This window comes from Bacillus sp. PAMC28571, from assembly GCF_014250435.1.
Classification (GTDB): Bacteria; Bacillota; Bacilli; order Bacillales; family Bacillaceae; genus Bacillus; species Bacillus safensis.
On the sequence record NZ_CP060191.1, the window covers coordinates 749,728 to 976,110 of the forward strand.

Genomic DNA, 226,383 nt, shown 5'->3' on the forward strand with positions numbered 1-226,383 from the left:
AATCACCTTCCGCCAATGATTGGAAGAAGTTCGTTGGAACGATATGAAGGAACGTATCAGCAACTGATTTGCTGCTTTGCTCTTTTTCCGTTTCAACATACTGGCTAATATCTTGTTTTTCTGCATGTCCAAAGTCAACGCCTGCACCAGGTTGTACAAAGTTTGCAAGGACAAGACCAAGGACAATCGCAAATGTTGTGATAATTTCAAAATAAAGAATGGTTCTAAAACCTAGTTTCCCTACTTTTTTACCATCACCCGCACCTGCAACACCTAAAATTAAGCTGGATACGACAATTGGTATGACAATCATCTTGATGAGTCTTAAGAAGAAGTCTCCAATTGGTTTTAAGTATGTCTCGACACCTGGGTTACCGAAAAAGATTGCCCCAACAACGACACCGAGAATAAGACCGATTAGGATTTGAGTAGCCAATCCAAATTTTAATTTTTTCATAGATTTCCTCCCTAACATATTCATTAAAGGAATATTCCCATCATATTAAGTTTTAATATATGAATTAAAGTATAACTAAAATTAAAGAGGTTCGTCCACGATAAAATTATATTAAGAAAATACAAAATTGTTAGAAAAAATAGACATTTAGAACCCCCTTCATTGCTTCGAGTCAATAAAAAGTGTCTTCAGAACTAAAACTCATCATATGAAAATACTAAAAAACCCTTTTGTGACAGGGGTTTTACCTTTTTACCTATTTTTCAGAAAAAATAAAAAGCACTTTTGACTCCAACTGACGAAGGAGGAAAAAAGTGCTTTTTTATTCAATTTATTTCCTTATTTAAGATAACTTACTTGTGAGCATTCCTCACATTCATTACCATAACACTCGTGCTGTTCCATTAAATCATTTCCACATTTTGTGCATTTTTTTGAGGGCAAATTTCTAAAAAACTCTGTGATTTTTCCTAGCATTTGTCATCCTCCTATACGTTTTGTTGCTATTATTGTATTATAACAGATTAATAATTGTCAATCTGTTTTGTAACAATAGGCAGGAAGAATGCTTTTTTCATGAAAAATGGGTATATTGTAAGAAGGGGATTTTTAGAAAAGGAGGGAAAAATGACGATGAAATTAACCGTAATTGGATGCTATGGAGGGTTTCCGGCAGCTGGTGAAGCGACATCAGGCTACCTTTTTGAATCAAATGGCTTTCGTCTTCTTGTAGACTGCGGAAGCGGTGTTCTTTCAAAGCTTCAGCAATACATTGATATAGAAGAACTAGATGCTGTTCTCCTTTCTCATTATCACCACGATCATATTGCAGATATCGGACCACTCCAATATGCGAAGCTAGTGGGATATCATTTAGGAAAAAGCAGCGGCCCGCTTCCGATCTATGGACATACTGGTGATCAAGAAGCATTTGGACGGCTTTCTGATGATGTACATACAAAGGCAAAGCCTTATCAGCCGGAAGAAGGGATTCAACTCGGACCCTTTCAAATTGATTTTTTGAAAACGGTTCATCCAGCAGAATGCTATGCGATGAGAATTCAGGCAGAAGATGCTGTGGTCGTGTATACAGCAGACTCAAGCTATCAGGAGGCATTTATTCCATTTAGCAAGGGGGCAGATCTGCTCATTGCCGAAAGCAATTTTTACGCTGGACAAGATGGATCAGGTGCTGGACATATGAACAGTACGGAAGTAGGGAAGATTGCAAAGGAAGCAAATGTTGGGGAACTCATCATCACTCATCTGCCCCATTTTGGTCGTCATAAAGACCTAGTCAATGAAGCACAGGCGTTATATACTGGCAGTATACAGCTTGCCCATTCAGGGCTTAGATGGAACAAGGAAGGAAGATAGAGATGCTGTTTATCGATAACGAACAACATTATGATCCAATGATTAATTTGGCAATTGAAGAATATTGCTTAAAATATTTAGATCCAGAAGAAACCTATTTGCTGTTTTACATTAATCAGCCGTCGATCATTATTGGAAAGAACCAAAATACAATAGAAGAAATCAACACAAAGTATGTGGAAGACAACGGAATCAAAGTCGTGCGCCGCTTATCCGGCGGTGGTGCAGTTTACCATGACAAAGGGAACTTAAACTTCAGCTTTATCACAAAAGATGATGGAGACAGCTTCCATAACTTTAAAAAGTTCACAGAGCCAGTCATCAAAGCGCTTGAAAAGCTGGGCGTTAAAGCTGAATTGAGCGGCAGAAATGACATCATGGCAGATGGACGTAAAATTTCTGGAAATGCCCAGTTCGCAACAAGAGGACGTATTTTCAGCCATGGCACACTGCTATTTGATTCAGAAATTGAACATGTCGTTTCGGCTTTAAATGTGAAAAAAGAAAAAATTGAATCAAAAGGCATCAAATCGATTAGAAGCAGGGTTGCCAATATCAGTGAACTGATGGATCAAAAAATGACAACAGAAGAATTTAGAAAAATTCTTTTAAGCTACATTTTTGATACAAATGGGGACGTTCCTCAATATCGCCTGACTGAAAAGGATTGGGAAAAGATTCACGAAATTTCTCGAGATCGTTATCAAAAATGGGAATGGAACTACGGCCGTTCACCGAAATTTAATTTGCAGCATTCTAAGAGATTCCCTGCAGGCTCCATTGATTTGCGATTAGAAGTGAAAAAAGGGATGATCCAGGATTGCAAAATCTTTGGTGATTTCTTTGGCGTAGGGGATATTGCCGATATTGAGAAGCGGCTCATCGGACAGCAATATGATCGTAAAACGATCAGTGATGTCTTAGAAGATATGGATATGCGCCACTATTTCGGCAACGTATCAAAAGAGGATTTTCTTGATTTGATTTATTAATTCGAGAAAGCACGGCTAGAGATAGCAGTGCTTTTTTGATTGAAGGAAATGAAAGCGATTTACATTTGATCTTGTGGATTTTTTCGATTGTCTATTATAATAGAAAGGAGGAATGTTCGGCCATAAAATGAATGGTCATTCATTCATTGATGACATGTAAGGGGTGGGAGAATGGATTTGATCAAAAATCTTCAGCAGACGGCGATGACGAAGGGAGAAAATATCGCACTGATCTTTGAAGGAAAGAAGTGGACCTATCGAGAGCTGATGACAAGTATCGAGCGTTTTGCAGATGGATTAGTCAACGAAGGGTTTCAAGCCGGGGATCATATCGCGCTTATTTTAGGAAATTCACCGCATTTTGTCATTTCTTTTTTTGGCGCATTAAAGGCAGGGCTTGTCGTTGTACCTATTAACCCAACGTATACACCTAGTGAAATTGGATATATGCTCATCACAGGCGATGTGAAAGGTATTGTGGCGCCTGAACAGCTTCTGCCAGTTTACGAGCAGGTGTATGAGCAGCTTCCGTCCATTGAAAGAGTCATTATTTGTGCAGAAAATGAATCGGCGTGCAGATCAAGCTTCAAGGAAGTATCTGATCGACTTGTTTTCTTTGGAAAACTTGTGTCAGGTGCTGCGAATGAAAACGTACATCCTTCCATTCAGCCAGATGATACTGCTGTTATTTTATTTACATCTGGCACGACAGGAAAACCAAAAGGTGCCATGCTGACTCATTTCAACCTTTATTCAAATGCCAGAGATGTCGCTGAGTATTTATCGATTGATAAAGAGGACAAGGTTATTGCCGCTTTGCCAATGTTCCATGTATTTTGTTTAACAGTCTGTATGAATGCGCCGTTGATTCATGGTGCGACGATTTATGTCTTGCCGCATTTCAGCCCGTCAGAGCTTTTGCGCATGATGGAAAAAGAGAAGCCAACGCTATTTGTTGGAGTGCCCACCATGTATAACTATTTGTACCGCCAGGAGGGGCATGAGGAAGCGATGTCATCCGTGAGGATCTGTATATCAGGTGGTGCCTCAATGCCTGTTGCCTTACTCCATGGCTTTGAGAAAAAATTCGGTGTTACGGTCCTTGAGGGCTATGGGCTATCAGAGGCATCTCCAGTGACTGCATTCAATCCTCTTGATGGAAAAAGAAAACCAGGTTCTGTCGGGACTGACATTATGAATGTGAAGAATAAAATTGTGAATGAACTAGGAGAAGAAGTCGGTCCAAATGAAGTCGGAGAACTGATAGCAAAAGGGCCAAACATCATGAAAGGCTATTATCAAATGCCAGAAGATACAGAAGCTGCACTAAGAGACGGCTGGCTGTATACTGGCGATTTGGCGAGAAGAGATGAAGAAGGATATATTTATATTGTCGATCGGAAAAAGGATATGATTCTTGTTGGCGGTTATAATGTTTATCCAAGAGAAGTAGAAGAAGTACTCTATCAACATGAAGCTGTAGCAGAAGCCGTTGTCATCGGTGTGCCAGATCCGAACACGGGAGAGGCAGTCGTCTGTTACATTTCCCCTAAGAAACATGCTCACATCAATCAAAAAGACATCATCACACATTGTTCACGCTATTTAGCAAAATATAAGCAGCCCCAAACGATCCATTTCATAGATGATATTCCTAAAAACACAACAGGTAAAATTTTAAGAAGAGCGCTAAGAGAAAAGTATCAAGCAGAAGAAAGTAAATAAAAAAAAGGAGTCTCTGATGAGGAGACTCCCTTAGCATGTAGACAAATCCTCGCAATTCAAAGTTTTCTTTCAAAGATCATTTTAGCTCTTTTGAATGGCTTCTTTTAACTGTCTCTGAAAAGAATTCGACTGTTTTTGATTCAGTTCATAAAACGTTCCATCAACTAAAAAAACGACCTGTGATCGGTTGGTCCAAAGCTGGAAGGTGGTGCCGTTTGTTCGTCCGAACATCACCTTGGCGATATAATCGGGCTTTTTTAAATTTTTCTTGAGATGATTGCTTGTTTGTTTGCCTTTATTTAATTCTTCAATTAAATCTTCTACTGTGTCCTTATCATCTATTTCATAAGAGATGGATTCATTCGCAGGTGAGAGCAGCAATTTTTCAGCTCGATTCTCATCAAAGATTTCGCTCGTCCGGCTGAACACATAAAAGAAGGTGATTAATAAAAGTCCAAAAATCACAACTCCTGCAAGGATTTTCTTCATTTTGATCCTCCAACTTACTGTTTTACATGTAGCTTCTCCGATTTTTGAGTCGCATAATCATTTTTTTCGCGAAAGCTTTTTCTGATGGGGCATGCTATGATGGAGCCACATGAGACAGGTTCTAAACGAAAAAATGCGTGACTAGAATAGAGAGAGGGATGGAAAGGAGGCTGACCTGTGCGAGTACGTAAATGGATGGCTCTTGCAACAGTAGCATACATATTGTACGGTCTTTTTATTTATTCGTATCTGTTTCTAATGGGAGATTCATCGGTACCTGAAAGTGTAAAAGGGACAAGTGCAGATCCGCATACCTTTATGACAAGTCATGAGCTTGTGATCAGCGAGAATTTCTCGAATATACGGAATCTGCTGTATTTCATCACCATCCCATTAGATTGGTATGTCTTTTTCCTTTTGCTCATTTCAGGGTATTCACGGAAAATAGCAGACTGGAGCTTGGCAGCAGCTCGTTTCAAGTTTTTAAGCAAACTTGTGTATGTGTTTGTGCTGTCACTTCTAACAATGATCATTTCATTGCCAATTAAGTGGATTGGCTATCAGCTTTCTTTGCACTACGGAGTATCTGCACAAAGTACGGCAAGCTGGTTGAAAGATCAAACACTGGATTTTTGGATTCAATATCCGCTTCTTTCCCTTTGTGCTATTGTGTTCTTTTGGCTGATACAAAAGAGAAGAAAACGCTGGTGGCTGTATGCGTGGTGTTTGACAGTCCCAGTTACGCTGTTTCTCTTCTTTATACAACCGGTCGTCATTGATCCGTTATATAACAATTTTTATCCACTAAAGGATCAAGCTCTAGAGAAGAAAATATTAACGCTGGCAGACAAAGCGCATATTCCGGCAGATCATGTATATGAGGTCAATATGTCTGAGAAAACGAATACGATGAACGCTTATGTCACAGGAATTGGTGAAAATAAGCGTATTGTCTTATGGGATACAACACTGCAAAAGCTGAAAGACCAAGAAATTTTATTTATCATGGCGCATGAAATGGGACATTACGTCATGAAACATGTCTATATTGGATTAGCAGGATATTTAGTGCTGTCATTGGCCGGATTATTTGCGATCGACCGTCTTTATTTTTATCTTTATCAAAAAGGAGCAGCCACATTTCGTCTCAAGGTGTCACACGACATTGCTGCTCTTCCGCTTCTTTTAATCATCGTATCGATGCTGTCTTTTGCAGCTTCACCTTTTACAAATGCAGTGTCAAGGCATCAAGAACGGGCAGCCGACGAATATGCGGTGAACATGACAAAAGACGGGGAGGCAGGCGTAACGTCTTTTCAAAAGCTTGCAAAATCAGGGCTGTCCCAGGTAAATCCACCGTTTTTAGTGAAGATCTTCCGCTATGGACACCCAACCATGATGGAGAGAATCATGGATATGGAAAAAGCGGCGGAAAAAGAGAAAACGCCGAAAAAGCAGTAATAAATAAAATCCGGCTGGATCAGCCGGATTTTTTTATCACACTTGGTTAGTTAGAAGCAGCTTGAACGTTGATTAACCCTTTTCCATAATAGAATGAGTCACCAAGCGGTGTCGCTGTATTTTCTAAGCGCTGGCGAACCTGTGAATTTGTTAGGTTCGGGTTTTTAGAAAGAATAAGCGCTGCTGCTCCTGCTACATGAGGAGACGCCATAGATGTTCCAGTATAAGAAGTGTATCCACTGCTTGGCACTGTACTTAAAATAGAAGTACCAGGTGCAGAAACATCTAATTCAGGACCTGCGCTAGAAGATGAGTTTCTGACATTGTTACTGTTTACATTGGCAACAGCAATTGTAGACTCGTATTTGGCTGGATAGCCAACTGTACTTCTAGAGCCACTAGAGCCTGAATTACCTGCGGCGGCAACAACAACGACTCCGCGGTTGTTTGCTGTATCAACGGCATTTTTAAGTGCTGTTGAACCGCTTGCTCCGCCTAAACTCATATTGATGACATCCATGTTATTGGCTACAGCCCATTCAATACCGCTAATAATCCAGCTGTATTGTCCGTCGCCATTGCGGTCTAATACTTTCACAGCATATAGGGAAGCGCTTGGAGCGACCCCAAGAACACCAATTGTGTTATCAAGGGCAGCAATGGTTCCAGCTACGTGAGTTCCATGTGATTGAAAGTCTTGGGTGGCATTTGGCTCTGAAGGGACGAAGCTCGCACCGCCTGCAACATTTAAGTCAGGGTGTGCAGCGTGGATTCCAGTATCAAGGACAGCTACTTTGACATTAGCACCTTTATAACCTTGAGCGTGTACAGCTGGAGCTTTGATTTGAGGGATTCCATAAGGGACGGTTTGTGCATATGCTTCTGCTTTATGGTCTTCTTCTACGTAAGCAATGCTAGGGTCATGTTCAAGTTTTTTGGCGGCTTGTTCGGACATTTTCACTTGTGCAGCATTAATGAGGCGGTATTGTTTTTCTAGTTTTCCACCATTTTGAATGACAGCTTGTTTCTTAGAGCTGTTTGTGGTGGCAGAGGCTTTAAAACCAACAATATAGCTTTTTTCACTATCTGTTTTGGAGACCGTCTCGGCATTTGCCATGGAGCCTCCAAACCCTGCTGAAAACAGAAGAGGGACAGCCAATAAAACACTTGTCATCACATTTTTCTTTTTCACGCACATTCCACATCCCTTTTTCTTATTTCAGAATAATCATCCGTAGTCTATAAGAATGATCCGTTTGATTATTCTGTATATTCAGTTTAAGGGAAGTAGGCAAATAAGAGTAGACCCGAATTTTTGTGAAAGTCCTAGCGAAAATTGGGGAATTAAGTCACTTGGAACTGGTGGTAAAATATGTTTATTCTATCATTTCAGCGATGATCTATTAAAAAGGGAGTGTGCTTTTTTTCTCATGATCCATTTCCGGTTAAATATTCGATACCCGAAAAGCCATAAAATAGGTAGAATCGTCTAGCATCTATTTCGAATTTCGATATAAAAAAATATTATTTTATCATTGTTTTTGCCATAAAAAAGAACCTGCTAAGATAACAGGCTCTTTAAGAAGGGGCGGATTGAGTTAAATGGCTGACCACGTTGTAATCACGGACCTTCCATTTACCATCTGACCATTCCACATAATTTAAGCAAGCATTAACAAGTCTCGTGTTCTGTAGACCCATATGTTCATCAGCCAAAGTGGTGAGTAAAGCATGGATAGCAGCGCCGTGAGCCACGATCAGGACATGTTGATCTGGATAGGCGGCTCTGACTTTCTCAATACCTTCCAGCATTCGGTTTTGAATCGTCTCAATTGGTTCCATATTTGGATATTGTTTATCTGGAAACAGCTTTTGACGCTCCTCAAACGACATGCCTTCAGCGTCACCATAATCTCGTTCTATAAAATCATCCATGATGACAAGTGGGGCATGGACATGATTTAAAATCAAGTGTGCCGTTTCTTTTGCCCTTGTTAGTGGACTGGAAATGACAACATCCCAATGGACATCCTTTAAGTAAAGTCCAGTTTGTTCAGCCTGCCATTTACCTGTGTCGTTTAAAGGGATATCTGTTCGTCCTTGAATTCGTTTCGCTGCATTCCAATCTGTTTCCCCGTGTCTGACTAGGCAAATTGTTGTCAATCAAATCCCGCCTTTTCTATCTTTTCTTCTATTATACTAAAGCAGAAGAAAAAAGACTGTATTAGCGATTTGTCAGGCTTGTTAAGGATTCGACGGAGCTTGCGACTTGAGATACCGTTTGTTTGACTTCCTTCAATTCGTTAAGGAAGGTCTGAAGGTCAATTTCAATTTTTCCGTTTTGGTTTTTGCTTAAGTTCATGCTGCTGACGATATCATCAAAGAGTGAATTGATTTGTGTCATTTTTTCTTTACTGTCTGTCACAAGTAAATTCACGTCCGCAATGTGCTGAGAAACAATGGCGATTTGTGAATTCGTATTGTTGACAAGTTCAGATACAGTTGAAACCGTTTTCTTGGTGTCCTCCGATAATTTGCGTACCTCGTTTGCAACGACAGCAAAGCCTTTTCCATGTTCACCTGCTCGTGCAGATTCGATTGAAGCATTTAAAGATAACAAGTTCGTCTGCTCTGCAATGCCTGTGACAATCCCAAAGATTTGTTCAATTTGTTTGGCGATTTCTTCAAGGCGTTTAATTTCTGTTTCAATCTTTGTCATGCTGCCATCAATTTGGTTCATTTGTGTTTGCTGAATTTCTAATTCTTTTTTACCGCCGATTGATTTTTCTTCGACCTGTGCTGAAATTTGTGTTCCAGCTTGTGACATGTCCGCCATCTCATCCGATTTTGAGACAAGCTTGTCGACTGCACTTGTTGTGTTTGAGAAGAGCGAAGCAAGCGAATTTGAAGTCTCTGTGATTTTTGTATGAAGCTCCTGCTGCTGCTCTTCTGCTTCATCACGAATTTTAGAATATTCATTTTGGAATGTATCTAGGACTAACTGCTGCTCTAAATTTAAAATTTTCGTCGTCGCTTTGACCGCTGTCTGATATTCTTTGAAATCTTGGATATGGTTAGCGAATAAATCCATAATGGATAGCAGAAGGTCTTGGAATGCTGCCATGTACCATTTAGGCTGGAGCCCAATCCGTAAATGAACTTGCGCGATTTTAATGCGTTTTGCCACATAGGCTTCGTCAATCACACCTGCAAACATTTCGCTAATATGAATGCGGAGTGTTTTTTTCAAACGATCGACAGAACTATTGTCTTGAATGATATGCATCAAGGAAGACTCGACTTCTAAATTTTTATAAAACTTATCAACAATATGGGCAATATCATCCTGAACAATTGGATTGAGCTGTTTTAATATCAATAGGTCATGCTGTGTCAGGTCAATCATTTTGATTTGTTTGGCGATGTCCGTATTGTTCGAGAAGTTGATTCGTTTTATCCCATCATCCTGCTGTGTGAAAAAAGCAGTGTTTTTTCTTTTCGGTTCTTTTTTAAATAACAATGTGTTTGTCCCCCCATAATCATCAAAAATATCAGACTTTATGTTTTTTATCGGATAATATTGGATTTTTTAAAGGGGGAACGAGTGAAATTTTACTGTTCTTTATATGACCTTTTTAGTGGTTTTTTAGCAGGGCCTTCTACTACTTCTCCAGTAATGGAAAAACGTGAACCGTGACACGGGCAATCCCAAGTGCGGTCACTATTATTCCAAGCTACTTCACAGCCTAGGTGAGTACACGTTGTATCGACTAGAAAGACATTCCCATCCTCTGATTTATAGGCGCCGCACTTTTTATGTTCATACGAGATAATGCCGCCCTCGCCTGGTTTTAAATCATCGATTGTTTGATCAGTTCGTTTAAATTTACCACTGATCAGCTTGGCAGCGACATTGGCATTTTCTTTAACGAAATCTTTGACGAAAGAGTTAGTAACAGGTCTTGATGGCGTAAAGATTGATTCATATGGATTTGATTTTCCTTCAATTAAATCACCGATAAGAGTGGCTGCGACGTGGCTTGTGGTCATGCCCCATTTTCTAAAGCCGGTTGCTACAAAGATATTCTGGTGGTGTTTGGTCAGGCGGCCAATGTAAGGGATTTGATCCATTGTGACCATATCGTGTGTCGACCAGCGATACAGCACTTCTTCTATTCCAAGGGTGGCATCTCCAAACGTTTCTAGTCCTTCATAGTGAGCGGATTCATCTCCGCCTTGTCCTGTTTTATGGCCTTCTCCTCCGATGAGGACTACTTCTTCACCGTGCCATTCTGCCGTTCTTAAAGAGTGAGCAGGCTGGTCAATTCCTAGGTACATTCCGTCTGGGAGTGGTTTAGTTGTTCTAGCTGCTACGACATAGGATTGCTCTGGATGAATTCGGGTGAAATAAAGTCCTTTTCCATCATAAAAAGGAAAGTGTGAGCATGAAATGACATAGCGCCCTGTCAGATGATGTCCGCTTTTTGTGACGACAGCAGGCCGGTTCCCTTCTTTTACATCAACAGCGGTTGTTTGTTCAAAGATACGTACACCTCGCTCTAGGAGCTTGTCGATTAGCGCATTGAGATAATGAAGGGGATGAAACTGTGCCTGATTCGTCATCGCAAGGGCTGCTTTGATGTCAGCGTCAAAAGAAAGCTTTGTTTTCCATTCCCGGTCAATACCAAGCTGTTTGTAGGCATCTAATTCCTTCTTTAACTTTTTTACACCGCTTTCTTCCTTTGTATAAAGGTAAGCATCTTTTATCTCTAGCTGACAATCAATGTCGTGCTCTTTGATACGAGCTTGAATGAGGTCTTTTGCTTTCTCATTTGCTTCTACATACAAACGTGCTTTTGGCATCCCAATTTGTTGAATCAGCTCATAATAGTACACATCATGCTGTGAGGTGATTTTAGCCGTTGTGTGTCCGGTTGTGCCTTGCAGCAATTGTTCGGCATCGATGATGATCACATCTAGTCCTCGTTCTGTCATTTCAAACGCCGCAGCGATACCGGTAATACCGCCGCCGACAATGATCACATCTGCTGTGAGATCTTCACTGACAGCAGGGAAAGAATATTTCTGACTGTCCGCCAGCCATAACGATTTTGCCTGTTCCATTCCTTTATGTTCTTGTTCCATGTTGTCGCCTCCACTTGACTTGTTGTGTATAATTTTTCCACAATGCTGAAAATCATACATCTGAAAGGAAACAGGGGCGCCATACATAAAAAAGCCGCCAGCACATAAAAATAAACAAGATAAAAGGAAGGAGTGGACTACGTGTCAACAAAGCAGCCGAAGAAAACATTGCCGCCTCAGCACCAAAATGAACGTCCGGGTCTTGAATATAAAATGAACCCTAGACCTGTCTTTGATCGTGAGGTGAAGAACAAAAAGTTAGCAGGAAAAACAGCCATTGTGACAGGTGGAGACAGCGGGATCGGAAGAGCAGTATCTGTCTTATTTGCGAAGGAAGGTGCGAATGTCGCCATTGTTTACTTAAGTGAACATCGCGATGCCGAGGAGACGAAGGACTATATTGAGAAAGCGGGAGGCGGTGTCATCTTAATTGCAGGTGATTTAGGGGATGAGGCTTTTTCAAATGAGGTCGTCAAAAAAACAAAAGATGCCTTCGGTTCCATTGATATTTTGGTGAATAACGCCGGGGAACAGCATCCGCAAAAAAGCATTGAGCAAATTACCTCGCATCAGCTTCTTCGGACGTTTCAAACGAATATTTTTGCCATGTTTTATTTAACAAAGGCTGTTCTTCCTCATTTAAAAAAAGGAAGCAGCATCATTAATACAGCATCTGTCACCGCCTATAAAGGGCATGAAACATTGATCGATTATTCATCCACAAAAGGGGCCGTCGTAACCTTTACGAGATCATTATCCTTATCGCTCATTAAACAAGGGATTAGAGTAAATGGAGTAGCTCCCGGTCCTATTTGGACACCGCTGATTCCCTCAACCTTTACGGAAAAAGAAGTCTCTGAATTTGGCGGAGATGTCCCAATGGAGCGTCCTGGTGAGCCAGTAGAGCTTGCGCCAAGTTATTTATTTTTAGCGAGCGAAGACTCATCTTATATGAATGGACAAATGCTGCATGTGAATGGCGGGACCATTTTAAATGGATAAACAAAAAACTTGCGGTAAAGAGACGAGTTGCTGTCTCTTTGCCGCAAGTAAAATCATCATGATTGATGTAAGCAGTGTTCTGCATATTGAGCTGACAAGTCATTGAATCGCTTTTCATCACGCTGATCCAGTGCCTTATCAATCTCTTCTCTTAGGAAGGTTAAGCGCTGTTTATAAAGCGCCTCATCTAAAACCATTTGAATATAGATGTCTAAAATGGTGACGCCGTTTTCTTCGGTTTTTTGGGTGTTGCGGGACTTCATGAGCTCAGCATACGTTTTTTTCTCTTTCATAAAGAATCCCCCCGATGCCTTTTTTATAGTATATGGATTGGCGGAGAAAAAATCAACAAGAATTTATAATTTTTAGACAATTTATTTTTGAGCAGAATCGACATCTCTTGTCCAATCGACAGGATGTGATATATCTTTAAAAATGGCTTTTCGATAGATCGAATGGACTAAAAAATATGATAAAAAGATGATTTTTAATAAATTTTGAAAAAATCCTGTCGTTTCTTATATGTTGGTGATAGATTAATAGTATCTTAAATAACCAAATATTAACACAGGAGGAAATGAAGTGTCAGGAATTAGTGAAACACCTTTAGATTCATACGTCATTAATCAAACAACAATGGCGGTCCTTCCAGTTGAAGAAGGAAAAAGAGTATATTCAAAAGTCATAGAAAGAGAGACAAGCTTTTACGTTGAATTAAAGCCCCTGCAAATTATTGAACGCAGCTGCAGATTCTTCGGCTCAAGCTATGCAGGCAGAAAGGCGGGAACATACGAAGTAACAGGAATATCTCATAAACCTCCAATTGTGATTGACTCATCCAATCATCTGTATTTCTTCCCAACTTATTCATCCAACCGTCCTCAGTGCGGCTGGATCTCCCACAAATACATTCATACCTTCCAAGAATCATCCCTCGGAGACACGGTGGTCACCTTTACAAATGAGCAAACCGTCAAACTTGATGTCTCATATAAATCATTTGAGAGTCAGGTGCACCGGACAGCATATCTCCGAACGAAATTTCAAGATCGTCTTGATGGTGGTCTTCCGAAGAAACAAGAATTTATGCTGTATCCAAAGGAACAGCAGCTCAATCTCGTATACGATTTTATATTAAGGGAGCTTCGTAACAGATATTAGTCAAAAGCCAGCGGCAGAGCAGCCGCTGGATCTCTTATCAAGCATGAATGCAATGTAAAAAGACGCCGCTACATCATAAAGATGAACTCATTGAAACCAAATACGTATGTCTCGTCGTCTATTGGTTGTATTGGAAAATGACAGGGAAATGTGGATCCTTTGACGTATTTTCATCCATTTACTCATAAATCACAGAAGTGACACGAGCTTGTCTGTTACAATAAAAGAAATCTTATGTGGTAAAGGATGCTTATATTTGACCGATATGAACGAATGGGATGAAGAAATGGAGGCTCTGTATGAAAAAACAATCACATTTGGTGCTGCTATTTATCCTAACTTTGACATTACTAGCAGCCTGTCAGCAAGCAGGTCAGCCGCCTTCAAAGCAAGACACAAAAGAAGCTGCTTATGAACAATGGGTGCAGTCTTATATGGATGAGTTAAATAAAGCATATGAAAATATGACAGATCAGTTTATCTCAGATGGACATGGAAAAATCCAAACAAATAAAAAATTGACAGAAGCGACGAAAGCATTTGATCGTGTGATTCAAAAAGGGCTGGATCATCAAGAAGTTCCAGCCGCTTATCAAAAGGCCGATCAACAATTAAAGACAGGACTTGCTTCCTTTGAAAAAGGCATCAGTAAGGTGGAAAAGCTCTTGAAGCATCCCGATCAAGAGAAGCTGTTTATTTCCGCTACCCATCATTTTCAGGATGGCTTGCAGCAGACAGCCGCATTTATTGAAGAAGTAGGTCAGATTCAGCAATCATCTTAAAAAGCTTGGAAGTAAACCTTCCAGGCTTTTTTAAATGTGAAGTATTTTCTTTAAACGGCGGACGCCCTCTTGAATCATGTTTTCGTCCGTACAGGCGAATCCTAGCAGTAATCCCTTTCGATTGCTTTCAAAACAATAAGGACTTAACGGATAAATGCCAACACCAGCTGCTTTTGCTGCCTCAATGCTTCCTTTTTCATCAAAGTCTTGCGCTCCTTCTAAAAAGACATGAAGGCCCGTATCGGTTCCATAGATACGGAAGTGTTTGTCAAAGTGATGTGTCAAAAGGGCTTCCATCATGGCTGCCTGTCTTTTTTTATACAGCTGTCTCATTCGCCTGACATACCGCGTGAATTCCCCTTCTTTGAAAAAAGAAGCGAGTGTGATTTGTTCCATAATGGGCAGCTGCCTTTGAATGAGTGATTGCAGTGCGGCAATTTCTTTCATGACTGCTCTGGAGCCGACAATGGCAGCTAAGCGGATGCCAGGTGCCAGCACCTTTGAGAAGCTTAAGATGTAAATGACATGCTCGGGAGCTTCTGAAAATAGGGAAGGGAGCGGCCCGCCATGGTAACGATAATCTCCATCAAAATCGTCCTCTAATATATAAGACTGATGGCTGACAGCAAACTTCAGCAGCTGCTGCCTTCTGTTTACACTCATACATACTCCAGTTGGACGCTGATGGGAGGGCGTCACAGCAATCAGTTTTGTTCGCCGGGGCAATGTATTCACCACCATTCCTTCTTCATCAACTGGTGAGGGATGAATGTTCATTTCGCGATGCATAAACGACAGCCTTGCCCCAGGGAAACCTGGATCTTCAACAGCCACTGTATCACCTTTTTTTAGCAATACCTGTGAAATCAAATCAATGGCTTGCTGCGTGCCACCTGTTAGCACCATTTGATCTTCCTCTACATCAATCCCGCGTTCAACAGATAAATATTGTCGTATTTTTGACCGCACCTCCCATAATCCATGCGAAGAGGAATAGCCCCAATCCTTCATATCTAATCGCTGTAATGCTTTCATGAGCGAGCGCTTCCATATGTTTTGAAAGTGTGCATCGATGGCTGGCTCCTGATGACGAAAATCAATATCAAGCTTCTCATGAAATTGATTGGCTGACAGCCAATGATCCATTTGTTTTTCGGCCTCTTCAAAGTGAGGTCTTGTCGGAGGTGAGAAAGGCGGTTCACTTTGATGGGGAGGGGAAGCTGTATATTGATCGCTTGAAATGACCTTTGTACCACCTCTTCTAGATGTGCTCACGTAACCCCTTGCCAGCAGCTCATCATAGGCAAGCTGTACGGTTGATCTTGATACATTCAGCTCCTGTGCTAACACTCTTGTCGGTGTTAACTGATCGTCAGGATGCAGTTTTTGTGTATGAATTTTTTGAATGATCTCAGTCACGATTTGCTGCCAGAGCGGAGTAGCGCTTGAACGGTCTAAATGAATATACATCGTGCACCTTCTCTCGTTTTCACATCATAAGTTGATGATGACACGGAATTATGGACTGGTCAATAGTGTCATTTTTGGATGTAGGAAGTAAGCCAAATGGTGTGTACACTGTTCTCATATGCAATGACATAGAGGAGAGAGTCAAATGATTTCAGCATCCAAAGAAGAAACGGCACACCTATCCATCATCCCGTTTATTTTCGTTTTACTTGGTCTTTTTATGATTACGATTGCTGTGAATCTGCAAGTGCCCCTTTATACGGCGTATGCAGAACAAGCAGGGTACGGAAAGGCGGCAACAGCACTTGTATTTGCCGCGTATGTCTTCGGACTTATTCCAGTTTTGCTTTTTCTTGGCGGCATTTCTGACCGAGCTGGACGCAAACCGATTTTATTGGTTGCGCTTGGCTTTTCGTTATGTGCCACCTTGTTGATGATTGTACACCCTTCCATACAGGTGCTCTTTGCTGCCCGGCTCTTGCAAGGTGTCGGACTTGGTCTTAGTGTTGGAACATGCACCGCATATTTGATTGCTTTATATCCAGAGAAGTCAGGCTGGATTCCAACTTTTATTGCACTATGCAGTTCGGTTGGATTTGGGGGCGGTGCTCTTTTTACAGCACTTCTTTCTTTTCAGCGTGTGTCGCTCACGCCGCTTAGCTATTGGATTGTGCTGGCCTTTTTAATCTTAACCATGATGGGTGTCTTCTTATTTGTGCCGCCTGTCCAAGGAGATACAGGCAAACCGATGATGAACATGCCAAGATTTCCAAAAGGAACAATGCCGGCGAATGCAGCCATTGCTATCGCATGGTCGGTGTGCGGCCTTGTCATTTCGATCTTGCCAGCACAGCTTAAACTAAATGGTTATGAATTGTGGGTAGGGCCAGCGCTCTTTTTAATTAATATGGCAGGTGTCCTGATGCAGCCCTTTGTGCGTAAGATGAATAGCAGCACAGCGCTCCTTTTGGGGTTTATCTGTCTTCCATGCGGATATGGCCTCTTACTATACGGTGCAAACAGCGGATCTATTTTCCTTGTGCTTGCCGGAACGATGCTGGCGGGTACTGCCTGCTATGGATTTACTTATTTAGGTGGCCTTCAGCTCATTGTTGAGCGAGGGAAAAAGGAGGCGGCTAGAGCCGTTGCAGGATATTACTTGTTTGCCTATTTAGGGCTTGGTATTCCGAGTGTCTTTGTTGGCCTCTTCGCTGATATGTATGGTACTCAGATCGTGTTAACCCTCTTTTTCTTGATCGTTTTGGCTGCCTGCCTCATTCTCTTGATCTCAGGTATCAGGCAGAAACAAAAGTAAGATGTCCATCTTTCTCTTTCTCCTCCAATTCGTTTAAAATATAGAGAGGAGAGGGGAAATGAACATGAAAAAAGTGCAGCTTGACGGTGCAGCGTGCAGGTCGCAAGAAGAGCTTCATGACCAGCTAAAAACAGTTTTACACCTTCCTGACTATTACGGAAAAAATCTTGATGCCCTTTGGGACTGTTTGACAGGAGAGGTGGCTCTTCCAGTAGAACTGACATGGGTGAATTTTCAAACGAGCAAAGACGCTCTTGGTGATTATGCTGAGAACTTGCGTCAGTTATTTCAAGAAGCAGAAGAGGAATTGAAGGGACAATTTCAATTGAATATTCAATCATGATGAAAAAAGCAGCCGCTGCCGCAGGCTGTTTTTTTGAGTTTGCGTCTTTTTCATACCGCTATTGAATATTTCACTAGATGTGATAATATATGAACTGTCGCTTAATTGATAATGATAATCATTTGTGGCGGATAGAGCTTGATAGAAAGAGAGAAACCTGTATGAAATTGTATCAATTAAGTTTGTTATTTGTATGTTTGGCATGTATATCTCTGTTTGTCGGTGTACAGGATCTGTCCATTTTACAGCTGTTTCATTTAACAGATGAACAAGTGCACACGTTAGTTTCAAGCCGCCTCCCGCGTCTCGTGAGTATTGTGCTTGCTGGTATGAGCCTTAGTTTATGCGGCTTTATTATGCAAAGCATGACGAGGAATAAATTTGTTTCACCAACCACTGCAGGAACGATGGATTGGGCGAAGCTTGGTATTTTAGTAGCAATGCTTGTTTTTACACATGTGAATCCGCTTATGAAAATGGGGATTGCGTTTCTATTTACTTTAGCTGGGAATCTTCTTTTCTTAAAAATCCTGCGGCATATTAAGGTGAACGATACGATTTATGTACCATTAGTCGGCTTAATGTTTGGGGGGATTGTCAGTTCAATATCTACGTTTATAGCCTATAAATATGATTTGATTCAAAACGTATCCGCATGGCTTCAAGGAGATTTTTCTCTTATTGTCCAAGGGCGTTATGAACTGCTCTATGTGAGCGTTCCACTATTGATCATTGCGTATTTATATGCTGACCGCTTTACAGTGGCAGGCATGGGCGAGAGCTTTGCCGTTAACTTAGGTTTAACGTATAAACGTGTGATGGCGGTTGGGTTGGTGATCGTTTCAATGATTACGTCTGTCACCATTTTAACTGTCGGAATGCTGCCATTCCTTGGATTAATCATTCCGAATATTGTATCGATCTACCGCGGCGATCACTTGAAAAAAAGCCTCCCGCATACAGCTTTACTAGGAGCTATTTTTGTTCTGATTTGTGATGTGCTCGGAAGGGTGATCATTTATCCATATGAAATATCAGTTGGACTCATGGTAGGCATCATCGGAAGTGCGATCTTCCTGTACATGTTATTAAGGAGGAAACGCTATGCATAAGAAACGTATATTATGCCTGATTGCAGCCATTGCAGCCGTGTTGATCGTAATTTTTATTACCTTTCAAATGGGGTACTGGCCGTACACAGTCCCAAGTCGTTTAAAGAAAGTGCTTGCGATGACATTAACGGGAGGCGCGATTGCCTTTTCATCTGTTGTTTTCCAAACTTTGACCAACAATCGAATCTTAACGCCGAGCATATTGGGTTTAGACGCACTGTACTTGTTTTTGCAAACAGCGATTATTTATGTGTTTGGGTCGACTCATTTAATGATCGTCAATAAGAATTTTAATTTTTTCCTTTGCGTTGGGCTGATGATTCTATTTTCTGTGCTGCTGTATACAGTCATGTTCAAACGCAAAAATAAACATATTTTCTTGCTTCTGCTTGTTGGAATTGTGTTTGGGACATTGTTCAAAAGTCTTTCTTCGTTTATGGAAATGCTGATCGATCCGAATGAATATCAAGTCGTACAGGATAAATCCTTTGCAAGCTTTAATCACATGAACACGGACATCTTACTGATTGCTTCTGTTTTATTTGCGGCGCTGTGTGTGTACATTTGGACATTCCGCTCCAAATTAGATGTCATGTCTCTTGGTAAGGAGCATGCGGTGAATCTAGGCATTGACTACGACAGTGTCACAAAAAAGATGCTGATCGTAATAGCTGTCCTTGTGTCTATCGCAACGGCACTTGTCGGACCGATTACGTTCCTCGGCTTACTCGTCGTAAACGTCGCACGAGAGCTTTTTCGGACATACCGGCATACATACTTGCTATTAGGCTCTTTTTTTATTAGTGTGATTGCCCTTGTAGGCGGGGAATTTCTTGTAGAAAAGGTATTTACTTTTCAAACGCCGCTTAGTGTGTTGATTGATTTAGTCGGCGGACTGTATTTTATTTATTTACTGTTAAAGGAGAGTCGTTCATGGTCTTGATGAAGGGCGTCAGTAAGACGTATAACGGAAAAACAGTGCTTCACGACACAACAATCAGTGTGAAAAAGGGACAGCTGACCTCTCTCATTGGTCCGAATGGTGCGGGGAAAAGCACGCTTTTATCCATTATGAGCCGGCTGATTCAGCCAGACTCAGGTGCAGCTTATTTAGAAGACAACCCATATAGCGCATACCCTCCGCAGGAACTTGCGAAGAAGATGAGTATTTTAAAGCAGGCCAATCATATGAATGTGCGGCTGACCGTTCGGGAGCTTGTCAGTTTTGGCCGTTTCCCTTACTCACATGGCCGTCTGACTAAAGAGGATGAGAAGATGATCGATGTGTCCCTCCAATACATGAAGCTTGCTGATATCCAGCATCAATATGTAGATGAACTGAGCGGTGGACAAAGACAAAGAGCCTTTATTGCAATGGTGCTGGCGCAGGATACAGATTATATTTTCTTAGATGAGCCTTTAAACAATTTGGATATGAATCATTCTGTCGAGATGATGAAGCTCTTTCAGCAGCTCGTCAAAGATCTTGGGAAAACAATTGTTGTGGTTCTTCATGATATTAACTTTGCTTCTGTGTATTCCGATCATATCGTCGCCTTAAAAGATGGACAGGTTATTAAAGAAGGTGGAGTGGACGAAGTGATTCAAACAGATGCACTTGAACAAATTTATGACATGCGCATACCGATTGAAGTTATTCGCGGTGAGCGTATTTGCTTATATTTTTCTTAAAAAATAAAGAGGTGATCACGTATGAAAAAATGGATATGGATGATGACTGTATTAACAGCGATCGTGGTACTCGCTGCCTGCGGAAATCAAGGAAAAACAGAAGGAATTAAAGAAGAAACTGTGACGGTAAAAGACATGCTGAATAAAGATGGTGTAAAGATCAAGAAAAACCCGAAAAAAGTGGTTGTGTTTGATATGGGAAGCCTTGATACGCTAGACAAACTAGGTGTGAATGTAACAGCTTTACCGAAACAAGTGGTGCCTAAATATTTATCTAAATATGAAGGAGACAAATATGAAAATGTCGGCGGATTAAAAGAGCCGAACTTTGAAAAAATTGCAGAAATCAAGCCGGATTTAATCATTATCCAGCACCGTCAAGCAGATGCATTCGATGAATTTTCTAAAATTGCCCCTACGATTTATATGGATGTAGACAATGCCAATTATATGGAATCATTTAAAAAGAATGCCACAACTTTAGGCAAGATTTTTGATAAAGAAGACAAAGTCAAAGAAGAACTAGCTGCCATTGATCAAAAAGTGGATGCTTTAAAGAAAGAAGCAAAAGAGTTAAAGAAAAATGGACTGGTAATCATGGCGAACGACAGCAAAATGACAGCCTTTGGTCCTAAGTCAAGATACGGTCTCATCCACGATGTGTTTGGGATCACACCGGCAGATCAAAAGCTTGAGCCATCTGATAAACACGGACAAAGCATTTCGTATGAATACATGGTCAAAACGAACCCAGATTATCTATTTGTCGTTGACCGAGGCGCAGCGATCGGAGAAGAAACGTCTGCGAAACAGCTTGTTGAAAATGATTATGTGAAATCAGTGAAAGCAGTCAAAAACAACCATGTGGTGTATTTGAACTCTGACATGTGGTATTTATCTGGCGGCGGTCTTGAATCATTCACTGCCATGATTGATGAAGTAAAACAAGGAATTAGCCAAAAATAATGGACGAAAGCTGCTCATCTTGAGCGGCTTTTTATTGTGGATTCATAAAAATATGTTGCATGCAGGAAACTTTCATCAAAATATGTTATAGTGGAACCTACATTGATAGACTAAGATAGAGTGAGGGTTCGGAAAGGATGAAGGAAAAAAGAGCAAAAAGAAGACTAAGGCCTTGGGTAAAAGCCGTGCTGTTTATCATGGCATTTGTCATGGTGATGGCAGTGTCCGTGACTGGATACGCATACTATAAAATTTCAAAAGCGTCGAATAAGGCGCAAGTATCATTAGAAAGAGGAGACACCTCGCAAAAGCGTGTGAAAGCTTTTGATCCAGGAAAGGACAGCTTTTCGGTGCTGCTGCTTGGAATTGACAGCCGTCCAGGTGAAACGGTAGACGAAGCAAGAAGTGATGCGGTCTTACTGGCGGCGGTGAATCGAACAGACAAAACCATTAAGCTTCTCAGTATTCCTCGTGATGCTTATGTGGATATACCGGGGAGAGGATATGATAAAATTGCTCACGCCCATGCGTTTGGGAGTGCAGATTTGTCAGTCAAAACGGTCGAAAACTTGTTGAACATTCCTGTAGACTATGTGATTTCAGGGAACTTTAAGGCGTTTCAAGACATTGTGGATGAGCTAAATGGAATTGACGTAACGATTAAAGATGAAGGTATCGCAAAACAAATGGAAAAGGATTCAAAAGGGAAAGTTCATGTGCAAACAGGAACACATACGTTAAATGGTGAAGAAGCTTTAGCCTTTGTGAGAACGAGAAAAGCAGATAGTGACCTCATGCGCGGAAAACGTCAAATGGAGGCACTTCAAGCCATCTTCGAAAAATCTAAATCGATTTCTTCGATCCCGTCATATGACAACATCATTGATACGCTTGGTGATAATGTCTCAACCAATCTTTCCATGAAGCAGTTCATCGGTCTTTTTCCATTACTGAGCTCATTGAAATCAGTGGATACGATTCAGCTAAAGGGCCATGATTATCAGCCTGGGAATGTGTATTACTTTGAGTTAGATGGACCAGGATTAGAAGAAGTTAGAACAGAGCTGAGAAAACAGCTTGAATTATCATAAATAAGAAGGAGCCTGCCGCCGCGGCAGGCTTTTTTCTTTGCATGGGTACCACGCCGCATTTTAGCAAGAAGTTAATTTGCTTGATGCAGAAAATATCCAGTCAGCAGTTCCTCTACCCGGTGACGTATACGCGGATTAAAGTATTTATGCTTTTCTTCATAGCCATTTATGATAAATAGATACGTTGTAAATCCTTCATCGTGTTCAATTTTCTGTACCTTCATATTTTCTTTACGTAAATGCTGCTTCAGTTCGTAAAGTGCTTTCTGTGCTTCCTTTAACACGGAGGTCACAAGCTGAATGTATGGTTCATTTAATTTAAATGTTTGATGTTTTTTTAAGTGTGTCAGATCACGATTGAGGATGGAGATGACCATTGGGAGAAAGATGGCCTGTTCCATCATCTGAAGCTGTATTCTTGATAGTCTCGTCATGTCCAAGCCTGCTTTCTTTAAAAATAGAACAAATGTTCTTATTTATTATATCGAATGAGTCAAACAATCTCAAGGGGGCGAGTGGGATTCATTTGTATATTTTTATGTTTTCCATGTAAAATGAAATGTAGACAAACCTTGAAGGAGTCAAACAAGTTGACATCATTTCTTTCTCTATTTACTCATGAAAATATCACATCATTTTTTGAAAGCTACAAGGCCTTTGGACCAATTGTCGCTATATTGCTTCCTCTGATTGAAGCATTTCTTCCGTTTTTACCACTCGTGGCGTTTGCGGTGGCAAATGCGAATGCATTCGGCCTTTGGGAAGGCTTTTTATTAACCTGGATCGGTGCAAGTGCAGGTTCTATTCTTGTCTTTTTACTGATCAGAAAATTTGGACAGATGAGAATGCTGAACTTTATCAGCAGACACCCTTCCATTAAGAAATTAATGCTTTGGGTGGAGAAGCGGGGATTTGGTCCGTTATTTATTTTACTCTGCTTTCCTTTTACACCTTCTGCGGCTGTCAATGTTGTCGCAGGCTTATCAAGAATTAGCATGTGGCAATTTTCATTAGCTGCTTTAGCTGGTAAGTGTGTCATGCTCTTTATCATTAGTTTTATTGGTTATGATCTTTCTGCTTTAGTAAAGAATCCGTTAAGAAGTGTTTTTGCGGTTCTAGTTATCGTTTTATTATGGTATGTTGGAAAGAGAGTAGAAAATAGGTTGAACATTCGAATGAGCAAGCGTGAGGACAAAGGAGGCTCTTAATGAAAAAGAAGCCATTGCTATGGTTGATGATTATTACATGCATCGTCTTATTGTTCCAGGTAAAGAATTTCATGTTTGTGAAGTATAAAGTAGAAGGGGTTAGTATGGACCCCACATTTACAGATGGAACAGAATTATTAATCAACAAGTTCTCGCCAAAACTCACGAAAATTAGCCGGTTTGATTATGTGTTATTTCACGGCCCTAAAAATCAAATTTTGATCAAAAGGGTCATTGGGCTCCCAGGAGAATCGATCAAGTATGTAGATGATCAGTTATTTGTTAATGGGGAAAAATGGAAAGAACCCTATTTAAAAGAGCAGAAAAAACATAAAATGGGGAATGTCCTGACAGGAGATTTTCAGCTGAAAGCCATCACAGGACAAGATAAAATCAAAAAAAACCATTACTTCGTAATCGGAGATAACCGAATACATAGCTTCGACAGCCGGCATTTTGGAACGATTTCAAAGGATCAAGTAGTTGGTGTCAAAAGAAATCAGGATGAATAAAAGAAGAGGCGCTCTGCACATGCAAAGCGTCTCTTTTTTTATTTTGCGGCTTTATATTCAGGATGTCTTTTTGCCCAGACATGATGTAAGAATCGAAAAAACGGTGGCAGCATCGCAATGACAAGAATGATTCTAACGACTTGTACAGCTACTACAAAGGTTGAGTCCTCATGGAGTGTGACTGCTGTTGTTGCCATTTCTGCAATACCGCCAGGCGAAAAGGCAAGAATGGCTGTAATGACAGAAATGCCTGTGACCTCTGCAATGGCAATTGAACTGAGAACCGTTGCAGCAATCAATCCAGCTGAGCTGACGACGGCTACAATTAACGTGTTTTTTAGCCCGACAAACATCTGTTTATTCATTTTTGAACCGATGGTTGCACCGAGAAATACCTGTGATGCGATATTCGCTTGTGCTGGCCAATAAGGAATCAAATCATGACCTATGAGCGCACCTGCACCTACTTGAAGAGCTGCAACTCCTAACATGCTGCCAATCAGCCAAGGGGCAGGGAAATGAAGCCGAACCGCGAGGCGTGACATAAGCCAGGCACCTAAAATAAGTGCAGCAGTCCACGAGATATTTGACAGGGTGAAAACGCCGGATGAAAAGGCGCTCCCTTGCACGCCTGCAGCTGCATCCGCTGGATTTTTTGTATTTAAATAGAACACCGTAAATGGGATGGTGAGTACCACCATTAATACACGTGTTGTTTGTACGAGACTGACAACGGCTGTATTTGCTCCAACCTCTTGGGCAATCCCTGGCATAGCAGATAAACCGCCTGGGGCTGTTCCGACAAAGCTGGTCAGCATATCTGTTTTACTCAGCTTCCATAAGGCAAAGCCAGAGAGCATCGCCAGTAGAATAGAAAAAACGAGCATGAAACTCACAGGGAGCCAATGTTCAGCGAAAATATGAAGAACTTTCATGTTCATTTTCTGTCCGAGTTCGATTCCGAGAATGAATTGACCAAGGAGTAGCCATCTGCTGTGAATACGCAAGGTGTTGTTTCCTTTACGCTGAAACAGGGTGGGACGTCGCATGGCAATAAATGCAGCTGTGATTAATGTACCGACCATCCAGCCAATAGACATTCCTGTTAAAGACAAAAGAAATCCACCTAAACCGCTTATCGCGATCAAAATGAGATCGGTTCGAAGGCTGTTTCCTTGTTTCATCACATGTAAACCTTCTTCCTATAAATTTGTTCAGTAAGTGAAATGTTGTTATCTTTACTATAATACAAAAGTCTTTATAAATAAAATACGAATTTTTTTACCTTTTTCATAAGATTATCTTATCAAAGGCGAGATAGCCTCTTGATAAAAGTAAAGATATAATTTTTACCAAAAACAAAAACAATATACAACGATTTTCCCCTATTTTAGTTATCAGTTGACTATCATTTTCAATTGCACTACAATGCTTAGTGTGTGAGGTGATTACATGAAAATTCCTTCTTTTAAATATAATGAAAAGGGATTGAATCGTTTTTTCGGTCCTTTAGAGGGAAGAATTATGGAAATCCTTTATCAAGGTGAGGATATGCCGATTAAAGAAGTGCAGCAGAAGCTGTCAGATGAAAAGCCGATTAATTTCAACACAGTGATGACTGTGCTGAACCGCTTAACCGAAAAGGGAATTGTCGAGAAGAAAACAAAAGGGCGTTCATCTATTTATAATCCCATTTTAACAAAAGAAGAATTTCTAAATGAGCAGACAAAATGGATTACGCAAGGGCTGATGGACGATTTTGGTCCACTGGCAGTGAATCATATGGTGGATGCAATTGAAAGTGCTGACCCTGAATTACTCAAAGTGCTTGAAGCAAGGCTGGCATCCAAAAAAGAGGAGCAGCAAAATGAATAAAATGAAATCGAGCCTGCTATTTTTAAGCGGTATATTGATTGGTTTAACGATTTTTTATCAGATGGGGTATTACGTGCTTTCAAGCTTTTTTGGCTGGAATCAAGCATATAATCTCATTCATGTATGCCAGTCTGTTCTCGAATTCTATGGATTCACTCCTTTTAAATATTTTCTAGATGCTTTAGTCCTCTACACACTGGGATTTGCAATTTTTTATATGACGAAGCAAATCAAAACATACATTCAATTCAAGCAAAATCTGATGCTTGCAGTCGATTACCAGTCGACCGAATCTTTATCTGAAAAATATGCAAATGACATCATTGTGTTTCATTGTCATGAACCGCTTGCTTTTGCCATGGGGATGCTTCATCCAAAGGTCTACTTATCAACATCTCTCATGGACATGCTGGATGAAGAGGAAATTGATGCTGTTGTTCATCATGAATTGCACCACAAATACAGCTACGATCCTTTAAAGGCTTTCACATTCTCAATGCTTACAAAAGTGATTTGGTACATTCCAGTGTTAAAGCATATGAGACAAAGCTATTCCGTTTTTCGTGAAGTGATCGCAGATGACTACGCGATTCGGCAGACAGGCACTGAGCTTGGAGTAGGGCAAGCCCTTTTGAAACTGATTAAAAAGAGAACGCAGTTTCAAAAACAAACGAAGTTTGCGGTATCCTTTGGAGATCGGGCATTGAATTTAAGAATACAGAAGATCTTAAACCCAACATACAATATTCCTTTCAATGTACCCATCATTCCCATTGTCACATCAACGATTCTCATGGTGGCCTTAATCATTATGCTTAATCTAAATTACTAATTTTTTTTACTTATTAACATTACATTATGTAGTGTAAAAACAGGAGGAAATCACTATATGAAAACAAATCAAGAAATAGGAACACTTTTCGTACGTGTTATTTTAGGTATCATCTTCTTTCTACACGGACTTCAGGCATATCAAGGAGGTCTGGGAGGAACAGCGGCATTCTTTGGACAAATCGGTATACCGGAATTTATGGCCTATATTGTGAAGACAATTGAACTGGTCGGTGGTATCGCCTTGATTTTAGGTCTAGGAACACGTATTTTCGCAGCCTTATTTGTACCCATTATGGCTGTGGCGATTATGACGGTTGGTTTTTCTAAAGGATTTGTGGGCGGTTATGAATTTGAACTATCGCTGCTTGTCATGGCGCTTTATTTAACACTTAGCGGCAGTAAGATGCTGTCCATTGATGGGATGCTAAAACATCAGCAGCAAAGCAATGAAGCAAAATTTCATTAAACGATCATGAAAAAAACTCCTTCTGCTATTTGTGGCAGAGGAGTTTTTTATTTATCAAATTGTCGTTTTCACGTTTGAAAAAGTGAAAGAGATGAGAGGTTTGCTGAGAATCCTTCCTTTATTTTATAGATTGAATGAATAAAAAGACAATTTCATTTTTTGACGGAACATACGATCTCCTATTAAAATAGGACTATCTAAGACACATGGTGCGTTAAAAGATATAAAAACCATACAGCATGCTGCTGTTCATCTTGAGCGATACGTTTCATCAGCTCTTTTGTTCCTTGATCCCGGACATAATCTGATATCGTTAAGTAAAAATCGACCGTTCTTTGTTCATCTTTAAATGCGAAAAGAAGCCCTTCTCTAAATTGATCTGGACAAGGTTCTGTTATGCTTGGTTTGTGGTTTTTACCTGTTAAAGAATAATATAGCTTTGAAAATAGTTGATAGTGTCTGACTTCATCCTGGCGTATTTCTTGAATGATTTTTTTTGCCTCAGGAGTTTTTGCTCTTTGGGCAAGTTTTTCGTAGCATTGGATCGCAGAATATTCACCATTGATTGCTTTTTCAAGATCTGAAATGATTCTTGTGTTTTGGCGCATGTCATATGGCGAGTAGTCATAATAACTGTAATACATGATATTGCCAGCCTCCTTTGAGTTCATGATGGTTTATGATATGAGAAGAGTAAGGAAAGGTGCCTATATCTTTTTAGGAAGGAGAAGGGGAAAATAGCTATTTACTTTTATTTTCGCTAGAATATGAGTACATAAGAAAGGTGTTGTGGAGCGTGGAGATTCAGTTTTTAGCAGGCAGATCGGGGAGTGGAAAAACGACTGCAATCTTAGAGGAAATCAAAGAACAGCTTCGGCTTGATCCGTTGGGTCCGCCAATCATTTTTTTAGTCCCGGATCAAATGACATTCTTAATGGAATACGAGCTTGCAAAAACGTCTGAAGCTGGCGGGATGATCAGGGCAAAAGTATTTAGTTTCACGCGTCTTGCTTGGTCTATTTTACAGCAGACTGGCGGAGCGAACCGGCAATTTGTGACAAGCACAGGAATTCAAATGCTTTTAAGAAAAGTGATTGAAGAGGAGAAAGAAAAGTTTAAGGTATTCAAAAAAGCGAGTGATAAGCCGGGGTTTGTGGAGCAAATCGAAAAGACGATGGCTGAGTTCAAGAGATACTGCATGCTGCCGGAGGATATTGAAAAAATTTCATTATCGAGCATGCATTCAGAGTATACAGAAGAAAGACGGGCAGCCGAGAAATTGCATGATCTGCATGTTCTTTATCAGCAGATGGAGCAGCATTTACAAGATGAATATGTGCACTCAGAAGACTATTTGACACTTCTCACGCAGCAAATTCCTTTATCTGAAGAAATAAAAGGAGCACACATTTATATAGATGGTTTTTATCAATTTACACCACAGCAGCTCCTCGTCATTGAACAGCTTCTGCTGCATGCTGAGAAAATAACGGCTGCTTTCACAGTGGATCGTTCCTATCATGATAAGCAGCCAAATGAACTTGATTTATTTCGTATGACAGGTAAAACGTATTTCCAGCTCTATCAACTTGCCAAAGAGTGCGGAGCGGCCATTTCTGAGCACATTTTGGAGAGAAATAAACGTCATCTTCATACGCCGGATCTTGCTTATTTAGAACGGCAATATGAGCAGAGACCGGTGCAGCCATATCAGGAAGTCACTCCTCATCTCACAGTATCTAAAAGTGCGAGTAAACGAGCTGAAATTGAGGGAGTAGCGAGAGAAATTCTTCATTTATTGAGAGAAGAAGGACTTAGACTGCGAGATATTTCGATTGTAGCGCGGCATGTAGACGACTATAAAGATACGTTAAAAGAGGTTTTTCGAGATTACGATATTCCTTTTTTTATTGATGGAAATGAATCGATGCAGTATCATCCGCTCATTGAATTGATTCGTTCGAGCTTGGATGTCATAAAAGGAAACTGGCGGTATGAGGCCGTGTTTCGATGCGTGAAGACAGAGTTCTTATTTCCGCTCGAACTTGCCAGAAACAAAGCGAGAGAACAGGCAGATCAGCTTGAAAACTACTGTATTGCTTATGGTGTAAAAGGAGAACGCTGGACAAACGGCTCCCGTTTCCATTACAGGCGGTTCCAATCCTTAGATGAGGATTTTGGACAAACAGATCAAGAAATTGAAATGGAACAGATGCTGAATGATGTAAAGGAATGGATCGCACCTCCGCTTTTCCAATTGCAAAAAAGGCTGAAAAAAGCGCAAAAGGTAAAAGACATGGTAGAGGCAGTCTATGTCTTTTTAGAGGAAATACAAGTGCCGGATAAACTTGAAAAGGCTAGGCTGGAAGCTGAAGAAGCAGGGAGATTAGCTGAAGCCATGCAGCATGGACAAGTATGGGATGCTGTTATTCAATTAATGGATGAATTTGTTGAAATGCTCGGTGAGGAGGAGCTCTCATTTCCTTTATTCCAACAGATGATGGATACAGGATTGGCTTCTTTAAAATTCGCTTTAATTCCGCCTTCACTCGACCAAGTATTTATCGGAAGTATGGATTTATCTAGAATGTATCAAGTGAAGTGTATGTTTATCATTGGGGTAAATGATGGCGTTATTCCCGCACGCCCTTCTGACGAAAGTGTATTGTCTGAGGATGACAGGGAATGGTTAAAGCGAGCAGGAGCAGAGCTGGCAGAGACAGGAAAGGAACGGCTGCTAGATGAGCAATTTTTAATTTACCAGGCGCTGTCGAGTCCATCTCATCATTTGTATCTGTCTTATTCAGTGTCAGATGAAGAGGGGCGCTCTCTATTGCCTTCGACTCTTATCAAGTATTGTCAGGAGCTTATGCCAAATCATGAGCATGCTTTGTATGTGTTAGACCCGGAACAGCTGGATGACAAGGAGCAATTAAAATTTGTAGCGAATGAGCATGTCTCGTTATCGTATACTGTCTCGCAGCTGCAGCAATGGCTCAACCAATATCCCATTAGTGGTGTATGGTGGAGTGTCTATAATTATTTGATGACGTCATCTCATCGGGATGTATCAAAAAACATCTTGTCGAGTTTGTTTTTTACAAATCGAGCGAAACGCTTAAAACCAAACGTCACAAAAGAACTTTACGGTGATCACATTCAAGGCAGTGTTTCAAGAATGGAGAAATTCAATGCGTGTGCATTTTCTCACTTTGCTTCCCACGGGTTAAAACTAAAGGACCGGCAATTTTATAAATTGGAAGCACCCGATATCGGCCAGCTGTTTCACTCGGCCTTAAAGCATATTTCAGATACGCTTGTTGAACAAAAAAAGGATTGGAAAAACCTAACGAAGGATGACTGTGTCAACTATTCAAGACATGCAATCGAACAGCTTGCTCCGCGTCTTCAAAAGGAAATCCTATTAAGCTCTAATCGGCATGCTTATATTAAAGAAAAGCTCCAGAAAATCTTGATTCGAGTCTCTTCTATATTAAGTGAGCATGCAAGAGTGAGTGGATTTTCTCCCGTCGGGCTTGAGTTAGGCTTTGGCGGCCAAGGACCACTTCCACCGTTTACTTTTCAATTGAAAAATGGCTGCACGATGGAGCTTGTCGGAAGAATTGACCGGGTGGATAAAGCAGAAGGTTCAAAAGGGCTGCTGTTGAGAATCGTCGACTACAAATCGAGTGAGAAAGGTCTTGATCTAGCAGAAGTATACTATGGGCTGGCCTTGCAAATGCTCACATACTTAGATCTGACCATTACGTATTCGAAGGAGTGGCTCGGTGTAGAAGCAACACCAGCTGGCATTTTATATTTCCATATTCATGATCCGCTCATTCAAGCACCGATTCCGCTTGCAGAGGATGAAATTGAACAGGAAATATTCAAGAAATTTAAAATGAAAGGTCTATTGCTTGAAGATGTAGAAGCGGTAAAGCTAATGGATCAAACGCTTGAATCAGGAAGATCACAAGTCATTCAAGCCGGCTTGAAAAAAGATGGGTCCTTCCGTTCTGACTCTGCTGTTTTAAGTGAAGATCATTTCCATATACTCACACAGCATGTTCGGCGCACGTTTGAAGAGGCAGGCGAAAGAATTACAAATGGCGAAGTAGCCATTAATCCATATAAATTGAAGGATCAAACACCATGCCGCTTTTGTTCATTTAAGTCTATTTGCCAATTTGATGAATCGATAGAGGATAATGAATTTAGAGTGCTTTCATCTGAAAAGGATGATGTTGTGATAGACCGGATCAAAAAAGAAGGGGATCAGTATGCAAATACCAAAACCGAATAACAGTACTTGGACGGATGACCAGTGGGAAGCCATCGTTTCAGAAGGACAAGATATTCTTGTTGCGGCGGCGGCAGGGTCAGGTAAAACAGCTGTTTTGGTTGAACGGCTGATTCGAAAAATGACCCGTCCTGAAGATCCAGTTGATGTGGATCGTCTGCTCGTTGTGACTTTCACAAATGCATCTGCGGCAGAGATGAAGCATCGGATCACAGAAGCACTTGAAAAGGAATTAGCCAAAAACCCCGGGTCCCTTCATATGAGAAGACAGCTGTCGCTCATGAATCGTGCCAATATTTCCACCCTGCACTCCTTTTGCTTGCAGGTTTTGCGCACCTTTTACTATGAGATTGACCTAGATCCAGGCTTTCGTTTGGCTGATCAAACAGAAGGAGAATTATTAGGAGATGAAGTGTTAGATGAACTGTTTGAGGACGAATATAAGGCTGGAAAGCCAGCGTTCTTTGAACTGGTTGATCGCTACACTTCTGATCGTCATGATTTAGACTTGCAATGGCTTGTAAAGAGAATTTATGAGTTTTCCAGATCTCACCCTTCACCAGAGCAATGGATGAGGGCATTCCTTTCTCTTTATGATGTAGATGCTCAAACAAAAGTAGAACAATTACCGTTTTACCCATATATCAAAGAGGACCTTTCTCTCGTTTTTCGAAGCTGTCTGGAACTGCTCGAACGAGCTCTCGCCCTATCAAAAGAACCGGGCGGCCCAGCACCGAGAGCAGAAAATTTTATAGATGATTTAGAGCAAGTCAATGAATTAATCAGGCACCAAGATGATTTTGAGAAGCTTTACGAGCTTTTGCCAAACATCAATTTTAAAAGGCTCAAAACATGTAAAGGGGACGAATATGACCCTGTGCTGTTAGAAAAAGCCACAGATGCACGCAATCAAGCAAAAAAACAATTAGAAAAGCTTAAAGATGAATACTTTATGCGCAGTCCGGCCCAGCATTTGAAAAGCTTAGCTGAAATGAAGCCGGTGGTCGAGACACTTGTGGAGCTTGTCATCCAATTTGGACAGCGTTTCGAAAGAGCGAAGCAAGAAAAATCAATCGTGGATTTTTCGGATTTAGAGCATTATTGCTTACGCATTTTAGCAGAGCAGGACGCGGAAGGAAATTTGATCGAAACAGAAGCGGCCAAGTACTATCAACAACAGTTTGAAGAAGTACTCGTTGATGAATATCAAGATACAAACCTTGTGCAAGAAACGATTTTAAAGCTTGTATCTAAAGGGGAACATGCTGCAGAGGGCAACCTGTTTATGGTTGGTGATGTAAAGCAGTCCATATATCGTTTTAGACTGGCTGAGCCCATGCTCTTTTTAAACAAATATAAACAATTTACACCAGACGGCAAAGAAACAGGGAAGAGAATTGATTTAAATAAAAACTTCCGCAGCCGTTCAGATGTGTTAGACAGTACGAACTTTTTGTTCAAACAGCTGATGGGGGAAACAGTTGGAGAAATTGAATATGATGAACAAGCTGAATTAAAGCTTGGAGCGAGTTATCCAGAAAGCGAAGATACAACGACAGAAATGCTTCTTGTACATTTAGATCAACAGGAAGCAGAAACTGACGAAGAACGAGAAGAGCTAGAAACCGTACAGCTTGAAGCGAGAGTCATTGCTAAAAAAATAAGACAATTAGTGGAGCAGCCATTTCAAGTGTATGATTCAAAACAGCAAATGACCCGTAACTTGCAGTATCGGGACATTGTGATTTTGCTTCGCTCCATGCCGTGGGCACCGCAAATGATGGAGGAATTGAAGAAGCAGGGAATCCCTGTGTATGCGAATCTTTCCTCTGGTTATTTTGAAGCAACAGAGGTGTCTGTGATTCTTTCTTTGTTAAAAGTCATTGATAATCCATATCAAGATATCCCGCTTGCAGCTGTATTAAGATCACCAATTGTTCATTTAGACGAAAATGAAATGGCACTGATCCGCACGAGTGATAAAAAAGGCACCTATTATGATGCTGTGAAAGCATTTATGAGTGTGACTCATTCAGATCACCCTACATGCAAAAAACTAGAACGATTTTTCAGGTTGCTGCGTAAGTGGCGTGATTTCTCTATGAATCATTCAGTAGCGGAATTGATTTGGGAAGTATACCGCGATACGCAGTATCTAGATTACGTCGGCGGGATGCCTGGAGGCAAACAGAGACAAGCGAATCTCCGTGCTCTTTATGATCGAGCGAAGCAGTATGAAAAAGCTGCTTTTAGAGGGCTGTTCCGTTTTCTTCGCTTTATCGAAAGAATGCAGGAGCGTGGAGATGATCTTGGGGCGGCAAAAACGTTCAGTGAAACAGAGGACGTTGTTCGCATGATGACGATCCACAGCAGTAAAGGATTAGAATTTCCAGTCGTCTTTACCGCAGGACTCGGCAGAAACTTTAATATGATGGACTTAAACCAGTCCTACTTACTTGATAAAGAATTAGGCTTTGGAAGCAAATATATTCATCCAGAGCTGAGAATTAGTTATGCAACATTACCGCTTGTTGCGATGAAAAAAAAGATGAGGAAAGAGCTATTATCTGAAGAGCTGAGAGTTCTATATGTAGCGCTCACAAGGGCTAAGGAAAAATTATTTCTTGTCGGCTCTGTCAAAAATCAGGTGAAGGCATTAAGCAAATGGCAAAATGCTGCAACCGGAGAGGACTGGCTCCTCCCTGATTTTGAACGTTATCAATCGAAAACATACTTAGATTTTATTGGTTCTGCTCTCATCCGTCACCAAGCAATGTCATCTATTTTAGAAGAAACAGGTGATGTTGTTCTTTCGCACCCATCAGCATTCACAATCTCATTTACTCAAGCTTCCGATCTTCTAAAAGAAGATATGTCACTTGAAAAGAAGCAGCAAGATGAGGTGGTACAAGCATTGATGGACGGCTTACCTGTTGAAGGATATGGTGATGCTGATGAGAAAGTAGCAGAGAGACTTTCATGGAGATACCCGTATCTAGCGGCCTCACAAGTCGGGACAAAGCATTCTGTTTCAGAGATAAAGAGAATGAAAGAAATACAGGATGAGTACAGTGTTCCTTCTTCTCTTAGAAGAGCTCATGCAACGTTGTATGACCGGCCGGCTTTCATGAAGAAAAAAGCACTCACTGCCGCAGAGCAAGGCACCGCAATGCATACAGTCATGCAGCATATTCCGCTTTCTTCTGACGAGCCCCTCGATGAAACCCGTATACATCAGCTGCTCGATTCCTTACAGCAGCGAGACTTGCTAACAAATGAGCAAGTTCAGTCAATTGATCAAGAAGGAATTTCCGCTTTTTTCTATACTTCTATTGGTCAAAAGCTGCTGAAAGCGGACTGGGTGAAACGAGAAGTGTCATTTAGTATGGTGTTACCTGTTAAAGAGGTATACAGCCATATTGATGCAGAGGGGGAGCCTGTCCTAATTCAAGGGATGATTGACTGTTTATTTGAAACGGATGGAAAACTATATTTACTAGATTATAAAACAGATAGAGTGCAAGGCAGATATACAGGCGGTCTTGAAGCAGCTGTACCTATTTTGAAAAAGCGCTATGAAACTCAAATAGCGTTGTATGCACAAGCGGTAGAACGTTTAACAAACAGAACATTAGAGGAGAAAATTCTTTATTTCTTTGATGGGAATTTAGAAATTTCATTATAAATGTATCGGAATGAGAGGTGAATCACATGAGGATTTTGCATACGGCAGATTGGCATTTAGGAAAAACCCTTGAAGGCCGGAGCCGGCTTGATGAGCAAGCGCAGTTTTTAGATGAGCTGTATCAAATCGTAAAAGACGAACACATTGATGTCATTGTCATGGCTGGAGACGCCTTTGATACAGTGAATCCGCCTGCTAGAGCAGAACAGCTTTTTTATGAAAGTCTATCCGCCTTATCTGATAAAGGAAAACGTCAGGTCGTGGTCATCTCAGGCAACCATGATAATCCGGATCGACTATCTGCCGCATCGCCTTTAACAAATGATCAGGGGATTCATTTAATTGGATATCCGACAAATGACATCATCCGCGTCGATGTTCCTTCTTCGAGTGAACGTTTATCCATTGCAGCACTCGCTTATCCGTCTGAAGCGAGACTAAATGAGGTACTGGCTGAAACATTTGAAGAGAAGTTGCTTCGTGATCATTACAATTTAAAAATACAGCAAGCGTTCCAACATTTAAGCGCTCAATTTCAAGCCGATACGGTCAATATCGCAACAAGCCATATTTATGTGGCAGGAGGAAGTCAAACAGATTCAGAAAGACCGATTGAAGTAGGCGGTGCATATACCGTTGCGGCTGAAAGTCTGCCAGAAGCAGCCTGCTATGTGGCCCTTGGTCATTTGCACCGCCCGCAAACCATCAAACGTGCCAAAACGACTGCCCGCTATTCCGGGTCACCTCTTGCTTACAGCTTTTCTGAATCAGGATATGCCAAATCAGTCACGATTGTAGAGGCAAAACCTAATGAAAAAGCAAGCTGGAAAGAAGTGTTGTTATCAAGCGGAAAACCACTTGTGAAATGGAAGGCAACTGAAGGATTGAGCCAAGTACACGAGTGGCTGGATGAAAAACGGGATCTTCAGGCATGGATTGATTTAGAGATTCATTTAACAGATCAGCTCTCCATAGAAGAGATTCATCAGCTCCGAAAGCAGCATAGCGGGTTTGTCCATATTAGACCGAAATTTAAAGAACTTCAGCAAATGGAAGAACAAAAGCAAGCCGAAAAGCTCTCAATCGAAGAGCGGTTCGTGAAATTTTATGAGCGCCAGACAGGCGGCGGTCTTCCTGATGAAAAAACAGTCAAGCTGTTTTTGGAGCTCGCCAATGAAATGCAAGAGGAGGAAGCGACTTGAAGCCGATTACGCTAACCATTAAAGGACTTCATAGCTTCAGAGAAGAACAAACAATTGACTTTAGCTCATTATGTGATGCAGGTGTGTTTGGCATTTTTGGACCGACAGGAAGCGGAAAGTCGTCCATATTAGACGCAATGACACTGGCACTCTATGGCAAAGTGGAACGTGCGTTAAATAATACACATGGTATTTTGAACCAAGCGGAAGAGAAGCTGTCAGTTTCCTTTACGTTCGCTTTACAAAAGGAACACCACATTTCTTATAAAGTCGAACGTGCTTTCAAGCGGGCAGATGAAATGAAAGTCAGAACGACACTATGCCGTCTGATTGAAATTGGGGATACGCAGACAGTTCTTGCAGATAAAGCGAGTGAGGTCAATCGTAAAATAGAAGAATTACTCGGGTTAACCATTGATGATTTTACGCGTGCGGTTGTCTTGCCCCAAGGGAAGTTTGCAGAATTCCTTTCTTTAAAAGGAGCCGATAGACGACAAATGCTTCAGCGTTTGTTTAACCTAGAGAAGTATGGGGATCAGCTCGTTAAACGTTTGCGCGCAAAGGCGCAGAATCAGTATGGACAAAAAAATGAACTGCTTGCTGAGCTGAATGGCTTAGGAGAAGCTGGCCCAGAGGCGCTCGCAAAGGCAAGGGAAGCGGCTGAGCAGGCAAAGGCTATTTTTCATGAGAAAAAACAAGCGCGGGATGAAGCGTTCACTGCTTTTACAAAGGCGCAAACAATTTGGCAGTATCAAAAGGAACGAGAAGCTTATGAGACGGAACTAAACCATCTGAATCAACTGGCACCATCAATGGAAGAGAAAAAGGCCAAGCTTCATATTGCTGAGCAGGCAGAGGCATTAAAGCCTTATGCGGATGCATTAACAAAGGCTGAAAATCAGCTTTCTCAAGCATTAAAAGAGAAGCAGGAAGCAGAAAATCAGCTACTGCATCAACGAACGATCTATGATCAAATGACACAGAACTATGAGCAAGCAAGGCAAAAGAAAATAGAAACTGAGCCAGAACTTCTTCAAAAGAAAGAGCAGCTGCTTCAGCTAAAGGAAATTGAACGAAAAAAAGAGGCGGCTCTTCAGGAAAAGACGGCAATCGAACAGCGAAAAAACGATACAGCGCAGCAATTATTACAAAAAAAAGAAGAAGCAGACAATCTCCAATCTTTGTTAGAACGTGCACTGGCAAAACAAACACAGCTGAAGCGTGAGCTGGAGCAATTACAAGTCTCTGTAAAAGAACGGAAAAGTGTACAGGATGCTTTGCGTTTAAGCGAAAATATTCAAAGAATACACCAAAGCATACACAAGGAAGAACAAAAGATGGAGGATCTCAAAAAGCGATCAACACAGACCGCAGCAGCATATGAAAAGCTTCAAAAACAGCAAAAAGACCATCATGAAAAAATAGACCAATCGTTTCAAGCGATTGAACAGCTCTATTTCTATGTATGTGAATTTGAACGGGCTTTTACAGAATGGAGTAAAAGAGAACAAAGTCAGAAGCTCGAAAAATTAAAACAGCGTGATGCTGTTAGGGCGGCAGAATTAAGAAAAGAATTAGCGGCAGAGCTCGTAGATGGTGAGCCATGTCCTGTTTGTGGATCGATTCATCATGACCCAAAGGCACTGGAAAACAATGACCATGAAGAAACAGTGGCACAAATCGATGAAGTGATTCAACGGATGGACATAGAGCTCAAGCAGGCAGAGGAATATACAAGAGACATGTATGCTGCCAAGCAGCTATTGGAAACGCACGCCAATCAATTAGTAAAGCAGTTTGCCTTTTTATCTCAGAAAGCTCCAGGTGCGGAAGTTGCAGCAGCAGTAGAAGCAGTGCAAAAGCCGGAGTCCTTGCAGTATCTCATGCAAGAATGGAAAGGCTTGAAACAAGATATTCAAGAAGTTGAACGTAAACGAGCTCGTTTAATGGATGAAACATATGATCAAGCAGCAGAGATAAGCAAGACGAAAGATCAAATGACATTTGATCAGCAGCGTATCGAAGAATTAGACGGGCTGATCAAGGAGCTTCAATCTGAGCTTGCAGAGCAAACGTCTCAATTTGAACAGGCCTTCCCGCACTTTACATTGCATCAAGTACAAGAGATGCAAAAGCAGATCGACGAAAAGGACCAGCAAGCGGAAGGCTATAAAGAGCGTATTGAGAAAAGTATTTCATTTTTGGAAGAAAAACAGCAGGCAAAAGAACAGCTGCAAACAGCCATATACGATGTAGAGAAGGAACTTGATAAACTAGCGCATCAGCTAGAAAGCCAGCAGCAGCTCATTCATCAATATGAAACAGATTTAGGGAGATATCCATTGAAAGCTGTCTCCATTTCTGATGAATTGATCGAGGTTGAACACACGCTTGCTCGTCTCAATGAACTGGAACAGCAATCGTACAAGCAATTACAGCAAGCACAGGAGCTCTTTAGTGAAGCACAAAGTCATTTTTCAAGCTGTGAGCGTCAGCTTCAAGAGGCTGACCGGAGAAAACAAGAAGCAAGTGAAGCATGGACTAAAGAATCGGAGTCTTCTCCTTTTGATAAGCCTCAAGAGATTGAATCTGTTTTCATGGATCAATCAGTACGTCAATCTGTTAAACAAGAAATTGACGAATTTGAGGATAAAAGAAAGCAATGTGCCGCAAACTTAAAGCGAATTTCTGAACTGCTGAAAGATGAGTCACTAGATGAAAAGCAATGGACTGACATTCAACTGAGGAAAGAAGCGGCAGAAAAGGCATTGGAAGAAGCAACAGTGATGAGCGGCTCTGCATATGAACATCTGCGTGTAATGGAAGAAAATCACCAGCGATTTGCAAGTATTCATGAACGCTTGGCGGAGCTGCAGCAAGAAATTGATCGGCTCGATAAGCTGCAAACCGTGTTTAAAGGAAATACATTTGTTGAGTTTTTAGCAGAAGAACAGCTGGAAAGTGTCAGTCGTGATGCATCTGCCCGTCTTGGTATTTTGACAAGACAAAGGTATGCGATTGAGGTTGATTCAGAAGGCGGTTTTGTCATGCGTGATGATGCGAATGGCGGTGTCAGACGTCCAGTGTCCAGCTTGTCCGGCGGGGAAACCTTCCTGACGTCGCTTGCGCTTGCGCTAGCTCTTTCAGCGCAGATTCAGCTGAGAGGTGAGTTCCCGCTGCAATTCTTTTTCCTTGATGAAGGCTTTGGTACCCTTGATCAAGACTTGCTTGATACAGTGATTACTGCATTAGAGAAATTACAGTCTCAAAACTTAGCTGTTGGTGTCATCAGCCATGTGGAAGAATTGAAAATGCGGCTGCCGAAAAAACTAATTGTCCATCCGGCAGATCCAAGCGGGAAAGGGACAACAGTCTCAATGGAATTAATGTAAATATTGAGGTGATGACACGGGTGGCAAAGCAAACAATTGGATTATGTGAGATGTGCGGAAGACAAGATGTCCTGCTTACAGAACATCACTTAACCCCAAGAGAAGAAGGCGGGGCTTTTTTACCGACTGCCTACCTATGCATCCCTTGTCATAAACAAGTACATGCCCTCTATACAAACCAGGAGCTTGCCGCACGTTTGAACACAATTGATGCGCTGAGGCAGGATGAAAAGCTTGCTTCGTACATCAAATGGATTCGGAAACAGCCGGCAAGCAAGCTGGTCAAAACAAAAAAATCGAGACAGCGCAGAAAGAAATAAGCATAAAAAAGCGCTCCTCTATTTGAAATGGATGTAGAGGAGCTGCTTTATGCATTGCCTACCATATTCTGATCATTTAAGTCAGGATCCACATAGTTGGTGGCGCTAATGCCATTATTTAATATCAAGAAATCTCCGGTATTCCCCGCTCCAGAGCCTAAAGCAGATTTTGACGAACTTTTAGGCGACAGGTAGAATGAGTCACCGACGTTTACGACGCCTCCAGAAATAGAGTTAATGTAAATGGGTCCGACAATTGCTGGCATAATCGACATCCTTTATTCGAAGTCATATCACCATCATATGCGCAGGTAGGTCCATTTGTGAGTTTTGCGGACTTTCATCATTGCTAAACAGCTCTCTAATATGCTTCACTCGCGCAACGCCATTCATTCTACAAGTAGAGCCGATTTGATAGACAGAGGACGATGATACCCCTTCTACATGGATTGAAGACACTTTAATCACAGGCTTTTCATGGTAAAATGCCGTTCTCACTGATCGCTCTGGCAGCATCAAAGGAATGGGCTCATAATACACTTCAAATTCTTTCGCATCTAAATTTTCTGCTTCATAGCCATAAAACAAACTAATGGTTCGTTGAACAGCTAATACCTTGACTTTCGGGCATAGCTCCTGAGTATCACCAATTTGAACCACACTCGAAATCCCGACAGAATTCACCTTTGAGAACTTTACTTGAGATGTGCGCTTGATCATTATCGAGGCGCCAGAGGAACAAACGGGCCAATAATCAGTGATTCTGGCGGAGTATCGAAAATCGAGGATAATTGTACATGGTCTGTGTCCCCGATGATAAACAGGGAAGAAGACGATACCCCGACTACTTTAATGCTTCCAGTCTCGATGTTGCGGTTGACAACTGTGAAATTCATCCGTTTTCCTCTCCTTTCGTTTCACTTGGAATATGGGTTAAAAAGTGCTCAATCGCCCGCTTTACATCATGCTTCACATATTCAGCAATTTGCTCTGAACGCTGCAGCGGTGTCATATCTTCCCGGTGTGGCAGCTGTCCCGCATAGTATTTGATCCTGCTGTCAATTTGCTTGCGAATATCCTCAATGATATGGTGTTTGTTGCTTTCATCGAGGGACCCTTCGTATCGCTGTTCTAGTTCTTCAAGAAGTTCTGGTGCTTCTTCATTTAAAAATGCATCGACAAGCTGCCGTGTTTGATTGAAAAATTGACCAGCCATTTCTTGCTGCATCATTCCAATTCCCGGGGTTGTTGTTTGGCCCACTTCAAAGTTTTGAACACTGTTTGGATCAGATGGATTGAGGCCGATATTCAGCGTTCCTTCCAGCCGTTCGATTTTCAGTTGATCAAATTGATAATCGATCCGTTCAATATTCGTTGTCGGTTTATCTTTGATCATTTGTATTTCCTGCTGAAGCTCGTTAAGCCTTTTTTCAAGCATCATGATTTGTTGCGAGTGTTTTTGAATGATGCCATATACTTGTGAAGCGTTGCTCTGATAATCATACATTTACATACACCTCCGGGGATTGCAGATGGCTTAAGTTGTTGGTGACTGAAGCGGTACAAAAGGTGCTGTGCTTGCGCCTTGAGATTCTTCAATTCCTTGTGTACCTGCTGCGGCAGGCGCTGCTTCTACATAGCTTCCCGTGTTATACAGGTTGGAAAGGGCCTTGATGGATCCAGCACTCCCAATTTGCAGAACAGAGGAGTTACTCACAGACTCTACACGTAAATAATTAATTTGTATCGCTTGATTAATATAGAAGTTCAACGGTTCCTCACTCCTTACAAGTTACCAACAAGCGGTTGATCAATGACATCACTGTCGTACGTATTTGTCACACTTTTGTAGTTGCTAATTTGTAATTGATCACCTGTATTAAAACTGCCTGCGCCAGCAAACGTTTTAACCTGACTATTTGGAGAAATGGTGATGCAGTCTCCAACATGAACGACTCCGCTCGTTCCGACGGCATTTACTTTAAAGGCTCCCACAATAGCCGGCATAGCGGTGCACATCCTTTATAAAATTAGGGCACTTGTTTTGGGCGTTTCACCATAGCTTATGATGGGTCTTTTAATGTGTGATTGTCTTTTTGAAAGCTTTTGATGAGAGGAATTAGATGTATGGCTTACCCTTTTTTTGAGCAATCTTTAGAGGTGGATTTGATGCCTTTATTTAAGAGTGTGTCAAGCTCTTGACTGCACCTGATCGTTTCTTCGGCATTCATCCCGAATTTTTTCGCAGTCTCAATTAAATGTAATCTTTTTTGTTCAATTTCATAATTGATCATAACGGACGCCAACTCTCACATTTTTTATCAAATAGAAGGATATGGTTAGTATACCCTATTTTTCTATAAAAAAAGCTGTTTCGTCAATATGAGTAATAAAGTGACAAAATTCGAAAGTGTTTTTACGTACCAAATATCTCTTTTTTGATCTCAGTCTGTAAATAGCGTCGTCTTTTGTTGATATACTGCCGAATTAAGTCTCTTTCAGACTGCAAGATGTCTTTTCGATCTTTCGTATATGGATCATCTCCAATTCGATCCTCAATCGATTTATGCCATTTCTCGATGATTGGGCAGAGCTGGTCTTCTACAAAATGTGTATCGAGTACATGCTGGAAAAGTGTGTAATAGGCTCTTTTAAACGAAGGGATATCTAGTAATCTAGCAGTTAATGTATTAAAGCCGTTTACTGGGATATAATCAAACGGCATTTCTTCTCCATGAATGTCACGACCCCATGTTGCATCATAATCCCAAGGAAGTACTTGAAACCTCCCTTGTTCATTTACATAAAGAGCGTAGTTATGAACAAAACCATCAAAGTTTTGTGTGCATACCACACCGATGAGCCAGCGGAAATATTGTGTCACATCTAGGTATTGTTCAATTTTTTCTGCAAAAGTGTCATCTTTCGCTGTGTTGAGAAAGTAAATAAATTCACTTAGCTGCTGATCATGTTGAGAAGTCCCCGTTTTTTTCTCGTATCCGAGAAGAAGGTGCTTTTTTGGTTTTTTATCAAAAGAACTCAAAAGGGAGAAGTTCGCGTCATCATCAACCGCATAATAAATGCCGCCTCCTGAAAGCTGCCGTTTTTGAAGAAAAAACTCATCGACGGATTCTATTTTCAAATAAATGCCTTCTTTTCTTCCGTTTATGGTGAGAAACACATGAGAAGCGGCTGGACTTAGCACCCCCATCTGCTCAAAGAAATAAAAGGACAGCCTGTTTCGGATAAACGAAGGGTCATTGTACTCTGCATTTAAATGAAAGATCGATTCGCCTTGTCTTTGTTTCGGCTTTCGATATTCAATTTGATAGGACTTTTTCTTAAGCTTTCTAATGTGTGATCCGCGGTATGAAGCATAAATATGTGATTTGGTTTGGCCTGTTTTTAGAATAGCTTCAACAGGTTCATCGTTCCAAATGTCTCTTTTTAATTCAATCAGGTCCTTTGGATGAATCCACATATCAAGTTGTTTTAAAGGTTCTGTGTTCATACGTTCATCAGCCTCCTATATGCTCTTCTTTACGATATGAAAGTGAAGGAATGTCCTGTACCGGCTGGTAGGTATTCATGGAGTTTTAAAGGAAAGAGGCATTCGTCACGAACACTTGTCTACCGAGTCTCGTAACATAAAGCAGAGAAGATAAACAGCTTTGTCTGTTTGTTTTGTCGAAGCATAGACTGGGAGGGGAATTGTTCGTGAGTACATTTGATCATTCACACATTGAACATGCAGTGGCTTCACTTCGAAGTGAGGGACGTGATCATCACTTAGATCGTGAACCAGAATCGAGACGTTCGCACAAGTCAGCTCGTTCTCGTCATTCAAGTCGCGGTCATTGGTTCTTTGGCGGTGGTGGACACCGTAAATCACGCCGCAGTAAAAAAAGCTACAGAAGCTATCGTTCAAAGAAAAGTTATCGCTCTAAGAAAAGCTATCGTTCGAAGAAAAGCATGAAGAGCAAAAAGTCATGTAAAAGCAAAAAATCTTACAGAAGCAAAAAGAGTGAACCGAAAAAGTCACACCGCAGCAAATGCAGATCTCATCATAAGAAAAGCTGCCGCAAATCACACCGCAGTAAACGCAGATCTCATCATAAGAAAAGCTGCCGCAAGTCACATCGCAGCAAATATAGATCCCACAATAAGAAGAGCCGCAAATCTCGCCGCAGCCATCGATCTAAACGTTCTCATCACCATAAACGCAGCCGCTCTTGCCGAAGATGTGGAAAGAAAACGCATCGTTCCCGAAATAGAGGAAATGTTGAGCGTAAATGGGATCAAGGGAATATGTGGGAATACCGCCGTTTCCGCTAGGCATTCAATCATCATTTTTGAAACCCTTTTTAAAAGAGAGTATGATAAAAAAGGGTTTTTTTTATTTCATAGAGAAATAAAATGAGACATCATAACTTAGCGAAATGAAGATTGTGAGGGGAAGACATGAAGTTTTTTACAGGTGAGATACATAGCAGCATGTTTATCGGGGTAGTCATTGATGATGAATGGGTAATGGACGTCAAAAAGGCAGAAGCCAAATTATTTGAGCTTGAGACACTGCCAAACTCTTTATCTGAGTGTATTAAAATGGGGGACAAGTTTGTTGAACATGTAGGGCAGCTTCTTGATTGGGCTGAGAAAAAAGAAGAAGACCGCGGTTCTTATGTATATCCGCTTTCGGACGTGAAACTCCATGCCCCGATTCCAAAGCCGTCTAAAAACATCATGTGTGTCGGAAAGAATTATCAAGATCATGTGATGGAGATGGGAAGTGCGGCGGATATTCCTAAAGACGTGATGATTTTTACAAAGGCACCTACTTCTGTCATTGGACACGAAGCGGACATTCTCCTTCATGAAGATGTGACAAATGAATTGGATTATGAAGGAGAGCTTGCCATCGTGATGGGCAAATCAGGGAAAAACATTGCTCCTGAAGAGGTCCAAGATTATCTATTCGGTTACACCATTTTAAATGATGTGACGGCAAGAGATTTGCAGAAAAAACATAAACAATTTTTCATTGGCAAAAGCTTAGATACAACCTGCCCGATAGGACCTTATATCGTTCATAAGTCAATGATCGAGGATCATGGTGCGCTCCATGTGGAAACAAAGGTAAACGGAGAGGTTCGTCAGTCTGCCAGTACGGAATTAATGATCTTCACTGTTGAGGACATTGTCTCCACTCTTTCAAAAGGGATGACATTAGAAGCGGGTGACATCATTGCAACAGGTACACCTTCTGGGGTAGGGAAGGGCTTTGAACCGCCTAAGTTTTTAGCTTCTGGAGATCGAATTGACATCACGATTGAACCGATTGGAACGCTGACAAATCACGTCAAATAAAGCGCGTGATGACACAGGATTGTCGCTTTGTGTTCGACTTATTTCGTGGTACGATGAGAAGGTACTTGTTCTGATAAAGGGGGAAATTACAAATGGGAACACATTTACATATCACAGCATGGGTGCTGGGGATTATTTTATTCTTCGTAGCCTTTGCTCTAGCAGGTAAAAATGACAAAGGCGCTAAAATTGTGCACATGATCGTTCGTTTATTCTACTTGATCATCATTGCAACAGGCGTAGAGCTGTATGTTCGCACAGGAATGAAAATTCCAGGTTACGGGGGCGAGTATATTGGAAAAATGATTCTTGGTATCCTCGTGATCGGTTTCATGGAAATGGTCCTAGTGCGCAAGAAAAAAGGAAAATCGGTGACTGGTGTGTTGATTGGTTTTATCGTATTTGCGATTGTGACCATTCTTCTCGGTTTACGTCTGCCGATCGGTTTCCATATCTTTTAATATAAAAAGGACATTGCTTATACGAAGCAGTGTCCTTTTTATGTGGCATCAAATTGTGAAACGATCCGTTGTCCGTCTGAAGTGGTCCATTCAAAACGAATGTGACTGGCGGCTGGCTCATAGTGACATTGAAGTGCAAGTGATTGCGTATCTGCCGAAAACTGAAAGAAAGAGACGCGCTGCAATGAATGAAAGGAAGAGAAAACACAATCATAGACGGAAAAACCAAGATGCTCTATCTGGTCAAGGATGTGATCAAAAACGTTTTCCGGTACGAACATGAGAAGATCAAGCCAGCCTTTGGCAAGAGACGCCGTATATTGAATGTTTTCTCCTCCCTGTACTTCTATTAGCTGCCCGTTTTCATGAAGAATCATAGAACCGAGCAATTCCCCTTTTGTCCATTGGTCATTTTCCTTCAAACAGATCATTGTGCTTTGAAGACTTTCTGGCAGCATGATCTCTCCTTCATCATCTTCAATCAGGCAATGCCCGTTTTCAATGAGCAAATACCCATTACACCATCTTCTGCTGCAGCGTTCAAGCTGCTTCATTCGATTCTCCATTTGCAGAAGCTCCTTTCCTCTTTCTTTTCTTACCAAATCAAGCCTGTCCTATACGCCGAGAAAAAAGGACAAATCAACTATCAAGGAGACGATGCATAAACTAAGAAAGGCTGAATGAGAACACTTGAGGAAAAACGGATGGGAGCTGATGATGATGTGTGGAATTACAGGCTGGGCAGACTTTAAAAAGCAGCTCATCCAACAGGATCATGTAATCAATCAAATGACAGATACATTATCTAAAAGAGGGCCAGATGATACAAATACATGGAAAAGTGAGCACGTTCTTTTTGGGCATAAAAGGTTAGCGGTGGTGGATGTAGAAGGCGGAAAGCAGCCGATGACATATACACATCAAAACCATGCTTATACGATTGTATACAATGGAGAGCTCTATAACACGGAGGATATAAGAAAAGAATTGTTAAAAAGGGGGCACCGCTTTCTAGGGCATTCTGATACAGAAGTTCTTCTTCATGCCTATACAGAATGGAAGGAAGAGTGTGTCTCCCATTTTAATGGCATTTTTGCATTTGTGATCTGGGATAGTGAGCGTGAGTTGTTATTTGCAGGGAGAGACCGGCTTGGCGTTAAGCCATTTTTCTATACAGAACGTCATCATTCCTTCTTATTTGGTTCAGAGATCAAAGCACTTCTTGCTCACCCTGATATCAAAGCAAAAGTCGATCATGAAGGGCTGTCGGAGATATTTGGCTTAGGGCCGTCAAGAACACCAGGTCAAGGAGTGTTTAAAGGGATAAAAGAGCTGAGACCTGCACATGCCTTGACCTTTTCAAAAGGTGGTCTGCGCGTGTGGAGATACTGGAATGTCAAAAGCAAGCAGCATACCGACTCACTTGATGACACCGCACAGCACATTAAGCATCTCTTTACAGATGCCGTGACAAGACAGCTCGTCTCTGATGTGCCTGTATGTACATTTTTATCTGGGGGCGTTGATTCTAGTGCCATTACTGCCATTGCCGCTAAGCATTTTGAGAAAATAGGGAAAGCACCGCTTCATACGTATTCTATTGACTACGAAGGAAACGATCAATTCTTTGAGGCAAATCAATTCCAGCCTAATGCTGACGGTCCTTGGATTGATCGAATGACCAAAGCGTTTCAAACGAATCATCACAGCTGTGTCATTGGACAAAAAGAGCTTGCTTCGTATCTGAAGGAAGCGGTTGAGGTTCGAGACTTACCGGGTATGGCAGATATTGATTCTTCCTTACTTTGGTTTTGCCGAGAAATTAAAAAGGATTTCGTTGTTGGTTTATCAGGTGAGTGTGCTGATGAGATTTTTGGCGGCTATCCTTGGTTTCACATGGCAAATGAAACAAATAGTTTCCCTTGGATGAGATCGACAGAAGCAAGAACGCAGCTCCTGCAAGACTCTTGGCAAAAAAAGCTGTCACTTAAGGAATATGCACAAAGCAAATATGAAGAAACGGTGGCCGAAACGCCTCTTTTAGATGGAGAAACTGGAGTCGATAAAGCCCGGAGAGAACTTTTTTACTTAAATATGATCTGGTTTATGACAACATTGCTTGATCGAAAAGATCGAATGAGTATGGGTGCTAGTCTTGAGGTGCGTGTGCCATTTGCAGATCATCGCCTTGTCGAATATGTGTGGAATATTCCTTGGGAAATGAAAATGCATGGAAATCGTGAAAAAGGGGTTTTACGAAAAGCATTAGAGGGAATTTTACCGAATGAAGTGCTTTATCGAAAGAAGAGTCCTTACCCGAAAACACATCATCCAGCCTATACTCAGGCTGTGAAAGAGATGCTAACAAACTGTCTCGCGCAAAAAGATTCTGTACTTCACGAATTTTTAGATCCGCATCAATTAAAGCAGCTGATTGAAACGGAAGGAGCTTCCTTTCATGTGCCATGGTATGGCCAGCTCATGAAGGGCCCGCAGTTGATTGCCCATCTAGCACAGATTCATCATTGGTTTGAAACGTATCGAATTGATATAGAAGCGTAATACAGGGTCGGCTTTCTTGCACTTGTTGAAAGGAAGCCGGCTTTTTTGATACATAACATAAGACTTTTTGAGCACATCAAAAGTTGATCTAGTCTTTCTAATTTGTATAATTAACTTAAAGTGAATTAATTTGGAGGAAAAAGGATAATGAAAATCATTGTGATCGGAGCGGGACCAGGGGGACTTGCGGCAGCTATGATGCTTCAAAGCAAAGGACATGATGTTCATGTATACGAAAAACAGCCCTTTGTTGGCGGGCGTAACGCTAAGTTTCAACTTGGTGATTTCACGTTTGATACAGGTCCTACCTTTCTCAGCATGATTCATATTGCAGAGGAGCTGTTCACCTTTGCTGGTAAAAATCTTTATGACTATATTGATGTGATTGAATTAAAAGAGATGTATAGATTAATATTTCAAGACAATCAGCTGGATATGATTCGAGATCGTGATGAAATGTACAAACGATTAGAAGCCTTTGCACCGGGTGAGGGCGAAGGGTATTTAAGGTTTATGAAGGATACAAAGCGCAAAATGGATCGTCTGACACCAATTTTACAAAGTAAAATGGATCGCTTTCATCATTACCTTCGTCCGAAGGTGATTAAAGCACTTCCACAGCTTTCTCTAAATAAAAGTTTGTATGATGTACTGTCAGACTATTTCTCGAATGAATCAGTAAAATATGCCTTTACATTTCAATCAAAGTACTTAGGAATGTCGCCGTGGGAATGCCCTGGTGCGTTCTCGATCCTTTCGTTTATGGAACATGACTCAGGTGTTTTCCATCCGAAAGGCGGTGTCAATCAGCTGTCAGAAGCGATGGCAAAGGCGGCGGTTGAAGCTGGAGCAGCGATTCATCTGTCAGCTGGCGTTGAAAAGCTGCTCACGGAGGGAAGGAAAGTAAAAGGCATTCGTTTAGAATCTGGGGAAGAAATACAGGCAGATGAGGTTGTCGTCAATGGAGACTTTGCACATGTGATGACAAGGCTTGTCGAGCCAGGTCTTTTAAAGAAATACAGTGAGAAAAAACTAAAAAAGAAAAAATTCTCATGCTCTACCTTTATGCTCTATTTAGGATTGGATACCATGTACGATGAGCCGCATCATACCATTGTTTTTTCCGATGATTATGCTAGATTCGTCAAAGGCATTACGAAAACATATGAGCTGCCAGATGATCCGTCTATTTATATTCAAAATGCAAGTGTAACCGATGACTCACTTGCTCCAAAAGGAAAATCAGCTCTTTATGTGCTGGCTCCAGTTGCCAATAACCAAAGCGGTATTGACTGGGAAACGCATCAAGATGAATTTAGAGAGCTTGTGTTGGATACATTGGAGCGGAAAACCGGCTTTCAAAATGTGAGGCAGCATATAGAAGTTGAGAGGATGATCACACCGACACAATGGGAGGAAGACCTTTACGTATATGAAGGAGCTACATTTAACCTTGGCCACCAGCTCACGCAGATGATGGTCCTAAGGCCGCACAATGAATTTGATGAATTAAAGCACTGCTGGCTCGTTGGAGGAGGCACACATCCAGGAAGCGGGCTGCCAACCATTTTAGAATCAGCGCGTATCACGACAAATGCCATTCTTTCAAAAGAGAAACATTCACACAAAACAATGCGGCATCAAGAAAAGGGGAGCGCCTCATGAAACAACATATATTGATTGCTGGCGGTGGTATTGGCGGAATGATCTCAGCGCTTTATTTAAAAAAAGCGGGACATGATGTCACCCTTGTCGAAAAAAATGAACGGCTTGGCGGGAGACTTGCATTTGTACGTGAGAAAGGATATAAAGTAGATGAAGGTCCGACCATTGTCCTACTTCCTGACATGTTAAAAGGCATTTTACATGAGGTAGGAATTGACGATTCATCTCTTGATCTGTTGCAGCTTGATCCGCTGTATACCATTCAATATCAAGATGGAACCTCCTATACGAAATACTCTGATGCACGTCGTCAGCTAGATGAAATCAGACGTGTATTTCCAAAGGAAGATCAAGGGTTCCAGAGGTTTATGGAAGAAATGACGGATCGGTTTCAAGAAGGGCAGAAAGCTTTTCTAGAAAAATCATTTCACGAAAAACGTACATTTTTTACAAAAGCCAATATGAAGATTTTAATGAAATTAAAGGCGTATCGAACGGTACAAAGCGCTCTGAAAAAATATTTCTCAGACGAACGCCTGCGAGATGCATACGCACTTCAAACTCTCTATGTTGGGGGAAACCCGTATGAAGCATCGGCCATTTATTCGCTTGTTTCATATAGTGAGCATGCACATGGTATTTACTATTTAAAAGGCGGTTATGCAAGTTTAGTAGATATATTGGAAGGGCAGCTCATCAAAATGGGTGTGCATGTAAGAAAAAATGAAGAAGTCACGCAATTGATGTTTGAGGGAAAACGGGCAGTCAAAGCAAAGGTGAATGATGAACATGTAGCCGCTGATGCATTTGTGATCAATGGAGATTATCCAGCTGCGTTAAAACAGTTTGGTTTATACGAACAAGATCGCCGGAAATACGTGCCGTCCTCTGGCTGTGTGATGGTGTATCTTGGGTTAAACAAGATGTATCATGAAGCACCTGTTCATCAATTTTTTATGGGAGAACACTTTGATCAGCATATGAAAGAGGTTTTTCAAACGAAAACGATTCCTCAAGACCCGTCGTTTTATACATTTAATCCATCGATCATTGATCCATCTCTTGCCCCAGCTGGCTGTAGTGTTTTATACATGCTCGTTCCCGTTCCTTCAGGTGATCATATCAACTGGGAAGAGGAGCCAGAGTTTGTCGAGAACATGGTGGATGTCCTTGAGAAAAGAGGCTTTCCGAGATTGCGAGAGTCGATTGTTTGGAAAAAGGTCAGAACACCAAATGATTCCTTGCGAGAAGGATTGTTTGAAGGCGGCAGCTTTGGACTTGCGCCTAATTTGTTTCAATCAGGTGTCTTCCGCCCGCAAGTGAAGGTCAGTGAGACAGACAATCTTTATGCGGCAGGTGCTTCCATCCATCCGGGCGGAGGAGTGCCGATCGTGATGCAAAGTGCGAAGCTCATGGCTTCTGTACTACTAAAAGATTTGAATGATAGAAAGGAAGTGAAGCTAAGTGGTTGATGTACAAACAGCATTAAAAGTGTGTGAGGAAACCATTCAAACCCATTCCAAAACGTTTTACCGGGCCTTTTCCATGCTGCCTAAAAAGAAAAGACAGGCCGTCTGGGCCGTGTATTCTTTTTGCCGGAGAGCAGATGACATTGTAGATGAGTCGCCTACGCCACAAGAGGACCTTGCATCCTTTCGGGAGACGTTTGATCGATTTTTACAAGGTGAGGTAGACCGGAATGATCCGATATGGGTGGCGCTAGAGCATACATTTCAAGAGTTTCGGATGGATGAAGCCCCGTTTCGTGACCTGCTCCAAGGACAGGAGATGGATTTAGAGCAGCAGCGATACGAAACGTTAGATGAACTGCTCATCTATTCCTATCATGTTGCTAGTACCGTTGGACTCATGCTCCTTCCCATTATTGCACCACGTAAAAAAGAGCAGCTAAAAGAAGCAGCCATTTCGTTAGGGATCGCTATGCAGCTAACCAACATTCTTCGAGATATTGGGGAAGATCAGGCTGAAAGAGACCGCATTTATTTGCCAAAGCAGGTGATGGATCAATTCGGGTACACAGAGCAAGAATTGCAGGAAGGGATTGTCAATCAAGCCTTCCAGCACGTCTGGGAGTACATTGCCTTTGAGGCAGAGGCATACTACGAGGAGTTTTTTGACCATCTTCATGAATTCCCCCTATATTCACGTATGCCGGTGAAAGCAGCAGCCCACTTTTATAAAGCCATTTTAGATAAAACAAGAGAAAACGAATATCGCGTCTTTACAGAGCGAGCATTTATTTCAAAACAGGAAAAAGCACTTATTTTAGAAGATATTAGATAAAAAAAGGACTGCACCCGCAGTCCTTTTTATGTGGAAGAAAAACGATACTCCGTCCATACTCTGGAACGCCAGCGCCTATACATGAAGATGCCTCTGACCCATTCATCCACGATAAAAGAAATCCAAACTCCGATGAGACCCATTTCAAATTGAATGCCTAACAAATAAGCGATCGGAAGCCCAATTCCCCACATTGAAATCATCGCCATATACACTGGAAACTTCGCGTCACCAGCAGCCCGCAATGAATTAATAATGACCATATTAAAAGAGCGTCCCGGCTCTAAAATGATCGTCAATAGGAGAAGTGTGGCGGCGATTTGAATGATTTCATGATTGCTAGTGAAAAACGTAAGCAAATGCGTCGATGATAAAGATAAAGCAGTGGAAGAAAGAAGAGAGATCGCAATAGCCCAGTATAAGCTTTTCATACATCTGCGGTAGGCCGCATCGAATTCTTTCGCCCCAATATGGCGCCCGATTAAAATCTGTGTGCCTTGGCTAATCGCTGCACCAAATAACATAATAAACATCATCAAATTTTGAGTGTAGACCTTTGCTGCTAAAGCCTGCGTCCCCATAAATGTAATAAACAGTGTAATGATCATTTGAGAGCCGTTATAAGAAAGCTGCTCTCCAGCAGAAGGAATGCCAATTTTCAGCAGCCTTTTTAAATGAGTCCGCTGGATGTGAAACATGCTCTTAAGCGAAAAGCGCAATCCAATTCGGCGGCGGACAATGAGAATCATCGCCATCAATCCGATCAATCGAGCAAGCGAGGTTGAAAAGGCAACACCCATGACACCTAATACCGGAAAACCAAACGGACCAAAAATGACCAAATAATTGCCGGCAACGTTTAGCAAATTCATTCCGATGGTGACATACATCGTGTCTCTTGTATATCCGTAGCTTTTTAAAATAGCACTATACGTCATAATAAGTGCTTGAATAAAAGAAAGCAGCCCGACAATTTGTAAAAAGACCGCCGCATCCGGCATGAGTTCACTTGATAAGCCCATCATGTTCAGAATTGGAACAGCTAACATAAACATGAGGAGACTAATGAAAAAGCTGATCAAGAAGTTGGTCCCTAGTGAGACATAGGCGACTTGAGTCGCTTCCTGCTTGCGGTCAGCTCCTAGAAGCTGCGCAATCACAATGGTCGTTCCTGTTGTAATGAAGCTGAACATGACAATTAATAAATTCAGGAGCTGGTTGCTTACACCTACTGCGGCTACACTGTTATCAGAGTATTGGCTGAGCATAAGTGTATCAGCGCTTCCCATGAGCATATATAAAGAGATTTCGATAAAAATAGGCCAAGTTAATGCAAATAATGAAGGGTGCGTTTTCTCATCTTTGGCTTGAACCTTTTCATATGACAGGGTTTGAGATTTCATCACATAGCCCCCTTTCGTATAAATCCGATTTATAGTGTACCTTGCATAGACTATAATAAGAAGAGATGAAACCGAAACTTATTGGAGAAATACGACTTCATAAGGGGATGAATATGAATCGATTTATTACATTTACTGTACCGCCGTTTCCTATTTATATAGCTTCAGGTAAAGGGATATTTCACCAAGGAGAAAGACATATCTCAAGAACCTTCACTGTATTTGATCTTCTCTATGTCACAAAAGGTGAACTATGGATGACAGAGGACGAGGAGGCTTTTCACGTAAAAGAAGGTGAATATATGATTCTCTCACCGGGCTTGTCTCATGGCGGACATCTGCCATGTGAAGAGGATACCCACTATGAGTGGCTTCATTTCTCAATTGATCGGTTTGAGCTGACGAACCGGCCGAGAGAACACTGGATTGATATGAAACAAAACCAAGCCACCTTCGAAAAGCCGGCAACATATGAATTTAGCCTGCCTCGTTTAGGAAAAGTGAAGGGACGAAGTGTGTTAGAAAAACACCTTTCAGTGATGAGCGCACTAAATCATGATGCATCTGAACTTCCGCTGAAAAAACAGCTTGTATTTGAGGAACTGCTCATTCATCTGCAAAAGGAAGCATTCCATATTCCAAGTGCAAAGGAGACTGTCGCATCAGAAGTGGTTCACTTTCTTGAGCATCACTTTATGGAGAAATTTCACATGGAGCAGCTTGCAGAGAAGCTGCACTATCATCCTGACTACATGACAAGGTGTATGCAGACGGTGTATGGATTGACGCCAAACCAGTACAGCCATCGTCTCAAGATCGAAAAAGCTAAAAGCATGCTCGCCTCAACAAATGAAAAAATCGCAGCCATTGCAGAGCATGTAGGTATTGACGACCCTACTTATTTTTCTAAGCTGTTTCGACAAAATGAAGGCATGACGCCGATTGAGTACCGTCATCTAGCAAAAAGAACGACAAAGTAAAGGAACGTGAACAGATGAAAAGAGAAAAGGAAGAGCTTGTGAACATACGTCCATTAACCGAAACGGACTTAGAGGCGGTGTGGCATTTAAAATTTAAAGCACCAGACCAGTCCTATCGAAAATGGAATGCCCCTTATTTTTATGAACACGAAATCCCGCTTTCTGCATTTAAGAAACGTTACTTACAGGATGAATCCATTCCCCAAAAGCTATATGGCATTGAAATAGACGGTGATATCAAAGGTACCGTCTCATATTATTGGGAGAATGAACGCACGAGGTGGCTTGAATGCGGCATTATCATTTATGACTCACGTTTTTGGAGCGGGGGTATTGGGACAAAGGCATTAAATCTGTGGATTGATGTGTTATTTACGCATATTGATATTCCTCGAATTGGTTTAACAACTTGGTCAGGGAATGAACGGATGATGCGGTGCGCAGAGAAATGCGGATTTGTCCTTGAGGGGAGACTGAGAAAGGTCCGTTATTATCAAGGGGTTTATTATGATTCAATGCGCTACGGAATGTTGAGAGAAGAATGGCGAAGCCTTCCGCGCAATATCCTCTGAATCATGATTTTTTCAGGACAAAAGTATCATATAATGGAATAAACTGTAGAAGAAAGGTGGCATATGAATGTGGGCTGGATAACTGGATGGTTTGTTTCTATTTTAGTCGCAATCTATCTATTGATAGATGCACCAAAACATGGGAAAAATAAATGGTTATGGTCTATTTTAGGTCTTTTATTCGGGTTCTTTGCATTTGGGATATACCTCATCAAAACAGGAAGAAAAGGATTGGGCTGGACAGTTCTGATCGTGTCCATCATCATCTATTCTATTGTTATACTAGTCTTTGTCTTTTACTTCCTGTTGCTGATCTTCGGATACTCAAACGCATCATAGAGAGCGCGTATACATAAGGGGGAGTTTAATCTTGAGAATAACGGGTCTATTCGTTTCACTTGCTGTTGCCATCTATTTATGGTTTGATGCGCCAAAGCATAACAAAGACAAATGGCTGTGGGCCATTTTAGGCGTGCTATTTAGTACCATCGTACTCGGTATTTATTTGATCAAGACAGAGAGGAAGGGGCTGGGCTGGACGATCTTGATTTTAACCATCTTGTTTTATCTCATGCTGCTCATCTCTGTTTTGATCGGTGTTATTCTTTTTTATCAGGCGCCTTCATGAAGAAGGGCCTTTTTCTTTTATTTTTTGAGCCGGTACACCAGCAATGACGATCTGCTCTTCATGAAAGGAACGATTCACCACGGCATTTGCTCCGATTGAAATATGATTTGCAATATAAATGTCTCCAAACAGCTTAGCACCGGGGCCAATCCATACGTGATCTCCAATGGTTGGGACATCCTTTTCGGAATGGTTTTGGCCAATATTCACCCCTTGATGAATATCACAAAATGCCCCAATTTTTGCGTGCTTATTCACAATTAAGAGACCACTATGATTGATTCTAAGGCCGGGGCCAAAGACGCCAATCGGAATATCAAAGCCAAGCTGCATGCCTTTCTTTTTATGTAAATAGCGATAAAACCATTTGCGCAGTAGAGCGCCGCTATTAGAATAGTATTCATATTTTCGTAAATACCTTTGATATTTCCATATATCGTCTCCAAACCACTTTGGTCTTCTGCGCGTAACCGCTAATGCTTTCTTATCCTGCGTTAAGTAATGGTGAAGATCGTGCTTTGTAAAAATCATCAAATTCCCCTCCATTCCTTTATGTTTCAGAGAAATTATACCATCCAAACCATTTATATCAAGAAAAAATGATGTTACTTCTTCAATTTTCTACCTTCATTTCATCCAAATTTCTTCATAAAATGAGCGCTTTAAGTTGAATAGAACAAAAGAACCAGGAAGAATGATTTGTAATTTTTTTCAATATCAAACCGTCTCATGCGTTCCATCTCCTTATGGCAGTAAGGTTTGTAAAAATTACTCGAAAATACTCATTAAAAAGAGAATATTGCATTCATATGCTTTTTGAATCATCTTTTTGAATACAATTGACTTTCCTATCTCACATCCTCTAGGCTAATAAATGAAAATGATAATCTTTATCAATTGGAGGAGTGTTTTATTATGTCCATCAAAACCGTTTCTAAAAATCAGCAATTTTTAGAGCAGCAAAGTCAAAGAGAATCTAATGCAAGGTCTTACCCGAGACGGTTCCCATTAGCCATGCAAAAAGCCGAGGGCATGATCGTGACAGATGCGGATGGCAGAGAGTTTTATGACTGTCTAGCAGGCGCAGGAACACTTGCACTTGGTCACAATCATCCGGTTGTGATAGAAGCTATTGAACGTATGCTTCATGAAAAAAGACCATTGCATACGTTGGACATAACCTCAGAAATTAAAGAAGAATTTGTGAATGAGATTTTTTCTCACCTGCCAGAAGAGTTTGCAAAGAGAGCAAAAATTCAATTTTGTGGACCAACTGGCGGTGATGCCATAGAAGCTGCGATTAAATTAGTCAAGACAGCGACAGGTAATCGTTCCATTCTTTCTTTCCACGGTGCTTATCACGGTGCGACACATGGCACGATGTCATTAAGCGGAAATTTGTCTCCAAAGGAAAGAGTGCAAGGGTTAATTCCAGATGTGCATTTCATGCCTTATCCATATGAATATCGCTGCCCATTTGGTATTGGCGGGAAAGATTCACACCGTATTTCCAGTTCTTATATTGAGCGTGTATTAAATGATCCTGAAAGTGGTATTCTTCCGCCAGCAGGTATGATCTTTGAAGCTGTGCAAGGTGAGGGAGGCTCAATTCCAGCATCTATTGAATGGATAAAAGAAATGAGAAGAATCACAAAAGAAAAAGGCATTCCGCTCATTATCGATGAGGTTCAATCAGGCATTGGCCGAACAGGTAAGATGTTTGCCTTTGAACATGCAGGAATTGTGCCAGACGTTATTGTATTATCTAAAGCCATTGGTGGAAGCCTGCCGCTTTCAGTTGTGATTTATGATCAAGATTTGGATCAATGGAATCCAGGTGCACACATTGGCACATTTAGAGGAAATCAAATGGCGATGGCTGCAGGAACTGCTACGCTTAAATTTATAAAAGAAACCAATCTGCTTGATCATGTAGACCTGTTAGGGAATCGCATGCAGGCTTATTTAAAAGACATTCAAAAAAATGTACCTGCTATCGGTGATGTTCGAGGAAGAGGATTAATGATTGGTGCTGAAATTGTCAATCCAAATGAAAAGCAGGATGTGGATGGAAGTTATCCAGCAAATCCTGAGCTAGCAAGTCTCATTCAAAAGAATTGCTTCGACAAAGGCTTAATTGTAGAGACAGGAGGCCGTTTCGGCAGCGTCATTCGATTCTTACCGCCATTGATCATGACAGAAGAACAGCTTGAACAAGTCATCGCCATTTTCAAAGAGGCCGTTTACGATGCAATCAACTAAAGCTTCTGTGGATTCATTATTTATCAATCAAAGCCAGCTTGGAAGAGAGTCCTTCCGAGCGGCTCTTCATACATCTATCGACAGCTTACTGGATCAGTGGCAAAAAGACCAAGGACCATACAGCGGAATATTGCCTGGGAAATTAGCTGCTAGTGTCGAATCCTTATTTCAGTTTCAACCGTCTGGCGAATCAATGGAATCTGTCTTACAAGATATAAAGCAGCATCTTTTGCCGCATCTCGTTGATGTATCGCATCCTAAATGCTTGGCACATTTGCATTGCCCGCCGCTCATACCTGCTCTTGCCGCAGAGGTGATGGTAAGCTCCTTTAACCAATCAATGGATTCCTTCGATCAAAGCGGTATTGCATCTTTGGTTGAGGAGGAAATTTTAAAGTGGCTATGTGCGAAGTTTTCTTATGGAAATCTAGCAGATGGGACATTTACTAGCGGTGGCACCCAATCTAACTATATGGGACTGCTTCTTGCAAGAGATGCATTTTGTGAAAACACATGGCAATGGAATGTTCAGCAGAAAGGCTTGCCGAGTGAGGCTCACCGCATGAGAATTCTTTGCTCTAAGAATGCTCACTTCACTGTGAAGAAATCTGCATCACAGATAGGCTTAGGGGAGCAGGCAGTTGTTCTAGTAGAGACAGATGAGCATCACCGCATGGACCTCAACGATTTGAAGAAGAAACTTGTTGAGTTAAAGGAACAGGATCTCCTGCCTTTTGCGGTAGTGGCGACTTGCGGGACAACTGATTTTGGCAGTATTGACCAGGTTCGAGATGTGTATGACATCGTCAAGCCATACGGTCTATGGATTCACGCAGATGCTGCTTACGGAGGTGCGCTTATATTAAGCGAAACCTACGGGTGTAAATTAGACGGTATTGAGCTTGCTGATTCAATCACGATCGACTTCCACAAACAATTTTATCAACCGATCTCCTGCGGGGCATTTTTGCTGAAGGATAAAAGACATTTTGGTTTGATCAATTATCATGCAGATTATCTTAACCCAAAGGAAGATGAACTGGATGGAATTCTACATCTCGTCAATAAATCTGTCCAAACGACGCGCCGGTTCGACGCACTGAAATTGCTTCTTTCTCTTCGCCTGATTGGGGAGGAAGGGTTTGGTGACATTATTGACCATACCATTGATTTTGCGAAGGATGTGGCTGCGCTTATCGAGAGAAATGATCACCTTGAAGTGATCAATCCTGAACCAGAAATCAATGCAGTTGTGTTTCGATTTAAGGGGGCGGATGACATCAATAAAATCATCCATCGAACGTTATTCAAATCAGGAACTGCTGTCATTGCGAAAACAGTGGTGGATGGTCAAACATGCTTAAAATTCACTTTGTTAAATCCGAGAACGACAATCACACATATTGAGGAAATCCTTTCTGACATCGTTGATATCGGGATCGCTCATATTCAATCCGGGAGGGTACTACGTTGAGTCAATATAAACAAATGGCTGAAAATGCAACTATGCAAAGCTTTTTAAACTGTTTTTTACGTGAAACAGGAATCGATCGATCTGCAAAAAAAGAGACGAAAGCAGATGGTTCGCTTGTATTCGTGGCAAAACTAGCAAAGCAAGACCTTGAGCTTGTGATTCCGATTCGATATTTTTCATCTGTAGGCCGCCATCTCTTTGATTTTCCGATTCGCTTTCGTCCAAGTGGCAGCGAAAAAGAGGGAACGGTCGTCGATTACACGACACTTGTTGCTTTATGTTCAAAGGAGCTTCTCATTGCATATGGCCGCACAGATGCAGAGGATGAATTCATGCTTCGCATCATTTTAAGCTGCCGAAATATTGAACGATTTTTACGGGAGAGAGAAAGTGATCAAGCTGCTTTATCTCAAGCTGATTTTGAGTACATCGAGGCTGAGCAGTCACTTCTCCTTGGCCATTTAACACATCCTACACCAAAAAGCAGACAAGGAATGACAGAAGAGGAGGAAGCCGTCTATTCTCCTGAGCTGAAAGGAGCTTTCCAGCTTCATTACTTTAAAGCGCACCATTCGATTGTGCTTCAGGATTCGTCTATTTCACAATCTGCGGCAAGCCTCATGTTAGAAGAGCTTTCGCGTCAGGTGCCAGAAGAAACAGAGAGGCTGAATAGGTTAACAGAAAACGGAGAATATGTGCTCATTCCGATTCATCCGCTGCAAGTCAAAGTGGTCATGGAGAAGGCATTCGTGAAGCGTTATATAGAGGAGGGGAAACTGACTTATTTAGGACCGCTCGGGTCTGAATACACAGCGACCTCATCCTTTAGAACGGTCTATCAAAAGGATTCTGCTTACATGCTCAAATTCTCTGTTCCTGTGAAAATTACAAACTCGTTACGCATCAATAAACAAAAGGAACTGGATCGAGGAGTAGAGATGTCCCGCATCTTAAAAACAGAATTAGGCGTTTCTTTATATGAAAAATTCTCTGGATTCCGGGTCATTGAAGATCCTGCATATCTCTCTATTCGAGGAGATGAAGCGGAATCTGGCTTTGAAGTGGTCATTCGTCAAAATCCATTTTTGCATCGTGAAAAAGGCGCAAGCTTAATTGCTGGGCTGTGTCAGGATCATGCGTACGGAGGAAAATCGAGATTAGCAGGAATTATTCATAAACTTGCAGGCGCAGAAGGCAGGTCAACAGAAGCGGTCAGCCAAGAATGGTTTAAACAATATTTGACTATTTCGTTAAAGCCGATGCTCTGGCTGTTTGAAACGTATGGTCTTGCACTCGAGGCCCATCAGCAAAATGCTGTTGTGCAAATGAAGGATGGTTATCCAGAGACCTTCTATTACCGTGACAACCAAGGCTACTATTATAGTGAATCGAAAAAGGATAAGCTCGCGAATCTAGTTCAAAACTTGAGCGTGAGAAGTGAAACCATTTGTGCAGATGATGTAGCCGTTGAGAGACTTCGTTATTATTTCTTCTTTAATCATCTATTTGGTCTCATTAATGGCTTTGGCACGGAAGGCCTTGCAAAGGAAGAAGATTTGCTGGCACTTGTGAGAGATACATTACTCGCTCATGAGGAGACGTACGGAGCATCTGATCTGACTAACAGCCTTCTCCGCTCAAAAGAACTTCCTTCAAAAGCGAATTTGCTGACACGATTTGAAGATATGGATGAGCTGACAGGATCTCTGGAAACACAGTCTCGTTACACGGCTGTCTTGAATCCGCTCTTTTTACATAAGGAGGCGCTGATTGGATGAGGCATCGTATTAGGTTTATTCGCGCTGAATATGAAAGAGACGTTCAGCTTGTCCATAAGTGGATGCAAGAAGAGTACGTTCACCCATTTTGGCATTTGAATATTCCGTTTCCTGCTTTTGAAAAGCATTTTTATCAGGCGATACATGATCCGCATCAAACCCTTTATTTAGGCACGATTGATGGGACACCAATGAGTTATTTTGAGGCTTATAACGTGAAAGGGGATATCATTGAATCCTACTATGAGCCTTCTCCGCATGATCAAGGCATCCACCTGTTAATAGGGGAGCCGGATTATGTGGGGAAAGGATTTGCTGCGCCGCTCCTTCAGGCAATGACAGCATTTCAATTTGAGCAGAACAAACGAACAGAAAAAATCGTTGCTGAGCCGGATATTCGCAATGAAAAAATGATTCATGTATTTGAAAAATGCGGCTTCGAACGTGTAAAACCAGTTACTTTACCCGACAAAACAGGTCTTTTGATGTTTTGTGATCGAGAACGATTCGAAAGGAAGTATAACCATGACGCGGTTCAACAAGCAAAATAATATAGTGGATGTAATTGGGATCGGCATTGGCCCGTTTAACCTGGGGCTTGCCGCATTATCTGAAGAGGTAAATGAAATCAACGCTTTGTTTTTTGAAAGAAGTGAAGCCTTTCACTGGCACCCAGGGATGCTCATTGAAGGGACAACACTGCAAGTCCCATTTTTAGCGGACCTTGTCAGCATGGCAGATGTGAAAAGCAAATATAGCTTTCTCAACTATTTGCAGGAACAAAACCGTTTGTATTCATTTTACTTTCTAGAGGACTTCCATATCCCGCGCAAGGAATACAGTCATTATTGCCGCTGGGTCGCTGACCAGTTAGATTCCTGCCGATTTGGCATGAACGTCGAATCTGTCTCACTGATTGAAAAGGCGGGGGAAAAGCGCTATGAAGTGCATGTCCGTCATGTAAAGAACCAAACTGTAGAGGTGTTTGAAAGCAAACATCTCGTCTTAGGAATTGGCACGCAGCCGGCGATACCCGCATCGCTCCAGCCAGCTTTAGGAGAGAAGGTTTTTCACTCAGCTGACTATTTAAAACGAAAGAAAGAAGGCTGTTTCAAAGGGAAATCTGTAACAGTTATCGGCTCTGGTCAAAGTGCGGCAGAAGTGTTTTATGACATTTTATCAGATGATGAGGCAAAGGATATTCACTGGTTTACACGATCAAAAGGATTTTTCCCAATGGAATATTCAAACCTTGGACTTGAGTATTTCTCCCCTGACTATATTGATTTCTTTTATGAGCTTCCGCAAGCCAAAAAGGATGCGTTATTAAAACAGCAAGACTTGCTTTATAAAGGTATCAGTTCGGCGATGATTCGTGATATTTATCATTTGCTTTATGAACGTTCTGCCTGCGGAAACCAGCTGAACACAGTGCTTCAAGCCATGACAGAGGTCAACTTGATTGAGGAAACAGCGGGCGGGTTATCACTTTCATGCACGCAATGGGTCAAGGAAGAATCCTTTACACATGAGACGGATATTGTCGTATTGGCGACTGGCTACCAATCCGTTCTGCCGCCATTTATCAACCCTATTTCTCATCACATTCAATGGGATGATCAAGGGAGATTCCAAGTTGAACGTGAATATCGTTTGAAAACAAATACGATGGGTGAAAATGATATTTTTGTACAAAATGCAGAGCTTCATACACATGGGGTCGGCGCTCCAGATTTGGGGCTGGGGGCTTATCGAAACAGTGTGATCATCAATGAACTTGCTCGTCAAACTGTGTATCCACTTTATCAAAAGCACGTCTTCCAGACATTTGGTACACACAAGAACGCACACACATTTGAAGAAATCAAAGGATAAGGAGGATGAAGCGATGAGTGTACAAGATGAATTGAAAAAAGCGGTGAATCCTGCTGCTTGGAAAAAGGCAAACCAGCGAATGGTGGCAAAAATGCTGTCTGAATACATGTATGAGGACATGCTTCATCCTATAGAACTGGATTGTAAGGATGGCATCGCGCAGTATGAATTAATCATTCACGAACATAAGAAATATCGTTATCTGGCAAAACCTCGGTTGTTTGATAGTTTTGATACAATCGCTGAATCAATTGAGTACTGTCAAGATGGAAAATGGTCAAAGGATGTCAGTGCCATTGTGTTTTTACTAGACATTCAGCCGATCATTCCAATGTCTTCTGACACAACAGGCCATCTTATCAAAGAGCTTCACCATACTTTGTTAGCCGATGTCCATTTGCTGTCGAAAAAAGCACTTCGTGCGGATGAACTGACAGATACGGATTATGCATGGATTGAAGGAGAAATGACAGGCCATCCTTGGATTGTGTATAACAAAGGACGTATAGGATTCAGCTACGATGATTACTTAGCCTATGCACCTGAACGGCAGGAATGTGTGCAGCTGTCTTGGATTGCTGTACATAGAGAGCTTGCGACATTCCATGCAGTCGATCATGAAAACTATGAGCAGGTGATCGCCAAAGAATTAGATGAAGTCACGATTCGTCAATTTCAGCGTGTGTTAAAGGATGAAGGACTGAATGCAGCTGACTATTATATGATGCCTGTTCATCAGTGGCAGTGGACGCATATGATTATTCAGCATTTCCCTGAAGATTTGGCCTTGCGCCGGATTGTGTATTTGGGAGAGGGGCTGGATCAATATATCCCGCAGCAGTCGATCAGAACCTTTACAAATATCTCAAATAAAGACAAGCATCATATTAAACTGCCAATGAGTATTTTAAATACGCTCGTGTACCGTGGACTCCCATCAGAACGTACGGTCATTGCCCCGCGCATTACAGCGCATATTAAAGGAATTGCTGATCAAGACTCATTTTTATCTGATGTGTGCCGCGTCATTTTACCAGGTGAGAATGCAAGTATCAATGTCGATCATCCATACTACAGCAAACTGCCTGGTGCGCCGTATCAATATCTTGAGATGCTCGGTGTCATTTTTAGAGAAAGCATTTATACGTACTTAGAAGAAGGGGAGAGCCCTGTTACACTTGCGGCACTTACTTACGAGGATCATGAAGGTGAGCCGTATATCAAGCAGCTGATTGAAAAATCAGGTCTCTCAGCAAAAGAATGGATGGCGAAGTTCTTCCATGTCGTGATGCCGCCGCTGCTGCACTTTATGTATCAATACGGCACAGTCTTTTCACCGCATGGGCAAAATACAATTCTTGTGTTAAAAAATCATCAGCCGCATCGTTTGGCGATCAAAGATTTCGTTGATGATGTGAATATAAGTGACCAGCCGCTGCCTGAATTAGCTTCACTAGAAGAAGATTTAAAAGAAGTGCTGCGAAGTGAGCCGCCAGAAGGTCTAGTACAATTTATCTTTACAGGATTATTTATTTGCAATCTGCGTTATGTATCCAACGTATTAGACAATCACAATCTGTTAGATGAAACGACTCTTTGGCGTTTGCTTGCGGAAGAAATTCAGCAGTATCAAAAGCAATTTCCGCAGCTAAAAGACCGTTTTGAATTATTTGATCTATTCCAGCCGAAGCTGACAAAGCTTTGCTTAAATCGTAATCGAATGATTGATTATGGCTATGGAGATGGTGATGACCGCCCGCATGCTTCAGAGCATGGGAAGGTCACAAATGCACTCGCTCATGTTCTTTCGTCAGTTGGGGAGAAGTAATAGAAAAGCTGTAGACATTAAGTGTCTACAGCTTGTTTGTTTTTTAAGAAAATGCTTGAGAGGCAAGAAAATAGAAAAGGGCGGGATCATTTAGTTTTTCTTTCCCGCGAATCATCATAAAATGGGCTACGTTTGTTTTCGTAAATCCTGCTTCAACAAGTGTTTCATGCAGGCGCTCAGCAGTTTCTTCCTGCATATCTATACGAATTGCCCCTGAATAAGACGAGATGAGTGATTGGATGAGCGAGAGAGCGGTTTGTTCATCGTTTGCTGTAAGCGGTCCAATCATTAGATTAGCAGGGGTTTCGATGCCAAATGCAAAGCCAGTTGTTTCATGATGCTCATTCTTTGCGCTCAGCCGGAACGATGCTCGTTCCATTCGCTTTCTTATAAAGCTTGATCGATTGGTGCCTGCACCTTTTTCGTCAAGTGCTTCAATAGACGGAAGGTCCGCTTCATCAGCAGGAGAAAGGTGAATCCCGCCTGACACACGAAAAGCCGATGGATTCGTGGTCTGTGCTTTGTATGTATGAATATAGCCGGCCGTTTGAAATCCGATTTTTTCGTAAACGGGCTGTCCTTGTACAGTAGCAGTTAAAACGACAGGAACACTTTGATCGCTCCGGCGAAGCAGGGTGTCAATCATTTTCCGCGCAAGGCCTAAGCCGCGATGCGTCTCAGATACAATAACGGCACCAATTGATGCTGCTTTATCATATTGGAAAAGTCCCGCACATGAGATCACTTGTCCATCTGTTGTTGAAAAACCTGTAAAATATCCGTTTGTTAAAAGAGATGTAAGCTCATCCTCATTGTAATCAGGCCAGTCGACCTCTTTTGACAATGCGATAAGATCGGGTATGTCATCAAGTGTTAAAGTTCGTTGTACAACGTTTTCCAATACAATGCAACTCCTTCTTAGCTGATTTCATCTATATGTATCGTACCATATGAAGGCATAAGAAAAAGGAAAAGGAAGATCCTTTTCCTCTCAGCGTGTATCAAAAAAGAACCCCCAATGACGGAGGTTCTAGTCTTAATGAACATTAAAATATCGAGCTTCAGGGTGGGAAACGACGATCGCAGAAACAGATGCTTCAGGTTCCATCATGAATCCTTCTGTCAGATGGATGCCGATTTTTTCAGGCTGAAGCAGCTTGAACAGCTTTTCCTGGTCCTCAAGATTTGGACACGCTGGATAACCAAAGGAATAGCGCTGCCCTTGATATTTCGCTTGGAATCGTTTTTCCATTGTAAAATCGACTGGGTCAGGGAATCCCCATTTGTCACGAATCACTTGGTGGGTTCTTTCAGCCAATCCTTCTGCAAGCTCAAGTGCCAGAGCTTGGACAGCATGCATTTTTAAATAATCTCCTTCCTGCTTAAATTGCTGCGCGACTTCACGTATACGCGCGCCGGCTGTGACGGCGAATAAGGCAATATAATCTTTCTCGTTTTCATCACTTTTCCGTACATAATCAGAAATAGAGCGGTACGGGAGCTTCTCCTGCCTTGGAAATTGGAACGTTTCAATGATGCGGTCAGGTTCTTCAGGATCATAAATATGCAAATCATTTCCGTCTGAACTGGCAGGGAAGAATTGATACACAAATGCTGGCGCAAACCAGTTTTTCTCTCTGCCTTCGTTTAGAAGATCTGTGACAAGCTGTTTTAATTCCAATGCTTTTGGGTGCTGTTCAGCTAATAAGGTTTTGACCTTTCCCTTTAAACCGAGATGATGACCAATGAGCATTTGTTCATTCACATATGGCATAATATGATGCAAATCGATGTCCCTCACATAATGGCGTGTGGTATTTTCTGGTGTAAATACCGGTGCTTGCGGGAGAGATGCGCGTTTTTCTAGTAATTCAATGACAGCTTTCGGCTGCTTTCCTTCTTTCTCCTTGATAGGTGCCGCTGGCTCTTCTGGCGGCTTTGTTTGAAATTGCAGTGGATTTGCTTTTAACTCATTGGCTAATGACAGTCCGTCCATAGCATCTTTTGCATAAAGAACAGGCCCATCATAATGAGGCGAAATTTTCATCTTTGTAAATTTACGAGAAAGGGCAGCACCGCCGACCAAAATAGGAACAGAAATGTTTGCTTTTTGTAAATCCTGAGCGGTTAGTACCATTTGCTGTGCGGACTTTACAAGTAATCCTGATAATCCAATCATATCTGGTTTTTCCTTTTGCACAGCTTCAATCAATGTTTGAGGAGTCACCTTGATGCCGAGGTCGACCACTTGAAAGCCATTATTGCTCAAAATGATGTCGACAAGGTTTTTCCCGATATCATGGACATCTCCTTTTACAGTCGCAAGAAGAATCTTTCCTTTCCCGCTTGCATGCTGCTTTTCCATATATTGCTCAAGAAACGAAACAGATGCTTTCATGACCTCTGCCGATTGGAGTACCTCGGCTACGATCAGTTCGTTTTGATTAAAAAGACGACCAACTTCAGCCATTCCCTGCATTAACGGGCCATTGATGATATGAAGCGGCGATTCATAATGCTCCAAAGCAAGGGCTAGATCATCGATGAGACCTTCTTTCGTTCCCTCGACGACGTAGAGCGCCAGCCTTTCATCAAGTGATAAGGAGATCTTTGGTTTTTTCTCCGTTTTCTTTTTGCCGCGGTAAAATTTGGTGAATTCAGCCAGTGTTTGATCATTTGTTTCATAAAGCAAGGTTTCAGCTAGTTTGATTTCTTCCTTTGGAATGGAAGCGAAGCGTTCAAGCTTTTCTGTATTGACAATGGCATAGTCAAGCCCTGCTTGCACGCAGTGATACAAATAGACGGCATTTAAGATTTCTCTGCCAACAGGCGGAAGTCCGAAAGATACGTTGCTGATGCCTAAAATAGTGAGGCACTCAGGCAGGGTTTCCTTGATCATTTTAATGCCTTTGATTGTTTCTTCAGCGGCGCCAATATATTGTTCGTCTCCAGTGCCTACGGGAAAGACAAGCGGATCAAAAATGATGTCACTTGCGGGAATTCCATACTTCCTCGTTAGCAAATCGTGAGAACGTACAGCAATTTCAAGCTTTCGTTCTGCTGTCACGGCCATTCCTATTTCATCAATCGTGCCAACAACAAGTGCACCGCCATACAGCTTCACAAGAGGAAGAATCTCTTCAAAGCGTTCCTCGCCATCCTCAAGGTTGATGGAATTGATGATGGCTTTCCCTTGAGAATAGGTGAGTGCCTTTTCAATCACGTGTTTATCCGTTGAATCAATGACAAAAGGGGCTTTCACCTTTTTCATGGCTTCTTGTAAAAAGCCTTCCATGTCTGCTGCCTCATCACGGTCTGGGTCGGCGAGACACACATCAACGACGTGAGCGCCATTTTTCACTTGAGCACGAGCAATTTCTGCTGCTTCTTCAAACTTTTGTTCCGCAATGAGCCGTTTGAATTTGCGAGAACCAATGACATTGGTCCGTTCGCCTACAAAAAGAGGACGCATCGAATCCTCATAAATAAGGGGCTCAATTCCTGATACGGTATGCTGCGGTGATTCGCAATTGATACGACGCGGCTGAAGTGTGCGTACTTCATCTGACAATGCTTGAATATGCGCAGGTGTAGTCCCGCAGCAGCCGCCGACGATATTTAACCAGCCTTCCTTAGCAAAGGCGGCGATTTTCTTAGCAAGAGAGGCAGGGGATTCATGATATTGGCCTTCTTCATCTGGGAGACCAGCATTCGGATAGCAGCTCACCGCTGACTTTGCGATGGAGGAGAGCGTGCGGATATGGTCTGTCATAAATTCTGGACCAGTCGCACAGTTAAGGCCCACACTGATGGGTTTCATATGCTCAAGAGAGATATAAAAGGCTTCAATATCCTGACCAGCAAGGGTGGTGCCCATCGGTTCAATCGTTCCTGATACCATGAGTGGTAATTGAATGCCCGTCTGCTGAAAGGCTTCTTGAATCCCTTTGAATCCAGCTTTTACATTCAGCATATCTTGGCTTGTTTCTAAAAGAAGGGCATCACACTTTCCGTCAATCAGAGCGCGGGCCTGCTCTTCATAGTTTCTGACGAGCTCACTAAAGGTTGTGCCGCCTGTCACAGATAATGTTTTCGTTGTTGGGCCCATTGCGCCTACAACAAAACGAGGCTGCTCCGGTGTGGAGGAACGGTCTGCTTCTGCCTTTGCCAGCCGCGCAGCTCGAACATTGAGTTCATAGGCAAGATGGCCAAGCCCATATTCATCAAGGACGAGCTCTGTCGCGCCGAACGTATTTGTTTCAATGAGGTCAGCATTTGCTTCGAGGTACTCCCTATGGATCTTAGAGATGATGTGAGGGGCTGTCACATTCAAATACTCGTTACAGCCCTCATACTCTTCTCCGCCAAAGTCCTCTGCTGTCAGGTTGGCGTTTTGAATCATTGTGCCCATTGCCCCATCAAGCACGAGGATGCGTTTTTTGAGCTGTTCAGTGATAGTTGACATGGACATTAGACTCCTTTTCTTTCTGATGGATGTAGGTGGTCAGTTCTGCTGTTAAATCTGATCGAAGGAAAGGAGTAATTAAATAAATGCCATTAAACAATTCGCAGGCTGTATCTAATAAAGAGCGGGCAATCGCTAAGCCTTCTGCTCGCTGCTTTTCTTTATCCTCGCCAGCTTTGGCCATAATGTCACGAATAGAATCAGATAATTTGATGCCTGGAATTTCGTGATGAATAAACTCGGCGTTTCGGCTGCTTGTTAATGGCATAATGCCGATGTAAATCGGTTTATCCAAGTGGCGGCTTTCCTCATGAATTTTCACAAGCTGTTCCTCAGAATAAACAGGCTGTGAAATAAAATAATCAGCACCGTATTCGATTTTTTTCTCAAGACGTTTGACTGCTTTATCAATATGGCGCACATTTGGGTTAAACGCGCCAGCCACTGAAAAATTGGTCTTTTTGCCAAGGGGCTTTCCTGAGAAAGAAAGGCCTTCGTTAAACTGTTTGATGAGACGAATCAAATCAAAGGAGGTTAAATCATATACAGATGTTGCACCTGGGAAGTCCCCAATTTTAGATGGATCGCCTGTGATCGCTAAAATATCGGTTAATCCAAGGGTGTCGAGCCCCATTAAATGAGATTGAAGGCCAATCAAATTACGGTCGCGGCATGTGATATGAACAAGAGAACGCATATCGAGCTGCTGCTTTAATAATGCGCCGCAAGCGACATTGCTAATGCGCGGAGTCGCAAGAGAATTATCGGCTAACGTCAATGCGTCAATGCCAGCATCCTTTAATTCATTTGCAGCAACGAGAAATTTTTCGAAGTTCAGCTTCTTCGGCGGATCAAGCTCTACGATAATCGAACGTTTTTTCACAGCCAGCTCATCAAGACCTGGTTCAGTGCGCTGATCTTGGATGGAAATGATTTCTTCTTTTAACACCTTTACTTCTTTTTCAGTGATCGGTGCTAAATCTTTGACCGCTTCAGCCATTGCGCTAATATGCTGAGGTGTTGTTCCGCAGCAGCCTCCGATAATACGTGCGCCCTGATTTCTAAATTCAAGTGCACTTTTTCGGAAATAATCGTTATCTGTATCATAGACGAGTCTGCCTGCTTCAAGAGAGGGGAGACTGCTGTTAGGATAGACAGATAAATGCGAATTTTCCAAAAGTGGAACGCCCTCTAGTGCCTGAATCATGTGATAAGGGCCCAGCCGGCAGTTGATGCCGACAACATCTGCACCAAGAGATGATAACTCAGATAAACCATCCTTCAGCGGGGTACCATCCTGCAAAACGCCTTGTTCATGCATAGAGACGTTCATGACAATCGGAAGAGTCGTTTCTTTGCGGGCAATTTGGAGAACAGCCTTTGCTTCTTCTATGTCATAATACGTTTCAAGCAACAATCCGTCAGGTTCTTCATTTAATAGGATGTACAGCTGCTCTCTAAAGCTTCGTTTGATTTCTTCTATAGAGTAGGCATTTTTGTTAAACGTCCGAATGCCGCCAATTGTTCCGAGTACATAAGCAGAGCCTGCGGCTGCTTTTGCAATTTGTACCGCTTTTGTATTGATGCGTTTCGTTTCTTCCTCTAAGCCGTAGCGGGATAGTTTAATATAATTCGCACCGTATGTGTTCGTTTGGATGATGTCAGCGCCTGCCTGCACATATGCTTCGTGCACGCGTTTCACTTCATCCTCTTTCGATAAATTTAATTCTTCAAAGCAGCGGTCAATGCCGTAAGAGTATAAAAGTGTTCCCATCGCTCCGTCAGCTATCAGTACGCGGTTTTGTAAGTCTTGTAATAGGCCCATTGTATTCCTCCTTATTTCTATGTAACAAAAAAAGCCTTCTGATAAGAAGAAGACTTTTTGGCTGTATCGTAATTCTTCTCCTTATCTTCCAAGCAGTTGCTTGCTGGATTTAGCACCTTGGTCATAGAAAATAAATTTCTACTACACCGGTTGCTGAGGCTTCACAGGGCCAGTCCCTCTGCCTCTCTTGATAAGAAAGCAATATGAACATGTCAATGAATTGAACTTCCATCAACTGTAACGAAAAATGCAGAAATAATCAATGGAAAATTTGAAATTTATCGAAAATTTATAAATTGGACATCAATTGGCAAATCAGCCTTGCGCATAAGAGAAATCACCTCTTGTAAATCATCTTTATTTTTCCCTGTCACACGCACTTGGTCATCTTGAAATTGTGATTTCACTTTGATGCCAGACTGCTTGATAAGCGCGTTAATCTTTTTGGCGTTGTCTTGATCAATCCCGCTGATGAGCTTCGCACGCTGGCGCACTGTACCGCCTAGGGCATGCTCAGTTTTTCCGTAATCGATGTTTTTAGTTGGAACATTTCGTTTGATCAGTTTTGTCACAAGCACATCTTTTAGCTGCTCAAGTTTGAAGTCATCATCAGAGATGAGAACGAGCTCTTCTTTTTCGAGAGAAATATCACTTTTACTTCCTTTAAAATCATAACGGTTTTTAATTTCTTTCAGTGCTGCTTGAACAGCGTTTTGCACTTCAGGCAGTTCAACCTTCGATACAATGTCAAATGAGCTTTCTTTTGCCATCACACATGACCTCCAAGTTTAGATATTGCGTCTATTTTATCATGCAAATAGCAGAAGAAGAAAACTTTATCAAAGAGTACAGCCGCCAGCCGTATAAATCGTGTCCAGTTTGTCCACTTTAGCTAACAGAACTAGAGATGTTCATGCGGGGAGAAGTATAGTAGAATAGAGTGAATCAAAAGATGAACGAACGCTCTTTTATGGGCAGATAGGAAGGAAGAGAACATGAGACCAGGTGAGCAACTGACCTTGCAAATAGAGAATGAAATGGAATACGGCTACTTTTTGACAGACGGTGAAGATTCTGTCCTCTTACACCGCAGTGAAATGACAGAAGATATTGGTGACCGAGATGAAGTAGAGGTCTACTTATATGTAGATCATGAAGAAAGACTCGCTGCCACGATGAAAATACCTACAATTAACGCACATACATACGGCTGGGTAGAAGTCGTGGACGTGGTAGAAGACATGGGCGCATTTGTCGATGTTGGGCTGTCAAAGGATGCACTTGTTGCAACAGAACACCTCCCGCCTTTTGAGGAAGCATGGCCAAAAAAAGGAGACAAACTCTACTGTATGCTGAAAGTCACAAGCTACGGCAGAATGTTCGCAAAACCAGCCACAGAAGACGTGATCAGTGAATTGTTCACTGAGGCACCAGAAACCTTAATGAACAAAGAAATCACTGGAACCATTTATCGTTTAATTGCGACAGGTTCCTTTATGCTGACAGATACAGGCGTGCGAGGGTTTATTCACCGCACGGAACGAAAGGAAGAGCCAAGATTAGGATCGACCGTTACAGGACGCGTCATTGCAGTGAAAGAGGATGGAACCGTAAACGTTTCTCTGCTTCCTAGAAAACAGGATGCATTATCTGTCGATGCAGAAGAAATTTTAACCTATATGAGAACAAGAAATGGCGCCATGCCTTATGGAGACAAAAGTGATCCAGAGGATATCCGCGAAAGATTTCAAATGAGCAAGGCAGCCTTTAAACGAGCACTAGGTCATCTCATGAAAAATGATCTAGTTTACCAAAAAGAAGGCTGGACATACGAGAAAAAGTGAGCATTTGCTCACTTTCAGCGTGTAGACAAACCCTCGCATTCGCCCGCAGGTCTGCGCTCCGGTGCTCACGAATGTCAAATTCGCTCCGCTCCTGTGCTCGTCCTTCCTAGACTGCAAAGGTTTTCTATTACGCTGAAAAGAAGACAAAAGGCTAAAATCAAGATCATTTTAGCCCTTTGTCAACAATCTAAAAGTGAGCATTCGCTCACTTTTTTATTTTTGTCTTAAATAATGGATTTTTTCTATGAAAAAAGTCATGAAAAACCTTCACTATATCATTGAAACAACGCCCCTCAAATCCGATAAAAAAGGAGTAAGGATGATAAAAGGAGTGTGTTTTTGGATGAAAGTGAAAATATCATTACTTCTGATGGCAGCCATGCTTATGGTGCTCGCCGCATGCGGTAATCAACAGGAAGGGGCGCCAAAATCAACTGCGAAGCATATTGGCGTTATGCTCACAGATGATGGTCTTGGTGATCAATCATTTAACGATTCATCATTTAAAGGATTAGAAAAAGCACGTGATGAGCTTGGCATTGAATTTGATTATAGAGAAATTGCAGAAACTGATACATATGAAAAAGGGCTGACAGAGCTAGTGAAAGATGGAAATGATCTCATCATTGGTGTAGGTTTCAGTATGCAAGAAGACCTAGAAAAAGTCGCGAAGAAATATCCGAAGAAGCAGTTCCTGCTTATTGATGCCGTATCTGAGCTGAAAAATGTGACCTCTGTGACGTTTAAAGAAGAGCAAGGCAGCTATTTAGCGGGGGCACTTGCTGCAATGACAACGAAAAGCGATGTCATTGGATTTGTTGGCGGTGTTGACGCAGATGTCATCCATCGTTTTGAAAAAGGATTTCAAAAAGGCGCCAAATCAGTCAATCCAAAAATCAAGATTTTATCCACCTATGCCGGTACGTTTAGTGATGCAGGCAAGGGGAGTAAAATAGCCAAAGACATGATCAAAAAGAAAGCAGACGTTCTATATGCCGCAGCCGGCTACTCAGGTGTCGGTGTATTAAAAGAAGCGCAGTCACAGGGTAAATATGCTATTGGTGTAGACAGCGATCAGTACTATACTGCTGAAAAAGCGGTCATTTCGTCTATGGTGAAAAAAGTCGATGAAGTGGTCTATCAATTCAGCGAACAGCTCGTTAAGAACAATCAAATGAAAAGCGGGCATGTTGTCTATGACTTAAGCAATGATGGAATCGATATGGCAAAAATCCGGATCCTGAAAAATGCTGAGACACTGACCAAAAAAATAAATGGTCTGAAGCAGACGCTGCTAAAAGAAGAGGGGGACGCATCATGAGCTTACGCGTCAAAATTTTACTCAACTCACTTACCTCACTTCTTTTAGCAGTTGGCGTTATCGCCTTTATCATTGTCAGCATGACAAAAATCCAATCATCAAATGAGACAGATGTTCAAACCTTATTAAATGTACAAAAAACGAAGGCAAGCTTTGAAAGTGTCGAGCAAGCCATGACCAATTATTCGATGACACTCTCAGATGAACAGCTAGAGATCGTTCAAAACGATATTTCTACAGCAAAAAAACAGCTGCAAACGTTAAACAAACATGCAGGAAATATGAACAAAGAGGCATTAACAAGGTTAAATTCAAAATATGACACGTGGACCAAGGAAGCCAACAATGCCATTGGTGAAAAAAACGCATCGGATGCAAGACGTGTGGCAGCAAGAATTGATGGCGTTTTAAACGATGTGCATACGATGAATAAAAGGGCAGAAGAAGCGTATAAACAAAATCTAGAGGCTGCAGCAGACAATGTCCAATGGATTATCACAAGTGCACTCGTCTCAGCCCTCACACTGATTGTCATTGCCGTCTTTTTGAATATTGGATTAACGCGATCCATCGTGACACCCATTAAATCACTATCCTACAGAGCAAAGCAGATCGCAGAAGGCAATCTTGCTGTGGAGCGGATGGATATTCAGCGCAAGGATGAAATCGGCGGCTTGAATGAATCCTTTAATCAAATGACAGATCAGCTGATTAGTCTGATTAAAGAAATCAGCAATGTCTCAAGCCGAGTAGAGACATTCTCGATCCACCTGAATGATGAAAACAAAAAGATGATGGAGTCTGCGAATCAAGTATCTGTTTCGACAGACGAAATGGCCAATGGATCACAAGCGATTTCAGAAGATCTCCAGCACGGCGTCAGCTTGATTGAGAAAATGGACCAGCATGGACGTAAAAATTCCGAACGCTCACAAACGGTCATCCGCAGTACAGAGGATGCCATCGAAGCCGTAGAAAGCGGAAAGCACACGTTAACAGAAACAAAAAAAGCGATTGAAAAAAATACACATGCGACGAAACAAATTGAAGAATCAGCAGGAGAATTCACGCAATACGCCAGCGGAATCTCGGCCATGGCCAAAACGGTTTCTGACATTGCGGACCAAACAAACCTGCTTTCCCTAAACGCAGCCATTGAAGCGGCAAGAGCAGGCGAAGCTGGAAAAGGCTTTGCTGTTGTAGCAGATGAAATTCGTAAGCTTGCCGATGAATCGTCTAATGCAACAAGACAAATCTTTGACATGGTCAGTCATATTGAAAGAGGCATTCAATCCATTAGTCAAACTGTCCAAGAAGGGGTCAAGCTTTCACTTCAGCAGCAGGATGCGATGGACAAAACCTCACACTCCTTTGAAGATATAGAAACAAAAGCGCAGCATATTAAACAAGAAATGGCGGTCTTAAATGACCAAATTATGCAATCAACAGAACTTGGCGGACAAGTGCTGCACTCGATTGAAAATATTAGTGCAGTGGTAGAAGAAACAGCAGCTGGCAGCGAAGAAATTTCTGCCTCAGCCAATGAACAGCTACAATCGTTCCATCAAATGAACAAACAGGTCGAAGAATTGATGAGTATGACGGCGAGGTTAAATGAAACCGTCCAGCGATTTAAACTTTCATAAGAAAAGCACCCTTCCCGTGTTGTGTCAGGGAAGGGTGCTTTTTATGTCATTTGCCTGTAAAAAAGATCGCAAGCGTACTAGGTCCTGAATGGGACCCAACAGCGGCGCCGATGATCTGAATATCAATTTCCTTTGGATGAAATTCGGCTTCGATCAGCTGTTTCATGTCTTCCGCCAGTGCAGGATCATCACCATGACTAATACCAACCGTTTGGTTCGACCAATCCGTTCCGCGTTCTTTCATTAGTTCAATAATGCGTTTTAGCAGCTTTTTACGTCCGCGGATTTTTTCAAGCGGGATGAGTTTTCCATCTTCGACATGTAAAATGGGCTTAATGCTTAACAAACCGCCAACAAATGCGGACGCTTTACTGATTCTTCCGCCTCTTGCTAAATACGATAAATCGTCTACAGTAAAAATATGTTGTAAAGATTCACAAAAATGCTTTACAGACGTTTCAATTTCTTGTATTGTATTTCCGTCAATGGCAAGTGATTGAGCGTGTTTGACAGCAAGCCCATAGCCGAGTGAAGCGCATTTAGAATCAATGATTCGTAAATCAAAATCAGGGTATTCTTCCTTCACTTCGTTTGCCATCATCACAGCTGTCTGGTATGTACCTGAAAGCTCTGATGAAAAAGCGACATAGATGGCAGATGTATGGGTTTGAGCGGCAGAAACAAAGGTTTCCTTGATCCGGTTTGGTGAAGCCTGTGACGTTTTTGGACTGGCTCCTTGTCTCATCGCATCAAATACTTGTTTTGGTTCAATGGTGATCAAATCCTCAAATTCCTGCTCGCCAAGTAATACGCGGAGCGGAATGAGCGTTATGTTATGTTCATCATAATAAGAAAGAGGCAGATCAGCAGCACTGTCTGCTATGATATGAACAGTCATATAAATCCCTTCTTTCTAAAAAATAAGCCATATTTTACATCTTTTTAGCCTAACTATATCATAGAAATCATCTTTTCGTGTTCAAATTCTAAATTTTAGGGAAAACCATAGAGAGAATGGTAAGTGGAGGAATGACAACATGTTCATTGGAGAAGCAAAAAAACTCATTGTCGTCGTTATTGGTGCATTACTCAATGCGATTGGACTGAATTTATTCTTAATCCCAGCTGACGTATATGCGAGCGGTTTTACAGGGGTAGCCCAGCTGTTATCCAGCTTAATCGATCAATATGCTCCATTTTATGTATCAACAGGGATTCTATTATTTATTTTAAACATTCCAGTTGGTATTTTAGGCTGGATGAAAGTTGGCCGTTCCTTTACTTTGTACAGCATCATCAGTGTTGCGCTGACGACCATTTTCCTTGGTATTTTACCAGAAACGAGCGTTTCCCACGATATTTTATTAAATGCTGTGTTTGGCGGTGTCATATCCGCAGTAGGGATTGGGATCACGCTCAAATACGGGGCATCAACAGGCGGACTCGACATTGTTGCTATGGTTTTAGCGAAATGGAAGGATAAACCGGTTGGCACGTATTTCTTCATTTTAAATGGAATCATCATTTTTACAGCAGGATTATTACAAGGTTGGGAGAAAGCATTATATACCCTTGTCACATTATATGTGACCACAAGGGTCATTGATGCCATCCATACAAGACATGAGAAGCTGACCGCGATGATTGTCACGAAGAAAGCAGATGAAATCAAAGAGGCCATTTATGGAAAAATGGTCAGAGGCATTACAACTGTACCTGCAAAAGGCGCATTCACCAACGAGCCAAAAGAAATGATGGTGATCGTCATTACAAGGTATGAGCTATATGAACTTGAACAAATTATTAAAGAAGTCGATCCAAAAGCCTTTACAAATATTGTGCAGACAACCAATATTCTTGGATTTTTCAGACGAGACTAAAAGGTGGGTAGCAGATGAAAAAAGGGTTGGTGCTTCTTCTCATTCTATTGGTTTTAGCCGCTTGTGGACAACAAAAAAAGGATGAACCAGACAAGGAGGTATCCGGTCAAATGGGAGAAAAAACGGTTGAGCTCACAGTAGACCCCGTCCAGAAAGGTTCTTCAGTTCAATTTAACATGTCACTGAAAAATGAATCAGATCGAGATTTTGAATTTACCTTTAACACAAGCCAAAAATTCGAGCTTAGTGTGTATGACGAAAACGGGAATGAACAATACCGCTATTCGAAAGACCGTATGTTCACACAGGCCATCCAAACTTTTGTACTGAAAAAAGGTGAGGCCTATGATTTTCAAGATACATGGTCAAACGGTGTAAAGCCCGGAACATACGAAGCAGTCGTAACGTTTAAAGGAAAAGCAGAAGGGCTGAAACAAATCACGGAGAAGAAAACATTCCAAGTCAAATAAGCAAGGGAATCAAAAAAGCTGTCCACCTAATGTGGCCAGCTTTTTTATGTTAGAGATCATCGAGCAAGTCTTGGAAGGTATGCAGCTGGTTTCTTTCTGCATCTGTCGAATTGGCAAATGCAGAGGATACGGCATTTTTCGCTCGCTTGACTGCCTGTTGACGCTCTAACCCAGATGAAAATGAAGAAGTAAGAGCTTCTTCAGTAAACGATTTGGCTTGATCAAAAAGTTCGTTTCTCACAATGAACCTCCAGAAGCATCAGTCTTCATATTCCCTCTGTCTGACGCTTCTTCAAGTGTCGAACGATAAGGAAAACGTGCGTCATGAAGACTGACTGAATCTTTACCTTGTTGTATAAAGCGTTTCGATTTGCTTCTTTTACCCATTCGGAATCCGCCCCTTTACACAAGCTGACAGGACAACCTGTCTAACGGTAGTATGCCCGCTTCCATCTGCTATGTATGAATGGAAAAATTAAAGCGAGAAGTAATTCGTTAGAAACTTTGCAATCCCGTCTTGTTCATTTGTATCAGTGACTTCATTTGAGACACGTTTCACGGCATCAATGCCGTTGCCCATTGCTACACCGCATCCAGCAAATTCAAGCATTTCTAAATCATTGTCTTCATCTCCGAATGCCACAATCCGCTCCTTAGGAACACCGTAATAATCACTGATCTTTTGCAGTCCAACGGCTTTGTTCATGCCTGTTTTAATGATTTCAATCACGTGCCACGGGGCAGCCCAGCGCCTGTGATCAATCACTTCTGCATGAACATCTGATAAATAGCTTCGAATGGCTCCAACGTCCTCTTCTTTTGCATGAATTAACACGCTCGTCACATTCTCTCCAAGGTTGTCCCTAAGGTCTCCAACAGTGACTTTGTTTGCATTCATATTAAAGATATCAATGAGTTTTTCATCATGATAATGGAAATACAAATCGTCTAACACTTCAGCTAACACATTGTGCACTTTATACTCTTCACTAATGTCTACAAGCTGTTTGACCACTTGAAGATCAAGTGACGTATGAAATCTGCCCCATTTTTCATCAAGAGGATGATGGACAAACGCTCCGTTAAAATTCACAATGGGTGAATCAAGCTGTAATTGCTGATAATAAGGAGAGCTGGATCGAAATGGCCGGCCTGTTGATATACAGACGTGATGACCGCTGTCTCTCACTTTTTGAATGACGTCAAGTGTGTGCGCAGAAATGGTTTTATCATCTTTTAATAATGTGCCATCCAGGTCAAGTGCGATTAGATAAGGTTTAGTCTCCATAAAATCTCCTTTGATCTGTAAGTGATAGGAGGCAATTTCATGTTAGCGCCTCTATCTATAGTGTATCTTTATCACATCTTTGTTGTCTACATGTTAAAATAAACAAAGACGGGAATGATAAAGGAGGATTCATAGGCTGTGATCACCATTGATGAGCAAATTACGCGCGATATTCCATTTTTACATATCGTAAAAGCTGAAAATAAAGACAAACCGCTGCCGCTTGTATTTTTTATTCATGGATTTACAAGTGCACGCGAGCATAATTTACACTTCGCCTTCCATTTGGCGGAAAAAGGCATGAGAGTCATTTTGCCTGACTGTGCTTATCATGGTGTAAGATCAGAAAACCTCAGCTTAGAGGAACTGGCATCAAAGTTCTGGGAAATTGTCCTGAACGAAATTCGTGAAATCGATATACTTAAAACATACTTTCAAGAAAAACAATTGATTGAAGCCGATCTGATAGGCGTTGCGGGTACATCCATGGGCGGCATCACCACCTTTGGTGCACTTGCCAAGCATGATTGGATCAAAGCCGCTGTCAGCTTGATGGGAAGTCCAAACTATACGACGTTTCTAAAAGCACAAATCATGGACATGCGTCACAAAGGGTTAATGAAAGACATTACAGACGAAGAGGTTCATCTGCAATTAGACGCCCTGCGCCCATATGATTTAACGCTGCAAACGGATCGATTAAACAAAAGACCGCTCTTATTCTGGCATGCTGAAAATGATCCTGTCGTCCCTTACCGGCATGCAAAATCCCTATATGATGAGTTAGCGGCCACACAATATAAGCAGGATCCGCATCTGATTCGCTTTATTACTGATGGAAAAGCAGGCCATAAAGTCTCAAGACAAGCGATGTTTGAAACGATTGACTGGTTTGTGACACATCTGAAAAGCACAAACGTTTAGTCATAAGAAAAAGTACGTTATACTAATGGAAAAAGGAGTGGATATCATGGATGAAGCATTGAAAGAAAATATTTTAGGCGCCCTAGAACAGGTGATTGACCCTGAGCTGAATGTCGACATTGTCAACCTTGGACTTGTCTATGATGTCGATCTTGATGAGAATGGAAAAGCGGATATCACCATGACCTTAACATCAATGGGTTGTCCTCTTGCACCAATTATCGTGGATGAAGTCAAAAAAGCATTACGTGATCTTCCAGAAGTAAAAGAAACAGAAGTTCACATCGTATGGAATCCGCCTTGGACACGAGACAAAATGTCAAGATACGCAAAAATTGCGCTCGGTATTCAATAAGCAAAAATGCCTGGTATGAGTTGAACTCATGCCAGGTTTTTTTATGAAAAATTAAGGTGGAGGAGGAGAGTAGCTTGATATAATGGATGTAATTTTATAGAACGGAGTACCTATCATGAAACAAAAATGGCTATGGATCGTTCTTTTGATCGTATATGCTGCTGCATTTTTTGCATCAATCACTATACGAGAAGGCCAAGCACACAAAAAACAGGATCTTGAGGCTTTTACTGATGTCAGTCATCTCATGCCTATCAAAATCAAAAAAGTTGTTCAAGGGAAAGAGGTAGACACGTTAAAAGAAGTATTGAAAGAAGCAAAAGCTAAACACCTGCCGATTTCTATTGCCGGCAAACAGCATAGCATGGGAGGCCACACATATTATGAAAACGGCATCGTGCTCGATATGACGGAATTCCGCCAGATTTTAGCGTTTGATCCAAAAAAGAAAACGATTCGGGTTCAAAGCGGTGCTACATGGGATGATATACAAAAATATGTGAATCCATATGGACTTGCTGTGAAGGTGATGCAATCGCAGAATATCTTTACAATTGGTGGATCTTTAAGTGCAAATGCACATGGACGTGATATTCGCTACGGATCACTCATTGACACAGTTCGTTCATTCCGGCTGTTAAAAGCAGACGGAGAGATTATCACGGTGAAATCAGGCGATGATTTATTTACTGCTGTCATTGGGGGATACGGGTTGTTCGGTGTCATTTTAGATGTTGAGCTTTCTTTAACAAAAGATGAATTATATAAAATGGAGACAACCTCTCTCAATTACGATGAGTATACAGATTATTTTCAAAAGCATGTCAAACACAACAAAGAAGTACGCATGCATCTTGCCAGAATCTCCACAGCAAAAACAAACTTTTTGAAAGAAATGTATGTGACGAATTATTCCCTCTCTTCAAATCAAGAAATCGAATCATATCAAGAGCTGAAAGAAGATCAACTCGTCATGCCATTGAAATTTATGCTCGGCCTTTCAAGAAGATTTGATATGGGGAAAGATCTGCTCTGGAATTTGCAAAAGAAGTATTTCCTAAGTCAAAATGATCAGCTGATCACAAGAAACAATGTGATGCGGTCTGATTCAGCCTTTTTAGAATATGAAAATGAGTCAGACACGGATGTGCTGCAGGAATATTTCGTCCCAGTTGACCGTTTTCGTGCGTACATCGATGACATGAGAGCCTTTTTACAACAGGAAGATTTGAATCTAATGAATATCACAATACGCTATGTTCAAAAAAATGAAAAAGCGGATCTCTCATATGCGAAACAAGATATGTTTGCCCTCGTGCTTTTAGTGAATTACGGGTTTGAAAAAGAAGAGAAAGCGGAAGCAGAGCGGATCATTCGAAAAATGACAGATATCACGCTGCGGCACGATGGAAGCTATTACTTACCGTACATGCCTTATCAAACGAAGGCGCAAATGAAGAGGGCTTACCCTAAAACTGATGTATTTTTCCAAAAGAAAAAACAAGCAGATCCAGATGGTACGTTTACCAACTACTTTTATGAGAGGTACAATACACAATGAATGCAAAAGCAATGAAATGGTTTGTCTACTCACAAAGTCTGCTGTTTTTCGCCAGCAGTTTGATATTTCCTTTTTACATTCTTTTTATTAAAAATGTTGGATCAAGCTATTCACAGTTTGGACTCGCCTATGGTCTGTTTGGTTTAAGCGGTGCGTTTATTCATTTACTATTAGGGAAACTACCAGAAACCACCGACAGAAGGATCTTTTTAATCATTCATTCGTTTGGTATGGCGTTTCTTTTACTGCTTTTTCCGCATATAACAGAAGTGGAGCAAGTGTATATAATCCAGCTTGCACTTGGTGCACTTGGCGGCTTTCAAAAACACGGGGAGAAATTGCTTGTTACTGATCTCACAACAGAGAACAAACGAATGAAAGAAGTCGGTCACTATCATTTTTGGACAGCCCTATTTTCATCCATTGCCATTATGCTTGGCGGCCTGTTTGCTGATTTCTTTACCGTTTACTTCATTTTTTATGCAAGCTCCATATTATATTTATGCAGTGCACTCATGGTCCTCTATATCAAAAACGAAAAATAAATCCGCATGTCTCATGAAGATATGCGGTATTTTTGTTGAAAAAAAATGAAAACAAATATTAAATATACAATTGAATTAATTTTTATACATGTTATAATGTTAAATAATTTCACAAAGATCAAGAGGGTGTATTGACGTTGAAAATAGGTATTATAGGTGCTACAGGGTACGGTGGTGCGGAATTGGTTCGTATCTTCAAGCATCACCCGCATGTGGAGGAATGTATATTGTATTCATCAAGTGGTGATGGGCAATCATACAGTCAATCTTATCCGCATCTAACAACGATTACTGACCAAACATTAAAAGCCATTGACCCGGCTGCCATTGTGCGAGAGACAGATGCTGTGTTTTTAGCGACACCAGCAGGCGTATCAAGTGAACTGACGCCAAAGCTTATGAATCAAGGAGTGCCGATCATTGATTTATCAGGTGATTTGCGCATTCAAGATGGAGCAACCTATGAAGCTTGGTATAAACGAAGGGCAGCGGATACAGCATCTGTTCAACAAGCGGTGTACGGTTTATCCGAACTGAATCGTGACAAAATTCAACAGGCTGAAGTGATTGCCAATCCGGGCTGCTTTCCTACCGCAGTTCTTCTCGGTTTAGCACCGCTCATCAAACAGAATGTCATCGATGAATCCATGATTATAATAGATGCAAAAACAGGGGTGTCCGGTGCCGGACGATCTGCCTCACTTGGCACGCATTTTTCAGAACTAAACGATAACTTTAAAATTTATAAGGTGAATGAGCATCAGCATACGCCAGAAATAGAGCAAATATTAAGAGAATGGAATCCGCAGACGGCGAACGTCACATTTTCTACGCACCTTGTCCCGATGACAAGAGGGATTATGGCGACGATGTATACACAATTAAAAACAGATGTCACAAAAGAAGAATTGATGAAACGAATGAAAGACTTTTATGAAGATTCCTATTTTGTCAGAGTGAGAGATCACGGCGTTTATCCACAAACGAAAGAAGTATACGGCAGTAACTTCTGTGATATTGGCTTTCATTTAGATGAGCGAACAGGGAGACTGACAATCGTGTCGGTCATAGACAATCTCATGAAAGGTGCGGCCGGTCAAGCGGTTCAAAACTTCAACATCATCAAAGGTTTACATGAAGAGGCGGGCCTTACAATGACACCTCTTTATCCATAAGAGAACAGGGGAGACAACAAACATGATCGAATTGAATGAAAAAAGCATTGTCAAAATAGACGGTGACGTATCATCACCAACAGGCTTTGAAGCAAAGGGGATTCACATTGGCTTGCGCTATTCAAAAAAAGACCTTGGCCTCATCGTCAGCGAAGTACCAGCAGTAAGTGCAGCGGTCTACACACAAAGTCACTTTCAAGCTGCGCCTCTCAAAGTCACACAACAAAGCTTAAAAAAGACAGGACAATTAAAAGGTGTCATTGTCAATAGTGCCATCGCCAATGCATGTACTGGTGAGCAGGGATTAAAAGACGCATACGACATGCAGGCAGCCTGTGCAGATATGTTAGGTGTAGCACCTGATTATATTGCTGTTTCTTCTACAGGTGTCATTGGGGAATGTCTTGAGATGGATAAAATCAAAAAGGGCATCGCCGAGTTAAAAGAAGCAAAAGCCGAAAAAGGCCATTTTGAAGAAGCGATCTTAACGACAGATACTGTCATTAAAAATACAGCATACACCCTTACGATAGACGGAAAAGAGATCATCATTTCAGGCGCAGCGAAAGGCTCTGGCATGATTCACCCGAACATGGCGACAATGCTTGGCTTTGTCACAACAGATGCAAATGTCGAACAGGAAGCCTTACAGCAAGCGCTTCGTGACATTACGGATGTGACTTTTAATCAAATTACCGTCGATGGAGAAACTTCGACAAACGATATGGTGCTTGTGATGGCAAATGGAATGGCACAAAACGATGCACTCAATGAAGAGCATCCAGAGTGGCCATTGTTTAAAGAAGGATTAAAACTAGCTTGCGAGGATTTAGCCAAAGAGATTGCGAGAGATGGAGAAGGCGCAACCAAATTAATTGAAGCAAAAGTCGCTGGTGCTAAAAATAACTTGGAAGCCGGCATCATTGCAAAAAAAATCGTTGGTTCAAGTCTTGTTAAAACCGCCGTATATGGTACAGATGCCAACTGGGGACGAATTGTTGGAGCCATTGGTCATAGCGCAGCTGCCGTCACACCGGAAGAGGTAGAAGTCTATTTAGGCGGACAATGTTTATTCAAACACAATGAACCGCAGCGATTCTCAGAAGAGGAAGCAAAAGCATATCTAGAGCAGGATGAGATTACAATTTTCATTCAACTGAGTGAGGGGAATGGTGAAGCTGCAGCATGGGGCTGTGATCTTACCTATGATTATGTGAAAATTAACGCGAGCTATCGCACATAAAGAAGGAGATAGACATGAATAAAACGATCGTGTTCAAGTGTGGAGGCAGTGTCATTCGAGAACTTTCAGATACATTTTATGAAAATGTCCGCTCACTTCAAGCTGCTGGATTTAAGCTGGCTATCGTGCATGGCGGAGGACCTGAAATCACCGACATGCTGCAAAAATTAGAAGTGAAAACAGAATTTGTTGACGGTCAGCGTAAAACAACGAAGCCTGTGCTAGAGGTAGCCGAAATGGTTCTCTCAGGAACAGTCAATAAATACTTTGTGTCAGAGCTCGCAAAGCATGATATATCATCTGTCGGCGTATCCGGTAAAGATGGGCAGATGCTTGTCGCCGATTTCCTTGATCAAGACGTTTACGGGTACGTTGGTGAAATCAAAGAAGTTCATCCAGAAATGGCAGAAGCACTCATGGAGAAACAATTCATTCCTGTGATTGCGCCGCTGTCTATGACGGAAGAATGCCAAACCTTAAATGTGAATGCTGATTTAGCTGCATCAGCTGTCGCCGGAGCGATGAAAGCTGATAAGCTCATGTTTGTCACAGATGTTGAAGGCATTTTAAAAAATGGTGAACTATTAGATGTCGTCACAGAACAAGAAGCCCTTTCACTCATTGATGAAGGCATTATTTCCGGGGGAATGATTCCAAAAGTACAATCCGCTTTGAGTGCTTTATCAGGTGATGTAGATGAAGTGATGATCGTAAATGGCAAAGGCAGTATCTTTACAGGAGAAACCTTTAAAGGAACAAGAATCGTGAAACAAAAGGAGGCGGTCCTGTGAGTCATCTTTTTCAAAACTATGGACGGTGGAATGTTGAAATTAAAGAGGCAGCAGGTTCTTGGGCAATCGATACAAATGGAAAAAAATATTTAGACTTTATACAAGGCATTGCTGTTACAAATTTAGGCCACAATCACCCAAAGGTCAATCAAGCCATTAAGGAACAGCTTGACCACGTCTGGCACGTATCGAATCTATTTGAAAATGGATTGCAAGAAAAAGCAGCAGAAAAGCTGGCAGCAAACAGTTCAGGGGATCTCGTGTTTTTCTGCAATAGCGGGGCAGAGGCAAATGAAGGTGCCATTAAATTAGCACGTAAAGCGACAGGGAAAACAAATATCGTCACATTTTTGCACTCTTTCCATGGGCGCACGTATGCTGGTATGGCTGCCACAGGTCAAGATAAAATCAAAACTGGCTTTGGCCCTATGCTAGAAGGCTTTCACTACGTACCGTTTAATGATCCAGACGCTATGTCAGCCTGTGCAGTCGATGATGTGGCAGCGGTGATGCTGGAGGTTGTGCAAGGTGAAGGTGGAGTGAATCCAGCGACACCAGAATTCCTTGAAGCCGTTCAAGCATTTTGCAAAAAGCATGAAGCACTGCTGATTGTAGATGAAATTCAAACGGGCATCGGTCGTACAGGAACAGCATTTGCGTACGAAGAGACGTGTCTTGACCCTGATATTATCTCAGCAGCAAAAGGGTTAGGCAACGGCTTTCCAGTTGGTGCAGTGATAGGGAAAAAAGCTCTAGGAGATGCATTCTCTCCAGGTTCACATGGTACAACATTTGGTGGGAATATGCTCGCCATGGCCGCTGTGAATGCGACACTCGATGTCATTTTCAAAGAAGAGTTTCTTTCAGAAGTGAAAGAAAAGGGTGATTACCTGTTAGAAAAGCTGCAAAAAGTCAAACAGCTGAATATTGTAAAAGAAGTGCGGGGAAAAGGATTGATGGCAGGTATTGAATGTGATCAGCCAGTCGCCGGCTATATCACAGCTCTTAGAGAACAAGGTTTGCTTGTGCTTCCAGCTGGTCCGAATGTCATTCGTTTATTACCTCCGCTGAATGTGAAGAAAGCAGAGCTGGATCAGGCGATCGAAGCAATTGTTCAAGTATTAGCCAATAAAACAGTTTCGGTGTAAATTTTTTTACAAACGAACGTATAAAAATACATTTGTATCATTAATTATTCAATTTTGGGGTGACATAAGCATGAAAGGTTATTTAAATTTAGAAGATGGAGCCTCTTTTGAAGGAGATCTGACAGGAGAAGCTGGCATCACAGGTGAAGTGGTCTTTTTTACAGGTATGACAGGTTATCAAGAGGTGCTCACAGATCCTTCCTATAAAGGTCAGATCATTGTTTTCACATATCCGCTGATCGGAAATTACGGCATTAACCATGAAGACTTTGAGAGCAAAAAGCCTCAAGTAAAAGCGGTGGTTGTGTACGAGGCAGCAGAGCATTTTTCACATCATCTTGCAGCAGTCAGCTTAAAAGATTATTTACAAAAGTGGAATATCCCGCTTCTGACACATACAGATACGCGCGCAGTCGTGCAAAACATCCGGGCAAATGGAACGATGAACGCTGTGCTCAGTGTAGACGAAAACGAAACACCGCCTGCAATGAAACAAGACAATGTCGTCGCACAGGTGACAGATAGTGAGATTTACACACAAGGCAGCGGTGAGGAGCATGTGGCGCTCATTGATTTTGGCTTTAAAAAATCAATTGCAGATTCGCTTGCAGCACGCGGCTGTAAAGTAACCGTCATTCCATATAAACAAATGGAAAAGGTATTTGAGATTAAGCCGGATGCGATCCTGCTCTCAAACGGACCTGGAGACCCGAAAACCATGACACCGTATTTAAAAACAATTCATGACATTATGATGTCATTTCCGACACTTGGGATCTGCCTAGGTCACCAATTAATCGCTCTTGCACTTGGCGGAGATACGTATAAGCTACCATTTGGCCACAGGGGAGCGAATCATCCTGTCCAGGATACAGAATCCAAACGTGTCTTTATGACAAGTCAGAACCACAGCTATGTTGTGAATGAAAAAAGCATGAATGACAAAGAAGTGGATGTGAAATTCCTTCATGTCAATGATGGATCTGTAGAAGGATTCATTCATAAAGAAAAGCTGATTATGTCAGTTCAATTTCATCCAGAAGCACACCCAGGGCCTGCTGAAAGTGAATGGGTATTCGATGATTTTATTGAGAAAGTGAAACAAGCAAGGAGAGAAGTCGCACATGCCTAAAGATCAAAGCATACAAACCATTCTAGTCATCGGGTCTGGTCCAATCATCATTGGTCAGGCAGCAGAATTTGATTACTCAGGAACACAAGGATGTATGGCCTTAAAAGAAGAAGGCTACAAAGTCATCTTAGTGAATAATAACCCAGCAACCATTATGACAGACGAGTCATTTGCTGATGAAATCTATTTTGAACCGCTTTCAGTTGATTCAGTGACAAGAATCATTGAAAAGGAAAAACCAGATGGTCTTTTAGCCAACCTTGGCGGACAGACGGCTTTAAACCTTGCTGTCGAGCTGGAAAAAGCCGGTGTGCTGAAAAAGCATGGGGTGACCCTGCTCGGAACGTCAGTTGAAACCATTGAAAACGGTGAAGATCGAGAGAAATTCCGTGCTCTCATGAAGCATTTGAACGAACCTGTGCCAGATAGTGAAATTGTGGATAATGCGGAAGATGCTCTTCAATTTGCAAAAGAAGTCGGCTTCCCAGTTATCCTAAGACCAGCATACACACTTGGCGGTAAAGGCGGCGGAATCGCTCTAACAGAAGAGGCGTTTAAGCCGCTCATTGAAGGAGCTCTTTTAGCGAGTCCAATTCACCAGTGTTTAGTTGAAAAAAGCATAGCTGGCTTTAAAGAAGTCGAATATGAGGTCATGAGAGACCGTCAAAATACGTGTATCACGGTATGCAACATGGAAAATATCGATCCAGTTGGTGTGCATACAGGAGACTCGATTGTCGTTGCACCTTCCCAAACATTAACAGATCAGGATTACCAAATGCTCCGTTCTGCAAGCCTGAAAATCATTTCAGCGCTGGATGTAGTCGGCGGCTGCAACATCCAATTTGCCCTTGATCCACTCAGTAAAGAATACTTTGTCATTGAGGTGAATCCTCGGGTCAGCCGTTCTTCCGCTCTTGCATCAAAAGCAACAGGCTATCCGATTGCGAAAATGGCAGCTAAGCTTGCGGTGGGTTATACGCTAGACGAATTGAAAAACCCGCTCACAGGCACAACCTATGCTAGTTTTGAGCCGGCACTCGATTATGTTGTCGTGAAATTCCCGCGCTGGCCGTTTGATAAATTTAAACAGGCAGATCGTCAATTAGGCACAAAAATGAAGGCCACTGGCGAAGTCATGGCGATTGATCGGAATTTAGAGTCAGCCATTCAAAAAGCAGTTGCATCACTTGAAATTAAAACGAAGGGCTTCCACCTTCCAGAACTGAAAGAGCAATCGACAGAACAATTATTTGAACTCATCAAAACACCAGACGATCGCCGGTTTTTCGCTGTTATGGAGCTTCTTTCAAGACAAGAAACGGTTGAAACGATTCATCAAACGACGAAAATTGATCGATTCTTCTTACATGTGTTCCAGAATATGATTACGCTCGAACAAGAATTGAAAGATCATAAGGGGACGTTATCAAAAGATACCTTGAAAAAGGTAAAGGAAAAGGGTTTCCTTGATGAAACGATTGCTCTTCTTACGGGTTACACGGAAGAGTCAATCAGGCAGCTTCGTCAAGAATACGGCATTGCTGCTTCATTTAAAATTGTTGACACATGTGCGGCGGAATTTGATGCAAAAACGAATTACTTCTATTCCACCTACTTCGGCAAAAGCGATGGTGAACATCAAGAAAAAACAAAGCAGCGTGCACTCATCATTGGCTCTGGTCCGATCCGAATCGGGCAGGGGGTCGAGTTTGATTACAGTGCCGTTCATGGCGTTCTGACCTTGCAAAAGCTTGGATTTGAAACCATCATGATGAACAACAATCCAGAAACAGTCAGTACTGATTATGAGATTGCCGATCGTTTATATTTTGAGCCGATTACATTAGAGCACATCCTAAACGTTGTGGAAGCAGAACAGATTGATTTTGTCATTGTCCAATTTGGCGGACAGACTGCGATTAACGTCGCAGAAGGATTGGAAAAAGCCGGTGTCACGTTGTTAGGTACGTCCTTTGATACGCTGGATGCACTTGAAGACCGTGATTTATTCTATCAGCTTCTTGATGAACTGAATCTTCCTCACGCAAAAGGAGATACGGCTCATTCAAAAGAAGAAGCACTCGTACATGCGAAAAGCATCGGTTACCCTGTATTAATTCGCCCATCGTATGTCATTGGCGGAATGGGAATGATCGTTGTTCAGTCAGAAGCACATTTGGCGTCACTGCTTGATCAGCCAGATCATTTACCATACCCAATCTTAATTGATGAGTACGTCACAGGAAAAGAAATTGAAGTCGATCTTATTTCTGACGGGAAAAAGGCCTTCATTCCAACCATCGTAGAACATATTGAGAAAGCGGGCGTGCACTCAGGTGACAGCTTTGCCATTTTACCAAGTATCTCAATCAGTGAAGACATCAAACAGCAGGTGTATACCGCGTCTGAACAAATAGCGAAGAAATTAGCGTTCAAGGGCATTATGAATATCCAATTTGTCATCAAAGGGGATCAGGCGCTTGTATTAGAAGTGAATCCGAGGGCAAGCCGGACTGTACCAGTCGTCAGTAAGGTAATGGGCATTGATATGATCCCAATGGCCACTCAATTATTAGCTGGTGCATCGCTTGAAAAACTAAACCCTGCAACGAAAAACAAAGGGGGGACAGCGGTCAAATTCCCAGTGTTCTCATCACATGCCATTCAAGATATCGACCTCAAGCTGACACCTGAAATGAAAGCGACAGGAGAAGGAATGTGTGTAGGCAAGAACGCCGAAAGCGCCTTGAAAAAAGTGTTTGCGCCGATCTGGAAGAAAAAAGGAAGCCTTTTTATACAAGGCAGCGAGCAATTGATAGATGAAGCAAAGCATGCAGGCTTTGACGTCTGGACTGGCAGCTTTGAATCTTGGCTGCAGAATGAAGATAAATCCCTTCATATTCATTTAGGAGAAGATGAAGAGGCAAAAGAGCAGCGTGTAAAAGCACTCACACACGGCGTTCAAGTCCTAACCGAATATGAAACAGTTCAAGCATTCCTGCAAGGGAAAAATGGAGATGTATCACCAGTATCGCTCCATGAATTATATAAAAAGGAAGTGACGGCATGACTCAAGTCGACGTGCAACCGGCATTATACGGAAAAGACTTTTTATCATTAAAAGATTTCTCAATCCATGAGATTGCTTATTTAATTGAAAAAGCGGAAGAAATGAAACAAAACCCATATCAAGATTTATTCAAAGGAAAAACGTTAGCGATGATCTTTGAAAAATCTTCAACTAGAACCCGTGTCTCGTTTGAAGCGGGGATGACGCAGCTAGGAGGACATGCGCTCTTCCTCAGCTCAAATGATTTGCAAATTGGCAGAGGAGAAACCATCAGTGATACAGCGCAGGTGCTGTCTGGTTATGTCGACGGTATTATGATTCGAACCTTTGAACATGAGAAGGTTGAAGAGCTTGCACAATACGCGTCTATTCCAGTCATTAATGGATTAACCGACTACTCACATCCATGTCAGGCGCTTGCTGATTTATTAACCATTAAAGAAACAAAAGGTACTTTAAAAGGAATCAAAGTGGCCTATATCGGTGACGGAAATAACGTGGCGCACTCCTTAATGGTCGGCTGTGCGCAGCTAGGCTGTGACATTGCGGTTGCATCACCAAAAGGCTATGAACCGCTTCAAGAAGTAACAAACACTGCCCGTGAGTTTGCAAAACAATCAGGCGCAGAAGTGACCGTGACAACAGATCCTGTTGCAGCTGTAAAAGATGCAGATGTTATTTATTCAGATGTGTTTACAAGCATGGGGCAGGAAGCAGAAACAGAGAAACGTCTTGCTGAATTTAAAGAATATCAAGTCAATGACGAACTGATGAGTCATGCAGCAAAGGACTATATTTTCCTTCATTGTCTCCCGGCACATCGCGGGGAAGAAGTAACGGCAGATATTATTGACGGGCCGCAATCAAAAGTATTTCAACAGGCAGAAAACCGCCTGCATGTGCAAAAAGCGTTAATGAAAGAACTTATGTACCAACCATCCAAATAAATCCAAGTGTCCCTGACTCGTATGAGCAGGGACTTTTTGCATAAAGGATTGGAGAGGCAAGGGACGGGACATAATAACATCAATCGAGAAAGGAGGATGAAAATGGGTCAGCAGCATCAGTTTAAATCAGGGAATAAAGCACCGAATAATGGTGTGTATATCGAGATCGGCGAAACTGGAAGTATGGTGAAAGATCCTTTAAAGATTAAGCTTAAAGCAGGCGATGTCTTTCCTGATAACTCGAACCATAATCGCGTTTGGACCTACCAAAGAAAGCCGTAAGCAATTGACTAAGAGTCAGCAGGAATAAGACTTTAGAGGCATGTGTCATGCCTCTTTTTTCTTTATAATAAAAAACAATTAAGTTCAAATTTTCAAATAAATAGTATGAAAAAAAGAGAACTTAAGGTAAAATATGTAATATATTGTTGAAAGGATTTGTGTGATGGAAAAGATGAATCTCAGTGAAAGTGTTTGGAATAAACGCTTCACCTCATTATTCATATCAAGACTCATTAAAAACACAGGGGAAAGTTTTGCTTTTACATCCGTCCTTTGGCTATTGATTTTAAGAGGGGATGGAGCGCTCGGTACAGGACTTCTTCTAGCAGTAACTGTTCTCCCTTCATCTTTGTTAGCCCCAATATTAGGACCTCTTATGAAAAAGCACCATTTGTCTAAATGGATGTTCGCTTCAGATGTTGTTCGAGCAACAATTGTACTCATTATTCCACTTCTGCACTTTTCGCATCTATTGCCTCTATGGTTATTGATTTCATTAATGGTTATTCAATCGGCAACAGGTGCAGCTTATAATCCAGCTTCGGTGGCGATCTTACCGCAGATTGTTCCAAAGCATCTCATTCAAAAAGCAAATGCTATCCTGCAATCTTCTTTTGAGATTGTTGCACTTGCAGCAGTCATGGTGGCAGGTCTTTTGGTTAAATTAATTGGACCTGCAGATACTCTGCTGATTACCACTGCTTTATTTGTGATTTCTGGTCTGTTTATTATCGGGGTCAAACTAAAGAAAACCGATGAAGAAAAAGCAGCGGGCATTAAACAAGCGAAGAATACATATTTGTATAACTTAAAAAGAGGTTTTCTCGTTGTCAAAAACCATCACATTTTATTTGCGCTCACGCTGTATTGTATCTTAATGAATGTCGCAGCAGCTCCGTGGCAGGCACTGTCAGCGGTATACGTAGCAGAAGCGCTGCAAAGCGACTCCATGGTGTATTCCATTTTAAGAGGTGTTGCCGCAGTTGGCGCGTTTATGATGGGCTTTGCTCTGGCAAAGGTGAAAATTAAGAGATTTGGTTTGTTCTTTATTGTCGCTGGTATGATTGAAGGGGCTGCATTCTTTATGACAGGGATGAGTACATGGCTGCCGGTTGTTCTGCTTGCTTCCTTTATTTTCGGAGCTGCTGTCAGTGCGATCAATGTGCCGGAAATGGTCATTATTCAAACCTCTGTTGACCAAGAGGATCAGCCGCAAGTATATGCTGTGATCAATGCCTCATCAAATGTCTTCCTCCCGCTTGCAGCTGTCGTATCAGGCGTCCTGGCAGAAAGATTTGGAGCGGGACCTGTCATTGCTGGCGGAGGAATCCTTGAAATTTTATCAGGTATCGCGATCTTCCTGTTTACAGGGCTTGCGAAAAGCCATTTGACAGAGGACAAACAGAAGTCCGAAACCGTCGAGGTCTAAACAATAAACACCCCCTGTATGTTTAAGGCAGGGGGTTTTAGCGTGCCGCAATCACTCTGAAAAAAAGAAAAAAGAGCTAAACATCAATTTAGCTCTTTTTCACAAGTCATATTAAGAATGTTTTGTTGAACTTTCCGTTTCTTTCATTGGACTTACTTCAGCAAAGATGAATAAAATAACCGTAAACACAACTGCAAGAATGGAAGTGAGCGTAAAATCATAAGCAGCTCCATTCATAGAGGCAACGATGTAACCAGCCATATGTGTCAGCAGAAAAGTCCAAATGAGGGTGATAATATAATGCATAATCCCACCGTCCTTTATGTAACAATCTATTGATTATCATACCATAGATGCAAGTGAAGGGAAAAGACTGTTTTCCGCCTTTATGTGACCATTTTGAGACCTTCTGCTATAAAAATAAAAAGAATTCTTCTGTCTTTAGGGGATTTCCTTATTCCTACAAGAGTTGTTGTTCATATCATAGAAAGCAGAATCACTGAAAGGAGGCTGGCCATATGGGTGTAAGCGAACGTTTTTTCCAGCTTGGTTCCCAGTGGAACATCATTCACCTTCCTCAAAAACCAAATGGCTTTGGCATTCTAATCCTCGGTGACCGAAATCACTTTGTGCAGGAAAATACATCATTCTGGCTTCAGCATTATGGAAGAAACCAGCTTTTAACTGCCTTAAAGGATGAAGGATATACATTATTTAATAGTCATCTTCATGGGAATCACTGGGGATGCGAAGATGCTGTTTTTAGCGCCAAGCAGCTCGTGCATCACACACTAAAACAAGAAATATTAAACCGGGAAATTCATGTGCTCGCAGAGGGAATGGGTGCACTTGTTGCCATGAGCCTTGCTGAGGAGATGCCTGAAGTACTAAGGTCCATTGCGATGGTGAATCCATGTCTGAATCTGGATGCACAACGAGAAAGAGAAAAGGAACACAAATTCTTTTATAAGCAGCTGCTCAAAGAGTTAGCAGAGAGCTATGGCTGTTCTGAAAAGGAAGCTGAAACGTATCCACTGCCTTCTTGTCCTGTTCATTCTGCTCATGTGCCGATTCATATATGGCAAAGGCTAAACGGCGCACCTTATGCATATGAACTTCACGCAAAGCCTTTTATTGATCAGCATATGAAAAATCCAGAACATTGTCAGGTCGATCTCACGCTGCATATGTTTGATCATCCGAGAAGAATCTTTCAATCCATTCACAAGTTTTATAAATCGCATGAAAGAGAATTGTGATGAATAGGATGATAACAGCCCTTCATAGAAAGGGCTCTTCTTTTTATTCGATATTAAAAAAGGGGACATGAACATGGAAACAGGACTGATCATAGGGGCAGATGAGTTTTTTGGCCTGACACTTTGTGAATATATGATGAAAGAGGGCATTCAAGTGGATATCACGCGTCCTCATGATCTTAAAGAAGAACAAAAGGCACTGTTAGAAGAGCGGATGATGTGGCTGGGCAGAAATGATCTCGTTCGTGTCATTGACCTTCAGGATAGCAAAGACACGTATGATCTCATTTTTATTCAATCAGAGGAACCGCATAACAGGCAGAAAGACATCAAAGCAGAGCATGGCATGTACCAGATTCTTTATGAAAAGCCTGAAAACGAATCAGCGAAACAGAATGTGCCGGCAGTGATTCTTCCTCGCATGTTCGGACCATGGACACTCAATGAAGATCAAACAAAGCGTGCAGATTCACTTTTTGTAGAAGATGTGGCAAAGGAATTGTTACAATGGGCATCGGACACAGGTCAAAGACAGGACATGACGTATGAATTGAAGGTAGAGAGCCAAACAGATGACAAACAAGCAGAAGACATGATTGCAAAATGGAAAAGACAAAACTCAACATTTTTCGACAAAAAGCAAGAATGATCTTCCATCTTATCTTTTTTCAGTATAAAATAAACCTATATTTAACATACAGGTTCATCACTGCATGTTGTAAAAGGGAGTTGAACATGGCATGAAGTACCAGCGGCTTGTCATGATCTTTTCGTTCCTTCTTCTATTATCTGCCTGCTCGCAGGCGCCTTTAAAAGGAAAAATTGAGAAGGTGGGTTTACTCGTCCCCGATACGATCAATGATCAAGTTTGGGGAACGAAAGGTTATAAAGGCTTATTAAGTATCCAATCAACATTTGGTGTAGATGTTTATTATAAGGAAGGAATGGTCGACAAGGAGAAAATCGTTGATGCCATTGAAGAATTCCATAAAAAAGGAGTCAATTTGATTATTGGCCATGGCAATGAATACAGTGAAATTTTTAACTTGATCAGTGAAGATTATCCAAACATACAATTTATTACGGTCAATGGAAACAAGCCTCAGGCGGGCAATGTCACAAACGTGACGTTTAAAGGTGAAGCGATGGGCTTTTTCGGAGGCATGACAGCTGCACATATGTCAAAAACAAAAAAGATTGGTATTCTTGCTACATATGATTGGCAAAGTGAAGTAGACGGCTTTATCAAAGGAGCAAAATATCAAGATGAACATGTACAAGTATTAGCAGAGTTTGTCGAAAACTGGGATGATGCTGACAAAGCGGTGGAGCTCTATCAAAAATTAAAAAAGCAGGGCGTTGATGTTGTGTATCCAGCAGGTGATGGTTATAATATCCCTGTCATTGAACAAATCAAAGCCGATAATTTATCAGCGATCGGATATGTCACCGATCAATCCAACCTCGGCAGCCATACAGTTTTAACGAGCACTGTACAGCATGTTGATAAAGCGTACAGTATCATTGCAAAGAAGTTTAATGAAGGCAAGCTAAATGAACAAGATGAGTACTCCTTTGATTTTAAAGAAGGAGTGGTCGAGATGGGGAATTTTAGTTCCACCATTGACGACGCTTTTGTGAAAGACATTGAAAGTGATATTGCGTCATACAAAAAAACAGGTAAACTGCCAAATGAAAAGTGAGGAGACGACGACATGCAGCACGAAAAATCGATGGAATTTTTACAAATTGCCATGAAGTATTTTCCGCAGGCGAAGGAAGAGTTAGATAAAGCAGGGATTCAGCTTGAGCCTGAAGCACTTCAGCCGCTTCTAACATTATTTACATCTGTCATGCAAGAAGCATACGAGCTTGGAAAAGCAGATGCAGAATCAGAAAAAGCCACAGATTAGTGGCTTTTTTTTATGATAATTTTTTCTTGAAGGCACTAATCATAGGACCAACATCTTTAAACACAGGCTTCAGCTCATCGATGGAGTTCATAATGTTCCCAATTTGATTCATGACATGCATGTAGTCAATTGAGTCATCACTTGAAGATGTCTCCGCGCGTTCCTCCTTTGCCTCTGTCTTGCTTTTCTCCTTTTCAAGCGGCTGTCCAAACATCATTGCTGAGAAAATATCTTTTTGCGCCATATCACATGTTCCTTTCTACTATTGGTATATATCATTAATCTATGAAAAAAGTGAGAGGAAAGGTTAGACGTTTGTATTGCCAAGAAGAAAAAAATAAGGTAAAATTAGTACCAGATACTAATATAAGATCACAATATCACATGCTCGTATGAGTAAAAGGAGTCTTATTCAATGAATGCTGGAATTATTGGCCTTGGCCGCTATATACCTGAAAAAGTATTAACAAATCATGATTTAGAAAAAATGGTTGAAACTTCTGACGAGTGGATTCGTACTAGAACAGGTATAGAAGAAAGAAGAATTGCATCTGATGATGTCAATACATCTCATATGGCGCTTGCTGCTGCAAAAAAAGCATTAGCTGACGCAGATGTGGCTGCAGAAGATATCGATATGATTCTTGTGGCGACAGTCACGCCAGATCAAGCATTTCCGACAGTTGCTTGTATGATTCAAGAGCAGCTCGGTGCACATAAAGCATGTGCAATGGATATTAGCGCTGCGTGTGCTGGCTTTATGTATGGGCTTGTTACTGGAAAACAATTTATCGAATCAGGAACTTACAAACACGTGCTTGTCGTCGGTGTTGAAAAGCTTTCTCGTATTACCGACTGGGATGACCGCAATACAGCTGTTTTGTTTGGAGATGGAGCTGGAGCTGCTGTGCTGGGAGAAGTCAGCGAAGGTAAAGGAATTCTATCATTTGAACTTGGAGCAGATGGAAGCGGCGGGAAGCACTTGTACTTAGATGAAAAAGATCATACAATCATGAATGGACGAGAAGTATTTAAATTTGCTGTAAGACAAATGGGCGAGTCAAGTGTAAATGTCATTGAAAAAGCTGGACTATCAAAAGAAGACGTTGATTTCTTGATCCCGCATCAAGCAAATATTCGCATTATGGAAGCAGCACGCGAACGCTTAGAGCTTCCAGTTGAAAAAATGTCGAAGACTGTCCATAAATATGGAAACACATCAGCAGCATCCATTCCAATTTCACTATGTGAAGAAATCGAAGCCGGAAAAATTCATGACGGCGATGTGATTGTAATGGTTGGTTTTGGTGGCGGATTAACTTGGGGCGCAATCGCTATGCGATGGGGCCGATAAAAGAGTGGGGTGCACAAATTAATGGATAAAAAACGAGTAGTTGTTACAGGATTAGGTGCTTTGACACCACTTGGCAACGATGTAGAGTCAACATGGAAAAATGCTTTAGCGGGTGTATCAGGGGTTGGACCGATTACACGTGTCGATTCAAGTGAATATACCGCAAAAGTAGCGGCAGAACTAAAAGATTTTAACATTGAAGATTACATGGAGAAAAAAGAAGCGCGAAAAATGGCACGCTTCACGCAATATGCAGTCGTTGCTGCTCAAAAAGCGCTGGAAGATTCACGTCTTGAAATCACAGATGAAATCGCACCGCGTGTTGGTGTATGGGTTGGGTCTGGTATTGGCGGACTTGAAACATTTGAAGAGCAGTTCGAAGTGTATTCAAATAAAGGGGCAAGACGCGTCAGTCCATTCTTCGTCCCAATGATGATTCCTGATATGGCGACAGGCCAAATCTCTATTGCACTTGGCGCAAAAGGGGTTAACTCTTGTACAGTGACAGCATGTGCAACAGGAACAAACTCAATTGGTGATGCATTTAAAGTGATTCAGCGCGGCGATGCAGATGCGATGATCACAGGCGGAACAGAAGCGCCATTAACAAAAATGTCGTTTGCAGGTTTCTGTGCGAACAAAGCCCTTTCGACAAATCCTGATCCAAAGACAGCAAGCCGTCCATTCGACAAAAACCGTGACGGATTTGTCATGGGTGAGGGTGCAGGGATTATTGTTCTTGAAGAACTTGAGCATGCCTTAAAACGTGGTGCGACCATTTATGCAGAAATCGTTGGTTATGGTTCAACTGGAGATGCCTACCATATAACAGCACCAGCTCCAAATGGAGAAGGCGGCGTCCGTGCAATGAAAGAAGCGATTCGAGATGCAGGTTTGTCTGTGGAAGACATTGATTATATCAATGCCCACGGTACAAGCACACCTTACAATGATAAATTTGAAACAATGGCGATTAAAGAAGTGTTCGGAGAGCATGCGAACAAGCTTGCGATCAGTTCGACAAAATCAATGACAGGTCACTTACTTGGCGCAGCAGGCGGAGTAGAAGCCATTTTCTCTGTTCTTGCGATTAAAGACAGCGTCCTTCCTCCAACCATTAATCTTGAAACACCGGATGAAGAATGTGATCTTGATTATGTAGCAAATGAAGCACGTTCAAAAGAAGTACAAGTGGCTTTAAGTAACTCACTTGGTTTTGGCGGGCATAATGCGACAATTATTTTCAAAAAATACGAAGCATAATACTTGCTGAGAAAGCGGCGGTCGATAAACAGATCGCCGCTTTTTTGCATATGATGAAAATGGAGGTGTTCAGCGGTATGGGTCTGATCAATACACAATATCTCATTCATCAATCATCATCATTTCAGGAGCTTGCAGCGCGCTTTGTTCCTTATTTTAAAGGGGCCGAGGAAAAAGAATGGTCGTCTATCCTCGCTCACCTGCAGCATCACGGGATGGTTCGGTCTTGGAGCTCGTGCAAAAACATGATCGACAAGCTCAAGGAAAAAGGGTACTTCAAGCTTGTCATGAAAGAATATCAAACGCTTCAAAAGCAGTGGGAAGGTCCAGACATTCCTGTGTTTATTTTACCTGTCAATGAGAGCAGCAGAGAAATCAGAGAGCAATTTTATTATCAATCCGGCATGGCATTTGATGACAAGGTCTTTCTTTTTTTGTCTCCAAGTACCCCGAAGGAGCGAATCGGTACATTGCTGACTCATGAATATCACCATGTATGCAGGCTGCATTTTCTCTCAAAAGAAGAAAAAGACTTTACATTCCTCGATACAATCATGATGGAGGGGCTCGCTGAATATGCTGTGTATCATAGATATGGAGAAAACTATACAGCGAAATGGACCACCTTCTATAGCGAAGAACAGCTTCAGCGTATGTACAAGAAATGGGTATCCAGTCATCTTGATCAAAGAGTCCAGGACGACGAAAGGCTGATACAGAATCTTCTTTATGGAAAAGGGAACTACCCTAAAATGCTTGGTTACGCTACCGGGTTTTATATCGTGAAAAAATATTTCAATGAGCACCGAATCAGCGAGGAATCTATGATTGCAGAGCCAGCAGAAACCTTTTTAAAGGCAATAGAATCACAAAGTGAATAATTCACATAAAAAGAGACATATTACAAATTTACTAAATACTTCTTGATTTCGTCATAACGATGTAATAATATACAAATAATTCTTTTTATTTTTAAAATACAGAATATTCAGGTTCGATTCTATTGATCTAAGGAGAAAGGGGCGAATGAATGAGCACGCTGCTTGAAGTGCAAAACTTAAAAACCTATTTTTTTCGAAAAAAGGAACCGATACCTGCTGTGGATGGCGTTGATTTCAGCATCAACAGAGGAGAAACTGTCGCATTAGTCGGTGAGTCTGGGTCTGGCAAAAGCATTACGTCCTTATCCATTATGGGTCTGATTCATGGCACGGGCGGGAAAATTATGGACGGTTCCATCAAACTTGATGGAAAGGACCTTGTTACATATAGTGAAAAGGAATTATGCAGCATCCGTGGTAATGATGTATCTATGATCTTTCAGGAACCCATGACCTCACTTAATCCCGTCTTAACCATCGGAGAACAAATAACAGAAATCCTCATCTATCACAAAAAACTTTCAAAAAAAGAAGCGGTCAAAAAAGCGGTTGATCTGCTGAAGCTTGTTGGTTTTTCCCGCCCGGAGCAAATCATGAAAGATTATCCGCATCGTTTATCAGGCGGCATGCGGCAAAGAGTGATGATTGCCATAGCGCTAAGCTGTGATCCGAAGCTTCTCATTGCAGATGAACCGACAACTGCCCTGGATGTGACCATTCAAGCACAGGTACTCACTTTAATGAAAGATTTATGCTCTACCTTTGGTACATCTATTCTTCTTATCACACATGATTTAGGTGTCGTGTCTGAAGTGGCAGATCGAGTGATTGTCATGTACTGCGGACAGGTTGTTGAAAATGGGACTGTCGAAGAGTTGTTTGAACAGCCGCTTCATCCTTACACAGAAGGGCTGCTTGAATCGATTCCTGTCATTGACGGAGACATACAGCCGTTAACAGCCATCAAAGGAAATGTTCCTGCGCCAGATCAGCTTCCAGCCGGCTGCCGCTTTGCTCCTAGATGTCCGCAAGTGAAGGAACGCTGCCTTGGAGAACTGCCTAAGCTGAGAACATTTGAAGATGGCAGAAGCGTCAGATGTTTCTTATATGAGGAGGCAGACCACACATGACACTTGCTCAAAATCAAACACAAATAACAGACTTACCAGAGAAAGAAACGATCCTTGAACTGAAACAGATTCGAAAACATTTTCCGATTAAAGCGGGCGTCTTTCAGAAGAAAGTCGGTGCAGTGAAAGCTGTTGACGGCATAGACTTGAAGATTTATAAAGGTGAAACGTTAGGTATTGTCGGGGAGTCAGGATGCGGGAAATCCACCCTAGGCCGGACAATGATTCGCCTATACGAACCAACTGACGGTCAAATCTTTTTTAAAGGGCAAGACATCACGCGCGTGTCAGAATCAAAGCTAAGACAATCTACACGAAAAAACATCCAAATGGTTTTTCAAGATCCCTTTGCATCACTCAACCCTAGAAAAACACTTCGAAGCATCATCAAAGAACCCTACAAAACACATCACTTATATTCCTTAAAAGAAAGAAATGAAAAAGTAGAACAGCTTTTATCAAAGGTAGGTCTTCATCCAAGCTTTGCGAACCGCTATCCCCATGAATTTTCAGGCGGGCAGAGGCAGCGGATCGGCATCGCTCGTGCGCTTGCCATGAATCCCGACATGATCATCGCAGATGAGCCTGTATCAGCACTTGATGTATCTATTCAGGCGCAGGTTATTAATCTGATGGAGGAGCTTCAGGAGGAATTTGACCTTACCTATCTATTTATCTCTCACGATTTAAGTGTGGTCAGACATATTAGCGATAGAGTCGGCGTCATGTATCTCGGCAAAATGATGGAGCTTGCCGATAAGCACAGTCTGTACGATGAACCGCTCCATCCGTATACACAGGCTCTGCTTTCTTCCGTTCCTGTCACCCGTAAAAAAGGGCAGACGAAAAGAGAACGCATTATGCTGCAAGGCGATCTGCCGAGTCCTGCAAATCCGCCAAAAGGCTGCGTATTTCACACAAGATGCCCGCATGCGAAAGAAATCTGTAAAGAAAAAGTACCAGCATTTCAAGAATTAAAAACGAACCACTTTGTTGCCTGCCACCTCTACAACGCTTGATCAAGCTTGTATGATCTCATCTTTGAGAGGGGGGATGAAACAGGATTCGGTCATTATTTTAAAAAAAGAATAGGGGGAATTGTCTATGAAAGGTAGAAATAGAAAGTCCATTCTGGTCAGTTTACTGCTGATTTTTACATTAATCCTTGCTGCTTGTTCTGGTGGAAATAAAACGTCTGGAGACAGTGAAAAGAAATCTACAGGTAAACCGGTACAAGGCGGCGATCTTGTCATCGGTTCAATTGCAGAGCCAACATTATTTAACTCGCTGTATTCTACAGATGTGGCAAGCTCTGATATTGAGGAAAGAATCTACAGCTTCTTACTTCAAACAGACGGAAAGCTCAACCCTCAGCTATCGCTGGCAGAGGATATTAAAGAATCTGATGACGGCAAGCAGTTTGATGTCACCATTAAAAAAGGTGTGAAGTTTCATGATGGTGAAGAACTGACTGCTGATGATGTTGTGTTTACATACAGCATACCAATCAATAAGGACTACAACGGGGAGCGCGGATCAGGCTTTGAAGTTTTAGAGTCTGTTAAAAAGACAGGGGACTACTCGATCGAATTCAAGCTCAATAAAAAAGATCCTTATTTTTATAATGTCACACTAGGAAGCTACGGTATTTTACCTAAGCATATTTTAGGTGATGTGCCTATAAAAGATCTCGGTGAAAACGAATTTAACCGAAAAAAACCAATCGGTTCAGGTCCATTTAAATTCGCAGAATGGAAAGAAGGAGACTATGTCAAACTAGAAGCCTTTGACGATTATTGGGATGGACGTCCTTACCTTGATACTGTCACCATTAAAACCATTCCTGATCAGAATGCAGCGATTGCCCAGCTGTCAGCAGGAGATATTGATTTCTTTGCTGTACCAGGATCCGAGCTGCAAACAGCTGAAAAAGTGAGCAACATTAAAATCGAATCTGATCTAGGACTCAATTATTCATACATTGGCTGGAACCAGAAAAATGAACTCTTTAAAAGTAAAAAGGTCCGCCAAGCACTGACACATGCCATTGATCGTCAAACGATTGTTGACCAAGTGCTAGATGGAGACGGCAAAGTAGCCAATATTCCAGAAAGTCCGCTGTCCTGGAACTATCCAAAGGATGAAAATGTTCCAGTGTTTGAGTTTGATCAAGAAAAAGCGAAAAAGATGCTGAAAGAAGAGGGCTGGGAGGATACAGATGGAGACGGCTATCTTGATAAAGATGGCAAGAAATTCTCCTTTGTCATAAAGACCAACCAAGGAAATAAAGTTCGTGAAGATATCGCTGTCGTTGTCCAGCAGCAGCTCAAAGAAATCGGTGTGGAAGCGAAGCCGCAAATTGTGGAATTCAGTGCACTCATTGAGCAGACGACACCGCCTAAGTGGGATTATGATGCGCTGCTGCTCGGCTGGAGCCTTGCGACATTCCCTGATCAATTCAGCATATTCCACTCAAGCCAGTCAGAAAAAGGTTTAAATAACATCTGGTATAAAAATAAAGAGGTCGATAAGCTGTTAGTTGATGCTAAAAACTTAAGCGATCGAAAAGATTATTCAAAGGCATATGAAAAAATTTATAAACTGATCGCAGAGGATCAGCCGTACACGTTCCTTTACTATGCTAACTCACATCGTGCTATGCCATCTAATCTCCAAGGCTACTCTTACCACCCGAAAGATGAATATTACAAAATCGAAAAATGGTGGCTTGAACAGTAGGCTGATAGTGAAGAAGGGGGGGATTCTCCCCTTTCACCGTGAGAACAATCTCTTGCATTCGGTGTCAGTTCTCTGCGTGGGTGCTAAAAAGATCACTTCGTTCGCTCCGCATCAGCACGAGAATTCAAGGGTTTTCAGATCACGCTGAAAAGCAGACAAAGGGCTAAAATCCATCATTTTGGCCTTTTTTTACAGATTGGCGATCCGATGAAAAAGGAGTTGTGCATATGGTTACATATATCATTAGAAGGACATTACTCTCCATTCCCATTTTATTAGGGATTACCATCTTGTCCTTTGCCATTATGAAAGCAGCACCAGGCGATCCGATGTCACTCATGATGGACCCTACCATTAGTGCGGCAGACCGGGAAGCCTTTATTGATAAGTACGGCTTGAACGATCCTGAATATGTCCAATATATGAAATGGCTTGGCAATATGCTTCAAGGTGACTTTGGCACATCCATTGTCAAAAAGGGAACACCCGTGGCTGATTTGATTTTTGCCCGGCTGCCAAATACCCTCATCCTCATGATCTTTTCTACATTAGTTGCCCTGCTGATCGCCATTCCATTTGGTGTCCTTTCAGCAAAACGTCCATATACAAAGCTTGACTATGGCATTACGGTTACATCTTTTATCGGACTGGCTATTCCAAACTTTTGGTTTGGTCTCATCCTCATTATGGTTTTATCCGTGAATCTGGGTTGGTTTCCAACTGGCGGAGTTTCTACCTTGAATGCTGATTTTAATGTGTTAGACCGGCTCCATCATATCATTTTACCTGCCTTTGTTTTAGCAACTGCTGATATGGCAGGGCTGACCCGGTACACAAGGTCGAGTATGCTTGATGTGATGAGGCAGGATTACATTCGCACAGCAAGAGCGAAAGGCTTTAGAGAAAACAAAGTCATTTTTAAGCATGGTTTAAGAAACGGTCTTATGCCTGTCATAACGATTTTCGGATTAATGATACCATCTTTTATTGGCGGCGCAGTCGTGGTGGAACAAATCTTCACCTGGCCTGGACTTGGAAAGCTGTTCATTGATTCTGCCTTTTCGAGAGATTATCCGGTCATTATGGCGATGACCGTTATTTCCGCAGTGCTTGTGGTGGTTGGAAATTTAATAGCGGATATTTTATATGCGATCGTTGATCCGCGTATTGAATATTAGAAGGGAGCTGAAGTACTATTGGCACAGCCTAATATGGGGACACCTCCTGTTGATATCAAATTAAAGGAGGGCCTTCCGCCAAAGCCTGAGACGATGCTGCGTTTATTTTGCGAGAAATTTTTCAAAAATAAATTGGCGGTTGCCGGCTCCGTGATCTTATTGGTCATTATCTTTTCAGCCATTTTCGCTCCAGTGATCGCTCCATATACACCAGAACAGCAAGATTTATTAAAGCGGCTCCAGCCGCCAAGTGCTGAGCATTTTATGGGCACTGACAAGTTTGGCCGCGATATTTTCTCAAGGGTGCTTTATGGCGCGCGAGTCTCTTTATTGGTCGGTTTCGTCTCAGTGGTCGGTGCAATCACCATTGGCACTGTCGTTGGCGCGGTCGCGGGGTATTTCAAAGGGTTTATTGACTCCTTGTTAATGAGATTTGTGGATGTCGTGTTGTCGATTCCAGACATTTTTCTATTGATCACGCTCGTCACCATTTTCAAACCGGGAATTGATAAATTGATCCTAATCTTTGCTTTGACAGGCTGGACAACAACCGCAAGGCTCATACGCAGTGAATTCTTATCACTTCGAACAAGAGAATTCGTCCTCGCGGCGAGAACCATTGGAACGAAAAATCAGGTCATCATCTTTTCGCATATTTTACCGAACTGTATCGGTCCTATTATTGTATCAGCTACATTAAAAGTAGGGTCCGTCATTTTAGCTGAATCAACACTCAGCTACCTTGGCTTTGGTATTCAGCCGCCCACGGCAAGCTGGGGCAACATGCTGCAAGATGCACAAAATTTCTCGATTATGGTGCAAGCGTGGTGGTACCCGCTTTTCCCAGGTTTACTCATTTTGCTGACTGTTTTATGCTTTAATTTTTTAGGAGATGGGCTGAGAGATGCGCTTGATCCTAAAAAGCTGAAGTGAATATCAATACTTAAGTATTGAAAATATGTATTTTTATAACAAAAAAGGTTGATAAAGGTATTTTAATATGATACCATAGATTTACAATAAATAAAGAGATTGAGAGGAGAGCTCCTAATTGTCTGCTAAAGTGGAAACACCAATTTCAGATGAAGGCACTGATTTCTTTGGTGCTCAGTATAAAGAGATTTACTCACATCTTTTATCTCGTAATGTCGATGTAGAAATTGATTTCATCCGAAGAAAAATCCTTCAAACTTATGATCATCCGCACATATTAGATTTTTGTTGCGGGCATGGAAGACATCTCCTTAAACTTTGGCAAGAAGGATATCAGGTAGATGGACTAGATCTCAATCAGGATTTTTTGGGGCATATTGAAGAAGTTTCAAATCACAGAGTGACAACTTTTTTAGCAGATGGAAGAGACTTTCAACCTCCTAGAACGTATGATGTTGTGCTTAATATGGAAACGTCCATTGTCTATATGTCAGATGAGGAAAACATGAAAATGCTTAAAACCATGTATGCATGTTTAAAAGAAGGAGGAACTTTTCTTCTCCATCTTGCAAACAGAGAATTTATAGTAAAATATTTCCATCCACTTATTTGGTTTGGTGACGAAGAGACAGGCTATGCTTTAGAAAGAAGACAGTTAGACATTGTAAACAGCACCATTAAGATAGACCAAACAAGAATAGTGAATGACAAAACAACTAAACATGTTATTAAGATGAGGTTATACAGTGTCTCAGAAATCACAAATATGTTAAAAGATATTGGTTTTATCGTCCAACAAATTTATGGAGATTTTGAAGGAAATCCTTATACCGTAGAAGCTCACAACACGATACTTTTATGCACTAAATAAAGCATTAAAGGGGGTGAGTCATATGAAAACAAACGTCATCATCATCGTACCAAGATAACTGTCTATAGAAAACAAATCATTTATATTTATTTTGTAAAGTGCGTGTGAAAGAACACGCACTTTCTTACGTAAATAATTCAATAGAAGAGAATATAGAGAGGTTGATTTTATTGATCGCTATCCTGAAACAGCCGCGATTTTTAACCTTTTGTTTAGCGCAACTGATTTCCCGTTTTGGGGACGGTCTGACCACTATTGTCATCCTTTACATTGTTGGAACCACTTCTGATGACCCTTTATTAATTGGATTCGTCTTGTTTTGTCAATATTCACCTATGTTTTTTTTCGGATTAATAGGTGGTGTTGCGGCAGACCATTTTAAAAAACATCATATCATGATAGCTGCCGATTTATTTCGAGCTCTCATATTAATAGGAATGATCTTTAGTATAAACCAACCAGTTTATGTCATTATGCTTGTTTTTTTATCAGGTATAGGAAGTGCTTTCTTTTATCCAGCGCGTTCCTCTTATATCCCGGTTGTAGTAGGGGAGAAAAATATTACAGAGGCAATGGGCGTTTCACAAAGTATTTATTCTGTTATGCAAATTGCCGGACCTGGTATAGCAGGGCTGTTGCTTCTTTTTTTCTCTCCAACTATACTGCTTATGATCGATATTCTTTCTTATAGTCTATCCGCATGTTTGATTTTGTTAACGGCTGTACTTGTGAAAAAGAAAAATAAAAAAGAAGAAGAGATTTCCTCATCATCTTCTAAAGAAAAACAATGGACGGCGATCAAACTAGGATTAAAGGTTGTATTTCAATCAGCTCCGCTTGCCTTTTTAATCATTTTATTAACACAAGTCATGTTTATCGCTGGTATTTTTAACACAACATCAAACTCCATTTTGCTGCACGAATTTCAAGTCACAGGATTTCATTTCGGAATGATTGAAGCATTTTCAGGGATCGGTGCTGTTATTGGTTCCATTTTAGGTCCATATTTGTTAGGTAAATTAAAACCAGGCTATATCTTAATCACCACGACGATCTTTATGGGGCTTTGGATGACGGCCATCATCCCAATCGAGTTTTTTGAAACATTATTTGGATTATTCCCAGTCTATCTTTGGATGTTCGGTATAGGATTAATGAACGCTTTTTTGAATGTACCGATTAGCAGTTTATTTCTTGGGCTGACCCCAAATGCCTATAGAGGACGTGCGATGTCCATTTTACAAATGTTCTCCAATTTTGGTGTCATTCTCGGGTTAATCATCGCCGGTATTTTTTCTAAATATATTGGTGTTATATGGATTACTGCCATTTCCGGCGGAGTATTGCTTGCTATCAGTTTATTGTCAATGAGGATGAAAGGTTTTGCGGCCTTATTAAATGTAACGAAAAAAAATAAAGACACTTCAACTGCAACACAGCTTGAAGTTTAATAAAGTTGGAATAATTTCTCTATCCCTTGCCCATACTGTGGACAACAGTTTTTATAAAGTGAGGGATTGGTTATGTTATTTCTTCATGACGTATGGGTGAATTGGTTTGAAGGGGAAGAAAATGGCTACAATGTGTGTCATTTTCATGAGTGGCGTAAGGAGGACAGCGTTGAACTGTTAGATCAAGTGCCTTTACTTAAGGTGCAGAGCCCTTTGTTTGATTACATAGAGAATGATCTTTCAGAGCTGCCGAAGACACTGCTAGAGTCTGTATTTGAGAAATCCTATATTCGAAAAAATCATGAACGCCGTAAATTAGAGTATTGCTTTGTGGTCACAGACGGCATTCGAATTATTGCTGTAGATACGATTGGGTATTCCATACCTGTGAGAAAAAGCCGCTTGATCCCAAGGCAGGAGCAATTGGTGTATGAAATGGTGAAAGATGTGAAGGCAGAGGAATATGAATTTTCTAAGGACAGCCTTGAATCGACGAAAGAGTATCATATTCTATCACTGCCGCCGCAGCATATCAGCGGATTAACGAGAAAAGAAAGACAGCTGAAACAGCTGATGTTTATGGCGCTCGATCAATTAAAAGGGCTCAAAAACAGGGCGGAGATTGCGTATTGGTATACGGAATGGAACCCGCGCATGTACAACCAAATCAAACGAATGTCTTTCGAAGAGATTTGGAACATGCTTTACAATGAAACGATTGATGGGTGGTCAGAGAATCATTTAGCCTTCTGTGAAAAAATGATTAAAGGACAGCCTTTTTTCGAAAAGCTTTGGGAAATGGAAAACGAATCAAAAGTAAATTAGAAAAAGCTTGCAGCGAGTCGTGCTGCAAGCTTTTTTTATTTGCGTTTTCTGCCAAGACCCATCGCATTCTCCATTTTTTTCAGCATTTTGTTTGCTGCGCGGTTTGCTTTTTCAGCACCTTCGTCTAGAATGCGGTCAAGCTCGTCTGATTCAATGAGTTCATAGTATCGATCTTGAATTGGTTTTAAAGCATCAACGACAACGTTCGCAAGATCTCCTTTAAACTCACCATATCCTTTGCCTTCGTACTTTTGCTCCAGCTCTGCAATGGATATGTTGCCTAATACAGAATAAATCGTCAGCAAGTTGGCTATACCAGGCTTGTTCTCTTTGTCATACTTGACGATGCCTTCTGAATCCGTCACAGCACTTTTAATTTTCTTTTCAAGCTGCTTTGGTTCATCTAATAAGGTAATGAAAGATTTTTGGTTCGGATCGGATTTGCTCATTTTTTTCGTTGGATCTGTTAAAGACATAATCCGTGCGCCTTCTTTTGGAATTTTCACTTCAGGCACAGTGAAGATGTCATTGTACTTTCGGTTAAAGCGTTCAGCGAGCGTTCTAGTCAATTCAAGATGCTGCTTTTGGTCTTCTCCAACAGGGACTAAATCAGTACCATATAATAAGATATCGCCAGCCATTAATGGGGGATACGTTAATAGGCCTGAAACAACTGCTTCTTTACCAGCGGATTTGTCCTTAAATTGGGTCATTCTTTCTAATTCCCCAATATAAGCAACACATTGAAGCATCCATCCTGCCTGGGCGTGAGCAGGTACCTCTGATTGGATAAACAATGTCGCTTTCTCTGGATCAAGACCAACAGCTAAATAAAGAGCTGCTAAGCTTCTAATATTTTGACGGAGAGCTAATCGGTCCTGACTCACTGTAATCGCATGTTGATCGACGACACAAAAATAGCCATTATAGTCATGCTGCAAATCGACAAATTGCTTCATTGCTCCAATATAGTTCCCTAATGTGACAGAACCGCTCGGCTGAATGCCTGAAAAAATTGTCTTCTTTGTCATACTAAAACCTCTTTTCTTCAATATAAAAAGGCCCACCCATCACTTTTCAACAGAAAAGGGACGAATGAACCGTGGTACCACCCTTGTTATTTCACATAGAAATCACTCAAGACGTTGATAACGGAGACTGCTCCGTCTAAGCCTACTCACTTTTTTAGAAGTGTTCGGTTAGCTGCTCCAAAGCCCATTCCATACATGCCATTATCTGCTCACACCGGCCGCAGACTCTCTGTAAATGGTGAATATATGTACTCTTCTTTTTCATCGCAACAATATAATTTAATCCATTATAAATAAGCAAAAATCAAATGTCAAAGCCTATAATAAATGAAGAGCAGAATAAACATTTCAATTAGTAAGCTAAGACCTAATATTTTCATGGAGGAAAAATTGCTTTGGAATGATGATGATAAATGTTTGTTTACATCATCGTCAATAGTGCCCTTTTGCTTATTTAATGAATCAAATACTTTTCGAAAGCTGTAAGCTGTTTGATCAAAAAATCCACTTTTTAAAGTGATTAACGATAACCATACTAGCAAAGTTGCCGATGCTAAATAAAAAGTGATGTTAATCATGCTTAACAGAGAGATGTGCCCATAAAAAATGAAACTTAAAATGAATACAAGGCAATTAGAACTAATTAAAAGAATAAAAAATTTGATAACAATCACTCCTGCGCATTAAAACTTTACTGTACTAAAATAGCAATAAAAATGTTTAATTCAAGACTTTCACTATATAAGAAAAACGAAACAAGGAATTAAGCAGTTGTTTTAACAAAATTCTTGATATTAGTTTACAATGAATCATGAAGATTGCCAATTGTATAGACAGGATTACTTCTGATTAGGTATTTAAGATCACAAAACGAAAGGAAAATACCCAATTTGTTTCAATTTTTTAATAAATTTATTAAAAAATAATCGAAATATGAAAATTTTCTTAAAAAAATGAATGCACAATTACTTATTTGCTAGTATAATAGTTCCTGTAGTTCATTTATGAAGGGGAGGTCAACAACTAGATGAAAAAGTCTAAATTTTCACTGCTTTTAGTTTTTTTATTGGTGCTGACTATTTTTGTATCTGCATGTTCAGGTAAACAAAGTAGCGACAAGGGCACTGCATCCAAAGATTCAAAACAAGAGGCTACAATTTTAGAATCACAGGAAATGCCTGCAATGGATACAATCCAAGCAAGTGATACAATTAGTTTCACAACGATGAATAACGTTTTTGAAGGTTTGTATCGATTCAACGATAAAGAAGAATTAGTACCTGGTATGGCGGATGGCGAACCAGTTGCTAACAAAGATAAAACAGTTTATAACATTAAACTGAAAGATGCAAAATGGTCTAATGGTGATCCAGTTAAAGCACAAGATTTCGTTTATGCTTGGCAACGTGCTTTAGATCCAGAACAAAAGTCTGAGTATGGCCCATATATGATGGTTGGTAAAATCAAAAATGCTGATAAGGTCTACAACAAAAAAGCAAAGCCTGACGAACTAGGAATTAAAGCTGTAAGTGATAAAGAATTGCAAATTACACTTGAAAAACCAATTCCTTACTTCCAATCTCTGCTTTCATTCCCAACTTTCTATCCAGTGAATGAAAAGTTCGTTAAAGAACAAGGCGATAAATATGCGAAGACTGCAAAAAATCTTGTATACAATGGCCCTTATGAACTTTCTTCTTGGGATGGACCACAAGCAACTACTTGGGAATACAAAAAGAATGAAAAATATTGGGACAAAAAGAACGTCTCTATGACAAAACTTACTTTTAAAGTATCTAAAGATCCACAGGCAGCTGTTAACGCATTCGAAGCTGGAGAAGCTGATATTACACCTAAATTATCAACACCTGCTATCATCTCTCAATACGAAGGTGATAAGCGAATGAAAAGATTACTAGAGCCTACTGTGTTCTGGTTGAAAATGAACCAAGGGAATAAATCTCTAAAGAATGAAAACATTCGTCGTGCAATTGCAACAGCAATTGACAAAGAAGCGTTTGTAAAAGATGTATTGCAGAATGGTTCTGTTGCTGCTTACTATCAAATTCCAAAAGACTTTGTACATGATGAAAACGGAAAAGACTTCCGCGATGGAATGCCTAAATACTTAGAAACAAATAAAGACGAAGCTAAGAAACTTTTTGAAAAAGGTCTAAAAGAATTAGGAACGTCTAAAGTAACGCTTAATTACTTAGGTGATGATTCTGAGACAGCTAAAACAATCGGAGCTTTCATTAAAGATCAGCTTGAGAAAACTTTACCTGGCTTAGATATCAATATTCAAAGTGTTCCTTTCGCTACTCGTATTGATCGAGATAAGAAAGAGGATTACGATCTACAGATGGCTGGATGGGGTCCTGATTATCTTGATCCAATCACATTCTCTGACTTGTTTATCACTGGTGGCGGAAACAACCACATGGGATACTCAGATAAGAAATATGATCAGCTGTTAAAAGATGCATCTGGCAAATTAGCTGCTAAGCCTGAAGAACGCTGGAAAGCTTTACAAGAAGCTGAAAAAGTATTACTACAAGATGACGCAGCACTTTCACCAATTTATCAGAGAGCAACTAACTATTTGATTAATGATAAAGTTAAAGGGTTTGTCATTCACAAGGTTGGACCAGAATTCAGCTACAAATGGATGAAAATTGAAGGATAATTAACAATCTTATAGAAAAGAGAGTGTATTCTCTGAATATACTCTCTTTTTCACTGAAAGAAATATGTCGAAATATACAGAAAAGTCAGTTTTATCAGGAGGTGCAAGTATGCTGAAATACTTAATTAGACGGGTTGGCTTCATGGTCGTTACCCTCTTCATCATTGTTTCAATCACTTTTTTCTTAATGAAACTCATTCCGGGTTCTCCTTTTGTTAATGCACAAAAGTTGTCAGAAGCCCAACAAGCTGTACTTAATGCAAAATATGGGCTAGATCAGCCTATCCCAGTTCAATACTTTCATTACTTGATTAATACATTCACAGGGGATTTAGGTGTTTCATTCCAATTCAACAATACCTCCGTAACAGAACTTCTTTCATACCGAGTAGGACCATCTGCTGTCCTAGGCCTTCAAGCGATTATTATAGGAACGATTGTTGGTATCTTCTTGGGAGTAGTTGGAGCTTTAAGGCAGAACACATGGGTGGATTACTCTGCTACTTTCTTGGCAGTTATCGGTAAATCAATACCGAGTTTTGTATTCGCGGGATTACTTCAATACTATATTGCGGTGAAATTGGGTTTATTACCAACTCAATTCTGGAATGGATTTGAGTATACAATTTTGCCTACAATCGCATTAGCAATGTTTCCTATTTCCATTTGTGCTCGTTTTATGCGAACAGAAATGGTTGAAGTTCTTGAGACTGACTATATTTTGCTGGCAAAGGCAAAAGGGGCAGGCTATTTTGAAATAGCATTTAAGCATGCAATGAGAAATGCTTTGATCCCTGTTGTGACAGTTCTTGGTCCACTTACTGTTAGTTTAATGACGGGATCTCTCGTAATCGAAAAAATCTTCTCGATTCCTGGAATTGGTGAGCAATTTGTTAAAGCAATTACTGTAAATGACTATCCAGTTATTATGGGAACAACAATTTTATTCGCCGTTCTTTTTGTTGTGGTTGTATTTATTGTCGATATTTTATATGGAATTATCGATCCGAGAATTCGTGTAGCAGGGGGTAACAAATGATGAAACAGCAAGAAGAAAATATTGATAAAAGTCTATTTGAGCCCGCTGGTGTTGATACATTTTCTGCTGAAAAAATTGAGAAACCTAGTCTAAATTATTGGCAAGATGCATGGCTTAGAATCAAAAAGAATAAAGCCGCAGTTGTAAGTTTGGTGATTTTATTTTTAATTGTATTGATGGCTATAGTCGGACCTTTAATTAGTGGTAAAGATTTTAGTACTCAGACAACGTCTGAAGCGAACCTGCCACCTCGAATCCAAGGATTAGAGCATGTTAGCTTCCTTCCATTTACTGGGGAAAGAACGCTGAAAAATGGTGACGTGGTTAATCCTTATGAACAAAAAGGAATTGATCATTATTACTGGTTCGGTACAGATAATCTTGGAAGAGATCTATTTACACGTGTGTGGAAAGGAACTCAAATCTCACTGCTTATTGCTGTTGTTGCAGCTGTGATCGATTTAATCATTGGTGTTGCTTATGGTGCTATTTCTGGTTATTTTGGCGGGAAAATTGATAATGCGATGCAACGTGTTTTAGAGGTTCTAATGGGTATTCCCAACTTGATCGTTGTCATATTAATGATTCTCGTCTTAAAGCCAGGGATTATTCCAATTATTATTGCTCTAAGTATTACCGGTTGGATCAGTATGGCCAGGGTTGTACGAGCCCAAGTCATGAAGCTGAAAGAACAGGAATATGTACTAGCCGCTAGAACTCTGGGGTTAAGCAACTTTAAAATTATCTTTAAACACATGTTACCTAACTTAACAGGTGTGATGATTATTAATACAATGTTCACCATCCCTAGTGCAATTTTCTTCGAAGCTTTCTTAAGCTTTATTGGTTTAGGTCTCCAAGAGCCACAAGCTTCACTAGGGACGTTAATTGAAGATGGATTTAAATCAATGATCGCTTTCCCATATCAGATGGTTTATCCAGCAATTATCATTAGTGTTATCATGATCGTCTTTAACCTTGTTGCCGACGGTGTGAGAGATGCACTTGATCCAAAAATGAAAGATTAGTACGGGACGGTGATGATGATGAATAAACAAGAAACCATTCTAACAGTAAATGACTTAAATATCTCATTTCACACGTTCGCTGGTGAAGTCAAGGCGATAAGAGGTGTGAATTTTGATCTGAAAAAAGGTGAGACACTTGCCATTGTAGGAGAATCAGGTTCAGGAAAATCAGTTACTTCAAAATCAATCATGGGGCTGCTTCCTAAATCTAACTCTGAAGTGAAAAAAGGCGAGATTTTGTTTCAAGATAAAGATTTAACAAAACTTACTGATAAGCAAATGCAAAAAATACGTGGAAAAGATATTGCAATGGTCTTTCAAGATCCTATGACATCGTTGAATCCTACAATGACAATCGGCAAACAAATTATAGAACCGATCTTAAAACATCAAAATGCTAGTAAAGAAGAGGCTAAAAAAAGGGCCCTTGAATTGCTGAGTCTTGTAGGCATCCCAAATCCTGAACAAAGATTTAAACAATATCCTCATCAATTTTCTGGAGGGATGAGACAAAGGGTTGTGGTGGCAATTGCACTTGCTTGTAATCCGAAAATATTAATTGCTGATGAGCCAACTACAGCGTTAGACGTAACAATTCAGGCTCAAATTTTAGAACTGATGAAGGACCTTCAAAAGAAAATTGAAACATCAATTATCTTTATTACGCATGATTTAGGTGTCGTTGCGAATGTGGCAGATCGTGTAGCGGTAATGTATGGTGGTCAAATTGTTGAAATTGGGACAGTAGATGAGATTTTCTATAACCCGAAACATCCTTATACGTGGGGGTTATTAAGTTCGATGCCAAGCCTGGACACAAAAGAGGAGAAATTATTCGCAATTCCTGGAACGCCTCCGGATTTGCTAAACCCTCCAAAAGGCGATCCATTTGCCGCTAGAAATCAATATGCAATGAAAATCGATTTCGAACAACAACCGCCTTTATATCAAGTGTCAGAAACGCATTATGCAGCGACATGGCTTTTACATCCCAACGCACCTAAAGTAGAACCTCCTGAATCAATTAAGCAAAGGATGCGACAATTTAAAGCGCAAAAAGGGGGGAATCACATTGAGTGAAAAAGATGTTATTTTACAAGTGAAAAATCTTAAACAATATTTTAATGTGGGTAAACCAAATGAAGTAAAAGCTGTTGATGATGTTAGCTTTGACATATATAGAGGAGAAACATTGGGGCTAGTAGGTGAGTCTGGCTGTGGAAAGTCAACTACGGGCAGAACCATTATTCGATTATATAATGCAACAGGTGGAGAGGTTATTTTTAATGGACAGAATGTTCATGATAAAAAATCGACCACTGATCTTAAGCAATTTAATCGTAAGATGCAAATGATCTTTCAGGATCCATATGCTTCCCTCAACCCAAGAATGAAAGTTGAGGACATCATTGCAGAGGGCATCGACATTCATGGCCTTGCAAAAACAAAACAGGCGCGTAAAGAGCGTGTGTACCAATTACTTGAAACTGTTGGCTTGAACAAAGAGCACGCGAACAGATACCCGCATGAATTCTCAGGCGGTCAAAGACAGCGTATCGGAATTGCACGTGCATTAGCAGTAGAGCCGGATTTCATCATCGCCGATGAACCAATCTCTGCATTAGACGTGTCGATCCAAGCGCAGGTCGTCAATTTATTGAAAGAGCTTCAAGAGGAAAAAGGTTTAACGTACTTATTCATTGCCCATGACTTGTCCATGGTAAAATACATCAGCGATCGTATCGGCGTGATGTATTTCGGAAAATTGGTTGAGCTGGCACCAGCGAATGAATTATACGAAAACCCGCTTCATCCATATACAAAATCATTGCTGTCTGCGATTCCGCTTCCAGATCCTGATTATGAGCGTAACCGCAAACGAATCAAGTATGATCCATCTGTTCACAAAGGAACAAACACCGAGTTCCGTGAAGTGAAGCCAGGTCACTTTGTGAGCTGCACAGAGGAAGAATTCAAAGAGCTACAGGCGAAACAATCATAAGAAGGAAGAAGCACTGCTAAGTCAGTGCTTCTTTTTTTATTTTACAAAAAAACAAGATGATGGTAATTTTTAGTTAAGTACAAGCAGATACCGGAGGAAATCAAATGTTAAATTGGAAAACCTTTCGTTATTCATTGCTTCATGTTCTCATTGTATTCATGCTTTTTTCAACGTCTTTTTTCAGGAAACCAAACGGAGGAAAGTGGATGCTCGCGTTTATGGTGCTCATTGGGATTGTGTCTTTTTCAGTGGAATATATGCTTAACCGAAAGACAAGCAGTCAGAAGCAAGAAGCACGGCGTGTAAAATTTCTTTATTTCATCATGCTTCAAATTGCGATGACACTTATCCTGTTTGTCTGCATTCAACTCGTCATGAATCGTTCGTTATAAAACTTTTTTTGCGTTAATTGAAAAAAAGTGAAACTACTTTAGACTTTGCTGCGTCTTACTAGTACAGGCGTTTAAATAGCAGGAAATCGGGAATATCTAAGGAAGTGGTTCTTAACTATAGCATAAGGAGCAGATCCATGAATTGGTATGAAAAGCTCAGTGAATACTTCCCGATAGAAGAAATGAAGTCAAAAGAGCATATGGAAGCTTTATTAAAGGAAAGAAGTGATATTTATCATAAGGAGGAAGGACCTCATCATGTGATGATGTACGCCGAATTTGATTCTTTCATCTTTATTGATTATTTATTTGTTTCCAAAGATGCAAGAGGTGAAGGCCTCGGGTCAAAGCTTATTCATAAGCTGAAGGAAAAAAAGAAACCGATCTTGCTTGAGGTCGAGCCTGTAGATGAAGATGATGCAGATACTGCAAAACGCCTAAAGTTTTACCAAAGAGAGCACTTCAAGCATGCAGAATCAATCGGTTATAAACGCAGGTCACTTGCAACAAATGAAGTGAACCGCATGGAAATTCTTTATTGGTCGCCTCTTACAAATCATGAGGAAGAGATCATGGAAGCCATGAGGAAGACCTATGAACGAATCCATACGTATAAAGATGAAGAATGGTATGGACAATCGTACGAGGATGTTGATGATGTATTGAAGATCATTGAAAATAGAAAGCAAAAAAATATTTTCGATCATCTCGACTAAATGAGAATGTTCTGATATCCAGCAGCACGACAAGATGAATGAAATTGTCTAGTTTTTGTCACAAAAATTGCAAGAAAATCTGTTCACACTTACTTTTTTATAGTATAATCACTATAAAGATTACTTATTTAGAACAATTTTAATTTAAGAATACAGATCAATATTCATTCTACAAATTGAGGAGTGAAGATTTATGGTAACATTATACACATCACCAAGCTGTACATCATGTAGAAAAGCAAGAGCGTGGTTAGAAGAGCACAATATCTCATATCAAGAGAGAAATATTTTTTCTGAGCCTCTTTCAATCGATGAAATCAAAGAAATTCTTCGAATGACAGAAGACGGTACAGACGAAATTATCTCAACACGTTCAAAAGTATTCCAAAAACTAAATGTCAATGTTGAGACAATGCCGCTTCAACAATTGTATAAACTAATCAATGAGCATCCAGGTCTATTGCGTCGTCCAATTATCTTGGATGAAAAAAGATTACAAGTTGGGTACAATGAAGATGAAATTAGACGTTTCTTACCAAGAACGGTTCGTACATTCCAACTAAGAGAAGCTCAGCGACTTGCTAACTAATAAAAACACGAAAAGCTGCCGATCATTTGGCAGCTTTTTTTATTTGTTTTCAGCCGTTTGTTCGTAAAAGAGGCTGGCTAATATGACCACTATGACGGTTAAAAACGGAAGCATCAATTCAAGCGTGGCATGCTGTGACATAAATTCAGTCAATTTCACATCACGCACAATCATTTCGCCGCCAGTAAAGGCCAAAAGCGCACTTCCTCCGTATAAAAGAAACGGAAATTTAGTTAAAGCCGCATGAATCAGCTTGCTTCCCCAAATAATAATCGGTACAGAAATCATGAGACCAAAAGCGGTCAGAATCATGTTGCCTTTTGCTGCACCTGCAACTGCGATGACATTATCAAGTGACATAAAGAGGTCGGCAATCACAATGGTTTGAACCGCACGCCAAAGGGAGCCGCTGCTCTTAATCCGAATCGATTCCTTCTTTTGTTCAATTAAAAGATTGTATCCTATATAAAGGAGAAAAAGACCACCAATAAACTGCAAATAAGGGATAGTCAATAAATAAACTGCGGCACCCGTCATTGTAATTCTCATCAGAACGGCCAAAAGAGTGCCGATCCAAATGGCTTTATTGCGTTTGTCATGTGATAAACTGCGACTGGCCATCGCAATGATGAGCGCATTATCTCCGCCTAAAATCAAGTCTATGCCAATAATCATCAGTAAGGATACGATCCACTCTGTTTCCATCCATTTCACCTCTTGTCCTAATAGAGCTCGTACAACCAATATATGAAGACAATTCAAATATATGTTTCTGCAAGTTTTCTCTGCAAAAAATGCGTTTTTATTTCTTTTATTCATGTTTTATCATAAAATAGACAGTACGAAGCAATACCTCAATTCTTTAAACGGTTAACATGTAGACGGAACGGGTAAAGTGTAGTAAAGTACTATTAATTGGGAGCTTGTATGTCCCTTCAACATCTTATATAGAAGGGAAGGTTGGCAAAATGGAAATCGAAAGAATAAATGAACATACAGTAAAATTTTATATTTCCTACGGTGATATTGAAGATCGCGGATTTGACCGTGAAGAGATTTGGTATAATCGTGAGCGCAGTGAAGAGCTGTTTTGGGAAGTAATGGACGAAGTGCACGAAGAAGAAGAATTTGCAGTAGAGGGGCCGCTTTGGATTCAAGTACAGGCACTTGATAAAGGTCTTGAAATTGTCGTGACAAAAGCCCAACTTTCTAAAGATGGACAAAAGCTCGAATTGCCGATTCCAGAAGATAAAAAAGATCAAACAGATGAAGAAAGCTTAGATGCACTGCTTGATGATTTTCATAAAGAAGAGCAAGATCAAGAAGACCATAATGAGAAGGACAAAAAACTTCAACTTCAATTCGTGTTGAAAATGGATGACTTTGAAGATTTGATTGCACTTTCTCAATTAAATATGCAGGATTTTACCACAAGTTTATATTCGTTTGAAAACCGTTATTATCTATATGTTGACTTCCACGAGGATTTGTCAGATGAGCAAGTGGAAAATAAGCTCAGCATTTTGCTTGAATATGCTCATGAATCAGTGGTCAGCATCTACAGACTGAAAGAATACGGTCAGCTGATTATCGAAGGGAATGCCCTTGAAACGATTCAACAGCACTTCTCGTAACTAACAAAAAGTCGATTTCTATAGAGGAATCGGCTTTTTTATCTGAATGAATAGGTAAATAAAGAGATCGGCAAGGAGAAAAATGAAATGAGAAATGTAGTCAAAGTTCTATTTTTTCTAATCATTACGATAGGTGCTTATTTAATCATCCAATTGATTGTCGGTGATTTAGCGGTAAGTGTATTAAGTTCTGTCAGTGTTCTATTTACTTTATCGATTATTTTCATCGGATTTGTTATTTTCTTGGAGAACCGGAATCCGTCTCAAACGATTACATGGCTTGTCCTGCTTGGCAGCTTTCCGTTATTCGGCTTTTTGTTCTACATTTTCTTTGGACGCAATATTAAAAAGCGCCGACTGTTTGAAAAGAAGGCGGTATTGGACGAGAAGTTAATCCAGGAAGATGAAAATATCCATAGAGAAGCAATTGAAAAAATGACGCATATGGGTGATCATCAGCAGCTCTTATTTAAGCTGGCCCACAGACTTGGACATACTCCTATTACATATCGCACGTCCTCTAAAGTCTTAACCAATGGTGAAGAAACATTCTCTCATATTTTTGAAGAGATTAAAAAAGCAACACATCACATTCATTTAGAATATTACATTCTCCGCCACGATGACCTTGGCCAAGAATTAAAGGACATTCTCATTGAAAAAGCGAAAAATGGCGTGATTGTCCGCTTTTTATATGACGATGTAGGAAGCTTAAAACTTTCTCGTCAATATATTGCTGACCTAGAAAAGGCTGGCGTTCAGATCGTTCCGTTTTTACCAGTAAGGCTCCCCCTTTTAAATAATAAAATCAACTTCCGAAATCATAGAAAAATTGTCGTAATTGATGGGGAAGTGGGATTTGTCGGCGGGCTTAACATTGGAGACGAATACATGGGCAGAAGCAGACAATATGGATTCTGGCGTGATACTCATTTGATGATTAAGGGCGAAGCTGTTCGTGACCTCCAGCAGATTTTCATGCAGGATTGGTATTATATGACGAATGAAAGATGCTCTGGTGTGGACTATTTCAAAGATTTCAGCCACCTTGAGAGTACAACAGAAGGCGTACAAATGATTGCTGGCGGGCCTGACAAGCAGTGGGAGGTCATTAAAAATCTCTTTTTCTCCATGATCATCTCCGCCAAAAAATCCATCTGGATCGCTTCACCGTATTTTGTGCCGGATGATGATATTTTGTCCGCATTGAAAATTGCCGCATTGAGCGGAGTAGATGTACGGATTATTGCTCCAAAGAATCCAGATAAACGGATTGTTTTCCATGCGTCTCGTTCTTACTTCCCGGAGCTTCTTGACGCAGGGGCAAAGGTGTACGAGTATGATCAAGGCTTTATGCATAGTAAATTTATTATTGTGGATAGCGAGCTGGCTTCGATAGGAACGGCAAACATGGATATGAGAAGCTTTCATTTGAACTTTGAAGTGAATGCCTTCCTCTATAAAACAAAAAGCACCGAGAAGCTCGTCAACGATTTCTTAGGTGATTTAGAGCAGTCACATGAAATTGTTCCTGAAGAGTTTGCAAAGAGACCTTTGGGGGTCAGACTGTTTGAATCAACAGCAAGATTATTATCACCACTTTTATAAAGATTGTATTTTCCCCCTTTTCTATAAGGGGGATTTTTAATTTTCCTGAAGAGATGATCATTAAAATCATCTTTTGACACGGTAAAAATTCATTTTGCCTTTTCGCTTCCTTATAGACGAACAAGCTATAATACGGTCATCAAAGAGCGAGGGGCGAACTGAATGAATACAGCAATGATGGATAACGGTAAGCTTATCCGAATGACACATCATTTATCGAAAAGCCGTCTGGAGCATGTAAGAAAGACGTGCAAATTTTATTGTCCTGAGTGCAGGGAGGAGGTGCAATTAAAGCTAGGGGAGCATCGTGTCTATCATTTTGCGCATAAACAGCTGACAGCATGTCCGTTAGCCTCAGGCGAAACGGCTTATCATCAGGCGGGAAAGGAAGCTATTATGAATTGGCTGAAGGGGCTTGGACATAAACCGGCGCTGGAAAAGTATATGTCAAAGATTCATCAGCGTCCTGATGTGACCGTCTCTATAGGAAATGAAACTTATGCAATCGAATTTCAATGTGCAAATATTTCCCGGCAAGAGCTTCGCAGAAGAACTGCAGGTCTCCGCGAGGGAGGGCTCTTTCCCATATGGATGATAGGGGCAAATCGTTTAAACCGAAAATCTGCCCAGCTTTTTTCTTTCTCCTCCATTCATTGGGGAATTTTAAGGGAATCAGAGGAAAGGCGGTTGATTTTTTTCTGCCCGATCCAGAATAGGTTCATCCATCTCGATCAATTCCTTGTGTTTCAATCAACGAAAATATGTGCGGCAATAACTGTCAGACCACCTTCAGCATACCGCGAAATTCCGGCATTTCTATCTCCGCCTTCAAGCAAGCGTCAAGTAAACCAACAATGGATTAAATGTATACAGCAATTTAGGTTGCGTCCTCCTCGCATTTTATCAAATGAAAGCAAACGTTTGAGAAGTATTTTTTATGAGCATCATCAAACAGCATTCCCTTTTTTGCCAACTGAATTATTTATTCCAGTGCAAGAAGCGTATATTTTTACAAGTCCCGTGTATGTTTGGCAGGGGTGTCTCTATGATTGGATGATGAGGAAAAAAGGAAGCGGAAGAGTGACAATTCAGCAGCTAATGATGGAAATCAATCGATGTGTGCAAATGAAAGAAGTGAAACTCCGATATGGCGATGTTTCAAGAGAAGAAATAAAAGAGGTGGTCACTGCATATGTAAATGCGCTTGTAAGACAAGGGTTTTTACATATGACGAAAGAGGGTAATTATGAAGTATCGTCGAATCAAATGCCTATACGAACACTAGATGAAGTGTTAAAACGAGATGCTTTCATATTTCATTAGCATGTTTCATCACCACTTTGATCATGATAAGAAAAAGGTGGTGCTGCTATTGAATCAAAAGAAACGCTTTTTTCTCATTTTTTTAGTCTGTTTGGTATTTATTTCTGCATATGATTTGACAAATATAGTTCAAAACAAAGAAGATAAATACAACACCAATTTCTTTCACTTTCCGAAAGGTTGGTTCAACACAACTCAAGCAAGGGGGATTCATATGACTTCACAAAACAAAAACAATCATCTACCAGACAGAAGCGAAGTAAAAGAAGAAAACAAATGGCGTCTTGAAGATATTTTTGAAAGCGTCGATGCATGGAACAAGGAATTCGAAGCGGTCAAAAAAGAAATTCCGAAGCTGGCTCAGTTTAAAGGCAAGCTGGCCCATTCTGCTGATGTCCTGTATGAAGCCCTAACCTTTCAGGATCAACTTTCTGAAAAGCTTGGCAAGCTTTATACATATGCGCACATGAAATACGATGAAGATACAACGAACTCATCATTTCAGGCGTTAAATGATAAGGCATCAAATCTATTTACACAGCTGTCAAGTACATCTGCTTACATTGTTCCAGAGATTTTATCGATTCAAGAAGATAAATTGCAGCAATTCATACTAGAAAAAGAAGAATTAAAACTGTACTCACATGCTCTCGAAGAAATTAATAAAGAGCGTCCACATATTTTAAGTGAGGAGCAAGAAGCTTTATTAGCTGAGGCCTCTGAACCACTTTCATCTTCATCTACTACTTTTAGTATGTTTAACAACGCCGACATTTCTTTTCCTTCTGTAAAGGATGAGAATGGGGAGGAAAAGAAGATTACCCACGGCAACTTCATCACATTTTTAAATAGTGATGATCGTGAAGTGAGAAAGAATGCCTTTAAAGCTGTGTATAAAACGTATGATCAGTATAAGAATACACTTGCTTCTACACTGAGCGGTTCAATTAAGAAGGATAATTTTTATGCAAAAGTACGAAATTACAAATCGGCAAGAGAAGCGGCATTATCACGAAACAGCATCCCGGAAGAAGTGTATGACAATCTAATTGATACAGTTCATCAATATTTACCGTTATTACACCGTTATATTGAATTACGTAAAAAGGTATTAAAGCTTGATGAAGTGCACAATTACGACTTGTACACACCACTTGTGAAAGATGCTGGCATGAAGCTCACCTACGATGAAGCAAAGGATTATATGCTGAAAGGGTTAGCCCCATTAGGAGAAGAATATGTGTCCGTGTTAAAAGAAGGACTCGAAAATCGCTGGGTAGACGTTTATGAGAATAAAGGGAAACGAAGCGGTGCTTATTCATCTGGGAGCTATGGTACAAATCCATATATCCTCATGAACTGGCAAAATAATATTGATAATTTGTTTACACTGGCTCATGAATTTGGGCATTCTGTACACAGCTACTATACAAGAAAGCACCAGCCATATCCGTATGGAAACTATAGTATCTTTGTAGCTGAAGTGGCTTCCACTACAAATGAAGCGTTACTAGGCGAATACCTGCTTAATCATTTAGACGATAAAAAGCAGCGTTTGTATGTATTAAACCACTTGTTAGAAGGATTTAGAGGAACGGTATTTAGACAAACGATGTTTGCTGAGTTTGAGCATCTTATTCATGTGAAAGCACAAGAAGGAGAGGCTTTAACGCCAGAATTTATGACGAACCTTTATTATGACCTGAACAAGAAGTACTTTGGTGACGGTATGGTGGTTGATAAGGAAATCGGATTAGAGTGGACGAGAATCCCTCATTTCTATTACAACTATTATGTGTATCAATACGCGACAGGCTATAGCGCGGCGCAGGCATTAAGCAAGCAAATATTACAAGAAGGAAAACCAGCGGTAGAGCGCTACACCGATTTCCTTAAAGCAGGAAGCTCTGATTATCCAATCAATGTGCTGAAAAAAGCAGGGGTTGATATGGCTTCTAAAGAACCAATCGAAGCAGCATGTCAATTGTTCGAAGAAAAACTAAAAGAAATGGAAGAGCTCATCTCCAAAACAGGTGAGTAATGAAAAGACTTCTGTCAGACGTGTGAGTGCTATCTCATCTTTTGACAGGAGTTTTTTTCTCATAAAAAAAGACCTCTTCAGATGTCGAGGCCGTTCCATGTCAATATCAACCTTTAAAACCTCTAAAGGTCTTACGGTGATTCATTCGATAAAGCGTAAAAAGAATCGAAGCAAATAAGAGTGGAGACGTCAAATAAAGAGGAAGCATCTTCATTAAGCCTAATATATTTAAAAAGAAACATAAGCCAATGGCAACAAGTCCAATAGTTGTGCTGCGCATGCAGATCCCCCCATTTTTTTGTTACTTTTACTATATGAAAGTGACAACCCTCTTATGTTTTGTGACAAAAATATGAACATATAGTATATCTGTTGTCATAAGTCGACAAAATTTGATATACTACAGATGTGAAATTAATCACATACAAACATTACCCCTTTGTTTGACCGTGAAAAATTTCTCCCATCCCCTTTGTTGTCGTTAAGACATAGTGAAACCGCGCTTATCCCGGCGCGGTTTCTTCGTATTTATAAACAGAACAAATGTTCTTGGTGAAGGTAAAGAAAAACATGGGTCAGCACCCATGTTCATTTTCACAGCGATAGACATCAAGATCTGTATGGTGGTCATTCTCTTTATAGCGCCAAAACATTTCTTGCTGCACTTGGACACGTTCTACCTTTTGAGCGAAAGCCAGCTTCTTCATTTCTCGTTCAACTTCTTCAAGCGTCAGGTCATAGACAACGGCTATCTCTTTTGCGGAAGCAAATTGAAAGTAAGCAATAAACCATTCAATTGGAGGCCGTTCTGATGGTGTTGGTTTTTCACCAATCATTTCAAAAAGGATTTCTTCGTAAATATCATAAGAGTAGGCACCTGAAATTTTTAATCCTTCGTCTCCATTTACGGTATTAAAAAAGGCGAAGGTCGGAAGCTCAGATACGTCCATTTCAGCTGCAATTTTCATATCACATTGCAGTGCTTTCACAGCACTTTGAGAATGAATGTCGCGCTGGAATTCCTCGATGTCCAGTCCAGCACTTTTTGCATTTTCTATCAGCACCTGCTCACTTGTGACATCTTGCTGATGGCAAAAAAGTGATTCTTGAATGAGACGCAAAAACTTCATTCCGCATTTTCTGCCTTGAAGCTCCGCTGCTTTTAGTGCGAGTGAGGCGAGGTAGGGTGATGTCACAATTTGTTCAGACAGCATTTGTTCTTTTTTGGTCTGCGTTTTAGTGGCAAATTTCCCCCATGCTTCAGTCAGTAAATGTTTCTTTCTTTTCCGATTCAAAGCATTAATACTAGAACTTGTTACCGTTCGTAAAGTGAAAAAACGGCCATATTTCATTTTCAACTTTTTAATGGACGGCTCTAATAACCAGCAGTCAGGGCTTAGAGGATCAATGAATACATAGATTTCAATCGGCTTTTGAGGATGTCCGTGACAGTGTGAGAAATATTGATCGTGCGTATTGCAGCTCAAGATCGTCCATCCTTTTCAGGTGTTTGGTTGACCATATGACGAGCCGTCAGAGAAAGCCGTTCAAATAAAAAGTCACGAATATCGCCGGTTAATCCTACTTGATCCATTGCATCCTCCATGCATTCAAGCCATGCGTCAGCCCGCTCCTCAGTAATCGGAAAAGGGAGATGTCTCGCCCGCAGCATTGGGTGGCCATGCTCTTCTGTATAAAGCGGCGGTCCGCCTAAATATTGCGTTAAAAACTGTTTTTGTTTTCTTGCTGTTTCTTTTAAGTCATCCGGGAAAATAGGATGAAGCAAAGGATGACACTTTACATTTTCATAAAAAGTATCAACAAGTTGCGATAGAAGTTCCTCTCCAACCGCTTCGTAAGGTGCGTTAAACGATTGTACCATGTTGACTACTCCTTTTACTCGTAGTTAATAGGATGACTCACCCTATTGCGTATTTCATTTATTTCAAAAGTGATATTCAGTTTGTTCTATTTTATTGTTTCTATTCTTGTACTTATTTTAACAACCTCATCTCAATTCCACAAACAAACCGCTTTGGTCTGCTCGAAATAAAGAGAGAATCGGATTCTGTGATCAATTGACCATATCATAACACATTCAGTCAAAAAAGGGGGAAAAGCGACATACAAAAAACCGAAGAGGTTATTCTCTTCGGTTTAAGCGAAATATTGAGCTGTGATTTTCTTTACATAATTTTGTGTTTCTTTAAATGGAGGAATGCCTCCGTATTTATCTACATTTCCTGAGCCTGCATTATAGGCAGCTAAGGCGAGTGAGATATTACCGTTATATTTATTAAGCATTTGTTTTAAATACTTCGTTCCGCCTTCAATGTTTTGGGACGCATCAAAAGCATTGTTGACGCCAAGTGATTTAGCAGTAGATGGCATGAGCTGCATGAGTCCAAGCGCACCTGCATGGCTGACAGCATTTGTGCGGTAGCCGGATTCCTGCTTGATGACCGCGTGAATCAGCTTTTCGGGAACGCCATGCTTTTGAGCCATTTGTGACACGATTTGATTAATCTCTTTTGATGATGAGCCGCTGGAGACAGCCTTTTGAAGCGGCGGCGTGTAACTGTTGTTTAAGACATTTCCAATGCCATTCGCTGCATTTAATTGATTGTCATTTGCATACAAAGATTGGGCCTCAAGCTGATCACTGCCGGAAGTGGCAGATAAATATGGGTTTGTACGCGCATATTGCGTGTTCGGAGCCGTTGATGGGTCCGTGCCCATAAAAGCAGAGATGGAAAGCGGGAGACGTGATAATTCTGATCCGCCTAAAAAATCTTGCAGCAGCGACTGAAATGAAGCTTGGGCATTCGATTCTTGACCTGCAGACATTTGCGTTTGTGCTGGATCTGTTTGTAACGTTTTAAGCGCTTGAAGCTGCATAAAGGATTGAAGTTGATTGACGTTCATCATGTTCCTCCTTCAAGGAATTCATCTATTCTGTGTTTTCATTTTTTCTTCATAAAAACGAACGACTTTGTTTTTCGTGTTTCGTACTGGAATATGAAATTTGCGGAGCAATGCGGAGAAAGCGGCTTGTCCGATTTCCAGGTCGCTCACTTCAAATTCAAGTTCATAGTCCTCTACTGTTAAATATCGGCTGTGATCCAAAACAATTAAGCCTTCTTGGATCATTTTTTCTGCTCTTGACGTTTCAAGTGAACCAAAGTACACAATTTGATCCTTTTGAATGTTCAGGTGGTCTAATCTGTCCGCAACTTCACCTTCTGGCAGCTTAAAATCATCAAGTTGAGAAGGGGGAGCGATCGTTTGGTGGGTTTCGAGCAAGCCTATTTCGTGAGGTTCCTTTAATGTGAGCACCCATTGACCGTTTTTTTCTCTCATTCTTAATGCAGCCAATTGAGATTTTATATCAAATTGAGGTGTATCAAAATAATAGTTGGTTTGCGTGTGGAAATCCGCATCCTTCAATTGAAAATGCTGTTTCAGCTGTTCAAATTCTTCTTTCATTAATAATTGCTTTAGTTCGATTTCAATTTCCTGTGCCATTTTGACATCAACCTTTCATTAGAGGAAATATGATTATTGTACATGAAGTGTGTTCACCATGTAAAAGACTGTTTTTTTCTCTCTATTTTCTTTAGGTATGGACCAAAATGAATGAAGAATCTTGGGAAAGGATCATTTAAAAGAGAAAAACAGGATTTTCTCAAAAAGTTCGGTTTATCAATATTGAACTTGATATGATAAAATAAAGCTGTACTTTGTTGTAAAGGAGATCATGATGCAAAACAGAATTGAAATCACAGAAGCAACTTTAAAAGAAGACAGGCTGATTTTGACAATCCAGTCAGAAGAGCAAATCCAAAAAGCAAAAGCATCAGGACAAATGCTTGTTGATTCTGATCACTTTGCGTTCGTTTACATACTTGAAACCGAGGAGTCCTTTTCGTATCTTATTTTAGGGGAACATACATGGGCTCCATTAAAAGAAGCAATGAATCGTGACATCCCTGTCTATTTGGCATCGGATGAATATTCGCTGGAACTCATTCAGCTTCAACAGGAATTACATTATTTAATCGACAATATTAAAGACAATGCCAATTACGGAGATATGGAAGAGAAAGTGAAAAGCACATTCCTCTGAAATAATTAGGTATATGGAATTGGGGGAAGTTTCATGGACAAAAAACAATGGGATCAATTCCTCGCACCGTATAAACAAGCAGTCGAAGAATTAAAAGTGAAACTAAAAGGCATTCGAAAGCTGTATGAATTCGAGGATGACCATTCACCAGTAGAATTTGTCACAGGCCGAGTGAAACCCGTTGCCAGCATATTAGAAAAGGCAAAGCGTAAAAACATCCCGATGCATGAGATTGAAACGATGCAGGATATTGCAGGGCTTCGCATTATGTGCCAGTTTGTAGAAGATATACAAGTCGTGAAAAAAATGCTCCAGTCACGTAAAGATTTTGTGGTTGTAGATAAACGCGACTATATTGCAGAACATAAAGAAAGCGGATACCGATCTTACCACCTTGTTGTGTTATATCCGCTGCAAACCGTAAGTGGAGAGAAACAGCTCCTCGTCGAAATCCAAATTCGTACGCTTGCGATGAACTTTTGGGCGACCATTGAGCATTCTCTGAATTATAAATATAGCGGGAATATCCCGGAGAAGGTCAAGCTGCGCCTTCAAAGAGCATCTGAGGCAGCATCTCGCCTCGATGAAGAAATGTCCGAAATCAGAGGGGAAATTCAAGAAGCACAAGTGGCATTTTCCCGGAAAAAGAAAAACGACAGCTGAGCCAGTTTGATCAAATATGATGCTGCCCTCTCATAGCAGCAAGGTGAAAAAGGAGAAGAATTCATGAAATTTGCAGTTTCTTCAAAAGGGAATTCTGTATCTGACACGCTCAAAAGTAAAATTCAGACCTACTTATTGGATTTTGGTATGGAACTAAATGAAGAGGAACCGGATCTTGTCATTACGGTTGGTGGAGACGGCACCCTTCTTTATGCGTTTCACCGTTATAGCGACCGTCTAAATGAAACAGCTTTTGTCGGTGTTCATACAGGTCATCTTGGCTTCTATGCTGACTGGGTGCCGAGTGAAATTGAAAAACTCGTCTTAGCCATTGCGAAAACGCCTTATCATATTGTGGAATATCCGATCTTAGAAGTCATTGTCAGATACAACGACGGCGGCAGAGAAGAGAAATATTTAGCAATGAATGAATGTACGATTAAAAGCATGGAAGGGACACTTGTAGCAGATGTTGAAATTAGAGGCCAGCTGTTTGAAACATTCAGAGGTGACGGCCTTTGTCTGTCTACACCATCTGGCAGTACGGCCTATAATAAGGCACTGGGTGGCGCCATTATTCATCCTTCTATTAGAGCCATTCAGCTGGCAGAAATGGCTTCAATCAACAACCGAGTGTTTCGGACGGTCGGTTCACCGCTTATTTTGCCTGACCATCATACTTGTGTGATTAAACCGAGGAATGATGTCGATTTTCAGGTGACCATTGATCATTTGACACTGCTTCATAAAGACGTCAAATCCATTCAATGCCGGGTGGCAGACGAGAATGTCCGTTTTGCCAGATTTAGACCGTTTCCGTTTTGGAAAAGGGTGCAAGATTCCTTTATCGGAAAAGGAGAATAAGAAAGAGGTTGTTCCCGCTGGAATACTTTACGTTAAACAAAACCATAACAGCCAAAGAAGAAGGGCTGCTTTTAAAGGAATATTTAATTGATCTTGGCATTTCGAAAAGAATGCTGACGGATATTAAGTTTGATGGCGGTGACCTCCTCATTAATGGAGAGCATGTTACCGTGAAGTGCGAGCTGCATGAAGGGGACAGACTCACCATTTTATTTCCCGAGGAAAAAGTGAGTGAAGGGCTGAAGCCTGCACCGATTCCACTTGATATTATATTTGAGGACGAGCATGTCCTTGTGCTGAATAAAAGGCCGTATATTCCTTCGATCCCTTCTCGGGAGCACCCTGCGCACAGTATTGCGAATGGATTACTGCATCATTATGCCAAGCAGTCTGTTAGGCATACGGTTCATTTGGTGAACCGTCTTGATCGTGATACATCTGGTGTCATGCTTGTGGCGAAGCATCGCTTTGCCCATAGCCTTTTATCAAAGGCGCAAAAAAGTGGAGCGGTTAAACGAACATACAGAGCCTTTACACACGGCATGATCACAGAAAAACATGGAACGATCGCTGCAAAAATTGCCCGAAAAGGGGATAGTATTATCGAGCGGATGGTTGATGATGCTGGGCAGGAGGCAGTAACGCATTATTCCGTGCGAGCGGTAATCGCTGAGTTGAACATGTCGGATGTGTCTCTCTCACTTGAAACCGGGAGAACACATCAAATTCGTGTTCATATGCAATTTCTTGGGCATCCGCTCATCGGAGATACGCTGTATGGCGGAACGACCGAGCGGATAGACCGGCAGGCACTGCATAGTGAAACCCTTGTGTTTCCTCATCCGATGACAGGTGAGCAAATGACTTTTTCAGCCCCGCTTCCTGATGATATGAAATCATTGCTTTTTTAAATAGAGAAACCCGGTCACCTGGAGCGGAGGACCGGGTTTTTTTATGATGTGAAATGCTGAAATCTAGAATCGTCATAAGGCATGGATGAAGGAACGGAGACCGTTTTAAGCTCAGGGTATGTGAGGGCAGACAGCTTGTTGCCAAATACGCAGCCTGTATCAATATTGACCGTTCTGCCAACGAATCGAGGTTCTTTCACTGGTGTATGGCCGTACACAATCCACGGTTTTCCGTGATATTCCTTTGCCCAGTCCTTGCGAACAGGCCGTCCATCTGGCCATGTTTCTCCTGTGACGGCACCAAATAATAAATAGGACCGCATTTGTTTATTCGGCTTTTTTCCAATATCCTTTTCCTTCATCGCTGCGTGTGCAATGATCAGCTCATCAGGAATGAGTACATCATAAAGCGGAGCCTTCTCGAATAACTGCTTAAATTCATGTGACAATTTGTTTTGTTCATGGATTGGCAGTTTTTTTATTTCGTTCACTGTGGTTTCGATGCCATGAAGCAATTTGACGGGATTTCCTTTTAAGTAGCGATAAAGCTTAAAGCAGTGGTTGCCAGGTACATAGCGGATTGCGCCGTGTGAATAGGCATGAATGACAAATCGCATGACGTCTACTGACCGAGGTCCACGATCTGTTAGATCACCAACAAGGGCCAGCGTTCTCTTATCAGGATGGACGGGTAATCCATGTTTGAGTTCGTATCCTAGTTTGTGTATGAGGGTAAGCAGCTCTTCGTAGCAGCCGTGGATATCGCCAATAATATCGAATTTCATAAGGTTTCCTCCTGATTTTTTCATCCATTCATCGGATATAAAGAAGTTTGAATTTTAGAAAATATAACGAATGGCTTTCATTTCATTTGGGCAATTGTTAGAATCAATGCTTTAACGTAAGACTTAAAAAATTAAACATGAATGTTAGGAGGCTTTAGCCAATGGAGCATACATCTGTTTCATCACTCGTTGTCGTTATTATTGTCGCCTTTTTCACCCCTATTTTATTGCACCGATTTAAGCTGACCATTCCGGTCGTTGTAGCTGAAATCATCATGGGGCTCATCATTGGGAAAAGCGGTCTTCAACTGGTTGTCGAACATGATGCGTGGTTAGATACACTATCCATGCTCGGTTTTATTTTTCTGATGTTTTTAAGTGGACTTGAAATAGATTTTTCTTCTTTTGAGTCAAAGAAGAAAGCACGAGAACTTCCAAATGGTTTAAAAGAACCAAATACATTTAAAGCAGCCACCATTATTTTTCTTGGGGTATTTTGTATGTCCTTTATCCTGTCCTATGCGTTTGTACTCGCAGGGTTTATTCAAAATGCCTTTTTAATGACGCTCATTATCTCTACCATCTCATTAGGCGTAGTGGTGCCAACCTTAAAAGAGGAAAAGTTGATGCAGACGAATATCGGTCAAATCATTCTGCTTGTAGCTGTCATTGCCGATTTGGTCACGATGATTTTGCTTGCTGTGTTTTCCTCCATTTATGGAGATGGAACAGGGAACATGTGGCTCCTGCTCTTATTATTTGCTGCAGGCATTCTTCTTTATTTATTTGGCCGCGTATTTAAGACAAAGTCAATTTTTCAGTCGATGTCTAAAGGAACCGTGCAAATTGGGACAAGGGCAATCTTTACTCTCATTATAGTCTTAGTTGCCTTATCTGAATCACTCGGGGCTGAAAATATTCTTGGGGCGTTTTTAGCTGGTGTGCTTGTGTCCCTTCTTTCGCCAAATAAAGAACTCGTTCAGCAGCTGGACTCATTTGGCTACGGATTTTTAATCCCGATCTTTTTTGTGATGGTCGGAGTGGATCTGAATATATGGGCACTGTTTAAGGACCCCACAATTATGATCATGATTCCGCTTCTGTTTATTGCGCTGCTTATAAGTAAGCTCGTCCCGATTCTTTATTTGAAAAAATGGTATGACATGAAAAAGGTCATTGGCTCCGGCTTTTTATTAACTTCAACTTTATCTCTCGTCATTGCAGCTGCGACGATTGGTGAGCGGCTCGGTGTCATTGATCATAAAATGTCAGGAGCGCTGATTTTAGTTGCGGTGCTAACGAGTATTTTAACACCTGTTTGGTTTAAAGCGCTGTTTAAAAAAGAACAAGCGGCAAGCCATAAGAAGCGTGTGACCTTTATTGGTGCAAATCAGCTGACCTTACCTGTCACACTTGATTTACATCAGGATGAATATGACATTCGAATTTTGCATGTGTTTCAAGAAAATAAGGAAGCACTGCTGGCAGACTCTATCTTTGAAGTCGAATCAATTGAACAATACGACGATGAGACGCTGAGAAAGGCAGGCGTCGGCCAAGAGGATGTCCTTGTCGTCGCAACAGGCAGTGAGACGAAAAATAAGGAAATTGCTTTATTTGCAAAAGAAGAAGGTTCAAAACAAGTCATTGCAAGTGTCAACAAAGCAGAGGCAGAGCTGACATTGAAGGAAGCGGGAATTGATACGTTTTCTACTTTCCTGTCATCTAAAACGGTGCTAAGAGCTTTGATTGAAGCACCTGATGCGATTCGATTGCTAACAAATGAGGATTCTTCTTTGTATCAAATTCAAATGAACAATCATCGTTATCATAATGTCATGCTGAGAGAATTTCCTTTCACCGGTGATTTGGTATTTGTCCGCATTTTTAGAGGGGTAGACAGCTTAGTACCGCATGGAGATACGACACTTAGAAGCGGCGACCGTGTGCTTGTATCGGGCTCCAGGGAGTATGTGGCAGGACTAAGAGCCCAATTAGAATGACAATGAACCCTTGACCAATGGACAATTCCTGATTAAGATAGAGGTACAACATCATATATTTGATCCACTAGGGGAGTCCTTTAAAAGGGCTGAGATAAAAGTGTCGACTTTTAGACCCTCATTACCTGAACAGGTTCATACCTGCGTAGGGAAGTGGTGCGGTTTTTGACTATGCTTTTTACAAATTCCAAGCCACTTTCCACGCGGAAAGTGGCTTTTTTATATGGAAAAACAGGAGGAGAGGAACATGACGTTTTCAACAGAATGTAAAGAGGCTGCAGCAACATGGTGGAATGGAAGCTTTACACATCCTTTTGTCAAAGGGATTGGAGATGGCACACTTTCACTCGATCGTTTCACCTATTACGTGATGCAGGATTCTTATTATTTAACTCATTTTGCAAAGGTGCAGGCATATGGAGCGGCGATAAGTGAGGACTTACATACGACGGGCAGAATGGCGTATCATGCCCAGGGCACGTATGAAGCAGAGCTGTCGCTGCATCGGAAATTTACAGAGCTTCTGCAAATTTCTGATGAAGCCATTGAGAACTTTAAGCCTTCTCCCACTGCTTATGCGTATACCTCTCATATGTACCGATCTGTAAAAAGCGGACGGTTTGAAGAGATTTTAGCCGCGCTATTACCGTGTTACTGGCTCTATTATGAGGTAGGTGAAAAGCTGAAACAAACAACACCTGACCATCCAATTTACCAAGAATGGATTTTGACATACGGAGGCGATTGGTTTAAGGAACTCGTCTTCGAACAGGTGAACCGCTTTGATGAACTAGCAGAAAAAGCACCAGACCATGTACGGGCCAATATGAAAGAAAATTTCGTGATTTCAAGCTATTATGAATATCACTTTTGGGAGATGGCGTATCAAAAAGAAATGTGGCAAACAGCATGCTTAGATGGGGTTGGTGCAAATGGAACTCCACGCAGTGACAAATGATTCCCTTCCTGCGGGTGAACTGATCAAACAAATAAAAGCCATAGCGTCTGAAGTGGATTTTATTCATATTCGTGAACGGTCTAAAACAGCAAGTGAGCTTGTTGATCTCGTGAAGAATCTCCTTTTAGAAGGTGTACCGAAAGAAAAGCTCGTGATCAATGACCGCGTAGACGTTGCACTGCTTACCAATATTCACAGGGTGCATCTCCCGGGCCACAGCTTTTCGCCAAAAGAACTGCGAAAAAAATTTCCTCACCTTCATGCGGGAGTATCTGTCCATTCGATAGAAGAAGCGAAAGCAGCAGAGAAAAATGGAGCAGAGTATGTCATGTTTGGGCACATATATGCTACCTCTTGTAAACCAGGACTTCAGGCAAGAGGTGTACATCTTGTGAAAGAACTGACTTCTGCACTAACGATTCCAGTGGTGGCCATCGGCGGGGTGACCCCAGAACGAGTTCCAGAATTGAAACAAGCAAATGTGAAAGGAATTGCTGTCATGTCTGGGATTTTTGCTCATCATCAGCCGCGTATGATGGCACAAGCATTTTCTGAAAAGGTAAAGGAGAATCCTTATGAAAAAGCATTATGACGTTGCAATCATTGGTGGTGGAATCATAGGGGTCTCCATCGCCTATCACCTTGCAAAAGCAGGAAAACAGGTGGTCTTATTTGAAGCGAATGAGATAGGGAAGCAAACGACAAGTGCGGCTGCCGGGATGCTCGGTGCACATGCTGAAGGAGAGGGTCATGAGGATGTTTTCTTTCAGGCAGGCAGAGCAAGCCAGGCATTGTACGAAAAATTAAAAGTCGATCTTCTGCATGAATCAGGCATTGATATTCGAACTTCAGCGGGCGGTATCATGAAGGTCGCCTTTACAGAAGAAGAGAAACAAGCCCTTTGCCGGATGCAGCATTTGTCTACATTTAAATGGCTTGACGCAAGCAGCGTAAAAAAATGCATGCCTCAAGTTACAGATCACATGCTGGGAGCAGGTTTGATTGAAGAGGATGTGCATGTGGAACCTTACGCTGTATGCAGGGCTTTATGGCAGGCGGCTGTCCGGTACGGGGCAGATGTGAAAGAGTGTACACCTGTGATCGAAGTGAAGCGGGACAAAGAAGCGTTAACTGTCAGAACAACGAAGGGCACATTCACATGTGATGACCTGACAGTCGCAAGTGGTGTATGGTCTGGCCGTTTTTTTGAAGAACTCGGATTATCTCATTCTCTTTATCCAGTAAAAGGGGAATGTGTGTCTGTATGGAATAATGGTCCGGCGCTCGCACACACCATTTATCATGATCATTGTTATATCGTTCAGCGAGATAGCGGAAAGCTTGTTATCGGCGCAACAATGAAGGCAAACGAGTGGCAGGCTGTTCCAACGCTTGGCGGCATGGAAGCTGTGATTCAAAAGGCGTCTCAGCTTATGCCTTCTATTAAGGAGATGCCGATTGAAGAGTGCTGGGCAGGCCTTCGTCCGGCGACAAACGACCGGCATCCTTATATCGGAAGACATCCAGAAGACAAGCGTATTCTTTTTGCTGCAGGGCATTACAGGAATGGCATTTTACTTGCGCCGATTACTGGAGAAATCATTCGTGACCTGATATTAGGCGAACCGGTCAAAGAGGAATGGCTTCACGCGTTTCGTATTGGACGAAAGGAGGCACTATTCGTATGAAGATTCAATTGAATGGCAGAATCGTTGATTTCGATCAAGAGAATGGAACGATCTATGATCTGCTATCAGCCTATCAGCTTGAAAACCGTGTGGTGATCGTTGAAAAGAACCATGAAATCATTGATAAAGAAGCGTTTCAACAAGTAGAAATTCAACCAAATGACACGATTGAAATCGTTCATTTCGTAGGAGGAGGATGACCCAATGCTGCACATTGGCGGAAAAACATTCACATCAAGACTATTACTCGGAACAGGAAAGTACCCATCATTTGAGGTTCAAAAAGAAGCGGTGAACGTATCGGAAGCCGAAATTTTAACCTTTGCCGTCAGAAGAATGAACATATTCGAAGCATCTCAGCCTAATTTTTTGGAGCAGCTTGATTTATCAAAATATACGCTGCTTCCGAATACAGCTGGAGCAAGTACAGCAGAAGAGGCAGTGCGTATTGCCCGTTTAGCAAAGGCTTCTGGGCTTTGTGACATGATCAAGGTAGAAGTCATTGGCTGTTCAAGGTCTCTTTTGCCAGATCCAGTTGAAACATTAAAAGCATCTGAAATGCTGCTCGAAGAAGGATTTATCGTGCTGCCATATACATCTGATGATGTGGTGCTGGCAAGAAAATTAGAAGAACTCGGTGTCCATGCTATCATGCCTGGTGCTTCACCGATTGGTTCAGGCCAAGGCTTACTAAATCCTTTGAATCTCTCATTTATTATTGAGCAGGCGAAGGTGCCGGTCATTATTGATGCTGGCGTAGGTTCTCCGAAGGATGCAGCTTATGCGATGGAGCTTGGAGCAGACGCTGTATTACTAAATACCGCTGTCTCTGGTGCAAAGGATCCTGTGAAAATGGCAAAAGCAATGAAACTCGCGATTGAATCAGGAAGACTAGGCTATGAGGCAGGACGTATTCCGCTGAAAAACTATGGGACAGCGAGCAGTCCACAGGAAGGAATGCCGTCATTTTGAGTACTCGTTATTCACGCCAAGAGCTTTTTCAGCCAATCGGAACAGAGGGACAAAAGCGGCTAAATGACTCAAGGGCGGTCATTATTGGAGCGGGTGCACTTGGAACCGCAAGTGCTGAAATGCTCGTTCGTGCCGGCGTTGGATCTGTCACCATTTTGGACCGAGATTATATTGAATGGAGCAACCTTCAGCGTCAGCAGCTTTACACGGAGCAAGACGTGAAGGATCGGCTGCCAAAAGCTGTGGCGGCTGAAAAAAGACTCAAGCAAGTAAACAGTGACGTGCACATCAAAGGAATCGTGATCGATGTGACTGCTCACAATATTGACGAACTTGTCAGTGAGGCTTCAATCATTGTCGATGCAGCGGATAATTTTGAGGTAAGAATGATTGCAAATGATGCCGCTGTCAAACATCAAATACCGTTCCTTTATGGGGCCTGTGTCGCCAGTTATGGCATTCAATTCACAGTGATCCCTGGTGAGACGCCGTGTTTACACTGTCTGCTTGAACATTTGCCTGCACAAGGCATGACATGTGATACAGCAGGTATCATTAGTCCAGTTGTGCAGCAGGTAGCCGCATATCAAGTGGCAGATGCACTTAAATATTTAACAGGACATCAAGTGACGCCAATTTTAAAATCCTTCGATTTATGGAAAAATGAACGCTCTGACATTCGGTCGGCCGCGTCTTTAAAGAAGAAGCAATGTCCAAGCTGTGGACTGAAGACCTATCCATTTCTTTCATATGACAAGAGAGCGAAGGCAGATGTACTATGCGGCCGCAATACGGTACAAATCCGCAGTGCAGCAGAAACACCGCCGCCTTTACATGAAGTAGCTCTTCGGTTAAAGAAAGCAGGAATGGATGTGCTTGAGAATCCATATTTGCTTTCGTGTCAAAAGGATGAGTTTAAGCTTGTCTTATTTAAAGATGGCAGAGCGCTTGTACATGGTACGAATGATATTGCCAAAGCAAGAACCATTTATCATCAATGGATTGGCTAATGAGAGGTGTGAAGAAATGACGATCAAAAAAGCATTCACAATCGCGGGTTCTGATTCTGGCGGCGGAGCAGGTATTCAGGCAGATTTGAAAACTTTTCAGGAGCTCGGTGTGTACGGAATGTCTGCGATCACAGCGATTACTGCGCAAAACACACTAGGTGTTCATGGGATATACCCGCTTTCAATTGAGGCGTTAGAGCGTCAAATAGATGCAGTGGCAGAAGACTTACCGCCAGATGCCGCCAAAACAGGGATGCTGTGGAGTGCAGACATGATCAAGATTGTAGCTGAAAAAACGGTTCAATATGATATGAAGCTGATTGTAGATCCAGTCATGATCGCAAAAGGAGGGGCCTCTTTATTAAATGAAGATGCGGTCGCTGCGATGAAAACACACTTGCTGCCTGTCAGCTATGCTGTAACGCCGAATCTTCCTGAGGCAGAAGTACTGACAGGGATACAAATTCAGACGAAAAAGGACCGCTATGTGGCAGCGGAGCACCTTTATGAGCTAGGTACGAAACATGTCGTGATTAAAGGCGGCCATGGTCCATCTGATGGGATGATTACAGACCTGCTGTATGATGGAAAAGGCTTTATTGAAGTCACAAATGAACATATTGATACACCGCATACACATGGCACAGGCTGCACGTTTGCAGCAGCATTAACAGCTGAAATTGCGAAAGGATATTCGATGCAGGAAGCCTTTGAAACAGCAGAAACCTTTGTTCATGAAGCCATTAAATTCCCTTTACGTATTGGATCTGGACACGGACCTACGAACCATTTTGCTTATCAGCAAAACAGAATCAAATGATAAAGGAATCGAACCGTCTTCACTTATGAAGACGGTTTTTTCGCGAAAATGAAACTTTCTTTCAGCGGAAATTGTCATTCTCTTATGATCTGTGATAATATTATGATCAGGTACTAATACTATGTCTTGAAAAAATAGGAGGCTTTATTACATATGAACTTTTCTTTAGAAGGCCGTAATATCGTGGTTATGGGTGTTGCCAATAAACGAAGCATCGCTTGGGGAATTGCCCGCTCACTTCATGAAGCTGGAGCTCGTTTGATTTTTACTTATGTTGGAGATCGTCTTGCTGAATCGGTAAAAGAGCTGGCAAGCACACTTGAGCGTGATGATTCAATTATTCTTCCATGTGACGTGACAAGTGACGAAGAAATCGAAAAATGTTTCGCTGCAATTAAAGAAAAAGTACAAGTCATTCATGGCGTTGCGCATGCCATTGCATTTGCAAACAAGGAAGAGCTTGTTGGTGAATACTTAAATACAAACCGTGAAGGGTTCCTTTTGGCGCACAACATTAGTGCATACTCATTAACAGCTGTAGCAAAAGCAGCACGTCCATTGATGACAGAGGGTGGAAGCATTGTGACGCTTACATACCTAGGCGGAGAGCGTGTTGTATCTAACTACAACGTAATGGGTGTAGCGAAAGCATCACTTGAAGCAAGTGTGAAATATTTAGCAGCTGATTTAGGCGCAGAAGGCATCCGCGTGAACAGTATTTCTGCTGGTCCAATTCGTACGTTATCTGCAAAGGGCATCAGCGGCTTTAATACCATTCTGAAGGATATTGAAGAGCGTGCACCACTTCGCCGTACAACAACTCCTGAAGAAGTTGGCGATACAGCTCTATTCTTATTCAGTGATCTATCTCGCGGCATGACAGGTGAGAATCTGCATGTTGATTCCGGCTTCCACATCATTGCCCGCTAAACGAATACATGACTTGCAGCATACCGAAGAAGGGTATGCTGTTTTTTTATTTTTCTTCTGATTTGAGCCCTCCGTTCATATATATAAGGAATGAATCATTCGGGAGGGATTAGTATGTCAAATAAAGGTGATGAGAATCAAAAGCCGCTGATGTATATTGTTCAGCCGAGCTATCAAGAATCAAAGCCGGCCATGCAAAATATTGTGAGAAAGCGAAAGAAATCAGAAAAACAGCCAGAAAGTGAGACCAATGTAAAAGATGTGATCAAAGAAAGCACGCAGGAGGAACCTGCCGCTCAAGAAATAGAGCATAAAAAAGAAGCCGAGCCGCCTAAACTTCAACAAGAACGAGATATGACACACGAAGCTGAGTTTACAGAAGAACAAGAGATCACACAAGAAGCAGAGGCTACACAGGAACAAGAGGATACACAAGAAGCCGAACTTACACAGGAACAAGAAATCACACAAGAACCAGAGCTCATACAAAAGCGAGAGCCTCAAGAAGAAGAGGGAAACCAGCCAGAAGGTGTTTTTCATGAAACAAAAGAAGAACCAAGAAGAAAACGAGTGAAAAAGCCTTTAAGTCAGATGAGTATTGATGAAAAAGTCGATTTTCTCACAAGACTGCCTCATAATATGCCAAGAGCTCTTTGTCTGATTGAAGCTGATGGTAAAACATATAGAGGAATCATCATGGATCGAAAAGATGATACTGTGATTATTCGTACAGCAGGCGGGGGAAATCCAGTCGAATTAGCGATTGCTGAGATTACTTCCATCCATCCGCTAGGTTTTTAACTAATAAAAAAAGTCCCTTATAGGGACTTTTTTTGTTAGCAGTTACGATTGATGAGTCGTGGGTTTAGGCACTCGATTGCACAGAAGCAGTCAAGGTCTACTTCAACGCAATACTTCGATTTTTCTAATCGGAACACATCACATAAAGAATCTTTATCTGTAAAATCTAAAATATGACGGTCTTTGTCAAATGCGATAAGCAAGCTGAGTGTTGCGCAGTGATCACAGATGTGTTCGACTCTGAAAAATGCAGTGCTGAAGCAAGGACCTGGATCTACTTCTCCGACGTTTCCGAATGCGACGAATGGTTTTGATTTGGATGTAAAGAGAACAAACGGGACAGTGTCACCTAATGAATGTGATGGAGAAAGGAGATTGCTGTAACAGCTGGTCGGGCACTCTTCTTTGACAGCATTTTGCAAGTCGCTAATGTTTTCAACAGCCTCTGTTACACAGCTCCATGAATGGTTGCGGCTCATATTCAACCCTCCTATACTAGGAAATTTGTTTGAGTGTTTGAGCACTGTCATCATCTACAAGCTATTTTTGCCGGCTCGTGCATCTACTTTTAACCAATGCGGAAGCGGCCGCTTCTTATGCTGACTGCTCCGCATGATTGGCTGTCATTCGTGAGGAAGGGGATGCTTTGACTCATGACAAGTTAGATCAGCGGCCTGTTGATTTAGCCGTGGTGATGATGCTTTTTATCTTTCGATGGCATGACTCTGTCGACAAGCTCTGGGTTTAAGCATTGGATTGCGCAGAAGCAGTTTAAATCAACCTCAATACAAAAGTCCGTTTTTTCTAGACCAAAGAAGTCAGGGTCACAAGGGTGACACACGCTCAGCGTATGTCCGTGTACATCAACTGGTCTTAATACAGATAACGTAGCACAGCAGTCGTGTAATTTTTCAACCCGGAAGAAAATAGATTCGAAGCATTGGCAATCGTCAACGAATCCTCCAATGTTTCCGAAAGTAGAGAACAACCCGCCCTTTTTATCAAAAAGTAAAAACGGAATCGTATCTTTTCCAGAAACTGTTGGGCTTAATAAATTACTGTAGCAGCTCGTAGGACATTTATCTTCTACAGCTTCCTGCTCTGCTAAAATCTTATCAACCGCATCGCATACACAGTTTTCATCATGTCGGCCATGGTGTTTTCCGCAGCTCATGGATTTCAGCTCCTTTAACAAGGTATTTGACTTTAGTCCTTAACAACATATGTATGCGCCCTCTAGTTGGTGTGGGTAAATGACCATTTATATTTGTTGTATTTTTATAAAAGGAAAAGCAGAGCTTTTCGCTCTGCTTTTGGACATTAGAGGATGCCGATTGCAACGATTGTCGCAACAAGAGTTTGTGTAAGTGTTTGGATTGCGATAGAGATGTCCGCATCGATTGTAGAGACTGTAACGTTTCTTGAATTTTCGATGACAAGTTTTTGGCGGTTTGTTTGTTTGTGAGTAGCAGCTTGTAAGAGATCCTGCGTGACGCGGTCTGCCAAATCACCGTCTGCGATTGAGATATTTGTAATGGTGATGATCGCTGTTTGAATCGCTACTTGGATAGATGCTGCAACCTGTGCATCGACAGAAGATACGTTAATGTCACAAGAGTCTCTGACGATAATGACTTCCTCAGATGTCTGCTTTGTGAAGCTTACTTGATCCAAGTCTTGTAAGATATCTTCATCATCATAATAATCGTCACAAAGTGCTTTTCTTTCATAGTTGCAATCGTCGTGGTGTTCGTGGTGTCTGTGGTGTCCGTGGTGTGTACAGTTACGATCTAGAGCGACCCAAGAATATGGTTTAGAATCCATTTCTATTCCTCCTTCCGTTTACTTTATTAAATGCTGGAATGCGTGGTTTTGTCTCGGGCATTTACCCTAGCAGGCAACCCATTTTTATTTAATCGTTATTACGCTGCGCATTACGACGCTGCTGAATACGATTTCGAAGTGAGTTTCGATTTGGACGTACTTTTGGTTCAGGCACTACTTCTTCCGGCTGTTTTGCTGCCTCAGCCTGCCTTTTTTTCTCCTGCTGCTGTTCTACGAAATCATTTGCTTTCTTTTGTAAGTCCTCGACTAATTTCAAAATCATTCTTCTTTGATCGTCTGAAATTTTTGCTTTCTGATCATCAGTGATATTGTTTTTGTTTAACACATCACTGACAAGAAGACTTGTTAATGGATCAATATCCGTATTGATTTGAAACTCCTTTTTTTCGTTCTCTTCAGCCACGATGATTTCACCTCTTTCATACGTCATTAGAAAAAGAAAGGGTCAAAGAATGCCGACTTCAACTAAGAGCACATTCAATGTTTGAGTGAGAATTTGGACGGAGTTCATAATGGATGCATCTGATAATGTTATCGTAATGTTATAGCAGTTGATGATTTGAATCACAGTTTTCTTTTGGACTTCCACTTGTTGTGTGGATAAAAGCTGGTCTGTGATGTCAGCAGCCAATTCATCGTCTGGTACAAGAATTTGGATTAAAAGAGTAATGATTGTCGTTACGGTCGCTTGAAGGGAGAGTGCGGCTGTTACATCTGTTTTATGAATTGTGACATTTTCGGAATCTTTGATCTCAATGAAATCATCATAATTGCTGATTAATTCGTTTAACAGTTGTGTATACAATTTTTCAGCACTTTCTTCAATAGACAATACTTTCACTCCTTTCTTATCTATACATTATTTAATGCAACAAGGACGCAAGGTGGAATCGGAAAGTGTGAAAAAGTACAACCCAATTTTATTTCCGCTCGATTCATCATGTCGGTCTTTTTTCTTGCATATATAAAGAAAGGACGGAAAAAGAAGAAAGAAGGAGGTGGAGGCTTCTGAGCGGTGCTTTGTCATTTGTCGTGTTTGCCCTCGCATCCTTTAGACTGACGAGACTGATTGTGTTTGATACCATTACTGCGCCATTCCGCCGTCTATTTCATGAAGAACAGGAAGAGGTAAACGAACAAGGTGAGGTCGAAACATATATCATCATTAAAGGGGAAGGACTGCGGTCTTGGATTGGAGAACTGTTAAGCTGTTATTGGTGTACTGGCATATGGTGCACTGCTGCCTTACTTCTGATATACATACTTTTTCCTGTCATCAGCATGTGGCTTAATTTACTATTAGCGATTGCCGCAGCAGCAGGCATCATTGAAGCGGTTGTCTCGAAGCTTGTGAAATAAACAGGCATTCTGATCAGACACGCTTTCAATAAATGCATATACTATCATGGAATAGGAAAGGAAGGGTTGCGATGAAACCAACTGAAACGCCGTCACATATGCTTCAAGGTTATCCAGCGCAGTCAAATCAACAATCAGTATATACGAAGAAAATCAAGAAAAATGGCTGCGGCTGTGGAAACAAAAAGAAACCTCAATAATAGAAGAGAAAAACAAAAGCCGGATTTATCCGGTTTTTTTGTTGCCCTTTTTTTGAGTGATGCATATGTAAGAGAGAAGGGGTGACCAGAATGGATGCATTCGAACAATTAATCGGTTCTTTGTTCACTAAACCGCATGATGGGAAAGAACAAGCGCACGAGAAGGCTGAAATGGATCTAACGGATAAAGCGAATGATCTTGAGGAGCACTTAAAAGCATTTGGCGTGAAGATGGAGGCTTTTGCGAAAGAAACAGAAGCATTCATGATGCGTCATACAGAGGCAGATTACGTCTTTAAACAGCAGAAATAAAAATTCCGCACTTTTTTATGTGATCGTCCAAACCATTTCTTGCATTTTTCATACTTTGTAAGGGAGAAGAGGAGGTGCTTAAATATGAGTTACGGTTACGGTGGCGGTTGTTGCGGCGGCTACGGTGGTGGCTACGGCGGCGGATATGGATCAACATTTGTTCTTGTCGTAGTGCTTTTCATCCTTTTAATCATCGTTGGTGCTTCTTTCTTTAACTACTAAAAAGTAAGAAGGTGAGGGAAGCAAGGGGGAAGCCTTTTGCTTTCCTTTCTCTTTGGTCAAACAAGGCTTTAGGATAGGCACATATCTCGCCTATTTTCATATAGTAAGGTGATTACTCCACAAAGAGGAGGCAAATGAATGGATAATAAATTCTTTAAAAGCGTAGAAAACAAAACCGGTGTGAATATGAATGATGTGTTTAAACTTGCAGGTTCTTTGCAAAATGCCAACTTTAAAGATGAGAATACCGTTCGAGGTGTCATTAAAAAAGTAGCACAGCTTGCGAACAAACGTGTACCTAAAGAAATGGAAGACAAAATCGTTCAATCGATTACAAGTGGAAAAGAAAAGCTTGATTTCAATACAATCGCTAAAATGATGAACAACAAAAAATAAGCAACAGGCTCTCCGTTTAAAGGGGGGCCTGTTGTTTTTGCGTAAATAATTCACGGTTTTTCTTTAGAAGAGGATACAAAAAACGAGAACGATGAGCCGTTTTTCCTCGTCTAAATGAAGGAACAGACAGATAAAGAGATTGTTCAGCTCTTGTCATGGCCACGTATAATAAACGGCGCTCTTCTTCGAGCGCTTCTTCATGACCGTTTCTGAGTTCATCCAGTGAGAAATCATGAGGCAGTGCTCCGTCGACCACACAAGTGATGTATACTGTCTGGAATTCAAGTCCCTTTGCGCGGTGGATCGTCATGAGCTGAACACCGGGTTCATCTGTTTTTTCCTTTTCGGCAGACTTCATATGTTCGGCATGTGCGAGAAAGGCTTCAATCGTTTCAAAGCGTTTGGCGGCTGTTTTCACATCACGTACATCATCCGCCCCTTTTTCAAGTACATTCGTATCGTTCACCCGTTTTTTTAAGTAATCACCGAGTCCCATCTTTTGTTCAATAAATGTCACCGCGTCTGATGGCTTTAATGTTCGTAATGTTCGGAACAAAGGAACGATTGATTGCAGCTTTTTCTGTTGAAACGGCTGTATATCTGTCAGTTTTCCGAGCGCTTCTACCATTGAGCAATCTTCTGTGATGGTCAGTGCCTTTAGTGTATTCAGGGTTTGCTGCTTTAAAAAGAAAACCGGCAGCAGCTGTTTTATGGCGGCCACATCGTCTGCATCCTGACTTAAGGAAAGAAAGGCGAGAAGAACCCGAACCATTCGTCTGCTGTAGAAGGCTTTGACGCCAGCATCCGTCTCATATGGAATCGCCGATTGATGCAGCCGTTCATAAATCGCACGGCCGCCTGTATTTGTTCGAAACAGCACGCAGAAGTCATTCGGCTTTGCACCATTTTTAATTTTCTCCTGAATATCTGCGACAATCATGGTCGCTTCCTCTTCTTCATCATATGGATAGAAGAGCGTCGGAGGAATTTTCTCCGCGCGCACGGCTTTTAACGTCTTCTCATAACGATGCTGATTTTTCTTAATAATCGCATCAGCACTTGCGACAATTGTATGATGAGAGCGGTAATTCGCATGTAAATGGACGATCTGAGCCGAAGGATAGTCCTGTTTGAATTCAAGAATGAAAGCTGGATTGCTCCCTCTAAAGGCGTAAATGGCTTGATCATCATCCCCTACACAAAATAACTGCTCTGATTCTCCGGCTAAAAGCTGAATTAATTGATATTGCACTGGATTAATATCCTGAAATTCATCCACTAAAATATACTGGAATCGTTCTTGATACCGTTTTAGCAGTTCTGGCTGTTCTGTGAGCATATGTAAGCAGGCAATCGCCATATCATCAAAGTCAAATTGCTGATGATCTCGTTTTTGCTGTTCATATGATTGATAGATCGTCCACATGTGTTTTTCCTTTTCATCCTTCAAATCAGGAAGTTCACCTGGTAAAAAAGCATTTTTCCAATAGCCGATCGATTGCAGTACTTGATCGGTAGGGTAGTCTTTCTCATCAAGTCCTTCATTCATCATAGCTTTTCGAATGTATTGCTCCTTTTGCCAGTCAAACTTGATCAGATGCTGGCCGTTCCATTTGTTTGCGTCATTGTGAAGCAGCATTTTATAAAAAAGACTGTGGAAGGTGCCTGTCACTACTTGGCTGGCTTGTGAAGGATGAAGCTGGTATTGCTTGCGCAGTCTTTCTTTCATCTCATTGCTCGCTTTTGTGGTGAAAGTTACGAGTAAAATATGGTGAGCAGGAATATGATGATGGGACATGAGATAAGCCGCTCTAGCCGTCAGGACTCTTGTTTTCCCGCTGCCGGCACCAGCCAGCACAAGCATCGGACCATCTAAATGTGTGACAGCTTGAAGCTGCGGTGTGCTAAAGGTGATATGCGGGAAGAGGTCGATCGTATGAACTTCTTCATTCTCTTCTAAATGTAAGGCGTCGCTAAATTGAATCGACCTTGGTTCCTGCCAGTCATATGATTCGCTCGTTTGCGAGATGATCTGTTTGCCGGTTGGAAAACGGAAGCCTCCAAGTTCTTTATAGGAAGCCTTTTCCTCTTGTTCAGCCGTTTGATGATGATCTGCTTGTTCTTCAGCTTTTTCACAAATCTCTTGCTGAGATATGTGCTTATGAATAAAGGCAGGTTCATCATGTATATTTAATCTAAAAAAGACCGGTTGTCCGCAATATGGGCAGAATAATTGTCCTTTTTTTCCCTCGTCATGGAGGAATTGATAGTGTTCTCTCGAATACGTATGTAATGAGATCGTTCGATCATGTCGTCGTGCGCATTTCAAAGCTAGTCCTCCAATAGTCAATCAATCTTAAAATGAAACACATCTAATCATATCAAATGAGGCGTGTTTCAAACAGTCATAATTAGGGAATAGTAGAATAGAAGAGAAGCAAAGGAGGCGTTCTTGATGGGATATATAGCCCCGATTCAGCCGGATCTGTATTTTCAATATATCAATCGTCCAGCTCCTCAGGATAAAGAAGACTATGCGAAAGTAACAAAGGTTTCTCGCACCTTTCATGACAAGATATACAGAGAGCTGGAGAAAAAAGAGGATTTAGTGACAGAAGCGGAAATGAAAGTACAGCAAAAAAAGCGGGAACGCTTTGTACGAGATATGTTTATGGAGGAAGGCAAGGGCATTCATATTAATACGTATATATAAATGATTGCGCTTTCCTCCTGTGACGAACGATAATGAAAAAGAAAAAGCCAGGGCATCTTGAATGCTCTGGCTTTTCTTTTGGTCAAACAGACAGCGTTTTTGTCATTTTGACATGTGTGATTCCCGCTTCTTCGAACGGTTCAGAAACCGCTTTGTAGCCTTTCTTTTCGTAGAAAGGAAGAGCTTGGACTTGGGCATGCATAACCGCTTCTTTTGCTCCATTAGCAATCGCTTCTGTTTCTAGCGCCTCTAATAGCTTGTGGCCAAGGCCGAAGGAGCGCGCCTCTTTTAACACACAAATGCGTTCAAGCTTTGCCTTTGATTCCTCAATGATCCGCAGTCTAGCGGCCGCCTGAGGTTTTTTGTCATCATTGTAAATGACAAAATGGGTGGCTTTGTCCTCTAGTTCATCTATTTCGATCTCTACTGGAACTTCTTGTTCTTTTACGAATACTTCTTTTCGAACGTAGTATGCATCTTCTCGTTGTGTTTGTTCTGTTGCGATGACTGTTTTCAAATGTCTTTAACCCTCTTCTCCTAAAATAAATGTTTCATAGACGGTCCAAGATCCGTTCTCTAATTGATATAAAAGGTGGAAGCGATCCACTGTTTCTTCATGGTCAATCTTTCTCAGCTTTAATGTGCCAAGTACGTCTGAATGCTCATCATCTGATAATTTTTGAGCCACTGTCACATGAGGAACAAAGGCATATTCAGGTGTACCAGCAAGTGGATCTGCGTACAATCTTTCATTGAGCGCCATGATGTCCTCGTTCGGTTCTACTTTCATATAAATGACGTTGTTTACAGGAGCGAATGAACTGAATTTTTTAATACGTAACGTAATAGGAGAAGCATTTTTTGCATAATCTCTTAACGTTGAGACGACCTCAGCCGCTTCTAGATCCGTTAATTCAAAAGGTGTTCTTAATGTTAAATGAGGCGGTATGAGTGCATAGTTCGGATCATAACGCTTCCGGTAAGAGTTCGCAATATCTTGCAATTTTTTTGATGGAAATATAACAACTCCGTATTTCATCATGTTCCCTCCTGAATAAGAAAGTATTTATTATTGTTTATTATAACAAAATTCAGTTGATTAACGAATATGGGAGCATTCTTTTTAACGAAGGCGCAATGAGCGGCTGCCAAAACGTCCATTTATGATCCCCTTCGAATGTCTCAAATAAGTAATCCGCACCAGATTTTTCAAGTAGGGCCTTTAAATCATCATTCGGCTGAACAAAATCAAGCACCTGGCCATCTGTTGTTTTCACAGCGGTTTCCTCCAGCCCAATTTGATGGATAATGGCATAATGAGAAAGGGCTGTCGACTGTTTGACGGCTTCTAGAACCGACTCGTCAACGTAAGGGGACTGCAAAATCAGCCCGCCGAATAAAGAAGGGTAATCAATGGCTGTCATGAGGGAAATCGTCGCACCCAGTGAATCACCAATAAACGTACGCCCTGATCCAATTTGATAGGTTGGATAGTGTTCATCAATATAAGGGACCAGTTCATTTGCTAAAAAGCGCTTATACGCTTCAAACTTTGTACCGTCTGGATGATACGTGTTTCGTCTTTCCGTGACATTTTCATAAGGTACACCAATGATAATCGAGCGTTCCATTTCTTTGTTTTGCATCAATTCTTCTGCCTGTCTGCCTATTTTGCCTAGGCGGAAATAATCATGACCATCCTGGGCAATGATGACATGATATGTATAAAGGGGGGAGTAATTGACTGGCAAATAGATCAAAATGGTCATATCCGCCCCAAGTTCTTTTGACTGTATGGTTTCTTCTTGAATGATTCCTGTTTTCTTCACCATAATCCATTCCTCCAGCTAACCAAATTCATCATAAAGTGAAACGTTTCCATTCATTGTAACATGAAAAACAGCGTTGTTCCTATATGCTAACATGCAATCAAATCGTATAACATCGATTCTTTTATAAAATACAGAAAATTTTAATTAATCATGACATTTCCCCTTGAAAAATGAGATTTAATGGGTTACAGTATTAAGAATTAGAACAGACAGACAACACATTCTTATCGTGAGAGGTGGAGGGACTGGCCCTTTGAAACCTCAGCAACCGGTATGCATCACTTCATGTGATGTACCAAGGTGCTAAATCCAGCAAGCAGCTTTTTTGCTTGGAAGATAAGAGGAAGCGATTAAACCCCTTCTTCTTATGAAGAAGGGGTTTTCTGTTTTGAAATCAGATTTTTACTTAGGATGGTGTCAAATGACAGAACATGTGGAAACGAAATTAGTGCAGATTGGAAACCGTAGCGAAGAGGTGACTGGCACTGTCAGTCCTCCCGTTTATCTTTCGACAGCATATAGACATAGAGGTATAGGGGAATCTACAGGATTTGATTACATTCGAACGAAAAACCCAACAAGACAGCTCGTAGAGGATGCAATTGCTTCACTCGAAGAAGGGACGGCCGGTTTTGCCTTCAGTTCGGGAATGGCGGCAATCCAAACGATCATGGCTCTATTTGAAAGCGGAGATGAACTCATCGTCTCATCAGACCTATATGGCGGTACATACCGTTTGTTTGAAAACGAATGGAAAAAGTACGGATTACGTTTTCTTTATGATGATTTTTCAGATGAAGACTGTTTACGCTCTAAAATCACACCAAACACAAAAGCGGTCTTTATTGAAACACCGACAAATCCACTGATGCAGGAAGCAGATATTCAAAAAATAGCGAAGATTGCAAAAGAGCATGGCGCTTTGGTGATTGTCGATAACACCTTTTACACACCAGTCTTGCAAAAGCCGATTACGCTTGGAGCGGACATTGTCATTCATAGCGCAACCAAATATTTAGGCGGACATAATGACGTTCTTGCCGGGCTTGTGGTGACAAAAGGAGAGCAGCTGTCTGAAGACATGTTCCAGCATCAAAACGCAATTGGAGCGGTTCTATCACCATTTGACTCATGGCTTTTAATGAGAGGAATGAAAACACTGGCACTTAGAATGCGCCAGCACGAGGAAAATGCGAAGGAACTGGCACAGTTTTTAGAGAAGCAGCCGGAAATTCAAGATGTCCTTTATCCAGGAAAGGGAGGCATGTTGTCATTCCGAGTAGCCAAAGAGGACTGGGTCAATCCATTTTTGAAGCAGCTGAAAACGATTTGTTTTGCTGAAAGCCTTGGCGGAGTCGAAAGCTTCATTACGTATCCTGCAACACAAACGCACATGGATATTCCAGAAGAGATTCGCATTGCAAACGGTGTATGTAACAAGCTGCTCCGTTTCTCTGTTGGCATCGAGCATGTAGATGACTTGAAAGCAGACTTGAAACAGGCGCTATCACAAGTAAAAGAGGAGGTACACGCCAAATGACCACACACGATTGGACACTCGAAACAAAACTCGTTCATAATGCGTTTAAAACAGACCGTTCAACAGGTGCAGTCAGTGTACCGATTCAGCATGCATCCACCTTTCATCAAAGCAGCTTCGATGAATTTGGCCAATATGACTACTCCAGATCGGGAACTCCGACACGTCAAGCATTAGAGGATACGATTGCAGCGCTGGAAGGAGGAACGAGAGGGCTTGCCTTTGCATCAGGCATGGCAGCCATTTCAACCGCTTTTCTTCTATTATCAAAGGGAGATCACGTCCTTGTCACAAGAGATGTGTATGGCGGGACTTTCCGAATGATCACCCAAGTTCTTTCAAGATTTGGAATTGAGCATACCTTCGTGGACATGACCGATTTGAATGAAGTCAAAAGAGGCATTCAATCAAATACAAAGGTCATTTACATGGAAACACCGTCAAATCCAACACTAGGGATTACAGATATTGAAGGTGTTGTCCAGCTTGCGAAAGAGCATGACTGTCTGACTTTCTTAGATAATACGTTTTTAACACCTGCGCTTCAGCGTCCGCTCGACCTTGGTGTTGACGTTGTTCTGCACAGCGCAACGAAATTTTTAAGCGGCCACAGTGATGTGCTGTCAGGCTTAGCCGTGGTGAAAGATGAGAAGCTCGGAGACGAACTCTATTCGCTGCAAAACTCCTTCGGTGCGGTCCTTGGCGTGCAGGACTGCTGGCTTGTGTTAAGAGGGTTAAAAACCCTTCAGGTGAGATTAGAAAAAGCAAGCCAAACGGCGTTCGAACTCGCTTCATTTCTCAAAGAACATCCTGCGGTGAAAAAAGTCTACTACCCGGGCTTAGACGATCATCCAGGGGCAGATGTTCAGCGAAAGCAAGCGAGCGGAGCAGGAGCGGTTCTCTCATTTGAACTAGAAAACCAAGCGGCAGTCAAAGAATTGGTGGATGCTGTCACATTACCTGTATTCGCTGTCAGCCTCGGTGCCGTTGAATCCATTCTGTCGTATCCAGCCAAAATGTCACATGCGGCTATGCCAAAAGAAGAAAGAGAAAAAAGAGGGATTACAGATGGGCTGCTTCGTCTAAGTGTCGGAGTTGAAAACGGAGAAGACCTCAAACGCGACTTCAAACAAGCACTTGATCAACTAAAGCCCGTCCTTGTGAACCAATCATAAAGAAGGAGAGAAAAAAGCCGGCACAGCCGCCGGCTTTTTGACCTTTTTTGAACAAAACCATTGACGGCTTAATATGATGGTTATATAATAGAGACTGTCAGTAACAGAAAGCCCAGAACTGATACATAACCCGATTCCGTAGCTCAGCTGGGAGAGCGCTACCTTGACAGGGTAGAGGTCGCTGGTTCGAGCCCAGTCGGAATCATCTACGGCGGTTAGAGGCGTTATATCAACGTTTCTATCCGTTTTTTATTGCGTTGACTTAGCCGGTGACTTAGGCGTTTTGAGACGCAGGGTAGCGGTCGTATAGTCGGCAAGGTAGCGGTTTTCATCTCGATGACTTAATCGATTTGGAGGCGATACTATGTCCGCAAATAGATCGGGCAAGCGCGTTAAAAAAGAACGGACGTTACGTAAAACGTCGAGCAATCTCGATGTATTATTTATTCAATTTCGCGCGATAAAGAAATCGGAGGGGCGGGCTGAGGGTACGATAGAGCAATACGAAAATAACTACGGATTCTTCATCGAATACCTCGATCGTCACAAAATAGCGCGGTCAATCAATGAAATAAACAGGGATGTAATTCGTAGATATATCGTTTACATGAAGGATGAATGGGTGAAATTCGAGGACCACGCATTTAAGAAAGAGCGACATATGACAAAAGGGTTGGCGCCGTCTACTATTAATACCCGACTTAAAACCTTGCGAGTGTTCTTTAAAACGCTCCACGACGAAGGGTTAATTGAGGCGAATCCTATGTACGGTATAAAGAACGTTAATGAGCCGGAAGAAGAGATCATTATATTAGATGAGGAAGAACTCCGGATATTATTTGCGGCTCCAAACCAACGTGATTACGCTGATTTTAGGGACTACGTGCTGATGAACGTATTATTGGACGGAATGATGCGTATTTCTGAAGCGTTAGGTTTGCGTACAGAAAACTTCGATTTTAAAGGGTGTTCGTTGTATATACCGGCTCCTATCGCTAAAAATAGGAAAGCGCGCACAGTTCCCATCGAGTTTGGTACAGCGAAACTTTTAAACGAGTTAATTACCGAGAATAAAGCAGATTTTGATTCTGACTATTTATTTCTCGCAAACTACGGAGAACCATTAACGCGTGATCATTTTAGAAAAAGGTTAGTAGAATACGCAAAGGAAGTCGGTATAAAGAAACGTGTACATCCGCACCTTTTCCGTCACACAGCCGCAACAATGTACTTAGAGGCCGGAGGAGATATAAGACACCTTCAGATGTTACTAGGACATAGCGATTTGCGTATGGTTATGAGATATACACATCTATCGGGGAGATCATTAACGGAACAGCACGATAAATATTCCGCAATCAATGCCGTAAGAAAAAAACTGAATAAACAACGAAAACTTAAAAGAAGATGACTCGGCCATTAGGTCGGGTTATTTTTTTTGTTTCAAATGTCCCGATTTTGATCGATCACATGCGACTGTACTTATGAAAGCGAAAATGATTCGTAAATTAGACGCAACATTATCCAATAACAACGTAAAAATCGGAGGTGATCGAATGTTACCTAAAATGAGAATAACCGGTGCGGCAGCGGAAATGTTTGTGGCTGGCGACCTAATAACGCAAGGGATGATTCCGGCGTTCCCGTCGATTGAAAATACAGCTTACGACCTTCTCGCAGAAAAAGACGGAGTAGCCTATCGCGTTCAGATTAAAAGTTCTTCGGGCGACGGCGAGAAGGTAAAGTTCGAGCTAACTAGACCGAGCGCTTCAAATCGATATTATGATAAGTCCGACTTCGACATACTCGCACTTTACGACTTTAATAGTAAGCAGATCGCATATCTATCGTGGGTTACGTTGCCTCATAAAAGGAGCATTACGCTTAGATACGTAGATACGGTCACGAAGAATGCTTTCGTTGCGGGAAACGGTCGGCTGTTCTTTAACGACTTCCCAACGTTTCCTAACGAAGTAAAGACGGGCGAGGTGGTAGCGTGACAAACGAACACCAACGGCTCGTCTCCGTAGAAACTCAGTCGGAATATAACTTAACGTCCGGAAAGTCTGAAACGCGTATCTTCGTTAAGATGTACGTCGATGCCGTCAAGAAAGGCTTGATCGCGGATATCGGACCGGAACGTTGGCAGACGCTTTGCGTACTATCATCGTTTATGAACGCAAACGGCGAATGCTACCCGACGCAGGATCAAATCGGGGAAGCGCTAAATTTAAGCCGAGTTGCGGCAAATAAGCGGATACAATCGCTATGTGAATACCGATGGCAGGGGCGCCCTCTTGTCGTTAAGAAACAAGGTCGCGAAGGAAAGACTCAGCGGTGGGAGAACGCTCGCTATACGATACTTCCGATTAGTCAGCTCGCAATATTTGACGGAGATACGGAAGAGTTATAAACGCCGTGTATCGTCTACCCATATACGGCTGACCCGTACACGGCTCGGCTTTACACTAACTAGAACCATCTTTTAACTAGAGCCATTAATAACTAGATAAATAATAGCGCTCAATTAAAATCTTTCGCGCAAATAATTACTTTAAAAGATATATCTATCGCGATAAAAGGATATTTGCAAAGAGTGAGCGTAAGCGAACGAATTGCTACGTTTTTAAATAAAACGAAAGTAGGTGCGTTATGTTTACGAAATATGAACTCGCTATGATCTACGAAGCTTTGCTCGAATTAAAACCCGACGCACAGGATCTTATCGGTAAGATATGCCGACTTATACTGATTAACTAACGAAAAGGAGTGATCGTATGAAATACGTAGTATTAAAGCAATCCGAAATAGACCTATACGCAACAGACGAACAAAAGCGTCATTTATACGACCTACAAGTCGAGATTATGCTTAACAGGACGATTCAAGGGAAACGGCCGGTAAATGATTACGTAGTTATTAATCGCGATGAGCCATATTTTCCGGACGTAATGCAAATAGTCGAAGCTAACGAAAAGGAGTCCGATAATCATGTCGATTAATATTCCGATCTCACCCGACTACCTACTTACATCCGACGCCCACAACATCATCGTAAATGAACGCTATTTCACCGATCCGACTAAAGCGCCAGGCTGGGCGAAGAAATTGGCGGAGAACCCTGACGCCGACCCGACACCTGTCGAGCGCTGGCGAGAAGTTTCGTATCACCCTACGATTGATCGCGCCATCTGGGACGTCATGAACCGGCAGATCAAAACATCGGATGCGACGTCTTTGGCGGAGATTGCGCAAATGGTACAGGAATTTCGCACGGAATTAGCGGCGGCACTGACGATCGAGGGCGCTAATACTGCCGACAAATAAAACGGCTGGGAGGCGGTTAAATCGTGACTAAAACGAAGGATCACGAAATCGCAGAATTACGTCAGGCAATGGCGGCACTTATTGCGGAGAATGAACGGATGGTGCGCGCCTTAAGAGTAATCGAAGAAAAGTCGGATTCACCCGTACGAAAAAACGTTGATGACGTTCCGATAACGGTTCTATACGAAATTAAGGGTATCCAAACTTCTCAGGGAAAACGCTGTAAATAATTAACAAGTGAGATTAGTAGTTTCGTCAACTTTCATAGGGAATCTTCGGCAAGAGATTCTGTATGACACTGTATGAATATTCATGGTAGGCAGATGAATGTTTATACGAAAAATAATGTAAATATTCGGAGGTATTAGATGGGAAAGGATTTATTAGGGAGTCTGGAGTTAGGCCGCATTTACCAAATGGACTGTTTAGATGGTATGAAGTTGCTACCTGACAACAGTGTAAATATGATTCTATGTGACTTACCATATGGAACAACTAAAAATGAATGGGACTCTATTATTCCTTTAGACCTACTATGGGAGCAGTACAAAAGGATTATAAAAGGGAATGGAGCTATCATTCTTTTTGGAAGCCAACCTTTCACTACAGATTTAATAAATAGTAATCGAAATAATTTTAGGTATGAAATTGTGTGGGAGAAATCAATCGGATATAATCCTTTACTCTGTAAGAAACAACCTCTTAAAACGCACGAAAACATTCTTGTATTTTATAAAGATTTAAGTGAAGTGAAACATTCCGTTATTAATTATAAAGAATTAAGGGATTATTTCAAAGAACTCCACAACCAAATAGGGCACACCAAGAAGACTATTATTGAGCGAGTAGGACAGTCCGCAGACCACTGTTTTAGATATAACAGCTCTCAATGGAGTTTACCGACCAAAGAAACTTATGAAAAGATACAGTCTGAATTTGGTCTTGCAATGATTTCATACGAAGAATTAAAACGCCAGTACGATTATGAAACAGAAGAATTAAATAAGTTCACATATAATCCTCAAATGTCAAAAGGAAAATTACGAGACAAGAAACCTGGTATGCGTGGTAATAAAGAAGATGATAACTGGGGCGGTGCTTTAAAAGAAATTAATGGCATAGAAAATATTAACGATGAGTATTACCCAAGAAGCGTAGTGTATTTTTCTAACGCTAATCAGCGTGGCAGAGCAATATGGGGTGACTGATACAACGGTTAAGAAAGCATTCTGGCAACATGTAGAAGGGCTTTATAGTGACAGAGTGTTAATCGCACCGAGGGTTTTAGGAATAGACGAGGTTTACTTGCATGCAAAGGAGGCGCTAAAATGAAGCCGGAAATCACGAAAGAGCAGGCGGAAATTTTGCGGGATTATTACGAGCTTATTTGGGAGTCCATAGAAAGATCGGAGACGGATAGTCTAGGGAGAAGTTCTCTTGAGGGAGTCGTTTGGGGAATTCATTCGACCCTTAACCATCTCGGCGTCAAAATCGAAGGGGTGAATGCGTAATGACTAAAGACGAACTTGAAGCGATCCGTCAGCGTGCCGAAGCGGCTACGGAAGGAGAATGGTGCGAGGGGTATAATCACTACGTTCTAGTCGACAATTTCAAGGGGAGTTATCAAACATTCGGCGTTGCAAGATGCGCGCGAAAAGAAGATACGGAGTTCATCGCGCACGCTCGTCAAGATATCCCGGCTTTGCTCGGTCGCATTGCGGCGTTGCTAGAAAAAATTTCCCTCTACGAAGCCTATGCACAAGATTACGATTATTACGCAATTCTTAACGAGATGGAGGGCGAAAATGTCGACGACAAATAAACCCATCGAAAAATGGACGGCACGCGACTTCATCGTCTATCTGCACGAACGCCATCTCGAAGTCTACGGCATCAAATACGTCGCCAATAATCGCGGCATGGAAGCGCGGAACCTAAAGACGATGATCATTGAGCATGGGGCGGCTATCGTACGGAACTTTATCGACGCATGCTTTGCGGCTAAGAAGCCGACGGCTCAGTGGCCCGGCTGCAACTTCGGCTTTATGTTTTCGTATATGCGAGACCGACACCTGCCGCCGTTACTCGTAAAGCAAAAGACGGCTAAGCAGTCGGAAGAAGACGATAAAAGGGCGGCTGCACAGTCGCAAATAAACTACGGGGAGTTGTTTTAGTATGACGTGCAGACTTTGCGAAGAACGCGGAAAGACGTGGATGGGCGATGATCCGGTATGTGCGTTTAAAAACGGGACTTTCTCGGAGGACAATTGGGCGTGCGCGACTATGAGTAAATTACGGGAGATAGCGCATGAGCATAGCGTCGTTACTCGTTGTGATATGTCGGCAGGAACATTCGGATATGTTCGAGTTGATAACGATTATGCTCCGGAAACTTACGAAGGTACAGGCGGCTATATTGCGATGGCTTGGTATAAGCACCGTGGACGCGTCGGAAATGCCGTTTTCATGACCGACGAAGCAACGATGCCCCTTACGATTGAACACGCAGAAATCGCGATTAAAACATACGAAAAGGAGCTGGAACATTATGACGAAATATAAGACGGAGAAACGTAATGCAGAAGTAGGCGAGCGTATTTTGATTACAGAAGACGGATTCTCATTGGGATACTATAAGAACGGCGATGTGTTTACCGTAAGTAGTACAGCTAATAAAGGCGTCACAGGCGAAGATGATTGTTTTATTTTGCATCGCGAATACGAAGTCATCGTCGGAGAACATACGCCAGCCCCGAACCTAGACGAAATGGACTACGACGAATTAGTTGCGCTAGTCGAGGACGCAATGAAGGCGCTGAGAACACGTTCATATAAACTAGGCTACGATCAAGGACGTTTTGATGCGGAAATCGAGGCGCCGAAGTCCGATCAGCAGAAACGGGATGAGATCGTTGAGAAGGCGAGGGAAGACGTAGAACATTTGGTCAGACGATACTTCACAGCTAGAACCGAGTTTATCGTCAATACAGACAAAAGAACCGTTGTTGCTTTACGAAAGTCGTATGGATTCGATCGCGTCCTTTATAAAGGAATCGCCAAATGCGCCCCGAACGACTGCTTCAACGCACACATTGGAAAGGCTATTGCGGTAAGACGTGCGTTAGGACTAGAAGTGCCTGCGGAGTACCTTAACGTGCCGCAGCCGACAGAAGTACGTGCGGGTGACGTTGTAAGAGGGCGAACGGCATATAGTATGCAAACGTACGAAGATGCGGTTAGAAAAATTGCAGGCGGTAAATACGAGTACGCTTCGGGAGGTTACGATTACGTAGATAAAGTTAACCTTGTAGTTATCGACGATTCAAGGACGGAGGTAAACGGATGATTGACGCGGATAAGTGGGCTAACTCTGGGAAGTATGTCCGCGAGACTGTAAAAGTGCGATGTCCTCATTGCGGATTTAGCGAAAGATTTCCGAAAGAGTCCGTACCAAAGCAGATTAATTGCGAAGGTTGTTATCGGGAATTTAACGCAAAGGAGGCGCTTAGTTGACGCTTCATCGATTGCTTAAAACGCATACTTTCAAGAACTATAGCGGATACGATTTCACTCGAGACGGAATGTTCCCTAAGCCTCGCGTTAAAGGCGAAGATAAAAAGATGCGCTCAAAACACGAACGAACTTTACGTAAACGAATTGACCGAAAGGAGGCGGCTATGAATGACGAATGAATCGCGATGCCTACTCGCAAGCAAATGCGCCCAGGCCGGCGGCGTTAATTGTACGAAGCACTGCGAACTATACCTCGGCTTGCACGGCTTAGATGGCGGAGGCGGTCGGTCGGGGGCGGCTGGATTGGCGGAAGACTATCGCCTAGTGACGCTTAAGAACTCGCCGGCGCGCGCCGATCAACCCGGAGCTTATAAGGCGGTCGATGCATATGCGCAGACATTCGATCGGCAATTTGACGCTGAAGCTGAACGATTTAAATCGGTTTATCTCTATAGTATGTCGCCAGGTACCGGGAAAACTACGACGGCATCGGCTCTTCTAAACGAATATCTAACGGTTCATTACATCGGCGCCTTGAAGCGCGGCATACAACCCGACCAGCGTCCGGCTTATTTTCTCGATGTTAATGCGTGGCAAAACGAATACAACGAGTTTAATAGACCGCGAGTTCCGGACGCAATCGCAGAGCCGGCAGCCAAACGATATTATGCCGCGCTAGAAGCAGCAAAACGGGCGCCATTCGCTGTCCTAGATGATATAGGCGTACGAGACGCAACGGACGGATTTCGCGGCGATTTACACACGATAATTAACCACCGAGTGACGAACCGGATGCCGACCGTTTATACGTCGAATATAAAAATGGCAGATCTGCCGGAAGTATTCGGAGAAGGACGACTGGCGGACCGTATTGCCGACCAGTGCAGAGAAATCGTCTTCACAGGCGGATCAAAAAGGAGGCGGCTGTAAATGAGCGGACTATCATTGACGGAAATTCAGTACTTACGGGACCTACTCGTTGCGGATTCGTTGGCTAACGGAGAGGGCGCAGCCAAACTTGCCATTTTCGATAAACTTGATGCGCTTGAATTTGCGGACCATACGCCGGCCTATAAAACTGGCGACCTAGTTTCGGTCGAAGGCTATAAAGGACGCGTCTTCTACATTGATTGCGCCCGATACATCGAGGAAACGTCGAAAGAGGCCGTCTTTAACTTTATTGAATATGACTTATACGACGCGATCAACGGCGAATGGCTGGAGGCGTTCGAGGCGGACATGACGTTATTAGCTAACGCGCTTGTAGCGGAGGATTACTTGGCAGACTTCAACCTCGAAGACTATCCGCCGGCTAGAAGTACCGTTTATCTAATAAACTACGAAACGGAGGCGGATGATATGGCGGCAAAAGAACAGCCGAAAACACCGAGACAGCTCAGCGCGATTGAGGCGGAAAAGCGTAAGCAAGAGCGTAAGGATGCGGCGGCACAAACCGATAACTTGCTCGATATTTACAACTGGAACAAGGCGCAGTATGTCAAGACGGGTGACTTAGCGTTTAAGGCGAAGATGGACGAAGTAATGACGCAATTGGCTGTCGAGGGAGCTGATCGCCGATGAGCTTCGGAACCAGCCTTTTATCGAAAGTAATCGAAACGAACGACCCGTCGGCTTTATTGCGCTACGGCTTGACTCGCAAGGATTTCCAAACGGATGGCGAACGGGCAGCCTTCGAATATATCAGCGCCTACGCGGAAAAGAATGGAAACCAAGCGCCGACAGCCGAGATGGTAGCGACTGAAGTGCCGACATTCCAGCCGGAATTCAGCATCGAGGCAACGTTCGAGTACCTGGCGCAGAAGGCGAAAGAAACGGCTGCGTTAAACGACTTTACCGAAATATTCAACGATAAGTACGGCGCCAACGGAGTCAAAAAAGCCGATTCGGAATTTATTCAGCGATTCAACCGAGCACAGGACGGAGGTAATCCACAGGAATTTTTTGATTGGTTGACCGAAGTCGCGGAACGGAGTAAAATAAGAACAAGCGTTCGTAAATCGGTGGGAACAAACGTCGTGACAGACGTCGATAAGTTCCGAGCCGAATACGAAAAACGCAAGGCTGGCGAGTCTTTCCGCATATGGAATAGCAAGTTTCCGGCGCTTAACAAAGCGATCGGCGGATACGTCAGCTCGAACATGTATGTCGTGTACGGAAAGTCAGGGCGCGGCAAGTCAGCGATCACACTCGAAGAAGTCATTAATTGCGCAATTCAAGGCGCTAACGTACTTATATGGTCGATGGAGATGGGATGGTTTGAGGTCCTCGTGCGTATCTACGTATCACTTTCCGGAGATCAAGGCGTTGCTTTAACCGAAATCGATGGCCAGCAAATGGAAGCCGGCTTTGATTCGAGGGACGTCCGCCAAGGCAAGTTATCGGAAGAGTTCGAGGCTGGCTTTATGGAATTCATCGCGACGTTAAATACGATTATTGCCGGGTCCATTACGGTTCGTGCCGTAGACGACAAAGACTTCGATTCTCGTTCTCTGCGCGATCTCAAAGCGGATATTGAACAAACGAAGGCAGACGTTGTTATGATCGATCCGTTCTATTACCTCGATTACGAATCGAACTCGAATAAAACGACAGGCGGTGCTGCAGCCGATACGTCCAAAAAGATGCGCCGTTTAGCCGGAACAATGGACGTTGTCATTTTCGCCATTACACAAGCCGGAGAAGATGACACGACTGAGGACGACTTAGGCAATCGCGAGATCAAGTTGCCGAAGCGTAAAGACGTCAAGAAAACATCGTCCTTACTAGAAGATGCTGCGGTATTAATTCCGGTTGATACGAACGCAAGAGAAGGACGCGGGTTAATTGGCGTAAATAAGGGGCGCGATGGGGGCGAAGATGAAGTCGTAGAGATCGTTTATTTGCCACAAGTCGGCTTAATTAAACAAGTAGCGGCTGAGGAAACGGATTTAGCGGCTTTCGGGTTCTAAAAACTGGAATCCTTACCATGAATTACACTGCAAAATTCTGAATATTTTCGACAAATTACGACTACAATGTCGATTGGTTTAGTGTAATATAACGAAAGGGGCTCGTATACACATGTCGATCATTACGATCAATGGCGTTCCTACGGACGTCGACATACGCGAAGAATTAGAGCGATTCGAATGGGATAGGCCGACTTGGCATTCTGACCGTTTAACGGCGGCAAGTCCTTTTCGCGACGATCGGACTCCTAGTTTTTACGTTTACTACGAAGACACTTCGACCGCAAAAGCCGGCTATTTCGGAGACAGCGGCACAGGCGAACGTGGCGGCTTTATTAAATTACTTGCGTTCCTACGAGAAGAAACCGAGGGAGAGACGTCTTATTACCTCGCCGAGACTTATGGTACTGGTGAAGGTGAAACGCGCTTGAAACTCCGTGTTCCACGTTTGAAAATCGTTGAGCCTAGACGTCCATTAGCCGAGACTTTACTGGACGGCGTCAAGATCGGCCCTAATGCTTACTTAACTAATCGCGGCATAAGCGAAGAAATCCAGCGCAAAGCAGGCGTAGGCATGGTCGGACAAACGGTAGTGATACCGTGGCGGTTGCCTAATAAGCGACTGGCAAACATAAAATACCGATCGACCCGTAATAAAGCTTTTTGGTACGCTAAAGGAGGCTGGCCTATACGCGAGTTAATTTACGGCATAGAAACCGTTTATGCGGATCGCGCCAAAGTAGCGGTTCTAGCCGAGGCTGAAATCGATGCGCTTTCGTGGCGTACGGCAGGCTTTTGCGGCATTGCGACAGGCGGCAGTAAATTTTCCGACCAAAAGGCGGACATAATTGCGCAGTCACCGATCGAATATTTAATAGTAGTATCTGACAACGATGAAGCCGGTGAGAAATTGCGGAAGGAGGTCGAGCTAAAGATGCGCGGCAAAGTCAGGCTTGCGCACGGTTATATAACGAAAGGGTACAAAGATGCGAATGAATTATGGATAGCGGAAGGTGAGGACGCTCTTAAGCGAGTTGTTGATCGTGCGGAGGCGGTAAGTATTAATGTAAGGTTCGGGAATATCCGAACTTTCGGTCGGCGGAGGTTGTCTTAACCCTCCGTGTTGCTACCGGATAAAGGACGCCAATTATATAAGGCTTCGACCGGGCAGTCGAGGCAGCGCGCAATAGAATACGCCATTTCAACGTTAGGGACGTTTCTAAGCGCTATATAATCGGAAAGCTGCGTTTTTGAGATTCCGACCATTTCTGCGAGTTGTATAAGCGTATAACCGCGTTTATAACACAGCTCCTTTATCCGGCAATCGACGACCGAATACTGCGAGATAAACACCTCCGCAAAGCAAAATGCGTGCTTTACGAAGGAAATTATACCACATAACCGCGCTGATTCCATCGTCATTCGGGCGGATTTGGAAGAATACGGACAACCTTTTCGATAGGCACGTCCAATTCGAGGCAAATACGTTCTATTACACGGAACTCTAGGTTAGCGCCGTTCATCGCAGGCTCTTTCGTAATTTTAGCCTGAGTAGACGACGACATAAAATTACGCAAATAACTTTTGGATTTACCTTGCTCTTTCAAAGTGTCAAAGAGCGGAGAGAAATCAACCAATTCAGACACCTCCAATAATTTATGGAAAATATTAAAAATATATGTTTACGTACGCGAACATATATAGTATACTTCAATTATACTCAACTTATATAAAAAGACAAGGAACAATGAAGGGGGTCAGAGCTTTTGGAATCGATTAGACGAGAATTATGTAGTTTGATTGAAGATAGTGATTTGAAGTATAAAGAGATCGCAAAAATCATTCGAGCAGATAAATCAACCATGACACACTTCCGGAACAATGGGACAATTAGTTTTAGGTCACTTGTAATCCTCGCACATTTCCTATTTCCGAATAACTCCAATAAAAAAATTACCGAATGGTGTTTGTCGATTCAAAAGACTGATAATAATGATTACTTAAAACAAATGATGGAGTACGCAGCAGTCACAAGGAATACAGATTTATTAACAGAACTAATCAATACTCATGCGAAGACTTTCGGTCTACAAGATCATGTGCAGATTTACCGAACTATATTGAAGTATATCAATGCGGAAATTAGTATCGACAGTATGATAGAGGAAATGAGCTTCTTCTCAAAAAGTAGGCATAAAGAATTGCGAATATTATCTTCTATTTATATGTGTTATGGTTATTATGGAAAAGGTGAAATTCATTCAATCCTAGACAAAGCACCTTCAATCGGCGATAGCATCAAATCGCTAGGCGACAAAAAGAAACTTTTCATTAAAGAGTGCTACGTTCATCGCTATGCTGAGTTGATGTCGCCTGTATTCTTACGATTGAATAATCTAAGTGCAGCAAAGCACTACGCAACCATAATAAAGAATGGAAACATCTCTAATAAATCAGTTTCTGACGCGAATTATATTTTAGGGATGATCGCGATGTCGAAAGGTAAGCGGGACGCTATGTCTTTGTTCGAAGAGAGTTATAAATACGCTTATAAAACAGGTGTTGAATTCGTTATCACAAACGCAAAAAACAACTTCCTTCTTGCCGAAGCGTATGTTAATAGGAAAGACTCGGATAAACTTTCGGCATTATTAGCTCAATTAAAGGAGGTGATATACGAAGAGAGAAAAGACGACTTTTACATATACCTCGAAAAATATAAAACAGGTAGTGTCGAAGGGTTATTCGAATGCCATCGTCAATTCCTTTTCAATTCAGACTTTTTCTTTTCAGCGTTGGTAATGAGAGATTTCAAAGACGCTGGGGTACCTACGTACCTAATTGATACATTTTCAAACTACAACTACACGAAAAAGGGGATGCTTTATTTTGAAGAAGATTTTATTGAGTGTTTTATTGATTTCAGTAATCGCGGTGTCAACTGTACAGCTTAACAAAGGGACAGAAGGGGCGCTAGAAGCCGATCAACCTTACAAAACAGCAGACATTCGACCAGGAGGATAACGAGGCCATTAGGCTTCTTTTTTTTTGTTTAAAAACGAACATAGTTTAAAATCAAAATGTTTATTTAGTTTTTCAACTTTCAAAAAATACATAGTTGTATTTGGTACTATATGGTCATGGAAGAAAAATTATAAAAAACTTTAAATCAAATGTCCCGATTCATACGGACCACATGCGACTGTATAAGTGTAAGGGACGGGAGGAGAAAGAACTTGGATAAACAAAAATTTAATAGGCTACAATTGGCCGCAGATTACGGAGCGATTCCGTATGTACAAAGAGAATCGCAACGAATCGCACACTTAGTTCCCGACGAAACATCGTTCGAGCAGCGGACCTTACTTTCGATAGGCTACTGGCTGGAACGATACGAAGGCAATGGTCGCGATAAGAAAGCGTTGATTCAGCGCATTATCGTAAGGGAACGGAATAAGTACTTGAAGCAAACGAAGAGAGAAGCGGCTTTATCTATAGAAGGAATGCGAGACAACGGCAATGTCTCGTGGGAACCTCACGACAGTTTGGCGACTATCGATGACGGTTTGATGGCAAAAGAAAAGATCGCTCTGTTGGCGCAGAACGATCCAAGAAAAACAATGATCTTACAGTTTTGGAGCGAAGGATGTACGAATATGGACGAAATCTCCAAGTTGTTGGCGCAACATTTAGGAGGAAATTTCGAAGCACATCGCAAGTTCATCCGCCGTTTCCGTTTACACTGCCAGCGCGAACTAACAGCATAATCACGTATCTAGGCACGAGGGCTTCGCTACGTATTTTAATGATAATCGATTGAGAATCGAATTTCAAGCGAACACCATGCGAACAACCCTCCGTCTAGTACGTTATACCTAAAATTTAAGGAGGCTAACGTACTATGAAACAACCTACAAACGATTTCCCACCCGTAGTAAACATCCAAAAATTAACGGAATTACAATACGAAGGCGCACTAAACCACGAAGATGATCCGGCTGACTTTTATCGTCCTGCGACCATTAAGGCGGTGCGCGTCGGATGAAACAATACCGAGTATCTAAGCACGCAGAAGATCGCGCCGTTGAACGATTAGGGTACGAGAGATTTAACGCTAAATCACGACTACAGCAACTTATGCAATCGGCTGTGTATGTCGGTACCCAGCAAAATGATCGAGGACAGACTTGTGAAGTACGCGATCATATTAAATCACGCACTCGTATGTTGCTGGCCGGCGACTTAATCGTGACCGTCTACCCGATGTCCGACCCGTTAGATGCGATTCCATCGGAGTCATTGCCGGAAGAGCTTAAAGACGCAATTAAACGTAAATCAAATACGATCGTCAAAAACAAAAACCGTTCATTGCGCGCGCTTAAGATCGCAATCGCGGAGAAGAACCTAGATATTGCGCATTTAAAAGTCAATCTCGCTAAGGCTAAGGCGCCGAAAACGATCGATGCGATTAACGAGAAGCTCAGCGCTGAAGAAGTTGAGTACACAGCACTTAAGTCACGCGAAGAAAAACTGGAATCCGATATCAAGGCGATTTCTAAATTCGGTGATCTCTATGTTTGACGACTTCCTAATGTATTTCGCATTCGTCGGCACCATCGCGACTATCATTATCGGCGGCATGTACTGGTCGCTTCTACGCGAAGAAAGACGGACTAAAGGCGGCGAGTGACCGCCGACGCTCGGAGAATATCGGGGCGGTCGTTAAGTAAAACTGTCGCGTCGCTATGCCGTGCGCTGGCGGCGTCTCGGGCGCAGATACCGGTGTTTTGCGAGGGTCAAACCCTAAAACAAATTAACGGAGGTAATCGGATGACAAAGTACACTAGCGGAGCTGACGCTCTAAACGCATTGAACGCAACAAATGAAGGAGGCAGCGGAGGTAATAGCGCCGAGTTTGCGAGCTTTAAGACGGGAACGGTTTATAAGGTACGCGTTATGAGTGCTTTCGATCTAATTCGCTTCTTTTCATACGGAATCTACAAGAAAGTAAATTCGTTCTCGGCGGCTAATCCGAGCACGCTAAACAAAAACGGCTTTCCTGAGTCGAATCTGACGTCATGGGATCGCGCGTGGAAGTATTATCAAGACCAAAAGAAAGCGGCAGCTGATCGAGGCGATGCCAAAGCGGAAGAAGCGGCTAAACAAGAAGCGGCTAAGTATCGCGTCAAAGAACGATATGCGCTCGGTTTTATTAACCTTGAAACAGGCCAACCGATCATCGTCGACCTTTCTAAAACGCAGGCTACGACGGTTCACGCAGTTATTAAAAAGCAGGAAAAGAAACTCGGCCGCATCGCGTTTGAACTGGAGAAGTCCGGTTCAGGTACGAACACAGTCGTTTCATTAACGCCTCTTATCGATATGGAAGAAGACTTGACGGAAGCGGAACGTAAGCATTTTGCGGACCAAGACGGTAAAGAATTCGATATGACTTTATTTGACGGCTTAATCTACGAAGCTGACGAAAAGGAAATGCTCGAAAACCTTGTCGCGGCCGGCTTTAACTTATCGCTGATTGGTGAATCGCTTGACGGCAGCGCAGCAGACGACGACGAACTACCAACCGAAGAAGACTTCGAATTTTAAGGAGGACTCGTAGATGCGAGAAATTAAAACGGAAGCGCAGACGTTAGATTTATCGAAAAAGGTCACCGTAGAAGTTTCATTGGCGGAATTGATCGTTATTTCCGCGGCACTTTTGGAGGCAGATAATGACGTAGTAAATGACAACGTCCAAACCTATTCCCCGTACGCACGGTACTCAAATCAAATTTTAGGGGAGCTTCCAAATACTCACGATCTAATGGCTAATGTAGACGATATTGCAGCCGATCACATCCCGAAGGAGGACGAATAGATGGCGCACAAGGAAGAAACGATCGGCAAATTCGCCGAACTGATCGCTCGCGCTGCCTTAATGGCGGCCGGCTGGTCAGGCGTTAGTAAGCCGGAAACCGAAGAACCGTACGATATTCTCGCGGCCGAGCCGGTTACGGGCGCATTCAAACGCATCCAGGTCAAGACGATTCGAGACCGTCGGGACAGCCGCGGCTGTTTAACGGTTAGCGGACGCAAAAACACCGGTCAGGCTTATACGAAATCTGATACGGACTATTTTATCGGCGTGCTGATTGAAGACAACGAGACTAAAGCGTATATGTTCGAATGTCGCAATATAACGGACTATTGGATGCCGCGTAAGAACGAAGGCGTCCGAGCATGGCACGAACTCAAACTTAACTTAGACCGCGGATTCTTGGCGGCATTAGAAAACGAAGCGGAGGCGGTTTGACCTTACCGGGACGGACGGCCAATCAAAGGAGGACGAAACGATGGCGGCATTAAAAGGCGTAAAGACACTCGATATGGTGGGCGGCGAGATTACGAAAGTAGCGTATGAAGGTGCGGAGTATGAACGCGTTGAGGGAGACGCGAAGGGTGGCGATCTAGTGCGCCTATCGCATGACGCTTGGTTGGACGTAACGCCTGGCGGATTTTACATCGTAAATGGAGCAAAAAATATATGGGTTCATATATTAGACGACAATAATGATCCGCACAAATGGAGTAATAAGTATTACGATCTATTCCGCAAGAAGCACGTACGCCTAAAAGTCGGTGATTATGCGAAGGTGGTCGATAGTATCGATTATCAAGACCTTGCTAAGGACGATATTGTTAAAGTCTTGGAAGATGACGGAACGCCTTGTCCGTTTTACTGCGAAGTTCTGAGAGGGGAGTGTGCGGGAGAGTACCGTTGGATGTGGGAACCCGAACTAGTTCTCGCAACCGAAGACGAAGTAGCAGCCGCCAAAGAAGCGGAAGCAAAACGCTCTATCGAAGCGAAATGGGCGAAGATCGGACGCAAAGTTGACGAGTATATGAAAGGCGATGTTGTTCATTTTAAAGACGACTACGTAGCGATCGGAGTTGTCGAGGATGTCGGTGCCGATCTTCTAGGAGTACGCATGCCAGACGAAGCCTATCAGAGTCCGTACAAGAAAAACGTAACGCTAATCATTCCGGTCGAGGCACGTTTTGACCGCAGCTAAATGCGCCGCCTGCCAAGCGCCCATTAACGAAGGCCAGTCTGCCGTTTACGACTCACTGCACGAGGTTTACTGTTGCGACGGCGACTGCTGGTCGGAGTTTTATGCAGAAAATGAGACGGTTCATGGGCGGAAGTGGACGGAGGAGGTCGATATATGAAGACAGCTATTTATATTGTCGGAGTAATTAGCGGAGCAGGAGCCACATACGCGCTGACACAAGGCAATTACGGACTTGCGTTTCATAACGGAATCAACATCGTTTTGTTCGCTTTTATAAATCGATATTACAGATAACATCGACTTTTAACGAAGAAAGGAGGACGCGACGTGGAAATCAAGCCGTTAAAACTAAACGTAAATGCGGGTAAGTCGGCGCCGGCGACCGAAGTTGCTAAACGTAAGCAAGCGGCCAAGTCAGAGGAAACGTTAGACGAAGCATTCGATCGCTTGAAGAGAACGTGTAAATTCTCCGATAAAGAACGTCGCGAATTTGAAGCGGCATGGCGAGCCCAGAAAGACGGTGAGCTAGTACGTACTAAAAATACGAAGCTGACTAAAACTGAAGCATGCGCAATCGGACGCCGTCATCTTGAAAAAGAAAACGAATCTTTGCGACACGAGCGTATGCAGGAGACGCTAAGAACGAAGCCCGATAACTATTACGTTATTACTAAAGACGAAGAACTAGCGCCTATGATCGAGCGATTACGAGCCGAAGTTCGGGCGCAGCAACTAGATCCGTGGTTCCGAAAAGTATTCGATCTATTCAACAATACGCATATTCGCGGCAAATTAGCCGAGCGCGGTATCGAAATTCCCTTGGCCGTTTCATTTACGGAATGGGATACGGAGACATCCGGTACAGATACGTTTATGGATATGTCGGGCGGCTATTCGTTTTGGCTTCCGTGTTTAAACGAAGGCTACTACGTCGCGTACGGCCATTTAACCGAAGATGAACAATGTACACGGTCAGCCGCACTCGATATTTGCCGAGTATTTATCGAAGACGCGCGGCATATCAAAGCGTTTCACAATACGCCCTTTGACTACGCGATGTTCTTGAATGACGGGCTGAAACCGAAAGGATTCCGATACGATTCGCTAGATGCCGCGCGATTAATGAACGAACATGAGCCGTCGTTTGGCCTTAAGGAATTAGATACGAAATACAAAGAACATACGGGGACGACGCACTTAGACGGATACACTTTCGAGGACCTGTTCGGAAAAGGTTCTCCGATGATTTATTCGCCTGAGATTGTCGGCATTTATGCGATAAAGGACGTTGAAAAAGGTTGGTACCTAACGCGCTGGCAGATCGACATGATGTTGAAAATAGACGATTTATACTATCCGTACTTTGAGATCCGTCAATATCTATACGAGGTTAACACGACGATCGAGCGAACTGGCTTCGTAATCGATGACGCTGAATTATTGCGCCTCAGATCGGAGTATGAACCGCAGTTACAGAAAGCGATAGATGATATTAACGAAGCATACGGAATCGATGCCGAGTTCTTACGTTCAATGTCAATGCACATAAAAGGAGATAAAATCCGAGCATGGCAAGAAAACCGCGAAAAGAAAATTGCGAAACAGAAAGATATGCTTGCGAAATGTGAGGCGGAACTACAGAAAGCGAACCCGTCAACTAAGAAATATACGCAGCTTAAGGAACGTATCCGGAAATATAAGACGGAGCCACTTGCGCCTGCTATTCCGGAGAATGCACCCGATTTCATACACGAATTCAACTTAGATTCCGACCAACACCTACAGTATTTAATCTACGATGTTCTCGGAATTGAAGATAGGACGAAAATTATCGACAAAAAGAAAACGCGCGCCGTAAGTAAGGACGTTCTCGCGCTGTATTTTAAAGAAGACGAGAGGCTAAAACCACTTGCGACATTTTCGGAACTATCTACGTTATTAGGAACGTTCATCAATCGAATTCCTAACGTTAAGGACGTAGATGGGCGTCTTCATACGCAATTACAAACTGTATCAACAGGGCGCTACAGTTCGAAAAAGTACACCGGAAAAGATAACGAGATTTACAGAAACGATATCAACGATAAGAATTTTCTCGAATACATGCGTCTATTAGTAGATGCGCCAAAGAAGACGGAAAAGGGGCGGAACATCCAAAACATCCCGTCGCGAACTGAAAGAGGCCAGCGCGTGCGAATGGCATTTAAGCCACCGGAAGGCTATACGTTCATTGGCTCAGATTTATCGTCAATTGAGCCGAGAATCCAAGCGCATAGAATGGCGACCGAATTTAACGATGAGATATTTGCGGATATGTACCGCAGGGGGCTAGATCCTTACGTTGAGTTCGCTTCTATCTTATTCGATGTCCCACGTGAAATCTGTACGGAGGACTATTACAAATCCGTAAAAGGTACCAACGATTCCGTACCGGCCTATCGTAAAGCTATGAAGCAAATGTTTCTCGCGATCGGATACGGTCAAGCATTCGATATGTTCTATAAGGGCGTTATACCGTTCGGGATCGGTAAGGATCAGGCCCGAGTTGCTTACGAGAAGTTTGACGAGATTCTACCGGGATTTAAAGGAATGGTCGAGTCTACTTTCGAGCACCTACGCAAGCATGGTTGGACTGCGACGATCTTCAAACAGAAACGACGCTTCCCAGGCTATGTCGAAAAGTACAAACGGCTTTGCCAACTGATGCGCAAATGCGGCATTACGGATAAGAACGACCCGGATCTTGGCAAGAAAACGAATAAACTGCGATGGGAAGATCGATCGGAGTTTTGGGATTTAATGCGATTTACTGGCGGATGCGAACGCGCTGCATTTAACCACACGATTCAAGGATCGGGCGCGAACATATTACAGATGTGTATGATACGCGTTTATTACGAGTGTGTTTTAGAGCGCGGCTGGGAGTTCCCATTGACGCTTCACGACGAATTGAAGACGGCTACTCCAAACGATCAACTAACGGAAGAAGCAGTCGAGCTATTTGACGATATCATGACGAATACATTTACGCTCGTACTTCCGTTAGGTTGTGACACGGTAATTGAGCCGTGTTGGATGGACGAATACAGTCCGGATGATTGGGACTTCGAGAATTGTAAACCTAAAAAAGGACGTGATTAATTGACGGTAGACAAACGAAAATTAGCGGCTCAATTACTTAGTAACGACGGTTCTTCCGAGCCATCATTTGCGCAATCAATCGCGGATGAACTCGTATCGTATCTTAACGAATGGCACTCGCTGCCTGAAACGTGGGATAACGACCTAACCGCAGATATTCACAGATGGTATTCGGAAGCGCCAAACGTATTTCCGAAGCGTCCGTATTTCTCGCCATCGGCAGCAAACGCATGCCCGAGAGAACTATACCACAAGGCACTAAACGCGAAAAAGGATGTCGAAGCCAAGCCGCCATATCAAGGACGATGGACGCGCCTGGGAACGGCAATCGGCGACATGATCCAGCGCGATATCTTATTTATGGCGAAACACTTCGGCAAGAAGACCGGCCGCGTGTGTCCGTTTGACTTCGAACGCAACGAAGACGGAACGCCGGTATTCGAGGACTTTGCCAAACGCAATCACAAGATCGAGCGCGGCGGGCAGACGTTCTACTTATACGGGACTTGCGACGGTATTCTGCGATACGTGACGGCAGATGGCGAAATCTTACGGGTCGGACTCGAAATCAAGTCGAAGCAAACAACCGCAGCAAAGACCTCGCTACATTCGATGCGAGAACCGGAGGCAAAGCACGTAGCACAATGCGTGACATACGGACCGATGTATGGCGTCGATTATTACGTCATTCTCTACGTCAACGCGTCCAAGAAGTCGTGGATCTATCCGGAAGGCGAGTTCGATAAGTCGCCGGACATCCGAGCGTTTGGTATCGAAATTAAGGCGCACGACATCGACGCGATTCTTGATAGATTTGTAGACATCCGAAATGCGGTCGATGAGGGAACGCCGCCGGCGCTTGATCTCGGAGCATGGACGTTCAACAACTATAAAACTACGATTGCTAAGTCGCTGACGGACGAGGAACTACAAACCATCCGCGAAAAAGTAGCGCAGGTTCGCAGATCGGGAATGTACGCAAGCACCAAGCAGCAGTACGCGGAAGCACTTGCGTTTATCGAGAGGGTTAGAGAAGGGGAGGCGGTTTGATGTCGTTTAAACTTATCAGAGTTCGGAGTATAGGAAATAAAGAGGTGCCTGAGTGGAAGAAAAGCTTCACGGGTGAATTATGCCGTATCGGAAACGTTCGTTTGGGTAGGCGCCTAGTAGTCGATTTTCCAAACGTAGACATGCATCTTGTCACTACCGAAATAGACGCATACAACTCCGACTGGAGGGAGAGTAACAGTTTAATCGTGCAAACCCAAAATACAGTTTACGTGTTCTCGAAGGAGGCGGTTTGATGACGGTAGATGACGTTCAGAAACGCGTTGAGGCTATCCGACAAGCAGCCTTCGATGACGAGACGGCTCACGGCATGGAAGACGAATTGTATACGGAGGTTTTAAAGGCAATCGCAAATGGTGCAGATAACCCGGAAAAACTTGCGGCAGAGGCGTTAAAGACGGAGAAAATCGAGTTCAGTCGGTGGTATTCGTGACCGCCGCCAAGTCTATCCGCATCCTTGCGCTAGACATATCAACGAATCCAGGCTTCGCAGTCCTCGAAGTTAAGCGCCTAAAGTCAGGACCGCGTATCAATCTCATTCACGTAACGTCTGTCAGCACGTCAAGCCAATCGCCGGATAGCCATCGTTACTCTTATATCGAAGCCGCAACGACGATGGTTCTGCATGAATACGGACCGTTTGACGTAGTTGTCCGCGAACATTTCACGGGTGGTCGAAATAAGAGATCGACGCAAACAGTGTTCGGAGCATGGGCGGTCATTGATACGGCGCTTGGTAAATACGGGTACAAGGTCGACGAAGAGATACAGCCGACCGCAGTTAAGCGGGATGTGACCGGAAAAGGCAGCGCAACAAAGGACGAAGTAGAGGCGGGTGTAAGGCGCATGCTTGCGTTACCGGATGACTTTACGTTTCGTACGGATGATGAATCGGATGCGGTGGCGGTTGGGCTTTCGTATCTAGTTCGTGAAGGTGTAATTGAGAAGCCGAAAGGGGCGGGTTAGATGCGTGTAGAGATTAACGTTGCTAACGGAAGCGGTCGCAAGTGGATTGACGAACAGCACTACGTTGATATGTCGAGCTACGCAACGAAATGGACGGTCACGCTAAACTTCTCCGCGTGGAAGAAAGGCGAGGCGGCTTCGATCGGTTTCTATGACCGTAAGTACTTTTCGTGGCAGCGTATCTTTCCGCATAGATCGCCTGGAAGATTGCGAAGATACAATTACGGAGTCATGTACGGAATTTGAATCGAGAGTTAAAGAAACGCGGTCATGACCTTACTTTAGAAATGAAAATATAGGAGGCGGAATAGATGGGGATTATTGCACTGTCACTACTGGTTGCTGCAATTGTCGCGATTGTAGTGATTAAGGACACGTACGGGTATGTTGAGTTTTTCGATGTTCTACTTGGTATTTTTATGGGAATTTTAATTGGCGCCGTTGTGTTTGTATTTGCAGCTATACCATCGTTTTTTATCGAAACGGAAACAGTTGATCCGAATAAAACGGAGATTTACTCGATTAAAGATAACGCTAAGACGAGTGGAAGTTTCGTACTGGGAACCGGAACAGTTGACGAGAATCAGTATTTTTATTTCGTAGAGGGAAAAGCCGGATTTAAAACGATCAGCAAAGCGTCAGTTGAAGATTCGAAGATGAAGGAAGGTTCTTACGAAAAGCCCTACGTTCTCACTTATGACGTCCAGTATAAATCGGCTATTGCACGATTCTTCTACGGCAAGAGCACGGGTAAAAACGCGTACGAATTTTACTTACCGGAAGACACGATTACGACCGACTATAAAATCGATATGGAGTGATTCGGATGGATAAAGCGATGGCTTACATCGACAAATTGGCCGCAAAGCTCGGAGTGGCGGCGGAGCATGTTTACGGGGTGCTCGTTAAGCAGGCGGTAGCGAACGGAGTCGCAAACATACTTGCCGGAATAGGCCTCATAGCAATTGCGATTACTTACGTCCTTATCGTACTGCACTTACGCGATAGGTTTGATGTAAGCGCGTGGGCGGTCGTAGGGATTGTAGCTGTCCTCACGGTTGTGACTCCGGTGTTTGCCGGATTCCCGATACTATCCGAAGGAATCAAAGCGGTTATCAACCCGGAATACTACGCAATCAAAGAAATCCTCGACACGATCGGAGGTAAATGACGATGGAATACGGAGATATTTTCGTAGCACCAATCGCAAATTTACTCGACATGAAGCGGCGCCTTGAATCGGATTTAGGCGACCATGAATACGCACTCATGCGACTAGAACTAAAGCGTACCGAAACGGAAATCGAGCGTGACCGGACGGCGGCTAGGATTGCGGAATTAGAAGCGGAAATTGAACGGAGAGGTGGGCGCGGATGAGAAAATACGAAGATATTGAATCGGAACTTTTCGAATTATACGACTTGGTTGAGGTTACCGAAAATAAAATCGACGACTTAGAAGGCGAGCTCAACTACCTGAACGAAAAAGTCGATGCTCTCGAATCTGAATTGGCGGCAATGGATGTTGAGGCGGGTGAGGACGAATGATTACGTACGTTGCGCTTTTCAGTCTCGCAATCCTCATCATTTTTGTAGGCGGCACAAAGGCGAAGACGTTCGAAGAAATCACGACGAAAATCGCCGGCCTCGTCTTGTTGATTATTCCGACTGCGGTGCTTTTAGCGTACGCGACCGGGGTTCAGCCGTGATCATATATTTCTATTCGCTGACGGGAAACGTACGGCGGTTCATCGCAAAGACCGGACTAGGCGGCCAGGCACGCGAAGTCAAGACGGGCGAGGTCGTTGAGGAACCGTTCGTGTTGGTAACACCGACTTACGACTTCGGCCAGCCGCCCGCAACGGTAAGCGAATGGCTTAAGGATAACGGCGATTGGATGGTCGGTGTAATGGCGTCGGGAAATCGTAATTGGGGAGACGGCTTTGGCGCGGCTGCTGACGTTATTGCGACGCTTTATGACGTGCCGGTGATCGGCAAATTCGAATTAGCAGGGACGGAAGAGGACGTAAAACAATTCACGGAAAGGGTGAAGGCGCTTTGAAGCGACACATCGAGTTAAATAACGAAATTATGATTCAAAAAGACGGGCGGTTTCAATTCGAGAAAGACGAAGAGGCCGTCCGTGCTTATTTTATAGACTACGTAAATCAAAACACCGTATTTTTCCACGATTTAAAAGAAAAGCTCGACTATCTACGCGATAACGATTACTACGAGACGGAGTTCCTAGACGCTTATACATTCGAGGAAATCAAAGCGGTCTATAAAACGGCTTATGCCGCCAAGTTCCGATTCCCTTCGTTCATGAGCGCATTTAAGTTTTACAATGACTACGCGCTGAAGACGAACGATCGCAAAAAGATTCTCGAACGCTACGAAGATCGTATCGCATGCTGTGCGCTGTACTTCGGAAAAGGTGACGGGGTCAAGGCGATCGAGTTTGCGCAGCTAATGATCCGCCAAGAGTACCAGCCGGCGACTCCTACGTTCTTAAATGCTGGACGTAAACGCAGAGGCGAAATGGTATCGTGCTTCCTGCTCGAAGTAGGCGATTCTTTAAACGATATCAACATGATGAATTCGACGGTACGCCAGTTATCGAAAATCGGCGGAGGAATCTCCGTAAATCTATCAAAGACTCGCGCAAAAGGTGAATCGCTTATGGATTATGAGGGCGTGACTAGCGGAGTAGTCCCGATCATGCGAAACCTCGATCAATCATTGCGCCACATCAACCAAGCCGGACAACGGAGCGGTGCAGGCGCAGCGTATCTAAACGTATTCCACGCGGATATAAACGATTTCCTAGATACGAAGAAAATCTCGGCAGATGAAGACGTCCGAGTCAAAACGTTATCGATCGGCGTCGTTGTGCCTGATAAATTCATCGAACTAGCGCGAGAAGATCGTCCAGCCTATGTATTCTACCCGCACACGGTCTACAAAGCATACGGCGTGCATCTAGACGAAATGGATATCGGTAAAATGTACGATGAACTCGTAAATAATCCGGCAGTTCGTAAAGAACGGGTTAACCCGCGCCAGCTACTCGAAAAGATGGCGGTGCTGCGCTCCGAGTCGGGGTATCCTTATCTAATGTTTCAAGACAACGTTAACCGAGAGCATGCGCTTAATCATATCAGTCGCGTTAAATTCTCGAATCTCTGTTCAGAAATTTGTCAAGCGTCAACCGTCTCGGAATATACCGACTATGGAGAACCGGACGACATCGGCTTAGACATTTCGTGTAATCTCGGCTCTCTTAATATCGCGAATGTAATGGCGGGTGGATCAATCGAGAACGCCGTCAAATTGGCCGTCGATGCGCTTACGGTTGTCTCAGAATCTACGAATATTAAAAACGCGCCGGCCGTCGCAAAGGCTAACCACGAGATGCGATCTATCGGACTTGGCGCAATGAACCTACACGGTTATCTAGCGCAGAATGGCATCGCATACGAATCGGAAGAAGCGCGTGACTTTGCTAACGTATTCTTCGCGACGGTCAATTACTGGTCGTTGGTGCGCTCGAATGAATTGGCGCAGGAAACGGGATCAACATTTGAAGGATACGAAGGATCAACGTATGCAAGCGGGGAGTATTTCGAGAAGTATTTCGAAGGGGATTACCGACCAAAAACGGATAAAGTACGGGCGCTGTTTAAAGACATCGTGATTCCGACGCCTCTCGAATGGGAAGTCTTACGTGACAACGTAAGTATGCACGGCCTTTACCACGCCTATAGACTTGCGATTGCGCCTAACGGATCTATTTCGTACGTGCAGTCGGCTACGGCTTCAGTCATGCCGATTATGGAGCGTATTGAGGAACGGACTTACGGAAACTCGAAGACGTACTACCCAATGCCGGGATTATCGCCGCAAAACTGGTTCTTTTATAAGGAAGCGTACGACATGGATATGTTTAAGGTCGTCGATATGATCGCAACAATTCAGCAGCACGTCGATCAAGGCATCTCATTTACGCTGTTCTTAAAAGATACGATGACGACGCGTGATCTGAATCAGATTGATCTATACGCGCACCACAAGGGAATCAAGACGCTTTATTATGCGCGCACTAAAGATACGGGGCAGGAAGGGTGCTTAAGTTGCGCTGTCTGAGAAGTAATTTACCATCTCGTTGTAAGAAGGCGCTTTTTTGTATGTGAATATCCCGTTGTCATTTGCAATCTCTACTTCTTCCCAAGGGATTTCGCCGAACTTCTGCGCAATTGTCATTGGGTCGCCGCTTACCGGAAACGTGAACCCGATCCCCTTCTCTTTTGTGATCGCAATGTACGCTTTGTTTGACAGCGGACTATATATCATTGTGACCGCATGTTGGTTCTTTTGGATCGCGTCCGAACTAATAGCAGGCGGATATAAAAAAGTGTAATTACAGGGTGTAGTGGCTGGAAATGCATTTGTAATCATCAATACCAACTCCAATTCCAAGATTAGTTAATACCTGAGAACATTATACAACTTTGTTTATTTTGTTTAAACCAAAAAAAAAGGGAGGACGAATAATTGACGACATTCACAGCGGCCAACTGGTCGCAATCAGACGATAATTTCACGGCCATGTTCTACGATCAGAACGTCAAGCAGTTTTGGCTACCGGAGGAGATTTCGCTAAATGGCGACCTCCTCGCGTGGCACGAACTGAAGCCAGCCGAACGCGATACGTATATGAAAGTGCTCGCCGGCCTCACGCTGCTAGATACGGAGCAAGGCAATACCGGCATGCCTGCGATCATGGCGCACGTAGACGGTCACCAACGCAAGGCCGTCCTTAATTTCATGGCGATGATGGAGAACGCGGTGCACGCGAAGTCCTATTCGAATATCTTTTTAACGCTTGCGCCTTCGGAAACTATTACGGCCGTTTTCGAATGGGTTAAAGAAAACCGTTATTTGCAGCGCAAAGCGAAGCTGATCACCGACCTTTATCGCGGTATTAAGGAAGGCGACGACATTTCGTTGTACAAAGCGATGGTGGCTTCGGTGTACCTCGAAAGTTTCCTATTCTACAGCGGCTTTTACTATCCGTTGTATTTCTACGGGCAGGGGCGCATGATGCAGAGCGGCGAGATTATCGGGCTTATCATTCGCGATGAAGCGATCCACGGCGTCTATGTCGGCTTGCTTGCGCAGGAAATTTATAATCGTCAAACGGACGACGTGAAGGCGGATGTTCACGAATGGGCGGTCGGGTTACTAGCGGAGCTTTACGAGAACGAAGTCGCATATACGGACGATGTGTATGGCGCGGTCGGCTTGGCGCATGACGTTAAGTCGTTTGTTCGATACAACGCGAATAAGGCACTTATGAACCTCGGCTTTGAGGCGTATTTTCCGGATGAACCGGTCAATCCGATCGTGATTAACGGGCTAAGTACGAAGACGAAATCGCATGACTTCTTCTCAATGCAAGGGAACGGATATAAAAAGGCGACGGTCGAGGCACTTAAAGACGAAGATTTTTATTTTCCTGCCGATTAATGTCCCGATTTCCGGCGCCCACATGCGACTGTATAAGTGAAAGCAAAACGAAGGAGCTGATCTTATGCGACAGACGATTAACCGAGGCGCTTTAATTGCAGCGTCAATCGTTCCGGCCTTTTGGTACGCACATGCAGCGGGCTTTTGGTGGTTCGTGGCGGCGGGTGTGCCGTTCTTACTATACGTAATGACGCTGCCGTTTGAGGACGGTAAGAAGGCGGAGGAGGGCGAGTAAATGAAGTACTTTTACGCTACCGCATCAATACTCGGTTTTGCGTCGTGGTTAGGCTGTTTTAGACCTTCTGTCATCGAGGCGGCTCTTGTAGCACATACACTTATCGGCGGAATATTGTCCGTTGGAATTACTAAAAAGGAGGACGCGTAAATGAATAAGTTAATTATCGAAACTAAAAACGGGGAAATGTACTGGGCACACGTAACTGATTCCGAATTAGATGACTTTGATTCCGCAGTAATGTTCGGTGGCTATGAGTACGTGAGAGTTGAATGCGCCAAAACAAAGCAGACCGTCGTTTTTAATAGAAGCGAAATTTCTACGTACTCATTCGGAGAGCTGAAGGAGGCATCGCAATGAACGTAAAAATTAAACAGCTATCAGCCGATGCAACAACGCCAACATACGCACATTCGACGGACGCCTGCTTCGATCTATATGCGGCCGCTGACGTCCTTATCGAGCCGGGCGAGACGGCGCTTGTGCCTACGGGCCTCGCGTTCGAGATTCCGCCGGGCTACGAAATGCAAATCCGGCCGCGTTCAGGCATTACGCTGAAGACGCACCTACGCGTTCAACTAGGTACGGTAGATAGCGGCTATGTGGGCGAGGTTGGTGTGATCGTGGATAATATCGCAAAGAAGGACGAATCTGTTCCGAATGATTACGGACCTCTTACGGTAAGTAGAGAAATCGATCGCATGATCGGTCATCATCCGAAATGGACATATAAACTCCGCAAAGGAGATCGCATTGCCCAAGCGGTCATCAAACCGGTAGAGCAAGCGACCTTTACGGTTGTGGATGCGTTGGAAGAAACGGAACGAGGTTCGGGCGGCTTCGGGAGTAGCGGCGTTACTTCTTATAAGGAAAGCTAAAGGTCAAGGCTAAGGCGTCCTTAAATGGCCCGGGATTGAGTTCTAATCTTGTTTTTGAATTTTTGTCAATATGGACTTTCACGGCATTTTTAGCGTACGTTTTTATACTCTTAAAGTGCCCACTATCATCCAATGCTTGGTTAATTCTATATCCCAGCTCCGTTTTATTCTTTCGATATACATTAACAAAGGCATCTGGGAGGCGTTCGTGTAAATATTCAGCGAATTCAGGGGAGTCAATATTGATATAAAATCCACTAACTACTATATTTCCGTTGCCCGTATCATCAAAGTATATAACACGTTCTGGTGAGTCTTTAATCTCACCGATTACAAAATCCATAATTTCTTTATCTGTTTTATCAGTTAACATCTGACTACCTCCTTTTTCTAAATTATACCACAAGGAAGGGTGTTTTAATGAAAATGAACGTAAAGCTACTCGCACATACGCAATTAAGCGATAAATTCTATCAATCTCTTCTCCATGAAACCTCGGACGTATTTCACTTCGACGATTACGAAGCAACCGACGGCCAAGCGGTCGCCCTATCCGCGATCAGAACTTGTTATAGCGCAAACAAGCCGTCAGAAATCGTATCCAGAGAAGGCGCTAAGTATTTCGGCAACAGCGCATCTGATGGCGGCTCGGGCACGGATGCCGATCGGCTATTCCGACAGATCGTCGCATCGAAACACACGTCGACCTTGGAGCACCTGACGTTCACCTTTGCGATCGAAGACGTAAGCCGCGCCTTATTAGCGCAGTTAACACGACACCGCGCCGGCTTTAGCTTCAGCGTCCAATCACAGCGATATGTAAAGATGGGCAGCGGAAATAAATCGGGTGGATTCGATTACGTCGTGCCGGAAAAGGTTGCGTCGAGTACTAAAACGGTAGACTTATTCGGAGGCGGCGACGCACCATTCACCGCACGAGAGATCTTCGTAGACGCACTACGTGAATTACAAGACGCATACGATTTATTGCGCGAACTAGGCGTACCAGCAGAAGATGCCCGCGCCGTCTTACCGCAAGCAGCGGCTACTAATCTTGTAATGACCGTTAACCTGCGTGCTTTACTAGACTTCTATGCTAAGAGACGGAAGGGCAACGGAGCACAGGCGGAAATCGCCGACCTAGCCGAAGCCTTGCGTCGTGCGGTAACCGAAGTCGAGCCGTGGACTGCGCAATTCTTCGAGGGGGTGTCTGCATCGGTATAATGACGACCATGACGCTTGCGTGCGGCTTATTATGTACGCAGCAACCAGCGGAAGAGAAACCGGCGCCCATTTTAACGGCTAATCAAGCGGCTTTACAGCGAGCCAATCAACGCATCAAGACGTTAGAGGGCGAAGTGAAGGCGCTTAAAAAGACGTCAAAGCACGTAGTCAAGCGTAAGCAGAAAGCGCCAAAACTAGCGCAAACTTACGAAGTGACTGCGTACACAAACGGCGCCGAGTCTACGGGCAAGTCAGTCGGCGATCCCGACTACGGCATCACGGCAAGCGGCACACGCACTAAAACGGGCCATACGATTGCCTGTCCGCCGTCATTGGCGTTTGGGACTCGGCTGAGCATCGAGGGCATCGGCGTCAGGACTTGTGAGGATCGAGGCGGCGCAATTACGGAAGGACATATCGACCTGTACGTTGCGGGCGTGGCTGAGGCGCAGGCATTCGGACGACAGCGTCTAAAGGCGGAAATCATAACGAAATAGGGAGGCGGTTGTAAATGATGCACGTATTTAAGGACGAAAAGCTCGGCGTTGATCGCGAATATGTTGCGGTGGATAGAAACGCAGAGGTTGGCGAAACGATCGTTGTAACTAAAGCTGAATACGTCGAAGGAGAAATTTACGAAATAGGTCATTACGGAAAAGTCAATATTACGGTTGGAGACGGTGGAGTCAACGCCGATTTCAACGGGTTTGATAACAGTTTCGTCGATGACGACGGTAAATGGTTTATCGGGGATGGGGATTGCAGTGAATACCGCGTCCTCGAACCGACCGACATCGTCCACATTGACGGTGAGCGCTATCGTTTAGAAGATCGTAAGGCGGAAGTAGGTGAGCGTGTAATTTACGTAAATAAAGAAAACGGGAAATCTGACGGAATTGACACCGTAGTTACGTCGGTAGGTGCCGGTATGGTGGATGTGCTTGAGTATAAAGACGATAGCGGTGAGGATGTTTGTTCGATTTGTCACGGCTATTACTACGTCCTCACTCCGGTTCAAGACGCTGCCGAGGCGCAAGAATCCGATATTATAACCGTCCTTGCCAATCTAGGCGCAGAGGTGGCGGAATTAAAACGTACCGTAGCCCGCCATCAAGCGGAAATCGACGCCCTCCACGAAGATAAAGTCCGTCTAGGCGAACAGATCGCAAAGGTGGCGGCAGATATCGGTGGTAAAACGGAGTTATCCGGTGCCTTTATCGCGGAAGTCATCATCGCCTTAAAGAAGGCCGACCTATGAAACTCGCAATCACGGGTAAGTTAGGCGCCGGTAAAGACGTAGCCGTCGATTATCTCGTATCCATGTACGAATTCTTTCCGTTCACGTTTTCCGCAAAAGGTAAGTCGGTGTTTGGCGAGTTGTTTCCGGAATTAGACGGCGACGCAAAACAGCGCCAGCCTATGCGCGATTTCATTGAGGGAATTAAAAAGCTGCCGATTCCTGGCGCTGAGTACGTGTGGATCAATGTTGTATTCCGGCGCATTCAGGAACACGAAAAGTTGCGTTGTTGCCGACCTAGCAACCTACTAATTACGGATATGCGAATGCCGGCTGAATACGAACGAGCCAAGGCGGAGGGTTTTAAGATACTCCGCATTACTGCACCGTACGAAACACGCTTTGACCGCGCCAAAAGACGAGGCGACAAATTCAAGGCGGACGACTTAAACCATCCGACAGAAACAGCACTCGACGGATTCGAAGTCGCTTATGAGATCGTAAATGACGGAACACTCGACGACTTATATGCGCGACTGGACGAAATTATGGCCGATCAACTCAAAGAGAACGCGTAAGTACCTTTCGGGTAGGCTAAGTGCGGCTGTTTAGACGCCTCGCCATCTCCAATCAAAAAGAAACGCAGTGGGAGTTCTTGATCGTCTAGGCCGGCGTGCTGTAAAACACGGGATGCCGACCAACTATATGCGTCTTTACTAAATTTGAACGGCTTCACGTCGGCCCTTACCATTTCCGGCTTGGCCGCGACTAGGCACTTAGCTTCTGCGTCGTAGCCAATCGTTAGTTGGAAGGGGCTATTCGGCGGGATACCAATTAGCTCTTTCGCGCCTTTATTGACGAAGATTCGCTTCTGACTATCCAACGTTATGTAGGCGGTATTATTTACCGCGGAAATCCATTCTAAGGCCATGCGGATACACCTCGCTTATTTTATAAGACGATTATAGACGATATACCAACGGAAAGCAAACGAAGGAGGCGGTTTTATTGGGCGCATCGACGAACAAGCCCGACCAGCATCTACGCTATGAAACGCAATATAAACTCGACGGACCAGACGGCGTCAAGGCGCTTTTGGCCGATTATACAACGCTCAGACAGCGGCGATTCTTAGGCGACATGGCTGCTTGCGATATTCTGATCGACCTGAACCGCGCCATCGAATTGGCGTCGCTGACCGGAAAGCAATACGAAGCCCTGCGCCTAGTATATTTCGATGACCTATCGCAAACACAGGCGGGTGCGGCACTCGGCATTACGCAACAAGCCGTTGATTATGCGATTAACGCTGCGATAAATAAGATCGTCGACATCTACTACTATTGGGCGTCACATGGCGAAGGTTACGGTTCAAAGAAAGGGGCGGTTTGATGGCGTACAAATTATCGACTGAAGAAATCAAGGAATTGCGCAAATATGAACGTTGGTGCTATGACACCATGAACCACCCGAGAATCACGCCGCGTGTATTATCGATTTTATTGAACGCATATACGAAGGAGGCAACGGAATGAAACACGAGTCTAAGTCGGAATGCTTAGAGGGTCATCCTCTTATTACAACAATTCTCTACCTTATTGGTAGTATAAAACTGACTAAAGACCACCATCCATTTCGAGAGAAGATGCGCTATGACGTTAAATTACGCGCTCTACATCCGGCTGCTTGGCCTATCATTTTATTGATGTTCATTATCGGAGGATTTAACAGAGATACAGTAGATATCATCAAAAGCGAATTAGTTTTATGGTAGAGGAGGGCGCCTAATTGACGAAGGAAGAACTACACGAAGACATTACGGCTCTATACGAACGCACAAAAGCCGGCGCTTTAGAGCGCGAAGAACGCATCACAGAAATAGACGCTTTACTTGCGTCATATGACGGCACACCGCCGGCTAACGCACTGGAACGTCTATCCGACTTAATCTTATACGAAGAGCTCTCGGATACGCGGCGCAATAAAATGTCGGCCGAAGAATATCCGATCATGTCCGAACGCATGGAAAAGACACGCAAGACCGGCGAAGCGTCCGACAAGATGGCCGAAGAATACGATATCACCGGCACCAATCACGGCGTACCTAAGCGACGCACTCGGTCACCATACGATAATCTATTCACGGACCGTCTCGCAAAAGCGCGTAATAAGACGGCTCGCAAACGATACAACGATTTCGTCAACGGAAAGTCTAGCGGTCAGTTCACCGTAAATATAGCAACCGGCATCAAAACGGTAAGGTCAGACGCTCAATAGGCGTCTTTTGTTTTGCGATAAATACGAAAAGGGGCGGTATGATGAAGTATGATCGCGTAGTAAATGAGGACGGAGAACTCGGCGTATTTGTACCGGACGCCATAAAAGCCGTCATTAGAACTCCGGAAGAGCTCGAAAAGGCACGCTTGCGAGCGACCTTAGCGCCAAAGAAGCGGTTTCATCATGGGCGCAATTACATCGTATCTTACAACGACACGCTCAGCGCTATTATCCGCGACCTATCACTTACGGAAGCGGGCGCAATGGTTAAAATCATGCTTCAGCTACGTATCAAAAGCGACGGCAAGCTCGTAAAAGGGGCGGCTGGAGACCCGATGAATAAGTCGGACATAGCGCGCTTGCTTGACCGTAGCCGCTCGAATGCTAATGCATTGGTCGTTCGCTTGGCTGAACTCGGCTTGATCAAGCTAAAAGACGATGGTATTTACGTTAGTAGCCGATTTCATACGATGGGCGGCCGCATCAAAAACGAAGTATTTACAAAAGTATATACGGTTAAAGCGCGGCAGACGATCGCCAATCTACGCCTGAACGAAATCGGTATGCTATATAAGATCATTCCGTTCTTTCATTACAGCGAGTATTACCTTTGCGCCGATCCTAACGCAGAAAAGGCGGACATTGACTACATCGGCCGCGAAACGTTGGCTGACCTAATCGGACACGACGCATCGACGGTCTCGAAGATCATGGGTCGTCTGCAAGGCGTAGGCGCCGTATTAGTCACCGGAACACGCAACGAGGTACGCTACTTAGTGCATCCGGATTTACTGTTCCGCCAGCCCGAAGGCTTTAAAACGGAATGGACGGTAGCCGTGCGAAAGTTATTCGATGACCACGCCAAGAAGGCGCGTTAATATGGTATGATTTTACTGCGGGGAGGTGAGACGGATGATCAAAGCGATTACTAAGGCGGATCCAAAGCCGGGCAGTTCTGCGTCTAAATAAACGAAAAAGGACGCCTTAGGGGGCGTCTTTATTTTTGCGTCTATATTCGCTTAGTCATTCCGCACTTCGAACACTTACGGAGAAATATCCCGTCTTTAATCGAACTGTTAAACTTCGACGTATCGCAATTGTCGCACCGGCCGCTCTTAACGTCCGGCATCTCGCGAACATCATAAACGACAGATACGTCATAATCACCTGGCTGCGGTCTATTCACGTCTTTCACCTCACAACCTTCGTATTATAACGTATCTCCACGCTTATTTAAACAATCTTCCGAAAGCCCTTCCGACGCTGCGTCGCATGATACGGCCGCCAACATCGTTCTTTTTCACCGCGTTAACGTCTCCTAAAAACCTAGCCCATCCGTACAAGAATCTGCGGAATTTCATATCGTCGTCCTCCTTCGTATTTTAGGCGCCTACCATCTCGTCACTGCGAAGTCTTTCGATAGGTAAGTACCGACTTTCTTCGTCTTGGCTGCGTTGCTATAAGCCGTTAATTTGATTCGGTATTGCCCGTTCGTCATAGTCGAAGTGTAGAAGCGTTTGGTCGGTGTGTTTTTAACGAAATCGCCGCTCAACGATTGCTTCGACTTCCATCCGTCGGTGTACTGTTGCTGAAGGGTCATCGTGTAATATACGCGGCTACCGCTGCTTTTCGATGCCACAACGTCCACTGACGTCGCTTTAGGCGTGTAGTATGGAGCGTCAACCTTAACCGTAATGGATGCTGCGCTGGCGGGCGCTGTCAGGCCGAGCGTCATAAGTGCCACCGCGATTGTTATCGTAATAAAACGTTTCATTATTCAACATCTCCTTCTAGTTTTATATCGTATCCGAACGCGATCAGAGCGAGTCTAAAGCCGAAGTCAAAGCCGGCAGGCGCGTCGTCGCGTTCTCTTTTAAATAGCTCGGCGGCTCGCTGTAGCGGATCGGCTGCCGCTTGGGTTCCGTCTAAGGCCGTTAGTTTTACGTCCACTAAGCGATCTCCTCCTCGATGTTCAGAAGGCCGCCGCAGTTCGGACATTTAGCGGCCGTTTCGATTTCTACGTCTAGCCGAGCGAATGAACAGTCCGGACAGTTATACTCGATCATATTAGGCGATTCCTCCACGATTTTAGTACGTCAGCGCCGTCTAATTAGCGTCTTAAGGTCGTAGGTAGGGACGGCTGCTCGACGTCTTATTTTGTTATCGATTTTAACGCGACCGTAAAGCCGAAAATCAGCAGCGTTGCAATGGCTACGCAGTCTATCGGCTGCACTGAGCCGTAGTCCAAAAACGCTATCCAGGCGACTAAAACGATAATGAGCAACGTATCAAGCGTATTAATTTTGCGCATGTGTGGTATAATTGATTGAACCGGGGCTCTAAGCCCCGTCCGTTTACTTGCGACGTTTCTTCTTGGAGGGAGACCGTCGCTTTTTCATTGCCTTGATTTCCATCGCGGTTTTGATGATCGCCAACCACGACGCAAGCAAGACGGATATTTTAGTAGCTAGTTCAATCAATCGTGTGCACCTCCTTTCTGTACCTTTATTATAACGTATAAGCGTTATAACGTCAATGCGTTATTTACAAAAATATCGTATTTGCGTTATAATTTTCGTAGGAGGTGTCGGTAAATGAACGTCAAGCTTAAGGTCGGCGAACTAATAGAGCGACGGAACATGACGCAATCAACCCTTGCTGAACTGACCGGTATAAGACCTAGCGCAATAAGCGACCTGTGTCGCAATAGAAGAGATCGGGTGCAGCTCGACCATTTGGCGAAGATAGCAGCGGCACTGGACGTAAAAGATATACGGGAACTGATCGATATAGAGAACGAAAAGTAGGGACGTTCAGGACGAGCGTCTCTTTTTTTGCGCTTAAAAACGGGGAGCCGACGTTTCAGTGTGGCGAAAACAGAACAAAACGGCCTTTCAGTGTGGCGAAAACAGAACACGCTAAAACCGCCTTGACGCTTAGAGCCACGTGGGATACAGCCGTTTTTAGGTGTTAACGTTGTCTTATTCTTAGGGAAGACCTAGCGTCACTCCGTTCCGCAGATAACGCAATAGAATACATATAGAAGGACGGCGGCTTATTATTTGCGGTCGAGGCGGAGCCGAGGGCGCTGTACTTAAATACATACGGAAAGGATACCGTTAATAGGACGGAGATATAAACGTTAAGGACTGCGTAGATATACTTGTGTAACATACGGATATGCTGTCTTACGTTATAGAGAGACGTAACGCAACGTAACATACTAACGGCATGGTAACGATAATCAGACGGCGAGCAGCGTTTAGGGTACCGACATACAGGCGCTATGTAACGGCAGGCACAGACGGTCTATATAATATAGTACGAAGGCGGACGGTAGGGTGACGTGGATATACCGGAAAGGAACTCCGCAATCAAGCAAGCGCCGCCCGCAGACGAGGCCACCGAAAACTCAGGGGGTTGAAAGCCGAAGCCAATCCGTTTATGCACGATCCTATACATGACGGCCGGCATAGGTAGCCCGCATGAATGGCGGCACGGCGGGGCTGGTACGATGCATAAAGTTCATTCGTTTAGTTGCGTAGGTCGAACGGCTACCAACCGCGACACACCAACGTTTGTGATCAACGCGAATGTAACAGAAAGTCTTTTTGTTACTTTCGTTATGCAACGTTATGAGTGCGTTATTCAATAATGATCGCGAAAAATAAACGAAAGCCGCCCGCCCCCAAGCGCCCCAGCCAAAACCGCCGGATCTGGTGAACAAAACTTGTGCACAATTTTTTAAACTCGGGGTGTTGATCGTCTGGTCCTACGTAGACGTACGTTAATCATCCGAAGTTTCTCGGAAGGGCTAGAGGGCTAATACGCTAATTAAACGGAGGGTCTGACGTGAAAAGAATCGAACCAGTACGGCTGAATTTCGAAACTGACGCAGAAGTAGAGGCGTTCTTTCAATGGGTACGTAAAGACCGTCCGTTAACGGAGGCGGAGAAAAGAGTACGTAATTTACTTGCGAATCACAAAAGAGCGGAGAGGAGACGTTTGCGTGACGCTAATTACTGACGGATGTATTCAAATCGCGGCCAACGCTTATCTTACGGAAGGTGCAAGCGAAAAGCTACGAGAATATCTAGGCGAGGCATTGCCGCACTCGTTCGAAATGTACGAACTTAGACGCGATCTACCCGAAGTCCCACTAAGATGGGTCATCGACTACGGATCCTGGCGTCTTGTTGCGCTCTCCTCGGATATATTCCCGGAAGAGATTCCGCTATTTCCTGACGAAGACGGAAACGTATTTTTTGTTATACGAAAAGGAGGGCGCTAATATGAGCGAAGAAATCAACGGCTGTATTAAGTTTATTGAAGACGGATATTTGACGAAAGAGACGAGCGATAGAGTTCGAGAACTACTCGGTATTGAAAATCCGGACGATCTAACGGAGCTGACTGGCTACATACTTGTAAGAGATCCGTACACTACTCCTTTCGGGAATATTCCGTTCGGTGCGACGTCATCTCTTGCTAATTATCGCCTAGTCGCGAAAAGCACCGACAGTACTCCGCAAGAAATACCGTTGCTGCCGGATGAAGAAGGCGTCTTCTTTTTCAGATACGTTAGAGGCGACCGGCCATGACCACGCTACCTACTTTCGCCACCTGCGACGCCTGCAATCAGCGCACCGCCGTCGTACTAAAAGAACGGTCCGTACGAAAAGGCGTCGTCGAAACGTACTTTGACTGCATCGTCTGCGGCGTTCACTACCCGACCGCGATCACGAACAGCGCGCTACGAACGAAAATTGATGCGCTGAAGCAACTACGGCTTACGGACGGCTCGGCACCGACTGCAATCGACGCACTCAAAGCGGAAATAACCGCCGATATGGAAGCATTGCGGGAACGATACGGACTAGCGTAACGATTTTAACACGTAAAATGCACGAAATTAGACGTTTTGGTAGCCGTCTAGGGTATTCGTAAGGGTGGGTGGTGAAAAGCGCTGATTTCGTGTGATTTTTAACGCAATTAGAACGAGGCTTCCGGTCAGCGCCGGAGGTCTTTTTGTGCTTGCGTTAAACGCGCAGCAATAAAACGGACAGAGGGGGACGACGTGAATGGCGGAAAACAAACGCGAATCAGTCGGCGGATTAAACGTAAAGGTAGACGTAGATGTTTCGGAGGCTATCAAAGGACTCAAAGCGGTTCAGCGCGAGGTAAAAGAGACGGTGAGGTCCTTGGCAGAACTACGTAGTCAAGACGGCGGAAATATAGATACTAACGACAAGTACGCCGAGTATATTAAACACATCGAGGCTGAAGTCGGTGAAAGATCCGGCGAAAGAGCGATGACAAACGATATTATCTATCGCGCATATGAAACAAGATACGCGGGTCCATTGTTGTTCAGGCGGGCTGCTGGGGTTACTACTTCACTACGGGCTTTAGCCGAAACATTCGATGACGTTGTGTACCTAGAGTATCAAGGAGATGAGTATCATTCAAAAGACATAAACGGAAAAATCGTTTTTAAAGATCCGGGCGTTACGCTGCCGAATTATGCGACGCCGTTACGACTAATCGAACTAGAGTCGGTAGATGAGATATGGGGAACAACGAAGGCGATTCACGAAGTAACAAGTACAAGTGCGTATATAGTCAGATAAAAAGCACCACGACCTAAATCGTGATGCTCTCGTATGCGACCGAAATCTCGTCGGCTGTGATTCCGATATATTTCAGCGTATCTTTTTCGGATGAATGACCGAGAATCGCCATGATCCGGTCGACTGCGATATTCATTTCGTACAGGCGATAGCCAAACGTTTTTCTAAGCGTGTGAGTACCGATGTTGCCGATCTTTTGAGCGATTTCGGCGCGTTCGGCGGCTTCGTTTAGAATGCGATAGGCTTGGACGCGGCTGATCGGCTTAGCGCCCTTTCGGCTGGCAAATACGTAGTCATCGTCAGCACCTTCGAGTTCATTGACGAGCTTTTTAACGGACGCTGAGAACGTAATGACACGCGTTTTCTTGCGCTTGGCCTCGGTTATTTTAAGAGACGTTTGGCCGCGAAGATCGCCGACCTTAAGCGAAAGTAAATCGGAAATACGAAGTCCAAAAGCCGTCCCAAGTTGCAATAACAGACGGTCGCGCCCCGGTTTGAGGGCGTTTTTTAGTTTATTGAAATCGCGTTTACTTTTAATCGGAAATACTTCGTTAGCCATACGTCTTCACTCCAATGTACTTTAATTATTTTTAAGTTACATTCATTATACGATATCGAATTCGGCAAGTCAACGGAAAATAGACGGGAAGGAGGCGGTAGTTTGGCGTTTATTAACGGCAAGTTTTTGGAACGTGAAGAAAGGCAGGCGCGGATAGAGGCCGTAACGGAACGGCTGAAGAAACTGCGCGACATTATTCAAGCGGGGAAACATACCGAATATCACGTCGATCTTATGCGGAAAGATCGCGATGAATTAATCAAGCTGAAACGGGTCCATCGCGCCGAGACCGATATGCTTTATTTCTTCTACGAATACTTTTCGGAGGCGAGAAACCCGGGTAATCCGGATAATCTCGTACCGACGACCGCGGTAGATATAGACGACGCGCCGGACTTTCACCGGAAATTATCGTCCATCCTCGATTCGGTATCTAACCGTAATAAAACGGCTCGTATCGCATGGGCGGCTTCGAGGGGACACGCAAAGTCAGCGTACCTATCGAATGGATTTCCGGTACATGAAATCGTCTATAAAAAGCGCCGTATGATCTTGATTATTTCGGAAACGAATGCCGGATCGATCAAGTTCATTAAATGGGTCGCGGGCCAACTAAAGTATAACCAAAAGCTACGGGAAGACTTCGGAGAAGTTCTGTACGAGCAGAAAACACGCAACGAAAAAGATTCCGAAACGGCTTTTATTACAACGACCGGAATCAAAATGGAAGCGACGTCTCTCGGAACACAGATCCGTGGTTTCCGTAATGGCTCGCAGCGACCGGATTTAATTCTATTAGACGACCTGGAGTCTCTCGACTCGAACAATACTCCTGAATTGCGCCAAAAGGCGAAGGATTGGCTTAACCAAGACCTTATGCCAGCGGGTGATCCCACGAAAACAGCGTTTATTTTCATGGGGACACTTGTACACTTCGACTCTTTGCTGAACTACGTACTGAACGAACGTCGCGATTTTATTAAGAACAGTTTCCCAGCGATTATCAAACCGCCGAAACGAACAGACTTGTGGGCGGAGTTCGAACGTATTTACAAAGAGTACGTACCAAGCGACGAAGAAGTCGAAGAAATGATGCAGGCGGAATCAGAAGACACAATGTCTACACCGAATGCGCGCGCTGCAATGCGATTCTACGAAGAGCATAAATCAGAAATGGACGAAGGCGCCGAAGTTTTGTGGCCTGGCCGCTTTCCTTTGCCAGCGTTGATCATCGAAAAGGCCAACATCACCACAAAGGCATTCAATACCGAATTTATGAATAACCCAATCGATGAGGATTCGCAACTATTCAAGCCGGAGTCCTTTTCGTATTGGACGGATTTTAGACTGAACTACAAAGAGTACGCCATTTACATGGGAATTGACTTCGCGATGGGTAAAGAACGAGGAGACTTTTCGGCTATTGTCACGATAGCCAAGCATAAAAAGACCGGAAAAATTTACGTAATAGATGCGTATGGAGAGCGGATAAAGCCCGATCAGTTCATGCGAAAAATCGTCGAGAAGGTCATTCAGTATTTGCCGGATCGTATCGCGGCTGAGTCGCAGATGGCGCAAGAGTTTTTCATCGACGAACTGAAAAAAGAACTTACGATGCAAGGTTATCCGGCAGGCTCACGCGTTACTAAAATCAATCAGCGTTCGCGTAAAGAACTTCGTATAGAAGCACTCATGCCGCAGATTGAGAAAGGTGAGATCGAATTTCACCGCAGCCAAGCGCTTTTACTCGAACAGTTTGAGCGCTACGGATCGAACTGGCATGATGATTTACCTGATGCGTTAGAAATGGCGGTGAGTGTCAGTAAACGAGCCAAAACGGTGATTAAAGCGAAGCCAAAGTGTATGTAACGAAAGGAGGACATTAAATGTCGAGAATTAAGCAGCTAGAGGCGCAGTTGTCGTTTGAAAAGCGAAAAGCCGCCCAGGCCTGCGCTTTGAATGAGATTATGCCGGAAGGCGGCGAGAAGAAAACGCAGGAGCAACTCGCAGAAGAACTAGGAATGTCGCGGATGGGGTTGTATCGTTGGCGGACGCAAGATCCTGCGTTCATTGAGTACATGAACCTACTTGCGGATGACATGCTATCTAGTCACAGATCGGAAGTATACGGTCAATTAATGAGATTGATTAAAGGACAACAGCCGTCCGTTAAGGCGATTGACTTATTTATGAAGCGATTCGGCCTATTAACCGAAAAGCAAATTATTACAGACAATACTACAGCCGACGAATCAAGCGCGGATATCCAAAAAGAAGCCGAGGCTTTAGACGATCTTTTGAAGGAGGAATAAGCAATGGGTTTTACGGACTTTTTTAAGCACCGCAACCACGAACCCGACGACGGATCGCATACTAAGACGTACAGTATCATCCGACCCGGTGCACAGTTTCCTCCCGCTGACTCAATAGAACGTCTAGCGAAATATAGGCGCATGAAAAAGCTGTTTGAAGGCCGCCACCGAGACGTCTATGAACGTGCGACCGACGTTCTCAAAGATTCGCCGCAAGCCGAGCAATTAAAAAAGCTGTATATCGCGGCCAATCTAGCCGACATTCTCGTCACGAAGCCGGCAGACCTTCTCGTAGGCGAACCTGTTCAATTCGAAAGCGGCCTACCCGATGACAGCGAAGAACAAAAAGCGCTCAATCGCTACGTAGAAGAAAACGATATTAATCAACTTCTTCACGAAAGCGCAACAGCTAACGGATTCCGCGGCGATTCGTGGTTTAAGGTTCGTTACGGATACCGCCAAGACTTTTCGGAAGTTGAAAAACTCGGATTACCGGTGCCGGCAGACGCCGAGATGGAGGCGATTATTGAACACGTTAGCGCGGGCGCAGTCTTTCCGGATTTTAGCGTCGGAAACGTCAAGAAGCTAAAAGCAGTCAACATTGCGCAGGTGGAGTGGGTCGAAACGGAGAAGACGGAGATTCCGTTTTTAAACGTCGAACGTCATGTGCCGGGTTATATCCTTTATTCGAGATACCGATTATACGAAAACGGGGTTGATACCTCAACTGGCATGTCTTTATCCGTATATACCATTGGCGAACAACTGCCGACGGGGCGCGAAGAAGACATCGAAGAAACGCATCTGCCGCATATCCCGGTCTTTCATGTACCGTACAAGTCAATAGACGACGAGTTCTTTGGGATCGGTGGCTTAGAGAAGTTAGAGACGGTATTTGCTGCGATTAACGACCGTTTAGTGCAGATCGACTACATTCTATGGAAACATAGCGACCCTACTGCGTATGGTCCAGAGATTCAAGACGACGGAGATACCGTTCGCTTCGGTGGAGCTTATATTCCGGTAACAAAAGACGATCCGACGCCTGGTTATATGGTATGGCAAGCGCAACTAGACGCAGCCTTTAAAGAATTAGACGTTCTTTTGAGTACCGTATTCATGATGTCTGAAACGCCTCAGTGGCTTTTCGGAACTACGATGTCGGGCGATAACTCCGGCGGTACCGGAACGTCTCATACCGACGGTGCCGCGATTAAAGCGCGGTTCATGCCGATTTTATCAAAAGTTAAGCGAATACGCGCGCACTATGATAAAGCGGTCCGAGATGCGCTTTGGACGTGCATGCTTTTAGAGAAGGCGGTCAAACGAATCAAGATTGACGAAGCCGTTTACCCGCGGGCTATTTGGAACGATGGTATTCCGCGGAATGAAAAAGAGCTTGCTGAGATCATGGAGATTAGAACGGCGGGCAAGCCGACACTTGACGTTCGGGACGCAATTAAAGCGATGGATGACGTCGATGATGAAAAGGCGGACGAAATCATGCGCCGCATTGAAGAAGACGAAACATCCGCGAATGGCTTCGTAGATGCGTCGATCTTTAATGAGCAGGAAGCGCCACCGGAACCTGAGGACGATGAGTAATGGCGAAAGTACCGGCACCTAACTACTATTATCAGACGAAGCAACTTGCCGGCTATTATCGTTCCGCCATCAAAGACATTCTCGCCGAGCTTGATCGCGTTGATATTTCGGATTTCCGACGAGCTAATGCACTTGCGACGCTTCAATCAATCAGCCGTATTTTAGCCGACCTTGATACGAAGTCAGCGCGGTGGGTTAGTGAAAACGTACCCATAGCCGCAAACGATGGCGTAATAAATACGCTTGTGGCGCTTAAGATAGCCGAGACAGTTGAACAAGCGGCGCTTATCGTAAAGTTCAACGAGTTAAACGAAGCAATGGTCGCGGCTGCTATTGCGGATACGCAAGCCGATCTCCTAGCCGTCACGCAGAACGTAGATCGGAAAACGAAAGCCGCGGTTCGCCGAGCCGTTTCCGATTCCATAAAGTACAACATGGCGGCGGGTACAAACGGACGACGGACGATACGAGACGATATCAAAAAGCGGCTCAAAGAATCGGTCGTGACCGGAATCGTCGACGCAAAAGGACGTCGCTGGAAGCCGGAAGTATACGCCGACATGGTGACCCGGACGAAAATGATGCAGACATACCGCGAAGCAACGACTAACGAAGCCGTTGATCGCGGCGTTTTGTATGCGCAAATATCGTCACACGGGGCAAAAGACGCCTGTCGGGGCCATGAAGGCGAGATCATAAAGTTGACACCGGATGCGCCTGGCGATTTTAAAACCTACGAAGAACTACAGGCGACGGGCGAGATATTTCATCCGCGTTGTAAGCACGTATATTCACCGATTAGAGATGTCGGTTTATTGTCCGAACGTTAAGACGTTAAACTAAACGGCTGTTTTATCTAATAGGCGACGGCCTTAAAACGGTTGGAGGACGATATGTTTGTAAAACGATTTATGCCGTTATTTGACGCAGATGATCAAGCAGGCGGAGGTCAAGTCGATGAGCAAGTGACGGAGCAACCGAACGAAGATCAGCCGAAGAAAATCGAGCTTACGCAAGAAGAACTAGACGCGATGATTACCAAACGCATTAGTCGTACGGAATCTAAATACGCAGATTACGGCGAGCTAAAAGAGAAGCTAAGTGCGTACGAAAAAGCGGAGCAAGAAAAGGCAGACACAGAGCTAACGGAACTCGATCGCATCAAAAAGGAACTCGAAGCAAAGTCGGAAGTTGAGCAATCACTTACGCAGCAGATCGAGGACCTCAAAAAAGCGGGCGAACAAGAAAAGATTACGAACGCATTCATCAAGGCGGCAACGTCGGAAAATATCGCTTACCTTGACGATGCATTGCGCTTGGCTGATTTAAGCGGCGTTTCGGTAGAAGACGGAAAAGTAGTCGGCGTCGAGGACGTAGTAAAGGCGTTGGTCGAAGAAAAGCCATTCCTTATTGCGCAGAAGCCGAAACCTATCGGTCAGAGTACGAATTCAGGGACGGATAAGATCGATAAGACGCCGGATCAGCTTATTAAAGAAGCCGAGGAAAAAGCACGTAAAAGCGGTCGTACAGAAGATCGCGCTGCGGTTGCTCAATTAAAAAGACAGTTAAGAAAATGAGACTCCTTTAATTAGGGGTCTTTTTTAATACAAACAAAAAAGGGGGACATATTTTTATGTCACAGATTTTCTCTAATGATTTGATTGGTAAAACAGAATCGGTACAAGACGAATTACTACTTTTAAATCCGCACCAAACTCCGTTGCTTGCGATGCTTGGTTTTTCTAATCCAGTAACACAAACCGAGCACCAATGGTTCGAGGACGAAATGTTTGCGTATGAAGGCAACGTTACTGACGCGGTTGCTGCCGACGCAACTGTTCTTAAAGTATCTTCTGCAGAACCTTTCCGTAACGGGCATGTCATTAAACTTGGCGAAGAACTAGCGCTTGTCACTGCGGTTAATAAGTCAGCGAAGGAACTAACAGTAGTCCGCGGATACGCTAACACTACTGCGGCGGCAATTACTGCGAATGAGAAAGTTGAGGTTCAGTTCGTAGAAGGGTCGGAGGGTGCTGACGCTAGACAAGGTCGCTACAAGCCACGTAAACGCGTATCAAACATTACGCAAATCTTTGACGAAACTGTTGAAATTTCCGGTACTGCTGCGGCTGTCGCCAATTACGGCATCACGGATATGTACGAGTACGAAAAGCAAAAGAAACAGCTTGAACTAGCGCTTCAAATGGAAAAAGCATTTATCGGCGGTATTCGCTATGAGAACGGCTTGGTGCGTCAGATGGACGGAGTTCGCAGCTTCATTAAAACTAACGTGACTGATCTTGCCGGTCAAGAGCTTTCGCTAGAAGCTATCAACGACGCTGTTCAGTCAATCTACACTAAAGGCGGATTCAAGTCCGGCGGTCAGTACGAAATCATCGTACCTGCGAAACAAAAGCGTATCGTATCTAAGTTTGATAAGACGTTAGTACGAGTGAACCAAGGTGAAGAAAGCCGCGGAACGGTTGTTAACTTCTTGACGACTGACTTCGGAGAGTTTCCGGTATCTATTAACGATAACTTGGCAGCGGACGAAGTACTTATCGTTGATAAAAACCGTATCAAAATCCGTCCTTTACAGACTCGCGACATGAGCCATGAATACCTCGGCAAAAAAGGCGACTACTTCCAAGGCATGATTGTTGGTGAGTACACGCTAGAGTTTCAACAAGAACCGGCTCACGCACGTATTAAAGGCGCTAAGTAATACAGGCCCGCACTCGCGGGCTTTACTTTTTTGATAGAACGGAGGTAATGCGGACTTGGCAACGTTTGAGTCACGATATAAAGAATTAACGTTTTATGTAGGCGGTGCGCCTCGTAAGTTTTCGGACGGAATCTACACGACTACAGATCCGGAAGAGATCGAGGTACTAACCGCACTCGTCGACGCTGTTTGCACGGCTGAAGACGAACCAAAAACGGAGGATAAACCGAAGCCGGCGCCAGCTAAAAAGCCCGCCAAGAAATCCTCCGCAAAATAACAGGAGGTGAGGCGTTTGGCGGCTACGGTCGAAGGTGCAAACGAATATATCAATACGTTTTTAGTAGATACCGAGGATTGGGTCGACGCAGATGAATCGAAGAAGAGCCGGCTAATAAACCGAGCTTCTTCGACTTTGACGCGTGTTTTCCCTACGTACGTCATACCCGACAAAGCGGTTTACGAGTTCGTTAACGTACTAGCAATCGCGTACAACGACACCAACCGTCTGAACAAACACGGAATTTCTTCGTACTCAATCACGGGCGTCGCTGCGTTTAATTACAAAGACACGCTACGGAGTGAAGACGAAGACCTTATCCCGCGCGAGTCAATCAGCGCGATCGAAGAAGAAAACGGCGTTCAAATCGGAGGCAAACGCATCAGAAGGACGGTGCTATAGATGGCTATCTTTCCGATGCGCCAAACTATTACTGTGAAGCGCCTATCTTCTGAACGAGACGTTTGGGGAAACCCGATCGCGGAAGCCGAAGAGTTAATGCTAAAATGCCGCATCGACGAAGGCTCTGCCGCAGTCAAGTCACGAAACAATGGCGTCACTAAGTCCGAAGAAACAGTCGCATCGGCTCGTATTCTATTAGATCGCCTGGCTGACGTACGTTATACCGACGTTATCTCTTACACGAATGAACTCGGAGAAACTATGGAAAAGAGACCGAAGGAAATCAACGTTAAGAGACATATCGGCGGTAAAGCGATTCTGACGGAGGTGCTTCTATGAGTTTTACGTTTGATGCGAGTAACTTTATCAGCGGAATAAGCGCCGCTAGCCGTGGAGCACTCGAAGGCGCGGCACAAGCGCTTGGTGATTCGGGAGACGACCTCGCTAGGGTTGCGCAGAACATCGCGCCGATTGACAAAGGTACGTTACGAGGCAGCGTCACGAAGAAGTTTAAATTGACGCCAGGAAAAGCGTCGGTTGACGTTTCATTCAGAGCGGTCGAGGACGGCTTTAACTACGCAATTTGGACGCACGAAATGGACTACAAACTCGGACCTACGTCGGCGGGTGCTGGCGGAATTGACGGCTACGAGGTCGGAAACAAATACCTCGAAAGGCCTCTAAAAGGAAACGCCGAGAAATACGTCCGTTGGATTGCCGATGGTGCACGCGGAGGGCTGACCTAATGCGTATAGTCGAATTAATTAACTTCATCAAAGCGCGAGTCGACGGTGATTACTACGCAAATAAGTTTTCAATAGACGGCGAGGGAGCGGAAATATCCGTTAAATTAACGGGCGGCTTCCCTACGTCTAAATACACCGGACTAAAGCGGCCGTCTTTTCAAATACTCGTCCGAGGCGAATCAAGAGACGGCGCAGGGGCGGAAGATAAGGCGTTTGAGCTATACGATGCGCTTACGAATCTATCCGAGGTTCAGATCGGCGGGAGCTCAATCGTACAAATACGCTGCAATAACTCGGCGCCGTTGTATTTAGGAGACGACGAATCCGATCGTCCAATATATTCATTAAATTTCGATTGCGTAGAGCGTCCTTAGGGGCGCTTTTTATTTTGCGCAAATATAAAAGGAGGAAAATAGATGGCGGCAGGAATTAGAGGAATTAACGTTCCTATCGGTCCGGCAATCGTCGAATTTGGCGAAGGTTCCGAGCTAGTTACGTTTGATATCACGAAAGGCGGCATCGTCTTCAAGGCGGAGACGTCAATTCAAGATACGACGGTTGATCAGTACGGAGACACACCCGTTAAGTCAACGATGAAAGGTCGGAATGCGGAAGTGACAGTGCCATTTGCGCTTCACGATTTAGAAAGATTAGCCGCAGCAATGCCGAATAGCCGACTCGTGAAAGATAGCACGGACCCGGTGAAGATGAAATTAGTCGTTTCCGGTAAAGCAGGCTTCGATATGTTAGCAGCGGCTAAAAAGCTCGTTATCAAACCGACGGCTACAGGCACAACACCAAACGACTATATTACGATCCCACTTGCGGGCGCTATGTCAGATCCGGAATACACGTACAACTCAGACGATGAGCGTATCGCGAATCTAACGTTCAAAGCATATCCGGATACGGACAACGACGGCGACCTATTTATCATGGGCGACGAAACAGCGGAATAATAACAAAAGGCATCGCTTAGCGGCGGTGTCTTTTTATTTTGAAAGGAGGTTACGCAATGAGCTTATTTGGTATCGGAGGTACGAAAAAGGTATCAAACGAACTTACACTCGGCGACAAAACGGTTCAAGTACCGAAGCTAACGCCGGTCAAATGGAAGGAACTATTCGAAGTAGTCGATCGCTTGCCGCATTTATTCTTTACGGTTTTAAGCACAAACGGTCAGGACGATTTTGCAGCTACCTTAGTTGCGGCTATTAATCTAGCGATGGATGAAGTCGTAAAGATTGTCGCAGTCCTTTCCGGCCTGGACAAAGACTACGTGCATGAAAACGTCGGTACTGACGAGATTGTCGAGTTTTTAATCGCGGTCGTTGAAAAGAATCGTCTGCAATCCGTAGCAAAAAACCTGAAAAGCCTTCTTCCGAAAGTAGCGGAGTAAGACGAACGGATGAAGGCGAGTACACAATCGATGACTACTTAATAGATGCGGCGGTTCTGCTCGGCGTCACGCAGCGGCAGATAGAAAACGATTATTACATGGTTGATATTCCGAAAATCTTACGCTCCAAAACGAAGGCTAATGCGATAGATCGTCTGTCGATGATTTCGTTGCTTGTCGGTTCTGAGGGACGCGTCATGGACGACCGCGAATACCAACGTCTCGTAAAAGACTTACGGAAACAGGCCGGCTATGTTGAGCGCGAAGAATTTGACCGTGAAAAGTTCGAGCAATTGCGGAACTTCTTTAAATAACGGAGGAAAGGAGGAAATCTATTGGCGGGTGTATCAGTAGGCGAAATCACAGCGACGCTGACGCTACAATCGAATCAATTTACGGCCGGCGTAGCGCAAGCCCAGGCGCAGATGCAGCAGATGGGCAATTCGGCCAAGTCGCTAAGCTCGCAAATGGGCCTCGTACAGAAAGCGGCCTTGGCGGTCGGCGGCGCAGTCGTAGTCGGCATCGGAGCCTCAGCGAAAGCGGCGGCGAACTTCGAGCAGCAAATGAGCGCCGTCAAAGCGGTATCAGGCGCCACGGCGGGCGAGATGAAAACGTTGACCGATCTCGCAATCAAGCTAGGTGAATCGACGTCGTTCAGTGCGACCGAAACGGCGCAGGCGACCGAAGAACTTGTAAAGGCCGGCGTAACGACTAAGGATATCATAAACGGCGGCTTAGCAGGCGCGCTCGATCTAGCAGCGGCGGGCAATTTAAATCTTGCGGATGCGGCCGAGATTGCCAGTACGGCACTTAACGCTTTCAAGGCCGACAGCTTATCGGTATCTGAAGCGGCCGACATACTCGCAGGCGCAGCCAACGCCTCAGCGACGGACGTAGGCGAAATGAAGTTCGGCTTGGCGCAGGTATCAGCAGTCGCGTCTGGAATCGGAATGTCGTTTAAAGACACTGCGACGGCACTTGCGGTTTTCGCGCAGAACGGAATTAAAGGTTCAGACGCCGGTACGTCTCTTAAAACGATGCTATCGCGGCTAGAACCGCAGACGAAGCAGCAACACGAAGAAATGATGGAACTCGGTCTCATAACGGCAGACGGGACTAATAAGTTCTTCGACCAAGCCGGCTCTTTAAAAGACCTGGCGACTATCTCCGGCATTCTACAGAACGCGTTCAAAGGCCTATCGGATCAGCAGCGGCAGTCTTCGCTTCAGACGTTATTCGGTTCGGATGCGGTCCGTGCTGGAACGGTGTTTTATAAAGAAGGCGCAAAAGGCGTTGAGGATATGGCGGCGGCCATGTCGAAGGTAACGGCGGCTGAAGTAGCGAAAGTAAAGCTCGATAACTTCCTCGGATCAGTCGAAGAATTCAGCGGCGCAGTCGAGACGCTGGGTATTAAGCTCGGAAACGAGTTCTTACCGCACCTACGGAAGATAGTCGACATTGGAGCCGATTTAGTTCGGGCGTTCAGTTCGCTTAACCCTAGCGTAGTAGCGACGGGCGTCGCAATGGTCGGTACGTCGGCCGGAATCGCCCTTACGGCTTCTTCTGCGATAAAGCTTGGCTTTGCGTTGCGCGGTCTATTCGCCGCAATGGGACCGGCTGGCTGGATCATAACGGGACTATCGATACTCGGCGGCTTGTTAGTCGGCGTTTCCGCGGGCTACAAGGCGCTAAATACCGTTAACTTAGAAGCGGCGACCGCGAAACAAAAAGAAGTCGAAGGCATTAACAAAACGATTAAAGGCTACGACGACCTCAAAGCGCGCATCCAACTAAGTAATGACGAACTATTGCGATATCTCGACATTACAGACGAATTAGCCAACGAAAAAGACTCGAAAGCGATCAAGAAGCTAAACGCGGAACAAGAAGAACTTCGTAAAAAGTCCGGTCTGACGAACGCCGAGTTCGACGAGTTCTTGCGGCTAAACGATCAGATCATAAAGAAATCACCGGAAACAGAAGCGGCTTTTTCCGCGCAGGGTAACGCAATCGCAAAGAATACCGAAGCAATGAAACGGTTGAGTGCGGAAAAAGCGGAAGAGCTACGTTTGGAACTCGAAAAGCAAAAGACGATTGCCGAACGGAACATGGAAGGCAATCTAGCGAAAGAGGCGCAGTTAAAGAAAGATATTAATGAAGCGGCGGCTCAGCGCGTCGAGAAAGAAAAGGCCGTTACTGAACAACTAGCGAGAGTTAGAGATATTGAATCGAGAATTGCGGAGGCAAAAAGAAACGGGAACGAGGCTCAAGCGCAGTCGCACGAAGTCACCCTGAATACGGAGAAGCTGCGCCTGGAGCAGATGCGTAATGAATTGATTAAAAGTACGGAGCTTCTACAGAGTAAAAAAGCGAATCTTGCGGAGGTCCAAAAAGAACTAGCTAAACTCGGTCAGGTTAATCAAAAACTAATCGACCTAGAACTCCGCCAAGTCGGGTTAAAAGCAAAACGCGAGCAAGCGGTTAGCGTTATCGATAAAGAAATCGCAAAACAAGAAGCGGCGAAGCAGAAGCTAATAAGTACGACTTCAGCAGGGCAGAAGAAAAGCGAAGAGTATAAACGAGCCGTTAATAATATCAACGAAGAAATCGCAAAGCTTGAAGCTGCTCGTGCTAAAGTCGCTGAAATCACCGGCGAAGCTCGTAATATGAACGAAGAACTTGCGAAAGACATCTCGAAGCAGATCACGCTAAATAAAACTGAATTTGTTACGGTTCAAAACAGAAGCGGCGGCAAAGACGTCGGCGTTCATAGTGGAGGCGGCCACGCAGTCGGCGAATATCACGTCGGAGGCATCGTTGGTAAACCGGCAGGCAAGCTACATTCCGGCGGTCTAGCGTCTAAGTTCGGCAATCCCATGAGCCGCGAAGTTGATATCCGCGCGTTAAGAAACGAAATGGTCTTGACGGAAGCGCAGCAAGCGAATTTATTCCGCATGATCGACGCCGGACATACGGCTCGTGTTGCGTCAGCAGGCGGCTATAGTCCGCAAATGCAATCGGATCTATTAGCGATCAGAACTGCGATCGAAGCGAGCAAAGGTGCGACTGTCATCATGGATTCGGAAGTAGTCGGGCGCCTAGTCGAACCGCACGTAAGCAGACGGCAGATGGACGAAATAGATCGAAGCAGCTATTAGGGAGGAGGTGAGCGGTTGAGCAACGCTAGTTTTATCAAAGCGATAGCGCCGGATGCGCAGAAAATATACCGGAATTACAACATACTCGCGTCGCTTATCATTGCGCAGGGGTGCTTGGAGTCCGGCTACGGTAATTCAGGCCTGGCAACGAAAGGGAAGAACCTATTCGGCGTCAAAGGGTCGTACAAAGGCGAGTCAATTCGGATGCTTACGTGGGAGGTATATAACGGCCGTAACGTTCAGGTCTACGCCGACTTTCGTAAATATCCGTCATGGTACGAGTCGATGCAAGACCTCGCGAAGTTATATATTAACGGAACGAGTTGGGACCCGAATCACTACAAAGCAGTCGTCGGTCAAACGAACTATAGAAAAGCAACGAAGGCGCTCGTAAATGCCGGATATGCAACGGACCCAGCGTATGCGACGAAACTGAACAACATCATCGCGACGCATAACCTGACGAAATACGACACGAAGAAGACTACGGATACTAGTACCGACGTTGATAAGCCAGCGCAGCCAAAGCCGGAACCGTCCGTTGTTGATATGGACGAAAACTTTAATGAAGATGCGTTCTCGCCGGATATTGTTTTCGGGCGATCTTCAGCGATTCCACGTTCGGACGCAAACTTCCGAATACAGTATCGCAATGGAACGATTATTGATATGGCGAGGGATCTGTCGGTTCTAGTTCGAAGCTTGGTCGTTTCGGCGCCGTCCCCGAATATCACTTACGAAAACATACCGGGTAAAAACGGTTCTTATCGCACGGGCAAAGATTTCGGAAATCGCCGGATCACAGCCGAATGTACAATGTACGCCGAAGACGCGGCCGACTTCTACTTGCTACGCGACGAAATATATAACGCTCTCTACCAAGAATCCGAGTTTTATCTAGTCGCGGAAGGCAACCCGAAAAAACGTTGGCGAGTGGAGCTGAGCGATTCTTTTGATCCGGAAAGAAGCGGAAGCGTGGCCGATTTTTCGCTAACGTTCGAAAGTGCATCTCCTTATTGCGAATCGGTCGGAACGACGCAGGACCCGTTCACATTTGACGCGAGTCTTTGGCAGTTCGGAGAAAGCTTAGAAGATACTATTCCGGTCTATAAACACACGTCAAAAAGCTTCCGTATTTACAACGCGGGGGCTATTCGTATTGATCCGTTAGAGCTACCATTTGTCATTTCGTACAAGGGGGCTTCGTCTAAGTTAAAGATCACGAACAAAACGACAGGCGACGAGTGGCAGTATGTAGGAGATTCGACGGCTAAAGAGACGATCATACTAGACGGCGTCAAAGCTCGCAAAGAAGGCGTGAGTATTTTCGGAGACACAAACCGACAGACGATTCGGCTCGAGTCGGGATGGAACGAATTTATAATATCGGGAACGAGCGGGTCCTTCGAAATCAAATTCGATTTCCGATTCTATTATTTCTAGGAGGTGGCGCGATGGAGCTACTTATAAAAACGGTAAGAGGCGAATTCGAGGCGCTTACCGACTACGATTGTACGGTTCGGGAAACGGTCGAGAATGAAAAGTCGCTCGATGTGTCGGTTTTAAGTACGAGAAACAACGACCACTCATTCGGGTTGATCGAGAACGAAAATATACTCATTTGCGACGGAGAAGAATACGTCATCAAAAAGACGCGTCCAGTCACGGTAAATGAAACGATAAGGGTCGAGGCATCCGGCGTCTATAAGCCGTTAATCGACCTCGCAGACAACTACGTTTATAGCAAAAGCGGAAAGAAGCGGAAAATGACCATTGACGACATGGTTGCGATCGCACTCGAAGGATCGGGCTACACATTCGACATATCACCGGAAGGACTGGACGCTACGTTCGAACTCGAAGATTTCGGCGACGGTTTCTCTAACGATTTACTGCGAGATATTCTCGATAAGTACAAAGCGGAATACACCTTCGACGGCAAAACGGTTGTCATTGCGAAGGAGTTGGCTCGCGATACCGATTATCAGATTCGTTATAAATTCAATTCCCGAGACGAATCGGTTGAGATCGATACGAGTTCGCTTAAGACGTATATCCGCGGCTATGGAAAACAGAACGACAAAACGAAAGCGTACGCTGTAGAGCTCGAATACACGAGCCCATTGGCGGAAATTTACGGGATAAAGCACGCGGCACCTATTCGTGACGATGCGTATACTTCGGCTAATGCTGACGAGTTAGAAATCCGTTTGCAAGAGGAACTGACAGATACGATCGAGCTATCACTAACGTTGACATATACAGAGCTTCGTCATTTCGGAGTCCAAGATATACGTAAAGGCGACTACGTATGGTGCATGATCGATCCATTCGGAATCAACAAACGGATTAAAGTTGTCGGAGTCGAGCGGTATTCCGATCCGACTAAGTCGCCGGTTTATACTTTCGGAAAGCTGAAGCGTGATATTAAAACGGATATGAAAGGTTTCCGTAAGACGGAGAAACGCGTATCTAAACTGTTCGATGCAGCCGGAAAGGTAAAAGGAACGACTATCGGAGCCGGAATACGTATCGGAAGCGACGCCAACTTTGACGACGGCTATGACCCGACAACTATTCCGAAGTACGGGCCGGCGACTGCGGTTTCTGACGGCTTAATGACGTCGGGCGATTTTCAGAAGCTACAAAGCATCGTCGTTGGTCCGGATGGTAAGCCGCAAGTAGACATGGCAAGCGCATCAAAAGCCGGCCTAATGTCGTCAGCAGATTTCATAAAACTATCGAAGGTCATCGTCAGTTCTTCGGGGGCCAACGTTGACCTAAACAAACTCGTAACGGACCTAACGGCGCTAACTGCGAGAGTGGCCGCGTTAGAATCAAAATAAAGGAGGCACTAAATGGCTAACGTATTTTTAAAGCGAATAGCGTCGGCGTGGGATCGTATTGCGCGTAATAACCTAAACGATAACTTTTCGAACATCGAGCAAGGTTTTACGAAGGTCACGGCTGAGCTAAACGCCCACAAAAACGCATCGCCCGCACACAAGTCCGAGCAAATTCAGCACGGGCTTTTTACTGCTGCCAATCGCCTAGATAACTTGAACGCACGCTTTGCGAACCTCGTCGTTAATCACGATGGCGAAGACGTCAAAGAAGTCGTTGACTTGCGGGTAGCTCTCGACGCATCTACGCATCCGACGGCGAAAGATCGTTTCGATTACGACTTCGCTAAGCTAATGAAGAAAATCGAAGACATGGCCGTATTTGTTTCGCTGCGTCCGTACTTAGAGAAATACGGAAACTTTGACGACGCAATGCAAGCGGCACTGGACCTGTCGAAATCAACGCCTATTACACTTGTCGTTCCGCCTGGAAACTATACGCAGACTCGAACGCTTCGTATTTTCAGAAACACTCGGCTGATCGTTCAAGGAGGCGCAGTTATCAAACGGAATTTCGTTGGCTCAATGCTGGTCAACGGACTTGAAACGGATAATTTTAGCGGCTACAACGGACATGGAAATATCGTGATTGAGGGCGACGGGACCTTCGATAGCAACGGAACCGTCATCAAGCAGCAATGCTCCGTCTTCGGGTTCGCACATGCGGACGGAATCATCATTCGCGATATTACCGTATTGGACGTCGTAGGTGGGCATGCATTTGACTGCGCAGGCAACCAAAACGTCTTGATAGAAAACGTTAAATTTAAAGGATACGCTGACTACGTAGGCGACCGTTGGTTCTCGGCAGCCATTCAGATCGACTTAATGCGTTCTTCTGCAAACTTCGGCGCTTTCGGTTCGTACGATCAAACCGTCACAAGAAACATCGTCATTCGCGGAAACTATTTCGGAAAATCAAACAACCTCGGTGGTTGGGCGCGTGCGGTCGATTCACATACGAGTACGGACGGCGTTTGGTATTCGGTCATCCGCATCTTAGACAACGTCATCGAAGACACGACTGAATACGCGATCAGCGGGAACAAATGGTACGATACGCGAATCAGCGGAAACAAAATAAATAACTGCGCTTCGGGAATCCGTATTCTTTTGCCGTCTGTGTCGTCTCAATATACGCAAGATGCAAACGGAAATCCGACGGGGCGCGTCAATAAAACGAAGCATCACATTATCACCGAAAATACGATTACGAACATCACGAAGAACCACGCGATTCAAGTATACGGACGGAAAGATTATCAGACGATCGACGACGTAGTTATCTCCGGAAACATAATTGACGGGGTTGTTGAGCGACATGGCATCCACATCTCCGACGTCTACAACTATACGATCGGAAATAACGTAGTCGATAACGTAGGACACCATGGTATTTTGATAACACGTAGCACATACGGCTCAGCTACTGCAAATACGCTACGAGGCATTAAAGGTAACGGAATCCGTATCGAAGAGGGCTTGTGTAATAACGTAACGGTCGCAAATAACATTCTGAAAGACGTTGGCTTTTCCGGTATCTCCGTATCAGGGGAATCGCGAAGAGTACGCGTCTTTTTTAATACGCTCGTAGATGTCGGAACGAGGGCGACTGAAAGCGACGGTTATGACGGAATCATTTTCTTATCCGGCGTAGCTCGGTCCATGTGCGCGTTTAACGATATTACTGGACTTGGTATGCGTCACGGTATTTATCTAACGAATACTTGCTCGCAGATATCCACGTACGGAAACTATGTAAAAGGTGCGGGCTTTGACGACAGTTACAACGACAACAGTATCGACCCGATCACTTCGACTGCGAACGTTATTTAAAGGGAGGAAAACGGATGTTAGCAAAAGATGGCGCTTTGTCTTTCGACGTCAATGCGCAAACAAAGCGGCCTATCAATGCCGCCATACAATTCAGCACGCAGGATATAAACACGGCGCGCCTGTCCTTTAAACTCACGAAAGACGGCGTACCGTTGCCGTTGTCTGCGGTCGTAGGTAAATTAGTCCTTTCGATGGCGGATGGGAGCCGTTTTATTCGAGCAATTACACTAGTTAATAAGCCGGAAGGTCTCGCCGAATACGTTTTAGGTGCGGACGAAATTCGTCATTACGGCACAGTAAAAGCCGAGCTTATTTTGTATTACACGAACGGTCAGGCTCTTTCTATTCATAAATTCGGCTTCAGCATCGAGCAGTCACTTATCGACCAAGACATCGTCCCTGTAGCGGAATATTACATCGACGACTTTGAAACGCTGCGCGGTCAAATTAATGATCTTTACGACGACGTTGTTGCAACCGTTGCGGAAATCGAAGCGAAGTTCGAAGACCTGGATAACGTTGAAACGAAGGCTGGCGCGCAGGAAAAGGTCGATGCGCATGCAGAAAACACAGATGTACACGTAACGCCTCAGAAGAAAGCGGAGTGGGACGCCAAGGAGACGACGGCCGGCGCCCAAGCGAAAGTAACCGCACACGCAAATGATGCAGTAAAGCACGTAACTAGCGAAGAGCGGTCGACATGGAACTCGAAGGAGACTACGTCAGGTGCGCAGCAGAAGGTCGATCTTCACGCGAACAATCTAGATTTGCACGTTACCGCGGACGATAAGACGAAGTGGAATGCGGGGCAGCTCCGGAAGCTAACGGCTGATACGGGTTCTTTCAAACTTAACCTAGCTGGCAAGGACTTATATACGGATTTACTAACGGCCCGTACGGCAACTTTCTACGGAAATAGTACGTCAGCAAACGGACCTAGCTCGGCTTCGCTACGTGGATTTCAGATTGCGGAGGATAATGTTGGCGAAGTACTGGCGATGGGTAACGACGGATCTACTTGGCGCAATACCTTCGGTTCAGGCACTTTCCGTGGATGGAGACGGCTTTTAGATACGAAAGACACCGTCGTTGTTTGGGAAACGCCGTCGTTAGGCAATGGGTGGAAGCAATACGTATCACCGGACGGATTTCCGCACACGTTGCGCTACACAAAAGACGCATTCGGAATCGTTGAGATTATCGGCTCAATCGCAGGTGGGGCGCTGGGTAATAACGTCGCGGCGTTCACATTGTTGCCGGATTATTTCCCGATCCAATCAATGCATTTTATCGGAGTAGCTTCGAGTGTAGGAACGACAAACGTACCGCAGTACCACCGTACGTACATCGGAACAGACGGTAAGGTTTGTATTCAATCGTGTTCTAACACGGCTAATCCGAACGAGTTTATAACGTTTGGCTTCCGTTTTAGGGCGGCGAAAGTATAGGAGGTGCTTTAATGATCCGCGTATATAAATACGATGAAAATTATGTATGGCAAGCAGCCGGAGAAATACTCGTTGATACAGAGAATGGTGAAGAAATTCCGGAAGGATACACGCCAGTCAAACCACAAGACGGTCTGTTTATCGCGACATTCGATCCGGAGAAAGAAGAGTGGTTCGAGGGTGCAACGCAAGAGTACATCGACAGTCTGTTTCCGGAAGCTGCGCCTACTGAACTCGAACTCGTTCGCCAGCAACAAGCGGAATTGGTTTTCACGTTAATGATGAAGGGAGTGATTTAATGAACTGGTTCGCGATCATCAAGAAGTTTTATGCAGACGGAGATTGGACGAAGGAACAAGTCGCGGCGGCGGTCGTCATGAAGAAAATTACGTCGGAACAATACGAAGAAATTACGGGCGAGCCTTACGTAGAAGCGTAGGCTTTTTATTTTGCACTTAAGGAGGATTTGCGGTGACTCAACCGACTACGCACGAACTTAATGAAAAGATCGCGAAGATACAGGTCGACATCGCCACCATCATCGCAACACAACAACATCAGACGCGCATCTTCGAGGAGTTCCGAGAAATGGCGGCAACGGCGCTATCTAGGGCGGACACGGCTGACGACAAGGCGAACGAAGCCCTGCGTATTGCTCAAACGGCCCGAGACGATCTACGAGAATACCGCGACCAGGTTAAAGGTGACCGACGTTGGCTTATCGGGATTGCGGTTCCGGTAATGCTGGCGTTGGTGCCGGTCCTGTTCCGTTATTACTTCTAAATAAAACGAAAAGGGAGACGATTATATGACGATTAAAGTGACACAGGATCTAGTATCTCCGAGTAAATACGGTATTAAATGTCCGAATACAATGGATGCAAAGTATATCACGTTCCACAATACTGCGAATGATGCATCGGCCAAAAATGAGATTTCGTATATGAACGGTAACAGCAATCAGGTCTCGTTCCACTTCGCAGTAGATGACGTAGAAGTGCGTCAAGGAATTCCGGTTAATAGAAACGCTTGGCACTGCGGAGATGGGGGCGGCGCTAATAGTGGAAACAGAACGTCAATTGGCGTCGAGGTTTGTTATTCAGAGTCCGGCGGCGAGCGGTACAAAAAAGCGGAAGCACTAGCGATTAAGTTCATTGCGCAGCTTCTAAAAGAACGCGGCTGGGGCGTCGATCGCGTTAAAAAGCATGAAGATTGGAGCGGAAAGCATTGCCCACACCGTGTACTCGATGAAGGTCGTTGGGGCGCAGTTAAAGCGGCAATTGCGAAGGAACTCGCTGCTCTAAACGGAAGTAAGGCGCCTGCTAAAACGGGGACAGCGACTAAGCCGGTGAAAACGTCTAAACCAAAGGCGCCTAGTAAAACGACGTCTAAAAAACTAAAGGTACCGACTGGCGTTATCCGACAAGGTGCTCGCGGAACGGCCGTCACGCAACTTCAGAACGCACTAGCATCCGTTTATTTCTATCCGGACAAAGGGGCGAAGAATAACGGCATCGACGGTATTTACGGTCCGAAAACGGCAAGCGCAGTCAAGCGATTCCAATCGACGCAGTCCGGCATTGCAAACGACGGCATCTACGGACCAGCAACACGTACCAAATTAGTGGCGGCACTAAAGAAAGCGGGGTATAGCATATGAAGACGAATATTAGCGCAGGAACGGTGAGTCGATTTATTTTGCTTGCGTTGGCACTCGTAAACAGCGGGCTGACGATGTTTGGCATACAGACGATTCCGGTAGACGAAGCGGCAGTGTCCGATTTTATTGCGTTGCTGTTTCTCGGGGCAACTTCGCTATTAGCGTACTGGAAGGATAATGACGTGTCTAAGAAGGCGCGCGAAAGAAAAGCTTTGGATGAAGTCGGCAAGAAATAAGCGGAACTTTCGGCGGTTGCTTACGTATAAAAACGTAGGTAGCCGTCTTACATAACAATAACGTATAATTGAACGGAGGGAGGAGATCGGATGGTAAACGTATTAACATATAGAATAATGATGATTCTCGGAATTTTAATCGCAGTCGGAGGTTGTATCGGGGCTTTCGTTTTATACGACCAAGCTATCGTTGATGGGGCGGCTGTGGGTAAGAAACTTATTTCGACGATGGATGACACTACATTGGCTGACTTCGCAAAAGAAACGTATGAGACTTCGAAGGCTAAAGCCGATCAAATGTGGTTGAGCGTAATTGTGAGCGGAGTTGGCGGCTTATTTTTAGGTGCTATTTTATTCGCCATTGCGGTCATCCTCCGAGTGATTGTACGTAGAGATATAGCGGTAAGTAAATAATATCGGAAAGCCCCGTCCCTAGCCGGATGGGGCGTTTTTTACGTTTAGTATATCCGCAAACTTAACGAAATTAGTATCGCCTCGATTATCCTTCACACGAAATTCCTTCCGTAGATGGTCTACGTATGTAACGCGTCCACTTACTTCGCGAACAAAGCCGTCATCGTATAGCTCGAAAAACAGCGGCAAATCTTCGCTCATTGCCGAAGAAATAACGAACTCAAATTCGGCGAATTGTTCTTCGCTTAATACCGGCCGTTCTATCTTCTGCTTCGCGAGGCGTAATTGACGCAAAGCTTCGTTGTGCTCCGGCAAAATGAACTTCATCTTCCAGCGGTTCTGATCCTTCCGTTCGTCCCACATCGGCGACACCTCCGGTTAAATTATAACCGAATGTGTGTTCGTTTATCAATCGTTACTTTTATAAGCATTATTCATAGCTTCTCGCAATTCTTCATCGACGGAAGGAGCCTCGTTATCAATTTTGAAGAACAGCTTCTCTAGTAGATTTTCTAATTGTTCTATATTCGTGCGTAAATAGCCGTCATTTCTGTTTTTGGTTAATTCGTAAATTCGTTCACTCTTCAAGTCGTTGAGTTTATTTTTGATTTCAGTTAGTTCCCTAGAATAACGTTTACTTACAGTCTTTCCATCCATGCGTTTTCCTCCTTAGATTTACGTTCATCTTACCTCAAACAATTTATTCATATCACGTATTTCTAACACCTCGCATATCTTTCCGATGTGTGTTCGATTAACTGTTGTTCTTTGTTGTTGCGATATCTCACTGATAACATTCGGGCGCAATCCTGCTCTTTCTGCGAGTTCTTTTTTAGTCATGCCGATTTCTGCAAGAAGATCGTCTAACTTTACGTATAACTCCATCGAATTACCTCCGTTTCTATAGATTTAGTATATCGGAATATCGCTATCATGTAAATAAAAATATTGACATATCGATATTTATATCGTTAATATTAAAATAACGATATAGCGATATGGAGGTATCGATATGCATTACTTAGCGGAACACCAAACGTTCTCATCAACGCAGGCTCTAAATACGGCCGTCTACGAACACATCAAACGAAATTCATACGACCTATCCGACACAGCGCGGACCGCACTTAAACAGATCGCACGCTATGCGGTTAAGTTCGCAGGCGCAGCGCATCTCAAAGCGGAGACCTTAGCGGACCTGATCGGTAAATCCGTCAAGACGGCGCGCCGTGTTCTTAATCAATTGGCTGCGCTGAACATCGTCAAAAAGATCGCAACGACTCGTAAAATCAACGGGGGCAAGGGCGCCAACATAATCGTCATCTTGCCGTTAGCTGCGAATGACCAGTCGACAATGTCCACTCGACCAGCGACGGAAAACGCCGATGTGCCAACGGTTGAGACGGTCAAAATCGAAAATGAACCATCGGATTCTATTAATCACTTAAATCAAAAGCACGTTAAAGATACGGCTGCGGTGCCGGCTGAAGCGCTGAAAAACTCGTTGCCAACGGAAATCTACAACGCTATGAGTCGATACTTTGACGCAGCAGAAATCTATAAATATTACGGCTTGTTATTGCGTGCTAAGGCTTCCGTAGATCCTTCGCTAATGATCGAGCATGATCCGGAGCCTTTCGTAGATGCGTGGCATAAGACGATACTCAAAGCGAAATTGAACGAAATTAGCCGTTTTGATGACTACGTGTATATTTCGTTCCAACGTGCAGCAAGCGAGGCAAAACGTAGGAAAATGCGTGGTAAATTAGAGGCGTTCGAAGCGTTTCTTGAAGCGGAATAATTCGGGTGGGTATCGCATGAAATACTTGCAGAATAGCGCTCCTATCGTCTATAATACGAAGTATCGAAGTGAAACCGTTTGACTTACCGACTGACTTAACGTCTATATACCAACGTTTGACTTACCGACTGACTTACCGGAGACTTATCGTATACCTTGACAGGGTAGAGGTCGCTGGTTCGAGCCCAGTCGGAATCATCGTTGAAACCCTTGCGTAGCAAGGGTTTTTTGTTTTTTGGGCTACGAATATTTGTTCTGTTTCTTTTGATTGGGGGACGAACTTTATTCACCAGATGGTTGATTTGAACGAAATTGAAAATGGTTTTTTAAAAAGATGCAATATCACATTGAAAAAACAAGAGATGAAGATGATCTTTATGAAGTAGCTTCTACGATTAACAACGTTCTCTTATTGAATCCCAATATGCCAATCAACGATAAAATTAATGGAAATCTAAATCAAATTGCTAAATTTTTAGAAAAAAATAAAGATCCACTTATAGTAAATCTCGGAGAACATATTGCTATGAAAACAAGTTTCCTTTAGTAAGCTTGGGCACAAAAAACAGGCCATACTAGTGGAAGATTTATTTGGAGTATCATCAAATAATAAAAGGCATACCAGAGAGGCGAATTCGTCTCTCTTTTTTTGTTCTTTTTTGCGGTTTCTTTTCGGTGTGGAATATTCAAACGGATGATAATATATGTAATTATAGGGAAAATAAAGGAATGGATAGGGGGAGGTTTGTTTGGGAGAAAAAGTAGCAAGCCCATTTGTTGCTAAAATGATCGGTGATTGGTACGGATATATCAAGAAACAGGACATTCTAAAGGCTGAAAATAAGAGAAAAGAGATCGTAATAGCCTTTGAAAATATGGAAGAAGATCAAAATGTCTTATTATACTTTAACTTGATTGATTCCAGATACAAAATGTTGGCACAGGAGTTTGAGGGATCAAAAGATATATTGAAGCAAATAGACATTGAAGAGAAGCAGAAAACGGATGACATGATTCAGTATTATTATTTCTTCTTCAATGGCATGTATGAGTTTTATAAAAAGCGCTTTTCAGACGCTATCAACTATTATCATATTGCAGAGACCCGACTTCGAAACGTTCCTGACGATTTAGAACGTGCTGAATTTAATTATCAGCTTTCGATTGCATACTACGAAATCGCACAAAATCATTTCTCCATTAACCACGCCAAAAAAGCTTTAGAAAGCTTTAAATCAGCAGATTTACAAGAGAGTCGGGTTGCTACTACTCTAATGGTAATCGCATCAAATAAGATGGATTTAAACCAATTTGTACAAGCTGAATCCACCTTTAAGGATGCTATTAATTTAGCAGCAGAATCTAAAGTTGATTTGCCACAAGCGCTAGGGTATTTCAATCTTGGGATATGTTATGAGCGTCAAGGAAAGCTTCAGCAAGCTTTAGAATGTTTACAAAATGTCTTTTCGGTTGAATTAAAAAAGCCACACAAACCACTGTATATGAGAACAAATTACATGTTAGCGCGTGTACTCTTCCAGTTAGATAAAAAAGCTGAAGGGCTGGATGCACACAACGAGTCACTCATGTTAGCGAATGAATTAGCTGACAATGCGTATATTGCTAAGTTAAATATCATACATTTAATATATGTAACAGATGATGAAATTCAGCTCGACGCAGCTCTTGATGTACTGAAAAATCAAAAACTTTGGACAGATGCCGCAGAATTGTCAATTATGGCAGCAAGATTTTATAAAAAGCAGGATAATTACAAACTGGCATCAAAATACTTTGATGAAGGTTTGGAATCACAGGCCAAAAAATTGACATGGATGGAGGAGGAAGCTGAATGAAGCACTTGAAAGTTATGATATTAAGCCTTACATTATTAATGGGGATTACAACCACTGTACATATAAATTCCTTAAATGATTTTCAAACCGCAGAAAACGGCTACTTTGGTTAAGCATGGAGTCTATTAATAAAAAAGCCCTTTTCGGGGCTTTTTTTATTTGAATATTATCTGCTATTTTCATTGCTGTTTCAATTGATCAAAACACAACTTCAAAACGTATAGGCAAAATAAAAACAGACCCTGCAGGGTCTGTTTTTATTGGGACGGATGGGGCCTAATCATTACTATCTTTTTCATTAAGATTAGAAGTTCCCTATACGCTCCATTGCTTTATCAAAAGCTGCTTTTCTTTTGTCTCTTCATAGTCAATACTTGAATTATCTATACAAAAAGAATTTAATTACTTCGATTTTTCTCTCCCCAATCACATAACTGTTCTAAAATTGGTAAAAGTGTTTCTGCCTTATTTGTAAGACTGTATTCCACTTTGGGAGGGACTTGTGGATATTCCTTTCGTATAATCATCCCATCTGCTTCCAAATCTTTAAGTTGTGCACTCAATGTTTTAAAGGTAATCGTTCCAAGTCTCCTTTTCATATCATTAAAACGAACGGGTTGATTTTCCGAAAGGAGATACAGAATTAGCATTTTCCATTTGCCTCCTATAACTGATAAAGTATATCCAAAAGGTGTCTCTTGGATATTACCCGTTTTTCTATAATCAGCCATACTCATATTGACACTATCCTTTCTGATAGTAGCTATCTAAATAGTGCGTACTATTTTTTTATTTATATTCATTTTATACTTACTTTACTTTGAAATAAAGGAGAGAAAACAATGACTAATATTAAAACCTACAATCACAATCTATGGGATCACGGTATTACCCAAGGATATAGCGTTAAAGGAACAATTTACATTTCAGGTCAGTTTTCATACGATAAAAATGGTATATTCGTTGGTAAAGAGGATATTGAAGTTCAGACTCTACAAACATTTGAGAACCTTGATCGGGTATTGGTGGAATTGGGAGCCACGAAATCCAACATTGCATATGTGGAAATTTTTCTAACAAATCCACAAGAACACTCCGAAACGGTCATAGATCTATTCAAGGAATACTTAGGTCAACACAGACCAGCTGGCAGTCTCATTGGTGTGACATATCTGGCTTTCCCAGAGCAATTGATTGAAGTCAAGGCTATCGCACACACTGATTAAATACGTTATCAGATTAATTTGATCAATTCTCTATACAAGGGAAAGGGTAGAATCTTTATCCGGTTTATTATCTTATAATTTAAGCAGAATAAGGCTTCGAGCTAAACAATCAAAAAACTATAAATGAGGTAGCCCAATCGTAATCATCGTTGAAACCCTTGCGTAGCAAGGGTTATTTGTTTTTTTGACAACGAATAAATTTTTGATTGGGGACGAACTTTATCCACCAGATTGTTTCTCAGTATTTTTAGGATGAAAATGATTAAAGTGTTCTGAAGTGTTAAATTATAATTTGTTTGTGACTTGACTATAAATACCTGAGGTTGTTTTAGCACTAGCATGTCCCGCTCTTTTTTGAATAGATGAACCCCACCTGTTTGGGATGGGGTATCTGCATCAATACATTCAATATTTGTCTGGTGTAATTTAAATAAATAAAGTTCGTTTATCTTAATATTTAATAATGGTTCTTCCTAAATGTTGGCCATTTTTAATGGCTTCAATTTTTTCAGGTAAAGTATCGAGAGTAATCTCATTGACTAGAGTCGTTTGGGAGATATTCCATTCGTTTGCTATCTCGTTCCAAATTACTTTGCGTTTATTGATTGGTACATTTACAGAATCGATCCCTAGAAGGTTGATCCCTCTTAGAATAAAAGGTAACACAGTTGTTGTTAATTTAATTCCGCCTGCATTCCCGCACATGCTCATACTTCCACCATAAGAAATTTGAGGAATGATCACAGAAGCCACATCTCCTCCTACGGTATCTAAGACGAAGTCAAATTTTTGCTTGTTTAATGGTTTTATTAGCTCTCCTAACTCGTTTGCAAAAATGATATCAGTTGCTCCTATTGATTTTGCTATATCAACTTGATTATCTTTACGCACTAAAGCAAAAATATTTTTATACCCAATTTTAGATAATAATTGTATAGCAATGCTACCAACTCCACCAGTTGACCCTGTAACGAGTATATTAGGTTGATTTTTCGTACTCATACCATTTTCCTGTAAAGCCATGATCGAAAGAGCTGCGGTAAAGCCTGCTGTTCCAAAAATCATTGCTTCTTTTAAAGTCAAGTTATTTGGCAAAGGAACAATCCAATCCGCAGGTACTCTAGCATATTCAGAAAAACCTCCTGTGTGGCTCATGCCCATAGCGAAACCTGTGACAATCACTTGTTGACCCTCTACGAAACGATTATCTGTTGTATGAACGATAGTTCCACTTAGATCAATTCCAGGAATCATAGGATAGTTACGAATAACACCTCCATTTTTTTGAACAGCCAGCATATCTTTATAATTGATTGAAGAATATGCTACTTTAATTAATACTTCTCCTTCAGATAAATCGTTAACACTTACATTTTGAAGATCATAACTAACTTGATCATTTTTTTCTGTAACTAGAATCGCTTTAAATGAATCCATTGTGTATCTTCCTCTCTAAAAATATATTACAACAAAATATTTCTGATACAAAAGTATTTCAATTAAAAAACTACCATGATATTATAGGTGAAGTCAATGTGGGGGAGATAAAATGGAATTATCAGAGTGCATAAATTTTTTACTAAGTGTTAGTCAAAATAAAGTGTTCAAGTACTTTAGTAAACTTTTAGAGGAAAGTGATTTGACACCCGCTCAATATGGTGTGTTGAACTGTCTGTGGAGAGAGGGCCAGCTATCTCCTAAACAAATTGGAGAACGTGTATATTTAGAAGCCTCAACCGTTTCTGGCATTTTAGATAAAATGCAAAAAGCTGACTTAATTGAACGCACAATAGATCCAAACAATCGAAGAAATATTTTAGTAGAGGCTACTCAAAAATCTTTAGTCATTAGAGATCAAGTTGAAGCAGCAACAATTGAGCTGAACAAGACAGCGCTTCAAAACTTGTCAAATGATGATAAGGTTGTACTAAAGAAAGCATTAAGTACCATTATAAATAATTTTCAATGATGTACTTTTATAAACAAATTTCATATTAAATCCATAAATGTTGTAATTGAAGAATCATTAATGTCGTTTAAACGTGCCCGATGCGATGGCATCATGACTTATTTTGCTTTAGATATGGCTCGGCGACTGAGAGATGGAGAATCTCAAAACATATGGGCAAAATGAAAACAGACCATGCATGGTCTGTTTTTTTATGAAGACGATTTGAGGACATTCAGAAAAAGTATTGATGGAAGAAAATCCTTTTTCATACTGATTTCACACTTTTTAATAGTATCAGCATATTCACTTTAAGAGGTTACTTACAAATTATTTAGAATTTTTTGTAAAAATTCTCCTAAATGTAATATGAACTTTACATATTTTCTATTTGTCTATACTTTTCATATCGCTGTTGTAAAAGCTCTTCCGAGGATAATGGTATCAATTTTTTTAGAGATGATTCGATTACAGATTCAATCATTTTTGCCTGTGATTTTATATCATTTTGTGCTCCACCTTTTATTTCAGGGATGATTTCATCAATAATTCCTAACTGTTTTAAATCTTTTGCCGAAATTTTCATACGTTCAGCAGCTTCTGGAGCATACTTAGCGTCCTTCCATAGGATAGATGCTGCTCCTTCTGGCGAAATGACCGAGTACCATGAATACTCTAACATATGGATATGGTTACCGACACTAATGCCAAGAGCTCCACCACTTGATGCCTCTCCAATTACAATACAAACAATTGGCACTTTAAGAGTAGCCATTTCAAATAGATTTCGAGCTATCGCTTCAGAAATTCCACGTTCTTCAGACCCTTTCCCTGGATAGGCGCCTATTGTATCAATAAATGTAATAATAGGGCGATTAAATTTATCAGCTTGTTTCATCAGTCTTAGCGCTTTTCTATATCCTTCTGGATGAGCCATTCCAAAATTTCTCTCTATATTTTCCTTTGTACTTCTACCTCTTTGATGACCAATAACCGTAACGGGCATTCCTTTAAATTTTGCAATACCACCTATCATTGCTTGATCATCACCATATAATCGATCACCATGAAGTTCGAAAAAGTTTGTAAACAATAAAGGTATATAATCCAATGTCGTGGGCCGGTTACGTAGCCTTGCAATTTGAACTCGTTGAAAAGGTGTAAGATTAGAATAAATTTCATCTTGTATTTTATTTAAACGTTTTTCTAATAAATGAATTTCTGACGATAAATCTACATTATTTTCTTTCATCATTTTCTTTAATTCATCAAATTTCTCTTTTAGTTCAATGATAGGACGTTCAAAATCCAAACTCATTTTATCCTCCAAAGGTTATGATTTACCTCACTCTAATCAAAAGACTTAGAAATAGAATTAATAAATAATTCAAAACCATCCACAACTATTTTTTGTTCTGATTCTGATAAATTATTGAGGATACGTTGATAAAATGTAAGGGATTGTTCTCTTAAACGATTAACAGTAATGTGACCTTTTTCTGTGAGGTGCAGAAAAAGTTCTCTTCTATTTTTTTCATTTACTTCACGATAAACAAGCCCCTTTTTTACTAACTTATCTACCAATCTACTTACAGTTGAAGTCTCTAATCTAAGTTTATTGGATAGTTGCCAAACAGTTAATCTTTCCACCTCTAGTTCCTCTAAGGCCATCATTTGAGAAGTGGGTAGAGGTTTTTCAAATGGTCCATTCGGCAAATTTTGAGATTCAAAAACCCCAGTTATTATAATCATTTTCTTAATATCTGATCTTAATTTTAAGGCATCTTCTCTTTTCAAAAAGGTCACCCTCCTACAATTAATGTATCATACATCAATTGTATTATACATGAATATGTTTTTTTCACAAGCTTAACATAAGCCAATGTGACAACATGGACGAGATATTACTTCTTGTGAAATGTGTCTAATTTGTGAAATTAACAATTTCCACAAACTAAAATATATGGAAGTTCAGTCTATAGTAGGTAACATAATATTCATTGTTATGGCGGGTATCTAGTCTCGTAAAAGTGACAAGACTAATCATTTTGAATGAATAGAAGGAGGTTTCATGATTATTGCCATAACTGATGTTACATACGGTAGTAAAGTTAGAGAGCCAAAAGGTGCTCTGCGTTACTACTATACACATGCCTTAGAAATCAAAAAATTCTAAGGAAGAGCTTCTCATCCAAATGGACTTTACAGATAAGCTCTCTAAAAAAATTACACGGAGGTAATAGGAAATGAGAATTAACCACAATATCGCAGCACTTAACACATTAAACCGTTTGTCTGCAAACAACGGTGCGAGCCAAAAGAACATGGAGAAACTTTCTTCTGGTCTTAAAATCAACCGTGCAGGAGATGACGCAGCAGGTCTAGCAATCTCTGAAAAAATGCGTGGGCAAATTCGCGGATTAGAAATGGCATCTAAAAACGCACAAGACGGTATCTCTCTTATCCAAACAGCTGAAGGTGCATTGACTGAAACTCACTCCATCCTTCAACGTGTTCGTGAACTAGTCGTTCAAGCTGGAAATACTGGTACACAGCAAGGTGAAGACTTAGCTGCAATTAAAGATGAGATCACAGCGCTTGTTGAAGAGGTCGATGGTATTTCTAATCGTACTGAGTTTAACGGAAAAAAATTATTAAATGGTACGTTTAATGGAGTAGGTACACCTGGCACACCAGCAATTCCGCCGACAGATCCAGATGATCCAAGTACAGGTACACCTGCAGTCCCAGCAACTCCTGGTGATGCTTTAGTATTCCAAATTGGTGCAAATGCTACACAACAAATTAAGGTAAACATTCAAGATATGAGCGCTGCTGCTTTAGGCGTTACAGACAACGATGGTGCAGTTGAGACAGGTAAGTCTGTTAAAGATATCGATGTATCTAAATTTGAAACAATTGCAGCTGATGACGATGGTGGATTTGATGATCAGTTAGCAATCGTTGATGGGGCTATTAAACAAGTTTCTGCACAGCGTGCTAAACTTGGTGCAGTCCAAAACCGTCTAGAACACACAATCAACAACCTTGGTGCTTCTTCTGAAAACTTAACGGCTGCTGAGTCTCGTATTCGTGACGTTGACATGGCAAAAGAAATGAGTGAGTTCACGAAGAACAACATTCTTTCTCAAGCTTCTCAAGCTATGCTTGCACAAGCGAATCAACAGCCACAAAACGTACTTCAATTATTACGTTAATAAATCAAAAGCCCCTTTATATAGGGGCTTTTTTTGTTAGTCTTTATTCGGTTCGATGCCTCATTTTATTGATCGTTCTAAAAGATGCTTCAACGCCAATAAATACGACAAAGAATATTACTATCCAACTGACCAAATATTCGAGAGTGACTTTTGTATTTCTCAGTGTTGATCATTATCCTGTTTTTAACAAACAGGGAGCTACATAAAGCAGCTCCCTGACAAGTAATCAATCTTTCTAATCTTTCTTTTTTTTGTAGTCTTTTATTAAGCTTGAAACAGTTAAACCCATTACACCAAAAGCTACTACATAAAATAAAATATTTGTTACAGGTGTATCAATTTTTCCTAAAATCAACACAATAGCGATAATAGCGGCAGGTAAAGTAATTAACAGACTTTTTGATGCCTTATTTTCCTGTGTCACTAGCCGAGCACCTCCTTGTTGTTTTCCATTTAGGTGTGTTTTAGTTCATTTTAAAAAACGAACAACATGATGGTTTTAGCAACCCACCATGCTGCATTTTCACTTCCAGTCACTTTAAGAGCGCCTAAGTAAATACCATGTTCAAGAGCGCCTGTATAGTGTTCGAGAGTGATTAGAATGGTTTCTAACCCTGTTACACCGCCTATCATTACTTTCAGTTTAGTTGGTAATTGGTCATAAGCTCCTTTTATTGCTTTTATAGCCGAAGTG

Annotated in this window: 260 protein-coding genes, 1 tRNA gene, 1 pseudogene, 3 riboswitches and 1 other annotated feature (2 of these 266 cut by a window edge); of the genes and pseudogenes, 193 read left to right on the top strand and 69 right to left on the bottom strand. The window is 42.8% G+C overall.

Annotated elements, in window-relative coordinates:
- Together H7F25_RS03425 and yhfH are read right to left on the bottom strand one after the other, a co-directional pair.
- Positions 1-457: the 5' end (the start) of a glutamate/proton symporter GltT gene (locus tag H7F25_RS03425; protein ID WP_024425470.1), read on the bottom strand. 833 nt of this gene lie to the left of the window's left edge; only the first 457 of its 1,290 coding nucleotides appear in the window; it begins with the start codon at positions 455-457; its stop codon lies beyond the left edge, outside the window.
- Positions 458-796: 339 nt separating this feature from the next.
- Positions 797-934, bottom strand: coding sequence for a protein YhfH (gene yhfH, locus H7F25_RS03430; protein WP_008359029.1), 138 nt, complete (start codon positions 932-934; stop codon positions 797-799).
- A gap of 156 nt (positions 935-1,090) precedes the next feature.
- Here yhfH and H7F25_RS03435 point away from each other — a divergent pair, with 156 nt between their 5' ends.
- The 3 genes from H7F25_RS03435 to H7F25_RS03445 all read left to right on the top strand — a co-directional run bounded on the left by H7F25_RS03435 (position 1,091) and on the right by H7F25_RS03445 (position 4,551).
- The gene (locus H7F25_RS03435) at positions 1,091-1,834 is read left to right on the top strand and encodes an MBL fold metallo-hydrolase (protein ID WP_087977044.1); all 744 of its coding nucleotides are present in this window, start codon (positions 1,091-1,093) and stop codon (positions 1,832-1,834) included.
- Between the two features lie 2 nt (positions 1,835-1,836).
- On the top strand, positions 1,837-2,826 hold the full coding sequence (locus H7F25_RS03440; protein WP_024425472.1) for a lipoate--protein ligase: 990 nt from the start codon (positions 1,837-1,839) through the stop codon (positions 2,824-2,826).
- Positions 2,827-2,997: 171 nt separating this feature from the next.
- Positions 2,998-4,551 (top strand): fatty acid--CoA ligase family protein, encoded by a 1,554-nt coding sequence (locus H7F25_RS03445; protein ID WP_073204581.1) that lies wholly within the window; start codon positions 2,998-3,000, stop codon positions 4,549-4,551.
- An 81-nt stretch (positions 4,552-4,632) separates the two neighbouring features.
- Here the strand turns inward: H7F25_RS03445 and H7F25_RS03450 are convergent, their stop codons facing one another.
- Positions 4,633-5,040, bottom strand: coding sequence for a YhfM domain-containing protein (locus H7F25_RS03450; protein WP_024426550.1), 408 nt, complete (start codon positions 5,038-5,040; stop codon positions 4,633-4,635).
- A gap of 177 nt (positions 5,041-5,217) precedes the next feature.
- Between H7F25_RS03450 and H7F25_RS03455 the strand changes: the two genes are divergently transcribed.
- A complete protein-coding gene (locus tag H7F25_RS03455) occupies positions 5,218-6,501 on the top strand; it encodes a M48 family metallopeptidase (protein WP_073204584.1) in 1,284 nt (427 codons plus the stop codon).
- A 46-nt stretch (positions 6,502-6,547) separates the two neighbouring features.
- Here the strand turns inward: H7F25_RS03455 and H7F25_RS03460 are convergent, their stop codons facing one another.
- The 4 genes and pseudogenes from H7F25_RS03460 to H7F25_RS03475 form a co-directional block, all read right to left on the bottom strand.
- Positions 6,548-7,699, bottom strand: a complete 1,152-nt coding sequence (locus tag H7F25_RS03460) for a serine alkaline protease SapB (RefSeq protein ID WP_080780862.1) — start codon at positions 7,697-7,699, stop codon at positions 6,548-6,550.
- 380 nt (positions 7,700-8,079) lie between these two features.
- On the bottom strand, positions 8,080-8,664 hold the full coding sequence (locus H7F25_RS03465) for a histidine phosphatase family protein (protein WP_024426547.1): 585 nt from the start codon (positions 8,662-8,664) through the stop codon (positions 8,080-8,082).
- 61 nt (positions 8,665-8,725) lie between these two features.
- Positions 8,726-10,033 (bottom strand): annotated as a pseudogene (locus tag H7F25_RS03470) (globin-coupled sensor protein); the annotation flags it as partial.
- 80 nt (positions 10,034-10,113) lie between these two features.
- Positions 10,114-11,646 (bottom strand): FAD-dependent oxidoreductase, encoded by a 1,533-nt coding sequence (locus tag H7F25_RS03475; RefSeq protein ID WP_185854214.1) that lies wholly within the window; start codon positions 11,644-11,646, stop codon positions 10,114-10,116.
- A 141-nt stretch (positions 11,647-11,787) separates the two neighbouring features.
- On the opposite strand from H7F25_RS03475, the gene H7F25_RS03480 reads away from it, so the two are divergent.
- The gene (locus H7F25_RS03480; RefSeq protein ID WP_185854215.1) at positions 11,788-12,648 is read left to right on the top strand and encodes an SDR family oxidoreductase; all 861 of its coding nucleotides are present in this window, start codon (positions 11,788-11,790) and stop codon (positions 12,646-12,648) included.
- A gap of 56 nt (positions 12,649-12,704) precedes the next feature.
- Here the strand turns inward: H7F25_RS03480 and H7F25_RS03485 are convergent, their stop codons facing one another.
- On the bottom strand, positions 12,705-12,941 hold the full coding sequence (locus tag H7F25_RS03485) for an IDEAL domain-containing protein (RefSeq protein ID WP_008348804.1): 237 nt from the start codon (positions 12,939-12,941) through the stop codon (positions 12,705-12,707).
- A 289-nt stretch (positions 12,942-13,230) separates the two neighbouring features.
- Here H7F25_RS03485 and H7F25_RS03490 point away from each other — a divergent pair, with 289 nt between their 5' ends.
- Together H7F25_RS03490 and H7F25_RS03495 are read left to right on the top strand one after the other, a co-directional pair.
- Positions 13,231-13,809, top strand: a complete 579-nt coding sequence (locus tag H7F25_RS03490; protein WP_024425481.1) for a competence protein ComK — start codon at positions 13,231-13,233, stop codon at positions 13,807-13,809.
- Positions 13,810-14,108: 299 nt separating this feature from the next.
- Entirely contained in the window at positions 14,109-14,591 is a 483-nt protein-coding gene (locus H7F25_RS03495) for a hypothetical protein (RefSeq protein ID WP_024425482.1), read from the top strand.
- 30 nt (positions 14,592-14,621) lie between these two features.
- Here H7F25_RS03495 and H7F25_RS03500 read toward each other — a convergent pair whose 3' ends face one another.
- A complete protein-coding gene (locus H7F25_RS03500; protein WP_044335813.1) occupies positions 14,622-16,061 on the bottom strand; it encodes a MocR-like pyridoxine biosynthesis transcription factor PdxR in 1,440 nt (479 codons plus the stop codon).
- A 145-nt stretch (positions 16,062-16,206) separates the two neighbouring features.
- Here H7F25_RS03500 and H7F25_RS03505 point away from each other — a divergent pair, with 145 nt between their 5' ends.
- The 7 genes from H7F25_RS03505 to H7F25_RS03535 all read left to right on the top strand — a co-directional run bounded on the left by H7F25_RS03505 (position 16,207) and on the right by H7F25_RS03535 (position 22,580).
- Positions 16,207-17,376 (top strand): MFS transporter, encoded by a 1,170-nt coding sequence (locus tag H7F25_RS03505; RefSeq protein WP_185854216.1) that lies wholly within the window; start codon positions 16,207-16,209, stop codon positions 17,374-17,376.
- Between the two features lie 64 nt (positions 17,377-17,440).
- The gene (locus H7F25_RS03510) at positions 17,441-17,719 is read left to right on the top strand and encodes a barstar family protein (RefSeq protein ID WP_185854523.1); all 279 of its coding nucleotides are present in this window, start codon (positions 17,441-17,443) and stop codon (positions 17,717-17,719) included.
- 161 nt (positions 17,720-17,880) lie between these two features.
- Positions 17,881-18,831 carry an ABC transporter permease gene (locus H7F25_RS03515; protein WP_024426541.1) on the top strand — a complete coding sequence of 317 codons (951 nt, stop codon included), beginning with the start codon at positions 17,881-17,883 and terminating at the stop codon, positions 18,829-18,831.
- A complete protein-coding gene (locus tag H7F25_RS03520) occupies positions 18,824-19,774 on the top strand; it encodes an iron chelate uptake ABC transporter family permease subunit (protein WP_024425487.1) in 951 nt (316 codons plus the stop codon). The genes H7F25_RS03515 and H7F25_RS03520 overlap by 8 nt, the downstream gene beginning before the upstream one ends.
- On the top strand, positions 19,765-20,523 hold the full coding sequence (locus tag H7F25_RS03525) for an iron ABC transporter ATP-binding protein (protein WP_185854217.1): 759 nt from the start codon (positions 19,765-19,767) through the stop codon (positions 20,521-20,523). Before H7F25_RS03520 ends, H7F25_RS03525 begins: the two co-directional genes overlap by 10 nt.
- A 21-nt stretch (positions 20,524-20,544) precedes the next feature.
- The gene (locus H7F25_RS03530; protein WP_185854218.1) at positions 20,545-21,489 is read left to right on the top strand and encodes a siderophore ABC transporter substrate-binding protein; all 945 of its coding nucleotides are present in this window, start codon (positions 20,545-20,547) and stop codon (positions 21,487-21,489) included.
- A 137-nt stretch (positions 21,490-21,626) separates the two neighbouring features.
- A complete protein-coding gene (locus H7F25_RS03535; RefSeq protein ID WP_185854219.1) occupies positions 21,627-22,580 on the top strand; it encodes an LCP family protein in 954 nt (317 codons plus the stop codon).
- Positions 22,581-22,651: 71 nt separating this feature from the next.
- Here H7F25_RS03535 and H7F25_RS03540 read toward each other — a convergent pair whose 3' ends face one another.
- On the bottom strand, positions 22,652-23,014 hold the full coding sequence (locus H7F25_RS03540) for a YhjD family protein (RefSeq protein WP_185854220.1): 363 nt from the start codon (positions 23,012-23,014) through the stop codon (positions 22,652-22,654).
- A gap of 156 nt (positions 23,015-23,170) precedes the next feature.
- On the opposite strand from H7F25_RS03540, the gene H7F25_RS03545 reads away from it, so the two are divergent.
- Both H7F25_RS03545 and lepB read left to right on the top strand, forming a co-directional pair.
- A complete protein-coding gene (locus tag H7F25_RS03545) occupies positions 23,171-23,788 on the top strand; it encodes a TVP38/TMEM64 family protein (RefSeq protein ID WP_024425492.1) in 618 nt (205 codons plus the stop codon).
- Entirely contained in the window at positions 23,788-24,300 is a 513-nt protein-coding gene (gene lepB / locus H7F25_RS03550) for a signal peptidase I (protein ID WP_024425493.1), read from the top strand. Before H7F25_RS03545 ends, lepB begins: the two co-directional genes overlap by 1 nt.
- A gap of 38 nt (positions 24,301-24,338) precedes the next feature.
- Here the strand turns inward: lepB and H7F25_RS03555 are convergent, their stop codons facing one another.
- A complete protein-coding gene (locus tag H7F25_RS03555) occupies positions 24,339-25,484 on the bottom strand; it encodes an AbrB family transcriptional regulator (RefSeq protein ID WP_024425494.1) in 1,146 nt (381 codons plus the stop codon).
- 268 nt (positions 25,485-25,752) lie between these two features.
- Here H7F25_RS03555 and H7F25_RS03560 point away from each other — a divergent pair, with 268 nt between their 5' ends.
- The 3 genes from H7F25_RS03560 to H7F25_RS03570 are packed head-to-tail and all read left to right on the top strand — an operon-like array spanning position 25,753 to position 27,475.
- Positions 25,753-26,175 carry a BlaI/MecI/CopY family transcriptional regulator gene (locus H7F25_RS03560; protein WP_024425495.1) on the top strand — a complete coding sequence of 141 codons (423 nt, stop codon included), beginning with the start codon at positions 25,753-25,755 and terminating at the stop codon, positions 26,173-26,175.
- A complete protein-coding gene (locus H7F25_RS03565; RefSeq protein ID WP_185854221.1) occupies positions 26,168-27,007 on the top strand; it encodes a M56 family metallopeptidase in 840 nt (279 codons plus the stop codon). Before H7F25_RS03560 ends, H7F25_RS03565 begins: the two co-directional genes overlap by 8 nt.
- Before the next feature lie 57 nt (positions 27,008-27,064).
- Positions 27,065-27,475: a DoxX family protein gene (locus H7F25_RS03570; RefSeq protein ID WP_024425497.1), complete on the top strand. Its 411-nt coding sequence runs from the start codon at positions 27,065-27,067 to the stop codon at positions 27,473-27,475.
- A gap of 197 nt (positions 27,476-27,672) precedes the next feature.
- Here H7F25_RS03570 and H7F25_RS03575 read toward each other — a convergent pair whose 3' ends face one another.
- A complete protein-coding gene (locus H7F25_RS03575) occupies positions 27,673-28,119 on the bottom strand; it encodes a ferritin-like domain-containing protein (protein ID WP_024425498.1) in 447 nt (148 codons plus the stop codon).
- 152 nt (positions 28,120-28,271) lie between these two features.
- On the opposite strand from H7F25_RS03575, the gene addB reads away from it, so the two are divergent.
- From addB to H7F25_RS03600, 5 genes are read left to right on the top strand one after another with little or no spacing between them, the layout of a single operon-like run.
- Complete coding sequence (gene addB, locus H7F25_RS03580; RefSeq protein ID WP_185854222.1) at positions 28,272-31,781, top strand: helicase-exonuclease AddAB subunit AddB; 3,510 nt, start codon at positions 28,272-28,274, stop codon at positions 31,779-31,781.
- Positions 31,759-35,463, top strand: a complete 3,705-nt coding sequence (addA, locus tag H7F25_RS03585; protein ID WP_185854223.1) for a helicase-exonuclease AddAB subunit AddA — start codon at positions 31,759-31,761, stop codon at positions 35,461-35,463. Before addB ends, addA begins: the two co-directional genes overlap by 23 nt.
- A 26-nt stretch (positions 35,464-35,489) precedes the next feature.
- Positions 35,490-36,665 carry an exonuclease subunit SbcD gene (gene sbcD / locus H7F25_RS03590; protein WP_024426531.1) on the top strand — a complete coding sequence of 392 codons (1,176 nt, stop codon included), beginning with the start codon at positions 35,490-35,492 and terminating at the stop codon, positions 36,663-36,665.
- Positions 36,662-40,057 carry an AAA family ATPase gene (locus H7F25_RS03595; protein ID WP_185854224.1) on the top strand — a complete coding sequence of 1,132 codons (3,396 nt, stop codon included), beginning with the start codon at positions 36,662-36,664 and terminating at the stop codon, positions 40,055-40,057. Before sbcD ends, H7F25_RS03595 begins: the two co-directional genes overlap by 4 nt.
- A gap of 20 nt (positions 40,058-40,077) precedes the next feature.
- Entirely contained in the window at positions 40,078-40,377 is a 300-nt protein-coding gene (locus tag H7F25_RS03600; RefSeq protein WP_024425503.1) for an HNH endonuclease family protein, read from the top strand.
- A gap of 47 nt (positions 40,378-40,424) precedes the next feature.
- Here H7F25_RS03600 and H7F25_RS03605 read toward each other — a convergent pair whose 3' ends face one another.
- The 8 genes from H7F25_RS03605 to H7F25_RS03640 form a co-directional block, all read right to left on the bottom strand.
- Positions 40,425-40,643, bottom strand: a complete 219-nt coding sequence (locus tag H7F25_RS03605; RefSeq protein WP_003211468.1) for a spore germination protein — start codon at positions 40,641-40,643, stop codon at positions 40,425-40,427.
- 22 nt (positions 40,644-40,665) lie between these two features.
- Complete coding sequence (locus tag H7F25_RS03610) at positions 40,666-41,097, bottom strand: spore germination protein GerPE (RefSeq protein WP_024425504.1); 432 nt, start codon at positions 41,095-41,097, stop codon at positions 40,666-40,668.
- Positions 41,097-41,273 (bottom strand): germination protein GerPD, encoded by a 177-nt coding sequence (locus H7F25_RS03615; protein WP_003210893.1) that lies wholly within the window; start codon positions 41,271-41,273, stop codon positions 41,097-41,099. Before H7F25_RS03615 ends, H7F25_RS03610 begins: the two co-directional genes overlap by 1 nt.
- On the bottom strand, positions 41,270-41,884 hold the full coding sequence (locus tag H7F25_RS03620) for a spore germination protein GerPC (protein WP_185854225.1): 615 nt from the start codon (positions 41,882-41,884) through the stop codon (positions 41,270-41,272). Before H7F25_RS03620 ends, H7F25_RS03615 begins: the two co-directional genes overlap by 4 nt.
- 30 nt (positions 41,885-41,914) lie before the next feature.
- On the bottom strand, positions 41,915-42,148 hold the full coding sequence (locus tag H7F25_RS03625) for a spore germination protein GerPB (RefSeq protein WP_003210877.1): 234 nt from the start codon (positions 42,146-42,148) through the stop codon (positions 41,915-41,917).
- 14 nt (positions 42,149-42,162) lie between these two features.
- Positions 42,163-42,384: a spore germination protein gene (locus H7F25_RS03630; RefSeq protein WP_024425506.1), complete on the bottom strand. Its 222-nt coding sequence runs from the start codon at positions 42,382-42,384 to the stop codon at positions 42,163-42,165.
- Positions 42,385-42,509: 125 nt separating this feature from the next.
- Positions 42,510-42,671: an aspartyl-phosphate phosphatase Spo0E family protein gene (locus H7F25_RS03635; RefSeq protein WP_029707539.1), complete on the bottom strand. Its 162-nt coding sequence runs from the start codon at positions 42,669-42,671 to the stop codon at positions 42,510-42,512.
- Between the two features lie 122 nt (positions 42,672-42,793).
- The gene (locus H7F25_RS03640; RefSeq protein ID WP_185854226.1) at positions 42,794-43,888 is read right to left on the bottom strand and encodes a CotH kinase family protein; all 1,095 of its coding nucleotides are present in this window, start codon (positions 43,886-43,888) and stop codon (positions 42,794-42,796) included.
- A gap of 242 nt (positions 43,889-44,130) precedes the next feature.
- On the opposite strand from H7F25_RS03640, the gene cotG reads away from it, so the two are divergent.
- The 3 genes from cotG to H7F25_RS03655 all read left to right on the top strand — a co-directional run bounded on the left by cotG (position 44,131) and on the right by H7F25_RS03655 (position 46,205).
- Positions 44,131-44,712: a spore coat protein CotG gene (gene cotG / locus H7F25_RS19495; protein WP_375851397.1), complete on the top strand. Its 582-nt coding sequence runs from the start codon at positions 44,131-44,133 to the stop codon at positions 44,710-44,712.
- 126 nt (positions 44,713-44,838) lie between these two features.
- Entirely contained in the window at positions 44,839-45,744 is a 906-nt protein-coding gene (locus H7F25_RS03650) for a fumarylacetoacetate hydrolase family protein (RefSeq protein ID WP_024426525.1), read from the top strand.
- 92 nt (positions 45,745-45,836) lie between these two features.
- Positions 45,837-46,205: a YisL family protein gene (locus tag H7F25_RS03655; RefSeq protein ID WP_024426524.1), complete on the top strand. Its 369-nt coding sequence runs from the start codon at positions 45,837-45,839 to the stop codon at positions 46,203-46,205.
- Between the two features lie 38 nt (positions 46,206-46,243).
- Here the strand turns inward: H7F25_RS03655 and H7F25_RS03660 are convergent, their stop codons facing one another.
- Positions 46,244-46,771, bottom strand: coding sequence for a DUF2777 family protein (locus tag H7F25_RS03660; protein ID WP_185854228.1), 528 nt, complete (start codon positions 46,769-46,771; stop codon positions 46,244-46,246).
- A gap of 154 nt (positions 46,772-46,925) precedes the next feature.
- Here H7F25_RS03660 and asnB point away from each other — a divergent pair, with 154 nt between their 5' ends.
- The 4 genes from asnB (at position 46,926) to H7F25_RS03680 (ending at position 52,736) form a co-directional block, all read left to right on the top strand.
- Positions 46,926-48,767 carry an asparagine synthase (glutamine-hydrolyzing) gene (gene asnB, locus H7F25_RS03665; RefSeq protein WP_073979865.1) on the top strand — a complete coding sequence of 614 codons (1,842 nt, stop codon included), beginning with the start codon at positions 46,926-46,928 and terminating at the stop codon, positions 48,765-48,767.
- Positions 48,768-48,914: 147 nt separating this feature from the next.
- Positions 48,915-50,432 carry a phytoene desaturase family protein gene (locus H7F25_RS03670; RefSeq protein ID WP_041089746.1) on the top strand — a complete coding sequence of 506 codons (1,518 nt, stop codon included), beginning with the start codon at positions 48,915-48,917 and terminating at the stop codon, positions 50,430-50,432.
- Positions 50,429-51,904, top strand: a complete 1,476-nt coding sequence (locus H7F25_RS03675; RefSeq protein WP_103132116.1) for a phytoene desaturase family protein — start codon at positions 50,429-50,431, stop codon at positions 51,902-51,904. Before H7F25_RS03670 ends, H7F25_RS03675 begins: the two co-directional genes overlap by 4 nt.
- Positions 51,897-52,736 carry a phytoene/squalene synthase family protein gene (locus tag H7F25_RS03680; protein WP_024425091.1) on the top strand — a complete coding sequence of 280 codons (840 nt, stop codon included), beginning with the start codon at positions 51,897-51,899 and terminating at the stop codon, positions 52,734-52,736. Before H7F25_RS03675 ends, H7F25_RS03680 begins: the two co-directional genes overlap by 8 nt.
- A 26-nt stretch (positions 52,737-52,762) precedes the next feature.
- On the opposite strand, the gene H7F25_RS03685 is transcribed toward H7F25_RS03680, so the two are convergent.
- Positions 52,763-54,139, bottom strand: coding sequence for an MATE family efflux transporter (locus H7F25_RS03685; protein ID WP_024425090.1), 1,377 nt, complete (start codon positions 54,137-54,139; stop codon positions 52,763-52,765).
- A 113-nt stretch (positions 54,140-54,252) separates the two neighbouring features.
- Between H7F25_RS03685 and H7F25_RS03690 the strand changes: the two genes are divergently transcribed.
- From H7F25_RS03690 to H7F25_RS03705, 4 genes are all read left to right on the top strand, one after another.
- Complete coding sequence (locus tag H7F25_RS03690) at positions 54,253-55,119, top strand: AraC family transcriptional regulator (protein WP_103132115.1); 867 nt, start codon at positions 54,253-54,255, stop codon at positions 55,117-55,119.
- Positions 55,120-55,133: 14 nt separating this feature from the next.
- A complete protein-coding gene (locus H7F25_RS03695; RefSeq protein ID WP_185854229.1) occupies positions 55,134-55,691 on the top strand; it encodes a GNAT family N-acetyltransferase in 558 nt (185 codons plus the stop codon).
- Positions 55,692-55,754: 63 nt separating this feature from the next.
- Positions 55,755-56,030 carry a hypothetical protein gene (locus H7F25_RS03700; protein ID WP_185854230.1) on the top strand — a complete coding sequence of 92 codons (276 nt, stop codon included), beginning with the start codon at positions 55,755-55,757 and terminating at the stop codon, positions 56,028-56,030.
- A gap of 31 nt (positions 56,031-56,061) precedes the next feature.
- Positions 56,062-56,319 carry a hypothetical protein gene (locus H7F25_RS03705; RefSeq protein ID WP_029707533.1) on the top strand — a complete coding sequence of 86 codons (258 nt, stop codon included), beginning with the start codon at positions 56,062-56,064 and terminating at the stop codon, positions 56,317-56,319.
- On the opposite strand, the gene H7F25_RS03710 is transcribed toward H7F25_RS03705, so the two are convergent.
- Positions 56,314-56,850, bottom strand: coding sequence for a serine O-acetyltransferase (locus H7F25_RS03710; protein ID WP_185854231.1), 537 nt, complete (start codon positions 56,848-56,850; stop codon positions 56,314-56,316). The genes H7F25_RS03705 and H7F25_RS03710 overlap by 6 nt on opposite strands.
- 384 nt (positions 56,851-57,234) lie before the next feature.
- On the opposite strand from H7F25_RS03710, the gene H7F25_RS03715 reads away from it, so the two are divergent.
- The 6 genes from H7F25_RS03715 to H7F25_RS03740 are packed head-to-tail and all read left to right on the top strand — an operon-like array spanning position 57,235 to position 65,536.
- A complete protein-coding gene (locus tag H7F25_RS03715) occupies positions 57,235-58,581 on the top strand; it encodes an aspartate aminotransferase family protein (protein WP_149125778.1) in 1,347 nt (448 codons plus the stop codon).
- Positions 58,568-60,055: a pyridoxal phosphate-dependent decarboxylase family protein gene (locus H7F25_RS03720; RefSeq protein WP_149125777.1), complete on the top strand. Its 1,488-nt coding sequence runs from the start codon at positions 58,568-58,570 to the stop codon at positions 60,053-60,055. The genes H7F25_RS03715 and H7F25_RS03720 overlap by 14 nt, the downstream gene beginning before the upstream one ends.
- Positions 60,052-61,833, top strand: a complete 1,782-nt coding sequence (locus H7F25_RS03725; RefSeq protein WP_149125776.1) for an IucA/IucC family protein — start codon at positions 60,052-60,054, stop codon at positions 61,831-61,833. The genes H7F25_RS03720 and H7F25_RS03725 overlap by 4 nt, the downstream gene beginning before the upstream one ends.
- Positions 61,830-62,384 carry a GNAT family N-acetyltransferase gene (locus H7F25_RS03730; RefSeq protein ID WP_024426511.1) on the top strand — a complete coding sequence of 185 codons (555 nt, stop codon included), beginning with the start codon at positions 61,830-61,832 and terminating at the stop codon, positions 62,382-62,384. Before H7F25_RS03725 ends, H7F25_RS03730 begins: the two co-directional genes overlap by 4 nt.
- Positions 62,359-63,708: a lysine N(6)-hydroxylase/L-ornithine N(5)-oxygenase family protein gene (locus H7F25_RS03735; protein WP_185854232.1), complete on the top strand. Its 1,350-nt coding sequence runs from the start codon at positions 62,359-62,361 to the stop codon at positions 63,706-63,708. Before H7F25_RS03730 ends, H7F25_RS03735 begins: the two co-directional genes overlap by 26 nt.
- 13 nt (positions 63,709-63,721) lie before the next feature.
- Positions 63,722-65,536: an IucA/IucC family protein gene (locus tag H7F25_RS03740; RefSeq protein WP_185854233.1), complete on the top strand. Its 1,815-nt coding sequence runs from the start codon at positions 63,722-63,724 to the stop codon at positions 65,534-65,536.
- A gap of 43 nt (positions 65,537-65,579) precedes the next feature.
- On the opposite strand, the gene H7F25_RS03745 is transcribed toward H7F25_RS03740, so the two are convergent.
- The 4 genes from H7F25_RS03745 to H7F25_RS03760 form a co-directional block, all read right to left on the bottom strand.
- Positions 65,580-66,437, bottom strand: coding sequence for a GNAT family N-acetyltransferase (locus H7F25_RS03745; protein ID WP_185854234.1), 858 nt, complete (start codon positions 66,435-66,437; stop codon positions 65,580-65,582).
- Between the two features lie 135 nt (positions 66,438-66,572).
- The gene (metH, locus tag H7F25_RS03750) at positions 66,573-70,001 is read right to left on the bottom strand and encodes a methionine synthase (RefSeq protein WP_185854235.1); all 3,429 of its coding nucleotides are present in this window, start codon (positions 69,999-70,001) and stop codon (positions 66,573-66,575) included.
- On the bottom strand, positions 69,985-71,826 hold the full coding sequence (locus tag H7F25_RS03755; RefSeq protein WP_034621789.1) for a bifunctional homocysteine S-methyltransferase/methylenetetrahydrofolate reductase: 1,842 nt from the start codon (positions 71,824-71,826) through the stop codon (positions 69,985-69,987). Before H7F25_RS03755 ends, metH begins: the two co-directional genes overlap by 17 nt.
- Positions 71,827-71,904: 78 nt before the next feature.
- Positions 71,905-72,023: riboswitch (SAM riboswitch) on the bottom strand.
- Positions 72,024-72,104: 81 nt separating this feature from the next.
- Positions 72,105-72,596, bottom strand: a complete 492-nt coding sequence (locus tag H7F25_RS03760) for a YajQ family cyclic di-GMP-binding protein (RefSeq protein WP_012009527.1) — start codon at positions 72,594-72,596, stop codon at positions 72,105-72,107.
- Positions 72,597-72,821: 225 nt separating this feature from the next.
- On the opposite strand from H7F25_RS03760, the gene H7F25_RS03765 reads away from it, so the two are divergent.
- The 3 genes from H7F25_RS03765 to H7F25_RS03775 all read left to right on the top strand — a co-directional run bounded on the left by H7F25_RS03765 (position 72,822) and on the right by H7F25_RS03775 (position 76,637).
- Complete coding sequence (locus H7F25_RS03765; protein ID WP_025093387.1) at positions 72,822-73,670, top strand: CvfB family protein; 849 nt, start codon at positions 72,822-72,824, stop codon at positions 73,668-73,670.
- 343 nt (positions 73,671-74,013) lie between these two features.
- Positions 74,014-74,991: a BMP family lipoprotein gene (locus H7F25_RS03770; protein ID WP_073204678.1), complete on the top strand. Its 978-nt coding sequence runs from the start codon at positions 74,014-74,016 to the stop codon at positions 74,989-74,991.
- Positions 74,988-76,637, top strand: coding sequence for a methyl-accepting chemotaxis protein (locus H7F25_RS03775; protein ID WP_044334204.1), 1,650 nt, complete (start codon positions 74,988-74,990; stop codon positions 76,635-76,637). The genes H7F25_RS03770 and H7F25_RS03775 overlap by 4 nt, the downstream gene beginning before the upstream one ends.
- A gap of 46 nt (positions 76,638-76,683) precedes the next feature.
- Here the strand turns inward: H7F25_RS03775 and H7F25_RS03780 are convergent, their stop codons facing one another.
- Complete coding sequence (locus H7F25_RS03780; protein ID WP_024425073.1) at positions 76,684-77,535, bottom strand: DegV family protein; 852 nt, start codon at positions 77,533-77,535, stop codon at positions 76,684-76,686.
- Positions 77,536-77,674: 139 nt separating this feature from the next.
- Between H7F25_RS03780 and H7F25_RS03785 the strand changes: the two genes are divergently transcribed.
- Positions 77,675-78,517, top strand: coding sequence for a YitT family protein (locus H7F25_RS03785; RefSeq protein ID WP_056766136.1), 843 nt, complete (start codon positions 77,675-77,677; stop codon positions 78,515-78,517).
- A 14-nt stretch (positions 78,518-78,531) separates the two neighbouring features.
- Positions 78,532-78,987 (top strand): BsuPI-related putative proteinase inhibitor, encoded by a 456-nt coding sequence (locus H7F25_RS03790; protein WP_034621785.1) that lies wholly within the window; start codon positions 78,532-78,534, stop codon positions 78,985-78,987.
- 49 nt (positions 78,988-79,036) lie between these two features.
- Here H7F25_RS03790 and H7F25_RS03795 read toward each other — a convergent pair whose 3' ends face one another.
- The 3 genes from H7F25_RS03795 to H7F25_RS03805 all read right to left on the bottom strand — a co-directional run bounded on the left by H7F25_RS03795 (position 79,037) and on the right by H7F25_RS03805 (position 80,275).
- Positions 79,037-79,228 carry a DUF3813 domain-containing protein gene (locus tag H7F25_RS03795; RefSeq protein ID WP_024425070.1) on the bottom strand — a complete coding sequence of 64 codons (192 nt, stop codon included), beginning with the start codon at positions 79,226-79,228 and terminating at the stop codon, positions 79,037-79,039.
- Positions 79,225-79,374 carry a hypothetical protein gene (locus H7F25_RS03800; RefSeq protein ID WP_024425069.1) on the bottom strand — a complete coding sequence of 50 codons (150 nt, stop codon included), beginning with the start codon at positions 79,372-79,374 and terminating at the stop codon, positions 79,225-79,227. Before H7F25_RS03800 ends, H7F25_RS03795 begins: the two co-directional genes overlap by 4 nt.
- Positions 79,375-79,462: 88 nt before the next feature.
- On the bottom strand, positions 79,463-80,275 hold the full coding sequence (locus H7F25_RS03805) for a Cof-type HAD-IIB family hydrolase (RefSeq protein ID WP_024425068.1): 813 nt from the start codon (positions 80,273-80,275) through the stop codon (positions 79,463-79,465).
- A gap of 138 nt (positions 80,276-80,413) precedes the next feature.
- Between H7F25_RS03805 and H7F25_RS03810 the strand changes: the two genes are divergently transcribed.
- From H7F25_RS03810 to H7F25_RS03870, 13 genes are all read left to right on the top strand, one after another.
- Positions 80,414-81,199 (top strand): alpha/beta fold hydrolase, encoded by a 786-nt coding sequence (locus tag H7F25_RS03810; RefSeq protein ID WP_185854236.1) that lies wholly within the window; start codon positions 80,414-80,416, stop codon positions 81,197-81,199.
- A 46-nt stretch (positions 81,200-81,245) separates the two neighbouring features.
- Positions 81,246-81,554 carry a metal-sulfur cluster assembly factor gene (locus tag H7F25_RS03815; protein ID WP_185854237.1) on the top strand — a complete coding sequence of 103 codons (309 nt, stop codon included), beginning with the start codon at positions 81,246-81,248 and terminating at the stop codon, positions 81,552-81,554.
- Between the two features lie 115 nt (positions 81,555-81,669).
- Positions 81,670-83,115, top strand: a complete 1,446-nt coding sequence (locus H7F25_RS03820) for an FAD-binding oxidoreductase (RefSeq protein ID WP_185854238.1) — start codon at positions 81,670-81,672, stop codon at positions 83,113-83,115.
- A complete protein-coding gene (locus tag H7F25_RS03825) occupies positions 83,112-83,660 on the top strand; it encodes an MFS transporter (RefSeq protein ID WP_025093393.1) in 549 nt (182 codons plus the stop codon). The genes H7F25_RS03820 and H7F25_RS03825 overlap by 4 nt, the downstream gene beginning before the upstream one ends.
- A 137-nt stretch (positions 83,661-83,797) precedes the next feature.
- Complete coding sequence (argC, locus tag H7F25_RS03830) at positions 83,798-84,835, top strand: N-acetyl-gamma-glutamyl-phosphate reductase (protein ID WP_025093394.1); 1,038 nt, start codon at positions 83,798-83,800, stop codon at positions 84,833-84,835.
- 22 nt (positions 84,836-84,857) lie between these two features.
- Positions 84,858-86,078 (top strand): bifunctional ornithine acetyltransferase/N-acetylglutamate synthase, encoded by a 1,221-nt coding sequence (gene argJ, locus H7F25_RS03835; protein WP_185854239.1) that lies wholly within the window; start codon positions 84,858-84,860, stop codon positions 86,076-86,078.
- A gap of 14 nt (positions 86,079-86,092) precedes the next feature.
- Positions 86,093-86,869 (top strand): acetylglutamate kinase, encoded by a 777-nt coding sequence (gene argB, locus H7F25_RS03840; protein WP_025093396.1) that lies wholly within the window; start codon positions 86,093-86,095, stop codon positions 86,867-86,869.
- Positions 86,866-88,017 (top strand): acetylornithine transaminase, encoded by a 1,152-nt coding sequence (locus tag H7F25_RS03845; protein WP_044335428.1) that lies wholly within the window; start codon positions 86,866-86,868, stop codon positions 88,015-88,017. Before argB ends, H7F25_RS03845 begins: the two co-directional genes overlap by 4 nt.
- A 70-nt stretch (positions 88,018-88,087) precedes the next feature.
- The gene (locus tag H7F25_RS03850) at positions 88,088-89,149 is read left to right on the top strand and encodes a carbamoyl phosphate synthase small subunit (protein WP_024425061.1); all 1,062 of its coding nucleotides are present in this window, start codon (positions 88,088-88,090) and stop codon (positions 89,147-89,149) included.
- Positions 89,142-92,222 carry a carbamoyl-phosphate synthase (glutamine-hydrolyzing) large subunit gene (locus tag H7F25_RS03855; protein WP_149125767.1) on the top strand — a complete coding sequence of 1,027 codons (3,081 nt, stop codon included), beginning with the start codon at positions 89,142-89,144 and terminating at the stop codon, positions 92,220-92,222. Before H7F25_RS03850 ends, H7F25_RS03855 begins: the two co-directional genes overlap by 8 nt.
- Positions 92,219-93,169 (top strand): ornithine carbamoyltransferase, encoded by a 951-nt coding sequence (argF, locus tag H7F25_RS03860; protein ID WP_149125766.1) that lies wholly within the window; start codon positions 92,219-92,221, stop codon positions 93,167-93,169. The genes H7F25_RS03855 and argF overlap by 4 nt, the downstream gene beginning before the upstream one ends.
- A gap of 102 nt (positions 93,170-93,271) precedes the next feature.
- On the top strand, positions 93,272-93,451 hold the full coding sequence (locus tag H7F25_RS03865) for a YjzC family protein (protein WP_008348517.1): 180 nt from the start codon (positions 93,272-93,274) through the stop codon (positions 93,449-93,451).
- A gap of 163 nt (positions 93,452-93,614) precedes the next feature.
- Positions 93,615-94,880: an MFS transporter gene (locus H7F25_RS03870; RefSeq protein WP_034282089.1), complete on the top strand. Its 1,266-nt coding sequence runs from the start codon at positions 93,615-93,617 to the stop codon at positions 94,878-94,880.
- Between the two features lie 111 nt (positions 94,881-94,991).
- On the opposite strand, the gene H7F25_RS03875 is transcribed toward H7F25_RS03870, so the two are convergent.
- The gene (locus H7F25_RS03875) at positions 94,992-95,186 is read right to left on the bottom strand and encodes a YjzD family protein (protein WP_003211779.1); all 195 of its coding nucleotides are present in this window, start codon (positions 95,184-95,186) and stop codon (positions 94,992-94,994) included.
- Positions 95,187-95,398: 212 nt separating this feature from the next.
- Here H7F25_RS03875 and H7F25_RS03880 point away from each other — a divergent pair, with 212 nt between their 5' ends.
- The 4 genes from H7F25_RS03880 (at position 95,399) to H7F25_RS03895 (ending at position 98,052) form a co-directional block, all read left to right on the top strand.
- Positions 95,399-96,139 (top strand): hypothetical protein, encoded by a 741-nt coding sequence (locus tag H7F25_RS03880; RefSeq protein WP_024425057.1) that lies wholly within the window; start codon positions 95,399-95,401, stop codon positions 96,137-96,139.
- A 73-nt stretch (positions 96,140-96,212) separates the two neighbouring features.
- Positions 96,213-96,788: a hypothetical protein gene (locus H7F25_RS03885; RefSeq protein ID WP_024425056.1), complete on the top strand. Its 576-nt coding sequence runs from the start codon at positions 96,213-96,215 to the stop codon at positions 96,786-96,788.
- A 91-nt stretch (positions 96,789-96,879) separates the two neighbouring features.
- Positions 96,880-97,842, top strand: coding sequence for a BMP family ABC transporter substrate-binding protein (locus tag H7F25_RS03890; RefSeq protein ID WP_122631175.1), 963 nt, complete (start codon positions 96,880-96,882; stop codon positions 97,840-97,842).
- Positions 97,843-97,854: 12 nt separating this feature from the next.
- Positions 97,855-98,052: a ComZ family protein gene (locus H7F25_RS03895; protein WP_133743989.1), complete on the top strand. Its 198-nt coding sequence runs from the start codon at positions 97,855-97,857 to the stop codon at positions 98,050-98,052.
- A 10-nt stretch (positions 98,053-98,062) separates the two neighbouring features.
- On the opposite strand, the gene H7F25_RS03900 is transcribed toward H7F25_RS03895, so the two are convergent.
- Positions 98,063-98,296 carry a hypothetical protein gene (locus tag H7F25_RS03900; RefSeq protein ID WP_024425053.1) on the bottom strand — a complete coding sequence of 78 codons (234 nt, stop codon included), beginning with the start codon at positions 98,294-98,296 and terminating at the stop codon, positions 98,063-98,065.
- A gap of 171 nt (positions 98,297-98,467) precedes the next feature.
- On the opposite strand from H7F25_RS03900, the gene H7F25_RS03905 reads away from it, so the two are divergent.
- The 11 genes from H7F25_RS03905 (at position 98,468) to H7F25_RS03955 (ending at position 110,677) form a co-directional block, all read left to right on the top strand.
- Positions 98,468-99,406: a beta-ketoacyl-ACP synthase III gene (locus H7F25_RS03905; protein ID WP_024425052.1), complete on the top strand. Its 939-nt coding sequence runs from the start codon at positions 98,468-98,470 to the stop codon at positions 99,404-99,406.
- A 21-nt stretch (positions 99,407-99,427) separates the two neighbouring features.
- Positions 99,428-100,669 (top strand): beta-ketoacyl-ACP synthase II, encoded by a 1,242-nt coding sequence (gene fabF, locus H7F25_RS03910; protein ID WP_024425051.1) that lies wholly within the window; start codon positions 99,428-99,430, stop codon positions 100,667-100,669.
- 77 nt (positions 100,670-100,746) lie between these two features.
- Positions 100,747-101,550, top strand: coding sequence for a DUF2268 domain-containing putative Zn-dependent protease (locus H7F25_RS03915; RefSeq protein ID WP_185854240.1), 804 nt, complete (start codon positions 100,747-100,749; stop codon positions 101,548-101,550).
- A 149-nt stretch (positions 101,551-101,699) separates the two neighbouring features.
- Positions 101,700-102,680 carry an ABC transporter ATP-binding protein gene (locus H7F25_RS03920; protein ID WP_025093401.1) on the top strand — a complete coding sequence of 327 codons (981 nt, stop codon included), beginning with the start codon at positions 101,700-101,702 and terminating at the stop codon, positions 102,678-102,680.
- The gene (locus tag H7F25_RS03925; RefSeq protein ID WP_041110125.1) at positions 102,677-103,699 is read left to right on the top strand and encodes an ABC transporter ATP-binding protein; all 1,023 of its coding nucleotides are present in this window, start codon (positions 102,677-102,679) and stop codon (positions 103,697-103,699) included. The genes H7F25_RS03920 and H7F25_RS03925 overlap by 4 nt, the downstream gene beginning before the upstream one ends.
- A gap of 85 nt (positions 103,700-103,784) precedes the next feature.
- Entirely contained in the window at positions 103,785-105,419 is a 1,635-nt protein-coding gene (locus H7F25_RS03930; RefSeq protein WP_024425049.1) for a peptide-binding protein, read from the top strand.
- Between the two features lie 227 nt (positions 105,420-105,646).
- A complete protein-coding gene (locus H7F25_RS03935) occupies positions 105,647-106,597 on the top strand; it encodes an ABC transporter permease (RefSeq protein ID WP_024426486.1) in 951 nt (316 codons plus the stop codon).
- A gap of 33 nt (positions 106,598-106,630) precedes the next feature.
- The gene (gene opp4C / locus H7F25_RS03940; RefSeq protein WP_185854524.1) at positions 106,631-107,530 is read left to right on the top strand and encodes an oligopeptide ABC transporter permease; all 900 of its coding nucleotides are present in this window, start codon (positions 106,631-106,633) and stop codon (positions 107,528-107,530) included.
- 118 nt (positions 107,531-107,648) lie between these two features.
- Positions 107,649-108,401, top strand: coding sequence for an SAM-dependent methyltransferase (locus H7F25_RS03945; protein WP_075622805.1), 753 nt, complete (start codon positions 107,649-107,651; stop codon positions 108,399-108,401).
- A gap of 161 nt (positions 108,402-108,562) precedes the next feature.
- A complete protein-coding gene (locus tag H7F25_RS03950) occupies positions 108,563-109,852 on the top strand; it encodes an MFS transporter (RefSeq protein WP_253207507.1) in 1,290 nt (429 codons plus the stop codon).
- A gap of 72 nt (positions 109,853-109,924) precedes the next feature.
- Entirely contained in the window at positions 109,925-110,677 is a 753-nt protein-coding gene (locus H7F25_RS03955) for a YjbA family protein (protein ID WP_024426484.1), read from the top strand.
- 35 nt (positions 110,678-110,712) lie between these two features.
- Here the strand turns inward: H7F25_RS03955 and trpS are convergent, their stop codons facing one another.
- Positions 110,713-111,708, bottom strand: a complete 996-nt coding sequence (trpS, locus tag H7F25_RS03960) for a tryptophan--tRNA ligase (protein WP_024425046.1) — start codon at positions 111,706-111,708, stop codon at positions 110,713-110,715.
- A 53-nt stretch (positions 111,709-111,761) separates the two neighbouring features.
- Positions 111,762-111,982 (bottom strand) — a binding site (T-box leader).
- Positions 111,983-112,019: 37 nt separating this feature from the next.
- Positions 112,020-112,286 carry a DUF3899 domain-containing protein gene (locus H7F25_RS03965; protein ID WP_247721819.1) on the bottom strand — a complete coding sequence of 89 codons (267 nt, stop codon included), beginning with the start codon at positions 112,284-112,286 and terminating at the stop codon, positions 112,020-112,022.
- A gap of 449 nt (positions 112,287-112,735) precedes the next feature.
- Between H7F25_RS03965 and H7F25_RS03970 the strand changes: the two genes are divergently transcribed.
- The 8 genes from H7F25_RS03970 (at position 112,736) to spxA (ending at position 120,160) form a co-directional block, all read left to right on the top strand.
- Positions 112,736-114,394: a peptide ABC transporter substrate-binding protein gene (locus tag H7F25_RS03970; protein WP_185854242.1), complete on the top strand. Its 1,659-nt coding sequence runs from the start codon at positions 112,736-112,738 to the stop codon at positions 114,392-114,394.
- A 109-nt stretch (positions 114,395-114,503) separates the two neighbouring features.
- Positions 114,504-115,433, top strand: coding sequence for an oligopeptide ABC transporter permease (gene opp3b / locus H7F25_RS03975; RefSeq protein WP_039177817.1), 930 nt, complete (start codon positions 114,504-114,506; stop codon positions 115,431-115,433).
- Complete coding sequence (opp3C, locus tag H7F25_RS03980; protein WP_185854243.1) at positions 115,433-116,461, top strand: oligopeptide ABC transporter permease; 1,029 nt, start codon at positions 115,433-115,435, stop codon at positions 116,459-116,461. The genes opp3b and opp3C overlap by 1 nt, the downstream gene beginning before the upstream one ends.
- 18 nt (positions 116,462-116,479) lie before the next feature.
- A complete protein-coding gene (locus H7F25_RS03985) occupies positions 116,480-117,541 on the top strand; it encodes an ABC transporter ATP-binding protein (RefSeq protein ID WP_185854244.1) in 1,062 nt (353 codons plus the stop codon).
- Between the two features lie 10 nt (positions 117,542-117,551).
- Positions 117,552-118,463 carry an ABC transporter ATP-binding protein gene (locus H7F25_RS03990; RefSeq protein ID WP_370880877.1) on the top strand — a complete coding sequence of 304 codons (912 nt, stop codon included), beginning with the start codon at positions 117,552-117,554 and terminating at the stop codon, positions 118,461-118,463.
- 104 nt (positions 118,464-118,567) lie between these two features.
- Entirely contained in the window at positions 118,568-118,855 is a 288-nt protein-coding gene (locus tag H7F25_RS03995) for a hypothetical protein (protein WP_172881651.1), read from the top strand.
- Positions 118,856-118,992: 137 nt separating this feature from the next.
- Positions 118,993-119,571 (top strand): GNAT family N-acetyltransferase, encoded by a 579-nt coding sequence (locus H7F25_RS04000; RefSeq protein ID WP_024425040.1) that lies wholly within the window; start codon positions 118,993-118,995, stop codon positions 119,569-119,571.
- 193 nt (positions 119,572-119,764) lie between these two features.
- Complete coding sequence (gene spxA, locus H7F25_RS04005) at positions 119,765-120,160, top strand: transcriptional regulator SpxA (RefSeq protein ID WP_185854245.1); 396 nt, start codon at positions 119,765-119,767, stop codon at positions 120,158-120,160.
- Positions 120,161-120,199: 39 nt separating this feature from the next.
- On the opposite strand, the gene H7F25_RS04010 is transcribed toward spxA, so the two are convergent.
- A complete protein-coding gene (locus tag H7F25_RS04010; protein WP_103132097.1) occupies positions 120,200-120,865 on the bottom strand; it encodes a TerC family protein in 666 nt (221 codons plus the stop codon).
- A gap of 263 nt (positions 120,866-121,128) precedes the next feature.
- Here H7F25_RS04010 and mecA point away from each other — a divergent pair, with 263 nt between their 5' ends.
- The 4 genes from mecA (at position 121,129) to pepF (ending at position 126,766) form a co-directional block, all read left to right on the top strand.
- Positions 121,129-121,794 carry an adaptor protein MecA gene (mecA, locus tag H7F25_RS04015; RefSeq protein ID WP_024425038.1) on the top strand — a complete coding sequence of 222 codons (666 nt, stop codon included), beginning with the start codon at positions 121,129-121,131 and terminating at the stop codon, positions 121,792-121,794.
- Between the two features lie 87 nt (positions 121,795-121,881).
- Positions 121,882-123,402: a cardiolipin synthase gene (gene cls / locus H7F25_RS04020; RefSeq protein ID WP_044334757.1), complete on the top strand. Its 1,521-nt coding sequence runs from the start codon at positions 121,882-121,884 to the stop codon at positions 123,400-123,402.
- A 162-nt stretch (positions 123,403-123,564) separates the two neighbouring features.
- Complete coding sequence (locus H7F25_RS04025) at positions 123,565-124,725, top strand: competence protein CoiA (RefSeq protein ID WP_149125762.1); 1,161 nt, start codon at positions 123,565-123,567, stop codon at positions 124,723-124,725.
- A gap of 214 nt (positions 124,726-124,939) precedes the next feature.
- Positions 124,940-126,766, top strand: coding sequence for an oligoendopeptidase F (gene pepF / locus H7F25_RS04030; RefSeq protein ID WP_281733681.1), 1,827 nt, complete (start codon positions 124,940-124,942; stop codon positions 126,764-126,766).
- Positions 126,767-126,872: 106 nt separating this feature from the next.
- On the opposite strand, the gene H7F25_RS04035 is transcribed toward pepF, so the two are convergent.
- The 5 genes from H7F25_RS04035 to H7F25_RS04055 all read right to left on the bottom strand — a co-directional run bounded on the left by H7F25_RS04035 (position 126,873) and on the right by H7F25_RS04055 (position 130,291).
- Positions 126,873-127,046, bottom strand: a complete 174-nt coding sequence (locus H7F25_RS04035; protein WP_024425034.1) for a hypothetical protein — start codon at positions 127,044-127,046, stop codon at positions 126,873-126,875.
- A gap of 295 nt (positions 127,047-127,341) precedes the next feature.
- A complete protein-coding gene (locus H7F25_RS04040; RefSeq protein WP_024425033.1) occupies positions 127,342-128,253 on the bottom strand; it encodes a ClpXP adapter SpxH family protein in 912 nt (303 codons plus the stop codon).
- Entirely contained in the window at positions 128,250-128,648 is a 399-nt protein-coding gene (locus H7F25_RS04045) for a globin domain-containing protein (protein WP_008355333.1), read from the bottom strand. Before H7F25_RS04045 ends, H7F25_RS04040 begins: the two co-directional genes overlap by 4 nt.
- A 275-nt stretch (positions 128,649-128,923) precedes the next feature.
- Positions 128,924-129,691 (bottom strand): lytic transglycosylase domain-containing protein, encoded by a 768-nt coding sequence (locus tag H7F25_RS04050; protein ID WP_044334764.1) that lies wholly within the window; start codon positions 129,689-129,691, stop codon positions 128,924-128,926.
- 21 nt (positions 129,692-129,712) lie between these two features.
- Positions 129,713-130,291: a CYTH domain-containing protein gene (locus tag H7F25_RS04055; RefSeq protein WP_034282049.1), complete on the bottom strand. Its 579-nt coding sequence runs from the start codon at positions 130,289-130,291 to the stop codon at positions 129,713-129,715.
- A gap of 235 nt (positions 130,292-130,526) precedes the next feature.
- Between H7F25_RS04055 and H7F25_RS04060 the strand changes: the two genes are divergently transcribed.
- The 4 genes from H7F25_RS04060 to H7F25_RS04075 all read left to right on the top strand — a co-directional run bounded on the left by H7F25_RS04060 (position 130,527) and on the right by H7F25_RS04075 (position 133,330).
- Positions 130,527-130,892: a UPF0738 family protein gene (locus H7F25_RS04060; RefSeq protein ID WP_024425029.1), complete on the top strand. Its 366-nt coding sequence runs from the start codon at positions 130,527-130,529 to the stop codon at positions 130,890-130,892.
- 33 nt (positions 130,893-130,925) lie between these two features.
- Positions 130,926-131,555: a GTP diphosphokinase gene (locus tag H7F25_RS04065; RefSeq protein ID WP_024425028.1), complete on the top strand. Its 630-nt coding sequence runs from the start codon at positions 130,926-130,928 to the stop codon at positions 131,553-131,555.
- A gap of 63 nt (positions 131,556-131,618) precedes the next feature.
- Positions 131,619-132,419 (top strand): NAD kinase, encoded by an 801-nt coding sequence (locus tag H7F25_RS04070; RefSeq protein ID WP_003211364.1) that lies wholly within the window; start codon positions 131,619-131,621, stop codon positions 132,417-132,419.
- 8 nt (positions 132,420-132,427) lie between these two features.
- Complete coding sequence (locus tag H7F25_RS04075; RefSeq protein ID WP_034621762.1) at positions 132,428-133,330, top strand: RluA family pseudouridine synthase; 903 nt, start codon at positions 132,428-132,430, stop codon at positions 133,328-133,330.
- A 41-nt stretch (positions 133,331-133,371) separates the two neighbouring features.
- Here the strand turns inward: H7F25_RS04075 and prpE are convergent, their stop codons facing one another.
- Positions 133,372-134,115 (bottom strand): bis(5'-nucleosyl)-tetraphosphatase PrpE, encoded by a 744-nt coding sequence (prpE, locus tag H7F25_RS04080; RefSeq protein WP_025093413.1) that lies wholly within the window; start codon positions 134,113-134,115, stop codon positions 133,372-133,374.
- Positions 134,116-134,276: 161 nt separating this feature from the next.
- Here prpE and H7F25_RS04085 point away from each other — a divergent pair, with 161 nt between their 5' ends.
- The 10 genes from H7F25_RS04085 to H7F25_RS04130 all read left to right on the top strand — a co-directional run bounded on the left by H7F25_RS04085 (position 134,277) and on the right by H7F25_RS04130 (position 143,297).
- Entirely contained in the window at positions 134,277-136,118 is a 1,842-nt protein-coding gene (locus H7F25_RS04085; RefSeq protein ID WP_056766165.1) for a monovalent cation:proton antiporter family protein, read from the top strand.
- Positions 136,119-136,177: 59 nt separating this feature from the next.
- Positions 136,178-136,287, top strand: a riboswitch (TPP riboswitch).
- Between the two features lie 78 nt (positions 136,288-136,365).
- The gene (tenA, locus tag H7F25_RS04090) at positions 136,366-137,076 is read left to right on the top strand and encodes a thiaminase II (protein ID WP_024425024.1); all 711 of its coding nucleotides are present in this window, start codon (positions 136,366-136,368) and stop codon (positions 137,074-137,076) included.
- A complete protein-coding gene (gene tenI, locus H7F25_RS04095) occupies positions 137,051-137,668 on the top strand; it encodes a thiazole tautomerase TenI (RefSeq protein WP_185854246.1) in 618 nt (205 codons plus the stop codon). The genes tenA and tenI overlap by 26 nt, the downstream gene beginning before the upstream one ends.
- Positions 137,652-138,764 carry a glycine oxidase ThiO gene (gene thiO, locus H7F25_RS04100; RefSeq protein WP_185854247.1) on the top strand — a complete coding sequence of 371 codons (1,113 nt, stop codon included), beginning with the start codon at positions 137,652-137,654 and terminating at the stop codon, positions 138,762-138,764. The genes tenI and thiO overlap by 17 nt, the downstream gene beginning before the upstream one ends.
- Entirely contained in the window at positions 138,761-138,964 is a 204-nt protein-coding gene (gene thiS / locus H7F25_RS04105; protein WP_024426466.1) for a sulfur carrier protein ThiS, read from the top strand. Before thiO ends, thiS begins: the two co-directional genes overlap by 4 nt.
- A 4-nt stretch (positions 138,965-138,968) precedes the next feature.
- The gene (locus H7F25_RS04110; RefSeq protein ID WP_025093416.1) at positions 138,969-139,736 is read left to right on the top strand and encodes a thiazole synthase; all 768 of its coding nucleotides are present in this window, start codon (positions 138,969-138,971) and stop codon (positions 139,734-139,736) included.
- Positions 139,733-140,746, top strand: coding sequence for a thiazole biosynthesis adenylyltransferase ThiF (locus tag H7F25_RS04115; protein ID WP_087977530.1), 1,014 nt, complete (start codon positions 139,733-139,735; stop codon positions 140,744-140,746). Before H7F25_RS04110 ends, H7F25_RS04115 begins: the two co-directional genes overlap by 4 nt.
- Positions 140,747-140,762: 16 nt before the next feature.
- A complete protein-coding gene (gene thiD, locus H7F25_RS04120; RefSeq protein ID WP_151862964.1) occupies positions 140,763-141,566 on the top strand; it encodes a bifunctional hydroxymethylpyrimidine kinase/phosphomethylpyrimidine kinase in 804 nt (267 codons plus the stop codon).
- A 153-nt stretch (positions 141,567-141,719) separates the two neighbouring features.
- A complete protein-coding gene (gene fabI / locus H7F25_RS04125; RefSeq protein WP_024425017.1) occupies positions 141,720-142,496 on the top strand; it encodes an enoyl-ACP reductase FabI in 777 nt (258 codons plus the stop codon).
- A 114-nt stretch (positions 142,497-142,610) separates the two neighbouring features.
- Positions 142,611-143,297 (top strand): CotO family spore coat protein, encoded by a 687-nt coding sequence (locus tag H7F25_RS04130; protein WP_133743987.1) that lies wholly within the window; start codon positions 142,611-142,613, stop codon positions 143,295-143,297.
- Positions 143,298-143,332: 35 nt separating this feature from the next.
- Here the strand turns inward: H7F25_RS04130 and H7F25_RS04135 are convergent, their stop codons facing one another.
- From H7F25_RS04135 to H7F25_RS04155, 5 genes are all read right to left on the bottom strand, one after another.
- A complete protein-coding gene (locus H7F25_RS04135; protein WP_044334783.1) occupies positions 143,333-143,776 on the bottom strand; it encodes a CotY/CotZ family spore coat protein in 444 nt (147 codons plus the stop codon).
- Between the two features lie 203 nt (positions 143,777-143,979).
- Positions 143,980-144,471, bottom strand: a complete 492-nt coding sequence (locus H7F25_RS04140; RefSeq protein WP_003211658.1) for a CotY/CotZ family spore coat protein — start codon at positions 144,469-144,471, stop codon at positions 143,980-143,982.
- A gap of 146 nt (positions 144,472-144,617) precedes the next feature.
- The gene (locus H7F25_RS04145; RefSeq protein ID WP_024425014.1) at positions 144,618-145,121 is read right to left on the bottom strand and encodes a spore coat protein; all 504 of its coding nucleotides are present in this window, start codon (positions 145,119-145,121) and stop codon (positions 144,618-144,620) included.
- Between the two features lie 88 nt (positions 145,122-145,209).
- Positions 145,210-145,545 carry a hypothetical protein gene (locus H7F25_RS04150; RefSeq protein WP_024425013.1) on the bottom strand — a complete coding sequence of 112 codons (336 nt, stop codon included), beginning with the start codon at positions 145,543-145,545 and terminating at the stop codon, positions 145,210-145,212.
- A 42-nt stretch (positions 145,546-145,587) separates the two neighbouring features.
- Positions 145,588-145,983, bottom strand: coding sequence for a spore coat protein (locus tag H7F25_RS04155; protein WP_238550033.1), 396 nt, complete (start codon positions 145,981-145,983; stop codon positions 145,588-145,590).
- 167 nt (positions 145,984-146,150) lie between these two features.
- On the opposite strand from H7F25_RS04155, the gene H7F25_RS04160 reads away from it, so the two are divergent.
- The 5 genes from H7F25_RS04160 (at position 146,151) to H7F25_RS04175 (ending at position 147,631) form a co-directional block, all read left to right on the top strand.
- The gene (locus tag H7F25_RS04160; RefSeq protein ID WP_024425011.1) at positions 146,151-146,501 is read left to right on the top strand and encodes a DUF1360 domain-containing protein; all 351 of its coding nucleotides are present in this window, start codon (positions 146,151-146,153) and stop codon (positions 146,499-146,501) included.
- Between the two features lie 71 nt (positions 146,502-146,572).
- Positions 146,573-146,701, top strand: coding sequence for a hypothetical protein (locus H7F25_RS19270; RefSeq protein ID WP_259279657.1), 129 nt, complete (start codon positions 146,573-146,575; stop codon positions 146,699-146,701).
- 90 nt (positions 146,702-146,791) lie between these two features.
- Positions 146,792-147,013, top strand: a complete 222-nt coding sequence (locus H7F25_RS04165; RefSeq protein ID WP_024425010.1) for a hypothetical protein — start codon at positions 146,792-146,794, stop codon at positions 147,011-147,013.
- Positions 147,014-147,097: 84 nt separating this feature from the next.
- The gene (locus H7F25_RS04170) at positions 147,098-147,235 is read left to right on the top strand and encodes a YjcZ family sporulation protein (RefSeq protein ID WP_024425009.1); all 138 of its coding nucleotides are present in this window, start codon (positions 147,098-147,100) and stop codon (positions 147,233-147,235) included.
- Between the two features lie 138 nt (positions 147,236-147,373).
- Positions 147,374-147,631, top strand: coding sequence for a sporulation-specific transcription regulator SpoVIF (locus tag H7F25_RS04175; RefSeq protein ID WP_008348417.1), 258 nt, complete (start codon positions 147,374-147,376; stop codon positions 147,629-147,631).
- 16 nt (positions 147,632-147,647) lie between these two features.
- Here the strand turns inward: H7F25_RS04175 and H7F25_RS04180 are convergent, their stop codons facing one another.
- On the bottom strand, positions 147,648-149,960 hold the full coding sequence (locus H7F25_RS04180; RefSeq protein ID WP_044334810.1) for a UvrD-helicase domain-containing protein: 2,313 nt from the start codon (positions 149,958-149,960) through the stop codon (positions 147,648-147,650).
- 126 nt (positions 149,961-150,086) lie between these two features.
- Between H7F25_RS04180 and H7F25_RS04185 the strand changes: the two genes are divergently transcribed.
- Positions 150,087-150,344 (top strand): hypothetical protein, encoded by a 258-nt coding sequence (locus H7F25_RS04185; RefSeq protein WP_103132083.1) that lies wholly within the window; start codon positions 150,087-150,089, stop codon positions 150,342-150,344.
- Positions 150,345-150,426: 82 nt separating this feature from the next.
- On the opposite strand, the gene H7F25_RS04190 is transcribed toward H7F25_RS04185, so the two are convergent.
- The 3 genes from H7F25_RS04190 to H7F25_RS04200 are packed head-to-tail and all read right to left on the bottom strand — an operon-like array spanning position 150,427 to position 152,176.
- Positions 150,427-150,861, bottom strand: coding sequence for a GNAT family N-acetyltransferase (locus tag H7F25_RS04190; RefSeq protein ID WP_103132082.1), 435 nt, complete (start codon positions 150,859-150,861; stop codon positions 150,427-150,429).
- Between the two features lie 6 nt (positions 150,862-150,867).
- Positions 150,868-151,383, bottom strand: coding sequence for a YjcG family protein (locus tag H7F25_RS04195; protein ID WP_024426454.1), 516 nt, complete (start codon positions 151,381-151,383; stop codon positions 150,868-150,870).
- A gap of 52 nt (positions 151,384-151,435) precedes the next feature.
- Positions 151,436-152,176: an esterase family protein gene (locus tag H7F25_RS04200; RefSeq protein ID WP_151862969.1), complete on the bottom strand. Its 741-nt coding sequence runs from the start codon at positions 152,174-152,176 to the stop codon at positions 151,436-151,438.
- 221 nt (positions 152,177-152,397) lie between these two features.
- Positions 152,398-152,519: riboswitch (SAM riboswitch) on the top strand.
- A gap of 78 nt (positions 152,520-152,597) precedes the next feature.
- Here H7F25_RS04200 and H7F25_RS04205 point away from each other — a divergent pair.
- The 18 genes from H7F25_RS04205 (at position 152,598) to H7F25_RS04290 (ending at position 165,814) form a co-directional block, all read left to right on the top strand.
- Positions 152,598-153,716, top strand: a complete 1,119-nt coding sequence (locus tag H7F25_RS04205; protein ID WP_151862970.1) for a methionine biosynthesis PLP-dependent protein — start codon at positions 152,598-152,600, stop codon at positions 153,714-153,716.
- On the top strand, positions 153,713-154,891 hold the full coding sequence (metC, locus tag H7F25_RS04210) for a cystathionine beta-lyase (RefSeq protein ID WP_185854248.1): 1,179 nt from the start codon (positions 153,713-153,715) through the stop codon (positions 154,889-154,891). The genes H7F25_RS04205 and metC overlap by 4 nt, the downstream gene beginning before the upstream one ends.
- Positions 154,892-155,023: 132 nt before the next feature.
- Positions 155,024-155,096, top strand: a tRNA-Val gene (locus H7F25_RS04215).
- Positions 155,097-155,255: 159 nt separating this feature from the next.
- Positions 155,256-156,302, top strand: coding sequence for a tyrosine-type recombinase/integrase (locus H7F25_RS04220; RefSeq protein WP_185854249.1), 1,047 nt, complete (start codon positions 155,256-155,258; stop codon positions 156,300-156,302).
- A gap of 145 nt (positions 156,303-156,447) precedes the next feature.
- Complete coding sequence (locus tag H7F25_RS04225) at positions 156,448-156,891, top strand: group I intron-associated PD-(D/E)XK endonuclease (protein WP_185854250.1); 444 nt, start codon at positions 156,448-156,450, stop codon at positions 156,889-156,891.
- A 173-nt stretch (positions 156,892-157,064) separates the two neighbouring features.
- Positions 157,065-157,304: a hypothetical protein gene (locus H7F25_RS19500; protein WP_395960755.1), complete on the top strand. Its 240-nt coding sequence runs from the start codon at positions 157,065-157,067 to the stop codon at positions 157,302-157,304.
- Positions 157,305-157,882: 578 nt separating this feature from the next.
- On the top strand, positions 157,883-158,218 hold the full coding sequence (locus H7F25_RS04235; protein WP_185854251.1) for a hypothetical protein: 336 nt from the start codon (positions 157,883-157,885) through the stop codon (positions 158,216-158,218).
- A gap of 23 nt (positions 158,219-158,241) precedes the next feature.
- Complete coding sequence (locus H7F25_RS04240) at positions 158,242-158,448, top strand: hypothetical protein (RefSeq protein ID WP_185854252.1); 207 nt, start codon at positions 158,242-158,244, stop codon at positions 158,446-158,448.
- A gap of 138 nt (positions 158,449-158,586) precedes the next feature.
- A complete protein-coding gene (locus H7F25_RS04245) occupies positions 158,587-159,426 on the top strand; it encodes a site-specific DNA-methyltransferase (protein WP_185854253.1) in 840 nt (279 codons plus the stop codon).
- A 120-nt stretch (positions 159,427-159,546) separates the two neighbouring features.
- Positions 159,547-159,729 (top strand): hypothetical protein, encoded by a 183-nt coding sequence (locus H7F25_RS04250; RefSeq protein ID WP_185854254.1) that lies wholly within the window; start codon positions 159,547-159,549, stop codon positions 159,727-159,729.
- Positions 159,729-160,040: a hypothetical protein gene (locus H7F25_RS04255; RefSeq protein ID WP_185854255.1), complete on the top strand. Its 312-nt coding sequence runs from the start codon at positions 159,729-159,731 to the stop codon at positions 160,038-160,040. The genes H7F25_RS04250 and H7F25_RS04255 overlap by 1 nt, the downstream gene beginning before the upstream one ends.
- On the top strand, positions 160,024-160,392 hold the full coding sequence (locus H7F25_RS04260; RefSeq protein WP_185854256.1) for a hypothetical protein: 369 nt from the start codon (positions 160,024-160,026) through the stop codon (positions 160,390-160,392). The genes H7F25_RS04255 and H7F25_RS04260 overlap by 17 nt, the downstream gene beginning before the upstream one ends.
- Positions 160,393-160,501: 109 nt before the next feature.
- The gene (locus H7F25_RS04265) at positions 160,502-160,780 is read left to right on the top strand and encodes a hypothetical protein (protein ID WP_260627230.1); all 279 of its coding nucleotides are present in this window, start codon (positions 160,502-160,504) and stop codon (positions 160,778-160,780) included.
- Positions 160,767-161,564 (top strand): hypothetical protein, encoded by a 798-nt coding sequence (locus tag H7F25_RS04270; RefSeq protein ID WP_185854257.1) that lies wholly within the window; start codon positions 160,767-160,769, stop codon positions 161,562-161,564. Before H7F25_RS04265 ends, H7F25_RS04270 begins: the two co-directional genes overlap by 14 nt.
- 335 nt (positions 161,565-161,899) lie before the next feature.
- Positions 161,900-162,661, top strand: coding sequence for a P-loop NTPase family protein (locus H7F25_RS04275; RefSeq protein WP_185854258.1), 762 nt, complete (start codon positions 161,900-161,902; stop codon positions 162,659-162,661).
- Positions 162,662-163,312 carry a hypothetical protein gene (locus tag H7F25_RS04280; RefSeq protein ID WP_185854259.1) on the top strand — a complete coding sequence of 217 codons (651 nt, stop codon included), beginning with the start codon at positions 162,662-162,664 and terminating at the stop codon, positions 163,310-163,312.
- On the top strand, positions 163,309-164,700 hold the full coding sequence (locus H7F25_RS04285) for a DnaB-like helicase C-terminal domain-containing protein (RefSeq protein WP_185854260.1): 1,392 nt from the start codon (positions 163,309-163,311) through the stop codon (positions 164,698-164,700). Before H7F25_RS04280 ends, H7F25_RS04285 begins: the two co-directional genes overlap by 4 nt.
- 112 nt (positions 164,701-164,812) lie before the next feature.
- The gene (locus H7F25_RS04290) at positions 164,813-165,814 is read left to right on the top strand and encodes a toprim domain-containing protein (protein WP_185854261.1); all 1,002 of its coding nucleotides are present in this window, start codon (positions 164,813-164,815) and stop codon (positions 165,812-165,814) included.
- Here the strand turns inward: H7F25_RS04290 and H7F25_RS19460 are convergent.
- On the bottom strand, positions 165,811-166,122 hold the full coding sequence (locus tag H7F25_RS19460; protein WP_185854262.1) for a helix-turn-helix domain-containing protein: 312 nt from the start codon (positions 166,120-166,122) through the stop codon (positions 165,811-165,813). The genes H7F25_RS04290 and H7F25_RS19460 overlap by 4 nt on opposite strands.
- 344 nt (positions 166,123-166,466) lie before the next feature.
- Here H7F25_RS19460 and H7F25_RS04300 point away from each other — a divergent pair, with 344 nt between their 5' ends.
- The 20 genes from H7F25_RS04300 (at position 166,467) to nrdE (ending at position 181,093) form a co-directional block, all read left to right on the top strand.
- Positions 166,467-167,654 (top strand): AimR family lysis-lysogeny pheromone receptor, encoded by a 1,188-nt coding sequence (locus H7F25_RS04300; protein ID WP_185854263.1) that lies wholly within the window; start codon positions 166,467-166,469, stop codon positions 167,652-167,654.
- A 282-nt stretch (positions 167,655-167,936) separates the two neighbouring features.
- Positions 167,937-168,467, top strand: coding sequence for a hypothetical protein (locus H7F25_RS04305; RefSeq protein ID WP_185854264.1), 531 nt, complete (start codon positions 167,937-167,939; stop codon positions 168,465-168,467).
- Positions 168,468-168,601: 134 nt separating this feature from the next.
- Positions 168,602-168,745, top strand: a complete 144-nt coding sequence (locus tag H7F25_RS04310; protein ID WP_185854265.1) for a hypothetical protein — start codon at positions 168,602-168,604, stop codon at positions 168,743-168,745.
- Positions 168,742-169,281: a hypothetical protein gene (locus H7F25_RS04315; RefSeq protein ID WP_185854266.1), complete on the top strand. Its 540-nt coding sequence runs from the start codon at positions 168,742-168,744 to the stop codon at positions 169,279-169,281. The genes H7F25_RS04310 and H7F25_RS04315 overlap by 4 nt, the downstream gene beginning before the upstream one ends.
- Before the next feature lie 249 nt (positions 169,282-169,530).
- Entirely contained in the window at positions 169,531-170,307 is a 777-nt protein-coding gene (locus tag H7F25_RS04320; protein WP_185854267.1) for a hypothetical protein, read from the top strand.
- Between the two features lie 13 nt (positions 170,308-170,320).
- On the top strand, positions 170,321-170,578 hold the full coding sequence (locus H7F25_RS04325) for a hypothetical protein (protein WP_185854268.1): 258 nt from the start codon (positions 170,321-170,323) through the stop codon (positions 170,576-170,578).
- Complete coding sequence (locus H7F25_RS04330) at positions 170,579-171,013, top strand: group I intron-associated PD-(D/E)XK endonuclease (RefSeq protein WP_185854269.1); 435 nt, start codon at positions 170,579-170,581, stop codon at positions 171,011-171,013.
- Positions 171,014-171,053: 40 nt separating this feature from the next.
- Positions 171,054-171,773 carry a hypothetical protein gene (locus tag H7F25_RS04335; protein ID WP_185854270.1) on the top strand — a complete coding sequence of 240 codons (720 nt, stop codon included), beginning with the start codon at positions 171,054-171,056 and terminating at the stop codon, positions 171,771-171,773.
- Positions 171,774-171,926: 153 nt separating this feature from the next.
- Entirely contained in the window at positions 171,927-172,067 is a 141-nt protein-coding gene (locus tag H7F25_RS04340; protein ID WP_185854271.1) for a hypothetical protein, read from the top strand.
- A gap of 33 nt (positions 172,068-172,100) precedes the next feature.
- Complete coding sequence (locus tag H7F25_RS04345) at positions 172,101-174,914, top strand: DNA polymerase (RefSeq protein WP_185854272.1); 2,814 nt, start codon at positions 172,101-172,103, stop codon at positions 174,912-174,914.
- Positions 174,915-175,964 carry a hypothetical protein gene (locus tag H7F25_RS04350; protein WP_185854273.1) on the top strand — a complete coding sequence of 350 codons (1,050 nt, stop codon included), beginning with the start codon at positions 174,915-174,917 and terminating at the stop codon, positions 175,962-175,964. It abuts the gene before it with no gap.
- A 253-nt stretch (positions 175,965-176,217) separates the two neighbouring features.
- On the top strand, positions 176,218-176,415 hold the full coding sequence (locus tag H7F25_RS04355; RefSeq protein ID WP_185854274.1) for a hypothetical protein: 198 nt from the start codon (positions 176,218-176,220) through the stop codon (positions 176,413-176,415).
- On the top strand, positions 176,412-176,948 hold the full coding sequence (locus H7F25_RS04360) for a crossover junction endodeoxyribonuclease RuvC (RefSeq protein WP_185854275.1): 537 nt from the start codon (positions 176,412-176,414) through the stop codon (positions 176,946-176,948). Before H7F25_RS04355 ends, H7F25_RS04360 begins: the two co-directional genes overlap by 4 nt.
- A 311-nt stretch (positions 176,949-177,259) precedes the next feature.
- Positions 177,260-177,769, top strand: coding sequence for a DUF4811 domain-containing protein (locus tag H7F25_RS04365; protein WP_185854276.1), 510 nt, complete (start codon positions 177,260-177,262; stop codon positions 177,767-177,769).
- Positions 177,770-177,774: 5 nt separating this feature from the next.
- A complete protein-coding gene (locus tag H7F25_RS04370; protein WP_185854277.1) occupies positions 177,775-178,119 on the top strand; it encodes a hypothetical protein in 345 nt (114 codons plus the stop codon).
- Positions 178,120-178,121: 2 nt separating this feature from the next.
- On the top strand, positions 178,122-178,325 hold the full coding sequence (locus H7F25_RS04375; protein ID WP_185854278.1) for a hypothetical protein: 204 nt from the start codon (positions 178,122-178,124) through the stop codon (positions 178,323-178,325).
- Positions 178,322-178,495 (top strand): hypothetical protein, encoded by a 174-nt coding sequence (locus H7F25_RS04380; RefSeq protein WP_185854279.1) that lies wholly within the window; start codon positions 178,322-178,324, stop codon positions 178,493-178,495. Before H7F25_RS04375 ends, H7F25_RS04380 begins: the two co-directional genes overlap by 4 nt.
- Complete coding sequence (locus H7F25_RS04385) at positions 178,492-178,656, top strand: hypothetical protein (RefSeq protein WP_165783676.1); 165 nt, start codon at positions 178,492-178,494, stop codon at positions 178,654-178,656. Before H7F25_RS04380 ends, H7F25_RS04385 begins: the two co-directional genes overlap by 4 nt.
- Positions 178,653-179,009 carry a class Ib ribonucleoside-diphosphate reductase assembly flavoprotein NrdI gene (gene nrdI / locus H7F25_RS04390; protein WP_185854280.1) on the top strand — a complete coding sequence of 119 codons (357 nt, stop codon included), beginning with the start codon at positions 178,653-178,655 and terminating at the stop codon, positions 179,007-179,009. Before H7F25_RS04385 ends, nrdI begins: the two co-directional genes overlap by 4 nt.
- A gap of 29 nt (positions 179,010-179,038) precedes the next feature.
- Positions 179,039-181,093, top strand: coding sequence for a class 1b ribonucleoside-diphosphate reductase subunit alpha (nrdE, locus tag H7F25_RS04395; protein WP_260627235.1), 2,055 nt, complete (start codon positions 179,039-179,041; stop codon positions 181,091-181,093).
- On the opposite strand, the gene H7F25_RS04400 is transcribed toward nrdE, so the two are convergent.
- Complete coding sequence (locus H7F25_RS04400) at positions 181,076-181,426, bottom strand: hypothetical protein (RefSeq protein WP_185854282.1); 351 nt, start codon at positions 181,424-181,426, stop codon at positions 181,076-181,078. The two genes, nrdE and H7F25_RS04400, sit on opposite strands and share 18 nt — an antisense overlap.
- Positions 181,427-181,555: 129 nt before the next feature.
- Here H7F25_RS04400 and nrdF point away from each other — a divergent pair, with 129 nt between their 5' ends.
- From nrdF to H7F25_RS04425, 5 genes are all read left to right on the top strand, one after another.
- Positions 181,556-182,476 carry a class 1b ribonucleoside-diphosphate reductase subunit beta gene (gene nrdF, locus H7F25_RS04405; protein ID WP_395960758.1) on the top strand — a complete coding sequence of 307 codons (921 nt, stop codon included), beginning with the start codon at positions 181,556-181,558 and terminating at the stop codon, positions 182,474-182,476.
- A gap of 64 nt (positions 182,477-182,540) precedes the next feature.
- A complete protein-coding gene (locus H7F25_RS04410) occupies positions 182,541-182,711 on the top strand; it encodes a hypothetical protein (RefSeq protein ID WP_185854284.1) in 171 nt (56 codons plus the stop codon).
- On the top strand, positions 182,712-182,861 hold the full coding sequence (locus tag H7F25_RS04415; RefSeq protein ID WP_185854285.1) for a hypothetical protein: 150 nt from the start codon (positions 182,712-182,714) through the stop codon (positions 182,859-182,861). It abuts the gene before it with no gap.
- Positions 182,862-183,071, top strand: a complete 210-nt coding sequence (locus H7F25_RS04420; protein WP_185854286.1) for a hypothetical protein — start codon at positions 182,862-182,864, stop codon at positions 183,069-183,071.
- Positions 183,068-183,589, top strand: coding sequence for a dUTP diphosphatase (locus H7F25_RS04425; protein WP_185854287.1), 522 nt, complete (start codon positions 183,068-183,070; stop codon positions 183,587-183,589). Before H7F25_RS04420 ends, H7F25_RS04425 begins: the two co-directional genes overlap by 4 nt.
- On the opposite strand, the gene H7F25_RS04430 is transcribed toward H7F25_RS04425, so the two are convergent.
- Positions 183,567-183,962, bottom strand: a complete 396-nt coding sequence (locus H7F25_RS04430) for a hypothetical protein (RefSeq protein WP_185854288.1) — start codon at positions 183,960-183,962, stop codon at positions 183,567-183,569. The genes H7F25_RS04425 and H7F25_RS04430 overlap by 23 nt on opposite strands.
- A 53-nt stretch (positions 183,963-184,015) precedes the next feature.
- Here H7F25_RS04430 and thyX point away from each other — a divergent pair, with 53 nt between their 5' ends.
- The 4 genes from thyX to H7F25_RS04450 are packed head-to-tail and all read left to right on the top strand — an operon-like array spanning position 184,016 to position 186,628.
- Positions 184,016-184,813, top strand: a complete 798-nt coding sequence (gene thyX / locus H7F25_RS04435; protein ID WP_185854526.1) for an FAD-dependent thymidylate synthase — start codon at positions 184,016-184,018, stop codon at positions 184,811-184,813.
- Entirely contained in the window at positions 184,813-185,310 is a 498-nt protein-coding gene (locus tag H7F25_RS04440) for a 3D domain-containing protein (RefSeq protein ID WP_185854289.1), read from the top strand. Before thyX ends, H7F25_RS04440 begins: the two co-directional genes overlap by 1 nt.
- Before the next feature lie 14 nt (positions 185,311-185,324).
- On the top strand, positions 185,325-186,071 hold the full coding sequence (locus tag H7F25_RS04445) for a glycoside hydrolase family protein (protein ID WP_185854290.1): 747 nt from the start codon (positions 185,325-185,327) through the stop codon (positions 186,069-186,071).
- The gene (locus H7F25_RS04450) at positions 186,068-186,628 is read left to right on the top strand and encodes a nucleoside/nucleotide kinase family protein (RefSeq protein WP_185854291.1); all 561 of its coding nucleotides are present in this window, start codon (positions 186,068-186,070) and stop codon (positions 186,626-186,628) included. Before H7F25_RS04445 ends, H7F25_RS04450 begins: the two co-directional genes overlap by 4 nt.
- On the opposite strand, the gene H7F25_RS04455 is transcribed toward H7F25_RS04450, so the two are convergent.
- Complete coding sequence (locus H7F25_RS04455; protein WP_185854292.1) at positions 186,607-186,981, bottom strand: hypothetical protein; 375 nt, start codon at positions 186,979-186,981, stop codon at positions 186,607-186,609. The two genes, H7F25_RS04450 and H7F25_RS04455, sit on opposite strands and share 22 nt — an antisense overlap.
- Before the next feature lie 77 nt (positions 186,982-187,058).
- Here H7F25_RS04455 and H7F25_RS04460 point away from each other — a divergent pair, with 77 nt between their 5' ends.
- Genes H7F25_RS04460 through H7F25_RS04480 form a run of 5 tightly spaced genes read left to right on the top strand, consistent with a single transcriptional unit; the run spans position 187,059 to position 189,205 of the window.
- Positions 187,059-187,442: a sigma factor-like helix-turn-helix DNA-binding protein gene (locus H7F25_RS04460; protein WP_185854293.1), complete on the top strand. Its 384-nt coding sequence runs from the start codon at positions 187,059-187,061 to the stop codon at positions 187,440-187,442.
- On the top strand, positions 187,442-187,585 hold the full coding sequence (locus H7F25_RS04465; RefSeq protein ID WP_185854294.1) for a hypothetical protein: 144 nt from the start codon (positions 187,442-187,444) through the stop codon (positions 187,583-187,585). The genes H7F25_RS04460 and H7F25_RS04465 overlap by 1 nt, the downstream gene beginning before the upstream one ends.
- Positions 187,582-187,824: a hypothetical protein gene (locus H7F25_RS04470; protein ID WP_185854295.1), complete on the top strand. Its 243-nt coding sequence runs from the start codon at positions 187,582-187,584 to the stop codon at positions 187,822-187,824. Before H7F25_RS04465 ends, H7F25_RS04470 begins: the two co-directional genes overlap by 4 nt.
- A 14-nt stretch (positions 187,825-187,838) precedes the next feature.
- Positions 187,839-188,327 (top strand): hypothetical protein, encoded by a 489-nt coding sequence (locus tag H7F25_RS04475; RefSeq protein WP_185854296.1) that lies wholly within the window; start codon positions 187,839-187,841, stop codon positions 188,325-188,327.
- A 41-nt stretch (positions 188,328-188,368) separates the two neighbouring features.
- Positions 188,369-189,205, top strand: coding sequence for a MarR family transcriptional regulator (locus tag H7F25_RS04480; protein WP_185854297.1), 837 nt, complete (start codon positions 188,369-188,371; stop codon positions 189,203-189,205).
- A gap of 131 nt (positions 189,206-189,336) precedes the next feature.
- Here the strand turns inward: H7F25_RS04480 and H7F25_RS19280 are convergent, their stop codons facing one another.
- The 4 genes from H7F25_RS19280 to H7F25_RS19285 all read right to left on the bottom strand — a co-directional run bounded on the left by H7F25_RS19280 (position 189,337) and on the right by H7F25_RS19285 (position 190,807).
- Complete coding sequence (locus H7F25_RS19280) at positions 189,337-189,513, bottom strand: DUF8096 family protein (RefSeq protein WP_260627236.1); 177 nt, start codon at positions 189,511-189,513, stop codon at positions 189,337-189,339.
- A gap of 204 nt (positions 189,514-189,717) precedes the next feature.
- The gene (locus tag H7F25_RS04485; RefSeq protein WP_185854298.1) at positions 189,718-190,101 is read right to left on the bottom strand and encodes a hypothetical protein; all 384 of its coding nucleotides are present in this window, start codon (positions 190,099-190,101) and stop codon (positions 189,718-189,720) included.
- A complete protein-coding gene (locus tag H7F25_RS04490) occupies positions 190,101-190,277 on the bottom strand; it encodes a hypothetical protein (RefSeq protein WP_185854299.1) in 177 nt (58 codons plus the stop codon). Before H7F25_RS04490 ends, H7F25_RS04485 begins: the two co-directional genes overlap by 1 nt.
- 404 nt (positions 190,278-190,681) lie before the next feature.
- Positions 190,682-190,807, bottom strand: a complete 126-nt coding sequence (locus tag H7F25_RS19285) for a hypothetical protein (protein ID WP_254965504.1) — start codon at positions 190,805-190,807, stop codon at positions 190,682-190,684.
- 114 nt (positions 190,808-190,921) lie between these two features.
- Here H7F25_RS19285 and H7F25_RS04495 point away from each other — a divergent pair, with 114 nt between their 5' ends.
- The 5 genes from H7F25_RS04495 to H7F25_RS04515 all read left to right on the top strand — a co-directional run bounded on the left by H7F25_RS04495 (position 190,922) and on the right by H7F25_RS04515 (position 193,957).
- A complete protein-coding gene (locus tag H7F25_RS04495) occupies positions 190,922-191,134 on the top strand; it encodes a helix-turn-helix domain-containing protein (RefSeq protein ID WP_185854300.1) in 213 nt (70 codons plus the stop codon).
- A gap of 1,045 nt (positions 191,135-192,179) precedes the next feature.
- Positions 192,180-192,353: a hypothetical protein gene (locus H7F25_RS04500; RefSeq protein WP_185854301.1), complete on the top strand. Its 174-nt coding sequence runs from the start codon at positions 192,180-192,182 to the stop codon at positions 192,351-192,353.
- A gap of 266 nt (positions 192,354-192,619) precedes the next feature.
- A complete protein-coding gene (locus tag H7F25_RS04505) occupies positions 192,620-192,928 on the top strand; it encodes a hypothetical protein (RefSeq protein WP_185854302.1) in 309 nt (102 codons plus the stop codon).
- Positions 192,925-193,212, top strand: a complete 288-nt coding sequence (locus H7F25_RS04510) for a hypothetical protein (RefSeq protein WP_185854303.1) — start codon at positions 192,925-192,927, stop codon at positions 193,210-193,212. The genes H7F25_RS04505 and H7F25_RS04510 overlap by 4 nt, the downstream gene beginning before the upstream one ends.
- A 316-nt stretch (positions 193,213-193,528) precedes the next feature.
- Positions 193,529-193,957, top strand: a complete 429-nt coding sequence (locus H7F25_RS04515; protein WP_185854304.1) for a hypothetical protein — start codon at positions 193,529-193,531, stop codon at positions 193,955-193,957.
- A 13-nt stretch (positions 193,958-193,970) separates the two neighbouring features.
- Here H7F25_RS04515 and H7F25_RS04520 read toward each other — a convergent pair whose 3' ends face one another.
- Positions 193,971-194,516, bottom strand: coding sequence for a tyrosine-type recombinase/integrase (locus H7F25_RS04520; protein WP_185854305.1), 546 nt, complete (start codon positions 194,514-194,516; stop codon positions 193,971-193,973).
- A 102-nt stretch (positions 194,517-194,618) separates the two neighbouring features.
- On the opposite strand from H7F25_RS04520, the gene terL reads away from it, so the two are divergent.
- From terL to H7F25_RS04640, 25 genes are all read left to right on the top strand, one after another.
- On the top strand, positions 194,619-196,385 hold the full coding sequence (gene terL / locus H7F25_RS04525) for a phage terminase large subunit (protein ID WP_185854306.1): 1,767 nt from the start codon (positions 194,619-194,621) through the stop codon (positions 196,383-196,385).
- A 17-nt stretch (positions 196,386-196,402) separates the two neighbouring features.
- Entirely contained in the window at positions 196,403-196,828 is a 426-nt protein-coding gene (locus H7F25_RS04530) for a phBC6A51 family helix-turn-helix protein (protein WP_185854307.1), read from the top strand.
- Between the two features lie 3 nt (positions 196,829-196,831).
- On the top strand, positions 196,832-198,433 hold the full coding sequence (locus H7F25_RS04535; RefSeq protein ID WP_185854308.1) for a phage portal protein: 1,602 nt from the start codon (positions 196,832-196,834) through the stop codon (positions 198,431-198,433).
- Positions 198,433-199,263, top strand: a complete 831-nt coding sequence (locus H7F25_RS04540; protein WP_185854309.1) for a phage minor capsid protein — start codon at positions 198,433-198,435, stop codon at positions 199,261-199,263. Before H7F25_RS04535 ends, H7F25_RS04540 begins: the two co-directional genes overlap by 1 nt.
- Positions 199,264-199,326: 63 nt before the next feature.
- A complete protein-coding gene (locus H7F25_RS04545) occupies positions 199,327-200,010 on the top strand; it encodes a phage scaffolding protein (RefSeq protein ID WP_185854310.1) in 684 nt (227 codons plus the stop codon).
- Between the two features lie 56 nt (positions 200,011-200,066).
- Positions 200,067-201,158: an SU10 major capsid protein gene (locus tag H7F25_RS04550; protein ID WP_185854311.1), complete on the top strand. Its 1,092-nt coding sequence runs from the start codon at positions 200,067-200,069 to the stop codon at positions 201,156-201,158.
- A gap of 55 nt (positions 201,159-201,213) precedes the next feature.
- Positions 201,214-201,435, top strand: a complete 222-nt coding sequence (locus H7F25_RS04555; protein ID WP_185854312.1) for a hypothetical protein — start codon at positions 201,214-201,216, stop codon at positions 201,433-201,435.
- 6 nt (positions 201,436-201,441) lie between these two features.
- A complete protein-coding gene (locus tag H7F25_RS04560; RefSeq protein WP_260627231.1) occupies positions 201,442-201,837 on the top strand; it encodes a hypothetical protein in 396 nt (131 codons plus the stop codon).
- A complete protein-coding gene (locus tag H7F25_RS04565) occupies positions 201,838-202,176 on the top strand; it encodes a hypothetical protein (protein WP_185854314.1) in 339 nt (112 codons plus the stop codon). It abuts the gene before it with no gap.
- Positions 202,173-202,583: a hypothetical protein gene (locus H7F25_RS04570; RefSeq protein WP_185854315.1), complete on the top strand. Its 411-nt coding sequence runs from the start codon at positions 202,173-202,175 to the stop codon at positions 202,581-202,583. The genes H7F25_RS04565 and H7F25_RS04570 overlap by 4 nt, the downstream gene beginning before the upstream one ends.
- A complete protein-coding gene (locus H7F25_RS19245; protein WP_221899236.1) occupies positions 202,583-202,957 on the top strand; it encodes a minor capsid protein in 375 nt (124 codons plus the stop codon). The genes H7F25_RS04570 and H7F25_RS19245 overlap by 1 nt, the downstream gene beginning before the upstream one ends.
- Before the next feature lie 42 nt (positions 202,958-202,999).
- On the top strand, positions 203,000-203,542 hold the full coding sequence (locus tag H7F25_RS04575) for a hypothetical protein (RefSeq protein WP_185854316.1): 543 nt from the start codon (positions 203,000-203,002) through the stop codon (positions 203,540-203,542).
- Positions 203,543-203,598: 56 nt separating this feature from the next.
- Positions 203,599-203,982, top strand: a complete 384-nt coding sequence (locus H7F25_RS04580; protein WP_185854317.1) for a hypothetical protein — start codon at positions 203,599-203,601, stop codon at positions 203,980-203,982.
- Between the two features lie 98 nt (positions 203,983-204,080).
- On the top strand, positions 204,081-204,296 hold the full coding sequence (locus tag H7F25_RS04585; protein ID WP_185854318.1) for a hypothetical protein: 216 nt from the start codon (positions 204,081-204,083) through the stop codon (positions 204,294-204,296).
- Between the two features lie 21 nt (positions 204,297-204,317).
- Positions 204,318-207,140 (top strand): phage tail tape measure protein, encoded by a 2,823-nt coding sequence (locus H7F25_RS04590; protein ID WP_185854319.1) that lies wholly within the window; start codon positions 204,318-204,320, stop codon positions 207,138-207,140.
- Between the two features lie 15 nt (positions 207,141-207,155).
- On the top strand, positions 207,156-208,583 hold the full coding sequence (locus H7F25_RS04595) for a glucosaminidase domain-containing protein (protein WP_185854320.1): 1,428 nt from the start codon (positions 207,156-207,158) through the stop codon (positions 208,581-208,583).
- A gap of 11 nt (positions 208,584-208,594) precedes the next feature.
- On the top strand, positions 208,595-209,986 hold the full coding sequence (locus H7F25_RS04600) for a phage tail protein (RefSeq protein ID WP_185854321.1): 1,392 nt from the start codon (positions 208,595-208,597) through the stop codon (positions 209,984-209,986).
- A gap of 12 nt (positions 209,987-209,998) precedes the next feature.
- Positions 209,999-211,879, top strand: a complete 1,881-nt coding sequence (locus tag H7F25_RS04605; protein WP_185854322.1) for a right-handed parallel beta-helix repeat-containing protein — start codon at positions 209,999-210,001, stop codon at positions 211,877-211,879.
- Between the two features lie 14 nt (positions 211,880-211,893).
- Positions 211,894-213,327, top strand: coding sequence for a phage baseplate upper protein (locus H7F25_RS04610; RefSeq protein WP_185854323.1), 1,434 nt, complete (start codon positions 211,894-211,896; stop codon positions 213,325-213,327).
- Positions 213,328-213,338: 11 nt separating this feature from the next.
- Positions 213,339-213,626: a hypothetical protein gene (locus tag H7F25_RS04615; RefSeq protein WP_185854324.1), complete on the top strand. Its 288-nt coding sequence runs from the start codon at positions 213,339-213,341 to the stop codon at positions 213,624-213,626.
- Positions 213,626-213,766 (top strand): XkdX family protein, encoded by a 141-nt coding sequence (locus H7F25_RS04620; protein ID WP_185854325.1) that lies wholly within the window; start codon positions 213,626-213,628, stop codon positions 213,764-213,766. The genes H7F25_RS04615 and H7F25_RS04620 overlap by 1 nt, the downstream gene beginning before the upstream one ends.
- Before the next feature lie 32 nt (positions 213,767-213,798).
- On the top strand, positions 213,799-214,110 hold the full coding sequence (locus H7F25_RS04625) for a hypothetical protein (protein ID WP_185854326.1): 312 nt from the start codon (positions 213,799-213,801) through the stop codon (positions 214,108-214,110).
- A gap of 25 nt (positions 214,111-214,135) precedes the next feature.
- Positions 214,136-214,987, top strand: coding sequence for a peptidoglycan recognition protein family protein (locus tag H7F25_RS04630; protein ID WP_185854327.1), 852 nt, complete (start codon positions 214,136-214,138; stop codon positions 214,985-214,987).
- Complete coding sequence (locus H7F25_RS04635; protein ID WP_185854328.1) at positions 214,984-215,223, top strand: phage holin; 240 nt, start codon at positions 214,984-214,986, stop codon at positions 215,221-215,223. The genes H7F25_RS04630 and H7F25_RS04635 overlap by 4 nt, the downstream gene beginning before the upstream one ends.
- A 90-nt stretch (positions 215,224-215,313) precedes the next feature.
- Positions 215,314-215,637, top strand: a complete 324-nt coding sequence (locus H7F25_RS04640; protein ID WP_185854329.1) for a hypothetical protein — start codon at positions 215,314-215,316, stop codon at positions 215,635-215,637.
- 18 nt (positions 215,638-215,655) lie between these two features.
- On the opposite strand, the gene H7F25_RS04645 is transcribed toward H7F25_RS04640, so the two are convergent.
- From H7F25_RS04645 to H7F25_RS04655, 3 genes are read right to left on the bottom strand one after another with little or no spacing between them, the layout of a single operon-like run.
- On the bottom strand, positions 215,656-216,000 hold the full coding sequence (locus H7F25_RS04645; protein WP_185854330.1) for a YolD-like family protein: 345 nt from the start codon (positions 215,998-216,000) through the stop codon (positions 215,656-215,658).
- A gap of 45 nt (positions 216,001-216,045) precedes the next feature.
- On the bottom strand, positions 216,046-216,294 hold the full coding sequence (locus H7F25_RS04650) for a hypothetical protein (protein WP_185854331.1): 249 nt from the start codon (positions 216,292-216,294) through the stop codon (positions 216,046-216,048).
- Between the two features lie 24 nt (positions 216,295-216,318).
- Positions 216,319-216,522 carry a helix-turn-helix domain-containing protein gene (locus H7F25_RS04655; RefSeq protein WP_185854332.1) on the bottom strand — a complete coding sequence of 68 codons (204 nt, stop codon included), beginning with the start codon at positions 216,520-216,522 and terminating at the stop codon, positions 216,319-216,321.
- A gap of 127 nt (positions 216,523-216,649) precedes the next feature.
- Between H7F25_RS04655 and H7F25_RS04660 the strand changes: the two genes are divergently transcribed.
- Positions 216,650-217,438 (top strand): helix-turn-helix domain-containing protein, encoded by a 789-nt coding sequence (locus tag H7F25_RS04660; RefSeq protein ID WP_185854333.1) that lies wholly within the window; start codon positions 216,650-216,652, stop codon positions 217,436-217,438.
- Positions 217,439-218,187: 749 nt separating this feature from the next.
- Positions 218,188-219,294 (top strand): Rap family tetratricopeptide repeat protein, encoded by a 1,107-nt coding sequence (locus tag H7F25_RS04665; protein ID WP_171464160.1) that lies wholly within the window; start codon positions 218,188-218,190, stop codon positions 219,292-219,294.
- Positions 219,295-219,692: 398 nt separating this feature from the next.
- Here H7F25_RS04665 and H7F25_RS04670 read toward each other — a convergent pair whose 3' ends face one another.
- The gene (locus tag H7F25_RS04670) at positions 219,693-220,031 is read right to left on the bottom strand and encodes a winged helix-turn-helix transcriptional regulator (protein ID WP_025093428.1); all 339 of its coding nucleotides are present in this window, start codon (positions 220,029-220,031) and stop codon (positions 219,693-219,695) included.
- Between the two features lie 105 nt (positions 220,032-220,136).
- Here H7F25_RS04670 and H7F25_RS04675 point away from each other — a divergent pair, with 105 nt between their 5' ends.
- Positions 220,137-220,520, top strand: a complete 384-nt coding sequence (locus H7F25_RS04675) for a RidA family protein (protein WP_185854334.1) — start codon at positions 220,137-220,139, stop codon at positions 220,518-220,520.
- A 450-nt stretch (positions 220,521-220,970) separates the two neighbouring features.
- On the opposite strand, the gene H7F25_RS04680 is transcribed toward H7F25_RS04675, so the two are convergent.
- Positions 220,971-221,957, bottom strand: coding sequence for a YhdH/YhfP family quinone oxidoreductase (locus tag H7F25_RS04680; protein WP_103132080.1), 987 nt, complete (start codon positions 221,955-221,957; stop codon positions 220,971-220,973).
- Between the two features lie 112 nt (positions 221,958-222,069).
- On the opposite strand from H7F25_RS04680, the gene H7F25_RS04685 reads away from it, so the two are divergent.
- Positions 222,070-222,489: a MarR family winged helix-turn-helix transcriptional regulator gene (locus H7F25_RS04685; protein ID WP_103132079.1), complete on the top strand. Its 420-nt coding sequence runs from the start codon at positions 222,070-222,072 to the stop codon at positions 222,487-222,489.
- 355 nt (positions 222,490-222,844) lie between these two features.
- On the opposite strand, the gene H7F25_RS04690 is transcribed toward H7F25_RS04685, so the two are convergent.
- Both H7F25_RS04690 and H7F25_RS04695 read right to left on the bottom strand, forming a co-directional pair.
- The gene (locus tag H7F25_RS04690; RefSeq protein ID WP_185854335.1) at positions 222,845-223,786 is read right to left on the bottom strand and encodes an acetyl-CoA carboxylase carboxyltransferase subunit alpha; all 942 of its coding nucleotides are present in this window, start codon (positions 223,784-223,786) and stop codon (positions 222,845-222,847) included.
- 32 nt (positions 223,787-223,818) lie between these two features.
- On the bottom strand, positions 223,819-224,265 hold the full coding sequence (locus tag H7F25_RS04695) for a MarR family winged helix-turn-helix transcriptional regulator (RefSeq protein WP_185854336.1): 447 nt from the start codon (positions 224,263-224,265) through the stop codon (positions 223,819-223,821).
- Between the two features lie 449 nt (positions 224,266-224,714).
- On the opposite strand from H7F25_RS04695, the gene hag reads away from it, so the two are divergent.
- Entirely contained in the window at positions 224,715-225,686 is a 972-nt protein-coding gene (hag, locus tag H7F25_RS04700; protein ID WP_151039300.1) for a flagellin Hag, read from the top strand.
- A gap of 238 nt (positions 225,687-225,924) precedes the next feature.
- On the opposite strand, the gene H7F25_RS04705 is transcribed toward hag, so the two are convergent.
- Complete coding sequence (locus tag H7F25_RS04705) at positions 225,925-226,113, bottom strand: hypothetical protein (protein WP_044335953.1); 189 nt, start codon at positions 226,111-226,113, stop codon at positions 225,925-225,927.
- A gap of 50 nt (positions 226,114-226,163) precedes the next feature.
- Positions 226,164-226,383, bottom strand: the end of a protein-coding gene (locus tag H7F25_RS04710; RefSeq protein WP_044335955.1) for a hypothetical protein. The gene runs 287 nt beyond the window's last position; 220 of the gene's 507 nt are visible here — the last part of the coding sequence; its start codon lies beyond the right edge, outside the window; it ends in the stop codon at positions 226,164-226,166.

What these genes read in the sequence shown, in the direction of transcription:
- H7F25_RS04495 (WP_185854300.1), top strand. Translation starts at nt 190,922, where the DNA reads ATGAACGTCAAGCTTAAGGTCGGCGAACTAATAGAGCGACGGAACATG.
- yhfH (WP_008359029.1), bottom strand. Translation starts at nt 934, where the DNA reads ATGCTAGGAAAAATCACAGAGTTTTTTAGAAATTTGCCCTCAAAAAAA.
- H7F25_RS04645 (WP_185854330.1), bottom strand. Translation starts at nt 216,000, where the DNA reads ATGTGGGACGAACGGAAGGATCAGAACCGCTGGAAGATGAAGTTCATT.
- H7F25_RS03525 (WP_185854217.1), top strand. Translation starts at nt 19,765, where the DNA reads ATGGTCTTGATGAAGGGCGTCAGTAAGACGTATAACGGAAAAACAGTG.
- metC (WP_185854248.1), top strand. Translation starts at nt 153,713, where the DNA reads ATGACCACACACGATTGGACACTCGAAACAAAACTCGTTCATAATGCG.
- H7F25_RS04130 (WP_133743987.1), top strand. Translation starts at nt 142,611, where the DNA reads ATGTCAAATAAAGGTGATGAGAATCAAAAGCCGCTGATGTATATTGTT.
- H7F25_RS03765 (WP_025093387.1), top strand. Translation starts at nt 72,822, where the DNA reads ATGAGACCAGGTGAGCAACTGACCTTGCAAATAGAGAATGAAATGGAA.
- H7F25_RS04570 (WP_185854315.1), top strand. Translation starts at nt 202,173, where the DNA reads ATGAGTTTTACGTTTGATGCGAGTAACTTTATCAGCGGAATAAGCGCC.
- H7F25_RS04580 (WP_185854317.1), top strand. Translation starts at nt 203,599, where the DNA reads ATGAGCTTATTTGGTATCGGAGGTACGAAAAAGGTATCAAACGAACTT.
- H7F25_RS03685 (WP_024425090.1), bottom strand. Translation starts at nt 54,139, where the DNA reads ATGAAATCTCAAACCCTGTCATATGAAAAGGTTCAAGCCAAAGATGAG.
- H7F25_RS03815 (WP_185854237.1), top strand. Translation starts at nt 81,246, where the DNA reads ATGGATGAAGCATTGAAAGAAAATATTTTAGGCGCCCTAGAACAGGTG.
- H7F25_RS03670 (WP_041089746.1), top strand. Translation starts at nt 48,915, where the DNA reads ATGAAAATCATTGTGATCGGAGCGGGACCAGGGGGACTTGCGGCAGCT.
- H7F25_RS04600 (WP_185854321.1), top strand. Translation starts at nt 208,595, where the DNA reads ATGGAGCTACTTATAAAAACGGTAAGAGGCGAATTCGAGGCGCTTACC.
- tenI (WP_185854246.1), top strand. Translation starts at nt 137,051, where the DNA reads ATGGAACTCCACGCAGTGACAAATGATTCCCTTCCTGCGGGTGAACTG.
- H7F25_RS03435 (WP_087977044.1), top strand. Translation starts at nt 1,091, where the DNA reads ATGAAATTAACCGTAATTGGATGCTATGGAGGGTTTCCGGCAGCTGGT.
- H7F25_RS04165 (WP_024425010.1), top strand. Translation starts at nt 146,792, where the DNA reads ATGGATGCATTCGAACAATTAATCGGTTCTTTGTTCACTAAACCGCAT.
- H7F25_RS04340 (WP_185854271.1), top strand. Translation starts at nt 171,927, where the DNA reads ATGAAGACAGCTATTTATATTGTCGGAGTAATTAGCGGAGCAGGAGCC.
- H7F25_RS03635 (WP_029707539.1), bottom strand. Translation starts at nt 42,671, where the DNA reads ATGATCAATTATGAAATTGAACAAAAAAGATTACATTTAATTGAGACT.
- H7F25_RS04630 (WP_185854327.1), top strand. Translation starts at nt 214,136, where the DNA reads ATGACGATTAAAGTGACACAGGATCTAGTATCTCCGAGTAAATACGGT.
- H7F25_RS04365 (WP_185854276.1), top strand. Translation starts at nt 177,260, where the DNA reads ATGGGGATTATTGCACTGTCACTACTGGTTGCTGCAATTGTCGCGATT.
- H7F25_RS03560 (WP_024425495.1), top strand. Translation starts at nt 25,753, where the DNA reads ATGAAAATTCCTTCTTTTAAATATAATGAAAAGGGATTGAATCGTTTT.
- H7F25_RS04145 (WP_024425014.1), bottom strand. Translation starts at nt 145,121, where the DNA reads ATGGATTCTAAACCATATTCTTGGGTCGCTCTAGATCGTAACTGTACA.
- H7F25_RS04640 (WP_185854329.1), top strand. Translation starts at nt 215,314, where the DNA reads ATGGTAAACGTATTAACATATAGAATAATGATGATTCTCGGAATTTTA.
- H7F25_RS04520 (WP_185854305.1), bottom strand. Translation starts at nt 194,516, where the DNA reads ATGGCTAACGAAGTATTTCCGATTAAAAGTAAACGCGATTTCAATAAA.
- H7F25_RS03630 (WP_024425506.1), bottom strand. Translation starts at nt 42,384, where the DNA reads ATGCCGGCTATTGTGGGAGCCTTTAAAGTAAATGCCGTCGGAACGAGC.
- H7F25_RS03770 (WP_073204678.1), top strand. Translation starts at nt 74,014, where the DNA reads ATGAAAGTGAAAATATCATTACTTCTGATGGCAGCCATGCTTATGGTG.
- H7F25_RS04050 (WP_044334764.1), bottom strand. Translation starts at nt 129,691, where the DNA reads ATGAACGTCAATCAACTTCAATCCTTTATGCAGCTTCAAGCGCTTAAA.
- H7F25_RS04245 (WP_185854253.1), top strand. Translation starts at nt 158,587, where the DNA reads ATGGGAAAGGATTTATTAGGGAGTCTGGAGTTAGGCCGCATTTACCAA.
- H7F25_RS04610 (WP_185854323.1), top strand. Translation starts at nt 211,894, where the DNA reads ATGTTAGCAAAAGATGGCGCTTTGTCTTTCGACGTCAATGCGCAAACA.
- H7F25_RS03505 (WP_185854216.1), top strand. Translation starts at nt 16,207, where the DNA reads ATGATTTCAGCATCCAAAGAAGAAACGGCACACCTATCCATCATCCCG.
- H7F25_RS03655 (WP_024426524.1), top strand. Translation starts at nt 45,837, where the DNA reads ATGGGAACACATTTACATATCACAGCATGGGTGCTGGGGATTATTTTA.
- H7F25_RS03800 (WP_024425069.1), bottom strand. Translation starts at nt 79,374, where the DNA reads ATGGGTAAAAGAAGCAAATCGAAACGCTTTATACAACAAGGTAAAGAT.
- H7F25_RS04375 (WP_185854278.1), top strand. Translation starts at nt 178,122, where the DNA reads ATGGAATACGGAGATATTTTCGTAGCACCAATCGCAAATTTACTCGAC.
- H7F25_RS04505 (WP_185854302.1), top strand. Translation starts at nt 192,620, where the DNA reads ATGAGCGAAGAAATCAACGGCTGTATTAAGTTTATTGAAGACGGATAT.
- argF (WP_149125766.1), top strand. Translation starts at nt 92,219, where the DNA reads ATGACTCAAGTCGACGTGCAACCGGCATTATACGGAAAAGACTTTTTA.
- H7F25_RS04170 (WP_024425009.1), top strand. Translation starts at nt 147,098, where the DNA reads ATGAGTTACGGTTACGGTGGCGGTTGTTGCGGCGGCTACGGTGGTGGC.
- H7F25_RS03930 (WP_024425049.1), top strand. Translation starts at nt 103,785, where the DNA reads ATGAAAGGTAGAAATAGAAAGTCCATTCTGGTCAGTTTACTGCTGATT.
- H7F25_RS04655 (WP_185854332.1), bottom strand. Translation starts at nt 216,522, where the DNA reads ATGGAGTTATACGTAAAGTTAGACGATCTTCTTGCAGAAATCGGCATG.
- H7F25_RS04285 (WP_185854260.1), top strand. Translation starts at nt 163,309, where the DNA reads ATGAGCTTCGGAACCAGCCTTTTATCGAAAGTAATCGAAACGAACGAC.
- mecA (WP_024425038.1), top strand. Translation starts at nt 121,129, where the DNA reads ATGGAAATCGAAAGAATAAATGAACATACAGTAAAATTTTATATTTCC.
- H7F25_RS03775 (WP_044334204.1), top strand. Translation starts at nt 74,988, where the DNA reads ATGAGCTTACGCGTCAAAATTTTACTCAACTCACTTACCTCACTTCTT.
- H7F25_RS04085 (WP_056766165.1), top strand. Translation starts at nt 134,277, where the DNA reads ATGGAGCATACATCTGTTTCATCACTCGTTGTCGTTATTATTGTCGCC.
- hag (WP_151039300.1), top strand. Translation starts at nt 224,715, where the DNA reads ATGAGAATTAACCACAATATCGCAGCACTTAACACATTAAACCGTTTG.
- H7F25_RS04680 (WP_103132080.1), bottom strand. Translation starts at nt 221,957, where the DNA reads ATGGATTCATTTAAAGCGATTCTAGTTACAGAAAAAAATGATCAAGTT.
- H7F25_RS03965 (WP_247721819.1), bottom strand. Translation starts at nt 112,286, where the DNA reads ATGATTAACATCACTTTTTATTTAGCATCGGCAACTTTGCTAGTATGG.
- H7F25_RS03790 (WP_034621785.1), top strand. Translation starts at nt 78,532, where the DNA reads ATGAAAAAAGGGTTGGTGCTTCTTCTCATTCTATTGGTTTTAGCCGCT.
- H7F25_RS04235 (WP_185854251.1), top strand. Translation starts at nt 157,883, where the DNA reads ATGTCGATTAATATTCCGATCTCACCCGACTACCTACTTACATCCGAC.
- H7F25_RS03450 (WP_024426550.1), bottom strand. Translation starts at nt 5,040, where the DNA reads ATGAAGAAAATCCTTGCAGGAGTTGTGATTTTTGGACTTTTATTAATC.
- H7F25_RS04550 (WP_185854311.1), top strand. Translation starts at nt 200,067, where the DNA reads ATGTCACAGATTTTCTCTAATGATTTGATTGGTAAAACAGAATCGGTA.
- H7F25_RS03900 (WP_024425053.1), bottom strand. Translation starts at nt 98,296, where the DNA reads ATGGCGCAAAAAGATATTTTCTCAGCAATGATGTTTGGACAGCCGCTT.
- thiO (WP_185854247.1), top strand. Translation starts at nt 137,652, where the DNA reads ATGAAAAAGCATTATGACGTTGCAATCATTGGTGGTGGAATCATAGGG.
- H7F25_RS04480 (WP_185854297.1), top strand. Translation starts at nt 188,369, where the DNA reads ATGAAGTATGATCGCGTAGTAAATGAGGACGGAGAACTCGGCGTATTT.
- H7F25_RS03535 (WP_185854219.1), top strand. Translation starts at nt 21,627, where the DNA reads ATGAAGGAAAAAAGAGCAAAAAGAAGACTAAGGCCTTGGGTAAAAGCC.
- H7F25_RS04025 (WP_149125762.1), top strand. Translation starts at nt 123,565, where the DNA reads ATGAATACAGCAATGATGGATAACGGTAAGCTTATCCGAATGACACAT.
- lepB (WP_024425493.1), top strand. Translation starts at nt 23,788, where the DNA reads ATGAAAAAGAAGCCATTGCTATGGTTGATGATTATTACATGCATCGTC.
- H7F25_RS03710 (WP_185854231.1), bottom strand. Translation starts at nt 56,850, where the DNA reads ATGATTTTTACAAAGCACGATCTTCACCATTACTTAACGCAGGATAAG.
- H7F25_RS03650 (WP_024426525.1), top strand. Translation starts at nt 44,839, where the DNA reads ATGAAGTTTTTTACAGGTGAGATACATAGCAGCATGTTTATCGGGGTA.
- H7F25_RS04510 (WP_185854303.1), top strand. Translation starts at nt 192,925, where the DNA reads ATGACCACGCTACCTACTTTCGCCACCTGCGACGCCTGCAATCAGCGC.
- H7F25_RS04485 (WP_185854298.1), bottom strand. Translation starts at nt 190,101, where the DNA reads ATGAAACGTTTTATTACGATAACAATCGCGGTGGCACTTATGACGCTC.
- H7F25_RS03985 (WP_185854244.1), top strand. Translation starts at nt 116,480, where the DNA reads ATGAATAAACAAGAAACCATTCTAACAGTAAATGACTTAAATATCTCA.
- H7F25_RS04650 (WP_185854331.1), bottom strand. Translation starts at nt 216,294, where the DNA reads ATGGATGGAAAGACTGTAAGTAAACGTTATTCTAGGGAACTAACTGAA.
- opp3b (WP_039177817.1), top strand. Translation starts at nt 114,504, where the DNA reads ATGCTGAAATACTTAATTAGACGGGTTGGCTTCATGGTCGTTACCCTC.
- H7F25_RS04385 (WP_165783676.1), top strand. Translation starts at nt 178,492, where the DNA reads ATGATTACGTACGTTGCGCTTTTCAGTCTCGCAATCCTCATCATTTTT.
- H7F25_RS03440 (WP_024425472.1), top strand. Translation starts at nt 1,837, where the DNA reads ATGCTGTTTATCGATAACGAACAACATTATGATCCAATGATTAATTTG.
- H7F25_RS04605 (WP_185854322.1), top strand. Translation starts at nt 209,999, where the DNA reads ATGGCTAACGTATTTTTAAAGCGAATAGCGTCGGCGTGGGATCGTATT.
- H7F25_RS03715 (WP_149125778.1), top strand. Translation starts at nt 57,235, where the DNA reads ATGTCCATCAAAACCGTTTCTAAAAATCAGCAATTTTTAGAGCAGCAA.
- H7F25_RS04450 (WP_185854291.1), top strand. Translation starts at nt 186,068, where the DNA reads ATGAAACTCGCAATCACGGGTAAGTTAGGCGCCGGTAAAGACGTAGCC.
- H7F25_RS04685 (WP_103132079.1), top strand. Translation starts at nt 222,070, where the DNA reads ATGGAATTATCAGAGTGCATAAATTTTTTACTAAGTGTTAGTCAAAAT.
- H7F25_RS04530 (WP_185854307.1), top strand. Translation starts at nt 196,403, where the DNA reads ATGTCGAGAATTAAGCAGCTAGAGGCGCAGTTGTCGTTTGAAAAGCGA.
- thyX (WP_185854526.1), top strand. Translation starts at nt 184,016, where the DNA reads ATGAACGTAAAGCTACTCGCACATACGCAATTAAGCGATAAATTCTAT.
- H7F25_RS03460 (WP_080780862.1), bottom strand. Translation starts at nt 7,699, where the DNA reads ATGTGCGTGAAAAAGAAAAATGTGATGACAAGTGTTTTATTGGCTGTC.
- asnB (WP_073979865.1), top strand. Translation starts at nt 46,926, where the DNA reads ATGTGTGGAATTACAGGCTGGGCAGACTTTAAAAAGCAGCTCATCCAA.
- trpS (WP_024425046.1), bottom strand. Translation starts at nt 111,708, where the DNA reads ATGACAAAGAAGACAATTTTTTCAGGCATTCAGCCGAGCGGTTCTGTC.
- H7F25_RS03690 (WP_103132115.1), top strand. Translation starts at nt 54,253, where the DNA reads ATGAATCGATTTATTACATTTACTGTACCGCCGTTTCCTATTTATATA.
- H7F25_RS04415 (WP_185854285.1), top strand. Translation starts at nt 182,712, where the DNA reads ATGAAGTACTTTTACGCTACCGCATCAATACTCGGTTTTGCGTCGTGG.
- H7F25_RS04265 (WP_260627230.1), top strand. Translation starts at nt 160,502, where the DNA reads ATGAGTAAATTACGGGAGATAGCGCATGAGCATAGCGTCGTTACTCGT.
- H7F25_RS04425 (WP_185854287.1), top strand. Translation starts at nt 183,068, where the DNA reads ATGAACGTAAAAATTAAACAGCTATCAGCCGATGCAACAACGCCAACA.
- H7F25_RS19500 (WP_395960755.1), top strand. Translation starts at nt 157,065, where the DNA reads ATGAACGCAAACGGCGAATGCTACCCGACGCAGGATCAAATCGGGGAA.
- H7F25_RS04335 (WP_185854270.1), top strand. Translation starts at nt 171,054, where the DNA reads ATGGCGGCATTAAAAGGCGTAAAGACACTCGATATGGTGGGCGGCGAG.
- H7F25_RS04690 (WP_185854335.1), bottom strand. Translation starts at nt 223,786, where the DNA reads ATGAGTTTGGATTTTGAACGTCCTATCATTGAACTAAAAGAGAAATTT.
- H7F25_RS03890 (WP_122631175.1), top strand. Translation starts at nt 96,880, where the DNA reads ATGAAGTACCAGCGGCTTGTCATGATCTTTTCGTTCCTTCTTCTATTA.
- H7F25_RS04110 (WP_025093416.1), top strand. Translation starts at nt 138,969, where the DNA reads ATGCTGCACATTGGCGGAAAAACATTCACATCAAGACTATTACTCGGA.
- opp4C (WP_185854524.1), top strand. Translation starts at nt 106,631, where the DNA reads ATGGGGACACCTCCTGTTGATATCAAATTAAAGGAGGGCCTTCCGCCA.
- prpE (WP_025093413.1), bottom strand. Translation starts at nt 134,115, where the DNA reads ATGAAATTCGATATTATTGGCGATATCCACGGCTGCTACGAAGAGCTG.
- H7F25_RS03825 (WP_025093393.1), top strand. Translation starts at nt 83,112, where the DNA reads ATGAATGCAAAAGCAATGAAATGGTTTGTCTACTCACAAAGTCTGCTG.
- H7F25_RS03565 (WP_185854221.1), top strand. Translation starts at nt 26,168, where the DNA reads ATGAATAAAATGAAATCGAGCCTGCTATTTTTAAGCGGTATATTGATT.
- H7F25_RS03905 (WP_024425052.1), top strand. Translation starts at nt 98,468, where the DNA reads ATGAATGCTGGAATTATTGGCCTTGGCCGCTATATACCTGAAAAAGTA.
- thiD (WP_151862964.1), top strand. Translation starts at nt 140,763, where the DNA reads ATGACGATCAAAAAAGCATTCACAATCGCGGGTTCTGATTCTGGCGGC.
- H7F25_RS03760 (WP_012009527.1), bottom strand. Translation starts at nt 72,596, where the DNA reads ATGGCAAAAGAAAGCTCATTTGACATTGTATCGAAGGTTGAACTGCCT.
- H7F25_RS03865 (WP_008348517.1), top strand. Translation starts at nt 93,272, where the DNA reads ATGGGTCAGCAGCATCAGTTTAAATCAGGGAATAAAGCACCGAATAAT.
- H7F25_RS03920 (WP_025093401.1), top strand. Translation starts at nt 101,700, where the DNA reads ATGAGCACGCTGCTTGAAGTGCAAAACTTAAAAACCTATTTTTTTCGA.
- H7F25_RS04185 (WP_103132083.1), top strand. Translation starts at nt 150,087, where the DNA reads ATGGGATATATAGCCCCGATTCAGCCGGATCTGTATTTTCAATATATC.
- H7F25_RS04055 (WP_034282049.1), bottom strand. Translation starts at nt 130,291, where the DNA reads ATGGCACAGGAAATTGAAATCGAACTAAAGCAATTATTAATGAAAGAA.
- H7F25_RS19270 (WP_259279657.1), top strand. Translation starts at nt 146,573, where the DNA reads ATGAAACCAACTGAAACGCCGTCACATATGCTTCAAGGTTATCCAGCG.
- H7F25_RS04290 (WP_185854261.1), top strand. Translation starts at nt 164,813, where the DNA reads ATGTCGATCATTACGATCAATGGCGTTCCTACGGACGTCGACATACGC.
- H7F25_RS03605 (WP_003211468.1), bottom strand. Translation starts at nt 40,643, where the DNA reads ATGCCAGCAATTGTCGGACCCATTTACATTAACTCTATTTCTGGAGGC.
- H7F25_RS04045 (WP_008355333.1), bottom strand. Translation starts at nt 128,648, where the DNA reads ATGGTACAATCGTTTAACGCACCTTACGAAGCGGTTGGAGAGGAACTT.
- H7F25_RS04540 (WP_185854309.1), top strand. Translation starts at nt 198,433, where the DNA reads ATGGCGAAAGTACCGGCACCTAACTACTATTATCAGACGAAGCAACTT.
- nrdE (WP_260627235.1), top strand. Translation starts at nt 179,039, where the DNA reads ATGATTCAAAAAGACGGGCGGTTTCAATTCGAGAAAGACGAAGAGGCC.
- H7F25_RS04035 (WP_024425034.1), bottom strand. Translation starts at nt 127,046, where the DNA reads ATGCGCAGCACAACTATTGGACTTGTTGCCATTGGCTTATGTTTCTTT.
- H7F25_RS04070 (WP_003211364.1), top strand. Translation starts at nt 131,619, where the DNA reads ATGAAATTTGCAGTTTCTTCAAAAGGGAATTCTGTATCTGACACGCTC.
- H7F25_RS04565 (WP_185854314.1), top strand. Translation starts at nt 201,838, where the DNA reads ATGGCTATCTTTCCGATGCGCCAAACTATTACTGTGAAGCGCCTATCT.
- H7F25_RS03695 (WP_185854229.1), top strand. Translation starts at nt 55,134, where the DNA reads ATGAAAAGAGAAAAGGAAGAGCTTGTGAACATACGTCCATTAACCGAA.
- H7F25_RS04325 (WP_185854268.1), top strand. Translation starts at nt 170,321, where the DNA reads ATGCGAGAAATTAAAACGGAAGCGCAGACGTTAGATTTATCGAAAAAG.
- H7F25_RS03820 (WP_185854238.1), top strand. Translation starts at nt 81,670, where the DNA reads ATGAAACAAAAATGGCTATGGATCGTTCTTTTGATCGTATATGCTGCT.
- addA (WP_185854223.1), top strand. Translation starts at nt 31,759, where the DNA reads ATGCAAATACCAAAACCGAATAACAGTACTTGGACGGATGACCAGTGG.
- H7F25_RS03755 (WP_034621789.1), bottom strand. Translation starts at nt 71,826, where the DNA reads ATGGGCCTATTACAAGACTTACAAAACCGCGTACTGATAGCTGACGGA.
- H7F25_RS19245 (WP_221899236.1), top strand. Translation starts at nt 202,583, where the DNA reads ATGCGTATAGTCGAATTAATTAACTTCATCAAAGCGCGAGTCGACGGT.
- H7F25_RS04410 (WP_185854284.1), top strand. Translation starts at nt 182,541, where the DNA reads ATGCGACAGACGATTAACCGAGGCGCTTTAATTGCAGCGTCAATCGTT.
- H7F25_RS04000 (WP_024425040.1), top strand. Translation starts at nt 118,993, where the DNA reads ATGAATTGGTATGAAAAGCTCAGTGAATACTTCCCGATAGAAGAAATG.
- H7F25_RS04060 (WP_024425029.1), top strand. Translation starts at nt 130,527, where the DNA reads ATGCAAAACAGAATTGAAATCACAGAAGCAACTTTAAAAGAAGACAGG.
- H7F25_RS04370 (WP_185854277.1), top strand. Translation starts at nt 177,775, where the DNA reads ATGGATAAAGCGATGGCTTACATCGACAAATTGGCCGCAAAGCTCGGA.
- H7F25_RS04310 (WP_185854265.1), top strand. Translation starts at nt 168,602, where the DNA reads ATGAAACAACCTACAAACGATTTCCCACCCGTAGTAAACATCCAAAAA.
- argB (WP_025093396.1), top strand. Translation starts at nt 86,093, where the DNA reads ATGAATAAAACGATCGTGTTCAAGTGTGGAGGCAGTGTCATTCGAGAA.
- H7F25_RS04675 (WP_185854334.1), top strand. Translation starts at nt 220,137, where the DNA reads ATGACTAATATTAAAACCTACAATCACAATCTATGGGATCACGGTATT.
- H7F25_RS03955 (WP_024426484.1), top strand. Translation starts at nt 109,925, where the DNA reads ATGTTATTTCTTCATGACGTATGGGTGAATTGGTTTGAAGGGGAAGAA.
- H7F25_RS03485 (WP_008348804.1), bottom strand. Translation starts at nt 12,941, where the DNA reads ATGAAAGAGAAAAAAACGTATGCTGAGCTCATGAAGTCCCGCAACACC.
- H7F25_RS04205 (WP_151862970.1), top strand. Translation starts at nt 152,598, where the DNA reads ATGACAGAACATGTGGAAACGAAATTAGTGCAGATTGGAAACCGTAGC.
- H7F25_RS04615 (WP_185854324.1), top strand. Translation starts at nt 213,339, where the DNA reads ATGATCCGCGTATATAAATACGATGAAAATTATGTATGGCAAGCAGCC.
- H7F25_RS04225 (WP_185854250.1), top strand. Translation starts at nt 156,448, where the DNA reads ATGTTACCTAAAATGAGAATAACCGGTGCGGCAGCGGAAATGTTTGTG.
- pepF (WP_281733681.1), top strand. Translation starts at nt 124,940, where the DNA reads ATGACTTCACAAAACAAAAACAATCATCTACCAGACAGAAGCGAAGTA.
- H7F25_RS03540 (WP_185854220.1), bottom strand. Translation starts at nt 23,014, where the DNA reads ATGACGAGACTATCAAGAATACAGCTTCAGATGATGGAACAGGCCATC.
- H7F25_RS04315 (WP_185854266.1), top strand. Translation starts at nt 168,742, where the DNA reads ATGAAACAATACCGAGTATCTAAGCACGCAGAAGATCGCGCCGTTGAA.
- H7F25_RS04455 (WP_185854292.1), bottom strand. Translation starts at nt 186,981, where the DNA reads ATGGCCTTAGAATGGATTTCCGCGGTAAATAATACCGCCTACATAACG.
- H7F25_RS04135 (WP_044334783.1), bottom strand. Translation starts at nt 143,776, where the DNA reads ATGAGCCGCAACCATTCATGGAGCTGTGTAACAGAGGCTGTTGAAAAC.
- H7F25_RS04260 (WP_185854256.1), top strand. Translation starts at nt 160,024, where the DNA reads ATGTCGACGACAAATAAACCCATCGAAAAATGGACGGCACGCGACTTC.
- H7F25_RS04440 (WP_185854289.1), top strand. Translation starts at nt 184,813, where the DNA reads ATGACGACCATGACGCTTGCGTGCGGCTTATTATGTACGCAGCAACCA.
- H7F25_RS03780 (WP_024425073.1), bottom strand. Translation starts at nt 77,535, where the DNA reads ATGACTGTTCATATCATAGCAGACAGTGCTGCTGATCTGCCTCTTTCT.
- H7F25_RS03925 (WP_041110125.1), top strand. Translation starts at nt 102,677, where the DNA reads ATGACACTTGCTCAAAATCAAACACAAATAACAGACTTACCAGAGAAA.
- H7F25_RS03495 (WP_024425482.1), top strand. Translation starts at nt 14,109, where the DNA reads ATGAAAAAACAATCACATTTGGTGCTGCTATTTATCCTAACTTTGACA.
- H7F25_RS03530 (WP_185854218.1), top strand. Translation starts at nt 20,545, where the DNA reads ATGAAAAAATGGATATGGATGATGACTGTATTAACAGCGATCGTGGTA.
- argJ (WP_185854239.1), top strand. Translation starts at nt 84,858, where the DNA reads ATGATCGAATTGAATGAAAAAAGCATTGTCAAAATAGACGGTGACGTA.
- H7F25_RS03720 (WP_149125777.1), top strand. Translation starts at nt 58,568, where the DNA reads ATGCAATCAACTAAAGCTTCTGTGGATTCATTATTTATCAATCAAAGC.
- H7F25_RS03615 (WP_003210893.1), bottom strand. Translation starts at nt 41,273, where the DNA reads ATGAATTTCACAGTTGTCAACCGCAACATCGAGACTGGAAGCATTAAA.
- H7F25_RS04355 (WP_185854274.1), top strand. Translation starts at nt 176,218, where the DNA reads ATGACGGTAGATGACGTTCAGAAACGCGTTGAGGCTATCCGACAAGCA.
- H7F25_RS03510 (WP_185854523.1), top strand. Translation starts at nt 17,441, where the DNA reads ATGAAAAAAGTGCAGCTTGACGGTGCAGCGTGCAGGTCGCAAGAAGAG.
- H7F25_RS03575 (WP_024425498.1), bottom strand. Translation starts at nt 28,119, where the DNA reads ATGTATTACAGTTATTATGACTACTCGCCATATGACATGCGCCAAAAC.
- H7F25_RS04420 (WP_185854286.1), top strand. Translation starts at nt 182,862, where the DNA reads ATGAATAAGTTAATTATCGAAACTAAAAACGGGGAAATGTACTGGGCA.
- H7F25_RS04575 (WP_185854316.1), top strand. Translation starts at nt 203,000, where the DNA reads ATGGCGGCAGGAATTAGAGGAATTAACGTTCCTATCGGTCCGGCAATC.
- H7F25_RS04330 (WP_185854269.1), top strand. Translation starts at nt 170,579, where the DNA reads ATGGCGCACAAGGAAGAAACGATCGGCAAATTCGCCGAACTGATCGCT.
- H7F25_RS04065 (WP_024425028.1), top strand. Translation starts at nt 130,926, where the DNA reads ATGGACAAAAAACAATGGGATCAATTCCTCGCACCGTATAAACAAGCA.
- H7F25_RS04270 (WP_185854257.1), top strand. Translation starts at nt 160,767, where the DNA reads ATGACGAAATATAAGACGGAGAAACGTAATGCAGAAGTAGGCGAGCGT.
- H7F25_RS04195 (WP_024426454.1), bottom strand. Translation starts at nt 151,383, where the DNA reads ATGAAATACGGAGTTGTTATATTTCCATCAAAAAAATTGCAAGATATT.
- H7F25_RS03875 (WP_003211779.1), bottom strand. Translation starts at nt 95,186, where the DNA reads ATGCATTATATTATCACCCTCATTTGGACTTTTCTGCTGACACATATG.
- H7F25_RS03445 (WP_073204581.1), top strand. Translation starts at nt 2,998, where the DNA reads ATGGATTTGATCAAAAATCTTCAGCAGACGGCGATGACGAAGGGAGAA.
- H7F25_RS04275 (WP_185854258.1), top strand. Translation starts at nt 161,900, where the DNA reads ATGACGAATGAATCGCGATGCCTACTCGCAAGCAAATGCGCCCAGGCC.
- fabF (WP_024425051.1), top strand. Translation starts at nt 99,428, where the DNA reads ATGGATAAAAAACGAGTAGTTGTTACAGGATTAGGTGCTTTGACACCA.
- H7F25_RS04470 (WP_185854295.1), top strand. Translation starts at nt 187,582, where the DNA reads ATGAAACACGAGTCTAAGTCGGAATGCTTAGAGGGTCATCCTCTTATT.
- H7F25_RS03675 (WP_103132116.1), top strand. Translation starts at nt 50,429, where the DNA reads ATGAAACAACATATATTGATTGCTGGCGGTGGTATTGGCGGAATGATC.
- H7F25_RS03850 (WP_024425061.1), top strand. Translation starts at nt 88,088, where the DNA reads ATGAAAGGTTATTTAAATTTAGAAGATGGAGCCTCTTTTGAAGGAGAT.
- nrdF (WP_395960758.1), top strand. Translation starts at nt 181,556, where the DNA reads ATGTTCTACGATCAGAACGTCAAGCAGTTTTGGCTACCGGAGGAGATT.
- H7F25_RS04620 (WP_185854325.1), top strand. Translation starts at nt 213,626, where the DNA reads ATGAACTGGTTCGCGATCATCAAGAAGTTTTATGCAGACGGAGATTGG.
- H7F25_RS03700 (WP_185854230.1), top strand. Translation starts at nt 55,755, where the DNA reads ATGAATGTGGGCTGGATAACTGGATGGTTTGTTTCTATTTTAGTCGCA.
- H7F25_RS04140 (WP_003211658.1), bottom strand. Translation starts at nt 144,471, where the DNA reads ATGAGCTGCGGAAAACACCATGGCCGACATGATGAAAACTGTGTATGC.
- H7F25_RS04010 (WP_103132097.1), bottom strand. Translation starts at nt 120,865, where the DNA reads ATGGAAACAGAGTGGATCGTATCCTTACTGATGATTATTGGCATAGAC.
- H7F25_RS03475 (WP_185854214.1), bottom strand. Translation starts at nt 11,646, where the DNA reads ATGGAACAAGAACATAAAGGAATGGAACAGGCAAAATCGTTATGGCTG.
- H7F25_RS04635 (WP_185854328.1), top strand. Translation starts at nt 214,984, where the DNA reads ATGAAGACGAATATTAGCGCAGGAACGGTGAGTCGATTTATTTTGCTT.
- H7F25_RS04320 (WP_185854267.1), top strand. Translation starts at nt 169,531, where the DNA reads ATGACAAAGTACACTAGCGGAGCTGACGCTCTAAACGCATTGAACGCA.
- H7F25_RS04670 (WP_025093428.1), bottom strand. Translation starts at nt 220,031, where the DNA reads ATGAGTATGGCTGATTATAGAAAAACGGGTAATATCCAAGAGACACCT.
- H7F25_RS04280 (WP_185854259.1), top strand. Translation starts at nt 162,662, where the DNA reads ATGAGCGGACTATCATTGACGGAAATTCAGTACTTACGGGACCTACTC.
- opp3C (WP_185854243.1), top strand. Translation starts at nt 115,433, where the DNA reads ATGAAACAGCAAGAAGAAAATATTGATAAAAGTCTATTTGAGCCCGCT.
- sbcD (WP_024426531.1), top strand. Translation starts at nt 35,490, where the DNA reads ATGAGGATTTTGCATACGGCAGATTGGCATTTAGGAAAAACCCTTGAA.
- H7F25_RS04545 (WP_185854310.1), top strand. Translation starts at nt 199,327, where the DNA reads ATGTTTGTAAAACGATTTATGCCGTTATTTGACGCAGATGATCAAGCA.
- H7F25_RS03500 (WP_044335813.1), bottom strand. Translation starts at nt 16,061, where the DNA reads ATGTATATTCATTTAGACCGTTCAAGCGCTACTCCGCTCTGGCAGCAA.
- H7F25_RS03570 (WP_024425497.1), top strand. Translation starts at nt 27,065, where the DNA reads ATGAAAACAAATCAAGAAATAGGAACACTTTTCGTACGTGTTATTTTA.
- spxA (WP_185854245.1), top strand. Translation starts at nt 119,765, where the DNA reads ATGGTAACATTATACACATCACCAAGCTGTACATCATGTAGAAAAGCA.
- H7F25_RS04465 (WP_185854294.1), top strand. Translation starts at nt 187,442, where the DNA reads ATGGCGTACAAATTATCGACTGAAGAAATCAAGGAATTGCGCAAATAT.
- H7F25_RS03785 (WP_056766136.1), top strand. Translation starts at nt 77,675, where the DNA reads ATGTTCATTGGAGAAGCAAAAAAACTCATTGTCGTCGTTATTGGTGCA.
- H7F25_RS04175 (WP_008348417.1), top strand. Translation starts at nt 147,374, where the DNA reads ATGGATAATAAATTCTTTAAAAGCGTAGAAAACAAAACCGGTGTGAAT.
- H7F25_RS03740 (WP_185854233.1), top strand. Translation starts at nt 63,722, where the DNA reads ATGAGTGTACAAGATGAATTGAAAAAAGCGGTGAATCCTGCTGCTTGG.
- H7F25_RS04430 (WP_185854288.1), bottom strand. Translation starts at nt 183,962, where the DNA reads ATGTTAACTGATAAAACAGATAAAGAAATTATGGATTTTGTAATCGGT.
- H7F25_RS03935 (WP_024426486.1), top strand. Translation starts at nt 105,647, where the DNA reads ATGGTTACATATATCATTAGAAGGACATTACTCTCCATTCCCATTTTA.
- fabI (WP_024425017.1), top strand. Translation starts at nt 141,720, where the DNA reads ATGAACTTTTCTTTAGAAGGCCGTAATATCGTGGTTATGGGTGTTGCC.
- H7F25_RS03515 (WP_024426541.1), top strand. Translation starts at nt 17,881, where the DNA reads ATGAAATTGTATCAATTAAGTTTGTTATTTGTATGTTTGGCATGTATA.
- H7F25_RS04220 (WP_185854249.1), top strand. Translation starts at nt 155,256, where the DNA reads ATGTCCGCAAATAGATCGGGCAAGCGCGTTAAAAAAGAACGGACGTTA.
- thiS (WP_024426466.1), top strand. Translation starts at nt 138,761, where the DNA reads ATGAAGATTCAATTGAATGGCAGAATCGTTGATTTCGATCAAGAGAAT.
- H7F25_RS03520 (WP_024425487.1), top strand. Translation starts at nt 18,824, where the DNA reads ATGCATAAGAAACGTATATTATGCCTGATTGCAGCCATTGCAGCCGTG.
- cls (WP_044334757.1), top strand. Translation starts at nt 121,882, where the DNA reads ATGAGAAATGTAGTCAAAGTTCTATTTTTTCTAATCATTACGATAGGT.
- H7F25_RS04380 (WP_185854279.1), top strand. Translation starts at nt 178,322, where the DNA reads ATGAGAAAATACGAAGATATTGAATCGGAACTTTTCGAATTATACGAC.
- H7F25_RS04585 (WP_185854318.1), top strand. Translation starts at nt 204,081, where the DNA reads ATGGTTGATATTCCGAAAATCTTACGCTCCAAAACGAAGGCTAATGCG.
- H7F25_RS04660 (WP_185854333.1), top strand. Translation starts at nt 216,650, where the DNA reads ATGCATTACTTAGCGGAACACCAAACGTTCTCATCAACGCAGGCTCTA.
- H7F25_RS03805 (WP_024425068.1), bottom strand. Translation starts at nt 80,275, where the DNA reads ATGGAGACTAAACCTTATCTAATCGCACTTGACCTGGATGGCACATTA.
- H7F25_RS04535 (WP_185854308.1), top strand. Translation starts at nt 196,832, where the DNA reads ATGGGTTTTACGGACTTTTTTAAGCACCGCAACCACGAACCCGACGAC.
- H7F25_RS03870 (WP_034282089.1), top strand. Translation starts at nt 93,615, where the DNA reads ATGGAAAAGATGAATCTCAGTGAAAGTGTTTGGAATAAACGCTTCACC.
- metH (WP_185854235.1), bottom strand. Translation starts at nt 70,001, where the DNA reads ATGTCAACTATCACTGAACAGCTCAAAAAACGCATCCTCGTGCTTGAT.
- tenA (WP_024425024.1), top strand. Translation starts at nt 136,366, where the DNA reads ATGACGTTTTCAACAGAATGTAAAGAGGCTGCAGCAACATGGTGGAAT.
- H7F25_RS03880 (WP_024425057.1), top strand. Translation starts at nt 95,399, where the DNA reads ATGGGTGTAAGCGAACGTTTTTTCCAGCTTGGTTCCCAGTGGAACATC.
- H7F25_RS03555 (WP_024425494.1), bottom strand. Translation starts at nt 25,484, where the DNA reads ATGAAACAAGGAAACAGCCTTCGAACCGATCTCATTTTGATCGCGATA.
- H7F25_RS03915 (WP_185854240.1), top strand. Translation starts at nt 100,747, where the DNA reads ATGGGTCTGATCAATACACAATATCTCATTCATCAATCATCATCATTT.
- H7F25_RS04445 (WP_185854290.1), top strand. Translation starts at nt 185,325, where the DNA reads ATGATGCACGTATTTAAGGACGAAAAGCTCGGCGTTGATCGCGAATAT.
- H7F25_RS03995 (WP_172881651.1), top strand. Translation starts at nt 118,568, where the DNA reads ATGTTAAATTGGAAAACCTTTCGTTATTCATTGCTTCATGTTCTCATT.
- H7F25_RS03885 (WP_024425056.1), top strand. Translation starts at nt 96,213, where the DNA reads ATGGAAACAGGACTGATCATAGGGGCAGATGAGTTTTTTGGCCTGACA.
- H7F25_RS04255 (WP_185854255.1), top strand. Translation starts at nt 159,729, where the DNA reads ATGACTAAAGACGAACTTGAAGCGATCCGTCAGCGTGCCGAAGCGGCT.
- H7F25_RS03730 (WP_024426511.1), top strand. Translation starts at nt 61,830, where the DNA reads ATGAGGCATCGTATTAGGTTTATTCGCGCTGAATATGAAAGAGACGTT.
- H7F25_RS03640 (WP_185854226.1), bottom strand. Translation starts at nt 43,888, where the DNA reads ATGAACACAGAACCTTTAAAACAACTTGATATGTGGATTCATCCAAAG.
- H7F25_RS04250 (WP_185854254.1), top strand. Translation starts at nt 159,547, where the DNA reads ATGAAGCCGGAAATCACGAAAGAGCAGGCGGAAATTTTGCGGGATTAT.
- H7F25_RS03855 (WP_149125767.1), top strand. Translation starts at nt 89,142, where the DNA reads ATGCCTAAAGATCAAAGCATACAAACCATTCTAGTCATCGGGTCTGGT.
- H7F25_RS03735 (WP_185854232.1), top strand. Translation starts at nt 62,359, where the DNA reads ATGACGCGGTTCAACAAGCAAAATAATATAGTGGATGTAATTGGGATC.
- H7F25_RS03970 (WP_185854242.1), top strand. Translation starts at nt 112,736, where the DNA reads ATGAAAAAGTCTAAATTTTCACTGCTTTTAGTTTTTTTATTGGTGCTG.
- H7F25_RS03620 (WP_185854225.1), bottom strand. Translation starts at nt 41,884, where the DNA reads ATGTATGATTATCAGAGCAACGCTTCACAAGTATATGGCATCATTCAA.
- H7F25_RS03895 (WP_133743989.1), top strand. Translation starts at nt 97,855, where the DNA reads ATGCAGCACGAAAAATCGATGGAATTTTTACAAATTGCCATGAAGTAT.
- H7F25_RS03660 (WP_185854228.1), bottom strand. Translation starts at nt 46,771, where the DNA reads ATGGAGAATCGAATGAAGCAGCTTGAACGCTGCAGCAGAAGATGGTGT.
- H7F25_RS03610 (WP_024425504.1), bottom strand. Translation starts at nt 41,097, where the DNA reads ATGATCAAGCGCACATCTCAAGTAAAGTTCTCAAAGGTGAATTCTGTC.
- H7F25_RS19460 (WP_185854262.1), bottom strand. Translation starts at nt 166,122, where the DNA reads ATGACGATGGAATCAGCGCGGTTATGTGGTATAATTTCCTTCGTAAAG.
- H7F25_RS04200 (WP_151862969.1), bottom strand. Translation starts at nt 152,176, where the DNA reads ATGGTGAAGAAAACAGGAATCATTCAAGAAGAAACCATACAGTCAAAA.